Origin of the sequence: Geobacter sp. AOG2, from assembly GCF_019972295.1 — a bacterium.
In the GTDB taxonomy this organism is placed as follows: Bacteria; Desulfobacterota; Desulfuromonadia; order Geobacterales; family Pseudopelobacteraceae; genus Oryzomonas.
This window is the reverse complement of the sequence record NZ_BLJA01000001.1, coordinates 786,956-1,015,054: the sequence shown is the minus strand read 5'-3', so window position 1 is coordinate 1,015,054 and position 228,099 is coordinate 786,956. Positions and strand designations below refer to the sequence as shown.

Sequence of the window (228,099 nt, the reverse complement as noted above, 5' to 3'; positions counted from 1 at the left end):
GACATCCACCTATCGTCAACAGTCGGTAGACCATTTCGGTAAATATGACTACGCCCGCTCCGACAACCCTACCCGAGAGGCGCTGGAGGCAGCCATCGCCGGGCTGGAAAAAGGGAGCCGGGCCTTTGCCTTTGCCTCCGGCATGGCAGCCATCTCCTCCACCTTACTAATCTTCTCTCCCGGCGATCACTTGGTGGTGTGCGAGGATGTCTACGGCGGCGCCTACCGGGTGCTGACCAGCATATTCCAGCGTCTCGGCATAGGTTCCACCTTTGTGGATGCCACCAGCCTTAAGGCCATCGAGTCCGCTATCCGGCCGGAAACCAAGGGAATCTACCTGGAAAGCCCCTCCAACCCGCTGCTCAAGATCACCGACCTGCGTGGGGTCGTAGAACTGGCCCAGCCGCGAGGTATCATAACCCTTGTGGATAACACCTTTATGACCCCCTATCTGCAGCGCCCACTGGAGCTTGGCTGTGACATCGTCCTGCACAGTGGAACCAAATTCCTGAACGGGCACAGCGATGTTATCTGTGGCTTTGCCGTTGTCAATGATCTGGAACTGGGTAATCGTATCCGCTTCATCCAGAATGCATTCGGCGCCATCCTGGGGCCCCAGGATTCGTTTCTGACTCTGCGAGGGCTCAAGACGCTCAAAATAAGGATGGACCAGAGCCAACAGAGTGCCGAAAACATCGCGGCTTGGCTCCAGACCAGGAAAAGTGTACTCAAGGTGCATTACCCCGGCCTCGCCAGCCATCCCGGTCATGCCGTCAATGCTGCCCAGGCAGATGGCCCTGGTGCCGTCCTCTCCTTCGAACTCGAATCCTACGAGTTGACCAAGCAACTACTGGAGAAAACGCAGTTTGCCGCCTTTGCTGTCAGCCTGGGAGGCGTGGAAAGCATCATCTCCTACCCGGCCAAGATGTCCCATGCAGCAATTCCCAAGGAAGAACGGGAAAAGAAGGGGATCAAGGATACCTTGGTGCGCCTCTCGGTCGGGTTGGAGGATGTCGATGACCTGATTGCAGACCTCCAGCAGGTTATCAGTCATTAGTGTTCAGTACGGCTGTGACTACACAGTCGACTGTAGGGGAATACAGTTTATACATTGCAGACAAAAATAGTGAGCCTATGCGCATACGGATAAACGAGATAGGGGCTGTAATCAGCCAAGAGACGACTCTGGCAAGCCTGGCAGAACGACACAAGCCGGGCGCGGACGTACTTATCCTCAATGGGTTTCCGGCTCCGGCCGAAACAGAGCTACGGGAAGGGGACGAAGTCTATCTGATCAAACGGGGAGAACAGCCGCCGGAAGAGGAACTACAACGACTTTTGGCGGCCCGTCACACTCCCGGCGTACATGCATTGCTGAAGGCGGCCACGGTGGGTGTCGCCGGTGCCGGCGGGCTTGGCTCGGCGGTAGCCGTGGCCCTGGCACGAGTAGGCGTCGGCAGACTCGTGATCGCCGATTTCGACGTGGTTGAGCCGTCGAATCTCAACCGGCAGCAGTATTTCATCGACCAACTGGGCCAGCCCAAGGTGGACGCCTTAGCCGAAAACATCGCCCGGATCAACCCGTATATCGAGGTGGAATCCCATCAGGCCATGTTGTGCCCCGAAAACATTCCCGCTGTCTTTGCCGCCTGCACCGTCGTGGTCGAAGCCTTTGACCGGGCCGACATGAAGGCCATGTTGGTGGATACACTCCTCGGTCGGCTGCCGTCGGTCACCGTCGTTGCCGCATCAGGATTGGCGGGGTATGGCACCAGCAATGCCATCGTTACGCAACGGGCCACGTCCAGGCTCTACCTCGTGGGCGACGGCGAATCGGAAGCCAAGCCGGGTTGCGGACTGATGGCGCCGCGGGTGGCTATTGCAGCCGGGCACCAAGCCAACCAGGTGGTCCGAATCATTCTCGGTGAGAAAGGGATATGATGGTTGACAAGAAAGGACCGGTTATCGCCGTTGCCATGAGCGGTGGGGTGGATTCATCGGTGACCGCCGCTCTATTGAAAAGCCAAGGCCATGAGGTGATCGGCATTACCATGCAGCTCTTCGCACCGCGCAGCGCCGGTAGCGGCTCAGCCGCCCATGATGCCGCAACCGTGGCCAAGCACTTGGGAATCCCTCACCATGTGATCGACCTCGTAGCGAATTTCCACGAGCTGATAATCAAGGACTTCATCGACGAATATCGCTGCGGTTGCACCCCCAATCCTTGCGTGCGTTGCAACCGCTACGTCAAATTCGGCCTGTTGCTGGACCAGGCGCGGGAACTGGGTGCCGACATGCTGGCCACCGGCCACTACGTAAGAAAAACCGTCGATGGCGCTGGGGTCTGCCACTTGCGCCAGGCGCGCTGCATCGGCAAGGACCAATCCTACTTCCTTTGCATGCTCTCCCAGGAACAATTGGCGAGAGTGATCTTCCCATTGGGTGAAATGGAGAATAAGGAAGAGGTCCGTCGGCTGGCGCGCGGGTTCCACCTGCCGGTGGCCGAGAAGGGGGACAGCCAGGAGGTTTGCTTCATCCCCAACGACGATTACGTGTTATTCCTCGAGGGGGGCGGTGTTCTGAAGGGAATACCAGGGGACATAATCCATGTGGACGGTCGGGTTATCGGCCATCATCGCGGGACGCACCGCTATACCATCGGCCAACGCAAGGGGTTGGGGATCGCCTGGAGCAAGCCTTTGTACGTGACAGCCATCGATTCCGAACATAATCTCGTGGTGGTGGGGGAAGAGCAGTATCTGGCCGTTGATGGCCTGCTTGCCGCAGAAATCGGATGGATAGTACCCCCGGACGCCGAGGAGTTCGAGGCGACGTGTAAAATCCGCTACCGGCATCAGCCGGTCCAATGCCATGTCAAACTGCTGCCGGAAGGCGGGTGTGCGGTACGCTTCGATGAACCGCAGAAAGCGGTCACTCCAGGGCAATCCGTGGTTTTTTACCGGGATGATGAGGTTCTGGGGGGAGGAAAAATTGTTCGGCCAAACGTCTCGTAAGCCTTTTCGGAAAGCAGGACCGGCTACCGGGTCGCATCAACGCTAGGGTAAGTCAAGTTTGCCCCAGGTTAGACTCTCGTTGGGCTGGCGAATCTTAAACTCCAGGTAGTGTGCCGCCATCTTGAGTTTGTCGGTGGAGGCCGTCGTCTTTGAAAAAATCTCCAGGGACTCCAGGACTCGCTGCGCAGCATGCTGGCTGGAGAGGCCTCTCCCTTCGACCATGCTCCGAATATGACCGAGAACGGCTTTTTGCTCCTCTGCCGTATCAAACCTCTCGGGACCAGTTATGAAAAGGAGGTACCGCGCCGTTTTTCGCACTTCTTCCGCCAGCCGCTTTTCGTTGAGTAATGATTCCATCGCCGTAGCTATGCTGCCTCTTTCGGCATAGTTGAGGTTCTTGTTTTCAACATAGGAGATGAGATAATCGAGGGCTACGGACCGGTTCCGGGCATCACCCAGCTTGAAGATCAATATATTCGCCGCCAGCAGCTTGAGCGCGTCATTTTCTCCTGGAAGAAAAAAACAGTGCAGCATAAGGGCAATCTTGTCCCGTGCAGCCTCACTGAGCGTTTCGGTATCCAGCTTTGCCCGGATCTGTTCCAGCATTTCTCGTTTGTCGGCATATTGACCATATATTATCTTGATAATGAGGCTGCGGACCTCGGCATCATCGCTCACATCCCACAACTCTTCAACCGCTACGATGATACGGCGACAGATCTTTACAAGCTTCTCTTCCCTGGGCAGTTCATCGTTGTTCCAATAATCCGGGTAGATATCCATGACCGTGTCGACTTCTTCAGGATTCTGCGCTTTTTCCAGTACAAATTTAAAATAGTTGAGCATCTTGAGCTGAAACGTTTTGCCGCCGTCGTTCAGAGGGCGTAGCAGGTCTTCGAGAAAGGTGGCGCTCAGCCCCGATGCACCGCTGCACAGGTAACGGTATACCCCTTCGGCCTTCTCAATCTGTTTTTCGATATACTTTTGCCGCAAGGCCTCGCCGAGGTTTGTTGCCTGTACCTTCTTGAAAAAGACGCTCAACAGGTTGGATGCATGATGTTTGATGTTATAATCGGCATCGTCGGATAGGACGATATCCAGACAGGCATCGAAGATTTTGACCTGCTCACGCTCGTCTTGGGAGGAGTCGATGTAGCCTTCAAGAATGGCAATGATCTCTGCCATATGAGCCCGGTTCCTGCTGTTGAGCAGGGTCATGAAGGTGTCCCGAAGGCTGCCGGAATCAATAATGCCAAATAGGAATCTTATGGCAGCGTTGCGATGGGTCCCCCCCTTAGTGTCCACCGTTTTGAGCAGTTTGAGGATGCTTTCGGCCGGATCGGAAACCCAACCGGGGAGTAAATCCTCCAACATTATCTCGGCTTTTCTCCGGACACGGGCGTCAAGGTCGTAGACGAAATATTTGGCGATCTCGATTTTGAAGTCATGATTGCCGGACGAAGCGGCAATTATATCGAAAGCTATCGCCTTGTCCTTGGCGGAAAGTTTGGCTATATCCTTTTTGGCCTTGGCGGCATCATTGATTTTAATGTAAAAACTGACTATGTCTTTAACCGACACTTCCGCTTCAAAGGCCATGATAGATCACCTTCCAAAAAGAGTGGAAGAATTATAAACTTATCCTCATCTGAGTGCAACTACCAGATTGGCAAATCTGCTGAACGTTCAGAGATTTGCATGACTGCCGAAAGGAGCCTGAATGAGAACCGTCCTGCCAGTTATCATCTTGCTACTCACAACCGTCGCCGAGGCCTGCGCCGACGGTAGAAGCATCACCTTCTTTTCAGACGGCGCTGTCGTAGAACTTAGAGCCGCTGCTGTCCGGGGTATCGCCGAAATCCCTCTGCCGGGAGGCATGTTGGCCGGCAGCTTGCGAATCAGTCCCGAGAGGGGGACCAGCATTCTGCGTGTCGATACGCAGCCGTTAAGCCGGAATACCAAGTTAGAAAAGGAACTTAACGCCCTGATCGAGCAAAGGAGCCGCATGGAGGACCGATTGAGGGCGCTGGCGACGCGTGAAAATATTTTCAAATCCGCCGCAAAGTCCCAGAGCGGCAAAGCTCCCCGCAAAACAAAATCAAACCCGGATCCACTGCTGACAATCCGCCAAGGGACCGACTTTGCCATTGCCCAATTAGAAACGGTCTATACGGCACGACGCCGTGCGGAACGGGAGATTCGCCGCATCGATGCCCGTATTGCATCGGTGCGAAAGGAAGGAAAAGACGCTACGAGCATGACACGGGTAGTCGTTTCTCCCGGAAACGGGCGGGTCACGGCCCGTTTCGCCGTTGGGGGGCCGGGTTGGATACCTGGGTACGATATCCGCGTTGACCGGAGGGGGAGCGCTCTGGTCACGCTCTACGGCCACGTACCGGCTCCTTTGGCCGGCTACCAGACCCGCGTATCCCGCACATCCTTGGCCGGAACGGCGACGAAACCAACTGGCGCGCCATTGCTGGCTGGAGGGCAACGCACCCGCTTGGCGGAATACCGGATGCCTATCGGGGAGGAGGACTTCGAAAACGGGCCGCTCCCATCATTTGTTTTTCTTCTGAAGAATTCGACCGGCGACTATCTGCCGGCGGGAGAAGCGGCCTGCTACCGGGAGGGGGAATATCGGGGGGCCATCAGATTCGCAGGGCTATCATCAGGACGAAGCATAAGGATTTCAACAGGAGCGGCACGATAATTTGCACCCCGTGCGGTTAGCTCATGGTCGCAGTCTCGGTTTTGGGACCGCTGCTATCGTTACGCTCCCTTGATGTAGCCCTTGCTACACCTGCGTCCATCTTGGCTCCAGCCAAAATATCCAGTCACGATCTCCGTGACTAACCACACAGGGCATGAGAAGGGCCGGCCCATTCTCACAATTGGCCGGCCCCGTTTGGGCTTTTACTACGTACAGTCACCGGTCACTTCAGCAATATTTCGATCTTGGCGGTCTTACGGGCATCTGCCAAAAAATCGCCCACCGCGGCATTGACTTTCTGGTTTTTCAAATAATCCTCTATCTTGGAACGGACGGCGCTGAAAGGTACGGTTTCAGCTTTTGTCCGCTCTGTCTGTTTGATGATATGATAGCCGAACTGGGTCTCAACCACATCGCTTATCTCACCCGGCTTGAGGGCAAAAGCCGCCTGCTCGAACGGCGGTACCATCTGCCCCTTGCCGAAGAACCCCAGATCCCCCCCCTGTTTGCTGCTGGGACAGGAGGAGTTTTCCTTGGCCAACGTGGCGAAGTCAGCTCCATTGGCCAATTCCTTACGAAGTTTTTCGGCTTTTTCGCGGGCCTTTTTCTTCTCCTCGGCACTCGCCTTGGTGTCTATGCCGCACAGGATATGGCTGGCCCTAACCTTTTCATCCTGGTGGAACTTATCAAGATTCTGGTCGTAAAACTTTTTGCTTTCCTCTTCGCTGACCGTAACCTTGGGAATAATCGTCGCAGTGACGAAATTAGTAATAATAAAGTCCCTCCGGGTATACTCCCGAAGATCCTTCTCACTCATATCAAGATCGTGGATCGCCTTGGCGAAATCCGCCTCACTGGCAAAACGGCCCTTTGCCTGGGCTATCTTGTCATCAACTTGTTTGTCAAGGTCCTTAATACCCAGTTTCTGCCCCGATTGGTAGAGTAGTTCAGCGGAAATGAGTTGGTCTACCACCCGTCTGTCAAGTTCCTTCTGTTCATCAGCGGAGATCTGCGCACCCGGCTGGCTGGCCTGCAGCACTTTGCGAGCCCGCTTCAGTTCAGCTGCGGAGATGTCGCTGCCGTTAACCCGGGCAACCGGCCCTTGAATCGCGGTCTCGACCTTCTCGGCGGCGGGATGTAATGTGTTAGGTTCAGTCTCCGCCGCCGAAGCAGAAATAACGAACAGGCTGGGCACCGCAATCAGAGTCAGCGATCTGCAAAGTATATGGCGGAGGGGGCTCATGAGACGAATCTCCTTATCTTAGTGCAGGATATTTATATGTATAACACGCTTTACCAGCCAATCAAAGACAAACATATTTTTGACTTTTTACCCCTTTTCGAGTACATTCACTCCGCTCATTAAATTTCGAACAACCCGACAAAAGCGATCGCGACGCTCACCAGGAGGATACCATCATATGAAAAAGGTTCTTGTCGTTGACGACAGCCTTTCCGTAGCCCGCCAGCTTGAGAAGATCATTTCCGAATCAGGGGAATTTACATGTGTCGGGCATGCCAAAAACGGCGCGGAAGCCATCAAGATGAATCATGCCGAGGACCCGGACATCATCTGCATGGACATGAATATGCCCGGGATGGACGGCCTGACCGCCTTGCGCAGCCTGTCCATGCTGGATAAAGAAGTTAAAGTGGTCATGGTCACCTCCCTGGGCGGCGTAGGTGACAAATTTACAGAAGCGCTCAAACTGGGTGCCAAGAATGTCATCTCAAAACCGTTCGAGGCCGACGATGTCCTGAAGATACTTCGGGATCTCTGATTTTCAGCACCAATAACTCACGATACAAGGGGATATGTGCATGGCCGTCAAATTTTTCGGGCAGTTTTTGGTGGAAAAAGGGATCGTTTCACGAGAGATCCTGCTCAAGGCGATTGAGCTACAGGAACAGAAAAACCTCAAATTTGGCGAGATGGCAGTGGCGATGGGTTACGTAACCCAGGACGATATCGCACGCGCCCACCGTGCGCAACTTTCGCGTGACATAAAAGTAGGGGACCTGCTGCTGGAAATCGGCATCCTGACCCTTACCCAACTCAATGAAATTATTACCCGCCAAAAAAACAACCACCTCTACATCGGTGAGGCATTGGTACTTGTTGGAGCCATCACCAACGAACAACTGCAACAGCATTTGAATGAGTTCAAAGCCGACCAAGCGCCGTACATCTCGGAAAGGGTCGAGCTTCCCGGGAGTATCGCCAATCCAGAACTATGGGAGATGTCCGCAGACCTTACCTACAAGATGATTACCCGAATCCTCGGACTCCCCTTTAGAGCCGGTAAGTGCCAAACCATCACCATGGTGGATGCCAACCACATCATGGCGGCAATGGACCTGTCCGGCGATGTGGATGCCCGCTTTATCATCTCGGTTTCGCAAGAGCTTCAAAAATCCGTGGCCAAGGCAATTCTGCGTGAGGCATCGGTGGACAATGAGCCGCCGGAAGTCCTTGAAGATACCGTCATGGAATTCATCAACGTGGTCTGTGGCAACATCGCCGCCAAGGCATCGCAAGCCGGCAAGATCGTCAATATCAATCCCCCGGTCACCATCCGGCCGGATGCAGCCGGCTTGGCCGTGCCTGCCGGATATACCGGTCTCTGCTTTCCGATCCTGGTCGGTGAGGGCGAGACCATGCAGTTGGTGCTCTTTATCAAGAACTAAAGGCGACAAAATAGCTTGAAATGAAAAGGGCGCTTCGTTAGGAGCGCCCTTTCGCTTGCCAAGCGGACCGATTACTCTCCCAGAATGCTGCGGACCTCTTGCGAATAGTCGCCCTGCTCATTGTGGACAAGCAGGGGTGGCAGCACCAATGTCCCACCTTTCTTTCCCTTGGCCAATTGCGCCAAAAACATCGTTGCCGGAGTAACGGCGGAACCATGCACCATGCGCAGCCTGAGCAATGACAGCCTGAGTTCGCCGGCACAATGGACAAATTCAGCCAGCCGCGAAGGATGACTGATGAAGCAAATAGACCCCGACGGTTTGACCAGATATTTGGCGGTTGACAGGAAGTCCGCCAGCCCGGCACTCGATTCATGGCGAGCGAGATCGCGTCCGACCTTGGGGCTGACACGGCCGCTACCCGGTTTGCGGTAGGGAGGGTTCGCTGTCACCAGATCAAACGACGAAACAGGAAACCTCCCACGCAGGGAAAGGATATCATCGCTGACAATCCCGATCCTCTCGTCAAGCCCGTTCAGACTAACGTTGCGGACGGCCATTTCGGCCATTTCCTCCTGAAATTCCACACCGACCAGAGATGCGCCGACAGTTTTCCGAGCAAGAATAAGGGGAATAATCCCGCAGCCGGTGCCGAGATCGACTACCCGGCCAGCGGAAGCGTCTTCGGCAAAACCGCACAGCAGCAAGGGATCGAGAGAAAAACGGTAGCCCTCTTTCGGCTGGCAGATCCGCAGATCGTAGACACGGAGTTCGTCGATGGTTTCGGCGGTCATGGTCACGTCAACAGTCAGGGCCTTGCGACCTGCTGCAGTTTTCTCCTCCACCACTCCCGCCCAAGCATGACGACAAAAAATGCCAACGATCCCAATGTCAGCCATTTGCCGATCTTGAATGGCAACGGGTCAAAGATAAATTCTACCCGATGGGTGCCGGGAGTGAGATACACTCCGCGCAGGATGTGATCCACCGGCACGATCTCGGTTTTTTTCCCATCCACGGAGGCGTACCACCAGCGATAGTACTTTTCGCCGATGACCAGCAGGCTGTTTTTGAGCGCTTGAGCCTCCACTACAATCCGGTTGGGCTCATAGACACGCACCTCGGCCCTTCCAGCGAGCGAGGGGACTTGGGATGGGTATGGCGCAAGCTGTAAACGAGGTGGCGATTCAACTAGGGCAATCTGGTCCGGTTTGAAATCCGGGGCGCTGGCCAGTATCCCGATACGCTGATGAGGGTCGGCAATTACCACAACCGACGGTACCAGCCAAGCCTTGGGCATGACGGTCTTGTTTTCGAGCACTATCGAACCGTTGGATGAGTTGAAAACCGGCTGGTATTTCGTTAAAAGAAGCGCCTTCTGTGCTTCAAAATCCCTTGAGGGCATCACCAGGTATTTCAGGTTCATGATGTCCGGCATGGTGCTCATAAGCGACATAGCATCTAAAAATTGTTTGTAGCGCCGCTCACTAATGGTCACATAGGCCGACACGTTGGCAAAGCCGTTGTCGGCATAGAAATGAGCATTCTCGTCATTCAAGGGTTGCATGCGGTAATGATCGATGCGTGGTTTGAGGAAAGTGACGATATCGTTCGTCGTAACGCCGCGCTTGGCCTCAGGTGGCGGAGCCACCACCAGAAAACGGTTATTAACGCGCCACAGATCGCACAACATCAGGAGTATCAGGAGCGGCAGCAACAGCCGTACCGGCAGCAACCGTTTGAACCAGACAATGATTGCCGCAAGATAGATTGCTGCCATCCCGAAGGAAATAATTCCGTCCCTGAACATGTGGCCGAAGCGTTCCTCAACCAGTTGTGAACCGCTCTGGTAGCGCGTGGGTGCGGTAATGTACTCCGACATGGCCGAGATGATCGACTGACCTGCCACCAAAATTACGAGACAGATCAAGCCGATAAATGCGGCAACCCCACCACACCACCAGACCCACCGGCCAAGCCGTTTCCTTTCAATCGTTTCGTCGGCCAGCACGTCCAGACCTCGGCCAGCCAATACTGCGGCGCCAAAGGCGAACAAAAAGAGGATCATCTTCGGCACGCGAAACTTGGAGAAGGCAGGGAGGTACTCGAACATGAAACGATACACGAAAGTATATTTGCCCAAAGCCATGATCAGGGTCGCCGCCATCAGGAAGGTTAGGAAGCAGGTATAGCGATCGCGCCTGAAAAACAATGGAAGCGGTATGAGAAACCAGGGCAAGAGCCCCAGATAGTCACTGGTCTGGGTAAAACGCATCCTGCCCCAGTAATATACCTGTCCTGGGGCAGGTACATCGCCCCCCTCCTGGCGGGAATATCCGAAGAGGCCCGGAACGAAGAAGCTTAATATCTCTTCAGGGGGCATGGACCAACTCATCCCCTCCTCATAACCGATACCTTTTTCCGCTGCTTTCGTGGCGCTCGACCCAGTGCCGCTACTGACGGCTTCCCCCCGTTCGGACTGTTGCGACCAACTATAGAGCGGGGCAAACGACATGGCTATGGTACTGAAAAAGAGCACCACAAGGGCTACCGCAAGCAAGGTATCCTTCGAGAATTGCCGGCCGTACTCTCCCTTCAGTTCCCGGAATTTTCCCACTTCATACCAGAACCAGTAAGCGCCGACAGCTAGACACGAATAGAACGATATCTGCCAATGCATGTGAAAAAACTGGATGGCCAACATCAGCGCCGTCAGGGCATAGTGGAGAAACCGTCTGCTTCGCAACGATTTTTCCAAGAGGAGAAATGTCCAGGGGAACCAGCAGATCGCCTCGAGCTTCTGGATGTGGCCGGCGTTGATAAGTGAAGAATTCTCTGTGCAGACCACATACAGAAGCCCTGCTGCGAAAGCCCCCAAGCGGCCGACGCCGATCAGGCGGCAATAAAGGAAGGTGCCGATGGATCCCCAACACATGGCTAGGACGGCCAACCAGGCGATACTTGCAGGGAAGGGAAAAAAGTGCTGAATGAGATAGCGATGAAAGAGGAGAGCTATGGCGTTCCACCCACCCTCTAGGGTCCGACCACCATCGCTCAAGGGATCCCAGCTAGCCTGAAAAATTGCAGGAATCCCCTGAATGAACTGTAGCAGCGACTGTTCCTTTATCGCCTTCGCGCCCCAGAAGAACTGGGTGACAACGTCGGAAGCCCGGATAATCTGGTTGGTAAAGAGAATTCTCTGAAAAAAACCGATGATGATGACCACCATCAGTACGATGTAGAAGGAATCCCGCTCCAGAATATCGGTTTTCTTTTCTGCCATGACATCTCCTTGAGATCTGTGCAAGATTAACCTTTCACCATTTCCTTTTTCACTGTTTTTTACAGTTTATAAAATTCCACGGTGCGGGCGACGCCTTCACGGATATCCGTGCCCGGGCTCCAATCAAGATCATGCTGGGCCAAGCCGATATCGGACAGGTAGTCTCCGGTTTCAATGGCTCGGTACTCCTCCGGCCAGGGCACGTGGACAATTTTTCCCTGCCCGGCCGCCGCCACCGCCAGTTCCGCCAACTCCAGCAGACTCGTCCCCTGACCGTCGCCAATGTTGTAGACCCTGCCGCGGGATTCCGGCGCGGCTGCAGCCAGCAGGAGGGCTTCGACCAAGTCGTCAATATAGAGATAATCGCGGCGCTGACGGCCATCGCCAAACAATGTGATCGGCCTTCCGGCTACCGCTGCCTGAATGAAGCTGTTTGCGATGCCATAGGCCCTCCCCTCCCCGGCCTGGAAGGGACCATAGGGGTTGGAGATGCGCAAGACCGTAGTTTTGAGCCCATACAGCTTGCCATATATGAGGTGATAGTTTTCAACCGCCAGCTTGTGGGCGGCGTAGATGGATTCCGGCGCCAGTGGATGTTTCTCGTCGACTGGCAGATAGAGGGGCTTCCCATACACCAGGCGGCTGCTGGGAAAAACGATCGTCACTCCGGGATTAAAGGTGCGGCAGGCCTCCAGTATGGTCAGGTGCCCACGGCAATTGATATCCAGATCGTTGAGCGGGGTTTTGTTGCTGTCTGCCGCACCCGACTTGCCGGCTAGGTTAAAGACAACCTCCTGATCCCGAACCACCCGCTCCACCTTCTCTTCGTCGCGGATATCAGCAACCGCCAGACGCAGGCGTAAGCGGATCGCATCGAAGTCGGGGGTGATCCGGGGTGGAACGAAGTTATCCAACGCCGTTACCTCCGCCCCCAAGTCCAGCAGCCGAGCGCAGGTATTGAGCCCGATAAATCCGAGACCTCCGGTGACCAACACCCGCTTTCCGCTATAAAAGTTTCTGTGATTATTCACCTTTTGCCTTTCACGCGTTCCGTTTTCGCCACAGCCGCATAAATCTCTTCAAGTCGGACGATCATCCGCTCCGTGGTGAATTGGCCGAGAAACGCCCTGCCCAACTGTACGAGACGTTCCGCCAACTCCCGGTCGGCAAGGCAGCTGACGATCCGCTCGGCCAGCAAATGAAAGTCATCGAGCGGCACGATAAAACCGGTCTTACCATCCAGCACGATCTCGGGATTGCCCCCCGCGTCGGAGAGTATGGGCGGCACCCCGGCCATGGTGGCCTCGGACGACACCAGCGGGATCGCTTCGATCTCTGACGGCATGACAAAAGCCTTGGCCTTGCCGTAGGTCTTGTACAGCTCGGCGCGGGGCATACCGTAGACGAACTCCACCGGCAACCCACGGGCCAGGAAACGCGCAAACGCCTTGACGTAGCCATAGTCGTTGCCGATCACCATCAAGCGGGCATTGGGTACCTGTTTGAGCACCAGCGGCAAAGCTCTCAGCAGGCGGTGAATCCCCTTGCGGAAATAATCACCACCCACGAACAGGATCAGGTTTTCCTTCTCCTCCCACGGCCGCGACTCGATCTCGCTATAGTCAAGGCCATAATAGAAGTTCAGGTATTTGTGGGGATGGTCGTACAGGTCATACACATACCTGCCGTGCAGGATAATCCCGTCGATGAGCGGAAAGAGTCGCCGATACCTGATCTTCCGGTATTGCTGCAACAGGAACCGGACCGGAAAATCGAGACAGAAAAAATGGTAATAACGTATCCAGTAATAATCGTGGCTATCGACTACCAGAGGGCAGCGTAACTTCCGCGCCAGCTCCGGCGAAAGGTGTTTCAGGTTGAGACAGTGGGCGATATCCCACTCCTCGTTCAGGTCCGCGTCGGACTCATAAACCCTTACGGTATGCCGCTTGGCGAGTTCCCGCAGGACGTTGGTCTGGTAGGTGCCGCCGCCGGTCAGGGATTCGCCCTTGCGTGCCAGGATCAAAATTTTCACAATTGTACCTTACGGTCCGACATTACGTTTTATGCCCGTTTTTCGCCAAAAAGTCCGAAATGGATGCTCATGAGGTGAATAAAGCGATGCCGCCTGAAGGTCCGACAGCTTGCTCCCGCCCTGCACCTCGCGCCGCTTATGCAAGAGCCGGGCGAGACCGCCCAGGACATCCAGCCTTGCCCGCAGGGCCGCCAGTCCCCTCCCCCGCAACACAGCCAGGCAGAAAGCGGCGCAATCGGCGCAGACGATGGAGACGAAATGCCGCCGGAGCAACGCGGCAGGCCAGTTCTTGACGATCACGAACCACTTGTTCCGGTGCGTGTGGTACACCTTGAAACGGCTCATCTCCCCGCCCGTGGCCGAGTGCACATGATACACGAGCGCCCGCGGCGCGGCAAGCGCCTTCCAACCGGCCAAACGCGCACGCCAGGCCAGGTCGAAATCCTCGTAATACGCGAAGAAATCCGCATCGAAGAAGCCGACCTCGTCCAGCAACTCCCGGCGGTAGAGCGCCGCCCCGCCGCAGGGGCCGAACAGCGGCACGCCGTCGTAGCGGCCGTCGTCGATCTCGCCGTAGCCTATGTTGTACCCCAGGCCATTGGTGCCGATCTTCAGGCCGGCGGCGTCGATCCGTTCCGGCCGGTAGAAATTGCGCATCCTGGCCGCCACCATGCCGACGCGACCATCGCCCTCCACGGCCCGGACCAACTCGGCCAGAAAGCCGGGATCGACCTTGGTGTCGTTGTTGAGGGTAACGATATAATCGCCCCGCGCCAACGCCAGGCCGCGGTTATTCCCTTCGGCAAAACCGGCGTTCTCCGGCAGTTCCAGCAAGCGAACCCAGGGATACTCGCTTCGCACATGGTCGGCCGACCCGTCGGTTGAACCGTTGTCCACGAGGATCGTCTCAAAATCGCGGAAGGACTGTGCCTCCAGCGAATCCAGACACTCCTTGAGATACGCCCGGCCGTTCCAGGTGAGGATGATGACCGATACCTTCACCTCTTCACCGCGTCGAGCGCCCGGTAGATAGTGTCCAGATCGTCGCAGAGCCGGTGCCATGAAAAACGCCGCTCAATAACCTGCCGCGCCCGCTCCCCCAGCACGGCCCGCCGTTCCTTGTCGGACAACAGCGCAATCACCGCCCCGGCAAAGGCGGCCGGGTCATCCGCGACCAGAAAGGCCCCCTCGCCCGCCTCCGTGATCCCTTCGGCGCCGACCGAGGTGGCGACCAACGGCTTGCCGCAGGCCATTGCCTCCAGCACTTTGATCTTGATCCCGCCGCCGTAACGGATCGGCGCCACCACCACATCGACCGAGCCGTAGAATTCGGACACATCATCGACGAACCCCAGGCAGGTCACTCCCTTGTCTTTCAGATCGAGCAGCAAACGCGGCGGGTTCCTCCCCGCCACGACAAACAAGGCATCCGGCATCCGCTCCCTGACAAGGGGCAGGACGGATTCCGCAAAATAGAGGGCCGCATCCGTATTGGGCGGATGGCCGAAACTGGCGAGAAAACCGATCCTGACGCCCCTGTCCCGCTCCGGCGCGGGCTGCGAACCGGCATCGACGGCGATGGCCTCCGCGTAAACATCCAGATCGGGCATGGCCATGGTCAGAGCCGCCGCGTCCTGACGGGTGACCGTCAAAACCTTTCCAAAACGCGGAAAATAACGGGATTCGTAGCGCACCCAGAACAGCCACTGCATCAGATAATACAACTTCTCCCAGACGCGCCGGGCGTTCATGGCCCTGCGAAACACCCCCACCAGGGCCACATCCAGCGTATCCATCACTGCCGGCGTACCGGCGCAGGCCTCGATATAATGGGCCATCTGGGGAAAGCAGAGGTGCGCCGCATCCGGCTTATGCCGCTCGACCGCCCGGCGGATCGCCTCATCCATGGCCCGGCTTTGGCACTTGCGGACCACCACGGGCGTCAGGGTCGCATACGAGAGCACATTATGCACGACCCGCCGCGCCAGATTGAGCCCTTTGGCCAGGGCGGACATCCCGGCCCCGCCGGGAAGCGGCACCGTAACCACCTCGGCGCAATACGGCGCCACCTGCGCCAGGCGCTCCAGATCCTCTTGCCGGGCGAACGAGAGATAGACGATCTCGTGCCGCGCGGCGAGATGCCGGATCAGGTTGAACATCACCGTACCGCCGCCGTCCGCGCCGGGACAAGCCGGATAGGGAGTGACCATAAGAATCTTCATGCGTTTTTCCCACCCAATCCCGGCATGCTTGCCCTATCCCCGGTAACGGCCCGTCCTGCCGCGAAAAAAATCCCACACCCCGCGCGCGGCCGAACGCGCCGCCGAAAACCGCCTCTTCTTGATATTCACCAACACATGCTCGTACAGGTCGTACCACAGGGCCCGGGCAAGTTTTGCGGAAAAATTCCGCCGCACGAAATAGAGCCGGTTCCGCGCCGTGTAGTACATCAGCGCAGGCGATGCCGCCCCTCCGGCGCTCATCGACTCCTTATGCCGCACCACGGAGGAAGGGGCATACATAAGACGCCACCCCCCCCGTCTTGCCCGCGCACACCAATCCACATCCTCGAAATAGAGGAAAAAATCATCGTCCAGCAGGCCGACAGCCTCCAGCAACGCACGACGGGCGAGCAGACTGCACCCGGTGACATACCCGGTTTCCCCCGCCGTATCGTACTGCCCCCGGTCGTGCTCGCGAAGCCCCCGATGTGCGGGACGCTGGGGGCGCGCCGGGTCGAGCACGGCCCCGGCATACCACAAAAGCGCCGGGTTATCGTAATAAACGATCTTGCTCCCCACCATGCCGATTCTGTCGTCGCCCTCCGCAACGCGCACCAATGACGCGAGCGTATCGGGGGAAACCACCGTATCGTTGTTGAGGAGCCAGACATAATCGGCCCCGTGCTCAAGCGCCCGCCGGATACCCGCATTGTTACCGCCGGCAAAACCCAGATTCGAACCAGTCTGCACCACTTCCATATCGGGGAAGCGTTCCCGCAGGATCGCCTCGGAACCGTCGGTGGAGCCGTTATCGACGATGATGATGCGAAAATCGGGGTACGTCAGCTTTTTGCATGACTCGACACACTCCGACGTGTCGCGCCAGCCGTTCCAGTTGAGGAGAACTATGTAAACCAAAGGCTCATTCATTCCCTGTTTTTCGGGCAAAAACGAGCATTGCTTCGGCATTGTTTGTCAATAATGCAATTTTGTTCACGAGCCGTTGCACTATTTTGATCGGTCGCCACCCGACTATTGCATGATTATCCTTTGCTTCGAAATATACCTCCACAAAACCGCCCTTCTGGAGCAGCTTGCCGAGAGATTCGCGCGTGAACTGCCAGATATGCTGGTCCGGCATGAGCGAAAACCATTTCCCCTTCATCAGTTTTGCCATATAGGAACCGAAGTTGGGCACACCAATAACCAGCAGCCCGTCGTCTTTCAATATCCGCCCCAATTCCATCATGATTTCAACCGGGTCGGGAATATGTTCGAGGACATGATTCATAACGATGACATCAAAGCTCTTCTCAGGATAGGCGGCTTCAATCAACCCCCCTGTCACGACATCAAACCCTTTTTGCCTGGCAAACTCCGAAGCCCATGTGGAAAACTCCACGCCCTTGACCTCAAAACCGTTTTGCCGGGCAACGTCGAGAAGCACCCCCACACTACAGCCGACATCAAGAAAAGCACCGTTTGACTTGTATGTCTTTATCTTATTCAATATGCCTTGAAAATGAGTAGAGAGTTCCCCCCATTTTTCCAGGTAATTGTTGCGCTCGGTAAAATAATCGCTTTCATCGTATTCAGAAGAACTGCTGTCGAGACTAATGCCGGAGATATAGACCTGACCGCATGCAACGCATTGATGAACAGTATATTTGTGTACGGAAAACAGGAAATCGGCACTTTGGTTCCCGCACAAACAGTTGATTGCAGAGCCCGTCACTTCAGTAGTTCCCATGCTTTGGTCTCATTATTATATTGACGTATGACTTTAGCAGGAATGCCGACTGCCACGGAAAATGGCGGGATACTTTTTGTTACTACGGCATTCGAGCCTATCACTGCCCCTTTGCCAATAGAAACCCCCGGCAGTATTACGCAGCCTTCGCCCAGCCAGGAATTATCGCCTATAACTACCTTTCCACCTGCCTCGATACCCTGATTGACAATAGGCTCTTCGATATTTTTAAAATTGTGATTGTGGTCAGATATATACACTCTTCCGGCAATAAGTACATTTTTACCTATTTCAACACATTCACACGAACCTACATGAAAAAATTGTTCGATATGCGTACCGTCACCGATCTTGAGTTCGGGGGTATATTTTGCATTACCGTAAGTATCTACAGCCTCTATTCTTGAATACTCACGTATGAGTACATTACTTCCTATTTCAATATATTTTGGATTAGTTATCATACTTGGTTTTAGAATGGTTACATTAGCCCCATATTTTTTAAATATGGTCCTATTGTAATAAGTAATCAGCCGTTTCTTAATTTTTCTTATTATGTCAGTTATCATTTGTATATTATCCTCAATAACCGCCAATGATATTATTCTTTAATTTATCATATTTATGTTTTATATCATCTTTATTTTCATGCAACTCCCACAACTTTATGCATGCAACGGCACGGTACATAACCATCATAATACAAACAAAAAAGCCTCTTAATCCGTCTTTATACCCACCTAATCTAATATATCTATCAATGAATTCCTTTATCGTAGACTTAAAAAACAGGTAGTAGGTAAACTTCTTCCCATCATCATATAAGTGTTTAGCCTCAATTGTTGTATATCTATTGAGCTTGGAAATGAATTGTTCAGCATCCCTATACGCAAAATGATGAATCGCGAATTTTTCCTCGGGCGGCAGATACAAGGTACGCGCAGTATTGGAAACGGACATGTATGCATGAATTCTTTCCGAAATCATCATCGATTGCTTTTTAAAAAAACGGCAATGATAATTCGGCCACCACGCCTTTGCTCGATTCCATTCTCCCAGGATAAAATTCTTAAATGCTATATAGACCGCGTCTACCTCATCTTTTTCGGCAATGAGCCTCAGTTCTGCTGCCAAACATGCCGGGACCATTTCGTCGGCATCAATCAGCAACACCCATTCGTTGCTCGCCTTTTCAACGGCATAATTCTTTGCAATGTCGAAGGCAATAACTCGTTCATGCGAGTAAATATTGTCCGTAAACTCCCTGGCTATTGCAACCGTATCATCTTCACTCTCCATATCCACAACGACTATTTCATCACACCATTTCAGGCCTTCAAGGCACAGCCGGATGTTCGGCTCCTCGTTTCTTACCAGGAGGACTGCGGATATATTATGGCTGCTCATGGTTTCCCCCAAAAACACACAGCGCTCTAATTACATTGAATTCGTTATTTTCCTCGATTCTCTTAATTTTTATATGTGGGCTAAGAAATTGGGACAACTCGTGAGCGGAAAAAAAGTGATTAACATGCCCCGGATCATCATAAGCCGTTCCAAGTGGAACCGAGATGAGAAGGTGGCCGCCAGGCTTGACCCAATTATGTAATCCAGCCAGAACAGGGGCAGGGTCTGCAATATGTTCAAAAACATGGGCCGACCATGCGGAATCAAATAATTCTCCGTCAGGCTTTTGGGAGATCACATCTACAACTGAAAATGTTACTAGTTTTTTAACATCATGTGGTTCTCTCTCACGCAAACGGTTTGCTATCATTATCCCAATCGGACTGAGGTCGATGCCATGAACAGTCATTCCCCTTCGGGCTAAAAGCACATCCAAATGCCCTGAACCGCATCCAAAATCAAGAATTCTGCCGGATATTTCCTCAAAGTGAGTGATCGAGTCCAACTCAAAATGTTTTTCCCAAAAATCCATCTTTAAGGCGCACGGATTAAACTGAAGTCTATCGAGGAATACTTTATCGCATTCAAGTGAAAAGGGGTCTCGCGGCCCCTTATGTTCAGCCGTTTCTTTAAATATCTTGGCGATATCTCGCAGCTCCGGATCAGTCCGAACGAGTAACCAGTTTTTTATTGCCGTCTTCAGCATTTTGATCCTTTGACCTGACGAAAATATGATATCGCCTCTGTCATATTTTGTCTGTTCAGAATGTACGAAAGTCCCCAATAAAGGGTTGCGCTTGCAGCCGAGACCAATATTACGAAAATCAAATTTGGCACGAACAATCCCTTTATTAATTCAATTACGGCCACCATGGTTAATGTAACTAATAAATTCGAAGCTACATTCGGAATAACACGAATTTCAACACTATTCCGGCTGAGCAGCCATTTATAGACCAACACAAAAAGAATGTAGGTAATTGGTTGTGTAACAGCAATCCCCACAAACCCGAATTTCAGCACAAGCGGGGCTCCAATCCCCCATTCAATGGCAACCAAAACCACTGTCATCGCCAGAATTATATTTGATTTTCCAAGGCACAAAATGCCACTGAACATTGGTAGTGCAATCCCCATCAGCAACGGCGTAAAAGAATACAGGTAAAATGCATTGAGGCCGGGGAGCCATTTATCGGTATAAAAAACATGGGTAATCTCGGGAGCCAATGCCACCAAAATAGCTGTCACCGGCAGCATTACAAATGTCATCATCCGAATTGACTTTTCTACCGTCCTCCCAAGAAGTGCTGCATCATCCTGCAACTTTGAGAATGCCGGAAATGCCACTCGTCCAAACGTTTCCGACAGCACAAGCGGGACAAAAGCAAAGTTACATGCCCATCTCAGATACCCTACCGCAGCGGCCCCTGCATACACCCCAACGAACAGCGGCGTGACGGAATCCTTGATAAAATTGAGGATCTGGTTCCCCTGATACGGCAAGCCAAACCGCACCAAACCCTTGACCGATTCGAACCGGTAATGAAAACTCGGCCGCCACGACGACAGCGCATAAATGAGCACAGCCCCCAGGAATGCCCTGGTGATGGCCGCCGCCACGAAACTCCATACCCCGTACCCCAGGTAGGCACAGACAACCGCCACCCCCTGATATGCCAGGTTTTCGGTGATATCCACCCAGGCGATCCGATTGAAGTCGATATTCCGCTCCATGAGAATGGCGGGGATCGTCTTGAGCGATGAAAACAGGAAGCTGACCGCCATGGCCCGGATCAGCCAGACCCCGACCGGCGGCAGGGTCGGGTAGACCTTCAACGCCAGCGGCGCCGCCAGGACAACCACGGCGACCACCGACACCACCAGCATTTGCTGCAGCCAGAAGGTGGTGGAAAGCTCTTCCCGGCTCAGGTCCCCCTTTTTCTGGATCAGCGCCGCGCCGATACCCACATCGCCGAACGTGGAGAAAAACTGCACCACGAACTGCACTATGGCGTAAATCCCGAATATCTGCGGCGCCAGCAGCCGGGCCAGGATGATGTTGCCGACAAAGAAGATCACCTTTACGAGGACTTGCCGGACGAACAGCGCCGACATGCCTTTCAGGGACTTCTTCTTGAGGTCCTGAAAATCCTGCTGCGAGTTATGGGGTGCATCTTCAGTCATTCGGTATCCTGATTGCCGCCAGCGGCGCAAACGGCGCCAGCCACGCGGTACGCCAGCGACGCATCCACAGTATTATTGCAAATACTCTTCCACCATCATTCGAGCGACATCGCGCATTTTGTAGGTGGCCCGCCAGCCGAACGTCCTGGCCGATTTTTCCGGGTTAGCCCTGCTGACCATAATTTCGGATGGCCGAAGCAGCGATGCATCGCTTTCCACATGGTCGCGCCAATCAAGCCCCACGGCCTTGAAAACCTCGGCCACAAAATCCTCCAGCCTGCTGGTCTCACCGGTCGCGATCACGAAATCATCGGGGCGTTCCTGCTGGAGAATCAGCCACATGGCCTCGACATACTCGGGCGCCCACCCCCAGTCCCTGGCTATGTCCATATTGCCGAGCTTCAGTTTTTCAACGGCCCCTTGCGCAATCCGGCAGGCGCTCCGCACAATCTTCTGGGTAACGAACCGTTCGGGGCGCAACGGCGATTCATGATTGAAGAGGATCCCGGTGCTGGCGTACAGGTTGTATGCTTCTCTATAGTTGGCGATTTCCCAGAAGGCCGTCGCCTTGGCTACGGCATAGGGGCTTCGCGGGCGAAAGGGGGTCGTCTCGTCCGCGGCCTCTCCCCCCGTATTGCCGAAACACTCGCTTGAACCGGCATTATACAGCCTGGCGGGGCACTTCAAGAAACGGATCGCCTCCAGGAGATTCAGGGTTCCGACACTGATGCTTTCCAGCGTTTCCACGGGTTGTTCAAAAGAAAGCCCGACCGAACTCTGCCCTGCCAGATTGTAGATCTCGTCGGGGCGAACGCTCGACAACACCTGGAGAACGCTCCGAAAATCATTCAGCGCCATGGAGTGAAAGGCGATGCGGTCGCGAATACCCAGTTTGCCGAGATTCGCGAAGGAAGACATCTGGGCGTCCCTGGCGGTCCCATGGACCTCATACCCCTTACCCAGCAGAAACAGGGACAGATACGCGCCATCCTGACCGGACACGCCGCAGATAAGTGCTTTTTTAGCCATACCTCTTCTCTCCTTTCAGACAAACGGCATACCTGAACCCAAATGTCTACTCTGCAACTCCGGCGATAAAGATCTGGGATGCCGTTACGCTCAAGCCGCGAAGTGCTTGGGTAAGTCCATCTCTCTGCTTCAGCGAGGAGATAATCACCGGGCCACGATGTTCCCGCACGCCGTTTGCCAATGACACAACCGGAACCCCGAAGAACACCTCGCCGGCGCGACCGTCGTCCATGACCGCCACCAGTTTCAACCCGGTCTCCCGCAGCGACAGGTAGGCCACCTCGGCCACCTCGTCCACCCCGCAGAAGGCCACCTCCCGCACGCCGGATGCTTCGAGGCGGCGGAACAGGTCCAGATAGTCCTGTCGGGCCACGGTATAGAGGCTGGTGAAATAGCTTAAATGCTGGTAGGCGAGGCGGCTTTTCTCGGCCAGGCCCTGGGGGGTGAGGAGATAGGCGTAGCGGTTGCTGGGGAAGTTCTTGACCCGCACATACCCCTTGGCGACCAGGTTCTTCAGATACGAGTTGACCAGCCCCACGGCGATGCCGAGCCGGCGGGAGAGTTCCCGCTGGGACAGGGGCTCTTCGCCGGTTATTTCGGAGAGGAGCAGGAGGGAGCGGTAGGATTCAAGCGATTTTTCGTTGTTAACGTTCATAGTATGAACCGTAGTGAAGGGGGGTGAAAATGGCAAGCAAAATGTTCATATCGTGAACGTTCTTTGCCCGGCAGCGACCCGGCTTCATCGGAAAAGGTTGTATTTGACGATGCAGTATATTGCCCGGAAGCCGTCTTTCCATCCGATTTTTTTCCCTTCTTCGTAAGTCCGCCCGTAGTACGAGATGCCGACTTCGTATATTCTACAGCCTTGTTTGGCGATCTTTGCGGTGATTTCCGGTTCGAAGCCGAACCTGTTTTCTTCTATGTTCACCGCTTGAATAAGTTCCCGGCGAAAGACCTTGTAACACGTCTCCATGTCGGTGAGGTTCAGGTTGGTGAACATGTTGGAGACCGAAGTAAGGACCCAGTTCCCTATGCTGTGCCAGTAGTACAGGACCCTGTGCGGGCGGTTGCCCATGAATCGCGAACCGAACACGGCATCGGCCTTGTTGGCGAGAAGCGGTTCCAGGAGCATGGAATACTCCTGCGGGTCGTACTCCAGGTCGGCATCCTGGATAATGACGAAATCCCCGGTTGCAGCGGCAATGCCGGTGCGGAGCGCGGCGCCTTTCCCCATATTCCGCGAGTGGGTGATGACCTTTGCCACCAGGGGCGCTATCTCGTCCCGCAGGATTTCGGCCGTCCCGTCGGTGGAACAGTCATCGACGACGATGATCTCTTTTTCGTCGATCGGGGACTGCAATACGGCCCGGATCACGTCTTTTATCGTGGCGGATTCGTTATAACAAGGGATAACGACGGAAAGAAGCATGCAACACCCTCCTGATACGTGCTGATTTTAAATTTCAATCAATGCCCGGACAGGCCATAGACCTCGTACAGTTCTTTTCCGTCGGCAGAGACGACTTTCTCGTGGAACGCTGCCGACGGTAACCTGTTCCGGTACAATTTTTCGAAGTTTCGCCCACCCGCCCGGTCCATGCCGGCATCCTTGCCCAACAGCACCACGCAGGTGTTTACCCCTTTGAACATCCTCTGATAAAGAAACTCGGCGCCTGACGGGTCATCCGGGTCCACCCTCTTCAGGATGCCCGATCCTTCCACGTATTTGCCCCTGCCCGCCGGAGGCGCCAGGGAGAATAGCTGGGTCTGCACCCCCCAGTCGGCGCAGACCACGAGATCGGGCCCGGCCTGTTCCAGCAAATCCGAAAGCCGGTAAATCGCCGGGTCCCATGCAGCGGTAAAATGCCTCTTTTCACGGAATGCGGCACTATATTCGGTATCGGCATAGAGTTGGGCCCCAACCCCCGCCAGATACGCCAACAGGCATCCCATACCGCCAAGGGCAAGGTATCTTGCGGGCAAGAGCCGCCGCAGCGGGCGCACCCCGGCAAAAAGGACGAGGTAGTGAAGCGGGTAGAGCATCATCACGTGGTGAGGTCCGCCCCCCTGTTTCGTAATGACTATTTCGGCAAAAATGATGGCGAACACAAGGGCAAAGAACCACATGGCCTTGTCTTCGGCCCTGTTCTCCCCCCGCGCGGACGGGCCGAACCCGGACCATAGGGAGGCGAGCAATGCGGCCGCGACGGGGAAAACGAGAAAATTCGCAAAGGTGCGCGGGATTTCAGCGCGGTCCAGGACTGCCGTGAAAGGCCAACTGCCGTTCATGGTGGATAAGAATATTTTCGCGACGTACCGTATCTTGGAGCCGATGCTTTGGGGCGGTATCCCGCTTGGGGTGGAGAGGGTCGGGACGACCAGGGCGAAGACCCCGAAGGTCATGCATGCCAGGAACAGGGCCAGCAGGGCAACGTGGGCCTTACGGTTGCCGGGGAAAGCGGCGAGCAGTTCCTTGCCGTACAACAAGCCCGCCGCTACGAGAAAAGCGCTTGTGAACCAGATGAAGTTCAGCTTGTCGTAGAAGCCTAGTAGCAGGGCAAGGACCAGGAGACCGGCAAACAGGGTGCGGCGTGTCGCCAGGAATTCGAAAAAAAAGTAGAGTGCCGCCATCTTGAACAGGAGCATGAGGGCGACCGGGCCGAAATCGAGCCTGACGTTGTAGATGAAGGCGGGGTCCGTCGCGACCAGCCCTGCCAGCAGAAGCGCCCCAAGCCCGCCGAAGAGACGTTTTCCCAAGAGGAAGCAGAAGACGATCGTCGCCGAGGAAAGCATGATGACGGGGAGGCGGATGGTCTGCGGCGAAACCCCGAAATAGTGGAATACCGGATAGTAGAAGAAGGACTTTAAAGCGCCGATGTACCCCATGATCATCACCGGGACGCCAAGGACGACTTTATGGATGAAGGTGCCGCTGGTGCCTCCGGTGGCGGCATTGACAAAAATGCACTCGTCATAGTAGAGCCCCGGCATATCGAGCTGCGCCGTGGCCATGAAGAAAAAAACGCCCAGGAAGACCGCCAGCGCAACGAGCGGCACATATCTGTTTTTCAGGATATCGGTCATTCCCCTCGCACCGTACCGCGGGCCTTTGCACCCCACCCGTACATTACCCTATGTTGCGTAATTCCGTACTGCACGCTTATTCCCGGACGACCCGGCATCAGTGCGCCATCCCGTCTGAGAGCGGTATTCGGAAAAGATGCGTGATCTGGACATGGTAGTACCGGGCCGGCGGCGATGCCGGGCCAAGGGCAGATTTCCCGCCGGGACACGCCGGTTATTTCGGAGAGGAGCGGGAGAGAGCGGCGGGATTCAGGTGATTTTTCGCTACGGTTCATGGAAGGGACAGTAGCGAAAAAAGGGGGGGTCTGGCAAGCAAAAAGCGTTCATTTTGTGAACGCTTTTCAGGAAAAACGCATCAGCCCCGAATCGCACCGGAGGCCAGGGCACCCAGAAACCAGGAGTAGGTCTCCCGCAAACCGTCCTCAAGCGCGGTGCGGTGCCGCCAGCCAAACGAATGGAGCCGGGACACGTCGCAGAGCTTGCGCGGCGTGCCGTCGGGCTTGCCGGCATCGAAAACGAGTTCCCCCTCGAACCCGACCACCTTTTTCACCAGCAGGGCCAGGTCGCGGATGGTCAACTCCTCGCCGCTGCCGATATTGATCAGCGCCGGGGCCGCCGGGTCCTCCAGCAGCCTGCCATACTCCGCGTCCGGCAGGTTGATCAGGTGCAGGCAGCCGTCCGCCAGGTCGTCCACATGGAGGAATTCCCGCAGGGGCGTGCCGCTGCCCCAGACCGTGACGGTGGCGGCGGCGCTTTGCCGGGCATCGTGGAATTTGCGGATCAGGGCCGGCAGGACGTGGGACGAGGTCAGGTCGAAGTTGTCGTTGGGGCCGTAGAGGTTGGTCGGCATGGCCGCCAGGTAGCGGGTGCCGTACTGGCGGTTGAAGGAGCGGCACAGGGTAATGCCGGCGATCTTGGCCACGGCGTAGGCGTCGTTGGTCGGCTCCAGGGGGCCGGTCAGGAGGTATTCCTCCTTCAGCGGCTGGGGGGCCAGCTTGGGATAGATGCAGGTGCTGCCCAGGAACAGCAGGCGCTTTACGCCGACATTCCACGAGGCATGCACGATGTTGTTCTGGATCATCAGGTTGTCGTAGATGAACTGAGCCGGCAGGGTGCTGTTGGCAACGATCCCGCCCACCTTGGCGGCGGCCAGGACCACGTACTCCGGGCGTTCCTCACGAAAGAAGGCATGAACCGCGGCCTGATTGCACAGATCCAGTTCCTCCCGGGAACGGAGCACCAGATTGTCATAACCTGCGCCGCGCAGGCCGCGCACGATGGCCGAGCCGACCATGCCGCCGTGCCCGGCCACATATATCTTGTCCTGCTGGTTCATTCGGCACTGCTCCTGGTTATTTCAGATATCCAAACTTCTTCATCCGGTAACGGAAGGCGTCGATGCCCAGGCTGAGCTTCTTGGCAGCCTTGGACTGGTTCCACTCCGTGCTGTCGAGGGCCTGGCGGATGAGTTCCTTTTCCACCTCCTCGATATCGATCCCCTCGGCCGGGAGCCGGAACGTGGCCAGCGGGGGGCCGCTCTGGGGAGAGGTCTTCGCCACGATCTCCAGCGGCAGGTGTTCCAGCATGAGGGTATCTTCGTTACCCAGGATAATGGCCCGTTCGATGACGTTTTTCAATTCACGCACATTGCCCGGCCAACCGTAATCGGCCAGGATGCGCTCGGCCATGCCGGCTATGCCCTGGACCTTCTTGTTGAAGTCCTTGTTGTAGACGTCGATGAAATGGTTGGCCAGGGGGATGATGTCTTCCTTCCGCTCCCGCAGGGGGGACAGATGGATGGGGATGACCTGCAACCGGTAATAGAGGTCGTTGCGAAAGGATTTTTCCTCGATGGACTTTTGCAGGTCCTTGTTGGTGGCGGAGATGATGCGCACATCGACGGTGAAGACCCTGCCGCCGCCGATGCGGCGGAACGAGCGGTCTTCCAGGAAACGGAGCAACTTGGCCTGCATCCCCATCTCCATGTCGCCGATCTCGTCCAGGAACACGGTGCCGCCGTCGGCCAGCTCGAACAGGCCTTTCTTGGTGTTCTTGGCGTCGGTGAAGGCCCCTTTTTCATGGCCGAACAGTTCGCTTTCCAGAAGCGTTGCCGGTACCGCGGCGCAGTTGATGGCGATGAACGGTTTTTCGGCGCGGTTGGAGCTGTAGTGGATCCATTTGGCCACCAGTTCCTTGCCGGTCCCTGATTCGCCCTGCACCAGCACCGTAGAGGCCTCGCTCTTGGCGACCTTGTCCAGCACCTCCATCAGGAGCTTTATCTGCCTGCTATCGCCGATGATGTTGGGCGGGACCGATTTCTTCGTTTCGGAGCGGAGACGGGCCACCTCGCGTTTGAGATCGGTGGTTTCCAGCGCCTTTTTGATGATTATGGAGAGTTCGTCGAGATTGAACGGTTTGCTGATGTAGTCATGGGCTCCCAGGCGCATGGCGTTGACCGCCGTTTCGAGCCCGCCGTGGGCGGTCACCATGATGACCACGATCTCTTCATCGTATTCCTTGATCTTTTCCAGCACCTCGATGCCGTTGATGCCCGGCATCTGGATGTCGAGCAGCACCAGATCGGGCTGTTCCTCACGGGCCAGGCGCAACGCATCCTCGCCGTCGCCGGCGGTAACGACCTCATAGCCCTGTTTCTTAAGATTTTGTTCCAGCGACCAGCGGATCAGGTGTTCGTCGTCAACGACCAGAATCTTGTTACGCTTCATGCTCACTCCTTGACTCATCGATGTCATGAACGCTGCAGGCCGGCAGCTCTATGGTGAATACGGTACCCCGCGGGGTATTGTTCGAAACGGTAAAAAAACCGTTGTGAAGATTGATCAGCTTGTAGCAGATCGGCAACCCCAGGCCGGTGCCCTGTGCCTTGGTGGTAAAAAAGGGCGTGAAGATCTTTTCCTGTATCTGGGAAGGGATGCCGGGGCCGGTGTCGGCCACGTCTATCCGCACATGATCTCGTCCCTGGCGCGTGGTCAGGCCGGTGCTGATGGTCAGCGTGCCTCCGTCGCTCATGGCCTGGAAGGCGTTCAGGATGAGGTTGAGGAAGACCTGCTGCATCTGCTTGCCGTCGGCATACACGGTGGGAAGGTTCGGGGCGAACTCCAGCTTTCGCTCGATATGCATCACCCCGCGATGCTGGGAAGCGAACTTGAGGGTCTTCTCGATAACATCCCCGATGTCGATGCAGGCCAGTTCAGGGACCGACGGTTTGCCGAAAAAGAGCAGATCGTTGACCGTCTTGTCCAGACGCTGCACCTGTTGCAGCACCTCCTTGAGAATGCCGCTGCGCGGGTCGTCGGCATCGAGGTCGTCCTTGATGATGCTCACTGCGGCGGAGATGCCCGCCAACGGATTCTTGATCTCGTGAGCGATGCCCGCCGCCATTTCACCTATGGAAGCCAAGCGGTCCGCACGCTCCAATTGCTGAAAATGATACTGCTCCAACTCTTTTTTGGCGACGTCGAGCCGGTCCACCATGGAATTGAAACTATCGACCAGCTTGCCGATCTCATCGGTGCCGCGATAATCGATGCGCACACTCAGGTCGCCGTTTTCAACACGCGACATGTTGGCGGTCATGCTGTCCAGAGGCTTTTTGACGAATTTGAAAAGTATCAGAGAGATAGTGACCGACAGGAAAAAGGTGATGGCGACCGATGAGGCGATAAAGATGCGCGACGCCTCCAGCATCTGCATCTTGGTCCGGTAGAGCGAATAGTCGACATTGAGGATGCCGATGACCTTGGCCTTGCTGCCGTGGCAGGCATGGCAGGCCGCTTCATTGTAAATCGGCTTGACCATCGACAGCACCTCCCCGTAGGGGGGAAGGTCGAAGATGCCGTAATGCTTGGGATTAAGGTACAGCCGGTAGTCATCCGTGCCGACCACCTTGCCGACCTCGGCCGGGTTGGATGAGCGCAGGATCACGCCATGGGGATGGAAGATGCGCACGCCGACCAGTTGGTTGTGTTGCCCGACCATGGCCAGGATGGAACTCACGTCCTGAACATTTCCCAGGTGCATGGTGTTGTAAATACTGTTTTCAACGGTATGGAGCAGCAGTTCGGTGCTCTCGCGGGCCGTCTCGATCAACTGGGACTGCTGCTGCCGGACGTTGAAGAAGGTATAGATAAAGATGCCACCCACGAGCAGGACGATCGTTGTGGCGATAATGCGGGTTGTCAGGCTCTTGAACACTAATGATATCCCTGTGCGCTCTTAGCGCGCCCTAGTTGCAGTCGTTCCTGCCGATGCCGGAGGACCGTACTTGAACTCATATTCGAGGTAAGCCCCAGGAACCAGGACTATTTTTCATTTGCACCGAAAAAAGACAGGATGACATCATCAAGGTTGACCGCCTCTTTTGCCGGGTTGTCGCGACCGGCCGGCTGCTGCCCGGCGGTGGTGTCCTGCCGCTGCTGCGCCGGTGGCGCAAACAGGAGCGAGGTATCAGCGGTGGCGGATGACCGGGGTTGGGAAGCAGGCGGCGTTGGAGAAATTCCGGCGCCGCGCTCCGCCGCGGGAATCGAAGGCTTCACCCCGCCGGACTCCGTCGGCACGGACGGCGCTTGAAAAGCGCGCTGATCGAACTCTCCCGACTTGAGGCGCCGCATCATCTGCTTGTGCTGGTCCTTCATCAGCTCTTCCACCACGGATTCAAGGTTCTCGATCTTGAGGATGTCGGCATAACTGGTCTTTTTGGAGGCGAGAATGACCCCTCCCCGGTAGAGCAGGGTAATTATGTGGGGGTTGGCGACACCACTGTCCTCGGTTTGAACGTGGAACACCTCTCCCTTGTACATGACGTTATGATTGAATCCCAAGACCATGAGCAAATCCGTACGCGAAATAACGTAGCAAAAGCGACGTTAACACAAAACCCCAAATGACTGCAATATGTTAAATACTCGATTTAAATGAGGTCTCGCCGCTAAACCGCCGGAACGGATCACCCCTCCGCCCCCAGCAGTTGCTTGATCCTGGCGACCGCCTCCATGGCGTCGCGGGCATAAAGGTCGGCACCGATCCGGTCGGCGTATTCCTGGGTGACCACCGCCCCCCCCACCATGGTGAAGGTTTTTATCCCGGCGGTCTTGAGCCGTTTAATCACATTGCCCATTTCGGACATGGTGGTGGTCATCAGGGCCGAGAGCCCCACTGCGTCGACGGCATGTTCCTTTGCCTTGGCGATAATGGTGGCGGCAGAGACGTTCTTGCCGATGTCGAAGACCTCGAAGCCGTGATTTTCCAGCAAGGTGCAGACGATGTTTTTACCGATGTCGTGGATGTCCCCCTCGACGGTGGCCATGAGGATGCGGCCGCGACTCTCGAACGCCTGCCCTTTCATCTCCTCTTTCAGGCGGGCGAAACCGGCCTGCATGGTGTCGGCGGACTGCATGACCTGGGGCAGAAAGAAGATATTCTTCTCAAAACGCCGTCCCACCTCCTCCAGGCCGGGCAAAAACCCCTCGTTGCTGACCTGCATCGGGGCCAACCCCTCACGCAAGGCCTCTTCCACCAGCGGGACGATGCCGTCCCGGTCGCCATCGATGACCGCCCGCGCAAGCCGTTCGCGAATGGAAAGCGGGATATCGGACGCAACGGCCTGAGCCGCCGCGGGGACCTGTTCGCCGCGATAAGCCTCGATGTAGGCCGCCGCCTGGTGATCGCGGTTCAGAAGCACCATGGCCGAGCGCCAGGCATCCATCATGGCCCGGTCCTTGGGATTGATGATGGCGGCATCCAGCCCGGCCTCCATGGCCATGGCGAAGAATGCCGACGAAATCAGCGGACGCTGGGGCAGTCCGAAAGAGATGTTGCTGACCCCCAGTACCGTGGAAAGCCCCAATTTCTGTTTGACCAGCCGGATGGCCCGCAAGGTCTCGGCGGCCCGTTTCTGCTCGGCACTGACCGTCAGGGTCAGACAGTCGATGATGATGTCGGCGTCAGGGATACCGTGCCGCCGGGCGGCGTTGCGGATACGGCGGGCGATGGCCAGCCGTCCCTCGGCGGTATCGGGGATGCCCTTCTTGTCCAGGGCCAGGCCGATCACGGCGGCTCCGTATTTTTTGGCCAGGGGCAGCACGCGACGCAGACTCTTGGCCTCGCCGGAAACCGAGTTGATCAGGACCTTGCCGTCGGCGGCCTTGAGCCCCCGCTCCAGAGCGGCCGGGCTGGAGGAATCCAGCACCAGGGGTACGGCGGCCGCCGCTGCGGCGCAGAACACGGCCCGTTCCATGGCGGCCGGTTCGTCGATACCCGGCGCTCCCACATTCACGTCCAAAAGGGTCGCTCCGGCCGCAACCTGCTCCATGGCCTCCCGGCGGATATAGGCCACCTTGCCTTCCTGGAGTTCCTGGGAGTAGAGCTTTTTCCCGGTGGGATTGATGCGCTCGCCGATGATGGCGGTCTTGGTGCCTCCCCCCACCACCGTCCAGCCTGAACGGCTGGAGAGGAGCGTGGCGCCGGTCGTTTCCGGGTGGGGCCTCCAGGGCTCCTGCATCGTACCGAGCGCCGCCTTCATGGCGCGGATATGGGCAGGGGTGGTGCCGCAGCAGCCGCCGATCACCCGCACTCCCAGCCCGATCATCCGTTCGTGATAGGCGGTCATCTCCTCCGGCGTACCGGGAAAGACGGTTGCCCCGTCGATGAGTTGCGGCAAGCCGGCGTTTGCCTGGGAGATCAGCGGCAGGCGGGTCGCCGTGCGCATCTTGCAGAGGATATCGTAGATGCCGTCCACCCCCAGCCCGCAGTTGGAACCGATGATGTCGGCCCCGGCGGCGGCCAGGGTGATGGCGGCCGACTCGGGCGGCGTACCCAGCACCGAACGGCCGTTATCGTCAAAGGTCAGCATGGCGATGACCGGGATGGTCGCGGAAACCTCGCGGATGGCGATCAGGGCCGCGCGGCACTCCTTGATATCCAGAAACGTCTCCAGAGTGATCAGGTCGGCTCCGGCATCGATCAACGCCGCCGCCTGTTCGCGGAAAGCGTCCTTCATCCCGTCGAAGGGGATCTCGCCCACAGGCTCCACGAACTGGCCGGTGGGACCGATGGAAGCACCCACATACGCCAGGCCTTTGGCCTCCTTGCGCGCGATCTCCACGGCGCGGGCGTTGATCTCGGCCAGCCGTCCCTCAAGGCCGTAATGGGCCAGTTTGAAACGGCTGCCGCCGAAGGTGTTGGTGACGATGATGTCGGCTCCGGCCGCAACATAATCGCGGTGCACCGATGCCACCACCTCCGGCATGGTCAGGTTGAGTTCCTCCGGAGACTGCCCCGGCTTCAACCCCCGTTCCTGGAGCATGGTGCCCATGGCTCCGTCGAGAATAAGCACCTTTTCCTGTATCGCTTCGAGAAATGGCTTCATGGCGTTTCCTTTTTCGGTAGGGATGGCGCGGCGGCCGGAGTTTGTCCGGCGGCTTGTTCCAGGGAATAATCGGGCTCCAGGGGTTCGGACAGGTCCAGATGGCCCAGCACGGCGGAACCATTTCCCTCGATCGTGAGCTTCACCCGGCGGACCTGGGGGTAATTGACGCAAATCGTATCGACGAGGGAATACACCGCCAACATTTCAGCCGAGCTGCCCGACGGCAGGTCCGCCGCAAAACTCCGGTTCAGATCGACGACGGCCGTGGCCCCTTCCAGGCGGACACTGTTCAGCACCGTGCTTTCCGGCAGGGCTTCGTCATAGTCTCCCAGCGGGCCGCTCAAAAGCGCGTCCAGCGTATTCCTGATGCACGCCCCGGTTTCATTGCACGGTTCCAGTTCGCGGGCCTCGCGCGCCAACCGGCTACCGTCGGCCACAAAAAACAGCACCGCCGTACGGGTTCCCGAAGGCTGACTGATCTGCGGGGCCGGTGGAATCTTGTGGCTGGCTTGATATTTTTGCCAGAGCATCCCGCCGAACACCAGGGCAATTACCAGAAACGGCAGAACCAGACCTATATTGATGCGTTTGCGCCGAATCGGTGGCATTTTTCAGCACTCCTCCCCGTCTTTGTCAAGGTCAACCTGATACACATCCCCCAGTCGCCCCCCCAGGAAACGGTTCCCCACCCGGATAAAACCGGCCGGGATGTCGCTGACGTAGTAGTGATGGTTCCCCTTCTCCGTCGCCGGGCGCAGGAGATGCTTGTCGGCCAGAATGGCGGCCACGGTCCGGGCCGTTTCTTCAGCCGAATCCACCAGGGTTACGTCCGGCCCCATGATCTCGGCGATGAGCGGTTTGAGGAGGGGATAGTGGGTGCAGCCCAACACCAGGGTATCGATTCCGGCCTCTTTCAGTTCCAGCAGGTAGCTCTCCGCCGTGAGGCGCGCCACCTGGTTGTCGACCCACCCCTCCTCCGCCAGGGGGACGAACAACGGGCAGGCGCGGGTCAACACCTCCGCATCCGGTTTGAGCCGTTTGATGGCACGGGTATAGGCGCTGCTCCTGATGGTGCCGGACGTGCCGATCACCCCCACGCGCCCGCTGCGGGTCACTTCAACCGCGCGGCGCGCCCCCGGCTCGATCACCCCGACGACCGGGAGGGGAAATTGCCGCTTCAGCCCGGGAAGCGCCACGGCCGAGACGGTGTTGCAGGCAACGACCAAGAGCTTGATGTCCCGCCGCATGAGAAACGAGGTAATCTCGTGGGCGTAGCGGGACACGGTTTCGGGCGACTTGGTGCCATAAGGCACCCGAGCCGTGTCGCCGAAGTAGATGGTATCTTCCTGGGGAAGGGTCCGGGTGATCTCCCGCAGCACCGTCAACCCTCCCACCCCCGAATCAAATATGCCGATGGCCTGCCAAGACACGCCTCTTATCCCTCCCGGTGCTCTCCTGGAATTCTCCTAAACTCTGGAGAATTTGGAATTATATACTCCTTTGATCTACAGAGGCAAGCCATTTGACGGAGAAGCGCAAACGCCGGAATATCTTCCGGAGCTTGTTCGCACATAACTTTGGCCAGGTATCGCGCCCGGACCCAGGCCGGATTTTCCTGGTCTGATTGAGCAGAACCACAGGCGTAGCAGGGCTGCGTCGAGGAGTGTGCGCTTGAGGGGCAGGGACGGACGCCCCGAAGACGGGATGCGATGCCGCAAAGCCTTATTTGCGAACAAGTTCCTCATTGTCCTTGACAAATCAGGAACCACTTATTACCTTGAAATCAAGAATTAGCACTCCAGGATGTTGAGTGCTATTTTTTTGAGGTTTTGCCATGGATGTGGAACTGTCGATAAGAAGCAGACAGATACTCGAAGCGATCGTCGAGGATTACATCGCCACCGCCGAGCCGGTCGGGAGCGGTTCCGTGGCGCGCCGGCACGCCCTGCCCCTCTCGCCGGCCACCATCAGGAACGTCATGGCCAATCTGGAGGAAATGGGGCTTTTGACCTCACCCCATACCTCGGCCGGCCGGGTACCTACCGAAAAGGCCTACCGGCTCTACGTCGATTCCCTCGTGGCGTTGCGGCAGGTAAGCCGCGATGAAAAAAAACTGATCATACGCCGTTGTCGCGAGGCCGGATCGGGGCTGTTGGGAATCCTCAAGGAAACCAGCCGGACCCTGTCGTCGCTTTCCAATTATATGGGTCTCGTGGTGGCGCCCAGCTTTACCGCGGATGTGTTCCGCCACATCGAATTCATCCGTATCGGCAGCCACAAGGTGCTGGCGATCCTGGTCTCCAGCAATGGAACGGTGCAGAACCGCCTGGTGGAGACCGACACGGAACTCCCCCAGGCCGACCTGGTCACCATGGGCAATTATCTGAATGAGCTTATGCAGGGGCTCACCATCTCCCAGGCGCGTCACCGCATCCTGGAAGAGATGAGCACCGAAAAGGTACGGTACGACAGCCTCATGCTGCGCGCCCTGCGCCTGAGTGAACAGGCGGTTTCCGTCGAGGGGGACGAGGTATTCGTCGAGGGGCAGGCCCGGATCCTCGACCAGCCCGAGTTCAATGATGTGGGGCGCATGAAGGATATCTTCCGCGCCTTCGAACAGAAGGGGCTGCTGTTGAAGCTGCTGGAACGCTGCATGTCGGCTGACGGGGTACAGATCTATATCGGTTCCGAATCGCCCTTGAGCCAGTCGGCCGGCGTCAGCCTGATCACCTCCCGTTTTGTCACCAGCAGCAATACGGTCGGGCTGCTGGGGGTGATCGGCCCCACCCGCATGGGTTACTCCAGCGTCATCCCCATCGTGGATTACACCGCACGCCTGGTGAGCCGGTTGCTCACGGAGACTTGAGCGGAAACTTATAGGGAAAAGGATTACAAGCTACCATGAAAGCGCACGATACTGTTGAGCCGAAGAATGCCGAACAAACTTCCCGCGATGGCGGCACTGCCGACCAGGCCGCTGCCGGGGCGCTTGAAGTCGAGCCCCTGACGATCGAGGAGCAACTTGCCGCCAAGGAAAAAGAGGCGCGGGAAAACTGGGACCGCTTTCTGCGGGAACGCGCCGACCTGGAAAACTTCCGCAAACGCGCCAACCGGGAAAAAGAGGAGTTGCTCAATTACGGCTACAAGTCGCTGATCGAAGAGATTCTGCCGGTGCTGGACAACCTGGAGCGGGCGCTGAAACACGCCTCCGATGACGGGCTGCCCGCCTTGGTGGAGGGGATACGCATGACCCACGTCATGCTGCTCACGTCGCTTCGAAAATTCAACGTGACCCCGGTCGAAGCTGTCGGCGCCCCCTTTGACCCGGCCTTTCACCAGGCCATGGCCCAGGTGCCGACCGACGAGCATCCTCCCAACACGGTTGTGGAGGAATACCAGAAGGGCTACCTGCTGAAGGACCGCCTGCTGCGCCCGGCCATGGTGTCGGTTTCGACCTCCCCGAAGAACGGAGAGGCCTGAAGCGAAGAGGGCAAAACGGGATAACGTCTCCGGCAATGCCTGGCCCGTTGCGCTCCATACGTCGCCGTCCACTTTATTTTTGCCGCACCCTTGTTTTTTTCCAAAGCAATGACTAGCTTGATCAATACAGAAGATATGCAAAGGAGGATTATCCATCATGAGTAAAGTAATCGGAATAGACTTGGGAACCACCAACTCCTGCGTCGCAATCATGGAAGGTGGCGAACCGGTCGTTATCGCCAATTCCGAAGGGAGCCGCACGACTCCCTCGATGGTGGCTTTTGCCGACAACGGTGAGCGCCTCGTGGGACAGCAGGCCAAACGCCAGGCCGTCACCAACCCGGAGAACACCCTCTACTCCATCAAACGTCTGATCGGCCGCAAGTTTGAAACGGATGCGGTCAAAAAAGACATTGCAATTTCGCCTTTCAAGATCGTCAGGGCAGATAACGGCGACGCCTGGGTCGAGGTACGCGACAAACGCTATTCTCCTCCCGAGATCTCGGCCATCGTGCTGCAAAAGATGAAGAAGACCGCCGAGGATTACCTGGGCGAAACCGTCACCGACGCCGTCATCACCGTGCCGGCCTATTTCGACGACTCCCAGCGCCAGGCCACCAAGGACGCCGGCAAGATCGCCGGCCTGAACGTCCTGCGCATCATCAACGAGCCGACCGCTGCCGCCCTGGCCTACGGCCTGGACAAGAAAAAGGACGAGAAGATCGCGGTCTTCGACCTGGGCGGCGGTACGTTCGATATTTCGATCCTTGAACTGGGCGACGGAGTCTTCGAGGTCAAGTCCACCAACGGCGACACGTTCCTGGGAGGCGAGGATTTCGACCAGCTGGTGATCGACTGGATCGCCGACGAATTCAAGAAGGATCAGGGCATTGACCTGCGCGGCGACAAGATGGCCCTCCAGCGCCTGAAGGAAGCGGCCGAGAAGGCCAAGTGCGAGCTTTCCTCCTCCGTGGAGACCGACATCAACCTCCCCTTCATCACCGCCGACGCCTCCGGTCCCAAACACCTGACGCTGAAGCTTTCCCGCGCCAAGCTGGAATCGATCTGCGCCCAGTTGCTGGCCAAACTGGACGGCCCCTGCCGCACGGCCCTCAAGGATGCCGGTCTCTCCCCCAGCGAGATCGACGAGGTCATCCTGGTGGGTGGTATGACCCGCATGCCGGCCGTACAGAAACGGGTCGAGGACATCTTCGGCAAGACCCCCAACAAGGGCGTCAACCCGGACGAGGTGGTGGCCATCGGGGCGGGCATCCAGGGCGGCGTGCTGAAGGGCGACGTCAAGGACGTGCTGCTTTTGGACGTTACCCCGCTCTCCCTCGGTATCGAAACCCTGGGTAGCGTCATGACCAAGCTGATCGAAAAGAACACCACCATACCGTGCCGCAAGAGCCAGGTGTTCTCCACCGCCGCCGACAACCAGCCGGCCGTGTCCATCCATGTCCTGCAGGGTGAACGCGAGATGGCGCGCGACAACAAGACCCTCGGCAACTTCGAGCTGACCGGCCTTCCGCCGGCCCCCCGCGGCGTGCCCCAGATCGAGGTCACCTTCGACATCGACGCCAACGGCATCGTCCACGTCTCGGCCAAGGACCTGGGCACCGGCAAGGAGCAATCCATTCGCATTACCGCGTCCTCGGGTCTTTCAAAGGAAGAGATCGACAAGATGGTGCGCGACGCCGAAGCCCACGCGGAAGAGGACCACAAGAAACGCGAGGCCATCGAAGCCCGCAACCACGCCGACAGCATGGTCTACAGCACCGAGAAATCGCTCAAGGAGTTCGGCGACAAGATCGACGCCGTTGAAAAAGGGAATATCGAGAACAAGATCGCCGAACTGAAGAAGGTCATGGAAGGCGACGACGCCGAAGCGATCAAAAAAGCCACCGACGAGTTGGCCCAATCGGCCCACAAACTGGCCGAGGCCATGTACGCCAAGACCCAGGAGGCCGGAGGCGAGGGTGAGGCCGCCGGTGCCGATCAATCCGGCGCCTCGAAGCACAAGGACGAAAAGGTCGTCGACGCCGATTTCGAAGAGGTCAAGGACGAGAAGAAATAAACCTGAAAACGGCAGTCAGGCCACAGAGCCACGGAGACGCAGAGGATACCACATGATTTTACCTACCTCTGTGACTCTGTGGCTCTGTGGCAAATGCTTTTTCCGGGATACATAAGGACACTATTTTGGCAAACGGCGAAAAACGCGATTACTACGAGGTACTGGAGATCCACCGCAACGCCTCCGAGACCGAGATCAAGAAGGCCTTCCGCAAGATGGCCATCCAGTATCATCCCGACAAGAACCCGGATGACAAGGCGGCCGAGGAGAAGTTCAAAGAGGTGACCGAGGCCTACGAAGTGCTTTCCGACGCGCAGAAGCGGGCCCAGTACGATCAGTTCGGCCATGCCGGCGTCTCGGGGGCCGGTTTCGGCGGGGGCGGTTTCGGTGGATTCGGGGCCGGGACTCCCTTCGGCGACATCTTCAGCGACATCTTCGGCGATATCTTCGGCGGCGGTGGGGGTGGACGCGGACGTGCCCAGGGCCGGCGCGGAGACGACCTGCTCTACAACATGGAGATCAGCTTCGAAGAAGCCGCCTTCGGCGTCGAGAAGAAGATCGAGGTGCCTTTTGCCAAACGATGCGGGACCTGCAACGGTTCCGGCTCGAAGCCGGGTACCGAGCCGAAGGTTTGTCCCACCTGCCGCGGGGCGGGGCAGGTCCGGTATCAGCAGGGTTTTTTCAGTGTCAGCAAGACCTGCGGCCAGTGCAACGGTGAGGGCAAGGTGGTGGACAACCCCTGCCCGGACTGCCGCGGCAAGGGAAGCGTCAAGGATACCAAGACCCTTTCGGTCAAGGTGCCCGGCGGCGTGGAAACCGGGTCGCGCCTCAAAATGACCGGTGAAGGGGGACAGGGCAAAGGGGGTCCCAACGGTGACCTCTATGTGGCCATCAGCGTCACGGAACACGCCATCTTCCAACGTGAAGACAACAACGTCATCTGCGAGATCCCCATCAGCTTCATCCAGGCCTCCCTGGGATGCGAGCTGGAAGTGCCGACCCTGGACGGCAAGGTGGCCATGAAGATCCCGGACGGTACCCAGTCGGGCAAGGTCTATCGCCTGCGGGGCAAGGGCATCCCTTCGCTGCAGGGCTATGGCCGGGGCGACCAGTTGGTGATCATCAGGGTGGAAACCCCCACCAATCTCAACAAAAAACAGAAGGAACTGTTGGAGGAGTTCGCCAAGATCAGCGGCGAGGAAGTTCACCCCTTGAAAAAAGGGTTCCTGGACAAGGTGATGGATATCCTGAGCTGACGGCTGCTCCGCCACCCATGTAAGGATACGGGATGCCTGCGTCAAATTGACTTGCCGGGCATCCCGTTTTGCATTACTATTCCACAAAATCGAGTCTATACCTGTCGGAAGCGGAGCACATTCATGGATAAAGAGCAGCTTGCGGAAAAAGCGACCGAGGCGCTGCGTCCCTTTGAAACCGCAAACCTGATGAATACGATTCAGAATCTCACCCTGAAGCAGATATTCACCCACCCGGCGTTTCTGATCATTGTCACGGCAGTGTTTTTCTTCGGGGTCGTCAAACGCTCCAAGACCGTGCTTCTGACGCTGTTCACCCTGCTCGGCCTTATTGTCATCGCGCGTTTCGCCATGCCGGCGCCGGGCGAGGAATTATCCATGAAATCCATGCTGCCGTTCATAGGCGGCGGGTTGGTTATCGGCGGCGTGATCATCTACTTCTCGCTCATCAAATCGGACTGAATCCAGAAAAAGGAATGTTTATTCATGAAAATCGACAAGCGCGACTGGCTGTTCATCGGACTCATCGTTGTGGTTCTGGGCATATTTTTCGCCATCTCCGGCAAAGAGAAGACCAAGTTCGTCCCTCTGGACGACAAGCATAAGCCGTTTTACGAAACCTTCGCCAAGACCGGCAGCAAAAAAGAAGCGGAAAAGGGGTGCGAAAGCTGCCACAACGAACAGGGGGTGCCCTTTCCTCCCAATCACCCCCCCAAAAACCGCTGCCTGCTTTGCCACAAACTGCAGCGCAAATAGACCGGCAGGCAGCCTCCCTATCGGGATGCTGCCTGTTTTTTAATCTCACTCGACTCTTTTTCTTCATCCCCCTGGCCCGCTGGCGGCTGGCGCAACCATAAAATATCGTATAATCAGCCAGTTTAATAAAGCCTCCTTCTTGGCCCTGATTTTGCTACAATATTCACCAAGCCGCACACACCACCTGTAAAGAGACGAGTGCGTTATGGCAGCCATCTCCTCCGACACATCCCATAAACCCCGCATCTCCTACCACGAATTCTATACCGATGGCTTCACCCCCCGTGAACACTACCGGCCGCTCTGGGAGCACATCCAGTCGGTCGGCCAGAACGCCTTTGAGGCCAAGGTCCACGAATCGCAGCTGGCATTGCATGCCGAGGGGGTCACCTTTACGGTCTACGGGGATTCGGACGAGGGGATCGAGCGCATTTGGCCCTTCGACCTGATCCCGCGCATCATCCCGGCCAGCGAGTGGAGCATCATCGAGGCGGGCCTCAAGCAGCGGGTCCGCGCCTTGAACCTGTTCCTCAAGGATATTTACCATGACCAGCGCATCCTCAAGGACGGCGTCGTACCGGCCGAACTGATCTACCAGGGCAAGGATTTCCGCCGGGAGATCATGGGTATCGACCCGCCCCACGACATCTACACGCACATCAGCGGCATCGACATCATCAGGGACGAGGACGGGAAGTACCTGGTGCTGGAGGACAACCTGCGCACGCCCTCAGGTGTATCCTACATGATCGAGAACCGGGTCATCGAGCGTCGCATCCTCCCGGAATTCTTTGCAAAATACCGGGTACGCCGGGTCGAGCACTACCCGGCCCTGCTGCTGGAGGCGCTACGGGCCGTATCGCCGCGCGGCAAAGGCCAGGCCGAGATCGTCGTGCTGACGCCGGGCATCTACAATTCGGCCTATTTCGAGCACACCTTCCTGGCCAAGGAGATGGGGGTGGAGTTGGCCGAGGGGCGCGATCTGGTGGCCAAGGACGACGTGGTCTACCTGAAAACCACCACCGGCCTGCAACGGGTCGATGTCATCTACCGCAGGGTGGACGACGATTTTCTCGACCCGCTCGTATTCCGGTCCGATTCCACGCTGGGGGTGGCCGGGATCATCAATGCCTGGCGGGCCGGCAACATCGCCATCGTCAATGCCCCCGGCAACGGCATCGCCGACGACAAGGCGGTCTACCCCTATGTCCCCGACATCATCAGGTATTACCTGTCGGAGGCCCCCATCCTGCACAACGTCCCTACCTACCAGATGACCAACCCCGAGGAGCGGGCCTATGTCCTGGACAATCTGGAACGCATGGTGGTCAAGGCGGTCAGCGAGTCGGGCGGCTACGGCATGTTGATGGGACCGGCTTCAACAGCGGCCCTGCGCAAGGAGTTCGCCGTCAAGATTCAGGAGGACCCCCGCAACTACATCGCCCAACCGGTGGTGCAGCTCTCGCGCCACATCTGCTACATGGACGGCGAGCTGGAGGCGCGCCACCTGGACCTGCGGCCGTTCACCATTTACGGCGACGATATCAACGTGGTCCCCGGAGGCTTGACGCGCGTCGCCCTGACCAAGGGATCGCTGGTGGTCAACTCGTCCCAGGGAGGCGGCAGCAAGGACACCTGGGTCCTGGCCGAATAAGGAAACACATACTGACAGGCTGTCGAAAAATCAAGGTTGTTCAAAAATAGTCAGATCGTCGCACCCGCACGAAAGGGCTTTCGAGGACAAAGGCCTGATGGCTGTTTTTCAACAACCTCCCGTAATCACAGAGGACACACCATGCTGAGCCGCATAGCCGATTCTATCTACTGGATGTCCCGCTATCTTGAGCGGGCCGGCGATACCGCCCGCCTGATGGAGATCAACCTGCTCTATCTGCTGGAGGCCGAGGAGGACATGTCCGAAGGGGACAAGTGGCGGCCCTTGCTCAGCATAACCTCGGCGGAGACGGCTTTCAGCGGGCTGTACGGAGAGGGGCAGATCACCCAGGGGCGGGTGTTGCAGTTCATGACCGCCGAGAAGAGTAACGGCAACTCCATCCGCACCTGCCTGCGCCTGGCGCGGGAAAACGCGCGCATTGCCCGCGACCGCATCTCGCGGGAGATGTGGGAAGCCATCAACGAACTCTGGCTGAACGTTGACCAGCAGTTGAAAACGCCGCTGCACCCCCTGCGGGCCGGCCAGTTTTTCTCCATTGTGCGTAGCGAGGTCGCCCGTTTCCACGGCCTGACCACCACCACCATGATGCGGGGCGAGGCCTTCGGCTTCTATCGCCTGGGCACCTTCCTGGAGCAGGCCGACATGACCGCCCGCATCCTGGACGTGAAGTACCACCTGCTGCTGCCGGACCTGAATCTGGTCGGGTCGGCCCTGGATTACTATCAGTGGGCGGCCCTTCTCAAGTCCCTCTCCGGGTACGAGGCGTTCCGCCGCAAGTATCACGCCGGGTTCCGTCCCATGGACGTCGTTGAATTCACCATCTTCGAGCAGGAGTTCCCCCGCTCCCTGGCCTATACGGTCAAACGCATGCGCCGGGCGCTGGTCGATACCGGCATCACCGGCAAGCAACGCTCTCCGGCGGCCATGGAGCAGCTTGAGAGCATGTTGGCCGGCAACTCGGCGGAACGGATCTTTTCCACCGGCCTGCATGAATTCCTGGAAAAGTTCCTGGTTGCCATCGCCGCCCTCAACCAGGCGGCCCAGGCCGATTTCCTCGATACCCACATGGAAGAGCCGTAATATGCGCTACCTCATAGAACACGAAACCGTTTTGGAGTACCCGGAACCGGTGCGCGAGCATCACATCGAACTGCGCCTCACGCCGCGTGAGGATTCGCACCAGAAGCTGATCGGCATGGAGATCGAGACCGAACCGGCTGCCGGGCTGCGCAACTACCGCGACTATTTCGGCAACCATGTCACCGCCTTCAACGTCATCCCGCCCCACCGGCGCCTGGTAACCCGCATGCGCGCCCAGGTCGAAAACATACTGGAAAACCCCTTCGATTTCCTGCCGGTGCCCCAAAGCGACGAACGGGAGTGGCTGAGGGATTTGTTGCGCACCACCCCCGCACTGTACGATTATATCCTGAGCCGCAGCCCGGCCACCCCGCACCTGGGGCATCTGGACCAGCACCTGGCGTTCCCCCGCCACGAACCCGGCTGCCAGATCATCGAATCGGTGCAGCAGGCCATGGAGTGGATCGGGACGGTACTGCACTACCAAGCGGGCGTGACCAATGTCCATTCCACCCTGGCCCAGGCCCTCAACGCCGGGGCCGGTGTCTGCCAGGATTTTGCCCACCTGTTGATCGCCATCGTCCGGTCATGGAAAATTCCCGCCCGATATGTTATGGGATACCTGGCATCCCGGGATGAGGGGGGGGAACCGTTTTCACCCGCCACCCACGCCTGGGCCGAGGTGATCATCCCCGGCCGGGGCTGGACCGGTTTCGACGCCACCCAGCGGATCCTTACCAACGACCAGTTCATCCCCGTGGCCGTGGGGCGCGATTACCTGGACGCCGCTCCCCAGCGGGGCAGTTTCAAAGGTGATGCCGCAGGCGACGAACCGGTGATACGGCTGTCCATTTCTCAACAATAACCCTGGAGCAACGACGCGCCATGCCCGAATCATCCCTATCCATCAGCACCTCATGCATCCTCTCCCTGGAGATGCCCTACAGTGAACAACTCTGCATCCGCCGCACCGTGTATCGCGGCGGCGACGGTCCCCGTGCCGCCATCGTGGCCGGTATCCACGGCGACGAGTTGGAAGGGCTCTATGTCTGCCAACTGCTTGCAGACTGGCTCGAACAACTGGGCCGGGATAATCCCGCGGGGCTGGCCGGCACCGTGGAGCTTTATCCGGCCATGAACCCCCTGGGGCTGGACACCCTGACCCGCGCCATCCCGGTCTTCGACACCGACCTGAACCGCAACTTTCCCGGGGGCTCCAGCGGGGACCTGCCGAAGCGGATCGCCCACGCCGCCATGGAGAACCTGGCCGGCGCGGCCCTGGTCATCGACATCCACGCCAGCAACATCTACCTGCGGGAGATCCCCCAGGTCCGGATCAACACCGACTTCGCCGACAGCCTTGTCCCCATGGCCCAGCGCCTGAACCTGGACCTGATCTGGCTTCACGGCGCCATGACCGTACTGGAGGCCACCATCGCCCACAGCCTCAACAGCATCGGCACCCCCTGCCTGGTGGTGGAGATGGGGGTCGGCATGCGTATCACCCCCGATTACTGCCGCCAACTGATGTCCGGCATCCTGACCCTCTGGAAGGACCTTGGCGTACTGGCCCCCGACGTGGAGCTGCCGCCCCTCAACCATCTCCCCCTGATCGCCGACGACAGCAACGTCCACTACCTGAACGCCCCCACCTCGGGGCTCTTCGTCCCGGTCATCGAACACTGGGCCGACGTACGCAAGGGACAGTTGCTGGGCAACATCGTTTCTCCCCTTCAGGGCGGCGTCCTGGCCGAGGTGCGCTCTCCGGTGGACGGCATCCTCTTTACCCTGCGGGAATATCCGCTCGTGTACGAAGGCTCGCTCATGGCACGGGTCATGGCCAGAAAAGGGAGGCTCTCGTGAGCAGTCGCGACCTGGTACTGATGACCGCCCCGCTGCGGGAAGACTTCACCATCCCCTGCCATGAGATCGGCCCGATGGCGCCCCCCGTCGTATCGTTCGTTTCCGGCCTTCACGGCGACGAGATCAACGGCATCTACATCCTGGCCCGCCTGGCCGATTTCCTCAAATCGGTGGAAAGCGGCGCCTATCCGAAGCTGCGCCTTGTGCAGCGGGTCCTGATCATCCCGGCGGTCAACGTGCTGGGGGCCAACACCCTGCGACGCGCCTGGCCTTTCGACCAGAGCGACCAGAACCGCATGTTCCCCGGCAACCAGATGGGCGAAACCACCCAGCGCATCGCCTACACCGTGCTGGAGGCGACCAAGAAATCGACCTACCGCGTGGACCTGCACAGCTCCAACCTGTACTTCGAAGAGCTGCCCCAGGTGCGTATCTACGACCCCACGCCGGAAGAACAGGAGAACGCGCGCCTGTTCGGACTCTCCGCCATCATGGAGCGCTCGGTGAGTCCGGTATTCACCACCACCCTCATGTATTCCTGGAAATACTGGCCCGGCCAGAACTTCCTGTTGCAGGTGGGGCAGGCGGGCTCCATACAGTTGCCCCACTGCCAACAGGTCTTTCGGGGGCTGGTTTCGTTTTTGGGGAGGATCGGCGTGCTGGAAGGGGTGGAGGTGGCCGAAGCGGACCAGGAGGCCCTTTACTTCACCAGGGAATGCTCGGTCCGCATCTATGCCGACCGGGCCGGCATGTTCGTCTCGGACAAGAACCTGGGGGGATGGGTAACGAAAGGGCAGGAGTTGGGCTACATCTACGACAGCTTCAACGGCAACGTCCGTACCAAGGTAGTCGCCCCGGCCGCAGGACTGTTGACCGGCATCCGCCGCCAGCCCATGCTGTTCGAGGGAGACCTGCTGGTGCGCATCTGCACCAAGGGAGGCTGAGGGCCGCCCTGTTTTAGAGTAAACCCGCTCACGGGGTCAATACAGCTCGTACTTCAGAAGCCGGCATTCGATCGGCCCGTTGAAGAGCACATACCGGCGCGCGGCCTTGAGCCCGATGTATTTGGCCAGCTCCAGGTTGCCGGTCAGGACGAAGCCGGTCCAGCCCCGGCAGCGTTGCTTCATGATATCCCCGATCCGGCAGTACAGCTCCTTCAGCTCTTCCTCATCCCCCAGACGCTTGCCATAGGGCGGGTTGATGATCACAACCCCCTTGTCCCCCTCCGGCCTGAACTCCTCCAGGGCCGCGTGAAAGAAGTGAAGCTGGCCTTCAAACCCGGCGGTGGCGGCGTTGCGTGCCGCCAGGACCAAGGCCCGGCTGTCCAGGTCATACCCGGTGACCAGGCCGACCGGAAGCCGTTCGATGCCGCTCTCCGCCTCCCTTACCAACCTGCTCCACAGCTTCCCGTCGAAATCCTGCCAACGCTGGAAGCCGAAGGAGCGCTTCAGCCCCGGCGCCACATGGGCGGCCAGCAGGGCCGCCTCGATGGGGATCGTGCCCGAGCCGCACATGGGATCGGCCAGGGGAATGGAGCCGTCCCAACCGGTCAGGGCGACCACGGCGGCCGCCAGGGTCTCGCGCAGGGGGGCCTCGTTGCGTTCCAGGCGGTAGCCGCGCCGGTCCAGGGCGTCTCCCGAGCTGTCCAGGCCGACGGTACAGACATTCTTGGACAGATGAACGTTAATGCGCACGTCGGGCGACGCCGTATCCACATTGGGACGGCTGCCGCAGGCCTCCCGGATCCGGTCCACAACGGCGTCCTTGGTCTTCAAAGCCACGAACCCCGAATGGGTCAGGTTGGAGTCGCGCAGGCTGCAATCCACCGCCAGGGTCATGGCGGGGGTAATCAGTTCCGGCCAGGGGATGGCGTGCACCCCGGCATACAACTCCTCGGGGGTCGCGCAGGGGAACACGGCGAGCCGCACCATCACCCGGCTGGCGGTGCGCAGCCACAGGTTGGCCCGGTAGAGGCCCTCCCGGTTACAGGTAAACGAAACCCCGCCCCGGCCGGCGGCCACATCCCCCACCCCCAGTTGTTCAAGCTCGTGGGCCGCAATCTCCTCGGCGCCGCGGGGAACGGCGGCAAAACAGGTCATCTTCGGATCGGGCCGCGGGGCCGGTCGCGGGCCGGGCCGCAGAATATGCTTCTTTTCACTCATGATGTGCCGCTCTCTCCTGTTCCCAGATTGCCGCCAAAAGAAGGCGCGTCTCCTCGGGGGTCCCGCTGTTGTCGATCACGACCCTGCCGTGGCGTTCTTTCTCGGCCAGGGGCATCTGGCTGGCGATGATCCGCCCGGCCGCTTCCCGGTCGATACCGTCGCGCGCCATGAGCCGTTCGAGCTGGATCTCGGGCCGCACCGTCACCACCCAGATCTCGTCGACCCGGTCGGTAACGCCCGCCTCGATCAGAAGCGGGGCCATGTAGATCAGCGTTCGCTGGCCAGCCTCGGCGGCGCGGGCAATGCGTTCCTCGGCCAGGCGCCGGATCTCGGGGTGCAGAACCGCCTCAAGGAGCCGCCGTTTCTCCGCATCCCCGAAGACGATGCTCCCCACACGCTTGCGGTCCAGGCCCCCGTCCGGGTTCAGCACCCCGGCGCCGAACAACGCGACAAGCTGCGCCAGGCAGGGACTTCCGGGCCTCACCGCCTCCCTGGCCAGTTGATCCGCATCGATGACCGGAACGCCGCGCTCCTGGAAAAAGCGGGCCACGCTGCTCTTGCCGGTGGCGACCCCGCCGGTCAGGCCGATAACGCGGATACCGGGCGGCCTCACTGTAACCCCTTCAACTCGTTGTAGGCCCGGCGGAAATTGGCATCGAAAAAGGTTTTGAATCCGGGCATGTTCCGGTATTGCGGCAGCGAGAACTCCCGTTTCGCCGCATCCACGTCGAGGCCTTTCGCGGCAAGGCGTAAAGCCTCGGTGGCAAAATCGCGGAAGAAGGACCGGAACCGCTTGATGCCGTCACCGTTGGTCACCGCGCCCAGCCCCGGAACCACCGTGCGCACGTCCAGCGCGGCCAGGGTATCCAGGTCCGCGATCCAGTCGCGAAAATAACCGTCCCCCATGTAGCCGCCCACATCATTGAACACGAGGTCGGAGGTGAACAGAACCCCGTCTTCGGGCAGGGTGACGAAGACATCGCCCTCGCTGTGGCCGCGTTCGGTGGCGGTCATGACGATTTCCCGGGTGCCGCGTTTTATGGTCAGGCCCTTTTCGAAGAATATTACCTGGTTCTTGATCCGCCCCGGCTCTTTTCTGAGCACCTGCCAGGTCCGCTCCGACACGATGATGTCGGCATTGAGGGGAAAGTCCGTATCCAGGGCGTCAAAACCGGCGTGGTGATGGGTCAGGACGACATAGCGCACCTGAAGCGGCGTGATGCTCCTGACAAAGTCGATCAACTCCCTGGTGGTAGCCTTGGTGAAGTGGGCGCCGGCCAGGATGACCTGGTAATCGGCCACCACGATCAGGCAATTGCTGGCGGCCCTGCTCCCCGGTTCCGCAAGGGCCGCATAGACGCCTTCGCCGACCTTCTGAAACCTGAAGTTGGCGGCAGAGGCCAAAACCGGCACGGCCAGCACGGCAAAAAAGGCTATGGCTAAGGACAGGCGTTTCATATTGCTCTCCCGAAGCCACATACTAACAGAGCATCCGGTAAAATGACAGATTTTTGGCTTGAGTTGGCGGCATAATTAGTGTAGTTTGGTTCGATAATGTCCGGGACCGGACAGGAATGGTACGGGCGGTTAGCTCAGTTGGATAGAGTACAGGCCTCCGAAGCCTGGGGTCGTGGGTTCGAATCCCATGCCGCCCGCCAATTCTTTTAGTTTCGACATGTTACCTCCGAAAAATGTCTTTGCAAACAAATTGCAAACTTTTTCGGAGCCTGCTATGCGACTGAAACATATCATCAAACGAGGTAGCCACTACCAGTTTGTTTGTCGAATCCCCACTGACCTTCAACATCATTTTCCCCGTCCTGTCATATACAGTACAAACCTGAAAATTTGTCGGCGGCAGCAAGCACGCTGGATTATACGGCCTTCTCCCGCTGAACCGGGACACGTGCGCCTGTTCCCGGTTCCGAGCCTGCGGGCGCGGTAATCGCATATTTGTGCACAATCTTTGCACACTTGAGTGATTGACAACGCTTGAATATCATTAGATAAGTTTTAAATGTCCACCTACAATGAAAACCCAAATCATGCATTGTGTCGTACATGGCGGGAAGGGACCAGTCAGGCTTATTTCTGCGTGGCTTTACAGGAGCAGGGAGTAAACTGCATCTTTGCCATTTCCAATGAAAGCCATAGGTTCTGCATCCACCCGGATCGCTACGACTTCCTGTCAAAATAGCCCCTTTGCCTCTCTACGGCAACATTGCAACCGCGGCAAACCCTCTTCAAACCGCGGAGCCAGCGAATGCTGGAATGGCCCGGCTCCTGCGCCGGGGTGTTCGGACCTTGGCCTGGGGATCTCTCCCTTGAGTTGCCTTGGGCATCCCCCTCCTGCCCCACCCGAACCGGGGCCTAAGTCCTGTTGCTATTGCTCTCCGCAGGCTTCCCATGGCATAAAGGGGTTTAATTCTTTCAACGGAGACCGGCAGTGGACTCGAAAAGGCCAAGAAACGACATAACGGACAAGATATTCAAACACACCCTGAACCAGCAGACCGGCTCCAGGAGCGAGGCGTTCAAGCGGGGACTCATGGCCGCCCTGGCCTATCGGTCAACCGGGATCAAGGTAAATCTGAATTGCCCGTACAAACCGGGAACTGCGGATTTTGAGGAATTTTGCGCCGGGGCGGACGAAGGGCACAAATCCTGGTGGACGCACGAAGAAAAGAAAAAGCTGAAACAGAAGAGATGAGACTGCGTGGAGAGTCGGGCGGCCATCAAATTTGGCAGGCCACAGCCGCCTGTCAGCAGCTTGCCGTCGCCAGCGATCCGTAACCTTCTCCGACCGGAGCAGGCGCCGCATCCTTGAGCAAATCGTGCGGGAATACGCACACCTTGTTTTTACCCGTCAGCTTGGCTTGATAAAGAGCCTGGTCGGCTTGTTTGACGAAGTTGGAAGCCACAACGGCGTCCCCGCCCCGGCAGGTTGTCAGGCCGATGCTTGCGGTTGCCTGAACCGGCCGGCCGTCAAAGGTAAAGACCTGCTTCGCCAGCCTGTCCCTTATCCGCTGGGCAATGGCATGGGCCGTAACGGTTTTGGTCCGGGTGAGGATGATGGCGAATTCTTCTCCGCCAAAGCGGGCGACCACGTCGTGACCACGGCAGCTTTCCTTGAGAATTCTGGCGAAGGCCTTCAAAACCTGGTCGCCGGCTTGATGCCCGTAGGTGTCGTTCACCTGTTTGAAATTGTCGAGATCCAAAAGGAGCAGGGAAACCGGGTGTTTGTCCGGACTGGCTACCTGCTGGGCCAGGGTTTCATCGAAAATCCAGCGGTTGAACAGCCCGGTGAGACCGTCGCGCATGGCCAGGTCTTTCATTCTGCCGTGTTGCAGGGCGTTCCTGATTGCCTGGCTGAAACAGGCCACGATGCTTGCCCGGAGAGAATCCGAAAAAGTCGCGCCGTGACCGGGCTTGTAGTAGATTAAAATGGTGCCGAGGTCATCCTGGAGATCGAAACGCACGGAAGCGCCTGAACTCTCGAACAAGGTGAAGGGGGTGTACGCTGTGTCCAGGGCGACTTTTGACTTGGCAGCGAGTATTCCTTTCCGGACGGCCGGGGAAAAGGCAATGATCCTGTCTTCGAGATCCGTCGAAAAAACAAAGGCAATCCTGTCGTAGGGGGCATGAGTATATAGTACCCGAGCCGCGGTGGAACAGATGCCGTCAAGCTCCAGGGACGTGCTGACCGCCGCCATGAAACTGCCGATGAAGTTTGCCTCCTCGAGCTGAGCCCGGAAGGCTTCCGATTGGCAACCGCCATCGTCGCCCTGGATATGGGGTTCACGTTCAGCCTTCATGTCTTTGTAGTTGGTTTCCGGTATCATGGCTGTCTCCCAAAACGCTGTTGCCGTCCCTTGCGGTATCCGCCCTCTCAGAGTCATTAAACTGACAAAATTTTATATAGCAACTTGTGTGCCATAATTTCAAATATAGATATGTGCCACAATATCAGATAATTATGAATTTAATGCAATTGTTTTTCACTAACTGCAATGAATATTTGGCATAGGCTTTATGGCTTTGTCATGTTTTTGACATAATTCCGGCCTCACATTAATCTGCCCTCCATGGGCGCGGACGGTACGGAATCAAAGGGCGCCAGGGAAGGCCCGGAAGGTGGCATAACGCCGGACGATCATCAGCCCCGTCCGGTTCAAAATTGTGGACTTCCCGTCGTCGGCCTGCTAATATTCGACGATATTTTTACACACAAAACGAGGCGACAAGAGGGGATATTCGGAGAGCAGCCAAGAGAAACAGCGCGATAATGTATAAAAATTACGGCCGGCAAGCTCCGATGGACAGAGTGCCGGCTTACGGAGCCAGGGCGCGCATGAAGCCCCTGTCAACGCACGGCACGCCGACAACCTCCAAGGTTTGCTCCACCCGTCTCCCATCGCCATCTCCGTCGCAAACAGCGTGCTGTTGGTCATTCCCGGCCGGCCTCCCACCCCCGCTTTCCCGCTCATCGCTGCACAACTGGAATTTTTTGCCGCATTTATCCTTGTGCCGATCATGCGTCTTCCGGCCTCGGCCCTGAAACCACGCACGGCGGCCGGATAACCGGCACATCCGGCTTCCCACGGAGGGACTTCATGGCAAAAGGAAGTTTTGACGCAACCGACCTGTTGGCTCCGCTCATGTTGCGGATACCGCTCGGCCTGATCTTCATGGCCCATGGCTCGCAGAAGCTGCTGGGGCTGTTCGGCGGACAGGGGCTGACCGCCACCCTGAAAACCTTCGAACTGAAACTGGGAGTCCCGCCGATCTTCGCCCTGCTGGCGATCATTGCCGAATTCGGCGGCGGCTTCGGCGTGCTGACCGGGTTCCTGACCCGGTTGTCGGCGGCCGGCATTTCCGCGGTCATGCTGGTTGCCATCTACAAGGTCAGCTGGGTGAACGGTTTTTTCCTGAACACCTACTGCGTACCGGGCCGCGGCCACGGTATCGAATTCAACATCGCGCTCTTGGGCATGGCGCTCTACCTGGTGATCGCCGGCGGCGGCCGCTGGTGCCTGGACCGCCTGGTATTCAGATCATAGGAGCAGATGAGAGTATGCCCGCTCTCCTGGGAGGAGCGAGGTGAACCGAGGTGAGCCTGGCCTGCCTCAGACTGCTGAAAAATTCAGGTTGTTCAAAAATGGTCAGATCGTCGCACCCGCAGAAGGCCCTGCGAAGGCGCCCGAAGGGTGAGGCCCGAGGCCTCAGTCACAAGGTGGCTTTCGAGGACGAAGGCCTGATGGCCGTTTTTCAACAACCGTTTCGATTGATAAGGGAGTACACGTGGAAATGCACAACCAGCAGGAAGTCGACAAGCGCCGCACTTTTGCCATCATCAGCCACCCGGACGCCGGCAAGACCACTATCACCGAAAAGCTGCTGCTGTTCGGCGGGGCCATCCAGCAGGCGGGGGAAGTCCGCGCCCGGAAGAGCGCCCGTCATGCCACCTCCGACTGGATGGAGCTGGAAAAACAGCGCGGCATCTCCGTTACCTCGTCGGTCATGAAATTCACCTATTCCGGCTGCGAGATCAACCTGCTGGATACCCCCGGCCACAACGATTTTTCCGAGGACACCTACCGGGTCCTGACCGCCGTCGACTCGGTGCTGATGGTCATCGATTCGGTCAAGGGCGTGGAGAGCCAGACCAAGAAGCTGCTGGAGGTCTGCCGCCTGCGCCATACCCCCATCATGACCTTCATGAACAAGCTGGACCGGGAGGGACAGGACCCCCTGGACCTGCTGGACGATATCGAGAAGAACCTGCACATGCAGACCGCCCCGGTCACCTGGCCGGTGGGGATGGGCAAGCGCTTCCGCGGGACCTACCACCTCTACACCAAGGAACTGACCTTTTTCGACCCCGATGCGGCCAACGGCACCGGGCGGGTGCTGACCGCCACCGGCCTGGACGACCCGCTGCTGGACGAGTTATTGGGCAGTCAGGTGGACGAGTTGCGCCATAATGTGGAACTGCTGGAGGGGGCCGCCCATCCTTTCGACCAGGAGGCCTACCTGGCGGGACAGCAGACGCCGGTCTTCTTCGGCAGCGCCATCAACACCTTCGGCGTGCAACAGCTTCTGGACGCCTTTGTGGAGTATGCCCCCGCGCCGCTGCCCCGCGAAACGATCAGCCGGATGGTGTCCCCCTACGAGGAGCCCTTCAGCGGCTTCACCTTCAAGATCCAGGCGAACATGGACCCGGCCCACCGGGACCGGATCGCCTTCTTTCGCATCTGCTCCGGCAAGTTCACCCGCGGTATGAAGGTCAGGCACGTGCGTCTGGGGCGGGAGGTGCAGATCGCCAACGCCACCATCTTCATGGCCCAGGACCGGACCAACGTGGAAGAGGCGTGGCCGGGGGACATCATCGGCATCCACAACCACGGCACCATCAAGATCGGCGATACCTTCACCCAGGGGGAGGAGCTGAAATTCACCGGCATCCCCAGCTTTGCGCCGGAACATTTCCGCAAGGTCAGGCTGCTCAATCCCATGAAATCGAAGGCGCTGGAAAAGGGGTTGGTGCAACTGGCCGAAGAGGGGGCCACCCAGGTGTTCAAGCCGCTGATGGGAGCCGACTGGGTGATCGGAGCGGTGGGCCTTTTGCAATTCGAGGTGGTCATGCACCGCCTGGAGTTCGAATACGGCGTCAAGGTGGCCTTCGAGCCGGTCAGCTATGTGACCGCCCGCTGGGTCACCGGCGAGAAGAAGAAGATCGAGGAGTTCGAGAAGAAGGAGGTCATGCACGTCTATATCGACGGAGAGGGGAAACTGACCTACATGGCCGGCAGCCAATGGCGCCTGGACAACACCATAGAAAACTGGAAGGAGCTGGAGTTCCACGAAACCAGCGAACATTCGTGATCCCGAAATCCGCTACAGAGCCACAGGATCACGGAGAACGGCGGGACAGGCGTTCGTTTCGGGCAACGCTCCGGGCGATCCGGGCATTCCCCCTATCGCACTTTCCGCTTTTCCTGCCGGGGGTCCACCCCATCGCCGCCTTCTTTATCCTGCGGCGGCTGAAGCACCTGGGATACTCCAACTGCAAGGTCGCAACCACCTCCAAAGGCCTGGTTGTTCACGCCCAGAAATAGGACGACAAAGGGCGACCCATCATAGGGCCGCCCTTTGTCGTTTCCAATTTTTAGCAGACTGTTGGATAACTGAGGTTGTTCAAAAATAGTCAGATCGTCGCACCCGCAGAATGACCTGAGGAGGCGTAGCAGCGCTACGCCGCACGAAAGGACGTTCGAGGACGGCGGCGAGATGGCTGTTTTTCAACAACCTCTTAGAGCCTACCCCATGAACTTGGATATCTCGAACCCGATCTGCCCCAAAGGCAGCACTTCATCGGCCACCCCGCCTTCGACGCAGGCCTTGGGCATGCCGTAGATGGTGGACGTCGCCTCGTCCTGGGCGATGGTCAGGCCGCCCTTGCTTTTCAAAAGCTGCATCCCCTTGAACCCGTCGTTGCCCATGCCGGTCAGGATGACCCCCAGCATGGAGCCGTTGGTCGCCTCGGCCATGCTCGACATCATCAGGTCCACCGAGGGGATGTACACGTATTGCGGATAGGCGCTGGTGGGGACCGTCTTGACAATGACGCTCGTGCCCTGACGGACCAGGGTGGTATGCATGCCGCCGGGAGCGATCAGCGCCAGCCCCGGTTTCAGCACATCGCCATCCACCGCCTCGCGGATGGTCATGGAACATTTGGCGTTCAGGCGATCGGCATACGGGCCGGTAAACGCCTTGGGCATATGGATGCCGACGATGATGCCGTAGGGGAAGTTGACGGGGATGCGGGACAGCACTTCCTGGAGAGCCACCGGTCCCCCGGTCGAGGCCCCGATCCCCACGTAATTGATCTTTTTGCCGGTGAACCGCGATACCGTGGGGCGGGTCGGCGGTGCGGCAACGGGGCTGACGCCGGCAGGCCGCGTCGGGGAGGGGGGTGCGATGCGGCCGAAGTGCGACTTGCCGGCCTCCCGGACCTTGCGCAGCAATTCCTCGCGAAAGATGTTCTGGGCCTCGGTCGAGTCGGTGACGTTCTTGGGGATGTAGTCGATGGCACCGGCGTCAAGGGCCTCGAAGGTGGCCCTGGCCCCTTCGTTGGTCAGGGTGGAGACCATGAGCACCTTGGTGGGCGCCTTGGCCATGATCTGCCGCAGGGCGGCGATACCGTCCATGCGGGGCATCTCGACGTCCATGGTGATGACGTCCGGCTTGAGGGCGATGGCCTTTTCCACCCCTTCCATGCCGTCTGCCGCCGTACCTACGATATCGAAGGTAGGCTCTTTGGAGAGTACGCTGCGAATCGCCATGCGCATGAACGAAGAGTCGTCGACGATCAGTACCCGTGTTTTTCCGGTTCGGGAAGTAAGCATCAATCCCCCGCCTGTTCTTGTGAATTGAAAATCGAGCGGACCAGTTCCCTGACGTCGGGAATGGCGTCGTCCAGCTCATAGCAGAACCGCTCCACGTCGAGGTTCGCCAGGTTCGGAGCCTCGTTCCTGAGTATCTGCCAGGCCTCTTCTTCGGACAGATTGAAGCTGACCCACTCCCTCCCGCCGTAGTTGAGCTCCCGCACGCTGCAGAACAGGTCGGACAGGTTGACGATGGCGCACAGGACCGGGTCGATGGTCGCCTCCGCAGGGGCATGATGGCACGAAATCAGTTCGCAGTACACCTCGGGGAAATTCCATTTCCGGGCCATGCACAGGCCGATCTCGCAGTGGGTCGTGCCCAGCCGTTCGGCCTCGGCATCCACCAGTTTGACCGGCTTGTCCTTGATGCTGTCCAACACCGCCTGGAACTCCTCGCGCTGGTACTGGCTCAGAAAGACCACGCCCAGGTCGTGGATGATGCCGCCGATGTAGGCCTTTTCGAGATCCGGATAACCGATCTTCCCGGCGATGATCTTGGAGACCATCCCGACCCCGAAGGAGTGCTCCCAGAAAGCGCTGATCTCGAAAGTACCCGTATCGGAGTCAAAGGCATTGATCAGGGACGTGGTGAGGGCCAGTTCACGGATGTGCTTCAAACCGAGATAGACGAGCGCCAGCCTGAGGGAGGTGATCTCGTGGCCCGGCTTGAAAACCGGCGAGTTCACCATCTTCATCACCCGGGCGGTCATGACCTGGTCGGTCAGCATCAGGTCGGCCACATCCTCGACGCGCACATCGGGCTGGTCAAGCAGGAGCAGCACCTGGGTGGCGACCACCGGAATCGTCGGCAGTTCCTCGATCGTGCCGACCAATTCTTCCGCTCTCTTTATCATCGCGAGCTTGTCCATGTCATATACCTTTCAGGCTACTTTTTGTAGGTGAAGCCACCGGGGAAATGGACGGTCTTGAACTTGTCGTTGACCCCGTGCAGGGACTCGGATTGGCCTACAAAGAAGTAACCGTATGGCTGCAGGTTGTTGTAAAAGTGCTGGACGACCTTGGATTTGGAGGCAGTATCGAAATAGATCAGCACGTTGGCGCAAAAGATGAAATCGAAGCTTTTCATGAAGATCATCTTGGAGTCGTCGTACAGGTTGAGCTTGTTGAACGTAACGAACTTCTTGACCTCCGGCGACAGGAGGAACTTGCCGTTCTCCTCCTTGATGTACTTTCGCTTGTAGACCTCGGGGATATTGCGGACCGAATAGGCGTTGTAAACGCCCTCCTTGGCCTGGGAGATGACGGTTTCATTGATGTCGGTGCCGACGATCTCGATGATCCAGTCCTTGAGGAGCGTCGCCCGTTTTTCCAGCAGCATCATGGACATGGTATAGGCCTCTTCCCCCGAGGAGGAGCCGGCGCTCCAGATGCGCAGCTTGCGGAATCCCATTTTATTCTTGGTCTCGACGATTTCGGGCAGGAGCTTGGTTTCCAGGGCCGTCAGTTGCGGCACATTGCGGAAAAAATAGGTTTCATTGGTGGTGATCTCATCCATCAGGTACTTCAACTCCTCGGCGCCGCGGGGCGATTTGAGGAGCTGATAATATTCCGTATGCGTCTTCGTGCCGGTGGCTTCCATTCTCCGGGCAAGACGGCTCTCCAGAAAGTACTTCTTGGTGGTATGGAAGTACATTCCGCAAATGTTGTAGATAAAGTCGCGCAGTTGTAAAAAATCGTTATCTGATATTGACACGGTCGGTCCTTTTTAGCTTGTGGTTAGGCTTACTCCGGAACGCCGGCGCGTCCTTGACGGCGTTCGAATGGGGGCGTTCCATGATACCGCTGGTTATATCCGCCTTTTCGGCAGGGCCAAGGCGCCAACACCCCGGTGTTGGGAAAAATGTTTCTGATGGCCGCCGGCCTACCGGCCCGAAGCGCCTTCGCCGTCGTCGATGAGCCCGACCGGATCGACGATGAGGGTAACCCGGCCGTCGCCGAGAATGGTCGATCCGGCGATGCCGGGGATGTTGGCCAGGTAGTTGCCGAGCGACTTGATGGCGACCTCCTGCTGGCCCACCAGACGCGTGACGACCAACCCCATGCGCTTGTCGGCGGCGCCGACGACGACCACATAGCAGAAATCGTCGTTTTCGTAGCGCTGCTGCACGTTGAACTTGCGTTGCAGGCGCATGAGCGGCAGCACCGATTCCCGCAGTTTGAGGACCTCCTGGCCGCCGACCATGTGGAACAGGCGCTGCTCGACCCGCAAGGTCTCGAGCACGGAAGAGAGCGGAATGGAGTAGACCTCCCCTTCCACCTCCACCAGAAGCGACTGGATGATGGCCAGGGTCAGGGGGAGACGAAGGATGAATTCCGATCCCAGCCCTTTTTCGCTTTTGATCTCGATCAGGCCGTTCAACTTCTTGATGTTGGTCTTGACCACGTCCATGCCGACCCCCCGGCCCGAGAGGTCGGAGGCCTTTTCCTTGGTCGAGAAACCGGGGAGGAAGATCAGGTCGAAGAGCTCGCGCTGGCTCATGGCGGCCAGTTGGTCTTCGGTCACCAGCCCTTTTTCCAGCGCCTTGCGCCCGACCCGGTCGGTGTCGATGCCCCGGCCGTCGTCCTTGATGCTGATGATGATCTGGTTGCCCTCGTGGACGGCCGCCAGGATAAGAGTACCCACCCGCGGCTTTCCGGCGGCAACGCGTTCGTCGGGGGTCTCCAGGCCGTGGTCCATGGCATTGCGGATCAGGTGGATGAGCGGATCGCCGATCTCGTCCACAACGGAGCGGTCCAGTTCGGTCTCTTCGCCGAAGATCTGCAGATCCACCTCTTTGCCCAGGTCCCGGGCCAGGCTGCGGACAATGCGGGGGAACTTCTTGAAGACCTTGTCCACCGGGATCATGCGCATTTTGAGGACCTGCATCTGCAGTTCGGAGGTGACGAAATTCATCCGTTTGGTAAGCTTGCCGAATTCCTCGTTAAAATCGAGCCGCTCGGCGTCACCCTGCTGCAGATCCTGGTTGAGCTGGATCATGCGGTTACGCTCCAGCACCAACTCTCCCACCTGGTTCATCAGATCGTCGAGGCGCTTGACATCGACGCGAACGGTTGTGTTGTCGGAAAGGTCCTCGCCCTTCCCTTCGGCCGGCTTGGGGACCGGGGCCTTTTTGGCGACCGCGTCCCCGGCAGGCTTCTGCGGCGCCACCGGCGCCACTTCCTGCTTGGGGGATGACGGCGCAGGCGCTTCGGATGATGCCGTGGCTTCCGCGTCCGGCGAGGGAGCGGCATCCGGCTCGGCGGCCGCTTGCGACGGTGCCGCGGAAGCCGGTTCCTGGGCCGCCTGGGGCGGCGGCGCCGCGGCCGCGTTCTCGGAAAGAAGCGGCAGCAGTTTGGCTATGGTGCCGTCGATCTCGCGTTCCTGAATTTCCCCGGCCTTGATATCGCTTACCAGAATCTTGACCAGGTCGGTGGCTTCGAGAATGACATCCATGATCTCGGGATTGACCGCCAATTCGCCCTTGCGCAGGCGATTCAAGACATCCTCCGTCTTATGGGTTACCTTGACCAGGAGGTCGAAACCCAGAAAACTCGAGGCGCCCTTGACGGTGTGGATGGACCTGAATATGCGGTTGAGAAGCTCGGGGTCGTCCGTCGTCTTTTCCAGGGCAACGAGGTCGTCATCGAGTTTCTCGAGCAATTCGGTCGTCTCGGTAAGGAAGCCTTCAAGCAGCTCCTGGTCTTCGCTATCAAACGGTGGCATGAAACTCTCCTTGGATAAAGCTGGGCACTATGAACTACATCGAGGCGAAAAGCCGCCTCTCGTCGCCGGAGAACATCTTCTCCAGATCGAGCAGCACCAGCAGGCGCTCGGCCTGGTTGATCACGCCGGCAATGCACTCCTGGTCGATACCGCTGGCAACCACCGCGGGAGAGGGCTGGATCTCGCTGCCGGAAATACGGATGACTTCCGAAACGGCATCGACAATAAACCCCATCAGTTCGCCTTCCACGTCCATGACCATGATGCGGGTCTGCTTGTCGTTTTCCGCTTCCATCAGGCCGAATTTCTTGCGCATGGAAATGATCGGGATTACCTTGCCGCGCAGGTTTATGACGCCATCGACATAATGGGGGGTATTGGGAACGCGCGTTACGTTCGGCATGCGAATAATTTCCCGAACCTTGAGGACGTCCACGCCGTATTCTTCCTGGTCAAGATTAAAACTTACCAACTGAATCAGTTTATCACGGGACTCATCGGATTTTACCGGCACGAGTGCATCGTTCATTACTCCCTCCTCTATATATATAACCACGCATAAATCAATCAAAACATCCGGAAAATTTTGTCGGGGCGAAAGCCCCCTACAAAAATTAAAATACTAAGTTGTGCCTAATATTTACCATGCAGATCAGTATTTATCAAGCACGATAAAATGTAAACGCCAAGACAAGGCCGCCGGATAGGTCGGCGGGTTTGGCAACCGCTGAAAAGCATGGAGTCATTTTCTTGACTTTCGTGTCAAGACCATCTATCATTCGAATCCGACACCGTTCAAAAACACTCCGGACAAACTGGGCAACCCTTCGCAACAACGGATAACTCATGGATACGCTGGGCACTATTTTCATAGTTGAGGACGACCGCAAAACCCGGGATCTCGTATCGGCGTTTCTGAAATATCAGGGATACGACATCGTCCACGCCGCACCGTCATCCAATATTTTTGACACGATCCGTGAGAAACATATCGGCATAGTGATCGCCAATCTGAAGTTTTTAGCCGGGATCGCACCCGATTTCATGGAACAGGCCAAAAAGACAGCCCCTCTTCTCGTCCTGATCGGTTACGGCGACAACACCCATATCAGCCCGTTAAGTGAAGACAACGTCTTCCTCATGTCCAAACCCCTCAACCTGGATGAGTTGGAAAGCCTGGTCATGCGCGCCAGGGAGTTCCAGACCATGAAGTCCCAGGATACCCCGGACGCGGCGCACCACCCCCACAAACTCTGTTCCTCCATAATCGGAAAAAGCAGCAGGATGGTTGCGCTGTTCGAACTGATCGAAAAGGTGGCCGAGTCCAGCGCCACGGTTTTGATCCAGGGCGAGTCCGGGACTGGCAAGGAACTTGCAGCCCGTGCCATACACCAGTTGAGTTCCAGAAGCGACAGAAACTTTGTCCCGATCAACTGCGCGGCGATACCGGAAGACCTGATCGAAAGCGAGTTGTTCGGCCATGTCAAAGGTTCCTTTACCGGCGCATACGCCAACCGTGTCGGGCGTTTCGAGATGGCGGACAAGGGTACCCTCTTTCTGGACGAAATCGGCGACATGAAGGCCAATCTGCAGGTCAAGCTTCTGCGGGTCCTGCAGAGCAAGGAGTTCGAACCGGTCGGGTCGACAAAATCCCAGAAAGTGGATGTCCGCATCATCGCGGCGAGCAACAAGAAGCTGGAAGCCCTGGTGGAATCCCAGGACTTTCGCGAGGACCTCTTTTACCGGCTTTCGGTCATCCCGATCACCATCCCGCCCCTGCGGGAACGGCGTGAGGACATACCGCTTTTGATAGAATCTTTTCTGAGCCGTTTCAACAGCGAGAAACGGCATGCGGTGACGGGTTTTTCCAGGGATACCCTGGACATTCTCTGCGCCTACGACTGGCCGGGGAACGTCCGGGAATTGGAAAACCTCGTCGAACGCCTGGTGATCCTCAAGGACAGCGGCCTCATCGTTCCGGGAGATCTGCCCGACAAATATCTTTCCCGGAAGACCCAGGTGAAGGCGCCGGCACTGCCGCCCGGGGACGAATTCCCGGAAATCGGCATCTGTCTCAATTCGGCCCTTGAGGAGTTCGAAAACCGCCTGATCCTCCAGGCTCTGGAGCGGACCGGGGGCAACAAAAAAGAAGCGGCCATCCTGTTGAATCTCAAACGGACGACCCTGATCGAGAAGCTGAAAAAGAAGAACCTGGCCTTAGGCAGGGAGCACGAAACGCTATGACTATCGACATCAACGGCAATCTGTCGCTGCTCAGGTCGGTCCTGGAGCTGGAAGCGCGCAAGAGCGGCCGGGACGGCGCCGCCGGGCAGCCCGACGGCGTCTTCGCCGAACGGCTCGATCACGCCATGGGAGACCCGGCGACAGGACGGGTGGAACCGTCCAACGCCCAAAACCTTGCCGAGGCGCTCAGCCTGCAGATGCTCCATACGACCCTGAGCCTGGCGGGAGACGGTTCGGCCGACGCATCGGCATCCCCGGTGCTCGGACAGCAACCCTCAGCGTTCCAACCCCTCATCAAGGCCTATGCCGATGCCGCCGCGCAAGCGAGCCAACCCCGGACGGCCCGCGACTCCATGGAACTCTCTTCCGAAGAGCCCACCCCCGCATCGTTCCCCGCACAGCCTTCAGTGTCGCTGGGAAGCGGAAAAGAATGGCTGGAGCCGATCATCGCCAAGGCCTCCAGCCGTTACGGGGTCGAGACGGGGCTTATCAAGGCCGTTATCAAGGCCGAGAGCAATTTCAACCCCACGGCCGTTTCCTCCGCAGGCGCCCGGGGTCTGATGCAACTCATGCCCGGCACTGCCCGCTCCCTTGGGGTCAACGACTCCTTCGACCCCGAACAGAACGTCATGGCCGGGACCCGCTTCCTGCGCGACCTTCTCGACCGCTACAACGGGGACGTGGATTCGGCGCTGGCCGCCTACAACTGGGGGCCGGGCAACGTGGACAGAAGACCGGAACGCATCCCCCGCGAAACGCAAAATTACCTGGCACGGGTCAAACAGCTCTACGCATCGTACAGCGCCTGATTCCTGCCATCTTTACCGCGCAACAATCTGTGCGGCATCCACTTAACAGGCTGTTTAAAAACTCAGGTTGTTCAAAAATAGTCAGATCGTCGCACCCGCTAGACAAGCCCTGCGGAGGCGTAGCAGCGCTACGCCGCACAAGAGGGCTTTCGAGGACGGCGGCGAGCTGGCTGTTTTTCAACAACCTGTTAACAGGTGATTCCATGCCCCCCCTGTACATCGTCGGCACCGGCCCCGGCGACATCGTCCACTTGACCGATGCCGCCCGTCAGGCCATAGCCCAATCCGCAACCATTATCGGCTACACCAGCTACCTGGAACAGATCGGCCCGCTCATCGCCGGAAAGGCAACGGTGGCAACCGGTATGATGGGCGAGATGGAACGCTGCCGCGAGGCTATCGCCAGGGCGCGCGCCGGCGAGGCGGTTGCCCTGGTTTCCGGTGGCGACGCCGGTATCTACGGCATGGCCGGGCTGGTGCTGGAACTCCTGGAAAACGAGGCCGAAAGCGGACTGCCCCAACCGGACGTTCGCGTCATACCCGGCATCTCGGCCATCCAGGCGGCGGCCTCCGTGCTGGGCGCACCGCTCATGCACGACTTTGCCGTCATCTCCCTTTCCGACCTGCTCACCCCCTGGGACCGGATCGCCGCACGGCTGGATGCGGCCGCCCGGGCCGATTTCGTCATCGTGCTCTTCAACCCCCGCAGCACGAAGCGCGTCACCCAGATCGAGGAGGCCCGCCGCATCATTCTGGCCTCCCGGCCGGCCGGGACCCCCGCGGGCATCGTGCGCAACGCCTGCCGCCCCGACGAATGGAGCACCGTCACCACCCTGGGGGAGATGCTGGAGCACCGGATCGACATGTCCACCATCGTGGTCATCGGCAACGGCAGCAGCTTTGCGGACCGCCACGGACGCATGGTCACGCCCCGCGGCTACGCGGGCAAGTACGGCGACGCCCCCGGTTCGAAACCTGAAGCCGTGACGCCGGAATGCCGTAGTGTCCGGGAGAACCGGAGCCCGCACGCCACCCATGTCCCAGCAGACAGCTCACCATGCCGGTCCTCCGTCGAACACTCGCTTGTCTCCATGCATGCAAAGGCGGAGGTCTTCCGGCCAAACGAAGGCATGGAGGCGTCACGGCTTCAGGCGGATAAGAATGCGCCGGAGGTCTCCCCGCCGGGCGCCGTCATGTTTTGCGGCACCGCCTCGGACGTGGGAAAATCGGTCATTACGGCCGGGTTTTGCCGCCTGTTGGTCAGACGCGGCATCAGCGTCGCTCCCTTCAAATCCCAGAACATGTCCCTCAACTCCGGCGTCACCCCCGAGGGGGGCGAGATCGGCCGGGCCCAGGCCGTGCAGGCCCAGGCCTGCCGGATCGAGGCCCATACCGACATGAACCCGGTGCTGCTGAAACCCAACTCCGACACCGGCAGCCAGATCATTGTCCAGGGACGGCCGGTGGGCAACATGGATGTGGCGCACTACGACGCCTACAAACCCCAGGCTTTCGAAAAGGTGACGGAGAGCTTCGAACGCCTGAAGAACGCTTACGGGTTCATCGCCATCGAGGGGGCCGGGAGCATTGCCGAGATCAACCTCAAACACAGCGACATCGCCAACCTCCGGGTGGCCGCCATGGCGCGCTGCCCCGTCATCCTGGTGGCCGATATCGACCGCGGCGGCGTCTTTGCCCAGATCGTCGGCACCATCGACCTGCTGGAGCCCCATGAGAAAGCCATGATCCGCGGGATCATCATCAACAGGTTCCGCGGCGACGCCGCCATTCTGAAGCCGGGCCTGGACTTCATCGCGGAACGGACCGGCATCCCGATCATCGGCGTCCTCCCCTGGCTGGCGGACCTCGACCTGCCCGCCGAGGACAGCATGGCGCTCAGCCGCCCCTCGCAACCGGCCGGAGGAGTTCCCGACCCGAAGGCCATCCGCATAGGGGTAGTCAGGCTGCCGCGCATCTCCAACTTCACCGATTTCGACGCCTTCCGTCACGAGCCCGACTGTATCCTCACCTATCTGGAATCGCCGCACCAGATGGCCGGGATCGATGTCCTCATCATCCCGGGCAGCAAATCGACCATCCCCGACCTCCGCTACCTGGAAGAACGCGGCTTCCTCGAGGCCATACAAGGTTTCACGGGGCATATCGCGGGCATCTGCGGCGGCTACCAGATGCTCGGCCGGCGCGTTTTGGACCCCCACGGTGTGGAATCGGACGTCCGGGAACTGGCCGGGCTCGGCCTGCTCCCGGTGGAAACGGAGCTGTTGCCGGAAAAGACGACGCAACAGGCGATGGCCCGCCTCGACGCGGCCGGGCTCGCGATAGCCCCCGGCTGCGGGGACGACCTGTCCGGCTACGAGATCCACATGGGCGCCACCACTCCCATCGGCCCGGCGGCTCCTTTCGCCCGCATCTCCCGGCGCGGGGCCGACCCGGTGGCCGTCGAGGACGGCGCGGTCTCCCCGGATGCCAGGGTCTTCGGCACCTACCTCCACGGGCTCTTCGAGAACGCCCGCTTCCGGGAGGCCTATCTCAACCGCATCCGCCGCGACAAGGGCCTGCCGGTGCGACACGACAACCATGAACGGGACCACGGCGATCCGTTCGACCGGCTGGCCGATCACCTGGAACGCCACCTGGACATCCCCCTCATGCTGGACATCTGCGGGCTGGAGCGGTGACTTCCGCGGAACCGGCAGTGCTGATCCTGGCTCTGGTGCTGGACCTGACCCTGGGCGACCCCCGCCGGCTGCCCCACCCGGTGGTCCTGATCGGCCGGTTGATCGCCCTTCTGGAATCGGGCCTGCGCAGGATCACCCGCCATGAGCGGGCAGCCGGCATCGGCCTGTTGCTCCTCACCGTGGGAACGAGCGCGGCAACAACCTGGCTGGCGGTGTACGGGCTCACAACACTGAATGCCTTTGCCGGTTTCCTGGGCGCGGCATATATTTCCTACACCTGCCTGGCCGCCCGCTCCCTCCACCGGGAATCGGCTCTGGTCGCAGACGCGCTGGCGGCGGGAAACCGGGATGAGGCGCGACGTAATCTGTCGTATATCGTCGGCCGCGACACCCGCGATCTCGGCGATGCCGACATCTGGCGGGCACTGGTGGAAACCGTGGCCGAGAACACCGCCGACGGCATTGTTTCGCCCTTGTTCTGGCTGACCCTCGGCGGTCCGGTGGCCGGCATGGCCTTCAAGGCGGTCAGCACCCTGGACTCCATGGTGGGCTATCAAAACGAACGCTATCTGCGGATGGGCTGGGCATCGGCCCGCATGGACGACCTGCTGAATTTCATCCCTGCCCGCCTGACCGCCCTGTTGATGGTCATGGCCGCCCCCCTGGCCGGGCTTTCCGGGCGAAACGCCGCACGAATCGCACTGCGCGACCGCCGCAACCACCCTTCGCCCAACAGCGGCCACCCGGAGGCTGCGGCAGCGGGGGCGCTGGGGGTGCGCCTGGGGGGTGCGGCCAGCTACGGCGGCCGCCCCTCCTGGAAGGAACACATCGGCGATCCGCTGGCCCCCCTTGACGGGCGGGCATACCGGAGTATGATCAGACTGATGTACGCCACCACCCTGCTCATGGCGGCTGTTTGCATTGCCGCCGCCTGGGCGCTGAAAGGCTTTCATGTCCCGCAGCCATGACCACGGCGGCACCGTATTCGCCACCGCCCGCCGCATGGGCGTCCCGCTGTCCAGCCTGACCGATTTTTCGGCCAGCATAAACCCGCTGGGGCTGGCGCCGTCGGTGAAAGCGGCCATCGATGGGGCCCTGGACAGCCTGGTGCACTACCCCGACGCCGGCCATGAGGAGATGAAGGAGGCCCTGGGCCGTTACCACGGGCTCCCCGCAGATCGCTTTGTCGTGGCAAACGGTTCGACGGAGCTCATCTACCAGTTGCCGGCCGTCCTCTCCGGGAGACGCGCCCTGCTTGCCGCGCCCTGTTTCAGCGAGTACGAACGGGCCTTGAAGCGGCAGCAGTGGGAAACGGACTATTTCCTGCTCTCGCCGGAGGACGGTTTCTCGCTGGACGCGGGCAGACTGGAAGCGAAACTTGCCGAAGGGTACGATGCCTTCTACCTCTGCAATCCCGGCAACCCCAGCGGGACGCTCTACCCGCCGCACACGGTCGAGCAGGTCTGCGAGCTGTGCAATGCCGCGGGCACCTTTCTGGTGCTGGATGAAGCGTTTATGGATTTCTGCGAGGAGGCGTCGGCCAAGCATGCCGTCGCCACCAGCGACAATGTCCTTATTCTGCGCTCCATGACCAAGTTTTTCGGCATCCCCGGCCTGCGCCTGGGGTACGCCATGGCACACGAGCGGTTGTGCCGGAGCATCGACGCCCGCGGCGTGCCGTGGAACGTCAACACCCTGGCGCTGGCGGCCGGCACGGCCTCCCTGGCGGACCGGGAGTACCACCGGCGGACCACCCTCTTCATCGACCGGGAGCGAGGTTACCTGTGCGGCCTTTTGGACGGGCTTTCCCAACTCAAGGTCTATCCCTCCCGCGCCAATTTCCTGCTGGTGGAGATTCTCGGCCCGATGACGGCCCGGGACCTGGCACGAAAACTCCTGGAGGAATTGGTCATCATCCGCGACTGCGCCACCTTCAACGGCCTTACGCCGCACTTCTTCCGCATTGCGGTGCGCACGCGCGCAGAAAACGAACGTCTTGTCACATGCTTGGAAAAGATACTACACTAACAGGCTTTTGAAAAACTCAGGTTGTTCAAAAATAGTCAGATCGCTGCACCCGCAGAAGGCCTGATGGCTGTTTTTCAACAACCTCCTAAAGGGGGGAGTGATGGGGGAGACCATACGTTTCGGCATATCCATCGACGACGGGCTGTTGGAGCGTTTCGACCGGTTGGTTACGGAAAAAGGCTACATCAATCGTTCGGAGGCCATACGCGACCTGATCCGCGACGCCCTGGTGGAGCAGACCTGGGAAGCGGGCAACGAGGAAACGGTCGGCACCGTGACCCTGGTCTACGACCACCACGTCCATGATCTGGCCGACCGGCTGACCGACATCCAGCACGACCATCACGACCGCATCATCTCGACCCTGCACGTGCATCTGGACCACCACAACTGCCTCGAAGTGCTGATCGTCCGGGGCCGGGCCGGCCAGATCAAGGCCATAGCCGATTCGCTGATCGGCGTCAAGGGGGTCAAGCACGGTAAACTGGTAATGACGACCACGGGGCGGGAACTGGGCTAGCTTCACATCCGGGGCTTCAAGATGGAAACGGGGCTAAGGGACATCAAAACTTAACAAAAAAGGGGAAGCGCGAGGCTTCCCCTTTTTTTATTCATTCTCTCCACCCTGCCGTCGGCTTAAAGGACCTCCGGCGAGTTTCCTCAACCGTGGGAGTCAGTATGCTGCTTCAGGCAATTCCCGCATAATGGGGCAGCACACCACAGCAGGGAGCGACCCCCGTTTTGTTTAGCATTCCGCCCGGGTGCTACCGCCGACCAACAGGGTAGAGAGAACGATCAGGTGGTTCAATTATTACACCTGCGGCTAACGTATTACAAGACTTTTGTAAACCGGTCAGGCATACCCCAGAAAGGCGGTCAGCCGCCGGATATCTTCCATCAGACGGCCGAAGCCGGGGAAGGTGAGGGACTGGGGACCGTCGGAAAGCGCCTTTTCCGGCTCGGGATGCACCTCCACCAGCACCCCGTGGGCACCGGCCATCAACGCCGCCAGCGCCATGGGCGGCACCAGGCTGCGCTTGCCGGTGGCGTGGGACGGATCGACCATGATCGGCAGGTGCGACATCTCCTTGATCAACGGCGCAACGGCCAGATCCAGGGTGTTGCGGGTGGCGGTCTCGTAGGTGCGGATGCCCCGCTCGCACAGGATGACCTGGTCGTTTCCCTCGGCCAGGATATACTCCGCCGCGGCCAGAAATTCCTCCACCGTGGCGCTCATGCCGCGTTTGAGCAGCACCGGCTTGCGGATCTTGCCCAACTCCCGCAGCAGGTCGAAGTTTTGCATGTTGCGCGCGCCCACCTGGAGCAGGTCGGCGTACTCGGCCACCAGTCCCACGTTGTCCGGACTCATGACCTCGGTAACGATGGGCAGGCCGCTCTCCTTCCCCGCCACGGCGAGCAGTTTCAGCCCCTCCTCCCGCAGCCCCTGAAAGGTGTGCGGCCCGGTGCGCGGCTTGAACGCCCCTCCCCGCAGCATGTCGGCCCCGGCCTGTTTCACGAAGAGGGCGGTCTTGACGATCTGCTCCTCGCTCTCCACGGCACACGGACCGGCCACCATCACCGGCCGGCAGCCCTGGCCGACACGGACGCCCTGCACATCGACGATGGTATCCTTGGGGTGAAAATCCCGGGAAACCAGCTTGTATGGTTTGGAAACGTGGATCACCTGTTGTACGCCCGCCAGTTCCAGAATTTTGCTGTCATCGACGTATCCCTGGTTACCCAGCACGCCGATGGCGGTCCGTTCGCGGCCGGGGATCGGCGCCGCCGTGAAGCCCATCTCGCTCACGGCCCGGACGACGGCATCGACATCCGCCGTGGTGGCATTATGACTCATGACGATCAGCATGAATAGCTCCTTTTAGCCGGATCAGACAAAATTTTACTCTGGAGAGACCGTACGCCACTACGGTTTCAGGTATTCTTGATCCTGTTGTTCTCCGCGCCTCTGTGGCTCGGGGGCAAAAATAGTATGACCCTATTCGTGCCGCTCGGACAGCTTTTGCAGCTTTTCCATCTGGAGGATCACCACCTGACTGCCCTGCACCTCGATGATCCCCTCGTCCTTCAGCTTGCGCAGGGTGCGGGAGATGGTCTCGCTGGCGGTGCCGAGCCGGGAGGCGAGCTCACCCTTTCTGACCCCCAGGTCGACGTAGGTGATGCCGCCGTAACTGGACGACTTTTCGGCGGATCGCCGAACCAGGTAGGAGGCCAGACGCGAGGTGACGTCGGCAAAGGAGAGTTCCTCGATCTGGCGGGCGAACTGCCGCAGCATGAGGGACAGGGAGACCACCAGATTGAGGGCGAAGTTGGGATTTCCGGCCATCAGCCCCAGAAAACCCTCCTTGGGAAGAAAGAGCGCCTCACCGGCCGCCAGGGCGCGGGCCTCGGCCGGATAGCGGCCGTCGCCGAAAAAGGCCGCCTCGGCAAAGGTCTCGCGCGGCTGGACGAAATGCAGCACCTTTTCCCGGCCATCATGGGAGACGCGACAGAGCTTGATGCTGCCGGATACCAGCAGGTAAAAACCGGTGGCTTCGTCGCCCTCGCTGAAGAGGGACTCGCCCTTCCGGAACGTGCGGCGCACCGTAATACCGGCCAGCTCGGCCAGATCGTCGTCGTTCAGGCCGGAAAAGAGCAGGGATTTTTTGAGCAGCTCGATCAGTTCCATACAGGCACCAAAACCTTACATCCGCCACAGAGACACAGAGACACGGAGAACGGCACAAGCGAGGAAACAAAAATCTTTTTGGCTAACCCCACAAGGTTTGCTTTTTGGTTTTCTCGATTCTGCCTTTCCTCTGAGTCTCTGTGTCTCTGTGGCAGATTTTCAATCAAGCCTATTTCTTCAAAAACGCGGCGATCTTCTCCGCCACCTGGGGTGCGGTGAACCCGAACTGTTCCGCCAGCACCTTGTCCGGCGCCGAGGCGCCGAAGTGCTCGATGCCGATGAACAGGCCGTCGCATCCCAGGAGCTTGCCCCAGGATTCGCCGCGGCCTGCTTCAAAGGCCACGCGGGGAACGCCGGCCGGGAGCACCTCGTCGCGGTAGGCCGCCGGTTGGGCCAGGAACTCTCCCAGGTTGGGCACGGAGACGATGCGGGCTGCGATGCCCCGTGCCGCCAGGAGGTTTGCCGCCTCAGCCGCCACATGCACCTCGGAGCCGCTGGCCATGACGACCACGTCGGGCTTTCCGGCCGGAGAAACGGCGACATACCCGCCCTTGAGCGCATCGGCGGCGGTAAAGGAGGCGGGACGGGCGATGACCGGAAGTTTCTGGCGGGTAAGGACCAGGACTGTCGGCCCGTTGCCGTGCTGCAGGGCCGCTTGCCAGGCCAGCGCCGTTTCCAGGCCGTCGGCCGGGCGGATTACCTGGAGGCCCGGAATCATGCGGAGGGAGCCCACATGCTCGATCGGCTGGTGGGTGGGGCCGTCCTCGCCGACAAAAAAGGAGTCGTGGGTAAAGATATAGATCGCCTGCAGGTTCATCAGGGCGGAGAGACGGATGGACGGACGGCAGTAGTCGGAAAAGACCAGGAACGTGGCGCCGTAGGGGATAAAGCAGCCGTACAGGGCCATGCCGTTCACCACCGCTCCCATGGCGTGTTCGCGGACGCCGAAATGCAGGTTGCGGCCGGCGAACGCGTCCGCCTGTACGGATGCGGCTCCCTTGATATCGCTGTTGTTGGAAGGCGACAGGTCGGCCGATCCGCCCACCAGGGCCGGAATGAGGGCGGCCGCCTTCTGGAGGACCGTGCCGGAAAGGGCGCGGGTGGCGCCGTCCTTGCCGTCCACCGCGGCGATCAGTTCTTCGGCCAGGGTGGCCGGAATCCTCTTGTTCCACATCTCGTCCCACAGCTTGGCCTTTTCGGGGTTGGCGGCATGCCAGGCGGAGAAGCCGCGCTGCCAGGAGGTGTAACGCCGCTTGAGCGCCTCGACCCGTTCGCGGCAGATGGCACGGACCTCTTCCGGCACCTCGAAGGGGCCATAGTGCCATCCCAGATTGGCCCGCGTGGCGGCGATTTCGTCCTTGCCCAGAGGCGAGCCGTGAGCCCCGGAGGAATCCTGCTTGCCGGGACTGCCGAAAGCGATGTGCGTGGTGGCGATGATGATCGACGGGCGGCCGGTCTCGGCCTTGGCAGCGGCGATGGCGGCCATGATCTGCGTGTAGTCGTGACCGTCGATCTTTTGAACATGCCAGCCGCAGGCGGTAAAACGTCCGGCCACATCCTCGGACCAGGCCAGATTGGTCTTGCCTTCGATGGTGATGCCGTTGTCGTCGTAGAGGTACACCATGTTGCCCAGCTTGAGGTGTCCGGCCAGCGCAGCGGCTTCGTAGCTGATTCCCTCCTGCAGGTCGCCGTCGCCCACCAGGGCATAGATGGTATGATCGATGGGGCTGAAGTCGGCGGTGTTGAAACGTTCCGCCGCCATGCGGCTGGCGATGGCCATGCCGACGCCATTGGCGAAGCCCTGCCCCAACGGCCCGGTGGTTACCTCGACCCCGACGGTATGGCCGTACTCGGGGTGGCCGGGGGTTTTGCTGCCCCACTGGCGGAAGTTTTTCAACTCCTCCAGCGGCAGGTCATAGCCGAACAGGTGCAGAAGCGAATAGAGCAGCATCGAACCGTGGCCGGCCGAGAGGATGAAACGGTCGCGGTTGGGCCAGCGGGGGTCTTCGGGGTTGAAGGAGAGGTAATTGCCCCACAGCGCGAAGGCGTAGTCCGCGGCCCCCATGGGCAATCCGGGGTGGCCGGAATTGGCCTTTTCAACCGCGTCGACGGCGAGAAAACGGATGGCGTCGGCACAGAGCCGGGCCTTGTCTGCTGGAATAACTGCCTGCTGCATATCGTGTGATGCTCCTTTCGGAAATTTATGTAAAATGATTGAATCCCTTGTTGTGCGGGGCATAGCTGCCGCCGTCGGTCGAAACGGCCCTTACCTCGGGCAAGGCTGTTACTATACCAACAGGCCGAGCATCAATGCCACTTTTTTTCATAAGTTGGGCAATTTTTTCCCGATTGGCTGCGGGGGCGGTAAAGGCCAGTTCGTAGTCTTCGCCGCCGGCCAGGGCCAGATCATGCCGGGGGGTGGGATGGGAGAGGAGGACGGTGCGAAAGGCCGGCGAAAGCGGGAGGGTGTCGAGGCGAATCGTGCCGCCGCACGCGGATTGCTCGGCAATATGGCCGAAATCGGCCAAGAGTCCGTCGCTGATGTCGATCATGGCCGACACCAGCCCTGCCTCCGCCAATGCCCGGCCGACGGCAGCCCGCGGGGACGGATCGAGCAGGCGGGAGAGGAGGCATTCCTTATCCTCCGCCGTCAAGGGGGAGGCCGTTTCCCCTTTCTCCAGCAATTCCAGCCCCAGGGCGGCGTCTCCCAGGGTTCCGGTCACCCAGATGTCGTCATCGGGACGCGCGCCGGAACGGCGCACGATCATTCCCGGTTCCTGTTCTCCCATGATGGTGACGGAGATGGTCAGCCCGGCGCGGGAGGAACAGGTATCGCCACCGATCAGCGCCACGCCGTGTTCCGCGGCCATGGCCAGAAAACCGCGGCTGAATGCGTCCAGAAATTCCAGTGGGGTATCGGGAGGAACGGCAAGGGAAAGGAGCGCCCAGCGGGGGATGCCCCCCATGGCGGCGATATCGGAGATGCTGACCGCCAGGGATTTGCGCCCCAGGCGATAGGGGTCGTGCCACAGGCGGCGAAAGTGCACATCCTCCACCAGCATGTCGGTTGAGGTCAACAACTGCATGCCGGGGGAAAGGGCGGTTACGGCGGCGTCATCACCGATACCGGTGATGACGCCTCTACCGTCGGTCACGCCGGAAGCGATACGGGAGATCAGGCCGAATTCGCCCAACTCTCCGATCTTCACCCCCGGGCCCCGGCCGAAATTTCCTTACGGGGCCGCATCAGCACCTTGGGGGTGGCTTCGCCGGTGCGCGACTTTTTCGCAGGCTCCTTGGGGGTTGACGGCGCAGGCGGCGGAAACTTCTCCAGGGCCAGCTTCAGGACCTCGCCCACCTCATGCACCGGGACGATCTTTACCTTCTTGAGGATCTCGGCCGGGATATCCTCCAGATCCTTCTTGTTCTGTTCAGGGATGATGACCATGCGCATCCGCGCGCGCACCGCCGCCAGGATCTTTTCCTTGAGCCCGCCGATGGGAAGCACCTTGCCCCGCAAGGTGACCTCTCCGGTCATGGCCACGTCCTTTTTGACCGGGATGCGCGTCAGGACCGACACCAGCGCCGTGGTCATGGCGATGCCCGCCGACGGGCCGTCCTTGGGGATGGCGCCGGCCGGAACATGGACGTGGATCTCGTGCTCCTGAAAAAACTCCGGGTTGATGCGCAGGTTGTCTGCATGGGCGCGGATATAGGAGTGAGCCGCCTGGACCGACTCCTTCATCACGTCCCCCAACTGCCCGGTCAGGGTCAGGGCGCTCTTGCCCTTCATCAGGGTGGCCTCGATATGCAGGATCTCGCCCCCCACCGGCGTCCAGGCCAAACCGTTGACCACGCCGACCTCGTTCTTGTCCAGGTCCTCTTCCCTCAGATACTTGGGCGCGCCCAGGAAGGAGTGCAGGTTCTTGGCCCCGACCTTGATGGCTCGCGAGCTTCCTTCGGCCACTTTGCGCGCCACCTTGCGGCACACCGTGCCGATCTGCCGCTCCAGGTTGCGCAAGCCGGCCTCACGGGTGTACTTGGAGATGATCTCGCTGATGGCGTCGTCATCGAAGCTGATATGCTTCGCCTTGAGGCCGTTTTCCTTCATCTGGCGCGGCACCAGGTAGCGGCGGGCGATCTCCAGCTTCTCCTCCTCGGTGTACCCGGCCAGGTTGATGACCTCCATGCGGTCGCGCAGGGCCGACGGCACCGGGTCGATCTGGTTGGCCGTGGCGATGAACATGACGTTGGAGAGGTTGAACGGCATATTGATGTAGTGGTCGGAGAACGAGTGGTTCTGCTCCGGGTCCAAGACCTCCAGCAGCGCCGACGACGGGTCGCCCTTGTAGTCGTAGCCCAACTTGTCCAACTCGTCCAGCATGAATACCGGGTTATTGGTGCCCGCCTGTTTCATCCCCTGGATGATGCGCCCCGGCAGGGCGCCGATGTAGGTCCGGCGGTGGCCGCGGATCTCGGCCTCATCCCGCACTCCGCCCAGGGATATGCGCACGAACTTGCGGTTCATGGCCCGGGCGATGGATTTGCCCAGGGAGGTCTTGCCGACCCCCGGAGGGCCCACGAAGCACAGGATCGGCCCCTTCATCTTCTTCTTCAGCTTGCGCACCGCCAGGAACTCCAGGATGCGCTCCTTGATCTTGTCCAGGTAGTAGTGGTCGTCGTCCAGGATCTCCTTGGCGCGGACGATGTCCAGGCTGTCCCGGCTGGACTTGCTCCAGGGGAGTTCCACCAGCCAGTCCAGATAGCTGCGGATGATGCCCGCCTCACCGGCGTCCGGATGCATGTTCTCCAGGCGGCTCAGTTGCTTGAGGGCTTCCTTCTGGGCCGCTTCGGGCATCTTGGCGGTCTCGATGGCCTTTTTGATCTCGGCGATCTCCTCCTTGCCTTCACCATCCCCCAACTCCTGCTGAATGGCGCGCATCTGCTCCCGCAGATAGTATTCCCGCTGGTTCTTGCCCATCTCCTCGCGGGCGGCGCTCTGGATCTTCGCCTGTACGCTGAGCAGTTCCACCTCGCGGTTCAGGAAGTCGTTGACCTTGGTCAGACGCAGGATCGGGTTGCTCATCTCCAGCAGTTGTTGGGCATCGGCCACCTTCAATCCCAGGTTGCTGGCGATCAGGTCGGCCATGCTGCCGGGGTCCTGGATATTCTCCAGAATCACCATAACCTCGGGGGAGACCTGCTTGCCCAGCTCGATGACCTTGGTCAACTGCTCGCGCACGGTGCGCACCAACGCCTCCGTCTCCAGGGAGATGTCCTGGAGGGGGGCATCGACCATCTTCTCGACCCGTACCGTGTGAAACGGCTTCTCCGTAACATACTCGGTGATGCGGGCCTTGCTCAACCCCTGGACGAGGATCTTCACCCTGCCGTCCGGCAGTTTGAGCATGCGCATGATCATGGCGACCGTACCGACCTCATAGATCTTGTCCGGCGTGGGGTCTTCCTCGCCGATCTCGTGCTGGGTGGCCAGGAGGATCATGCGGTCTCCGGCCAGGGCGCTGTCGACGGCCTTGACCGACATCTCGCGCCCCACGAAGAGCGGGATAATCATGAAGGGATAGACCACCACATCGCGCACCGGCAAAAGCGGCAGCACCTCGGGGATCTTCAGGTCCTCCGAATCAGTTTTTTCCATGTCTTTATCTATCTCGCTCAATCTCGTATCTCCTTTATCGTTACCTGCCGGTCGCCGGACTTGGGGTATCTCACCCGCAGAACACCGTTGCGGTATTCGGCCCTGATGGCGCATGTATCAATACAGCCGGGAATATGAAGCGCATGATGGAAACGGCCGTAACTCCGTTCGAGGCAGACATAGCGGGCGCCGTCGTCGGCCTGCTCGCAAGGGCGCTGCGCCTCAAGCACCAGGGTCGTGCCATGCTGCGTCAGACTGATGTCCTCGACGCGGAAACCGGGCAGATCGAATTCCAGGACAATCTCGTCGCAGGTCTCGTACATATCCACCGGCGGATGATTCTCACCCTCGCCAAAGACATCGCGAAGTTCAAGGGCATCCAGCAGATCGCGAATCTCACCGAGATGCCGACCGAAGAGTTCCTGCTGGAACGGTTGCCTGCGGGAAAAGCGCGGCATATAACCACCTTGCGCACATCGTTAATAGGACGGACTTTTTGACTGTTGGAAAGGTAAACATTCCCCACGACAAAGTCAAGGCACACATTCGAGCGTAGACACAATCACGGGCCAAGTTCGCGGTATCCGGGGCAGCGGGCGCCTTGAAAGCGGCCCGGGTTCGTCCCCCGCCCCACGTATTTTTTTATTTGATTGACTTACGCAGGAATATTCAATAGAAGAACAAATTTGTTCGATCTGTTTTGAAATCCGCGCTCAGCCGACACATTACTAGGGTAAAGAGCTATCTATCCCGTTACGTACGATGGGTACCTGCAAATAACGACGAAAGTTGGTAAACGGCCTATGGAACGCTGGTCAATTAACGAGTCCGTAAAACTCTACAATATGGACAACTGGGGCGCCGACCTGTTCTCCGTCAACAAGAAGGGGAACATCTGCGTCCACCCATCCTCCAGTTCCAAGCAATCCATCGACCTGCGCGCCCTGGTCGACGACCTGATCAAGCGCAAGATCAAGCCCCCGATCCTGCTGCGCTTCATGGACGTGCTCCAGGGGCGGATCGCCAGCATCAACCGCGTGTTCAAGAGCGCCATCCAGGAAAACGACTATCCGGCCAAGTACCAGACCTTCTTCCCCATCAAGGTCAACCAGCAACGCCAGGTGGTCGAGGCTATCGCCAACTTCGGCAAACGCTACAACATCGGCCTGGAAGTGGGCTCGAAGCCGGAGTTGGTCGCCGGCATCTCCATCTCCACCGGCAACGGCCTGCCGATCCTCTGCAACGGCTACAAGGATACCGAATATATAGAGACCGTACTCTACGCCACCAAGATCGGCTACGACATCACCCTGACGGTGGAAAAGCTGTTCGAGTTGGAAAAGATCATTGAGCTGTCGAAAAAAACCGGCATCCAGCCCAAACTCGGCATCCGGGTGAAGCTCTCCTCCAAGGGGACCGGCAAATGGGCCACCTCCGGCGGCGAGGACGCCAAGTTCGGCCTGCGCATGTCCGAGATCATCGCCGCCATCCGCATGCTGGAGGAAAACGGGCTGCTCGGCTGCGTCAAGCTGCTCCATTTCCACATCGGCAGCCAGATCACCAAGATCGACAAGATCAAGACCGCCCTGATCGAGGGGACCCGCATCTACACCGAGATGCGCAAACTGGGAGTCGGCATCGACTTCCTCGACATCGGCGGCGGCCTGGGGGTCGACTACGACGGCTCCAAGTCCAGCTACTTCTCCAGCGTCAACTACACCGTGGAGGAGTACGCCAACGACGTCATCTACCAGATCAAGAACATCTGCGACGAGGCCGGGGTCGAATGCCCCAACATCATCTCCGAGTCGGGCCGCGCCACGGTTGCCCACTATTCGGTGCTGGTCACCAACGTTCTCAATACCAACACCCAGAACCTGATGCCCGATTTCGAGGAGATCCTGGCCCAGGCCGAAAACCTGGCTCCCACGGTCAAGAAACTCATGGACATCTACAAGAGCATCGACCGCTACTCCCTGCGCGAGGACTACCACGACACCCTGCAACTGATCAACGAGGCGGTCAGCCTGTTCAACCTGGGCTACCTGACGCTCAACGATCGCGCCATCGCCGAGTGGCTCTACTCCAAGATCATCAAAAAGATCAACAGCATCGTCGAGAAGATCAAGCCGATCCCCGAGGAGTTGCAGAACTTCCAGCTGGCCCTGCGCCAGACCTATTTCGCCAATTTTTCCCTGTTCCAGTCGATCCCGGACTCCTGGGCCATCGATCAGCTCTTCCCCATCATGCCGCTGCAACGGCTCAACCAGAAACCGGACGTCATGGCCTCCATCGCCGATATCACCTGCGACTCGGACGGCGAGATCACCAGTTTCGTCGGCGAGAACGGCAGAACCAAGTTCCTCCCGCTCCACCGCATCCGCAAGGAAGAGGACTACTTCATCGGCTTCTTCCTCATCGGCGCCTACCAGGAGATCCTGGGGGACATGCACAACCTGTTCGGCGACACCAATGCCGTGCACATCACCTTCAACAAGAAAACCGGCTACATGATCGACACCGTGATCAACGGCGATGCCTGCTGGGAGAGTTTGAAGTACGTCCAGTACAAGGGGCCGGAGATCCTCAAGCATGTCAGGGACAATCTGGAGAAGAGCGTCGCCCTGCGGAAGATCTCCATCGAGGAGAGCAGCCACTTCATCGAACTTCTGGACCGGACGCTTTTGGGCTATACCTATCTGGGCGAATAACGTTTGACAGGTTGTTGAAAAACAGCCATCTCGCCGCCATCCTCGAAAGCCGCCTTGTGCGGCGTAGCGCTGCTACGCCTCCGCGGGTCTTTCTGCGGGTGCGACGATCTGACTATTTTTGAACAACCTGAGCATTCAACAACCTCTTAATACACTAAATTCTGAATTCGTGACGCCTCCGTCGGACACTGTGACATCCCGGCATCACGAATTCATGTTAATGTTAAAGTTTTGTTACGGGCATTGCGCCGGCCGGCGAATGCCCGTAGTATCATTTTTCACTATGTAACCAAGCTGAGCAGCGTCAGATTCGCGATGATAACGGCGATGGTAAGGAGGCAGGCCCGCAGGCGTAGCAGCGCTACGTCGAGGAGCAGGCCGACGAACCGGTGTCGTTAGGGCGCGAATATGGCGTTGCGCCCCCAGGAAGGAGATTTACATGAGCAAAGTCCTCATCATCGGCGCCGGCGGCGTCGGCCAGGTTGTGACCCACAAATGCGCCCAGCGTCGGGACATCTTCAGCGAGATCACCCTGGCCTCCCGCACCAAGTCCAAATGCGACGCCATTGCGGCCCAGATAGCGACGCCGGTGGCCACCGCCCAAGTAGACGCCGACAACGTGCCCGAACTGGTCGCGTTGATCAAAAAGGAACAGCCGAAACTGGTAATCAACGTTGCCCTGCCTTACCAGGACCTGCACATCATGGATGCCTGCCTGGAGACCGGCGTGGATTACCTGGACACCGCCAACTACGAACCGCTGGACACCGCCAAATTCGAATACTCCTGGCAGTGGGCCTACCAGGAGCGGTTCAAGCAGGCCGGGATCATGGCGCTTTTGGGCTCCGGCTTCGATCCGGGCGTGACCAACGTCTACACCGCCCTGGCGGCCAAAAAATATCTGGACGAGGTCCTGGAGATCGACATCATCGACGCCAACGCCGGGTCCCACGGCCAGCCCTTCGCCACCAACTTCAACCCGGAGATCAACATCCGCGAGGTGACCGCCACCTGCCGCCACTGGGAAAACGGCCGCTTCATGGAGACGCCGCCGCTCTCCACCAAGCGGGTCTTCGACTTTCCCGACGGCATCGGCCCCATGAACATCTATCGTCTCTATCACGAGGAGATGGAGTCCCTGGTCAAGCATATCCCCACCATCAAAAAGGCCCAGTTCTGGATGACCTTCTCGGACAACTACCTGAAGCATCTGGAGGTGCTGCAGAATGTAGGGATGACCCGCATCGACGAGGTTGAGTACAACGGCCAGAAGATCGTGCCGATCCAGTTCTTGAAGGCGCTCCTGCCCGACCCCGGTTCCCTGGGTCCCTTGACCAAGGGCAAAACCTGCATCGGCGTCATCGCCCGGGGCCTCAAGGACGGCAAACGCAAACAGGTCTATATCTACAACATCTGCGACCACGAGGCCTGCTACAAGGAAGTGCAATCCCAGGCCATCAGCTACACCACCGGCGTGCCGGCCGTGGTGGGCGCCATCATGATGCTCACCGGCAAATGGCACAGCCCCGGCGTCTGGAACATGGAGCAGTTCGACCCGGAGTTGTTCCTTGATGTGTTGGGACCCATGGGACTGCCGACGGTGGTCGTGGACGGGGGAGATTGGCCGGAACTGTGAGAAACGCCATATTTGCGCCCTGACGGCACCGGCTCCTGCGGAGGCTCATCGACGTAGCGCTGCTACGCCTCTCTCGCCTCCTCGTCGCCGGCACCGTCATCATCGCAAATCTGACATTTCTTGTGGAAAAAACCGATCTTATCAACAACGGGCATCTTTTGGCTTCAACGCCTTCATGTCAAAAAAGGTTTATACTGTGACCGGTATCGACATCGACAAAATCCTTGAACTCGCCCCCTCCCCGGCCTATGTGGTGGACCTGGGCAGGCTGCGCCACAACCTGGCCATTCTGGACGAGGTGCAGAAGCGCAGCGGGGCCAAGATCCTCATGGCGATGAAGGCCTTCTCCATGTGGAGCGTGTTCCCCATCATCCGTGAAACCCTGCATGGCGTCTGCGCCAGTTCCCCCTGGGAGGCGCGCCTGGGGCGGGAGGAGTTCGGACGCGAGGTGCACAGCTTCGCCGCGGCCTTTAAGTTGAGCGACGTTGCGGAACTGCTGCCCATCTCCAACCATCTGGTCTTCAATTCTTTCAACCAGTTGGAGCGCTTCCGGCCCCTGTGGGAGAAGGAACGGGGACGGGTTTCCATCGGCCTGCGGGTCAATCCCGAACACTCCGAGGGACACACCCCCATCTACGACCCCTGTGCACCGACGTCGCGGTTGGGCATCCCGCGGGCGGAATTCGAGGGGCGGTCCCTGGAAGGGGTGGAGGGGCTGCACTTCCATACCCTCTGCGAGCAGTTGTTCGAACCGCTGGAGCGGACGGCACGGGCGTTCGAGGAAAAGTTCGGTGAGTTCCTGCCCCGCATGAAGTGGCTCAACCTGGGGGGCGGCCACCACATCACCCGCGAAGGGTACGACATCGACGGCCTGGTGGAACTGGTGACGTATTTCCGCGAGAAGTACGGCCTGGATGTCTATCTGGAGCCGGGCGAGGCCATCGCCATCGGCACCGGCGTCCTGGTGGGCGAGGTTCTGGACGTGGTGCACAACCAGATGGACATTGCCATCCTGGACGTCTCGGCCACCTGCCACATGCCGGACATCCTGGAGATGCCCTACCGTCCCGATATCGAGGGCGGCTTCGATCCCGGTGAAAAGGCCCACACCTACCGTCTGGGCGGTCCGTCCTGCCTGGCGGGGGACATCATCGGCGACTGGTCCTTCGACCGGCCGCTGAAGACGGGCGACCGGTTGGCCTTTTTGGACATGGCCCACTACACCATGGTCAAGACCACCACCTTCAACGGTATCCAGCACCCGGCCATCTGCACCTTTGAGCCGCAGACCGGCCAACTGAAGGTCGTGCGGAGCTTCGACTACGCGGATTTCAAGTCGCGGCTATCATAAATCACCACATCATTTTTGCCACGGAGCCACAGAGACGCGGAGAAAACCAGAAACAAGATTATTGAATAATTCCGGGGTTATTGACTGCCGCCGGTTTTCCTCGATGTAAGATTTTCTCTGAGCCTCTGTGGCTCTGTGGCAAACCAGACTTTGATTATCACGAGGTATCACATGGAACTGAAAACGAGAATATGGATGACCGGCGCGCTGGAGTGGTACGGCTATATAGGCGACCAGGAGATGTTCCTCGGCCAACGTTCCTTCCCCAATCCCCTGGAGGAGGGGGACGAGTGGACCACCGAGATCGGCGACATGTTCAAGGTCATTGACGGCGAGATCCGCCTGATGGGAAAAACCGAGCCCCCCCGGAAGTTCTGGTAGGCTGCGAAGGGCGGAGTTCCCGCCCTTCCCTTCTTTTCGCGTCTCCGCGCTTTACTTCGTGTCGGCGCTCTGCTATCACCATCCCATGTCCGCCCGTCCGCCCCACATCATAGAGGTTGCCATCCCGCTCCACCTGGACCGCACCTTCCACTACCGCGTCCCTCCGGGCCTGGAGGGACAGATCCTTGCCGGGCGGCGCGCCTTCGTCCCCTTCGGCCGCCGCCGGTTGACCGGCTACATCCTGGGCGATGCAACGGAACCCCCATCCCACGAGCTGAAAGATATCCTGGAGGTGCTGGACCCGGACCCGCTCTGGACGGACAATGAACTGGAGTTTTTCCGCTGGGTGGCGGCCTACTATCTGCACCCCCTGGGTGAAGTTCTCAAAACGGCACTCCCCGCCGGCATCAATATCCAGGACCGCAAGGGAGGGAGCCGGTCGGGCGACGTCAGCGGCGGAAGGGCCGTCAAGACGGAGGTCGTCTACCGCGCCGCAACGCCGGCCGAGTCTGCGCACCACCTGGGCAACAAGGCGGCCGCCATCCTGGAGGTGATCGGGGAGGCGGGCGACATCCCGGCCGCCGAATTGCGGCGGCGTTTCGGCACCTGTTCGCCGCAGCTCAAACGGCTGGCGGAATTGGGCCTCGTGACGGGCGAAACACGGGAGGTCTATCGCAACCCGTTCGGGGACGACACGGTGGAACGCGATACCCCGCGGCTCCTCTCCCCCCACCAGCAGACGGCCCTGGATACCCTCTGCACGGCCCTGGACCGGCACGCCTTCGCCCCGTTCCTGCTGCACGGCGTAACCGGCAGCGGCAAGACCGAGGTCTATCTTCAGGCCATCGCCAGGGTTCTGGAACAGGGCAAAAACGCCCTGGTGCTGGTACCGGAGATCGCGCTGACCCCGCAACTGGTACAGCGTTTCCGCGCCCGCTTCGGTCACGGCATCGCCATCCTGCACAGCGGCCTTTCCGACGGCGAGCGCTACGACGAGTGGCGGCGCATCAGGCGCGGCCAGGCCCGCATCGTCATCGGCGCCCGCTCGGCCATCTTCGCCCCCCTGGCCGGGATCGGCATCATCATCGTCGACGAAGAGCACGAATCGTCCTTCAAACAGGCCGACGGCCTGCGGTACAACGCCCGCGACCTGGCCCTGGTCCGGGGCAGGATGGAGCACGCCGTGGTCCTGCTCGGATCGGCCACGCCGCTGATCACCAGCCTCTATGCCGCGGAGCACGGCAAGCTGGGCCTCCTTACCCTGCCGGAGCGGGTCGAACAGCGCCCCATGCCCACCGTTGAACTGGCCCCCATGAAGGGGGTTGCCACGGCCATCAGCCCACTTCTGGCCCCGGCCCTGGAGGCGACCCTGGCCGCCGGAGAGCAGGCGATCATCTTTCTCAACCGGCGCGGCTTCGCCACCTACCTGGTCTGCGCGGAGTGCGGCGCGCCCCTGGCGTGCCCCAACTGCTCCGTGTCCCTCACCTACCATCGCCAGCGGGGCCAGAGTGTCTGCCACTACTGCGATTACGCCATCCCCGCCCCCGGCATCTGTCCGGCCTGCGGCTGCCAGGAGTTGAAGGAGCTGGGGGCGGGCACCGAACGGCTGGAGCATGACCTGCGCGAACTCCTGCCCCAGGCGCGCATCCTGCGCATGGACAGCGACACCACCGGCGGCAAGGGAAGCCACGGGCGCCTGCTGGCCCGCATGTCCGACGGCAGCGCCGACATCCTGGTGGGGACCCAGATGATCGCCAAGGGACACGACTTCCCCGGCGTGACCCTGGTGGGGGTCGTCAACGCCGAAGCCAGCCTGGCCATGCCCGACTTCCGCGCGGCCGAACGCACCTTTCAACTCCTGTCCCAGGTCATCGGCCGGGCAGGCCGGGGCGATACCCCCGGCAGGGTGGTCGTCCAGGCGCAGAGCAGCGACCACTACGCCATCCAACATGCCGTACGGCACGACGGCGACGCTTTCTACCGTCAGGAATTGGAGTTCCGCCGCGAGGTCGGCTATCCCCCCTTCACCTTCCTGGCGTGTCTCGGCTTTTCCGGTACGGCGGAGAAGCCGGTGGAAGAGCATGCCGAGGCCGTGACCCGGATGCTCTCGCAACTGAAACGGGAAAAGGGTCTGCGCGTGGAGATCCTGGGGCCGGCGCCGGCCCCCCTGTACCGCCTGCGGGGCCGCTTCCGCCGCCAGATCCTGCTCAAGGCCACGACCCGCAACGACCTGCGCCGCCTGATCGCCGCCTGGCGGCAGAACCGCACAGCGACTTCACCTATCCGCGAATCCGTGGATATCGATCCGGTCGATATGATGTAGCGGATGGGCCTAAAACCGACAAGTCTGCAGAGAGACGCAGAGACACAAAGAAAATCAAAACCTGCCACAGAGACACGGAGACACAGAGAAAAGCAGAAACAATTTTTCGGTAATGCCGTCATTGAGAATGATTTTTTTCTTGCCTTACCCCTGGTTTTCTCAGTGTCTCTGTGTCTCTGTGGCAGATGTCGGCCTGCCTGTCTAAATAAAAAAAAACGGCCCTTCCGTGTGCGGGAAAGGCCGTTGGCATTATGGGCTGCTGCGGAAGATTCGACTCTAACGCAGCTTGGCTGTCAGGAAGAGTTCGACGGTTACGATCTCGTTCACCAGGTGCATGCCCAGTTTTTCGAAAAACCGCCCCGAGCCGTAAAGGACCCCCCAGTGCGTGCGGTCGAGATCGCACAACACCCTGGCCTTGAGCTGATCGTCCGGCTGGAGCACCACCTCGGCCGTGAGCGGCAGATCCCTGCGCACGCCTTTCAGTTCGAGACTGCCCGTCACCTGGTAGACAAGAGAAGAGCTGGACGCCTCCGGGAGGAGTTCCGATCCGGCGATGGCATACACCGCCGACGGGTAGTTGCCCACATCGAAGAAGTCGTCGGATTTCAGGTGACTCACCAGCATGCTGTTGTACCCTTCATCCTTCAGATCCAGATTTGCGATGGACCGCATGTCCAGGGTAATGCTTCCGCCTGCCGGCACCCCCTTTTTCACTTCCACCTCACCGCCCGATACGGCGATGGTGCCGTTGTGCCTGCCGTTCAGGTTGCGCCCCGTCCACTCCAGCCGGCTGGCGGAGGTGTCGACGGCATACAGCCCGTCCTTGAGGGCCATTTCCACGACGGCCGGGCCTTCGCCGCTTTCAAGTCCATAACCGGCGGCCCGCCAGGCCGCCAGCCCCCCGGCCAGTTCGCGTACGTCGCGATATCCCGCGCGCCTCAGCTTTTCCGCCGCAACCGCGGCCTCATGCGAGCGGGCGCTGGCGCCATATACCACCAGGGGCAGATCCCGGCCGCTGGCGAGGCCTGTCAGGTTTTCCAGAAACGCCACCTCATAAACACAGGCATTGCCCGCGCCCGGGATATGCCCGTCCCCATAGTATTCGGGGGGAAGCACGTCGATCAGACAGACCGGGCCGCCCGAGTCCAGCAAAGATTTCAATTCACCTGTAGAGATACTGGACAACATGGTTATCACACACCTTTCACCCGCGAACGCCGTTCCCTCGGCCGCCCGGCCGGGTTAGCCTCCCGCCGGGCAACCATCCTGACGATGCGCCGGAAAACGGGAATCAGCGGCTTTCGTTGCCGGAACCCCTCCTTCCATCACCTTTTCCGAGCAGCGTATACAATGCGGGAGTATCATTTATTTCCTCAGTATTTCCCATTATATGCCCACCTTGAACATCGTCAATAAGATTATTTTTGTCTCATTTATCGGCCAATTTTCCTTTGCCCCTCTCCGTTGCTTTGTGCTATACAAATTCACTGTTTATCGCCAACGTTTCACCCTAATCCGACAGGAGCGCTCGATGATTACCTTCAAAGGCGTGCACAAGTGGTTCAAGAGCCTGCACGTACTCAACGATATCAACCTGCACGTAACGCCCGGCGAGGTTTTGGTCGTCTGCGGACCGTCCGGTTCCGGCAAGTCCACCCTCATCCGCACCATCAACCAGCTCGAACCCATCGACAAAGGGACGCTGGTGGTGGACGGCATGGACCTCCTGGACAAAAAAACCGATATCAACAAACTGCGGGCCGAGGTCGGCTTCGTCTTCCAGCAGTTCAACCTGTACCCGCACCTTTCCGTCCTGAACAACATCACCCTGGCCCCGATGAAGATCCGCAAGACCGCGAAAAAAGACGCCGAAGAACAGGCCATGGCATTGCTGGAGCGGGTCGGACTGGCCGAGAAACGCACTGCGTACCCGTCCCAGCTCTCCGGCGGCCAGCAGCAACGCGTGGCCATTGCCCGCGCCCTGGCGATGAAGCCGAGGATCATGCTCTTCGACGAGCCTACCTCGGCCCTTGACCCGGAGATGATCGGCGAGGTCCTGGCGGTCATGAAGGATTTGGCCGTGAGCGGCATGACCATGGTGGTGGTCACCCACGAGATGGGGTTTGCCCGCGAGGTTGCCCACCGGGTGGCCTTCATGGACGCCGGCACCGTCCTGGAGGAGGCGCCGCCCGAAGAGTTTTTCAGCAGGCCCAAGCACGAGCGCGCCCAACAGTTCCTGCGCCAGCTCCTGACGCCGATGCACTGCGAATGTCCCTAAAACCGGTATTCCCGGTCTGTACCACCACTCATTGAAGGAGGAATGCGACATGAAAAAACTGGTAACATTACTCATGGTCACGGTGCTGGCCTCGATAGCCGCCAAAACCGTGCTGGCCGCCGACACGCTGGCTGAAGTGAAGAAAAAAGGGGTACTGGTTGCCGGGGTCAAGGACTCCCTGCCCCCCTTTGGCTATGTGGATGAGAAGACCCGCACCATCGTGGGCTACGACATCGATTTTATCCGTGCCATCGCCAAAAAACTGGGCGTCAGGGTTGAACTCAAACCGGTCACCTCGGCCAGCCGCATGCCCCAGCTGGAGGGAGGGCATATCGACATCATCGCCGCCACCATGACCAAGAATCCCGAGCGGGCCAAACAGATCGACTTCAGCCATACCTACTTTCTGACCGGCCAGAAATTCATCACCAGAAAAGGGGCCGTCAAGAGCCTGAAGGACCTGGAAGGCAAAAGGATCGGCACCGCCAAGGGTTCCACCTCGGAGCAGAACGTGAAGAAGGCCATCCCTTCCGCCACCGTGCTCTCGTTCGACGACTACCCCCAGGCGCTGCTGGCCCTCGAGCAGGGTAAGGTTCAAGCGGTAACCACCGACGAATCCATACTCATCGGTATTCTGGACAAAGCACCGAACAAGAGCAGCTTTGAAATCCCGAGCATCCGTATTTCCGACGAGCCCTATGGCCTCGGCATGCGCAAGGGAGACAAGCATTTCGTCGATTTCGTCAACAAGACCCTCCTGGAGATGGAAAAATCCGGCGAAGCCGCCAGGATCTTCAACAAATGGTTCGGTCCGTATCACCTGCAACGTACTTTCAAGATCACTGCCGACAAGTAACAGGTAACACGCGGGGGCGACGGGGGGAGAATGGTCCTCACCCCTCGCCCCTGCACTACGTCATGAGGGTTCTGCGTGCTTAAATATCACTTCGACTGGTCGGTCGTAACCTCGGGTAAATATTTCGAATGGCTGGTCTCGGGGTTCAAGGTTACCTTGCAACTCTCGGCGCTCTCCATCGTGCTGGCCTTCCTGCTGGGGCTCTTGATCGCCGTCATGCGCATGAGCAACAACAGGCCCGTCCGCTGGTTTGCCCATGCCTACCTGGAATTCTTTCGCAACACCCCGCTTCTGGTGCAGATCTTCTTCTGGTACTTCGGCTCGTACAAGATCCTTCCCACCGTCGTCAACGATTGGCTGAACAACTCCAACTTCGAGTTTGCGGCCGCCGTGATCGCACTGACCATCTACACCTCGGCCTTCATCGCCGAGGATATCCGTTCCGGCGTGCTGGCCATCCCCAAGGAGCAGATGGAGGCGGCCCGCAGCGCAGGGTTTTCCTACATTCGCTCCATGCAGTACATCATCCTGCCCCAGGCGGTCCGGCTCACGGTGCCGCCGCTGGTGAACCAGTTCCTCAACCTGGCCAAGAACTCGTCCCTGGCCATGACCATCGGCGTTATGGAGCTGACCTACCAGGCCCGCCAGGTGGAAAGCTACACCTTCAAGGGTTTCGAGGCGTTCACCGCAGCAACCGTCGTTTATGTGGCCATTTCGTTTTTCATCACCGCCCTGGTGAACATCTACAACGAGAAAGTCCTCAACATTCACAAGGCGGCCTGACATGGACCAATTTTTCAATACAGCGGTGATCACCGACAACTTCACCTACTTCATGATCGGCCGTTTTCCCCACGGCCCCCTGGGCGGCCTGGGCCTGACCCTGTACCTGGCGGCGACCTCCTGCGTTCTCTCCTTTTTCGGCGGCCTGATCCTGGGATTGCTCAGCATCACCCGCTTCCCGGCCATACGTTACCCCGCCATCGCCTTTATCAACCTGGTGCGCGGCATGCCCCTCCTGATGGTCATCTTCTGGATGTACTTCCTCTTGCCCGCCCTGTTCGGCAAGGCAACGGAAAGCCAGACCGTCATCATGGCGCTGACCCTGTTCACGTCGGCCTATATGTCCCGCATCGTGGTGGCCGGCATCGAGGGGATTCCGAAGGGACAGACCGAGGCGGCCATCTCCACCGGCCTCAAGCCGTGGCAGGCCATGCTCTACATAGTGCTTCCCCAGGGACTGCGCAACATGATCCCCTCCTTCGTCAACCAGTTCGTCTCCCTGATCAAGGACACCTCCCTGGCCTTTATCGTCGGCGTATCCGAACTGACCCACGTGGGGACCCAGATCAACAACCGCACCATGGCCTATCCGACGGAAATCTTCGTTTTCATCGCCGTGGTCTATTTCATCATCTGTTACGCATTCACCTCCCTCTCGCGCTGGCTGGAACAACGGCTTGCCTGGCGCAAGGCCATTTGACGATTCCTGCGCTCCGCCCGCATCAAGGCGGCTTGTCACAAGCCGAATATTTGTTACGCTTATAGTATCGGTACGGACGCACGCAGCCATATCGGACCGTACGACCTCTTTCTCGTTTGGGGAACATCGTGAACCGTCGCGTCCCGCTCAACCCAGCCCCACCCCTGCCGAGAAAACCACCTCTCCGGCACCCACGATCATTGTGCCGGGAAAGTACCCTTTTCTTCCGGCTTCCAGCCTCCTTTTCCGCCGGATACGCCTGTCCGGCAGACGGCCTTCGCCCCGGCAGCAAGGCGGAGTTCCGCTTCGAGGTGTGACATGACACCCCCCCCTTCGCCAGCCGACCTCACCATCCTGTATGTGGAGGATGAACCCACGTCCCGTGAGCAGGTCAAGCGCATGCTCAACCTGCGCGGCTACCGGCTGATAGTGGCCGAAAACGGTCGTGACGGCCTTGAACTCTACCTGGCGCATACCCCCGAGATCGTACTGACCGATATCATGATGCCGTTCATGAACGGACTGGAAATGGCCCGGGAGATCCGTACCATGACGCCCGATACCCAGATCATCGTCATGACCGCCTTCAACGACATGGATTACCTGCTCCAGGCCATCGACATCGGCATCAACCAGTTCGTCCTCAAGCCGGTCGCCTTCCAGAAGCTTTTCGAGGCCATTGAGCGCAGCATCAGTGCTGTGATGATGCAACGGCAGCTCCAGCGGCAAAACGAACATATCCTCCTGCTCTCCAACGCCCTTGAGCAAAGCCCGAGCATGGCGCTCATTACCGATACCGCGGGCACCATCGAATACGTGAACCGCAAGTTCTGCGAGACAACCGGATTCAGTGTCGATGAAGCGGTCGGGCAGACGCCGCGCATCATCAAATCGGGCGAAACCCCGGACGAGGTCTACCGGCAACTGTGGTCCACCATCCTGCAAGGCAATGAATGGCACGGCAGCTTGCTGAACCGCAAAAAGAACGGCGACCTCTTCTGGGAAAACATGAGCATATCGCCCCTCAAGGCGCCTGACGGCTCAGTGGTCAAGTTCATCAAGAGCGGAGAGGATGTGACCAGGCAGAAGATCCTGGAAGAGGAAAACCTGAAGGCCAGGAAACTGGAGGCCATCGGCATTCTTGCCGGCGGCATGGCCCACGACTTCAATAATCTGCTGCAGGTGATCCTCGGCTACATCTCCCTGGCCAAGCTACAGGCCAACGTGCCCAAGGCCGTCGCCGAGATGCTCGATGTGGCCGAGCAGACCTCCCAGCGCGCCAAGGAACTGGGCCTGCGCCTGCTGGCATTTTCCCGGAGCGGTGACTCCTTCATGCACCCCGCCCCCCTTGCCCCCCTGGTCACGTCGGTTGTCACGGCCGCGCTCCGGGACCGGCCCGACATTACCAGTGAAATCGGCATCGCACCCGACCTGCGGCTGGTAAGAATGGACGACACCCAGATGGCGCGGACCTTTTCCAACCTGACGCAGAATGCCGTCGAGGCCATGCCGCACGGCGGGAATCTGCGGGTGGAAGGTGAAAATGTCGCCATAACCGGGCAGGAACCCCTCTCCCTCCCGGCAGGGGAGTACGTGCACATTGCCCTCCATGACACCGGAGGGGGCGTCGCTCCCGAGAACCTGCCCAGGATCTTCGACCCCTATTTCACGACCAAGGAAATGGGCAACCAAAAAGGCATGGGGCTCAGCCTGGCGCTCTGCCACTCCATCATCCGCAAACACGGGGGCGCCATCATCGCCGAATCCACCCCCGGCACAGGGACGACGTTCCACATCTACCTGCCGGCCCTCGTGGAGGGGGCGGACATTCCGTAAAAAAACGCTGTACCCTGGCAGCAAGACACCATTTCACATCCGCCCCCGATTCTGGTATCGTGGATACATCCAGCACACGTTCGGAGTATCAATGCACCACGGCGGCATCTATGAAGAAGAAATAGCGGGCAAGGCATACGACACCCGCCTTTTGACCCGCTTTGCCCGCTATGTCGCGCCCCATCGCACGGCGATCACCGCGGTGCTGGTCACCATACCGCTGGTCGCCGCCTGCCGCCTGGCCCAACCCTGGATCATCAAACAGGCCATCGACGGCCATATCACCACCGGAAAGCTGGCCGGACTGGAAGGGATCGCCCTGGCTTTCCTGGGGGTCCTGCTGTCGGAATCCCTCTTATCCTTTCTCCAGGTCTATCTGCTCCAGTCCGTCGGACAGCGGGTCATGGCCGATATGCGCAAGGAACTCTACGGCCATGTCATGAGCCTGCCGGTTTCCTGGTTCGACCGGGTCCCCACGGGCAGCGCCGTCACCCGCCTGACCAGCGATGTGGAGGTTCTGGGCGAGATGTTCGCCTCCGGGATCATCACCATCGTGGGCGACGTCCTGCTGCTGGCCGGTATCATATCGGTCATGCTCTGGATGAACCTGAAGCTGTCGCTGGTGACGTTCAGTATCCTCCCCCTGCTTCTGTACGTCGCCTGGGCCTTTCGCCGCAGGATGCGCCAATCCTTCCGCGAGGTGCGGGCGCGCCTGGGACGCCTCAACGCCTTTCTGGCCGAGTGCATCGGCGGCATCAGCATCATCCAGGCCTTCGGGCGGGAACGCGACGAGGAGCGGCGTTTCAGCGACCTGAACGCGTCCTATCGGGACGCCAACATGCCGGTCATATTCTGGGATGCGTCGCTGTACGCCATCGTGGAGGCCCTTTCATCCATCGCCGTGGCGCTGATCATCTGGTACGGCGGCGGCGAGATCCTCCGGGGCGTCCTGACCTTCGGGGTTCTGGTGGCCTTTATCCAGTACATCGAAAAATTCTTCACCCCCATTCGCGACCTGTCGGCAAAGTATTCGGTCATGCAGGGCGCCATGGCGGCCCTGGAACGGATCTTCGCCTTGCTGGACACGCCGGCCGGAGCGACCGAAGAGGGAAAAGCCCCCCAGGCCGCCTTTGACGAAGGAGGTTCCCCAGCAGGACCCGGAGAAGCCCCCCTGATCGAATTCCGGAACGTTTCCTTTGCCTACCGTGAAGGGGACAACGCCCTTGAGGAGTTCAGCATGACCGTCCGGCGCGGCGAACGGATCGCGCTGGTGGGCGAGAGCGGCGGCGGCAAGACCACCATCACACGGCTTTTGACCCGGCTCTACGAGGTCGACGGGGGCAGCATCCTCGTGGACGGCGTGGATGTGCGCGCCATGCGGGTCAACGACCTGCGCAGGCGCATCGGCGTCGTCCTCCAGGACCCCTGCCTGTTTGCCGGCAGTATCGAGTTCAACATCTGTTTGGGCGACGAGGAGGTGCGGGCGCGGGTCCGAACGGCGGCGGCGGCCGTCGGCGCCGACCGCTTCATCGAGCGCCTGGCGCACGGGTACGGAGAAGAGATCCGGGAGCGGGGCAGCAACCTTTCCGTGGGGGAAAAACAGCTTATCTCCTTTGCCCGGGCCGTGGCCTTCGACCCCGAGGTCCTGGTGCTGGACGAGGCAACCGCCAGCGTCGATTCCGCGTCGGAACAGATGATCCAGGAAGGGATCAGAGGGCTGATGCGGGGGCGCACCTCACTGATCATCGCCCATCGGCTCTCCACCATCCAGGATGCCGACCGGATCGTGGTGGTGCACCGCGGCCGCAAATCGGAAGAGGGAACGCACCGGGAACTCATGGAGGGGCAGGGACTTTACTACCGGCTGCACCAGTTGCAGTTCAACGGCCTCTAACCAGGTTGTTGAAAAATTCAGGTTGTTCAAAAATAGTCAGATCGCCGCACCCGCAGAAAGTCCCGCGGAGGCGTAGCAGCGCTACGCCGCACAAAGGGGCTTTCGAGGATGGCGGCGAGATGGCTGTTTTTCAACGACCTGTCTGTTGCATAACGGCGTGGAAACTGCTACCTTTACACCATCATCAGGACTCACCTTCGGAGGAAAACCATGTGCACCACTTGCGGCTGCGGCCCGACCGATACGCACGACCATGACCACCACCACGGCGACCATCACCACAGTCACAGCCATAGCCACAGCCCTGATCACGAGCACCATGACCATGATCACCACGATCACGAGCACCACGATCATGACCATGATCATCATGCTCACGACAATGTCTCCGGCAGCCGGAAACGTACCGTCATTGCCATCGAAGAGGATATCCTGGCCAAAAACAACCGCCTGGCCTCCTTCAACCGCGCCCTGTTCAAGGACAAGGGCATCTTCGTCCTCAATCTGGTAAGCTCTCCCGGCTCGGGCAAAACCACCCTTCTGGAACGGACCCTGCGGGACCTGGCCGACCGGTTCCGCTTTGCCGTGATCGAAGGCGACCAGCAGACCGACAACGATGCCCGGCGCATTGCCGCCACCGGCGTGGCGGTCCGCCAGATCAACACCGGCGCCGGTTGCCACCTGGATGCCCACATGGTCATGCACGGCACCGAGGGCTTTGACCTGGACAACCTGGATATCCTGTTGATAGAAAACGTGGGCAACCTGGTCTGCCCGGCGTCCTTCGACCTGGGCGAGCACCACAAGGTGGCGGTCCTCTCGGTTACCGAAGGTGAGGACAAGCCGCTCAAGTACCCCCAGATGTTCCACAACTCGACGGTCATGCTGCTCAACAAGACCGACCTGCTGCCGCACCTGGACTTCGATGTGGAAAAATGCAAGGAATACGCCCGCCGGGTAAGTCCCGACATCACGATCTTCGAAGTGTCGGCGCGCACCGGCGAGGGGATGGACGCGTGGTATCAGTGGCTTACGACGGGGACGAAAAAACCATAGTCCGCAGGCGATTCCTCATCAGCGGCATCGTCCAGGGTGTCGGGTTTCGCCCCTTCGTGTTCCGCCTGGCCTGCGAACTCGGCCTGAGCGGCTGGGTGCGCAATATCCCCGCCGGGGTGGAAATGGAGGTTCAAGGGACGGCAGGGGCACTGGATGCCTTCCAGCACGCCCAGGCCCATGATCTCCCCCCCCTGGCCGTCGTCACGTCCAGTGTTGTCGAGGACATCCCCTCGATACCCGAACGCGGCTTCACCATCCTCCCCAGCGCGGACGGAGAGAAGAACATCCAGGTGGCCCCCGATTCGGCCCTCTGCGGCGACTGCCTGCGCGAGCTGTTCGACCCGGCCGACCGGCGTTACCGCTATCCGTTCATCACCTGCACCAACTGCGGTCCCCGCTACAGCATCATTACCGCGATCCCCTACGACCGCCCCCGGACCACCATGGCCGGCTTCCCGCTCTGCCCCGACTGCCAACGGGAATACGACGACCCCTTGGACCGGCGTTTCCACGCCCAGCCCATCGCCTGCCCGGCCTGCGGCCCGCGGCTCCGCCTGCTGGACGGCGCCGCCGAACCGGTCGCGGAACGGGACGATGCGCTCACCCGGGCCGTCGAACTCCTGCGCGCGGGGCAGATCCTGGCGGTCAAGGGGATCGGCGGCTATCACCTGGCCGTGGACGCCTGCAACCCGGAGGCGGTCCGGCGCCTGCGCGAACGCAAGAAGCGGGACGAGAAACCCTTTGCCGTCATGGCCGCCGATCTGGCGACCGCCCGCAGGCTGGTGGTGCTGGAAAACATGGAGGAACGGCTGCTCACCGGACCGGAAAGCCCGATCGTTATCGCCCGCAAGGCCCAGAACTGTCCGGTCTCGCCCCTGGTAGCCCCGGCCAACGGCTGGCTCGGCCTGATGCTCCCCTACGCGCCGATCCACCACCTGTTGATGCGCGACCACTTCCAGGCGCTGGTGATGACGAGCGGCAACGTGTCCGACGAACCGGTAGCCTTTGAGGACAACGATGCGCTCAAACGCCTGAGCGCCATCGCCGACTATTTTCTCGTTCACGACCGGCCGATCCATATACGGAGCGACGATTCGGTCATGCGCGTCTTCCAGGGCAAGCCGCTCTTCTACCGGCGGGCCAGGGGCTATGCGCCGCGGGCCGTGCGCCTCCCCTTCAAGATGCCGCCGCTTCTGGCGGTGGGAGCCGAATTGAAGGGGGCCGTCTGCCTGGTGCAGGGAGAACAGGCCTTCCTGAGCCAGCACATCGGCGATCTGCAGAACAGCTCCACCTGCGACTCGTTCCGCCACACCATCCGGCACCTGTCGGGCATTCTCGAGATAACCCCGCAAATCGTCGCCTGCGATCTGCATCCCGACTACCTTTCCTCGGTCCATGCCGCGGAATCGGGGCTACCGCTGACAAAGGTCCAACACCACCATGCCCACCTGGCGGCCTGCATGGCCGAGAACGGCCTGGATGGCGCGGTGATCGGCATCATCTTCGACGGCACCGGTCTCGGCACGGACGGCACCATCTGGGGCGGCGAGTTTCTGGTCGGCGGCTACGACGGTTTCCGGCGGGCCGGGAACTTCCTTCCCGTGCCCCTGGCCGGGGGCGACACCGCGGTGCGCGAGCCCTGGCGCATGGCCCTGGCGTGGCTGTACCGCTCCCTGGGAAAAGACGCCTTCGACCTTGACCATCCGGTTGCCCGGCATCTGAGCGATACGGAGAAGGGCATCTTCGCCGCCATGCTGGAACGCGGCATCAACGCGCCGCTCACCTCCAGTTGCGGCCGGCTGTTCGATGCCGCGGCGGCGGTGCTGGACGTACGGCAGGCTGTCTCCTACGACGGTCAGGCGGCCATCGAACTGGAGGCCCTCGCCGAAGGGGCGGGGGTTTCGGGAACCTATTCATTCGGAATCGCCGACGGCGAGCCGCTGGTTATCGATTTCACGTCCCTTTTTACGGACCTCCTGGCCGATCACGCCGCCGGCGCCGATACCGCCGCCATGGCCTACCGCTTTCATGCCACCGTGGCGCGCGCCGCCGTGGAGGCCTGTGTCCGTATTGCCGGGCAATCCGGCCTCGACAGGGTGGTTCTCTCCGGCGGCGTATTTCAGAATCGCCTTTTGACCGAAATGGTATATACTGGCCTGCTCGACCAGGGGCTGCAAATATTCACCCACCGGCTGGTCCCTCCCAACGACGGCGGCATCGCCCTCGGGCAGGCGGCAATCGCCGGATGGCAACGAGGTTGTTGAAAAACAGCCATCGGGCCTTCGTCCTCGAACGCCCTTTCGTGCGGCGTAGCGCTGCAAACCCTCACCCAATCCCTCTCCTAGAGGGAGAGGGCAAGGCATGCTCTCCCCCTCTGGGGGAGAGATAGAGAGAGGGCCCGCCTCCTCAGGGCTTGTCTAGCGGGTGCGACGATCTGACTATTTTTGAACTACCTCAACCTCGAGGACCGCGTTCGGATTTGCGGCAGATTTGGACTGGATGATTGAACAAAACCGCAGGCGCAGCAACTCGACGCCTACGGATTTTGCGCTTGGGGCCGGGGCAAGGATGCCCTGAAGGCGGGCGCGGAGAAAAGGAGATAAACAGGTATGTGTCTTGGTGTACCCATGAAGATTCTCAGCAGGGACGGCGACACCATCGTGGCCGAGGTGGACGGCGTTCAAAAGGAAGCCAGCGTCATGCTGCTGGGCGAGGAGGTCGGGGTGGGCGATTATGTCATCGTCCATGCCGGATTCGCCATCTCGCGCCTGGATGAGGAATATGCCGAGGAGACCCTGCGGATAATGAAAGAGGTCTTTACCCCGGAGGATATGCGATGAAAGGGCGGGCAACCGGCTCTGCCGCGGAGGAGAGAGAATGAAATTCCAGGATGAATTCCGCGACCGCGAACTGGTCGGGAACATGGCCGCCAACATCCGTCGCATGGCGGAGCGGCTGACAGGGCCGGTCAACTTCATGGAGGTGTGCGGCACCCACACCATGTCCATCTACCAGTTCGGCATCCGTTCGCTGCTGCCGGAGAACGTGCGGCTCGTCTCCGGTCCCGGCTGCCCGGTCTGCGTGACCCCGGTGGGCTACGTGGACAAGGCCGTGGCCTGCACGGCCGATCCGGCCAATATCGTGGCTACCTTCGGCGACATGCTGCGCGTCCCCGGCAGCCGCTCGTCCCTGATGGAGGAGAGGGCCAAGGGCGCCGACGTGCGCATCGTCTACTCACCCCTGGATGCGGTCGTCCTGGCAAAGTCCAACCCCGCACGCCGGGTGATCTTCCTGGGGGTGGGCTTCGAGACCACCGCGCCGACCATTGCCGCCAGCATTCTGGAGGCGACGAAGCTCGGCCTGGATAACTACTACGTTCTGGCCTCCCACAAGACCATGCCGGTCGCCATGGACCTCCTCACCGCCGACCCGGAGCTGGCCCTTTCCGGCTATCTCTGTCCCGCCCACGTCAGCACGGTGATCGGTGGAAACGCCTACAAGCCGCTGGCGGAGAAATACCGCATCCCCTGTGTGGTGACCGGTTTCGAGCCCGCCGACGTCATGCAGGGCATCGAGATGCTCCTGGCCCAGGTACTGGCCGGGGAGAGCCGGGTGGAAATCCAGTACAGCCGCGCCGTGAACTGGGAGGGCAATCCGAAAGCCCGGGCCATCATGGAGCGGGTCTTCGTGCCGTGCGACGCCTCCTGGCGCGGCCTGGGCATGCTCCCCGGCAGCGGCCTGGCCATCAAGCCCGAGCTTGCACGGTTCGATGCCGAAAAGGCGTTGGCTATCGAGGCGGGCGAGGAACGGGAGAATCCGGCCTGCCGTTGCGGCGAGGTGCTCAAGGGGAAACTGTCACCCTTCGACTGCCCGCTCTTTGCCACGGCCTGCACGCCGGAATCGCCGGTGGGGGCCTGCATGGTGTCCAGCGAAGGGACCTGCGCGGCGGCGTACAAGTACGGAAGATAACTTCATATCAAAGGTTCCATCATGACGACAATGCAGGATCTTAAAGAACATTACGGTTTCACCGACGGCGACGAAGAACTCCTCAGAGCGTTTCAGCCCCTGGCGGCCCAGCATCAGGAGCATTTCACCAAGGAATTCTACGACTACCTTTACGGGCTGCCCGAAACCACCGCCATCCTCAACAACAGCAAACGCCAGCGCCTTCGCGAAATGCACGGCAACTGGTTCATGTCGCTCTTCAGCGGCACCTACGATAACCATTACCTGAACCACCTGACCCGCATCGGCCACGCCCACGTCAAGGTCGGCCTGAGCGTCCATTTCGTCAATGTGGCCATGAACCGGGTCCGCCACTTCCTGCTCAACCTGATCGACGAGAACTACCCGGACCGAGACGAGCGGCGCGCCCTGCGCGAGGCCACCGTGAAGATCCTCGACATGAATCTGGACGTCATGAGTTCCTCCTACCGCGAGGAAGAGCTGAAGAAGGTCTTCGTCTCCCGCAAGCTGGAATCCCTCCTCATCAGGCTGGCCGAACGTTTCACCTACGGTCTCAACCTGGTGCTGGTGCTGGCCCTGGCCGGCGTGTCCATCTCGGTTGCCCTGCTGTTCGGCTGGGATCTCATCAACATCTTCCGGGGGGACGTGGAGAAAGGCATCCTCAGCGCTTTGGGCGAACTGCTGATCCTCTGGATGATGATCGAGTTGATGGACAACGAGATCAAGAACCTGAAGGGCGGCAAATTTAACATCCTGGTCTTCATCGGCGTCATCATCGTCGCCATGATCCGCGAGATCCTGATCTCCACCCTGCGCCACGACGACCTGGCCACCCAGGCCTTCCTGGCCGGTACCCTGCTGATCCTGGGAATCCTCTACTATCTGGTCTCCCGGGCACAGAAGGACCTGGACAGGGCGTAACGCATGCCCCCTCTCGCGCACGTTCTCGCCGGGTTTACCCTCGGGTTCACGTTCCGGAAGGAACTCGGCCGGGTCCTGCGGGAGACCCGGCCCGATTCCTCCATCGCGAGCCTCGACCCGGCCCGGCTTGCCGCCGACGGCATCGCCGCCCTGGCCCTGGATTTCGACGGCGTCCTGGCTCCCCACGGGTTCCCCGCGCCGCTCCCCGAGGCGCGGGAGTGGCTGACCCGCTGTAGCGCCGTTTTCGGCGCGGACCGCATTTTCATCCTCTCCAACAAGCCTACCGAGGCCCGCAAGGCCTGGTTCGGGGAACATTTTCCCGGAATCCGCTTCATCTCCGGCGTCCGCAAGAAACCCTACCCCGACGGCCTCCAAAAGGTGCAGGAACTGGCCCACGTTCCCCTGTCCGCCATCCTTATGGTGGACGACCGCCTGCTGACCGGCTGCCTGGCGGCCCTCAACACAGGCGCCCGCCCCCTCTACATCCGCCGTCCCTACCGTTCCTTCCGGCATCGCCCCCTGGCCGAGCTGTTCTTCGCGCTGCTCAGGGCCGGAGAGCGCTTTTTTCTCTGAATAAATAAAAAAGCCCGTTTAGTTCGTCAGAGCTTCCCCAGCGCTGCCTCGATCTGCTCGCAGAGCGTCTTCAGGATCTTGATCCGGGCATAGTGCTTGTCGTTGGCCTCCACCAGGGTCCAGGGGGCGATGTCGGTACTGGTGCGATCGATCATATCGCAGACCGCAACCTCGTACTCGCTCCACTTCTCCCGGTTGCGCCAATCCTCGTCCGTGATCTTGAAACGCTTGAAACCGATCTTCTCCCGTTCCTTGAAGCGCCTGAGCTGCTCATCCTGACTGATGGAGAGCCAGAACTTGACCACCACCGTATGGTTGCGCACGAGTTGTTCCTCGAAGTCGTTGATCTCGCCGTAGGCCCGCATCCAGTCGCCCCGGCCGCACAGTTCCTCCACCCGCTCCACCAGCACCCGGCCGTACCAGGAACGGTCGAAGATGGCGAAGCGCCCCTTGCGGGGAATGTTCCGCCAGAAGCGCCACAGGTAGGGCTGGGCCTGCTCCTCGTCGGTGGGCGCCGCCACCGGGATGATGCGATAGTGGCGGGCGTCCAGGGCCTGGGTGACGCGACGGATGCTCCCCCCCTTCCCGGCGGCGTCATTCCCTTCGAAGACCACCACGACGGAGAGCTTCCTGAAATCGGCATGGCGGGTCAGCAGATTGAGCCGCCCCTGATACTTCTCCAGTTCACCCTCGTAGTCGGACTTCGCCAATTTCTTCGACAGGTCCAGGGTCCTGAGGATCAGCAGGTTGTCGATGGCCGACACGATGGGAGGGATCGGCTCGTCGTGCCGTGGCGGCTCGACGACGTCAAGTCGCTGGCGCAGAGCGCCGAGCAGGGCCTTGCCGATGGTCAGGTAACGGTAATGGGGGTCGCTCCCCTCCACGATGGTCCAGGGGGATTCGGCGGTGCTGGTGGTGCGCAACATCCGTTCCGAGACCTTGCGGAATTTGTCGTAGAGCTTGTAATGCTCCCAATCGGTATCCGTAACCCGCCAGCGGGTTTTGGGGTCCTTCTCCAGGCTCTTCAGGCGTTTTTTCTGTTCGTCGCGGGAGAGGTGCAGCCAGAACTTGAGGACCAATGCTCCTTCGTTGCAGAGCATCCGCTCGAAGCGGACGATCCGTTCCAGCCGCTGGTCCAGGTCGGCATTCTTGATGGTGCCGTAGACATTTTCCAGCAAAGGGGCGGAATACCAGGTGCCGATGAAGACGCCGATCTTCCCTCTGGGGGGCAGCACCCGCCAGTAGCGGTACATTTGGGGCCGTTCCAGTTCTTCGTCGGTCAGGTCGCGCAGGGCGTGGGTCTCGATGTGGCGCGGGTCCATCCACTCGTTGAGGAGATTGACCGTTTCCCCCTTGCCGGCGCAGTCCACGCCGGCCACCAGGAGGATGACCGGAAATTTTTTCGACTGGAGCAGATCGAGCTGGGCATCCAACAGAGCCCCGCGCAGCTCGGGAACCTCCTTTTTCCAGACGGCTTTACTGATCTTGTGCCCCAACTCGGCGGACTCAAACATGGCCTTCCTCCTTCAGTATCTCAGTACCTTGTCAAGAAAACCCCGCATTTCCGGGGTTGATGGTTGTTCAAACAGCCGTGTGGCGTCTCCCCACTCCAGCACCCGCCCCTCGTGAAGAAAGACCACCTGGTCGGCCACCTTGCGGGCAAAACCGATCTCGTGGGTCACCAGCACCAGCGGCCGCCCCTCCTGGCGCAACTCGGCGATCAGGTCCAGCACCTCCACGGTCATCTCCGGGTCAAGGGCCGAGGTCGGCTCGTCGAACAGCAATAAGCGCGGCTTTATGGCCACGGCCCGGGCGATGGCCACCCGCTGTTTCTGGCCTCCCGAAAGTTGGGCCGGCATTTTGAGGGCGTGTCCGGCCAAATGAAAGCGCGCAAGGAGTTGCAGGGCATAGGTTGCCGCCTCGGAGGCCTCGTAGCCGTGCACCTTTTCCAGGGGAAGCGAGACGTTGCCCAGGGCGGTCAGGTGCGGGAACAGGTTAAACGACTGGAACACCGTCCCGATACTTCGCCGGTGCCGCAGCAGGTATTCCTCGTTGAACCGTATCTGATCGCCGTCCAGGGCGATCTCGCCCGCGTCCGGGGCCTCCAGGCCCGCCAGTATGCGCAGCAGGGTCGATTTCCCGCCGCCGGACGGCCCCAGCACGGCCACGGTCTGCATGGCGGGTATGGTAAGGGTCACCCCGTCCAGGGCCAGATGGTCGCCGTAGGATTTGACGATGCCGTTGGCCTCAAGTCGCATAGCGGAACCTTTTTTCCAGACGCTTGGTCCAAAGGGAGATGGGCAGGGTAAGGATCAGGTAACCCACCGCCAGCGGCAGGTAGCTCTCCAGGGTACTGAAGGTGAAGGCGTTCACCTCCTGGGCATTGAGGGTGAATTCATTGACCGAAATGATGGAGAGCAACGACGAATCCTTGATGAGCGACGCGAATTGTCCCGCCATGGGTGGCAGGATCTGCCGGGTCACCTGGGGAAAGATGACGTAGCGGTAGATCTGGGCGCGGGTGAAACCGATGGCCCGAGCCGACTCCAACTGCGTTTCGCTGACGCTTTCGATCCCGGCCCGGATGATCTCGGAGATGTAGGCCCCGGTGAACATGGCCAGGATAATGACGCCTACCAGGTAGCGATTGTTGATCCCGAAGGCATCGGCCACCACGTAAAAGAAGATCAGGATCTGCACCAGAAGGGGGGTGCCGCGAATGATCTCCATATAGACCCGCGCCAGATAGCGCAACGGCAGGAATGGGGCGCGCTGGGCCAGGGCCGTGGCCAGGCCGACCAGCAGGCTTAAAGCCATGGCGGCCGTGGAAACGGCCACCGTCACCAGCCATCCCTGCAGAAACTTGTAGCGGTAGGCATAGACCGCGTCCCAGCCCCAGGCAAATTTGACCTGACTGAAGGCGAACCAGAACAGGAGGGAGAGGAGCAGAAACACCGTCAGCCAGCTGGCTGCGACGGCAGCGGCCGGAACCCCGCCCCCCCGGCTGTCGGAGGTAATGAAGAAATATCGTCGCACCGTGCCCCGGCTAGAAAAAGAAAGGATAGTTCAGCTCCTTGAAGGCGGTTTTTTGTTCCTTCAGCCACGTGTCCCCCAGCCGCTCGAAACCGCCCTGCCCACGGAACGTCGTCAGGAACCGGTTGATCTGCTCCTTGAGTTGGTCATCCCCCTTGCGCAGGGCAATACCCCACTTTTCCTGCTGGAAGGGGTTCAGGAGGGCGCGGGTGGTCGCCTGGTTCTTCTTCCAGTTGGAATAGGTGGACATCTGGTCGTAGATAAAGGCGTCCGCCTTTCCCTGGACGACCTCGAGCACGGCGGCGGCCTCCTTGTCCAGTACGAGGACCTTGGCATGCTTGATGTTCCCGGCGGCATAGGTATGGCCGGTAGTGCCCTTCTTCACGGCTACGGTGATACCCGGCTTGTCCAGGTCGGCGATCGAGTTGACCGGCGACGTTTTGCCCACGAGCAGGCAGAGTCCGGTGGAGAGATAGGGATCGGAAAAATCGACCGACTGCCGGCGTTCGTCGGTGATGGTCATGGAGGAGATGATCAGATCTATTTTACCGGTTTTGAGCGCCGGGATCAGACCGTCGAAGGCGGTGTTCTGGATAACGATCTTCTTGCCGAGCGCCTTGCCCAGTTCGTTGGCAAGGTCAACGCTGACCCCCGTGGGCGCCCCCTTTTCGTCGGTCATTTCAAAGGGAGGATAGGCCAATTCCATCCCCACGACCAGGGTATCTTTGGCTGCCGGTTCCTGTTTGTTCACGCACGCGGCCAGGGCAAGAAGCATTGCTGCCAGCATGAAGCACGCCACGCGGCGAAGGCTGGGTGTCATCGTCATATTCCAGTTCCCCCTTTTTTGTCTGCGGATACGGGTGGAGGCTTGCCGCAAACCGTGGTCCGGCGCGACCGGTGTTTGAAAAGCCTCCGATTTTAAAGAAAATTACCGTCGCCGTTTTTTTTGAAAAGTGTACTTGACTTTACCCTGCTCGTAAAGCGCCCTTTTGAAATTTCTCTCCACCCGGCGGGAAGGCTATAGCGCATCGGGCCGTGACGGAGCTCTCCCCCTCCCCAACGTCCTGCCGCGGCCCGATCCGCCTGCGCAACAAGATGATTACCCCCGGAACGGCGTATGGTGCTATACTAGTATACAAAACAACCAACCGGCAACGGGGGGAGAAGGATATGGCTGAAACAATTCTGATAGTTTACGGAAGGTACTGCTGCTTGCCGCTGACCCGCAACGAGGAGTTGCAGACGTGACAGAGGCATCCCATGTCCAAGCGCAACGAAATAACGATGTTGTCGGTCGTGCCGTTCCTGTCGTTCACTGTGGTGGCAACCATCGCGGTTTCCGGCTCCTTTTACAAAACGGGGATTCCGGACGAGGCCGATCTGCTGAAGTGGTTCAACAGTGCCGTGCACGCGACGGCCAGTACTAAGCTGACGGAGGTGGCCTCCGGGGCCACGAAGGAGACCTCCCCGCTCGACAAAGTAGCACAGGGGCGGGTAGCCGATGCGTGCTACGACATCCTGGCGGTAAAGTACTACAACGCCGACAACAGCCACCGGGTCGACCGGCTGCAGGCGGAGTGCCAGAACCTGCCGAGACGCACGCTCACGGTCAAGGAACTGCGGGAGTTGGACCGCATGGCCATGGCCACCGTCAACGGGCAGTATCGCTGACGCACGGCCCGCAAGTTTCCGGCCCATGGCCGCCCCAATGGTGGTTGCCGCATGCCGTTAACCACAGGGTACCGTTGCGTGCCGCGGAGGCTCACGCCAGGGCATGAGCATACCTCGCAAGGAGGGGGCAGCGTATCCCGTATATTCACCTGCTTTTTTTATTGGAACATGAGATTAAAATGTGGTAAAAACGGTTGTTACTAAAAATCAGGAGGTTGCAGGTGAAAAAAACAGCATTATTCCTTCTTGTTATCGCTGCACTCGCCTTTGCCGGGTGCAAAGAGAAACCAAAAACCGAAGCTCCTCAACAACCCGCCGGCATGCCTGCACAGGGGCAAATGCCTCCTGGACATCCCAGTACTGGCGCTCCGGGCGCTCCGGGCGCTGATCCCCACGCCGGCATGAAGGCACAGGAAATCCCCGCCGGCGCCGGCCAGAAGGGCAAGGTCACCCAGACCATGAATTCCGGCGGCTACACCTACGTGGAAGCGGCCAACGACAAGGGCGAGAAGCTTTGGATGGCGCTGCCCGAGTTCAAGGTCAAGGTCGGCGACACCATCGAGTATCCCGTTGCTCCGCCGATGGTGAACTTCCAGAGCAAAACCCTGAACAAGACCTTTGACAAGATCATGTTCATTCCCGGCATCAGGATCGTGAAATAAGCAGCTTTTCGATCATCCGACAAAAAAAACGGGGCCTTCAAGGCCCCGTTTTTTTTGTCTCCAGCGCCGCGCGCGCCGCCTTATGGTTCGGTACCAGGGCAAGTACCCTGCGATAACATTCCCCGGCCCTTTGTTCTTCGCCGCGTTCGGCATGCAACTCTCCCAGCAGCAACCACCCCCACGGATGATACGGTTCCTGTTCGGTAATCTCCCGGAACTCCCTCTCGGCCATATCGGTGTCGCCCTGTTGCCGGTACCACTCTCCCGCCAGAATATTGGTGGTGGCACAATACCCCAACAGCGCTTTCTGGTGCCGGAAACGCTGTTCCGCCCCCTTCGCGGTCCCGGCCGCAAGCGCCCTCAGAATCCGGTGCGATGTGCGCCCCGACGATCCCACGGCATAGAGGGCCGCATCAGACGCCTCTTCGAAGATGCCGGGGCGTACCAGGCCGTCGGCAACGGCCTGGTCGAACAGCCGGGTGCCGGGATAGTACGCCAGCGGAGAGACATACCCGTCATCCGGCTTGATGCGCCGGACAAGTTCGATGGTCATGCGGATATCGTCTTCATCCTCACCGGGCACATCGGAGATCAGGTAGACGGAAAGATTGATGCCGACCTTTCTGACAAGCGCAGCCGTCTGTTCCACCTGCCAGGGGTGAATCGATTTGTCCAACTGTGCCAGGATGCGCGGCGACCCCGATTCGACCCCGAGTTGGACGCATTCGCAGCCGGCACGCTTCATCCACGTCAGGACCTCCTCGTCGAGGGCGGTGACGCGGGATTGACAGTTCCAGAGTACGGAAACCCGATGCGCGATCATGAGACGGCAAAACTCGATGGCCCTGGCCCGGTCGGCAGTGAAGGTGTCGTCCCGCAACGAAAAGTAGATCAGGCCAAATCTGTCCCGGATGTACAGAATCTCGGCAACGATGTCTTCCGGGGAGCGAAAACGCACCCGACGCCCCCAGAAGCCCGGCGAACTACAGAAACTGCACGCCGAGGGACAACCTCGGGCCGTCAGGACAAATTCGGGCTGGAGTTCCCCATCAACGCCGACGGAGTGCTCAAGGTAGCGGGCGGGAAACGGGAGCGTATCCAGCGCCGACCGCGCTACGCGTTGCTCTGTAACCACGACGCGACCGCTGTCGCGAAACGCAATCCCGGCCACATCCCGCCAGGATACGCCTTGTGCAAGCCTGTCGGTCAGTTCCCGCAACGTCTCTTCGCCTTCACCCAGCACAACGATATCGACCGGCGAGCCGTCGGCAAGCATCTCATGGTACCGGAAGGTGGCGTGCCCCCCGCCCATGATGATTATGCTGGCCGGGTTCGACCGGCGCGCCAGGCGCGCCGTCTCAAGAGATGCGTGGCGGTTGTGGGTCCACTGGGAAATGCCGATGATGTCGGGCTTGAAAGATGCGAGCTGTTTCCGGATTGCCTGGGGCGACCAGCCGGAAAAGTTGGCCAGGAGAGAATCGTGACCTGCTTCGCGTAACACGGCATGCAGATAGCAAAGCCCGCTGGGAAGCAGGTTGATATACGGATCGCTACGGTCCGGTTCCCCGGATATGTACGTCAAAAGGATCTTCATAGTCGGACAAAAAAAATCCGGACACGAAGCCCGGATTTTTTCTTACTGGTGATCGGCGGGGATACTAGTTCACGTTAAGGGAGAGCCCCAGCGTATCGTTACCCACGACATCGCCGTCCTGCTCTTCCTCTACACCCTGCAACAATTCACTGAAGTTGATCGACTCGCCGCTGGCAACCGAGCTGACACGCCGGGCTCCCAGGTAGCGCGACAGATAATAGGGGGTATCCATGGAGGAGATCACCACCTTACGGTCACGGGAGGAGGCATGAATCATCTTGCGGTTGCCGAGGTAGATGCCGACGTGGGACGGAAAGCGGGCATAGGTTTGGAAGAAGACCAGATCGCCCTTGCGCAGGTCGCCCCGCACGACCTCACTGCCCACATTGAATTGTTCGCGGGCGGTGCGGGGAAGATTGATTTTCTGTTCGCGAAAGACCTGTTGCACGAAACTTGAGCAGTCGAGCGAGCCGCGACTGTTGCCGCCGAAACGGTAGCGGGCGCCTAAAAAGCCGTAGGCTGTTTTTTTCAGGCCGTTGATGCCCTGGTTGTTCTCTTCGATATTTTTGGCAAGGTCAACCGGCCGGTCGGCATCGATATCGCTCAACTCAGCCAGGGTGGCTGAAAGCTCCTGCTCGTTCAAAAGCTCTTTGCTGACCAGTTGCAATCTGTTGGAGGCAGCGGCGGCGGTCGCCTTTTCCTCGGGGGCCGGTGCGGGTTCACTCAGGGCCAGCACTTGCCCGACCTTGATCTTGTTGCCTTTGAGACCGTTCAGCCGGCGCAGATCGGACATCTTGCTTCCGGTTTTCTTGGCAATCCTGGGCAGGGTGTCGCCCTTGACGACCTTGTACGATTGTGGCCTCGCCGTTTTCGATGATTTTTGTTCGGCATGGGAGGGGATTATGAGGCGGGCTCCCCGCTCAATGCGGGTGCTGCTCAGGTTGTTGACCGATTTGAGTTCGTCTACGGAAACGTGATATTTACGTGCGATGGAATGAAGCGACTCGCTTCTGCGGGCCACATGGGTCTTGGAAGCCAGAACCAGTTGCGGGAAGGAAAGCAGGATGAGACAGATCACGGCAAGAGTACGGATATGTATCATTTCCCCTCCTATTCTGTTCTAGTTTTAATACGGCGGTTTTGGCTTTATATAACAACGGACCCCGTTTGTCAATCCCTTAGTGCCCGATACGCCCTTTCCGGCATGCAACAAATGCTCCAACCAGTCAACATTATTGACGAACCGGATGACGGAGCGCGAGTTCCAGGGTCAACGGCTCGTCCCGCAGAATGGTGACGTTTTTGTACGGCGGCAGCAGGCTTTTCCGATATTCCTTTCCCCTGACAAGCTTGGCGGCATCGACTTCTTCCGTCGCTACCGATTCGAGCCGCGCTATCTGGCTGGACGGCCCCTCCACCTCAACCGTATCGGGCGACGCAACCACCCGGTACGCCGCCAGGCCCCGCGGCAACCTTCCCCGCAACACGACCCTGACCGGCACGGTTTTACGCACCTTTTTCTCCGTTACGATGCGAATCGACGACGGAGTGACACTGCCGGCAACCATACCGGAAGGGAGCTTGAAGTCCGAACTCCTGATTCTGACGACGGTCTGTCCCTCACGCACCTGTGAAAGATCGATATCGGCAGCGATGTCAAGCTTCGCCGGCGTTGGCGTCAGGCTGGAAAAAGATTTTACCTGAACGTCGACTTCTTCAGGATAACTCCGCATCAGAACCTGGTCTTGCGGTATGCCGTGCAGCCTGACAGGAGCCGTGACCGTGGTGACCTCCCCCTGGCGGGAGGTGATCAACGCCCAAAATGCCGTAACAATCAGCAGGACTGCCGCTTTCGCCAGCAGATCGGAAAAGAGCCGCTGCCGCAACGTCACTCGGGGTTTATCCTTCTCCGGTGAGATCAACTCTTCAAGGATCGCAACAAGCTCACCGGCGGACGCAAGGCGGCGCAACTCCCCCCCCACTGCCAGCGACACCTCGCCGCGCTCTTCCGATACAACCGCCACGACAGCGTCGGTACGCTCCGAAAGACCAAGGGCGGCCCGGTGCCGGGTGCCGTAAAACTGGGGCAGTTCCGGGTTCTGGGACAAGGGGAGATGGCACGATGCCAAGGCAATTCTTCCGGCCCTGATCAGAGCGGCACCGTCATGGAGAGGCGCTCCGTCGTAAAAGATCGCCTCCAGCATCTGCGGGGTAATTTCGCAATCCAGACTCACGCCGTTCAACATCAGGTCCGTCAGCGATTCGCTCCGCTGAAAAACGACAATAGCCCCGGTTCTCGTCTCCGCCAGGCGGAACAGGGTGTCGACGATCTCGTGAAACCGGCTGAGTTGCTGTGGTTCCCGGCGGCTGCCGAAAAAATGCCGCATGAGGCTGAAACGGTACAGCGCCTGCCGGATCTCGGCCTGGAACACGACAATGATCAGGACGATGAGTACCGTCCCCAGTTCCTGCAAAATCCAGCTGGTCATGTAAAGACCAAGAAAGCGGGTGACGAAGTAGATGACGGTCACCACCCCCAACCCCAGCAGAACCTGCATGGCGCGCGTCCGGCGGAACCACGAATAGAGCTGGTAGAGCAGCACGGTCATGATCAGGATGTCGGCGATATCCTGTATCCTCACAAAAGAGGGCACGTTAGCTCACCCTTGCCTTTCTGCGAGGCCTGTTGATGGACGGCTTTTCCTGCCTGATTGCGGTGGAGCGGTTCTGCATGGCGAGCCGGGCAGCCTCATGCCTGCGGATCTCCTCCAACACCTGAGCCCTCAGGGGCGGGGCCGGGTTCGCTTCCGGCAGTTTTTCCTGATAGGCCGCGTCGGTGTACACGTTGCGGGCGTTCCACATGCTGAAACCGAACACCTTGGCGTCGCGGGCGGCCTGAATCTGCTCAACGATCATCTTCTTGTCGTAGACCGCCCCCAGCTTGAAGTCCTGCAGCCAGGGGCGCATCCTGGCCCGCTTCCCTTCAAGGCGCCTCATACCCCGCAAAGAGGCGTCGTAGATAACGCGGTAGGGGTGCTCGGCCGGATTCTTCAATCCCAGATGCCCGTGGGGATAATGGGACGGGTAGATCATGGGGCAGACGAAATCCACGTAATCGGCCACATCCTGGATGCGCTGGCCGATATTCATATCGTCGTCCACCATGGTCGTGAGACCGAAAATGTCAGCCGAGGTCAGCACGTCCACGGATTTCATTTGCTGGTCGACGTACTGGAAAAAGCGGCGAATGATCTCATGCTTCGGCACATCGTGTTTGTAGACCGGATAGGTCATGGTCTTCAGCTTCCCATCGGTGGGGAAACGGACGTAATCGAACTGTACCTCGTCAAAGCCCTTGGCGGCCGCCTCCCTGGCAATGGCCAGATTGTAGTCCCAGACATCCTTCGACGCCGGATCGACCCAGGACAGCCCCTTACGATCCTTCCAGATCTTCCGGCCGCCGCCTCCCACTGCCAGGTCCGGGCGCGCCTTGGCCAGGTTGGGGTCCTGAAAAACCGCGATGCGGGCAATGGTGTAGATCTTTTTATCGCGGCACTGTTTGAGGATGGCATCCAGGTCGCGGATGCGTTTCTCGTAGGCCCCGGTCTGGGCCACCAGCGGTACCTTGGAGTCGTAGCCGACCTTGCCGGTACTGTCCTTGATATCGATCACCACGGCATTCAGATTGGAATGGGACACCATATCGATCAGGGTCTGAAAACGGCTGATCCCGGCGGTCCAGGAGGTGATATAGATAGCCCGGACCTCCGTGTTCAGCAGTTGCTGGCGCTTGGATGGCGCCGGGGGGGCCGGCGTGGAAACGGTGGAAGAGGTGGCGGGCTTCTGTTCATTCCGGCAGGAGACAAGACAGCAACAGGTCACGATGGCCAGGACGGCGCGGCCTGCAAGGGCGACAACGTTTTTCACGTACAACACTCCGTTGGTTTTTTCTGGTTTATGCCCCGAAAGTGTGCTACAAGGCAAAATAGTAGTTTATAGCAGTAAATCATCGTAAAAGGTAGTATAAAACTTATGTTCAGACTTTCCGAAAAGGGCGAGAAGATCCAGGTGATGTTTGGAAGTATCGCTCCGCGTTACGACTTTCTCAACCGCCTGCTCAGCTTCGGCATAGACCGGCGCTGGCGTAAAAAAGCCGTACGGCTTATCAAGTACCGGGAGGGTTCCCGGATCCTGGACGTAGCGACCGGCACCGGCGATGTGGCGTTGGAGATAGCCAGATCGACCCCTGCGTCGGTGAAGATCACCGGGGCCGACTTCTGTCGCGAGATGGTAGACCTGGGTCAGGCCAAGGTGGCGACCTCCCCCTATGCCGGGCGGATCGACTTCAGGGTGGCGCCGTGCGAGGACCTCCCCTTTCCGGACAACACCTTCGATTCGATTACCATTGCCTTCGGGATCAGGAACGTGGTGGACAGAAGGCTGGGGTTGGCGGAGATGTGGCGGGTGTTGCGGCCCGGAGGCCGAATGATCATCCTGGAGTTTTCCACTCCGCGCTCGCAGTTCTTCAAACAGGTCTACTACTTCTATTTCCGGCGCCTTCTGCCGGTTATCGGCGGCCTCTTTTCACGATACAACGCCTACAAGTACCTGCCGGATTCGGTGCTGGAATTCCCCTCCCACGAGGAATTTTCCCAGATGGTCGCCGACGCCGGTTTCCGCAACATCCACATCCATCCGCTGACCTTCGGCATCGCCACCATCTACGCCGGCGAAAAGGAATAGCAGGTTATTGAAAAACAGCCATCTCGCCACCGTCCTCGAAAGCCCCTTTGTGCGGCGTAGCGCTGCTACGCCTCCGCGGGGCTATCTGCGGGTGCGACGATCTGACTATTTTTGAACAACCTGAATCTTTCAACAGCCCCTTAGTGTCCCGTGCGACTAGTCGTGGAAAACAGTTCCCCCGCTATTTTGGCTGATGCCAAGGTGTGTCCAACCGCACAGGGCCATATCTACGCCTTGAACTTGTTCTCCGTCCCGTCCACCAGCCGCCTGATATTCGCGCGATGCCGCATGATCACGATTACCGCGACAAGCGCCGTCACCACCAGCATCGCACGGCTGCCGTGCAGCACGTACACGGCGAGCGGCATGACCGCCGCCGCAGCCACGGAGCCGAGGGAAACGTAGCGCCACTTCAAGACCAGGACCAGAAAGACCGCCAGAGCGATTGCCACGGCCAAGGGCGACAGCGCCAGGAAGACCCCCAGTGCGGTCGCGACCCCCTTGCCCCCTTTAAACCGCAGGAACACCGAAAACACATGACCGCAGAAGGCCGCCAGCCCAACCCAGGCCGCCAGATCCGTTGCCGGGGCAAAATAATGGGCAACCAGCACCGGCGCGAGCCCCTTGAGACAGTCGCCGATCAGGGTAAGCACCCCGACCTTGCGCCCAACGGTACGGTACAGATTGGTGGCGCCGATATTGCCGCTGCCCTCCTGCCGCACATCGATGCCGTAGAGCTTGCCCAAAAGGAGTCCCGTAGGGATTGACCCCAGCAGGTAGGCCGCCCCGCAGGCGACGGCCAGTATGATCTCCGGTGATGCCATCATAGCCACGATCCCGTCACGCCCTGGAATTACTTGCCCGCGGCCTTCCGGGCTTCGGCTGCATAGGCGCTGTCGGGAAACTCGCGCACCAGCCTGTCAAACGTCTCACGGCTCTTCTCCTTCTGGTCCGCCTCACGGTAGGTCACCCCGAGGTAGTACAACAACTCGTCATCATGTCGAAGACCCGGAAACGTCTTGAGCGCCTCTTCAAAACGGGCGGCGGCAGCCGAATATTTGCCGGTTTTCAGGTAAAAGTGGCCGACGTAGATCTCGTACTGGAGCTGTTTTTCCCGGCAGTTGCGGATTTTCTCCTGGGCCTCCTGGATATATGCACCAGAGGGATATAGTTTCAGGTACGACTCAAAGATCGCCAGAGCGTTCTTGACCGGCGTCTGGTCCGTGTCGATGCCGTTGATCTGCCTGAAATAACTCAGACCCTGCCGGTAAAGGGCGTAATCGGCCTGTTCATGCCGGGGATGAAGCTTGCGAAAATCCTCGTAGGCGGCAGCGGCCTCGATGTAGTCCTTGTTGAGGTAATAGGCATCGGCGATCCCGATCTCCGCCTTGGCGGACAGTTCCGGCGACTTGTAACTCTCCTTGACCTTTTTCCAGTTTGCGACGGCATCATCATACCGGCCCTTCTGAAAGGACCGTTCGCCATCCCGGTACAGATCGTCGGGCAGTTTGCTCACCGGCGGCGTCGCACACCCCTGCAGCAGGGAGGCGAACATGACGCAGATCACGATGATACTAGGGGAATTCTTCATGGTTTTCCTCGTAACGCCATGGTGTCGGCGTTCGTTTCAACAAAATGTGGCGGTTCCGTGGCGTCCCGAGATCAGATGATCCCCGCCCCCAACTCATCGGCCAAAAGTCGTGCAATGATGTCATGGTTCAGCCACAGGGTCGCAGCCCCGGGGCTCCAGGATGCATGCACCATCAACCGGCCGGTGGACAGGAACACGATGCGCGAGAGTTCCGCGCAGATCAACTGCTTCTGGTCGGCGTGCATGCCCATCAATTCGGCGGAACTGGCCAACATCAGTTCCATCTGTTCCCGAGTGCTGTGTTGCGGCCAGGTGGCCAGGTCCAGGATTTCGCCCAAAAGCGGCGATGCCAGGTAGACGTCGGCCCGCTCCAGCAGATGCCCGACCGTCTCACCCTCCTTGAGCATCGCCTGGCAACGCTCGTAGAGCGGTGCGGCGGCCTGTTCCCCCCCCACGTTCCGGATGGCGGTCAACAGCGGGTAGAGGGAGATCTCCACCCCCAGAAAGAGGGCGCTGGAGTTGGTCTGGATCTCGGGGCAATTGAAGACCGTGGCGACAACACCGTTCGCGGTAGCCTCGGCGGCGATGTCTTCGAGGCGCATCTTGGCCCACCCCTGAACATAGGGGGTGTAGGACTGCCAGCGGTACTCGCCCCCCACCAGCACGGCGGTGCCGTGATAGCCGTAAGCGGAGTAACGCACCTGGCCGCCGGCCGCGCCGAGACGCTCGCGCAGGGTGGCCGACTCCTCGATCAGGTAACGGAAGGTATCGCCCGTGACCTCATTGAAGCTGGCGTCGCACAGACGCCCCAGGTCGCTGTTCCAGAAGCCTTCCGAGGCGAGGTACTTGTCGCCGGTTCCCTTGAACACCCGGTTGAGGAGCGGCATGAATACCCGCGCCCGGGGGATGCCACCGGCCATGGAATGGGCAAAAAGCACATTGGCGCCGGCCGGAATGCGCGGGGCGAGCTGCTGCATCACCTGCGCCAGCGCGGCGCGGATACGGGCCGTTCCGGCGGCCCTGGCCTTATCGATGAAATCGGGGCTGAAACCGATGGAGGCCCACTCGTCCGGTTTGGCCTTCTTGAGTTGCTCGGCCACCGACGGCTGCCCGTCCACCTGCTCCATATCGAAGCCCGCCTCAAGGGGCACGTTGATGATGCTCCCGCCCAAGAGCGCTTCGGCGTCCGCCAACTCCTCGGCGGTCAACGGCCGCAGGGCGCCGTCGCTGTCGCGCCGCCCCACGGTGGTGCCGATCACATCCATACCGATGCGCCGGGCCTCCTCCACCAGACCGTTGGCATACCCGCGGCCGAAAAGTTCCCCAACCAGCACCAGCACATCGCCCTTCTTGTATCCCGCCGTATCCGGCAATTTTTCCAGCGGTCTGTAATCAGTCATCCAATCCTCCACCTGCTCGCCCGCTTCATGGCGGTATTTTTCAAAACCAGCGTCCCGTGCGGTCAGTCCGTACTCGCACGACTGACCGCACGGGACACTAAAAGCTACTCTTACCATGAACCGCCGGGCAAAGTGAACAGAAAAAGCTGCCGTGACAATGGGGGGCTTTCGTGCTATCGTGCATAAAAATTATCCGCAGGAGACCCAATCCCACCGTGAACAACGACCTCATCCTTCTCGGCCACGGCAGTGGCGGCCGACTTTCCCACCAACTTTTGGATGAACTGATAATTCCGGCCCTGAGCGGCATCGCCCCTTCCGGGCAGAATGACGCGGCGCTCCTGCCTCCGTTTGCGGGGCAGTTGGCCTACACCACCGACTCCTTCGTGGTCGATCCGATCTTTTTCCCCGGCGGGACCATCGGGAGCCTGGCGGTCCACGGCACGGTCAACGACCTGGCGATGATGGGCGCGCGACCGCTCTACCTGAGCGTCGGCCTGATCATCGAAGAGGGGTTCAGCCGGGCAGACCTGAAAACCGTGCTGGACGACATGCGCCAGGCCGCCGACAAGGCCGGAGTACGGATCGTGACCGGAGACACCAAGGTCGTCCCCCGCGGCAAGGCGGACAAAATATTCATTACCACCGCCGGCATCGGCGCAGTGGAACATGACATCGCCATTCACGGCGCCAACGCCCGGCCGGGCGACAAGATCATCATCAACGGCACCGTGGGCGACCACGGCATTGCCGTTATGGCCGACCGCGAAGGGCTGAGCGTCGGGACCGACATCCGTAGCGATTCGGCCGCCCTCAACAGCCTGGTGGCCGCCATCATCGCCGAGGCCGGAGATCAACTGCATGTGCTCCGCGACCCGACCCGCGGCGGCATCGCCACCACCATCAAGGAGATCGCCCAGCAGTCGAACGTGGCCATTACCCTGCGCGAGGAGCTGATTCCTGTGAACCCGGCGGTACGCGGCGTCTGCTCGATCCTTGGCCTTGACCCGCTCTTTGTCGCCAACGAAGGGAAGCTGCTGGCCTTTGTCGCCCCCGACGCCGCCGAACGGGTCGTGGCGGCAATGAAGCGGCATCCCCTCGGCGCCCAGGCCGCCATCATCGGGGAGGTCGGCGACGGAGAAGCGGGCCGCGTCCGCATGGAAACCAGCGTGGGCGGCACGAGGGCGGTAGAGATGCTGGCCGGGGAGCAACTGCCCAGAATCTGCTAAATTCAGCACCTGCCACGGAGACACAGAGACACGGAGAACGGCTGACAGACGAGAAACCAAAACTCTTCCGGTTTTCTCTGTGTCTCCGTGTCTCTGTGGCAGATTCAAGGTTTATGAAAATGGCAAAGGAAAAAACACCCATAACCCCTGCCATCCGCCAATTGCGGGCCGAAAAGGTCGAATTCACCGACCACCTCTATGCGTACGAGGAAAAAGGGGGCACGGCCGTCTCCGCCCGGGAGTTGGGGCTTGACGAGCACTGCGTGATCAAGACCCTGATCATGGAGGATGAAACCAGGAAACCGCTCGTCATCCTGATGCACGGCGACCTGCAGGTTTCGACCAAGGAACTGGCCCGCATCGTCGGCGTCAAGCAGATCACCCCCTGTACGCCGGAAACGGCCCAAAAACACAGTGGCTACCAGGTGGGCGGCACCTCGCCTTTCGGTACGCGCAGGCCGATGCCGGTGTACCTGGAGGAAACCGTTGCCGCGCTGGAAAAGATCTATATCAATGGCGGGAAGCGCGGTTACCTGGTGGGCATGGCGCCGTCGGAACTGGTGAGGGTACTGAAACCGGCGATGGTACGGGTGGGGATATACTAGGAGGCAAAGGAATGATCCGGAAGGCACAGATAAGCGACGTCAAGGAAATCCAGAAATTGTTGATGAAGTACGCCAGCCAGGGGGAGATGCTCTCCCGCTCCCTGTCGGAGTTGTATGAATCGTTACGCGACTTTTACGTCTTTGAGGATGACGGGGCGCTTTTGGGGACGGCCGCCCTTCATATCGTCTGGGATGATCTGGCCGAAGTGCGCTCCGTCGCGGTGGACGAGCAGGCCGGCCGCAAGGGTATCGGCAGTCAACTGGTGAAGGCATGCATTACCGAAGCCCGTCAGATCGGCCTCAAACGTATTTTTTGCCTGACCTACAAACCCGATTTTTTCGCAAAGCTGGGGTTCCGGCTGGTGGACAAGTCCGAACTGCCCCAGAAGGTGTGGGGGGACTGCATCAAGTGCGTCAAGTTCCCGGACTGCGATGAAAACGCCATGATCCTGGATCTGAACTGAAATTACTTTTCCGCCTGTTTGTTTGCGAGCCCTTTCCGTCAGCGGAAAGGGCTTTTTCTTTTGCCGGACCGGTGTCGTGTTTTCAACCTGAGGCGACGGCAGCACCGCAGAACGGCCCGCAGCAGATCACCTCAACAGCCTGTTAATCGAATACATCCATGGAGAGGTAGCGTTCCCCCGTATCCGGCAGGATCACTACCACGTTCTTGCCCTCGCCCAGTTTTTGGGCCACCTGCAACGCACCGACCAACGCCGCGCCGCTCGAGATCCCGCACAGAAGCCCCTGCTTGGCCACCAGGGTTCGGGCGGCGCTGAAGGCATCCGCATCCGACACGGCGACAACCTCCTGATAGATTGAGGTATTGAGAACCTCGGGGATAAAACCGGCGCCGATCCCCTGGATCTTGTGGGGACCCGCCAAGCCGCCGGACAGGACGGGCGACCCGGCCGGCTCGACGGCGGCGATGTGGATCGCCGGATTGTGCCGGCGGAGTACCTCTCCGGTGCCGGTGATGGTGCCGCCCGTGCCGACCCCGGCCACAAAACCGTCAATGGTCAGTCCCTTCATGGCGGCGATGATCTCAGGACCTGTCGTACGGCGGTGCGCCTCCGGATTGGCGGGATTGTTGAACTGCTGCGGCAGGAGCCAGCCATTTTCGGCGGCCAGTTCCTCGGCCTTCTGAACCGCGCCCTTCATACCCTGTGAAGCCGGTGTCAGCACCAGTTCGGCCCCATAAGCCGTCAAAAGGCGCCGCCGCTCCAGGCTCATGGACTCGGGCATGGTCAGTACCAGCCGGTACCCCCGTACCGCGCAGACCAGTGCCAGACCGATGCCGGTATTGCCGCTGGTCGGCTCGACGATCGTCGCACCCGGCTTGATGCAGCCATCCTGCTCGGCCCTCTCGATCATCGCCAGGGCGATGCGGTCCTTGATGCTGCCGCCGGGGTTGAAGGATTCGACCTTGGCATAGATCGCGGCCGACCGCGCCGGTGTCACTCCGGAAAGCTTGACCAAGGGCGTGGCGCCGATCTGTTCGATAGCACTCGTGCTGATTGAGATGGGCATAATGTTGTCCCCAGAAGGTTGTTGGTCTGCACGGGTTGTTGAAAAACAGCCAGCTAAATGTAGTACATGAAGCGGTGGTCCTGCTCCTTCTTGATCCCCATATCCAGGCCGCGCTGGCACAGCGTCTGGAGGGTTATGCCGGAGAACAGCGTGTTGAGCATGCCCGTGGCCTCTTCCCAGACCGTTTGGGTCACGCACTGCCCTTCAAAAGGGCAGTCGGTCTTGCGTTTGCGTTTTTTCGGCGTCGCCCCGGTGCAATCCACCAGGAGCACATCCTGTTCGGTGGCGCACAGGACATCCAGAACCGTAATTTCTTCCGGCTTTTTGGCCAGGCAGTAGCCCCCCTGCGGCCCACGCTTGCTCTTCAATATGCCGGCCCGCTTGAGGTTCTGGAAGATCTGCTCCAGATAGCGGGGCGATATCTGCTGACGGCGGGAGATATCCTGAATCTGGGCCGGCATATTGCCACAATTGTAAGCAATATCGAAAAGAGCCCTCAGCCCGTACCGACTTTTCGTTGACAGACGCATTAGTTCCTCCCAGGCGATTACCTCATTGCGCAGCACCATCTATAGCAAAAATACACCGCATCCGTCAACAAAACTAACCGCAACGATTCAGGAATTCCACATGAAACCATGCTGATTTCCCACGGTTCCCGGACAGGTTCCGACTCAACTTTCCACGGCCCGGGCGACCGTCACAACCGATACCTCGCGGGCACCGGCCGCCTTGAGCACTCTGGCGCACTCCCTGACGGTACTGCCGGTGGTATAGACATCATCCACCAGCAACACGCGCCGGCCCTTCACGGCATCGGCATCCCTGACGTCAAAGGCCCCCTTGACATTGTCGCGCCGCTCTGCCGCCGTCAGGTTGATCTGGGGTTCCGTCCACCGGATGCGCCGCATCGCGCCACGTTCCAGGGGCAGCTTCCATTCGCGCGCCCAGATCTCGCCCAACAACACCGCCTGATTGAAGCCACGCTCCCTGAGCCGACGGATATGCAGCGGCACCGGTACCATCAGTTCCGGGGCGCAGGCGGCGACGAAATCCCGCAGAGAGCCGGCCGCCAGCAGCGCCAGAGGACGGCGCAGATGGGTTTTATAGCGGTACTTGAAGGCGTGGACCAGCTCACGGCAGTGCCCCTCGTAGATCAGGGCCGACCGGGCGGCACCAAAATCGGGCTTTGACTGCAGGCATGCGCCGCACACATGGTCATCGCCCGCCCCCGGAAAGGGGATGCCGCACACCGGGCAAAGCGGATGCGCCGGAGCGGGCATCCGGTCCCGGCACTCCGGGCAGATGTGCAAGGGGCCGGCATCGGGGATGAACGCCCGGCAGATATGGCAGAGCGGCGGGAAAAGGACGTTGAGGATCGCGGTGAGAAATCCGTCCACGGCCGGTTCAGTACCGCATCAACACCCGGTAGGTCAGCTTCGCCTCGCCGTCCGCCGCTACCGGTATCTTGTACTCCAGTGTGCCGGAATCGGCCTTGACGTAGTCGTGGCTGGAATCAAGCACCTGCCAATCGCCGGGGACCGGTTCCGTCACCCGCACCACGACCGCTTCCTTTTTATGGTTACGGATCGAAATTTCGTAGGCCGCCTCATAGCTGTCGTTTGCCCGCTTTTTCCAATCGGTCTGCCGCTTGTCGGCCACCACATCGAAGGCCTCCCCCAGTTTGATGCGCACCTTTTCGTCCCTTGGGGTGTGATCGATGGCGTCCTCGCCCACAAACTGGAGCGACTTGTCGCCGTCCTTTTTGTAGACCCGCACGGTTCCCCGGGGAAGCGGCATCCCCAGGTGATTCTTCTCCCGGTTCTCCAGCTCGATATACACGCCGATTTTCTGTTTTTTGGCGATGTCGCCGCTGTAGGCCTCCTGATAGTAATAAGAGGCCCCGGACAGGAGCAGTTCCTTGCGCACCGGTATGCCGGCGGCCGAGAGCAGACTGATCTGCTTGGACTGGTTGTCCTTGATGGTGGAAGGGTGCTGGAGCGTGTACATGTGGTACTCCAAAAGCCCCTCCTCCCGGAACTGAGGAGCCGGGGCGGCAGCCTCCGCGAGCATGACCTTACCCCGCAAGCGTGGCTGCGCCTCGTCGCGGACCCGGTTCACATCCCCGGCCACCAGTTTGACGGCGGCATCTCGATAGGTAGCCCCGCTGTTGTTGGTAATGGTGACCCACCCTCCCAGGTCGGCCGCGTCGTCCCGCTCGTTGAGGGTCAGGACGTAGTCGGCGTGCCAACCGATGCCGCCTGTCAGGTAGGCGGCCTCCACGGCGTGCGGTTTTTCACGGCCGTTCTCCAGGAGCCACACCAGGGTCGGGCTGGCGATCAGGCTCCCGGGCAGTTCGGGGAAGATGACCCGCCCCGGATGGCCGAAGGTGATCTCGTTGCCGATCCTGAAGACCGGACCGTTATTATTGGAGAGGAGCGTGGCGGTCGTTACCTCTTCCCGCTCGCTGTAGGGGTTTTTCTGGTAGAGTTTGACCTCTTTGCCCACATACTTGTCCATAAGTTTCTGCGGGCTGAGCAGGTCATACTCATAGTTCTGCTCCAGGACGTTCAGGCCGGCCGCATCCGAAAGGGAACGGATAGAGACACTGGCCGGTATGATGGCCGTGGCCACGTCCATGAAACGCAGTTGGCTGCGCCCCCTGGGCAGGTGTAACGTGCGCAGGTCCTTGACCAGGCCGAGGTTGGAATTGTAGATGGTCACCGCCACCCCGGTCTGTTCGGCAACGGTCGAGGTGGTCACCGTCCCCTCGCCGCCCGCGCCCCACAGATGGGAAACCATCGCTGCGACCAGCGCCATTGCCATCGTCATCGTGCGCATCCAGCGGACCGCCATATCGCCCCCCCTTTTTCGCCCCCAAACCCTACAACAACCTGTTATTTCAGCACCTTCACGGACTTGATCACTACCTGCTGCTCGGGCACATCCCCCATACCGTGGTAGACGCCGGTTTTGACCGCTTTTATCTTGTCGACCACATCCATGCCCGCGATGACCTTACCGAAGACTGCATAGCCGAAGCCGTCCGGGTTGGGACGGTTCAGCATATTGTTGTTCACTACGTTGATGAAGAATTGCGCCGTGGCGCTGTCCGGCATGCCGGTGCGGGCCATGGCGATGGTGCCGCGGTCGTTTTTCAGGCCGTTGGCGGCCTCGTTTTTAATGGGCGCGGCGGTTGCTTTCTGGACGAAATCGGTAGTAAAACCGCCCCCCTGGATCATGAAGCCGTTTATGATGCGATGGAAGATCGTACCGTTGTAGAATCCTTTATTGACGTAGCCGAGGAAGTTCTTGACGCTGATAGGCGCCTCTTTTTCGAACAACTCGATCTTTATGGCCCCCTGACTGGTCTCCATCAGGACGACCGGGTTCTTTGCCTTGCCTCCGGCGCAGGCGACACCTGACAGCATGAAAACAGCCATAAGAGCAATTACCAATTTTCTGAGCATTGCGGTTCTCCTTCACATAATGAGGTTAACGATTATTCCCGGCGCGGGAGGGCAAGGCCCCTTACGCACCCTACCAGGGCCAGCCTATTTCCCGCAGGGCCGGTTCGGGCACGGCTGACCGGCACAACCCGGATTCATAGCCTTGTTGCATCCCATACCCATTACGGCACACTCGCCGTCGAGTTTTCCGCTCTGGGGGAGGCCGCTCTGGGCTCGGATGGCGACGATTTTAGCCTGGATCGCGGTGATATCGGCCTGCAAAGCCGCCACCTTGACTGCATCCGGCATGCCCTTCAGGTTTTCGCGCTGCAGATCGAAACGCTTGTTCATCATCTCCTGGCGCAGGTCCAGGGTATCCTGCTGAAACTTTCTCAACTGGTCGGACTGACCGGCGCTCTGGGGGCACTTCGCACAGCCGCCGTTCATGCCGGCCAGGGCCGTGCCGGCAACGGCCAGGGTCAACATCAGGGCCACCACGGTTGAAACAGATGCCTTCATACACCTACCTCCTGAAAATGGTCATTCTTTTTGTGTGCAACGTTCTGCGTCGAACATAAGATCATCGGAAAAACAGGTATTGTGTCCGTGCGGTCAGTCGCGGGAGTTGACCGTGCGGGACACCAGATCGGCCAGACAGGCGATAAAGGTGGGCGAGCTGTTCAGGGACTCGCTCCGCCTGAAGTTTGTAATGCCCAGTTTTTCGGCTTCTTCCCGGTACTGGATATCGATCTCGTAGAGGGTCTCGATGTGGTCGGACACGAACGAAAGCGGCACCATCAACATGTCCTTGCAGCCTGCCGCCGCCAGTTCGGCGATCTTCCCTTCGGTGGAAGGCTCCAGCCACTTGACCGGGCCGGCCCGGGACTGGAAGGCCAGATGGTGGGAAACGCCGCCGAAATGCTCCATCACCAGCCGCACCGTAGCCTGGATGTGGTCCAGGTACGGGTCGCCGGAGTCGATGAACGATTGGGGCAGGCCGTGGGCTGAAAAAACCAGTTGAACGGTGCTTCGGTCGGCAAATCCGGCCAACCCCTGCTCGATCTTCTCCACCAGAGCTGCAATATAGCCGGGATGGTCGAAGAACTGACGGATATACGCCAGATCGAAACGCACCTTTGCCTGGGCCAGCACCCGCTCCAATTCGTTGAAACTGGAACCGCTGGTGGCTCGCGAATAGTGGGGGTAGAGCGACAATGCCACGATCCGGCTGATGCCTTCGCGTTTGATGGCGGCCAGAGCTTCGATCGTGTCCGGCTTCCAATAGCGCATGGCCACGAAACAACGATACCCCTCGCCCAGGACCTTTTCCAACTCGGCCCCCTGCTGTTCGGTCAGTTCACGCAGGGGAGACTTGCCCCCCATCCGGCGGTAATACTCCACCACCTTGCGGGCGCGCCGGCGAGAAATAAAACGGGCAATCACCGGTTGCAGGAAGGCCGGGCCGATACGAATGATGTCGCGGTCCGAAAACAGGTTGCACAGAAACGGTTCGACGGCGTCCAGGGAATCCGGCCCGCCCATCTGGAGCAGCAGTACTGCGGTCTTTTCTGACAATTTGAACCTCCTTCATCTCAGTGCATAAAAAGCATCGAAAACAAATCGCCTCCCATCCGGGGGTTCCGGATGGAAATCATCTTTCGAACAGGCTGTTTTTCAACAACCTGCTAAGCGCGAATCATCACCAAGAGCATCTTGAACGGCTTCACCGCCTTGAGCGCATGGGGCTTGTTGGCCGGCATGATGATCATCTGCCCGGCTTCCACGGTCTGGGCGCTCCCCTCGATGGTCACCTCCGCCTCGCCGTCCACGACCTGCACAAAGGCATCGTAAGGGGCGGTATGCTCGGAAAGCCCCTGTCCGGCATCGAAGGAAAACAGCGTCAGCGTCCCGATCTTCTTATCGATCAATGTCTTGCTGACCACCGAGCCATCCTGATACGCCACCAGATCGCTCATGGTCAGGGCTTTTCCGATCAGGTCCATGTCCTTCCCCTTTCAGCACACAAAGTCTGCCAGCAACGCCATAATATGACGTAAACGCCCCCCAGGCAACAGATTTAAACGAGAAGGCCGGAGACATGATGTCTCCGGCCTCCTCCACACAATTGCGTGAACGTCGATTTTTCGTCAGATCAAGGCGCCGAGGAAGAGCGAGGAGGCGTAGCAGCGCTACGCCGCACGAATGACTGACGAAGGCAACGCCGAGCTAGCGGCGTTTCCCGGTTAGTACATGCCGCCCATGCCGCCCATACCACCCATCCCGCCACCCGGCATTGCCGGCATTGCGGATTCATCCTTCGGCTTCTCGGCGATCAGGGCCTCGGTGGTCAGCATCAGACCGGCGATGGAGGAAGCGTTCTGCAAGGCGCTGCGGGAAACCTTGGTCGGATCGATGATACCGGTCTTGATCATATCCACGTACTCATCGGAGGAGGCGTCGTAACCGAAGGCGTCCTTGCCGTTCTTGACCTTGTCCACCACGATGGAAGCGTCGATACCGGCGTTCTCGGCGATCTGGCGGATCGGGGCTTCCAGAGAGGCTTTGATCACATTGACGCCGAACTGCTGCTCGGCTACCAGTTTGAGGCCGTCCAGCGCTTTGAGAGCGCGGATATAGGCGACACCGCCGCCAGGGACAATGCCCTCGTCAACGGCAGCGCGGGTGGCGTGAAGAGCGTCTTCCACGCGGGCTTTCTTTTCCTTCATCTCGACTTCGGTTGCGGCACCGACCTTGATGACGGCAACGCCGCCCACCAGCTTGGCAAGGCGTTCCTGGAGCTTTTCGCGGTCGTAATCGCTGGAGGTTTCCTCGATCTGGGCGCGGATCATCTTGACGCGGCCCTGGATGGCCTCTTCCTTGCCGTCGCCGTCGATGATGGTGGTGTTGTCCTTGTCGATGGTGATGCGCTTGGCGTGGCCCAGCATGTCGAGGGTGGTCTGGTCGAGCTTGAAGCCGACTTCTTCGGAGATCACCTGGCCGCCGGTGAGGATGGCGATATCCTCCAGCATGGCCTTGCGGCGGTCGCCGAAGCCGGGAGCCTTGACGGCAGCCACGTTCAGAACGCCGCGCAGTTTGTTGACCACCAGGGTGGCCAGCGCTTCGCCTTCGATATCTTCGGCGATGATCAGCAGCGGACGGCCGGTTTTGGCGGTCTGCTCAAGAACCGGGAGCAGGTCCTTCATATTGGAGATTTTCTTGTCGTGGATCAGGATCACGGCATTCTCAAGGGTTGCTTCCATGCGCTCCGGATCGGTCACGAAGTAGGGGGAGAGGTAGCCGCGGTCGAACTGCATCCCTTCCACGGTTTCCAGGCTGGTTTCCATGGCCTTGGCTTCCTCGACGGTGATCACGCCTTCCTTGCCGACCTTTTCCATGGCCTCGGCAATGATATCGCCGATGGTCTTGTCGTTGTTGGCGGAGATGGTGCCGACCTGGGCGATCTCCTTGTGGTCCTTGATCGGCTTGGAGATGCTCTTCAACTCGCCGACGATGACCTCCACGGCCTTGTCGATGCCGCGCTTGATCTCCATCGGGTTGTGGCCGGCAGCCACCAGCTTGGAACCCTGGCGGTAGATGGCCTGGGCGAGGACGGTCGCAGTGGTGGTGCCGTCACCGGCAACGTCGGAGGTCTTGGAAGCGACCTCTTTCACCAGTTGAGCGCCCATGTTCTCGAATTTATCTTCCAGTTCCACTTCCTTGGCAACGGTCACGCCGTCCTTGGTGATCAGCGGAGCGCCGAAGGATTTGTCGATAACGACGTTACGACCCTTGGGGCCGAGGGTAACCTTAACGGCGTCAGCCAGGGTATTGACACCTTTCAGAATGGCGTTGCGGCCGTCCTGGTCGAATTTGATGATCTTTGCAGCCATGCGTTATTCCTCCATGTTGATATATAGTGGTTTCTGGATTTATTGAAACGAGTTTCCCGCGGCACAGCAAAAGGCTCCAGATGCAAGGCGCGCGAGGAGCGGAGCGCGAGGCGTACCGGAGGTACGTTGAACGTTCCGCGACGAACGCAACGCCGCAGATGGACCTTTGGCGAAGCCGTTTATTCTACGACGGCCAGGATGTCGTCTTCCCGCATAATCAAATACTCTTCACCGTCCACCTTGATCTCGGTACCCGAGTACTTGCCGAACAGCACCTTGTCTCCCACTTTCACGTCCAGAGGCAGCACCTTGCCGTCTTCGGTCTTTTTGCCGTTGCCGGCAGCCACGATCTCGCCGCGCTGCGGTTTTTCCTTGGCGGTTTCAGGGATAAAGAGCCCCCCTGCCGTTTTGGTTTCCTCTTCGACCCTCTTAACGAGGATGCGGTCCTGAAGTGGTCTCAAACTCATGTTGTCCTTCTCCTTTCTATTACCGGTTGGTGGTGTAAAGTCACAGACGAGATTAGCACTCACAACCACCGAGTGCTAACGTGAGAAATATAATCAACAGGTGGGTAAAAATCAAGGGGTGTGAAAAAAATTTTCCAAACTGGCGGTCATGCCGCCGGAAAACCGTGCGAATATCAAACAACCACAGGTTAAATACCAAATGAATACCTATAGATACAAGAGCAAACCGCTCAGGGCAATTATTTTCATCACTTTCCGTTTTGACAATCGGCCTGGCGTCTGGTACAAAACGCGCAACTGTTTATCAACCGGTTTGGTGCCGCGCTCTCGATCAGCGCGGTTAAAAGGGAAGAGGGTGCAAGTCCCTCGCTGTCCCGCAACTGTAAGGGGGGACCGACGCCGCAACATGCCACTGGGGAAACCTGGGAAGGCGCGGCGAAGGAACGATCCCCGAGCCAGGAAACCTGCCATTCCGATGCTTTTGGGACCTCCGTGGAACGAGGGGCCGAAGCCGGATAACATCTTCATCCCGGTATTTTCGAGCCCCTGCCCATTGGATTATTCGGCAGGGGCTTTTTTGTTTCAAGAGTTTGTTCGCAAATAACTGCCGCGAGGAACACATGGCCAAAACTATTTTCATCACCGGCGGGGCGCGAAGCGGCAAGAGCCGTTTCGCCGAGGAGTTGGCCCGACAATTCGGCGCGCCGCTCGGCTACCTGGCAACGGCCCAGACGCTGGACGACGAGATGGAGGAACGGGTTAGAAAACACCGCCTGCGCCGGGGCGACGCCTGGCAGACCGTGGAGGAACCCCTGCATCTGTCCCAGGCGCTCGTCCGTTGCGACGATACCTGCAAGGCGGTGCTGGTGGACTGTCTCACGCTGTGGCTGTCCAATTTGCTCTTTCACTACGAAGAACAAGGGGAAGACGCCGAGGCGCGCATCCTGGAGGATGTGCACAGCCTGACGGCCACCCTGCGGAAGATGCGGACTCCGGTCATTATCGTATCCAACGAGGTTGGCCAGGGCATTGTGCCGGAAAACCGCCTGGCGCGCCGCTTCCGCGACATGGCCGGGCAGGCCAATCAGCTCCTGGCGGCCATGGCGGACGAGGCGCATGTGGTCATCAGCGGGATACCATTGAGATTAAAGTAACAATACAGACCTTCGAAATTAAAACAAGAGGAGACGACCGATGAACATCGTGGAAAGCACACTGGAACGCATCAAACCGGTCAGCACCGAATTACTGGAACAGGCCCAGGCCAAGTTGGACAACAAGACCAAACCCTTGGGCTCCCTGGGGAGGCTTGAGGAGTTCGGGCGGCGTGTCGCCGCCATCAGCGGCACCCTTAACCCCGATACGGCGAAGAAGGTCATCTTCACCTTTGCCGGCGATCATGGGGTCACTGACGAGGGAGTCTCGGCCTTCCCGAAAGAGGTCACGCCCCAGATGGTGCTCAACATCCTGGCAGGCGGGGCCGGCGTCAACGTGCTGGCCCGCCACGCCGGGGTCGAGGTGCGGGTGGTGGACGTGGGGGTCGATCATGATTTCAACGGGGCCTCTGGCCTGATCGACCGCAAGGTGGCCCGCGGCACCAAAAACTTCGCCAAAGGGCCGGCCATGACCCGCGAGGAGACCCTGGCAGCCCTGAAGGTCGGTATCGACCTGGCCGACCGGTGTAAGGAAGAAGGTGTGGCCCTGGCGGGAACCGGGGAGATGGGTATCGGCAATACCACCCCGTCGTCGGCCATCATCGCCGCTATCTCCGGCATTTCAGCCAGGCAACTGACCCACCGCGGCACCGGCATCAACGACATTGCCCTGGAAAACAAGATCCGGGTCATCGAACAGGGCCTGGCGCTCAACCGTCCCGACCCCAAGGACCCGGTGGATGTGCTGGCCAAGGTGGGTGGACTGGAGATCGCCGCCATAGCCGGCCTGGTGCTGGGATGCGCAGCCAACGGCATACCGGTGGTGGTGGACGGCTTCATCTCCACGGCCGGCGCGCTGATCGCCTCGGAATTGCACCCCCACGTACGCGACTACATATTTGCCGCCCACGAATCGGTGGAGATCGGCCACCGCTTCATGCTGGAGCGGATCGGCGCCGCACCGATCCTGGACCTGAACCTGCGCCTGGGAGAGGGCACCGGTGCAGCCCTGGCCATGGGCCTGATCGAGGCCGGGGTGAAGATCATGAAGGAGATGGCTACCTTCGAACAGGCCGGGGTATCGGAACAGCTATAAGAGGTTGTTGAAAAACAGCCATCAGGCCTTCGTCCTCGAAAGTCCTTTCGTGCGGCGTAGCGCTGCAAACCCTCACCCAATCCCTCTCCCGGAGGGAGAGGGCACGGCATGCTCTCCCCCTCTGGGGGAGAGATAGAGAGAGGGCCTGCCTCCTCAGGGCTTTTAGCAGAACCGTTCCGCTTCTGTCCCTGCGGGATGAACTCCGCTGCGCTTCGTCACCGATAATCGCCGGAGGCGATTATACTGCGGGTGCGACGATCTGACTATTTTTGAACAACCTGAGATTCTCAACAGCCTGATAAACCTAAATCCAAAATGAGAGTGGAGTCACACCCCATGAAGACTCAGATAGAAGCCGCCCGCGAAGGCATCGTTACCCCCCAGATGACGGCGGTTGCCGCCGATGAAGCGCTTGCGCCGGAGTTCGTGCGCAGCATGGTGGCCGAGGGGAGGATCGTCATCCCCTGGAACCACAACCGCCAGCCCAAGGCCACCGGCATCGGTTTTGGCCTGCGCACCAAGGTCAACGCCTCCATCGGCACCTCCTCCGACATCATCGACTACCAGGCCGAGGTGGCCAAGGCGCGCGCCGCCCTGGAAAGCGGAGCCGACACCCTGATGGAACTCTCCGTGGGGGGCGACCTGGACCGGGTGCGGCGTGAGGTGATCGCCTGCGTGGATCTGCCGGTGGGCAATGTTCCGCTCTACCAGGCCTTCTGCGAGGCCGCCCGCAAGTACGGCGACCCGAACCGGCTCGATCCTGAGGAACTCTTCGACCTGATCGAGCGCCAATGCGCCGACGGCATGGCTTTCATGGCGGTGCACTGCGGCATCAACCTCTCCACCATCGAACGCCTCAGGAAGCAGGGATACCGTTACGGCGGCCTGGTTTCCAAGGGAGGGGTCTCCATGGTGGCCTGGATGCTGGCCAACAAGCGGGAAAATCCGCTCTACGAGCAATTCGACCGGGTGGCCGCGATCCTGAAAAAATACGACACCGTGCTCTCCCTGGGGAACGGCCTCAGGGCCGGGGCCATCCATGACTCCAGCGACCGGGCCCAGATCCAGGAGTTGGTCATCAACTGCGAACTGGCCGAACTGGGACGCGACATGGGGTGCCAGATGCTGGTGGAAGGGCCGGGACATGTCCCCTTGGACGAGATCGAGGGGAACATCAAACTGCAAAAGCGCATGAGCGGCGGTGCGCCCTACTACATGCTGGGGCCGATCACCACCGACGTGGCGCCCGGCTTCGACCACATCACCTCGGCCATCGGCGCGGCCCAATCGGCCCGCTTCGGCGCCGACCTGATCTGCTATATCACCCCGGCCGAACATCTGGCCCTGCCCACCGAAGAGGACGTGCGCCAGGGGGTGAAGGCCGCCAGGATCGCCGCCTACATCGGGGATATGAACAAATACCCGGACAGGATGCGGGAACGGGACAAGGAGATGTCCAAGGCCCGCCGCGACCTGGACTGGGAAAAGCAGTTCCAGTTGGCCCTCTATCCCGAGGACGCCCGGGCCATCCGCGCCAGCCGGGTTCCCGAGGACAGCGCCACCTGCACCATGTGCGGCAACTTCTGCGCCTCCCGGGGTGCAGGAAAGCTCTTTGCAGATGACCTGAAACAGGATAAGATCTGATGAAAACGCAGAGAAAGAGGCGCCATGTACAGCCCCATTACATCGCTTTCGTTACGGCTACGGCCGGGGGATGACATTCGAAGCTCGTTGTCCCGCCTGCTCCACGACCGGGAATTGCCCGCCGCCTGCGTGCTCAGTTGCGCCGGGAGCCTGAGCCGGGCGGCCTTGCGGCTGGCCGGAAACGGCGGCGGCACCATCATCGAGGGGCCGCTGGAGATCGTCTCCCTCTCCGGCACCCTGTCGCCCCAGGGGCCGCACCTGCACATTGCCTTTGCCGACAGCATCGGCCGCGTGCTGGGAGGCCATCTGCTGGACGGCTGTATTGTCCTGACAACGGCCGAGATCGTACTGGCGGTCATGCCGGAGGTGCGCTTTTCGCGACGCCACGATGCCGCCACCGGCTATGCGGAACTGGTCATCACAACCCCTGTCGAAACAACCCCATGAAACGTTTCCTTATTGCCTTCCAGTTTCTGACCATCATTCCGCTCCCCTTCAAGGTTGATTGCGAGGCCCGGGACCTGGGGCGCTCCACGGCGGTTTTTCCCCTGGTGGGACTGACCATCGGCGCCCTGCTGGCCGGGCTCAACTGGCTGATCACCCCCTGGCTGGCCCGGCCGCTGGCCGACGCCCTGCTGATTGCCGCCCTGGCCGCCGTGACCGGCGCCCTGCACCTGGACGGCCTGGCCGATGTCTGCGACGGCATCGCGGCCCGGGGTGGCCGGGAACGCTTCCTGGAAGTCATGAAGGACTCCCGCGTCGGCGCCGTGGGCGTCGTCGGCATAGTCCTCGGCCTGCTGCTGAAATGGCAGGCCCTGCTGGCGGTGCCTGCCGGCATCAAGATGCAGGCCCTGCTGTTCTTTCCTATCCTGGCCCGTTGCGCCCAGGTCCTTGCCATGACCGGCGCCCGCCATGCCCGCAAAGAGGGTCTGGGGGCCGTATTTATCCAGGGCACCGGCAATGCCCGATTGATTGCCGCTTTAACCCTGACCCTGGCCGCGGCCTTTCTACTGCCGCCCCTAACCGGGCTGGCCGCCTACGTCGTCGTCATCCTGCTGACCGTAGCGCTACGCGGCTACTTCCAGCGCCGGCTGGACGGCCTGACCGGCGATGTGGTGGGATGCATCAGCGAACTGGCCGAGATTGCGGCCCTGACGGTCATCTCCATTAGATTAACCTAATCCTCTGCCTTGTTTTTAGCCTGAAAAGGGCAGTCAGGCCACAGAGCCACGGAGGCACAGAGTAAATCACAGAGCTTTTTCTCGTAACGCCATGCTATCTGAATGAAGAAACCCCAATCGGCTGTTTTATGGCGTAATCTTCTCTTTTATTCCCTCTGTGACTCTGTGGCTCTGTGGCAAACACTTTTTCAGGCTGAAAGGAAAGATACTCATGACCCCGGCAACTCGCATCTACCTCATCCGCCACGGCCAGGTGGCAGGTCACGACCAACCCCGCTACAACGGCCAAACCGACGTGGGCTTGACCGATATCGGCCTGGAGCAGTATCATGTCCTCAAGGAACGTCTGGCGGAAAAACCGCTCTCGGCCTGCTACACCAGCGACCTGTCCCGATGCGCCATCGGAGCGGAGATCATCTGTGGCCAGTTCGGCATCGAGCCGGTGCGCCGCCCCGAACTGCGCGAGCTGAACATCGGCGTCTGGGAGGGGCTGACCTGGAAGGAGATCACCCAGCGCTGGCCCGTGGAGTGGCAGGCCCGGCTGGATGACCTGGTGAACTACCGGGTGCCCCGGGGGGAAAATCTGCTGGATGTGCAGGCGCGGGTCATGCCGGTCATCGCGGAGGTCGTGGAGCGCCACAAGGGACAGGAAATCCTGGTGGTAGGGCACGGCGGGGTCAACCGCATCGTACTTTTAAACGCCATCGGCGCCCCTCTGGCCGGAATGTTCAACATCGAGCAGAACTACGGCTGCCTGAACATCATCGATTACCATGCCGACGGCAGGGTCACGGTCAAACTGCTGAACGGGTGAACAGCCGCACAAAAAGTCCATCTGCGGCGTACCAGGGGGTACGCCTCGCTCTTCAGGGGCCGCAAGCCTTGCAGCGGGAGCTTTTTTTGCCCGGCCGCTCACTAGATTTATTCTGAGAAAGGGAGTCTCCATGGCACGCCTCAGACGACCGGTCACGGTCAAATTGCCCTCGGCTGCCGAAGCCGCAGCCCGTATAGAGTCCATGCGCCGGCAAGCGGAGGACAGCACCAACTACCGGACGAAATCCTTGAGGATCCACGGTGCCATCTGTGCAAAATGCGGACGGGAATTCGACTCGTCCAGCCTGCACCTGCTGACTGTGCACCACAAGGACGGCAACCACAACAACAACCCTGCCGACGGCAGCAACTGGGAAAACCTGTGCGCCCACTGCCACGAGGATGAGCACAGCAGGGACCTGCTGGGGGATTACCTCAGCAAATAGGACCTCCGTTGCGCCCCGTGAAACATCATCCCTCCAACCCGGATCATGCCGCCCCCCAGGGGATTCCGCACAACATCTCCGCCCAATAAAAAAATGTATCCCACCACAGACGGCACCAAGAGCATAACTACCAGATATTACCAGTCATTTTCGGCACCATACAGTTTGTGCCGTTCATGTTAATAAAATTAACATTTTTCCAACACACCTATCATAACGAAATAAATAATTATTTTTAAAGGCCAGACAAAATGATACATTTTACCGCTTACTTAAGTAACTGATTTTTTAATTGATTTTGTTTTGACTCGGTGTAATCTACAAAAGTGACTTCGATTATTTACCCACGGCTACAGTAAAATGCGACTCTTTTGTTCGACCATTTGGGTGCTTCTCGCGCTGGCAGTCCCCGCCGCGGCCATCGACCAGGACATGGCGGAGCAGGTGCTGGCGGAGATGAACCTGGCCCGCACCGCACCGCGCACCTATGCCGGCTTTCTCCGCGAGTTCCGCGGCCTGTTCCGGGGCAGATACTTCGTGCTGCCGGGGAGCGACACCCACATGCAGACAAACGAAGGGGTCAAGGCCGTGGACGAGGCGATCAGATTTCTTTCGCGCCGGAAACCCCTGCCGCCGCTTATCTGGTCGGACGGTCTGGCCGCGGCGGCGGACGAACTGGCAAAGGAGCAGGGGGAGTCCGGCGCAATCGGCCATGACAACATACGGGAACGGATAGACCGGCACGGAAAATGGAACCGGCAGATCGGTGAGAATATCGGCTATGGCCCCACAGAGGCCCGCTACATGGTCATACAACTGATCACCGACGACGGGGTGCCGGACCGGGGGCATCGCAAGAACATCTTCAGCACGGTTTTCCGCACCGCCGGGGCTGCCTGCGGTTACCATCCGGGCTTTGGGAGCGTGTGTGTCATCGACTTTGCGGACCGGTTCAGGGAGTAGGCGTTCGTTTCAGGAGTGGCCATGAAGGCTAACGGCGGATAGACTCAGGCCCGGCAGACTTCGCGACGGCAGCCTGCCTTGTCCCTTCAATCGGGCATCGTAGGTTCACAGCAGTTTGAATCCGGAAGGCGGTTCAACAGCCTCATCTCCTTGCATATAGGCACAATCTTCACTTGCTCCCACGATATTTCATCAACGGGGTAACACCGCCCGCCTCACGTAAGGACTACTACCAGCGCGGATGAAAGGAAGACAACATGGCAAAATGTTTTTTTGTCGCACTCATGATGATTCTCGCTCTTTCCGGATGTGGCGGCGGCAAATCCTCTTCCGCAACCCTGGTTTCAATCACGGTTACTCCGGCCAACGGGACGATTACCCCCGGTACAACCGCACAGTTTTCAGCGTTGGGGATATATTCCGACAATACCGCCCAACTCCTGACGGCTTCCGTTACCTGGAAATCATCGGATACTGCTGTTGCCACCATTGGCGACACCCAGGGAACCAAAGGACTGGCTACGGCCGTCGCTTTGGGCTCCACCACCATTACCGCCACCTCGGGAAGCATTTCCGGTTCGACCACGCTTACCTCTGCGGCAGTGGCGTCCATTTCGGTGACACCGGCAAATTCGACCAGCATCGTCGGCACGAGTAAACAGTTCAGGGCAACGGGGATTTTATCGAACAATGCCACCCAGGATTTGACCGCCCTGGCAACCTGGGATTCATCCGATACCTCTGCGGCCACGATCAACGCAAGCGGGCTCGCCACGGCTGTTGCCGCCGGAAGCAGCACTATCAGCGCGACCTTTGCCGGTATTTCCGGTTCCACCGGTCTCACCTCGGCAACCGTGGTATCCATTGCGGTTACGCCTGCAAACCCGACCATCGCCGCGGGAACCACCCAACAATTCTCTGCAAGCGGGACACTGTCGAATGCCGCCATCCAGGATGTCACATCGCTCGTTACCTGGAATTCGTCCGATACGAGTGTTGCCGCCATCAACTCGGCAGGGCTGGCTTCTTCCGCTTCAATCGGTTCAACCACCATCAGCGCAACCTTTGGCGCTGTTTCCGGCACAACCTCGCTGGCGGTTCAAGGCCCCTTGTCCATAACCGTAACGCCTGCCGGCCCCAGCGCGGTAGTCGGTTCAACCCAACAGTTTACGGCTACGGGGACCTTTTCGGACGGTTCCGTCCACGATTTGACGACGTTGGTCACCTGGAGTTCGTCAAACAGCGCGGTCGCAACCATCAGCAATGCCGCAGGTTCACGGGGAAGCGCCACCGCCGTTGCGGCAGGTTCTGCGACCATCAGCGCAACCCTGGGTGTTTCCGGCTCAAGCACCTTGACGGTAAAAGCACTCACGTCCATTGCCGTGACACCTTCAAACCCAACCATGGGGCTTGGTTCGACGCTACAGCTTTCTGCGACGGGAACGTTCTCGGATGCCTCCACACAGGACATAACCGCTTCGGTCACCTGGTCTTCGCTCAATAGCGGCGTTGCAACGGTCAGCAACATTTCGGGCTCAAAAGGTCTGGCCACCGCAAACACCATCGGCTCCACCACCATTACGGCGACCATGGGAGCCGTCTCGGCGTCAACGCCCCTGTCCGTCATCCAAAGCAACCGGGCCTATGTGACCAACAGCGGCAGCAATAGCGTCTCCGTCATCGACACCGCCAATAATACCGTAGTCGCCACCGTTGCCGTGGGAGCCGCACCCCAGGGGATTGCGGTAAACTCTTCCTCCAACCGGGCCTATGTGGCCAACAGCGGCAGCAATAGCGTCTCCGTCATCAACACCGCCAACAATACCGTAGTCGCCACCGTTTCCGTAGGAGCGGTCCCCCTCGGGATAGCGGTTGCTCCCGCTTCCAATCGGGTATATGTGACCAATAACGGCAGCAATAGTATCTCCGTTATCGACAGTAGCAACAATACCGTGGTTGCTACCGTTGCCGTGGGAACCGCCCCCCGGGGGATTGCGCTGAATACCGCCTCCAACCGGGCCTATGTGGCCAACAGCGGCAGCAATAGCGTCTCCGTCATCGACACCACCACCAACACGGCGATTTCAACCGTTTCCGTCGGAAGCGCTCCCCAGCGGATTGCCGTGAACGCTTCCACAAGCCGGGCCTATGTGACCAACAGCGTCAGCAATAGCGTCTCCGTCATCAACACCACCACCAACACGGTACTTACCGCTGTTGCCGTGGGGACCTCGCCCCAGGGCGTGGCGCTGAATGCCGCCTCAGGCCGGGCCTATGTGGTAAACAGCGGCGGCAACAGCGTCTCCGTCATCGACACCGCCTCCAATACGGTAATTGCCGTTGTTTCCGTAGGAATAACCCCCCGGGGCGTGGCGCTGAATACCGCCTCCGGTCGGGCCTATGTGACCAACAGCGGCAGTAATAGCGTCTCAATCATCGACACTACCACGAACACGTCGGCCACAGCCATATCCGTCGGGAGCGGCCCCGGGGATGTTTCACTCGTTCCCTAGTGCCCCTGGCTCCGGCAGTCCTCCGGAACGGCACAGCCCGGACCTGATGCGCCTTCGTTATCTCCAAAATCTTTTCGACAGAAACCCCTGTCTGTACCTGCAAAAAAGCCCCCTGCCGATCTCGCCGGCAGGGGGCCCTGAATGCGCCTGCCGCCAGGAGCGGCAGGCTAACGTATGCAACCTTCTTTACAATGGGATACGGGACGAATCCTGAAGCGTTCGGTAAACATGGCTGTTCCTCCTTTCTCTTGGATTGGGAATCAGGCCCGCAAGCCCGATTCCCAGTTTGTTCCCCCACCCGCGACCATTGCGCCCGGCCATCGGCGGGCGGGGAAAGATTCACAGCAGCAACCTGTAACCTGGCGAATCTTCATAAATTGTTACCTCTAACATCACAATTTATGGCAAAAAAAATCACACCTTCTTAACGTCTGAAATAACCTCTTCAAGGGTGATGCGTTTCAAACTCTCCTCAACCGATAGCTGCGTCTTTCCCAACACCCTTTCAAGGGCCGTTTTGATATTGCAGCTCACGGGACACGGTTTTTGAACGTCATAGCCGTGGATTGCAAAGGCCTTCGGCGCATCCACCGCCTCATAGATATCAAACAGTGAAATCTCGCTTGCCTTTTTTGCCAGCGTACAGGCGCCTGCCTTGCCGATCGTCGTATGAACCAACCCCGCCTTGGACAATTTCGAAAGAACCCGCCGAACAAAACTGGGGCACGTATTGACGCTCTTCGCCAGACTGCTGGAGGTCATATCGGCACCATCCTTGTAGCCAAGCCCGGTCATGATATGCACCGCTATGGAGAATTGTGTGTTGTTCGACATATTGTTACTATATTAGAAACAGAATAAAAAAACAAGCTTTATCTTCTCCGGCCAGGGCCAAGGGGCGGCATCAGCCCCTGTGGGAGATTTCCTCCAGATTGCCGGCAATGACCGTCGCCGTGGCGGCCTGTTCTTCCGATGCGGTGGCGATCTGGGAGATCACGTCCTTGATCTGATCGATGGAAATGACGATCCCGTTCAGGGACTCCTCCACATGCTTGGAGAGTCGCTCGCTGCCTTCCGCCTCATTTTTTCCCTTTTCTATGGATTTCACTGCTTCGGCCGCGCCGGTCTGGATCTCCGCAACCATGGCCCCGATCTTCTTGGTGGACGCCATGGTGCGGTCCGCCAGGCGGCGGACCTCGTCGGCGACAACGGCGAACCCACGGCCCTGCTCGCCGGCACGGGCCGCTTCGATGGCTGCGTTGAGGGCCAGCAGGTTGGTCTGTTCGGCGATTTCGTTGATCACGGTGACAAACTCGCTGATCTTCTCCGATTTCGTTCCCAGGTCGCCGACGATAACGGCCGAACTGCGGACGATCTCGGCCACCTTCTGCATCTCCCTGACGGCCTGGTTGACGATTTTCTGCCCATCGTAGGCGTTTGCGGCAACAGTGGCGGCCGAATCCGATGCATTGGTGGTGTTGCGGGCAACCTCATTGACGGTCATGCTCATCTCTTCCATGGCCGTGGCAATCTGTTCGACCCTGGTCTCCAGATAGTTTTTGCGCTCGATCTCCATGCGCTGATGTTCCACCACCGCTTTTTCCGCCGTTATATCACTCCAACAGGCCATATAGCACAAGACCCTGGAGGAATCCTGGCTGTCCCACACCGGATAAGCCGTTGTACGCAGGGTCACGGCGCCGATGGGTATTTCGGCGGTATGGGGCAGATCCGTCCGGGGATTGCCGAACATGCGACGGATGCGGGCCGGGTCCTTGTGGTACTGATGAATAGTGTTGCCGAAGGCATTGCCCACGTCGGCTCCGCTTAAACCGGCGTTCAGTTCGCCGCGATGCCGGCCGAGCAACTCCTTGGCCTGTCTGTTCATATAGAATATCTTGTTGTCGGTCGTTGTATCGCAGAGCATGACAATATTGTCCACGTTGTCCAGCATCTGTTCCAATCGGTGGATTTCGGCATCCTTTGCCTCGATCTCACGCTTGTTCGTGCCTCCGAATATACCCATGGCCGCAGCCTCCTTACGGTAAAAGTTGAGGATTGCCCAAATCGACAACGCCGATAAATCCGATTTCCTTCTTCACTGTTTCTTGTTCGGCCAGTAGTTTCCGCCCACCAGGGTTGCCGTGATGCTGCCTATCTTGACCTTGGACTTCATCAGCACCGGTATGCGGCGGTCATCGTCCGTCAGCCAGATATACATGTCGCCGGTGCGGGCAAAGATCCCCTCGGATTTGAGCAGCGGTTTGATCACAACGGTCCTGAACCGTCCCAGGGGGGTTTCGATCACCTCCCGCCGCAGTACCTGCACTTCGGTGTTCCAGAGCTTCTTACAGTCGAATATGTCGATAAAATACGAAGTACCGACCTGGAGCGGGATGGAGCGGAAATAAAAGAAACTGGACAGGGTATCGTAGGTCCGCCTGGTGATGCTCCTGGTTGTTTCACTGTTTTTCAACAGGTCCCTGGTGCGGACCTCCAGCTTCTGGCGATCAAAGACCGCATCCTTCTGAAAACGGGTCCATCCCTCGCGGATACGTTCCCGGTACAGCCGGGGCACTCCGATATAGAGAGGCGGCGCACCCGAGACTAGCACCGATTCGATGCGGTCCTCCACCGGAAAAAAAACCCTCAGCCAATCGGCGGATTTGGCCGTGGAGACGATATGCACCTCGTTGCCTTCGAGGGACACCTCCTGTACCGCCCGCCCGGCCGGGATGCCGGTGTAGGATATCTCGAATTCCAGCCGTTCCGGCATCGGAAAGGCCGATGCGCCGCGCGGCGTCGCAACCAGTCCCGCACAGAGCACCGACACGATGGCCAGGAAAACGATACTACCCGGTTTATTCATTACCCAACCTCACTTTCAGGCCTGACCGCCGGCGGGTGTGCTCTCAAACGCGCTGCGCAGCTTGTGCAACTCCTCCATTTCCCGCAGCTTGTCCCCCAGCCAGGCGTGAAAAACGCGGGCGTTTTCATAACTCATCACCACGCCGGTGTCGATAAAGCGCACCATACTGCCGTTCAGTCCTTCGGGCTCAACGGCGCTTTCCCGGCCAATGGCGCCTTCGGGGGTGATCTCGTGGCTGATCGACTCGGGCAGGGGTTGACGCTCCAGATAAAAGTGTATCACCATCTCACCGCGGGGCGAGAAGCCCCCCTGGGCACCATTGACATAGGTAGGATTGTATCCGTAGTTGAAAATATACTTAAAGGTGATCTCGGGTTTCTTGACACTCATCTTTGCTCTCCTTTTCATGAAATTCGCCATCCGACCAAATCCATGGCAATATCGTCTTATGTCACTTACCACACCGGACGGAGCGAGGAAAAGAAAATCTTGCAAAATAATCGGCCCGAGCCTATAAAAGACCAACAAAGTCTTGTTTTACGAAGGGAGCTCCCGATGGTGAAAAAAATGTCCGCACTTCTTTATGCCATATCTGCAATGATCCTGGCTTCTTCCCTGTCGTTCGCCGCAGAAACCAACCCCATCGTCGTTTTCGACCAGGGCCATGGCCAGCGTTTTACCGTCAACGACACCGGCGAACTTCAGCTTTCAAAGCTGGCGGATACCTTGCGGGCCTCGAAGATCACCATCACTCCCACCGCGGACCCACTGAGCGACGATACACTGAAAGGCGCCTCCGGCCTGGTTATCTCCGGTGCCTTCAAACCGCTCCAACCTGCGGAGGTCGAGGCGGTTGCCCGCTTTATGCAAAACGGCGGCAGGCTGGCCGTCATGCTGCACATAGCCTCTCCCCTGAGCAGCCTGCTGACCCTCCTGGACGTCGACTATTCCAATTCGATCCTGCACGAACGCAAGAACGTTATCGACAAAGACCTTAACTTCCAGGTCACCGACCTTTCCGCCAGCCCGCTCTTCTCGGGGATCAAAAGCTTCTCGGCCTATGGCGTCTGGGCCCTCAGGCCCGGCACATCATCCAGCGCCCTTGCCCGCACCTCGCCCGAGGCGTGGGTCGACCTGAATGGCGACAAGGTCCTCTCCAAGGGGGATGCCGTGGGCGCCCTCGCAGTGGTTGTCGCGGGAACCATGGGAAAAGGCGGCTTCGTCGTCTTCGGCGATGACGCCATCTTCCAGAACCGCTTTCTTGACGACAACAACCGGAAGCTGGCAACCAACCTGGGAACATGGCTGACCAAGCACTAGAAACAGAAGCAGGATATTTCCGTTTCTCCTCCGAAGACAGAATCCATTACCGCGTAACCGGAAGCGGCCGGCGTCATATCCTGTTTCTGCACGGTTTTGCCGCGTCACGGCACACCTGGGAGGACCTCGTGCCGTTTTTTCCGGCCAACGAGTACACCCTGCACCTGATGGACCTGAAGGGGCACGGCAATTCCGTGAAACAATGCCGGGGCGATTATTCAACCCTGCACAACGCCCACATTGTGAGCGCTTACATCCGTTCCCTCGGCCAAAACGACGTGAGTTTGGTAGGGCACTCCTTCGGCGGGCTGGTGGGGATGTGTGCCGCCCTGGAATGTCCGCAGATCTCCCGCCTGATCCTGATCGATGCCCCCGGCTTCCCCCAGAATATCCCCCGTTTCATGCGCATTCTGCGTATCCCGTTCATCGGCCCGCTGTTCATGGCGCTTCTCTCCCCCCGCCGGATTGCCCGCAAGGGATTGGAATCGGTCTTTTACCGGCAGGAGCGGATTACGGAGCGGCTTATTGAGCGCTACGCCGCCGGTTACCGGGGAGTTGCAGCGGCCCGTGCTCTGGCCGAAACGGTGCGGCAGATGATACCGGCTGATGCGGAGCGGATGACGTGCCGCTACTGCGGCCTTGCCATACCGGTCCTCATCCTGTGGGGGGAGCACGACCGGATCGTCAAGTTGTGGCAAGCCCGGAAGTTGCACGAGGAGATAGGCGGTTCCCGGCTCGCGATCCTCGCCGACTGCGGACATAATCCCCATGAGGAACTCCCGAAGGAGACTTTTGACCTGATCCGGCCGTTCCTGGCCGGAGAGACCGGTTGACAGCCCGGGCGGGAGCTGTTAAATAGACCACACGCTATCAACTAATGGAGGTTTCCCATGAAGAAGAGTCTGTTCAAGGCAGCCTTGACCGCTGTTTCGTTGTTGCTGGCCGTCGGCCTCTCCTTTGGCGCCGATACCAAGGCCCCTGCCAAGCCTGCCGCCGAAACGGCAAAGGCGAAAACCGCCACCGCCAAAACCCCGGCAGCGGCAAAAATGGAGCCGGTGGACATCAACAGCGCCGGCGAAGCAGTACTGAAGGCCATTCCCGGCATCGGCGACGCCTACGCCGCCAAGATCATCGTCGGCCGCCCCTATGCCAACAAGGCACAGCTCAAGTCCCGCAATATCCTGCCCGCTCCGGTTTACGAAAAGGTAAAAGACCGCATCATTGCAAAACAACCCAAAAAATAACCGGACGAACGGTGCAATTCCGGTAAAAGGGGTGGCCGCTGTGGCCACCCCTTTTCCGTTTTGCCCGGACGGCAACGGTATGCCTTGACTTAATCGGCGAATAACTGTAAGTTTAATATTTTACAATAGCTGTAAGGAGTTGAAATGAAACCACTCTTTTTGAATCCTCCCACCTTCGAGGACTTTGATGGCGGTGCCGGAGCCCGCTATCAGGCATCCCGCGAGGTGACCTCATTCTGGTATCCCACCTGGCTCTGTTTTCCGGCCGGGATGATCGAAGGCAGCCGCGTGGTAGACGCGCCGGTACAGAAATTCACTCTGGACGACTGCCTTAAGATCGCCAGGGATTTCGACATGGTGGTGATGTACACCTCCACCCCCACGCTGCCGATCGATATCGAGACCGCGCGCCGCATCAAGGAGGTTAAACCGGGCATCCTCACGGTCCTGACCGGACCGCACGTTACCATCCTGCCGGAGGAATCGCTCAGGGCCGGCAAAGGTGCCATCGATATCGTCTGTCGCGGAGAATTCGACTATTCCACCAAGGAACTCTGCGAAGGCCGCGATTGGGAACGGGTGGACGGCATCAGCTTTCTGAAGGACGGGGCGGTCGTGCACACTCCCGACCGGGCTCCGATTGCGGATCTGGACGCACTCCCCTTCGTGGCCCCGGTCTACAAGCGCGATCTGCCGATCAAGGAATACGTCATCCCGCACTTCAAGAATCCCTATGTATCGATCTACTCCAGCCGCGGCTGTCCGGCCCGCTGCATCTACTGCCTCTGGCCCCAGACCTTTTCGGGCCGCCAGATGCGTACCCGCAGCCCGCAGAACGTCTACGAAGAGATCAAGTGGATCGTGGACAACATCCCCGAGATGCGCGAACTCTCCTTTGACGACGACACCTTTTCCGCGGACAAGAAACATGCCCGCGCAGTGGCCGAGCTGATCAAGCCGCTGGGCATCTCCTGGACCATCAATGCCCGCGCCAACTGCGACTACGAAACCTTGAAAGTCATGCGCGAAGCAGGCCTGCGCCACGTGGTGGTGGGCTACGAGAGCGGCAACGAGCAGATCCTCAAGAACATCAAAAAGGGGGTCACCAAGGAACAGGCGATCCAGTTCACCAAAGACTGCAAGAAGCTGGGACTCTCGATCCACGGTGCCTTCATAATGGGCTTGCCGGGCGAAACCAGGGAAACCATCCAAGAGACCATCGAGTATGCCAAGATGCTGGACCTCAACTCCATTCAGGCCTCGCTGGCCTCCCCCTACCCCGGCACCGAGTTCTACGACCTGTGCAAGGAGCAGGGCTGGATCGCCTCGGACGCCTTCATCGACGATACCGGCCACCAGAAATGCGTGATCAACTACCCGCACCTCTCCAACGCCGAGATTTTCAACTCGGTGGAGGAGTTCTACAACAAGTTCTACTTTCGCCCCAAATACATCCTGCGCAGCATCGGCAAGATGATCGTCAACGGCGAGGAACGTAAAAAACTGCTCAAGGAAGGCAAGCAGTACCTTGACTACATGCGCAAACGCAAGCAGGCGGCGTCCTGAAGCAGAGCGCACCGGTATGAAACAGCTTATCATAACCTCCGACGACTTCGGCCTTTCCCCCGGAGTCAATGCTGCCGTGGAAAAGGCCTGGCGTGACGGCATCCTGACCTGTGCTTCGATCATGCCGGGAGCAGCGGCTTTCGACGAAGCAGTGGGGATCGCCCGCCGTAATCCGGATCTCCAGGTCGGCCTGCACCTGACCCTGGTCCAGGGATCGGCCGTGCTGCCCCCGGAAGATATCCCCGGCCTGGTGGATGCAGCGGGCAACTTCAGGGATAACCCTGTGGCCGCCGGCATGCGGTACTTTTTCGACAAAGGGTTGTACAAACCGTTGCAGCGGGAGATCGAAGCCCAGATCAAACGGGTGAAGGACGCCGGCATCCCCGTGACGCACATCGACGGTCACCTCAACATCCACCTGCACCCCACGGTCTTCTCGATCCTCGGAGAGTTGATGCCCCGCTACGGCATCGCCAGCTTCCGCCTCTCGCGGGAGCGCCTCCTGCACAACCTGACCTTCAACCGTGAACGTGTCGCGGGAAAGACTTTGGAACGGCTCATTTTCGGCGCACTCTCCTCCCATGCCTGCTCGGGACTGCAACGAATGGGCATCCGCCATGCCTGCGAGGTCAAGGGGGTCCTCAACTCGGGGCGGATGAACGAGGAGTACATCCTCAACATCCTGGACGGACTGAACGAGGGACTGACGGAGATATACTTTCATCCCGGCTGCCTGCCGGACAGCGAGATCACCCGCCGTATGCCGGATTACCGCCATGAAGACGAACTGGCCGCCATCACCAGCCCGCAGGTCAGGCGGAAACTGGCTGCTTTAGCAATCGAATTGACCAATTATCGGGGAGACGTAAAACAGTATGTTTAAGACCGTGATCATCATGTTCATGGCGGTAAGCGCCGGAACCGTGGGCGACATCCTGCTGGCCAAGGGGATGAAGGAAATGGGAGACATCTCGGCCATGAACCTGCGGGGTATCATGGATGCCGCTTTCAGAGCGCTGACCACGCCCAAGCTCATCATGGGCACCGCCATGCTGGCCATTTTTTTCTTTCTCTGGCTGGCAGTCCTTTCCTGGGAGGACCTGTCGGTGGCGCTCCCCATGCAGGCCCTCAACTACGTGCTGGTGGCGTTCCTCTCCCAGTACTTTCTGCATGAAACCGTGACTCCCCTGCGGTGGGCCGGCACCCTGCTGGTCTGCGTGGGAGTGATGATGATTACGAAAAGCGGCGGGGCGCAGTAGAGTGCTGCCCAGTTAGCCGTGGGCACTACTTCCACCGCACGGGACGTTGACCACCGGCGCGCTGCGTAGAAAGCACAGCCTACAAAAGGAGAGATCCATGCTCGACGGAAAAACAATCGGCTTCATCGGCGGCGGCAACATGGCCGAGGCGATCATCAAGGGGCTCCTGGCCGGCGGCCTTTCGACCACATCCATCCTGGTGGCGGAACCGGTTTCCAGCCGCAGGGATTTTCTTGCCGGCGAGTACGGCGTGGAACTTCACGAAGATAATTCCGACATAGTCCGCCGTGCCGACATCATCATCCTGGCGATAAAACCCCAGGTGGCGGCCAGCGTGCTGACGGGACTCGAACCGGCCATTTCGGCGGACCAACTGGTCATATCCATCATGGCCGGCATCTCTACCGATTTCATCGAAAAAACATTTGCCAGCGGTGCGCGGGTCATACGGGTAATGCCCAATACACCGGCCCTGATCCAGGGAGCGGCCACGGCTGTCTGTGCCGGCAGGAAGGCCACGCAGCAGGATCTGGAAATTGCCCGCGAGATATTCTCCCGGGTCGGCACGGTCGTCACCATCCCGGAAAAACAGATGGATGCGGTAACCGGCCTGTCCGGCAGCGGCCCGGCCTATGTTTTTACCTTCATCGAGGCCCTGGCCGACGCCGGGGTGAAAAACGGTCTGCCGCGGGACATCGCGGCACAGTTGGCGGTACAGACCGTGCTTGGGGCCGCCCGCATGGTAGCGGAGACAGGTGAGCATCCGGCATTATTGAGGGAGAAGGTGACATCACCCGGCGGGACCACCATCACAGCCTTGCATACGCTGGAAAACGGCCGTTTCCGAGGCCTGCTCATGGATGCCGTGGACAGCGCCTGCCAACGTTCAAAGGAACTCTCCGGGAAATAAGCCCACCGTCAAACGTCAAACGGGCGGCTACCAAGCCGCCCGTCTCGTGTTTTCGGTCCATTAACGTATCCCCGTTTCACATCACCTATTCCGATCCCTCGCGCACAAACCTGAAAGCCATGCCTTCATCCGTGACCCGCACCACCCGTGCCTTGAGTAGCGGCGGCTCTTTACCCAACACCGACCCGTTGAGTTGCAGATGCATCTCGGCATCAACCGGCGGAGGGGGGTCGAAGGACACGAGCACAAAGGCCCCACTGTCGCTGAAGTCCCTGGTGGTGGCCGGCTTGATCTGTTGCGTAGCGGGCCAGGTGACCTTTATATCCAGAGGGGCCTCAATCCGCTCACAAATGCGTTTGTCCTCCATCGCCCATCCCGTACAGCCGCCCCGTCGGAATGATCTGGTGGCGGCCCCTTTCGGAGTAATCTTAGTTTTGCCCGGCCGCAGACCGTTTTTTGGGAAGATTGATCTCTGGAGACAAGATCAGACGGGGGGGAATCTCCTGCGCCCCCAATATTTTAACCATCCGTTCGAAACCACCCGCAATCGTGCGCAATTCCGAATCAGGCAGAACTTCCAAACCCTTGACGAGAAGCCCCTGGGCCACCTCCGGCGAGGTCGCCACGACCTGCTTGCCCGCATCCGTCAACGCGACATGGACCACCCGCCGATCCTTGCTGCACCGCTCCCTCTCCACGAGCCCCCGTTTTTCAAGCCGGTCGACTATCCCGACAATCGTGGCCGGATGCAGATACATCCTGTGGGCCAAATCCGATATCTTGATCGGCGCATTTTCGGCAATCATTTTGATAGCCCACAACTGCGGCCCTGTCAGCCCGGTTTCCCGCTCGACCCTTTTGGATTGCTCGTTAACGACCTGAAATACGCGCCGCAGATTGTCGATAATTTCCGCGACTAAAGTGGGGATCGGCTGCATAAGGCTCCTTTTGCGCGGCAGTTCGTCGTTCATGCCGGCATCGATGGTAACTGCCCCGTCCCTCGAATGTGACGGGGTACGCCGCGCTACGGGCAACGGCAGCCGGGAAGCATGACGGTACGCGAAGAATCAATCCTTATCGTTCGGCTCAGGATCGCCGGCAGGCCTGTTGAGTGCTTCATACAAGGCGATTTGCTCGGCAAGGGACAATTTACGGCGCCGGCAGGCATCCCTGTTGCGGCACAACCGGCAGCGGTCGTCCGAGCACCACTGGCAGTAGGTGCAATCGGGACAGGGATATTTTTTTTCTTCTTCCTGGGTCATGGGCGACTCGTGTCCCGTGCGGTTAATTCATGCCCTGTCATTTCCGGTCCCTTTGGCCCCTGGCTGCGTTACAACCCCCCGGCATAGCCCGGCTCCGCCAACCTCGCCCCGCCTTGCCAGGGACTAACGTCCCTCGGAATGGCCACGGCGAACTAACCGCACGACACTAGTACACGACATTCCGTTTGACGGCATTCCCTTCCAAAAGCCGGACAAACGCCCTGCCGCTGTCGGAATTCACCAGCAGATAGCGCGGGATCTTCATGACCGGGTCGCCGGGCGCGGCATGGCGGCGTTCAATGGTAAAGCTGGCCACGTAGCCGGCCTCGACGGCCTTTTTGATCAGGTAATCATCGTAGATGCCGAATGGCCACGCAAGCAGGTCTACCTTCCCGCCGAGCTCCGACTCGAGTTTGGCCTTCGACTTCAGCAGTTGAGTCGTCACGAATTTGTCGTAGGCCTCATTACTGAGCTTTTTCCGCTCTTTCTTGAAATTCGGGTGCCAATAGGTATGGGACTGGATATCGAAGAGCCCCGTTTTTTTCAGAGCCCGCAATTGATCCCAGGTCATGGCGTACTTTGCGTTGGAGATGGCGGAGGGATAGGCAAAGATCGTGACCGGATAATTATATTTTCGGATGACCGGCAGCATATCGCTGTACACGGATTTATGGGCATCGTCCGCAACGATAACCACCGATTTTGGTTTGGGAGCCGGCACCTTCCCCCGGTAATGATCCACGAGACGACGCAGAGGAATGACGGTATAACCGTTGTCGTGCAGGTATTTCATATGTGATTCGAATACCGGCGTCGTGACCGTCATGCCATCGGCAACCGTGGGGCCGAACCGGTGATAAAGCAGGATCGGGACGCGAAAATCTTCGGCGGCGGCAGCGAAACAAGGGGCCGACAAGGAGAACACGCTTATCAGCACGTAACATGCGAAACGCAACAGCATCATATCCTGCACAACCTTTCTGAAAGAGAGTTACCGCTCCGGGGGATCATCCCCTGACGATATACACGGAACAAGGTGCGCTGCTTGCCACCCGGTGAGAAACGCTTCCCATGAGGCGACGCTGTATAAAACCTTTACCGGAGCTGCCGATGGCGATTACATCGATGTGTTCGCGCTTGGCAAATTCAATCAACTTCTCGGCGGGTTCACCGTATTCGACAATCATCTCCAGGGGGATATCGTGCTCGGAGGCGCATTTTTCGACTACATAGAATATGCGGCGGCGCAGATCGTCCCACTGTTCCGTCTCGGTAACCGGGGCCGAGGGCACGAAATCGGTGTACGTCGCAGTCGGCGAGTTGGGCAGGACCAGCATGGCGTATACCTGGCTCTTGAACTGACTTTTGTTGCCGGCGGCAAGCCTGACGGCCTCTTCGGCAGCCTTATCCGATTGTGGTGAACCGTCGATGGCGACGAGTATCTTTTTTCTCAGATTCAGCATACAACCCCCGCCATGTTCTATTCATAACACTTTGTTACAAGACCACTTTAATCCCTTAAATAGGAATATAATGCAATTTTTATGACTTGACAATTATAAAACATTATTCTACATTTATGGCGATCTGTCGTTTTTGCGCCATTTTTTGAAGATGTTATGATTTTTCATTAAATTTCACAATCTTAATCCCCATATTTTTCATTATATCTGACAACACAGGGTACCGACCATGGCAAAGAAAGAAAAATCAGAGTACCTCATTCAGGCCGTCTCCCACGCCTTGGACCTCTTGGAACAATTTCACGGGGAAACGGACGAACTGGGGGTCACCGAACTCAGCAAGCGGCTGAAGCTTCACAAAAACAACGTCTTCAGGCTTCTTGCGACACTGGAGTCACGGGGCTACATCGAGCAGAACCGGGTGACCGAGAACTATCGCCTCGGCCTCAAGACCCTTGAACTCGGACAAACCTTCATCCGCCAGATGGGCCTTCTGCGCCAGTCGAAACCGGTTCTGGAATCGCTGGTCAAGGACTGCAACGAAACAACCTACGTGGCTATCCTCAAGGATTTCAACATCATCTATCTCGATGCCGTGGAGACCGACATGACCGTGCGCGTGGTGCCCCGGGTCGGTTCACGGTTGCCGGCCTACTGCACCGCCGCCGGCAAGGTTCAGATCGCCCATATGAGCGATGAAGAGCTGGAAAACTATCTCCCGACCAAAGAGCTGAAGCGCTATACGAAAAATACCGTCACCGACCGCGATGTCCTCAAGAAGCAGTTGAAGGCCATCGCCGAGCAGGGCTACGCTATCGACAACGAGGAACTCGATGTCGGCGTCAAGTGCGTCAGCGCCCCGATCCGCGACTATACCCGCCGGATCATCGGCGCGGTCAGCATCTCCGGCCCATCCATGCGCTTTACGGATGACCGGCTGGAGAAGGAACTCATCCCCCTGGTGACGAAGGCGGCCAAGGAGATATCCTCCAAACTTGGTTTTCAATAACGGCACCAACCTTCTCATATCCATAACGAGGGCGGCTTTCAGGCCGCCTTTGTCGTTTCCGCTTGAAGATATACCCGCCGTTGGCTACTATCCGGTTATCGCGGGAAGCCTTTTGAGGTACGAACATGCCGACTTATAAAGTGATCGAACTGGGTACCGTCACCGAGGAAGCCATCGAGGAGACGCTCAACGAGTGGACAGCCAAAGGATGGCGCTTCGACGGCATGCAGTTTGCCATGCGCGAATCCAGCCGGCGGCCGAGCATGGCCTTTGTGCTGTTCACGCTGGACCACGCGGAGAAGGACGTGCCATGAACAGCCACGACGACACCCTCTACCTGGTCGACGGCTCCTCCTACATCTACCGGGCCTACTACGCCATCCGTCACCTTTCCTCGCCCAGCGGCCATCCCACTAACGCCATCTACGGCTTTATCCAGATGCTGCTCAAGCTGATCAAGGACCATGATCCCAAACACCTGGCGGTGGTCTTCGACGCCGGCCGGATAACCTTCCGCACCGGGATCTACCCCGAATACAAGGCCAACCGGGCAGCCATGCCGGATGACCTGCGCCAGCAGGTCGGGCCGATCCGCGAAGTGGTGCGCGCCTTCAATATCCCGGCCCTGGAGTTGGAAGGGTTCGAGGCGGACGACATCATCGGCGCCCTGGCCGCCCGTTACAGCGCTCTGGGCGGCCGGGTCGTGGTAGTGACCGGCGACAAGGACCTGATGCAGATAGTGACGGAAAACGTTACCCTACTGGATACGATGAAGGACAAGCGGTCGGGCCTGGCTGAGGTGAACGAACGCTTCGGCGTCGGCCCCGACCTGGTCCCGGATATCCTCGGCCTGGCCGGCGACAGCTCGGACAATATCCCCGGCGTACCGGGCATCGGGGAGAAAACCGCCATCAAGTTGGTCCAGGAGTTCGGTTCGCTGGACGGGCTTTTGGAGCGGGCCGGCGAGGTCAAGGGAAAAAACGGCGAAAAGCTGCGGGAATTCCGCGACCAGGCGCTCCTGTCGCGCAAGCTGGCCACCATAGAGCGCAACGTCCCCCTGGAGATCGACCTGGACGAACTGGCCGCCCGGGAACCGGATACCCCGACCCTGAACGCTTTTTTCAAACAATACGGTTTCACCACCCTGATCAAGGAGTTGACCGGCCACGCCACCCTCTCCACCGAGAGCTACCGCACCGTCACCACGGCCCGGGATCTGGAGGCGTTGGCCGCAGCCCTGGAACAGGCCGGAGAATTCGCCTTTGACCTGGAGACCACCAGCCTCGACCCGCGCTTGGCCGAGATCGTCGGCCTGTCGTTCTCCTACAGCGATCACGAGGCCTGCTATATACCGGTGGGGCACGTAACCTCCCCCCCCTCCCAGGCGCCTCCCGCAGATGAAGGCTCGTTGTTCGCGTCCCACCATCACACCAGGGGCAAGGGTGAGGACGCCCCCCCCTTAGCCCCCAACCAACTCCCGCGGGACCAGGTATTGGAACGCCTGCGCCCTTTGTTCCTGAATCCGGAACTGCACAAGGTCGGACAGAATATCAAGTTCGACATGCAGGTGCTGGCCAACAGCGGCATCACGGTCGCAGGGGCCTGGTTCGACACCATGCTGGCCTCCTATGTGCTCAACCCGGCCCGGAGCGGGCACGGCCTGGACGCCTTGGCCCAGGAGCACCTCAACCACCGCATGATCAGTTACAGCGAGGTGACCGGAACCGGCAAGGGGCAGAAGAACTTTTCCCAGGTTGAGGTGGAGGCCGCCTCCCGCTATGCCTGCGAGGACGCCGACGCCACCTGGCTCCTGCGGCGCAAATTCGGACCGCAACTGGCCGAAACCGGCCTTGAGCGGCTTTTCCGCACCATAGAGATGCCGCTGGTCACGATCCTGGCCGACATGGAAAATTACGGGGTATTACTGGACAGGACCATGCTGAAGGAGCTTTCCGAGGACTTTTCAACCCGCCTGGCAGAGTTGGAGGTGCAGATATTCGCCGTTGCCGGCGCCCCCTTCAACCTCAATTCCCCCAAACAGTTGGGCGAGGTGCTCTTCGAGCGCATGGGGCTGAAGACCGGCAAGAAAACCAAGGGAAAGACCGGCTGGTCCACGGACAACGAGGTTTTGAGCGCTCTGGCCGAGGAACACGAGGTCGCCCGGCTGATCGTGGATTACCGCGGACTTACCAAACTCAAGTCAACCTACAGCGACGCCCTGGCGCGCCTGGTCTGCCCCAAAACCGGCCGGGTGCACACCTCCTACAACCAGACCGTCACCGCCACCGGGCGGCTCTCGTCCTCAGATCCCAATCTGCAGAACATCCCGGTCCGCACCGACGAGGGGCGCCGTATCCGCCACGCCTTCATCGCCCCGCCGGGGCATGTCATCCTCTCGGCCGACTACTCCCAGATCGAGCTGCGCGTGCTGGCCCACCTCTCCGGCGACCAGGTATTCTGCCACGCCTTCGCCCACGACGAGGACATCCACACCCGCACCGCGGCAGAGGTCTTCGGCCTGTTCCCCGAGATGGTCACCAGCGAGATGCGCCGCCAGGCCAAGACCATCAATTTCGGCATCATCTACGGCCAGGGGGCCTTTAGCCTGGCAAAGCAGTTGGGCATCGCCCGCAAGACCGCCGAGGAGTTCATCGCCGCCTACAAGGAACGCCACAGCGGCGCGGTCGGCTTCCTGGATTCCTGTATCCGCCAGGCGGAAGAGACAGGATACGTCACCACCATCCTGGGCAGGCGGCTCCCCATACCCGACATCCAGAGCACGAACGGCAACGTGCGGGCCTTTGCCCAGCGCAACGCCATCAACTACCCCATCCAGGGCTCGGCGGCAGACATCATCAAGAGCGCCATGATCCGGGTGGACGCACGGATACGGGCTGAGGGACTGAAAAGCCGTCTGACCATGCAGGTGCACGACGAACTGGTCTTCGAGATACCGGAGGAGGAACTGCTCCCCATGGAGTTGTTGGTGGAGGAGGAGATGTCCCGCGCCGTGGAATTGAAGGTGCCGCTCAAGGTGGATATCAGCTACGGGAAGAACTGGAGCGAGGCGCACTGATCCCTGTAATTGCGCCCTGCCCCGCGGACCTCCCAATTACAACGTCTGGGTGACCGTCTCAATGGTGACAGCCACGGTGGCCCGTGCCCACGCGAACTTCGCCTTGATTACATCGAAATCCGGTCCGGTAGTAATAAAATGCGCCGTACCCTTGATAAGGAAACCGATGCCCGGACCGAGATTGCCTGCTACCTTGCTGCTTCCCAACGTAATCAATACGTTGTTGTTGAAGGCGATGTTCGCCTCCGTGCGGTGCATGTAACCGGCAGGAATCAACAAGCGGCCATCCTCGGAGATTCTCACGTAACTGTTCCAGGTATTGACCATATGCGGACCTTCTTCTCCAAGGGTCGCAATGGCAACGACCCCATCGTGTTTCAGCACTTCCAACAGTTTATCCGGAATCATGATTTTCTCCTTAGACTCTCTTTAGTTTTATTGCATCCCAACAACTGGACCCATTCGATCAGGTGATATCTGCATTCCGTCAGGTGTCGGTTTCCCCTTGACGACCTTTCAAGGATGCCCTAGGCTTTTTTCCGAGACGGGCTGGAAACTACTCGGAGAAGTGGGGCGCCATGTTCATTCTGAATAACAACGGGGATATACCGCTCTACAAACAACTCTATAATCAGATAAGAGAACGAGTTCTCTCGGGGCAGATGTCCGCGGATTTCAAGCTCCCCTCCGTCAGGGATTTGGCTGACGAACTTTCGGTCAGCCGAAACACCGTGGAGGCTGCCTATCTCATGTGCGGGCTTGATGAACAGGACAAGTGGCCTAACGCCAGAAAAGAAATGGCAAAAAGGTACTGAACCTCTGCGAAGAATAAAGAGGTTATGGAGGTAAAATACGTCATTTACAAAAAACTGCCGGATAAAATTCACAGAGGCATTAATGATCCTCATAAGCAAAAAAGCCTACAATACTATTCTCCGGGCATTCGACTCAGGATACGGGTACTCCATGTGCCGGGCCGTGGCCCGCGCCACCTCCCCGCCATGGTAGCGGGCGACCACCGTGAGCGCCATGTCGATGCCGGCCGAGATCCCGGCGGACGTAACGACGCGCCCGTCCTCCACCACATGCTGGCCGTATTCCACCGTCACGGCGGGAAACGAGTCGCGCATCCAGTCCAGGGAGCGCCAGTGGGTCGTGGCATGCAGCCCGTCGAGCAGGCCGGCACAGCCCAACAGCATGGCCCCGGTACATACCGAGGTCAGCGTTTCCACCTCGGCATTGCGCTCGCGCAGCCATTGGAGCATCACCGGGTTGTCCAGTTCCCTCCGGGTACCCCAACCGCCCGGCACCACAAGGATATCCAGCCTCGGGCAGGTTGCGAAGGTGACGCCGGGCACGACCCTCATCCCGCCCGAGGTGGTGACGGGATCGTTGTTCTCGGCCACCAGCAACACCTCGAAGGGTGAGGGCTCCTCGCGTCGCTTTGCCTCGTTGAGCCGCACCGTGGAAAAGACCTCGAACGGTCCGCAGAAGTCGAGCACCTCAATCTCGTCGAACAGCACGATACCCACGCGTTTCCTGTCCATGAGCCCCTCCCGGCTCCCCCGGTTACGGTTTGCCGTGTTGATGGTCTTTCCGTGTCGCCTGGAACACGACCTCCAGCTTCAGGACCGCGCCCTGCCGCTCGACCTGCACGACCCCGCGGTCGCCGGGGTGTTTCTGCTGCACGGCATAGGTCAGGTCAAAGTTGTCGGTCAGCCTCTCGCCGTCGAAGGAAAGCAACAGGTCTCCCTGTTTCAGGCCCGTGCGGTCGGCGTTGGAACCGGGCAGCACCGCCTTCACTTCCAGACCGTGGCCGGTTCGCGCCGGTTCGATCATCACGCCGAGGCGGACCCCCGTCTCCGGCAGGTCCTCATAGGCCTGGTACACCTGGAAATCGTAGGGCACCATGGGGAAATCGGGAATATCGACGTGCATCAAACGGCTCTTCTTCTCGGGAGAGAGATTGATCTCCTTGCCGCCGATGATAACATAGGATGTGGGAAGGCGGCGGAAAACCCGGCGCGGAATGCCGAAACCGTTGCTGACATGATCGCCGCCGGCGACCACCAGCAGATGTTTGCCCTGTCCTGCCGGGCTTGCCAGGTAGCGGGCCGCCGATTCGGCCATGGTTTCGTCCCGCACGGTCTGGGCGTGGACAAAATTGTCGAGGACCATTCCCCCATGAATGTGATCGCCGAAGACGGCCGTCACCAAACCTCGCTCATACGGGTCGGCCAGGTCGAGTTCCGGCAATTGGGCCCGCTCTGCCGGGCTAAGCTGCTCCGGCGCCTTGCTGCGTACCGCCCGCACCAGGTTTTTCTCGGCATCCAGGGCGATGACCGGGATGTGCCGTTCGCGGGCAAAGTTCAGCAGGTCCCTGTAGTAGGCAAAATCCATATTCCAGATTTCGAACCAGCGGGATTCCTTGAGAAAGGCCTTTTCATCCAGCTTTCCGGCAACCCAGCGGTCAAGGATCGGCTGCTGGGACCGCACGAACATCTCCATGCCCAGCGCCACCCGGTCGGGATAGCGTTCGGCAAGGGCCTGAAGGACCTGGAGCTCCAAACGGTGGGAAGCCGGGTTGTCATGGGTCTCACCCACATAGACGATGCGTGCGTCTCCCGCTACGGCCAGCATCTGCTCCGGGCTGACCAGGATGCCGGTCGGCAGATGGACGACCTGGCCGATCCGGGGCGGCGCTGCGAGCGGATAGGGGTCCTGGGGGTCGCCCATTACCTGCCTGCCGACGGGGGCACAGGCGGTCATGGTGAACAGACTCAGGGCAACCATAGCTACCAATGGAAAGAAACGGGCCATGCGGCCTCCTCTTGGGAAAGAGATACGTGAACTTTTTTTCTTGCCTTGTCTTGTAGCCTAGAATAAATAAATCCAACCTACTTTACAATAGATCAATAGGCGACCCATGCATGCCGAAAAGCTCCAGGCCATAGTAATCTCGACCATCGATTACGGCGACAGCGACCGGATCGCATCGTTGTTTTCCCTGGAGCATGGCCGCATCAAGGCCTTTGCCCGCGGCGCGCGCACCAGCCGCAAGCGTTTCGGGGCGGCGCTGGAGGCCTTTGCCCGTATCGAGGCCCAGGTGCGGGTTAAAGACGGCCTTGCAGGTCTTCAACAGGCCGAGATCGTCACCATCTATCCCCGCATCCGCGGCGATCTGTCCGCCATTGCCCATGCGCTCTATGCCTGCGAGGTGGTGGAAGCCATGACCCCCGAAGGGCACCCGCTGCCGCGGCTCTACCGGTTACTGGCCGCATACCTGGACCGTCTGGAAATGGAAACGGCAGCCGATGATGGCGACCGCCGTTTTTTCGAGATCAACCTGTTGAATATCCTGGGCTATCGCCCCGCACTGGAGAGCTGTTCCCGTTGCAACGGACCCTTTGGGACAACCGGTGCATTGCTGCAGGAGAGCGGCGAGCCGGTGTGCCGGGCATGCGCCACGACCGGCAGGCCGCTGCACTCCGCGACCCTCAAGGCACTGAACGCCTGCATGGCGACCGGCACCTTCGGCAAGGTCGTTTTTCCAGCCGATCTCCTGGTGGAAGGGGGGATACTGCTGGACAGGTCCATCGCCACACATGCCGGACGTCGGCTGAAAAGCCTGGAGTTCTTGACGCAGGTCACACAGCCTGGGAGCCCGCCGGACTGAGGGGATCGCAGCAAACTCATTCCAGATCGGAAGGCCCCCTCGTTTTGTCCTCCTTTTTTCTGCCGTCCAGCAGGGCGCGCCAGCAATACCCGGCCGCAAAGCCGCCCACCGCTCCCGCCAGCAGGAACACGAACAACTGCATATCCCCCTCGCCGGTATCGATCAGCGGTTTTCTGGCCTCGCGGCCATGTTCCCTGGCGACCTTCTGGACAATGGTTTCATCGATCCCCTGCCACTGCTCCGCAGCCTGAGACACCGCTCCCATTGCCAGCAAAAACACGCTTATCATAATGATGGTGGTGTGGCGTCTCATCGTCCCCATCCCTCCGTACCCTCCAGGACCGTGCGGGAGAGCAGGTCCGGTCGTTTCCTGCGCAGCAGGGAGACCATGCCGGCGGTGATCGCGCCTTCGATGATCCCTAAAGGCAACTGGGTGGGGACGAACGCCAGGGCGATCTTGCCGGCCAGGGGCCAGAACGGGCTTGCGCCGCGAATGCCGGCGGCCAGGATCATGGCGGTCGTGGCGTACGTAGCCCAATCGGCCAGCAGGCCGGCTATGAACGCGGCCACGACCGACCCGGCGCCGCAGGCGCGTAATCCCCGAAATACGAAAAACCCGGTAAAGGAGCCGACAACCCCCATGGAAAAGAGGTTGGCACCCCAAGTGGTAAGGCCGCCATGGGAGAGAAAGAGTGCCTGGATCAAGAGAGCCACCGCCGCGACGACAACCCCCATTGCCGGGCCGAGAAGAATCGCGGCCAGCCCCGTACCGCAGGGATGGGAACAGGTTCCTGCGGTCGGCACCGGCACCGGCATGCAGGAGATGACGAATACCACGGCCGCCACCATCCCCACCAGGGGTTTGCTGGACAGGTCCCGGGCCGACCGCCGCGTCAGACTGCGCAACCCCAAGGCCAAAAAGGGCGCTGACGCGACAAACCAGAACGTTGCCCAGGAAAAAGGCAAAATTCCCTCGGAGATGTGCATGGCAAATGAGATGGACGGCAGAAGAACGACAGGCAGGACAACGGCTGACAACAGTAACGCTGGATGTTTCATGATACGCTCCCTTCCCCACGGTTGGAGTGTTTATGTGGCTTCCAGCCAGGTCTCCTGACTCGGGGATCGTCCCGTCACCGCGCCTTCCCATCCTTTGCGGACAGTGGCCTTATGCGGTGGCAGTCCCCCCTCACAGTTGCGGGGCAGCGCCGGATTCGCACCGGCTTCCCTTGAACCGGAAGCAGTTTCTTCCATTTTGTAGCATGGCGAACGGCAAAAGACAACCCGAATCCGCAACGCCTGAATGGCGGATCAAGCGCCATGCCAAGCGCAGGGAACCGTGAAAGCGCCACGGATTCAGGGGCGCCTCACCTGCTGCCATAACGCCGGCAGGCGGCCGTGAAAGTGGGCGCGATCCCGTCATTGCTGCCGAAATGCAGGTGGATGTAGGACGCCAGGCAGTTTTGGAGACGATACCCCTCCCGGCCCAGTTCCTTGCCCTGCCGGGACACCCGGTAACAGCGCTCGACGGCATCCGGCATCGTCCCGACCTCGGAATAGTGGAACTCGTGACCGCGGGCGCCGTCGGCGGCGATCACACCGAAAGCTGCCGTGAATTCGACCTGGCGATACCCGAGCGCCTTACGTTTCGGCAACATGCGCGCCCGCACCGGGAAGATGCCGACGAAATCGGCCTCCTGCCGCCCCTCCCCGGACTCCATGCCCCGGGTCAGGTAGATGAAGCCGCCGCACTCCGCATACACCGGCATGCCCGCCTCGACAGCATCCCGCACGGCCGCCTTCATGGCGCTGTTGGCGGCCAGGCGTTCGGCATACAGCTCCGGGTACCCTCCCGGCAGGTAGATGCCGTGGATACCGGGCGGCAGGTGCACATCTGCCAGCGGCGAGAACGGGACCACTTCGGCGCCGGCCTCCCGCAGCAACCGCAGGTTGTCTTCGTACACGAAGCAGAAGGCCGCGTCACGCGCCACGGCGATACGGACCGGAGAACGTTCCTCGAGCCTCTCTTTTTCAAAGGGTGCGGCATCGTCATTGGCCGGCAGGGGGGGTTCTCCCCCCTTTGAAAAAGGGGGCGCGGTGAGGATGTGAATGTCAGCCAGCCCCGCCATATCCAGGCAGTTTTCCGCCACGTCGGCCAGCCGTTCCAGATAGTCGGGCGACAGCGGGTTATCCTCGGCCGTGACCAGCCCCAGGTGGCGCGAGGGAATCCCCAGGGAATCGTCACGGGGGATGCAGCCGAACACCGTCAGTTCCGGCAGCGCCGTTGCCACGGACCGGCACAGCAATTCTCCGTGGGACGGACTTCCCACATTGTTGAAGATCACGCCGGCAATCCTGACGCGTTCGTCGTACCCGACGAACCCTTTGACCAACGCCGCCGCACTGGCCGCCATGCCGCGGGCATTGACCACCAGTACCACCGGCAGGCCGCAAACGGCGGCCACCTGGGCGCTGCTCCCCTCCATGGGCGCGTGGCCGATGCCGTCGAACAGCCCCATCACCCCCTCCACCACCGCCACGTCGGCTCCGCTCGCATGCAGCCGGAAGGTACCGGCCACGAACGGTTCGGGGCACATCCAGCCGTCCAGGTTGACGGAGGGGCGACCGGTGACCAGGCGGTGATAACCGGGGTCGATGAAATCGGGCCCGCACTTGAAGGGCGCAACCGCCATCCCGCGACGCCTGAAGGCCGCCATGACGGCCAGGGCCACGGTGGTCTTGCCGGAACCGCTCTGGGGAGCGGCCAGGAGGAAACCGCGCCGGGTCATCGCAGCGACTTTCTTGCGCCGCCGTACTGGAAAAACGCGATCAAGTGGAACTCTTCCTTGTCGTAGTTCCGGGGGAACGACCCCACCGGACCGATGGCGCGCAGGGTGCGCATGACCTCGTCATCCAGTATCCGAGCGCCGGAACTTTCCAGCAACTCCACCTTGGTGATCTCGCCGTGCCGGTTGAAGGTTATCCGTACCGGCGTCACGCCCTCGATCCCGTTCTGGGCCGCCTCCTGCGGATAACGCCAGACGCCGTACACGGCGGTCTCGAACCGGCGGAGGAATGAACCGAACTGGATATCGTCGCTGTTGAGGAAACGGGTATCCCCTTCGGCCACGTCGTTCTCGAATTTGCGACGATACCCCTCTTCCAGTTTGGCCAGACGTTGCGCGCCCGGAAAAAGCTGGGGCCGGGCGATCTGCGGTACGCTCTGGGACTTCGGCCTGAGCAGGCTCGCCACCGACGAACCGGGTGTCAGCGGGGCTTCCTGGCGTTTCGAAGGCAACGGCAGGGCCTGTCTGGCCGGAGGGGCTTGACGTTGTGCGCTCTTCCCGGCCTCCTGGGGTTGCGGCCTTGCGGCCGGCCGTGGCGCCGGCCCGAAGCTGTCCCGGGGGGCATTCCCCCGGGGAGCCATCTCTTTCGGAACACGCTGCCGTTGCTCGGAGAAACGTTTTGTCTCCTGTTGCCGTGGCGCCATCTGCGGCTTCGGTTCCGGCATCTGCTGCAGGTCGATGAAGACCGGTTCCTTGGGAGGCGGTTTTTGTTCGTGGGGCAGATAGTATATCAACGCAAACATGCCGACATGCAGCGCCACGGAGATTACCAGAAGGTAGATAAAGGTTTTTTCGATATATTTGTCAGACATGCAGGATGGTCACTCGGAAAAAAGATAGAACAAACCGGATATGCCGCCGTCGCGCGGGGGCTACTCCCCCTCGGGCATGGGAACGGCTTGGAAACCCCGGTCGTAGTTCAGTACCGCATCGTTTTGCTTGCTGGTTTCGGCACGAAGGTACATCAGGATTTCCTTCAAGCTTTCCAGGATGATATGCTCCGCTTTGGGAAATTCGGACGGATCAAGCTCCAGCGTTACCGTACTCTGATAATCGGTGTTTCGCAAGTGGTTCAGGAAGCGGGTCAGCGGCAGCATGCCGTGCCCCGGCAAAAGATGCTCACGTCCCTGCCCGTAATCGGAAAAATGGATGTTCCTGATACGGCCGGTTTCATAGAACAGATAAAAGTCATTGATGAAATTGGCCTTACCCGATCCCATATGGGTGCAGTCGAAGGTCATGAACAGGTTGTGATCACGGATAAACTCGATCATCCGGTGGGTGGCGGATAGAATGTTGGGGTTTATCTTCATCCTGCCGACCCACGGCATGTTCTCGATAGTAACGGCCACCTGGCCGTCCATTCCCACGACCTTCTGAAAATCCGTCACACTGTAGAGCCAGCGCCAATACGTAATCTCCAGTCCCATCCATGACGGCGGGTGAAAGTTCACCAGCGGAATGCCGCATTCCGCCGCCAGGCTCACGCTCCGCCGCAACGAATCAGCCGGACCGCCCCAGCCGTCCAGCGGCATGAAGGGCGCATGGATGGAGTGGATCACCGTTATCTGCTGAAGGGATCTGATCAGCTTGACCGGATTGATCTTCTGGAAGTCCTGGCTGATGATCAGTTCCACACCATCGAAGCCGGCCGCCGCCGCAAGCTCGAAGACCCGCGGAAGCGGAAGCGTGAAGAGACTTCCTGTGGAGAGGGAGATCAGCATGAGGCCTACTCTTCGACCACGCGATAGGCGGCGCTCACCCGCCGCTGGACGTTGTCGATGGTCTCCAGCGCTTCCCTGAGCATCAAGCGCGTTTTTTCGTCCAGGGCGGCAACATCCAGATACATGGCCGCCGCGCTATCCCGGCCCGGAAACATCTCCCGTTCCCGCATCAGCCGCAACTCGTTCAGGGTATGCCAGGATTGCAGCAATCGTTCGGCAGCATCCACATCCAATGCCCGGTGCACGAGCAGCGCCCGGATGCGCTGGGGGATTTCTACGGCATCGACCCGGTTGATCAGGGCCAGTGCGGTAACCGTAGCCGAGAGCGGCAGAAGGCCATGCTCGAACAATCTGAACAGCCCGCTGTACGGACCGCCCCTCTCAAGGCGCCAGCCCCCCATGATACCCAGGCCGTTGGACAGGTCCAACAGACGGGAGACAAGGTCGCCTATGGCACGGCGGCTCTGCTGGAGCTGCGACAGCACCAAAGCCCTGAATTCCCCCTCCATCGCCGGGGTTTGCAGAAGGGCCTCGTGATCGGCCCACCTGAGCAGTTCGACCAACTCCCGTCGCTTGCCCCGCGCCAAGCCCTGCTCCAAACGCCGGCTCCACTCCGGCAGGCTCCCCCGCCAGGAGGAATTCACGAGAGCGATATCGCCGTTAACACGCAGGCCGCACGTTGCAAAGCCCTCCTGGAGAATGTCGCAGTAACGGGAAACCTCGTCCAAGTCGCCATTAGCGGCCCGCCCGAAGACCAACGCCACCTGCAACGGACAGAAGGGTGAGAATTCCCGGCGGCCGGCCGGACCCAGCGCCAGGGGCATCATGTCGGGCAGCCGCTTGCCGGAGGGGCCGAGCCGTTTCAGGGCATAACGGTGCAAGGAACCGGCCAGAGCGTGCAAAAAGTGCGTGCTGAAATGATAAAAGGCCACGGCGGAACCGTAGCAGCCAAAATGGTCGTAGAGTTCGGCATAGAAGTCGTCGCAAAGTTCCCCAAGACGGACAGGGTCCGCGCTTGCCGCCGTCTGGTCGACAATCCGCTCAAGCCGCGCCACACGTTCGTCATTGGCGGCGGCAAGGGTTTCAAGGGCTTGGCAGGCCTCGTCAAACAGCCCTTCCGCCTCCTCGGAGCGGCACGAAACACTCCGTTCCAGAAGCGCTTGGCGAAAATCGGCGCCAAACTCTCCGGCAGCCCGGCAGGCACTGATATCGCCACTTTTTGACGTGACCAGGACCGCCATCACTCCTCCGTAGTGTCATGTACGTTGCGGGCCAGAAAGCGCCTGATCTCTTCACTCGGAGGGGATGTCAGGAGCGAAACCGCCACCATGACCAGGATCACCAGCGGCGCGCCGATGAAGGCCGACGAGGTGGCGGGCGGCAGAGCGGAGAGAAACGGCAGAGCCCCGGCCATGAAGGGGACAAAGGTGATCACTACCCCGGCCAGCATCCCGCTGATGACCCCGGCGGCGTTAGCCCTGCCCCACCAGATTCCCAACAGAAAGGCGGGAAAGATGGTGTTGCCGGCCAAGGCAAAGGCCAGGGCCGCAATCTCGGCGATCATACCCCACGGCCTGAGGGACAATGCCATGACGATCACGGCCAGGGCCAGAAAAAAACCCTTGGCTGCGTAGACCTTGTCCACCTCACTGGCATTCGGTCTGATCAGGCGGGGATAGATATCGTAGGAAAATGAGGCCGAACCGGTCAGGAGCAGGCCCGCTACCGTGGAAAAGGCGGCGCTCATCCCGCCGGCGGCCAACAGGCCGATGCACCAGAGGGGCAGGCCGCTGTAACGTACGGCGGAAAGCACGGCCATATCCGCCACCATCGGGTCGGTGCTGTTCAGTACGATGCCGCCGCGCGCCTCGAACAGCCTGGCCAGGACGCCATAGGCCGGGGCCGACCAGTAGATGAGGGCGATGAAGAACAATCCCCATACCACCCCCCAGCGGGCGTCACGGATACCGGGTACCATGTAGAAGCGGGAGAGCACGTGGGGCAGGCCGGCCGTGCCGAACATGAGGGTAAAGCAGAGCGCCAGCCAGTGGAAGGACGATACCGTGGCGAACGGCTCCGACCAGGCAAAGCCGAATTGCTGTTGCAGGTCGCGGATGGCAGCACCGTAGCCGAACTGGGGGAGTATCCAGAAATACCCCAGCTTGCGGGCCATGAGCATCAGCGGCAGGATAAAGGCGGTGATCAGCACGAAATACTGCAGTTTCTGATTCCGCGCGACCCCGAGGGCGCCGGATACGACCACGAACCCCACCACCAGCGCGGCACCGACGATCACCGCCGGGGTATAGGCAATCCCGAACAGCCATGAGACGATCAGGGCAATGCCGCGGAACTGGGCGACACCGTAGATGATGGTGATAACAATGGCAATGATTGCCGCCAGGGTACGGGCGGCCTCGGATTCATAGCGAAAACCGACGAAATCGGGAGCCGTGTACTTGCCGAAGCGCCGGATCTGCGTGGCCATCAGCACCAGCAGCAACACGTAGCCTCCGGTCCAGCCGACCACGAAGGCCATGGCGTAGTACCCCTTGAGGTAGAACATGCCGGCCAATCCCAGAAAGCTGGCGGCGCTCATCCAGTTGCTGGCGATGGCAGCGCCGATGCCGATCCGCCCGGTGTACCCGCCGGCAACGCCGTATTCCGACGCCTGCCTGCTGCTGGTACGCAATCCCGAAGCAATGAACAGGGCAAACATCCCGACCACGATGGCCAGGGGCACGAGCTGTACCGCGGATTCGGCCATTTAGTCCTCCTCCCGGCCGGAACGGATGCGGAAGCGCAGAGCCCCGTCCAGACGGCGGGCCGCATGGCGGTCCATCCAGATATTGAAAAGTACGCAGAGGATGATAAACCAGAGCGGCAACAACTGGCCGGTCAGCCAGAAATGGATGGGAAGATTGAAGAAGGTCATCTCGTTGAGCAGCAACTCGGAATAGTTGACCTCCAGCAGGTAAACAAATGCCTGGGTGCCGACGATGGCGACAAACCAACCCGCGAGAACCAGCCAGATAACCCGAACCTCGCCACGCATGGCGGTTCCGCGCGGCCTGAAAAAGCTGATTTCCTTGTCCGTTCTGGATTCCTCCATGGCTTTACCCCCGTTTTCGGCGCCCTGTTATGAAACTCTGCGGTAATGGATAAAGTAAATCTGCTTGCCGGCATCCATGAACTTGAGCATGTACTTGGAAAGCGGATAGCCTTCAAGGGCATGCCGATAAGGATCGGGAGAGAGGACATTGACGAAGCCGGGCATCTCCGGCATCAGCCGGGCCACGTCCTCGCCGTAGTCGTCGAAATCGGTGGCGAAATGAAAATCGCCACCGGGCAGCATGAATTCCGACAGGTAGCCGACGAATTCCCCATTGACCAGCCGCCGCTTGCGGTGTCGCTTTTTGGGCCATGGATCGGGGCAGTTGATGACGACCGCCTGCAACGAACGGCGGGGGATGCAGCGTTCCATAAAGGAGCGCGCTTCGGCGCGGACGACCCGCACGTTGTCCAGCCCGGCCTTATCGACCCGTTTGGAGGTCTTCAGGCACCCCTTATTGTAATAGTCCACGGCTATGAAGTTCCAGTCGGGGTGCAACTGCGCCATCTGGGCCACGAAATGCCCCGTACCGCATCCGATCTCCAGCGCCAGGGGATTGCCGTTACCAAAGATCTCGTTCCAGGCCGGCATGGAAGCCAGCGACTCAGCGTCGATAAACCGGGGGGAGGTTATGGGAATAAGCGTCACACATTCACCTGTTACCTATTAAATCGTTATAACTTACCACATTTCGCGACAATTATTCACCGCTTTTTGTTCTCAGCCGCAAAATAGCATCAATCGTGCAAATCACACCGGTCATACGGCACTATCCGGTACTTTCACCTTAACATTTTTTCCGCGCTATGATATAGATGTTCAGCTATTACGCTGTATCGGAGAACACATGGAAATATTTGGCGGTTTCATGGTGATGATGAGCATTATCGGCTTCTTTTTAGCGGTCATCTGGCTCATTATGCCGTTCGTGGTGTTCGCCATCAAGGGGAAACAGGACCGCACGCTGGAAGTGATGGAGCGTATCGAAAAACGGCTGGGGGAGGTGGAAGCCCGGCTGGCGGTACTCCGACAGGTTGACCGGCCCGTTGCAGCCGAACATGCTCCGCCTGTTCCGGACGCCACGACGCAGGGCGAAGGCCGGCCGGATGATGCGCCCGCCTCCCCCACCCTTGCCTGAACAACCTTTTTACGATAGTATTCACCGCACCAATATGAATCGGAGGACATACGAGATGCCGTTGTTGCAGGGCAAAAAAGTAGTAATTTTCGGGGTTGCAAACGAAAAAAGCATTGCCTGGGCCATTGCCCGGGCTTTTCATGAACAGGGCGCCGAGCTGGCCGTTACCTATGCCAATGAGGCGATCGAAAAAAGGGTCCGACCCCTGGCGGAATCGTTGAACGCCGCAGCGATCCTTCCGTGCAACGTCACCAGCGACGACGAGATCGCGGCGGTATTCACGGAACTGGGCAAGCGGTGGGACGGCATCGACATCATCATCCATGCCGTGGCCTTCGCCAACAAGGAAGAACTGAAAGGGACCATCGTCAATACCACCCGCGAGGGTTTTGCCACCGCCATGGACATCAGCGTCTATTCCTTCCTCGGCGTCCTGAAGGCGGCCCAGCCGCTGATGCAGGGACGCAATGGAGCGGCACTGACGCTTACCTACCATGGTGCCGTGAAGGTATTCCCCAGCTATAACGTCATGGGCGTTGCCAAGGCCGCCCTGGAGGCCTCCGTACGCTACCTGTCCGAGGCGCTGGGCCCCGAGGGCATCCGGGTCAACGCCATTTCCGCCGGGCCCATCCGTACCCTGGCCGCTTCCGGCGTGAACGGCTTCATCCAGATACTTAACCACGTCGAGTCCAAGGCTCCCCTGCGCCGCACCATCACCCAGGAGGATGTGGCCCGCTCCGCCGTCTACCTGTGCAGTGACATGGCCAGCGGCGTGACCGGCGAAATACACTACGTGGACGGTGGCTATAACGTGATCGGCTTGTAACCTGAATCCGTGACGCCTGAACGGCGGAGCGAGCGACAGGCCGGAGTCCAACGCCGCCCATGCAGCATCTTGCCTGCTTTGCCGTGCGTCCTCCGCTACCATGGAGACACGGTTGGCAATGCCGGACTGAGGCATGGTAAGCGAGAGGAGCCGTGAAGGTGTCACGGATTCAGGTGTACGTATAAACGAGGTAAAGGCAGGGATTACCCCTTTTCTCCCTTTACCCGATTTTCCCCGGAGCCTTCCCATCAAAGAACCTTACGGCAATCTCGCAGGACTCAAACAAAGCCAGATTCAGGCGCTGGAACGCCTCTACCGGAGGCGCGTCCCGCCCGCCGAGTTCTGCTCCTTTGAACTGGCCGCCCGCCTCGTCGAACTATCATCCGACATCCGCCGTCAGATCGGTATCCTGGTCAATCGCCAGGGCATGGTGGAATACGTCGTCGTGGGCGACGAAAAGGGGCTGGTCATACCGGAACTGCGCGACTATCCCCTGGGCAAGCATCCGCTACGGGGACTGCGCCTGATCCATACGCATCTCAAGAACGAGCCGGTCAGCGAAGACGACATCACCGACCTTTCCTTGCTGCGCCTCGACCTGCTGGCCGCCCTGTTCGTTACCCCGGCCAGGCAGCAGATTTCCGTCCAGATCGCCCATCTTTCCCCGGCCCACGGCGGCCCCTCGGCCGTGACCATGCCTGCCGCGCCTCTCGACCGCATCGACCTGGACCTCACCCACTTCATCCCCGAGCTGGAAGCCGACCTGGAACGCACCATGCGCGCCGCCGCCCATGCCGGAGACGCCGTCGAGCGCGCCATCCTGATCTCCGTCACCATCAGCGGGACGCGGCAGGAAGCGGAGGATTCCATCGCCGAACTGCGCGAACTGGCGAGGACCGCCAGCATCGAGGCCCTGGACAGCTTCATCCAGCGCCCGCGCAGCCTCAATCCCCGTTTCCTGATGGGCGAGGGCAAAATGCGCGACGTGGTCATCCGCGCCCTCCAGCGGGGCGCCACCATGCTGGTCTTCGATCAGGAGCTGACGCCGGCCCAGATCCGTTCCATATCGGCCATGACCGAGTTGAAGGTTATCGACCGCAGCCAGTTGATCCTGGACATCTTTGCCCGGCGGGCCAAAAGCCTGGACGGCAAGGTTCAGGTGGAACTGGCCCAGCTCAAGTACCTGCTGCCGCGCCTGACCGGACGGGGTGTGCAGATGTCGCGGCTGATGGGCGGCATCGGCGGGCGCGGACCGGGTGAGACCAAACTGGAAACCGACCGCCGCCGTATTCGCGACCGCATCGCCAGCCTGGAGCGGGAGCTGAAGGAACTGTCCCGGGGCCGCGACCAGCGCCGCCGCCAGAGGGTCAAGGCCGGTGTGCCGATCATCTCCATCGTCGGCTACACCAATGCCGGCAAATCCACCCTGCTGAACGCCCTGACCCGGAGCGAGGTCTTTACCGAAGATCTGCTCTTCGCCACCCTGGACACCTCCACCCGCCGCCTCCGCTTCCCCCGTGAACGGGAGGTGATCATCACCGATACGGTCGGCTTCATCCGTTCCCTGCCAAAGTCGCTGTTGGGCGCCTTCAAGGCCACCCTGGAAGAGCTGCGGGATGCCGATCTGCTGCTGCACGTGGTGGATGCGGCCAACCCGCGCTTCGAGGACCAGATCGCCCAGGTGAGGACCATTCTTACCGAATTGGAACTGGGAGACAAACCGGAGCTCTTGGTCTTCAACAAGGCCGACATCCTGAATGACCTGAAAAAGAAGGACACGGTAGCCTTCCTCAAGGTGCGTCAGATTGCCCGCACCAGAGGCGGGCTGACCATCTCGGCCCGGGACCGGAAGAGCCTGGCGCCGCTGGTTGAGGAGCTACAGCGGAGGTTCTGGCCATCCGAGCAGAACGATTTCCCGGCCCCTACTCAAACTGGGCCTTAAACTCCTCCACCACCTGTCGCAGACCTGCCACCTCCGCCCGGAGGAGCACAACCTCCTCTTCAAGCTTCCCAATCCGCTCATTCTCCGCCATCACCCGCTGCCGTGCCGCTTCGGGGGGCATGCCGCTTTCACCCGCTACGGACTCGGGCTCGCCATTCCAAAGCTGGGCATAGCGGGATTCCTTCCTCCCCGGTTGCCGCGGCAGGCGCACCACCAGCGGTGTATCGCGCCCCATCAGCTCCCCAAGCGCCTCCTCCACCGCCGTCAGGTCGGCAAAGGCGTGCATCCGCTCGCACCGGGTGCGCAACTCCCCCACAGTCTGGGGACCGCGCACCATCAACTCGCACACAAGGGCCAGCTCGGCCGGAACCAGGCCCAGCTTTTCAGCCAGCAGATGTCGGTACTTGGGCACCCGCCCGCCGTCCGCCGCCACCACCGCCATCTGCTTGAAGCGCAGGCCGTCCAGGGCCCGGACTACTTCTTCCTCGGCCAGGGCCATGATCGGGTCACGATTCGATTTCTGGTTGCAGGCATTGGTAAGGGCATTCAGGGTCAGGGGATAGTATTCCGGGGTGGTCATCTCCTTTTCGATCAGGCAACCAAGAACCCGTACCTCCACGCTATCCAGTAAATTGTCCACGGGAAACTCCTTTCTCACATCACTACATCCCGAAACCATACCGCCTGAACGGCGGATCAAACGAAAAGCAGGGGCAAGCGCCGCCGCTAATCTCATGCCGCTTTGCCGCATGAACGGCGCCACGGCTTCAGGTACACGATAAGGCTGCCAGTATAGCACGATGCGGGACGCCGGGTCAGCGGATTTTGCCGACCGGAATCTCAACCGTAACCGTATACACGTCTACAGGTATACGTGATTGGTAATGACGTCCCCAATCGCTATACTTACGATGTTACACGTATGTTTTGTGCGTTCAGGGAGTGTTCGTCCATGTGCAAAAAGCTCTTCATCGCCGCCACCGGCCAACACTGCGGCAAGACCACCATCAGCCTCTCGCTGATGCATCTGGCGCGGCAGCGGTACGGCCGGGTCGGCTACATCAAGCCGCTGGGCCCAAAATGCCACGAATTCGGCGGCGTCGTCGTGGATAAGGATGCGGCCCTGATGGCCCAGGTGTTCGGCCTGGAAAACGAGATCGCACTTATGTCGCCGCTGGTCATAGGCCCGGGTTCCACCAAGAAATTCGTGGATGGGGAGCTGTCACGAGAGTGGGCCATGGAAAAGGTCGCCAAGGCATGCCGTGAGCTGGAGTCACGCTACGATCTGCTTCTGATCGAGGGGGCCGGCCACGGCGGCGTCGGTTCGGTCATCGGCCTCAACAACGCCGACATGGCAAAATTACTGGATGCGCCGGTTGTGATGGTGGCCGGAGGCGGCATCGGCAACGTCATTGACTCGGTGCGGCTCAACCTGGCATTGTACGGGCAGGAGGGAGTGGATGTGCGCATGCTCCTGGTCAACAAACTGCTGGCGGAAAAACGCGAATCGTCCCTTTCCTACCTTGAACGCTATTTCGAGAACAAGCAGATTCAGGTCTGCGGGGCCTTCGATTATTCACCGGTCCTGGCCGATCCGACACTGCAAAGCGTCGCCAAACTGCTCGGACGTCCCCTGATGGGGGACCAGCACAAAAAACTGCGCATCATCCATCACTTCCAGTTGGGGGCTGCCTCTTCCCAGAAGGTGATCGACAACCTGCAGGAATCGACCCTTCTGATCTCCACCAGTTCCCGTGACGAACTCCTGGTGACCCTCTCATCCCTGTACAACATCCCCTCGTTCCACAAACTGATCGCCGGGATCGTCATCCCCGGACACGCACCGGTGTCGGCCATTACCCAGCGGATCATCGACGACAGCGGCATCCCCTACATCCGCATCGAGCAGACCACGGCCGAGGCGTTCAGCGCCCTGAGCGGCCACGTCTCCAAAATCTCGGCCGAAGATACCGAGAAGATTTCATTGATAACCAGCCAGGCCGAGCAGGTCATCGACTTCGACGCCATAGAAACGCTTCTAGAGTCAGCCGCGCCGCCCACCGCGGACAAGATGCGCCTTGTCCGGGCAGCATGAAGATATGCCCTGGAACTGATAAAGGCGGCCAAACGGCCGCCTTTATCAGTTCTCTCACCCGCTCGCTTTGCTCGCTCAAGCCCACAAAGGCAAGGAGAAGAGCGAAAAACGATTAACGTCAGATTTTATATATTTGTTCCTCTGTGCCTCTGTGTGCTCTGTGAGAGCAGATTTTGACTATATGGCATCGACCGTAGCTAGCCGCGCCCGACCCGGACCATCTTCTCCAGAGTCCGGTCCAAGTCACCGGCTTGAGGTCCACACCCACCACGCAATCCGCTGGAATCACTTCAATCTACTTGGCCGGCCGCGATCCCATAATGAGAATATCCACCAATCTTCTGGCGCTTTGTTGCCAATCTGGGCTTGTTGCTATATTAGCGACACCAATAAGCGCGCGAAGCAAATCGATTGGATCCAAATCTTCCCGTATATCCCCACTCTCGATTGCGCGCCTGACCAAGGCCCTGATAGCTTCCCATATTTGGGAATAAGAAGCTTCAAAGATTTTCTTGGGATCTCCGACCAGTGCATTAAGAGCAGGCGCGATGATCTGCTTCGCGGCAATGTAGTCAACAAACAACAACATCCAGGCACGCAATGCCTCGACTGGGGAAAGGGTTTCAGCAAATTTTTGCTCCGCAGCGGCGAGTTTTTCCGCTTCGGTCCGATATACGGCGGTTAAAAGTTCCTCTCGCGAAGGAAAATGGCGATAGAGAGTTCCCGGTCCCACACCTGCCTGTTTGGCAATGTCGTCGAGGCTGGTATTGACCCCCGACTTCTTGAACGCCTCCTTGGCCACTTCCAGAATGCGCGTGCGGTTTTGTTGTGCGTCGGCACGCGGTTTTCGTCCGACAGGTTGTACATGTTTTTTATCCATGTAAAAAATCCTTGCAAACGGAGAATGTCTCCGGTAAATTTCACTAAGAGGAGATTAACTCCGTTTTACCGAATTCGTCAAGTCATCTCGGCATCAGTTTGCGCAGGCAGCGCCCAAAACCATCTATACACGAAAGGGGAATGTCACGAAAATCGCAACCGTGAATGAAAGGAGAAATAACAATGCGTATCTTCGTAACAGGTGCTACAGGGTTTCTTGGTTCCGCCATCATTGAGGAACTGATTTCCGCAGGACACAAGGTTCTCGGCCTCGCTCGTTCGGATGCGGCGGCTCAATCACTTGTGATTGCCGGAGCCGATGTGCAGCGCGGCTCGCTTGAAGACCTCGATAGCCTGCGCAGTGGGGCCGCTGCCTCGGATGGCGTCATTCATACGGCTTTCATTCACGACTTCTCAAAATTCCAGGAAAACTGCGAGATTGACAGGCGGGCCATCGAGGCGCTCGGCGACGCGCTCGCAGACTCGAACCGCCCATTGGTCATCACATCCGGCACTGGAATGGGGAACACCCTGCCAGATCAACCTGCGACCGAAGAAAACTTCAATCCCGATCACCCGAATCCCCGTAAAGCTTCGGAGTTAGCGGGGGTCTCAGTCGCGGGCCGTGGTGTCAATGTATCTGTTATGCGCCTTCCGCAGGTACACGATCCATTCAGGCAAGGCCTTATCAGTTATTTGATCGCCGTGGCCCGTGAAAAGGGCGTCTCGGCGTATGTCGGCGATGGGCTCAACCGCTGGCCTGCCGTGCATCGGCTTGATGCTGCCCGCCTTTATAGGTTGGCGCTTGAAAAGGGATTGTCGGGGGCGAGATATCACGCGGTTGCCGAAGAAGGGCTACCGGTTCGGGAAATCGCGGATGCTATCGGCCGGGGTCTGAAGCTTCCGGTGGCGTCTATGTCCCCTGATGAAGCAGGCAAGCACTTTGGCTGGCTCGCCATGTTCGTTGGTACCGATATGCCGGCTTCGAGCGCGCTAACGAAAGAAAGGTTGGGGTGGCGACCGACGCAGGCCGGCCTCATTTTCGATCTCGACCGCGCAAGCTATCGGTGACGGGTTTAGGGGGCAACGGCACTGAAGGCCGTTTAAGGCATAATACCCCATCTAAAAGGAGTATCCCAATGACGACAAATAATTCGATGAATAAAGCCAAACTCGGCGGTCAGTTTACGTTCCCTGGCACGTCATTGACGGTCCAACGAATAGGCTACGGCGCGATGAAGTTGGCCGGACCCGGCGTGTGGGGGCCGCCCAAGGATCATGATGCGGCATTGGCTGTGCTACGCGAAGCGGTTGCGAGCGGAGTAAATCATATCGACACGAGCGACTTCTATGGCCCGCACGTCACCAACCAGTTGATCCGCGAGGCGCTGCATCCCTATCCCGATGACCTCGTCATCGTGACGAAGCTCGGTGCCCGGCGCGGCACGGATGGATCATGGTCTACGGCTTTCTCACGCGAAGAACTGACACAGGCGGTTCACGATAACCTGCGCAACCTGGGGCTCGATGTGCTGGAGATCGTCAACCTTCGCGCCATGTTCAACGTGCATGGGCCTGCCGAAGGATCAATCGAAGCACCGCTGACGGTTCTGGCCGAGCTCCAGCAAAAGGGCTTAATACGCCACATCGGTCTCAGCAATGTCACACCCTCGCAGATTGAGGAAGGACGCCGGATGGTGCCGATTGTGTGTGTGCAGAACCTTTACAATATCGTCAACCGAAATGATGATGGCCTGATCGATTCTCTCGCTGCACAGGGTATCGCTTACGTGCCATTTTTCCCGCTAGGTGGGTTCACACCACTACAATCATCCACTCTGTCGGACATTGCAGGCGAACTTCGGGCTACGCCGATGCAAGTCGCGCTGGCGTGGCTGCTGCACCGGTCGTCCAACATTTTGTTGATCCCGGGCACGTCGTCGGTCGCTCATCTCCGCGAGAACCTGGCGGCTGGTAAGTTGACGCTGTCACCGAAACCTTGAAGAAACTGGACAGTATTGCCCCATAATTAAGGGACATCCGATGGGATAAGCAGATGACGGTACACTTCCCATCGTGTATATATTCGTCTGACGGGGGTGTGGCTCTTTGGGTCAGTGGCCTGTTCATTCCGTCTCACTTAAACCTGAAATGCAGCCCCCGTCATCATGGGTTAAGCACGATTATCAAGTCTATATCGCATCGACCGTGGCAAGCTGCGCCCCGGCCCGGACCATCTCCTCCAGAGCCCGGTCCGAGTCCCCCGGTTTCAGGTCCACGCCCGCAACCCCATCCGTCAGCACCGTCACCTTGAGGCCAGACTTCAAGGCATCCAGCACCGACGAGCGCACGCAATAGTCGGTGGCCAAACCGCCGACGTAGAGATGCCCCACTCCCAACGCGGCAAGGCACGCCCCGAGAGTCGCCCCGTCTTCGCGGCTCCCCTCGAAGGCCGAGTAACTGTCGCTGTCAGGTGCGGTCCCCTTCGAGATAATCACCGTACCCGGCGGCAGGCCCAGAGCGGGGTGGAACTCGGCCCCCCGGCTTCCCTGCACGCAGTGGGGCGGCCACATCCCGCCGTAATCCTTGAAGTGCCCGGTCACGGCCGGATGCCAGTCGCGGCTGGCAAACATCGGTAGGCCGGCCCCCACAAACCGTTCCGCCGCCCGGCTGAGCGGCTCCACCACCCGGTCGCCCTCCGGCACGGCAAGCGCCCCGCCGGGACAGAAGTCGTTCTGCACATCCACGATCAAAAGCGCACTGTCCCGTTCCATTGCTATATCCTCTTTCTGGTTGCTTCGCCGATCAGCCGGCAGCGCAGTTCATTCAGGCGCGGCGAGACCGAAACCTTGTAACGATGCGGATTGATGAAGCGCTGACACCCCTGGGGGAGCAGGGCCAGCTCGCAACGGCTGCGGATGGCCATGGCGCCGATAGGTTCATTGCCAACCGTCCGCTTCCCTCCCTCCATAACCAGCCACCGCAGGTCGGACAGCCGGGCGCCCTCGGGAAGAATCTTGTGCTGTAGCGGGTTGGTCGGGTCGTAAACCGTGTCGCCCGGTTGCACATCGTCCTCTTCCAGACAGACCACGTCCTGGATGAACGTACCGTCCGGTCCGGTCGCACGCAGGACGCGCTTTTTGCCCGGCAGGGTGGCCTTGGCCATGTCGCTCGTCACCTTCAGCTTGGGGCTGCCCTCCACCTCGACCAGCTTGTAGACGCCTCCCAAAGCCGCGCCTCCCGGACCGGAGCAGGTGGCCAATTTGGTCCCGACGCCGTAGACGTCCACCCGTCCCCCCTCGCTGCGTACCGACTCGATCACATACTCATCCAGCTCGTTGGACGCCACGATGCGAACCTTGCCGAAACCGGCCTCGTCCAGCATCCGCCGGGCCTCACGGGACAGGTAGGCCAGATCCCCGGAATCGATACGGATGCCCTGTAGCTCGTGCCCCAGTTCCCTCAGCTCCCGCGCGACCGTAATGGCGTTGGGCACCCCGCTCCCCAGGGTATCGTAGGTATCCACCAGCAGAATCGTGGCCTGGGGAAAGACCTTGGCGTAGGCGCGAAAAGCGGCCAGTTCGTCGGGAAAGGCCTGGATCCAGCTATGGGCGTGGGTGCCCCGCACCGGCAGGTCGTAGATCATGCCGGCGAGGACATTACTCGTACTGCTGGCGCCGCCCACACAGGCCGCCCGCGACGCGGAAAGCCCGCCGTCGGGCCCCTGGGCACGCCGCAGGCCGAACTCGATCACCTCGGCCCCGCCTGCAACATGGCAGATGCGCGCCGCCTTGGTCGCCACCAGGGTCTGGAAGCCGATAATGGCAAGAAGCGCCGTCTCTACAAGTTGCGCCTCTGCCAGCGTCCCTTCCACCGTCAAAAGCGGCTCGTTGGCGAAGACCACCGTTCCTTCCGGCGGCGCGGTCACCCGGCCGTGAAAACGAAAGTCACGCAAAAAATCGATGAAACGGGGGCGAAACAAGCCAAGTCCCTCCAGATAGCCAAGTTCCTCGTCTGAAAAACGCAGGCCTTCCAGATAGTCCAGGGCAGGCTCCAGCCCGGCAAAGACGGCATAGCCCCCCTCAAAGGGGTTGGTGCGGAAAAACAGGTCGAATACGGCCCTCTTGTCCGCCAGCCCCTCTTCCAGGTAGCCGGCGAGCATGGTCAATTCATACAGATCGGTCAAAAGAGGTGAATAGCTCATGAGACTTCTCCCGGGATGCAGCAGTAATCATCGCCGATATGCGCCGCAGTCCCGCGCAACGGACCTTCGGATACAAGTATACCACGACGTCCCCGGCAACCGGCAGCCATAAGGAAAAAGGGAGATGCGGAAAGAATCCCGCAACCCCCTTTGGCCGTGTAACGCAAACGTACAGCCTTTTTATTCCCGCGTCAAGAGCACCAGCGGATGCCCAAGACATTTTCCGGTGGACACACGGTGGACTTACGCCAGGATAGAGGATTCATCGATATTTTTGATGCAGACCAGGGCTTTTGCTACCTTGCTGCTCAGGCCGCTGACGCGATTTACATTTTCAAGTTGATCCCCGCTCTTGTAGAGGCCATTGACCGCTGTGGCGATCACGATGAGCAGCAACAACGAAACAATAGAAAAGCCCGCCAGCAAGCGGGTTCCAATGGTCAAATTCTTCATAACAGCCTCCGGAGGATAGGGCATAAAAGCCAAAACGCTTAGCGGATTACCTGAATGATCATATGAGCGCCTGATGCCAATTGAAGGCCCTTCTCTGGCACTCCAAAACAAGCGGAAGCGGGATACCCAATACCTCAAAGCATTCGGCAGCCTCGTCGAAGTCGTTTTCCTCAAGCATCCTGGCCAGGGAGAGCAGGACACTCATCTCCCCCTTTCCGCCTGTCAGGGCGTTGCGGATATCGTCGGAAAGTCCAAGGCTCGCCACAACTTCCTCCACGGAAACCTCATATATGTCCTTCAAAATCGAAAGGATGCCGACCATGAACGCTTCGTCGGGAGAACAACTGCCGATGTGAGGGGGCGTCCGGGCCAACTCTTCCATGAAAGTGGCACGGGTCACCGCCAGGTGCATGATCGGGCTGTTGGCCCCCTGGTGTCCGTCGCCGGCGAAAAGCGCTATCTGCACCCACCGTTTGAGTTGCTGTCGCCCGATGATGGTTATGGCGTGGCGGATGGTGCGAATCTTCTCATGCAGGCCGACGGATACCGAGTTGACCAGCAAGAGGAGTTTATAGACCAGGGCCGGGCTCTGTTTGAAGGTTGTCTCTATCTCGCTGGTCTCGGCCCCACTGACCAGTTGTTGCATCAGGGTGAGAAAGCTGGAGAGAGCGTTTGCCACCTGTTGTCTCTGAATGAGAGATGGACGGGCGAAGAAATATCCCTGGAACAGTTCCACCCCAAGACTGCGGCAGCGCAGAAAGGCGCCGCGAGTCTCCACCTTTTCGGCCAGCAGTTTGACCGGGTAGCGCTGAAAACGCTCTACCATCTCGGGGAGCCTGCCGAGAGGGGTCTTGACCAGATCGATCTTGACGATCTCGACAAGACCATCATAGAGCGGTTCGAAGGACGAATGGTATTCGTGGTCGTCCAGGACCAGTCGATAACCGCGGGATTTCAGCGTCCGGCATCGCTTGACGACGTCGGGAGTAATTTCAATGGATTCCAACAACTCCAAACCGATTCGCTCGTGGGGCAAAAGTTCGATAACATCGTTCATTAGGAGGTCGGCGTCGACATTGACAAAGCCGTGCTGACGGCCGAGGAGCGGCTCGATACCGATGGCGGAAAGGGTGGCAAGGATTACCTGGGAACTGGCCCGGAGCGGACTCTCAAACCGGGCGGATGAAACCGATTCCGGCGACCTGAAAAGCAGTTCAAAGGCCGTGATCTCTTCTTGTCCGTTCAGGATCGGCTGCCGGCCGATCAGATATGCCGCATCATGCATTGCTCTGTCCCTGTCTGTTTTTGGGCCCCCTGGAGGGCTGTTCACGACCTCTCCCCATGGGATCCCCATGATCAACACTCACCGATGAACTGTCTTTCCGTCTGCGAGAGCATCTTGTCGGGGTCGAGCAGGATGAGGAGACGATCGGGCCGATTGACGACGCCAACGATGAACTCCTGCTCGATACCTCCCGATGCCATGCTGGGCGGCGGCTGAATCTCGCTGCCGGAGATACGGATCACCTCCGCGACCGAATCGACGATGAAGCCGGTCAGGTCGCCGCCGACATCGATCACGATGATTCGGGTCTGACTATCGCTCTCCGTCTCCGCCATGCCGAACCTCTTGCGCATGGACATGATCGGGATCACCTTGCCGCGCAGGTTGATGACCCCTTCCACATGGGGAGGCGTGTTGGGGATATGGGTGATGGCCGTCATGCGGATGATCTCCCGTACCTTCAGGACCTCAACCCCGTATTCCTCATTGAAGATGTTGAAACTGACCAGTTGGGCCAATTCCCCTTGAGTCCCCGTGTTCTTCACCGGTACAAGTGCGTTCGACATTGGTTCTCCTTCCCGCGCTTCATGCGCAAACCATAAAATAGAGGCCATTTCGTCCCGGATTGCCGTTAAGCCCGACGCTACGGGCACATGACAAAAAAAGGCCCACCTTTACGCAAAGATGGGCCTTGTCACAAATGGATTTTGTGTCATTTCGGCGGCCCCTCTATCCAATCTGGGTTGGACAGGTAGCTTTGCGTCGCCAGGTTACCCTGGTTTTGCCGGTTCGATGAACTATGGTACTTTTATAAAATTACTCCATTAAATAAGCAAGTGCAAACTGTATATATTTTTCACAATTCAAGTAAAGTATTCATTATTTTTGCTCCTCTCCCTCTCAGTAATGGGGGGGTGGCTCCTCCTCGTCGGCACTGCGATTGATGGAAGGTGCCAACAGGCGAAGCTGTTCGCGGATCAGGTTCTGATCCCGCACAAGCCGCTCAATGGTAATCTCCTGGCGGCAGACGGTGTCGTTCAACTCCTGGATGGTGTGTTCCTGCTGCATGAAACGCAACTCCAGTTCGGTAATTCGTTCTTCCATGGTTTCCTCCAGGGTCATTTCAACTCCCATACGGTCATCTCGGCGACGGTGTGCTGGAACTTGCGCCGGGTCTCGCGGATCACAAAGGGGACGTCACGCGGTTCCCCCAGCATGCGGAAACGGGGAGCAAGGGCACTGCTGAGCCCTTCCAGCGAGGTAACGTTCTCACCCGCATCCTTGTAGCCCCCCAGCCATTCCTCTTTTTTGGTGAACTCTTCCAGCCAGGTGTACGGAGAGGTAATCACCAGCACTCCGCCCGGATTGATGCGTTCGTGGATGGTTGTAAGGAAACGGCGGGGCGAGTAGAGTCGGTCGATCAGGTTGGCCGCCAGAACCAGATCGTAGCCGGTGAACTTCTCCGGCAGGTTGCAGGCGTCTGCCTGAAAGAATTCCACGCGGTCGCGCGCACCTTCCAGCCCCAGGTCGGCCAGACCGATCTCGTGGAACGAGAGAATCTCGCCCTCCTCGGGGAAGGCGTAACGCAGGTACCCTTCGTCCTGCATGCGGGCTGCCAAGCGGAAAAATCGTGCGGAAAAATCCAGTCCCGTCACCTGCCGGAAGCCACCTCGCGCCAGCTCGAAAGAGGCCCGCCCCAAGGCGCACCCCAGGTCCAGAGCCCGCCCCCTGGAGCGTCCTGCCATCACTTCCAGACAGAGCCTTGCGCAGGTCGCCGGGAAGTTGGCCACGCCGAAGTGCTCGGCCCCGTAATGGGCATCGCAGTACTGGGCCGTCAAGGTATCGGTCTCGTACTGATCATGATGGACCTCCACCGGCGCGGCGCTCTCAACGTAACGGAAACCGGCATGCTGAAAAAAATGCCTGCGGAAAGCGTAGCGCGAATCCCGTGTCGCCTCGTTGCCGGTGGATATCCATGACCCGCCTTTTATCAGGTTGTGGCGGGTATCGAAGGTAGGGGTGGAGAAATCATCGTACCACGGGTGGATCTGAAACCCGCGGAAGGGGTAGATGGGGGTCTCGGTCCACTGCCACACGTTGCCCACCACATCGTAGAAATCGCCGGAACGGAAGCGGTCCACCGGACAGGATGACGACCAGTATTCCAGGTTGATGTTTCCCGGCGCCTTGTCCCAGCAGGGTTGGTCCGGAATGTCGCACACGTCCCGCAACCGGTTCCATTCGTCCTCGGTCGGCAGGCGGATGGGGAGGCCGGTTGCGGACGCCTTCCAGGTACAGAAGGCCTTGGCCTCAAGGTAGTTGACCTCCACCGGCCAGTTCCAAGGCAGGTCTATCTCCGAGGCCATGGTGCGCAGCTTCCAGCCGCCGCCACTTTTGATCCAGAAGAGTGGGTGCTCGGCCTGCCTGAACTCCCGCCAGTTCCATCCCTCCTCGGTCCACCACTTCCGCTCCCCGTAGCCGCCCGCCTGGACAAAGGCCAGAAACTCCCGGTTGGATACCAGACATTGGGATGCCTTGAACCCGGCCACCTCGGCCTCATGGCGGCCATACTCGTTGTCCCAGCCGTAGAGAGGATGATCCTTGGACTTGCCAAGAACCACCGGGCCTCCCGCAACCTGAAGCAGCCGGTTTTCGGGCGGTTCGCCCGCCTCGTTGCAAATCGACCAGAAGGGCAGTTGCACCACCTGGTCGATGGGCAACTGGCGGATCAGCACCGACGAGGTTTCCAGGTGGATGCGCTCGTGCTCGATGCCCATCATGACGGCCCAGAGCGGATCTGCCCACGTAATGGGCAACTTGAGCGGCAGGCGGCGGATCAGCCCGTCCACCAGTTCGCGAACCTTGTCGCGGTACTCCTTGACCTCCTGGCGGGTCGGCCAGTCGTAATGGGCCGAATCCAGATCATCCCAGGACATTTCATCAACCCCCACGGCGAACAGGGACTCGAAGCGGGGGTTGATGCGGCTTTCGATTGCCTTGGCGATGGTCAGTTTGTTGATGAAGAAGGTGGCGGTATGGCCGAAGTAGAAGATCAGCGGGTGCCGCAGCCGGTCGGCCCGAAGGTAAAAGGTTTCGTCATGCCGGAGCGTCTCGTAGAGTTTCTCGTCGATGTCGAACGTCCTATGAAAGTACTCCAGGATTTCGGCCCGTTTCTGCTCCGGGTCGCCCTCGTTGAGGATGGTGGTGCGGGTATTCCCAAGGTCCATGGCATATTCCTCCTTTCGGGGAGACTATTCTGCGAATGTAAGTATATCACACCTGACGAACGTATCTCAGCCTGCCTTCAAACGGACCGTTCCGCCGAAGACCCCGGCAATGACCAGCGTGCCACCCCACAACAGGGGCAACCCAAGCCGCTCCCCCAGCAGCAGGGACGCCAGGAGGGTACCGAAGACCGGCACCAGGTTGACGAACAGGGCGGCCCGGCTGGCCCCCAGGGTCTTGACCCCCTCGTACCACCAGACAAAACCGATCACCGTGCCGAGCAGGGCCAGTTGCAGGATGGCCAGCCAGCCAAGGAGGCTGAAGCGATGCGGTCCCGCCCCGCCCAACGCCTCCAGGGCGGCGGCCGGGATCAGGAGCAGCGAGCCGGAGAGGGCGGCATAGGCGGTCGCCACCAGGGGTGAAAAGGTGCTCATGGCCCGCTTGCCGAGGATCGAATAGACCGCCCAACTGAGGGGTGCCCCGAGCAGCAGAAGATCGCCGTGGTTGAAGGAGAGGGTGCGAAACGCGCCCACATCGCCGCGAGTGACGATGACCCCAACACCCATCAGGGAAACCACCAGCCCGGCAGCCTGGAACGGCCTGATCCGCTCCCGCAGCCACCAAGCGGACAGCACCGCCGTTAAAAGCGGGTTGATGGCAACTATCAAGGAGCCGTTGGCGGCGCCGGTCAGCTTGAGACCGCTGAAAAAGAAGGCGTTGTAGCAGAATATCCCCGTCAGGCCAAGGGAGGAGAGGGCCAGAACTTCACGCAGGTTGCGGGGAACCGGGAAGGTTTCGCCTCTGCGCTGCGCCTGCCGGGCCACCAGCGCCAGCAGCACGGCCGCTGCAATCCCGAAACGGCAGGCGGCGGCAAAGAGCGGCGGCACTTCGTGCACCGCAAAGCGGGCGGCCACAAAAGTGCCGCCCCAGAAGAAGGTCGTCAGGACCAGCTTGAAATATATCTGCGCTCTACCGGCGTGGAGTGTATCACCCGTCACCCTGTTTTGCCCCCATGGTATTTCCCGATTATAGGCGAAAAGTGTCTTCCGGGCTGTCAACGTCCATCCTGGGGGATATTGACCGACAACAGGGTAAGTTCATCGTTCCCGGTATTGCGGTAATAATGTTCTTCCCCGGCCTGGATGCGGACCGCCAGTCCCGGTCGTATGGCGGCTTCTTCGCCGTTCACCCCCACGACGCCCGAGCCGGACAGGAAATAGAGCAGGTGGCCGTAGGCGTCGTGGTGCGCAGCAAAGCCGCTTCCCGGCAGGACGCGCGTAACGGTCATCCTGACCCCTTCGTCGAGAATGGTCGTACCCAGAACCCCCTGGGCAACGTCCGGCCGCACCGCCTTCCACTCCTGGGTGTTGATGTCAGTGAATCTGCCCATGACCGCTGCCCCTTTCCGCCAGTCCCGGCATTCCCTACGCCTGCCGTTGCCGCGCAGCCGATTTGTGCGACGGAAGTTTACCACGACTGCCGCGCCGTTGCCAACCGCCCATGGCATCACGTTCCATCGGGAGGAGGGACACGTCACGACGCACACCGGCAAGGAAGCAGCGGACTGCCAACGTACCGATCATGGATTATTTAACACTTTGAATGCAACATACTTATATTACAACATATATCAACTAAAAATCGTATACCGTATACAATCTTGTGTTTATTTCACTTTGTCGCTTACCATAAAGCCGGCCTTCGGGCCGCATATCTCAATTGGGCAGGTAGTGACATGTTTGAAGTAGTAAGCAACGACATCCTTGCACCCTCTCTCCACCGCATGGTGGTCAGGGCACCGCGGGTGGCGGCGTCCCGGAAACCGGGACAGTTCGTCATCGTCCGTTCAGCAGCGGGGGAAGAGCGTATTCCCCTCACCATCGGTGACGCCGACAACGCAGCCGGCACCATCACCCTTTTCATCCAGGCCATCGGCGCATCGACGCGCATGATCGTCGCCATACCTGCCGGCGGCTTTCTGCGCGACGTGGCCGGGCCGCTCGGCCTGCCGACCCACATCGAACAGTGGGGACGGGTGGCCTGCATAGGGGGCGGCGTCGGGACGGCGGTCCTCTACCCTCTGGCCAAGGCCCTTGCCGAAGCGGGCAACGATGTAACCACCATCATCGGTGGCCGCGCCGATGCCTACATCATTCTGAAAGACGAGTTATCGGCCTTTTCCAGGGAGGTACTGGTCACCACCGAGGACGGCAGCATGGGGCGTAAAGGGTTTGTGACCGCCGAATTGGCCGACCTGATGGCCAACCCGGACACCTGCCCCCGGGCGGTATTCGCCATCGGCCCGGTACCGATGATGCGGGCTGTGGCCGAACTCACCCGCCCTCTGGGCATCACGACGATCGTCAGTCTCAACCCGATCATGATCGACGGGACCGGCATGTGCGGCGGATGCCGCGTGCTGGTGGGAGGCCAGCCGAAATTCGCCTGCGTGGACGGCCCAGAATTCGACGGCCACCAGGTGGACTTCGAAAACCTCTTTGACCGTCTTTCCACCTATCGCAGCCACGAGGCCGCCGATTGCAAACTGAACAGGCAGGTGCAGCCATGACCACACCCATGACAACCAAAGAACGTCTCGCCATTGACCGGGTCAGGATGCCGGAATTGGCGGCAACCATACGTAGTACCAACTTTGAAGAGGTCAACCGCGGGCTTGAGGCGGACGATGCCATACGCGAGGCGCAGCGCTGCATCCAGTGCAAGAACCGCCAGTGCGTCGAGGGGTGCCCGGTGGGCGTTTCGATCCCCGAATTCATAGGCCTGCTGGCGGAAAACGATCTGCCCGGCGCCGCACGCATTCTGCAGCACGACAACGCGCTGCCCGCCGTCTGCGGTCGGGTTTGTCCCCAGGAAACCCAGTGTGAGGCCAAGTGTGTGCGGGGAATCAAGGGAGAGGCCGTGGCCATCGGCTATCTGGAACGTTTCGTGGCCGACTGGGCCATGGAGAACGCCGCCCAACTCAGCACCGAACCCTTGCCCCCCGCTACCGGCAAGAAGGTAGCCGTCGTGGGGTGCGGGCCGGCCGGACTCACGGCGGCCGGCGAACTGGCCCGCGCCGGCCATGGCGTGGTGATCTTCGAGGCGCTGCACGATACCGGCGGGGTACTGCGCTATGGCATCCCCGAATTTCGTCTCCCCAAGGCGATCATCGATGTGGAGGTTGACCGCTTACGCGCACTCGGCGTGGAGATAGAGTGCAACGTGATCATCGGCAAGACCCTCACCCTTGCCCAACTTCGCCAGGAATTCGACGCGGTGTTCATCGCCAACGGGGCCGGCCTGCCGACCATGCTCAACATAGCGGGGGAGAACCTGAAAGGGGTTTATTCGGCCAACGAATACCTGACCAGGGTCAACCTGATGGGGGCGGGACGCCAAGCCGACGCCAGCACGCCGATCATCAAGGGACGCAACGTGGCCGTCATCGGCGGCGGCAACACGGCCATGGACTGTGTGCGCACCGCGCGGAGGCTGGGCGCGGAACGGGCCATGATCATCTATCGCCGCAGCGAGGCCGAAATGCCCGCCCGCGTGGAAGAGATCAAGCACGCCAAGGAGGAGGGCGTTGAGTTTCTCATGCTGACCGCTCCAGTGGCGATTCTCAGTGAAGGCGACGGATGGGCTGCTTCCCTTCGCTGCCAGCGCATGGAACTGGGCGAGCCGGACGCTTCGGGCCGGCGCAAGCCGGTGCCGGTGGAAGGCGCCCAGTACGACATCCCGGCCGACGTGGTCGTCAACGCCGTCGGTACGGGGGCCAACCCGCTCCTGACGGCAACGGCTCCCGACCTTGACCTGAACAAGTGGGGCAACATCGTTGCCGATGAGAGCGGCCTGACCAACCTGGAGGGGGTTTTCGCCGGCGGGGACATCGTCCGGGGTGGAGCGACCGTCATCCTGGCCATGGGAGACGGCAAACAGGCAGCGGCAGCCATTTCCGAATTTCTTGCCTGACAGCGGGAATCTTCAATGGCTGCCGCCCCGCGACCCCGGCTGTTCCGAGGCCTCGCACGATTTTTGTAGACGAATGACCGCATTCTCCCGTACCTTATAAAAAGAGACAACGGCGTTCCGCCGCATTACAGGTGAAAGGTATGAGACACATGGCACAGGCAAAACAAGGCGACAAGGTAAAAATCGACTACACCGGCACGCTGGAAGATGGTACCGTTTTTGATTCAACTCTGGAGAGCGAGTGCGATTCCGATGAGTGCGGCTGCGAGGAAGATGGCGACTGCGGCGATGACGATTGCGGTTGCGGCTGCGAAAGCGGGCCGATGGTGCTTACCATCGGAGCGGGGGAACTGTTCCCCCTGATCGATGAAGCGTTGGTCGGTATGGCCCCGGGCGACAAGAAGACCGTCGTTATCCCGGCTGCGGACGCCTTCGGCGAATACGACAAGGAGCGGGTCTTCACCGTGCCGCGCAGCGATCTCCCGGACGACATGGAGCCGGTTGTGGGCGACGAACTGGTGCTCGCCAATGAGGACGACGAAGAGTTGGGTGTAGCGGTCATCGAGGCAAACGCAGACAGCGTCACCTTCGACGCCAACCATCCCCTGGCGGGCGAGAACCTCACCTTTGAGGTATCACTGCTGGAGATTCTGTAGGGCGCCGTGACGGGGCCTTACAGCATTATGTGAAAAGGCGGCCTTCGGGCCGCCTTTTTCGTTATGGGTATGACATATGTGGCCGGGCACCGGCCAGGCGTGTCTGGCACAAAGCTTAAAGGGAAATTGTACACGGAAATAAATTATTTTACAGTCTTTTATTATGCGTCCCGAAAGGTTATAGTGTACTCAAGTAGCGCTACTTGCAACAGACCGCCACGGCAAGGAGGGGGAGACATAGAGAAAGTTTCACCCGAAAACTATGGTGCAGTAGGAATCCGGCAGGTAGTGCGGCCGGAATAGCCCTTGAAAAGGGCAACAGGATATAAGCTAACAGAGGCCCGCGAAGTTTGCGGGCCTTTCATTTTCCCGATGCAAACCGCCCCCACGTCGCCACCCCGATAGATCGCTTGACAGAACCTGTCAAAAGCTGCTACCTTTAGATTAATTAGCAGTACCGGATAACACGTCACTTTATCGTAAGCCCCGGATTATGCCGGGGCTTTTTTTTGCGAAACCAACAACAGGACAGAAAGGCAACAAAACTATGGGATTCACCCATTTCAAGTTTCACCCGGCAGTGTCGGCCGGTATCCGCGAGGCAGGCTACTCGCACCCGACACCGATCCAGAAAGAAGCCATACCCAAGATAATGGAAGGACGCGATGTGCTCGGCCTGGCCCAGACCGGGACAGGAAAGACGGCTGCCTTCGCGCTGCCCATACTCGACCGGCTGAGCAAGGGCGCGCGCCACGTAACCCGGGCACTGGTTATCGCCCCGACGCGCGAACTCGCAGAACAGATCGAGGCATCCTTCCGGTTGTTCGCCGGCCAGACCGGCCTGAAAAGCGCCACGGTTTACGGCGGCGTCGGCCAGACGCCCCAGATAGCCGCCCTCAGAAAAGGCACCGAGATCATCGTAGCCTGCCCCGGACGGTTGCTGGACCTCATGCAACAAGGGGTGGCCGTGCTTGACAACATCGAGGTCCTCGTCCTTGACGAGGCCGATCAGATGTTCGACATGGGATTTCTGCCGACAATCAAAAAGATCCTCCTGAAACTTCCCGCCAAGAGACAGACCCTGCTCTTCTCGGCCACCATGCCGGACGAAATCCGTAAACTGGCCGAAGAGATGCTGAAGGCCCCCGTGACCGTGCAGATCGACAAGATCAAGCCCGCCACCACGGTGCGGCACACCCTCTACCCTGTCGAACAGCACCTGAAAACAGCCTTGTTGATGAAGATACTGGAAAAGCATACCGAGGGTTCGGTACTGGTCTTCACCAGGACAAAACACCGGGCCAAGCGGGTCGGCGAACTTCTGGTCAAAGCCGGTTACCAGGCCGCGTCGTTACAGGGCAACCTCTCCCAGAACCGGCGCCAGGAAGCCATGGACGGATTCAGGGACGGTTCATACCGGATTCTGGTGGCCACCGATATTGCCGCCCGGGGGATCGACGTATCACTGATAGGATTGGTCCTGAACCTGGACATGCCGGAGACGGCCGAATTCTACGTGCACAGGATCGGGCGGACCGGCAGGGCGGAGCGCACCGGGGAGGCCATAACGTTCGTCACCAGGGACGATACCGGCGCCATCAAGACGCTGGAAAAGTTGCTGGGCAAACAGATCGACCGCAAGACGCTGCCGGATTTTGACTACACGGTTCCGGCACCCCAGAAGGATGAGGAGTTCAAGCGGCACCCCCATGAGCAGGGCAACCGCCGGCCGGCTGCAAAAGCCGACGCCAGGCAGCAGACCAAAGGCCCCGTCCGGGGTTCCGGGCCATTCCGAACCAAGAGCGAGGTTGCCGGCGAAGAAACAAAGGCCGCCCAGAAGCAACCGGCGGCAAAAGCGGGTGCCAAGCCCGACGCCGCGCGTAGCGGAAAGCAGCGCCAATGGCGAGGCCCCAGCAGCAGGCCCTGATTACATCCGATTGCACACTTCGAAATCGCAGCCGCCGCAACAGGGGCGGCTGCGGCTCCCCGCCGTCACTCACCGCATTCCCCGGCGCAACAACAGCACGCAATCCCCTTGGCCTTCCGGAACGCCTCACTCCCTTCCCGCCAGCTCAGCCAGGCGATCAGCATGGCGCCCGCGGCATCAAGACTGCCGATCCCGGTCAATTCGTACCCCAAGCTGGCAACCAGAAGAACCAGCGACAGATACACACATGCCCGCGAACAGGCCGCATCGGCCAGGATGGCCGCAGAATTGAGCGCCCTGCCCACCTTCACCTTATGGTGAATCAGAGCCCACATAAAGGATATTGAGACCGCCGAGACAACAATCCCCCACATCGTCGTCTGCGGTTTATGCTGCCGGCCGATGTTCACTACGGCGCTCAGGAGCAATCCCGACGCCAGGACATAGAAAGAAACGCCGGTTATGCGCAACGCCCGTTGTTCGAACTCATCCCTGGTTTCCCCGTTATTGGCCCTGATCCTTTTCACCATGTGCCAGACGCCGACCGCCGAAACCACCTCGATAAACGAGTCCAGCCCGAATCCGAAGAGCGCCAGGGTTTCATCGGCGGCACCAAGCCACAGGGAAACGACACCTTCAATAAAATTGTACACGATGGTGAACACCGCCAGGAAGTTGGCGCGGGCGTAAAGGTTCCTCTGCTCAAGAGCGCTCATTAGATTCACTTTCCCCCGTCTTCACTGCGGGGCTCCAGGTCATTTTATTGCGATCTTACACCAAATTGCGCCCGCAATGCTCACAAAAAACAGCACAAAGCCAAACAATTGTACCTTGGATGCCGCTTGGCTTTATGCTATTCTCTGCCATTCCCATGCTCAGAAAGATCTCCTCAATTCTTGTCCCGACGGCCGTTCTTTTTGCCGCCTGGGTCATCGTCTTCCAGATCCCTCGGCTTTCTCCGGAACAGCAGAGCTTGGTGCCTCTTGCCCCTTACCTGCTGTATGGCGTAGGGATGCTCCTTGCCTGCCATTTCCGACGGGGACGGGTCTTTCTCGCCCAGTTGGCCGTGGGGATATGCTACTACCTCTTTCGCACCCAACTCGCCCACGGCACCGATACCCCGGAGGCATGGCTGATCTATCGCGTCCTCACGGTTGTCGTGCCGTTCAATATCCTGCTCATTGCTTTAATGAGTGAAAAGGGATTCTGGAGTACGGCGGGACGCATGCGCCTGTTATTCGTTGCCGTGCAGACCGGTGCCGTGTGGTTGACCGTTCGCCTTGACCATCATGCCCTGTGGGTCTCCCTCACGCAGCCGATTGTCCACTGGCCGGCACTCGAACGCTTCGCCATGCCGCAGTTGAGCCTGCTTCTCATCCTCCTGGCGGCGGGCGTTGCCCTGCGGCGAGCCGTCTCCCTCGGCTCACCGATCGAGGGGAGCATGTTCGCCTGCTGCGTTACCCTCTACGTCGTGTTCCGGTGGATGTGGTCACCCCATGTGCCGGAGACATTCTGCGCCGCATCCGCCCTCATTCAGATCATGGCCGTCATTCAGGATTCCTACAACATGGCGTTCCGCGACGATCTCACCGGCCTTCTCTCCCGTCGTGTGCTCAACGAGCAATTGCCGGGTCTGGGGAGCCGTTATGCCATTGCCATGGTGGATGTGGACCATTTCAAGGGATTCAATGACACCTATGGTCACGATGTGGGGGATCAGGTGCTTAAGATGGTAGGGGCACGCCTGATGAATATGACGGGGGGCGGTTCCCCCTTCCGCTATGGCGGCGAGGAGTTCACGGTGCTGTTTCCCGGCAAGAGTTCCAAGGAGGCGCTCCCGCACCTGGAACGGCTTCGCCAGGCCATTGCCGATTACCGCATGACGCTACGCGGGGAAGACCGGCCCAAGGATGAGGAGCGGGGCAAAAGCCGCCGTTCCGGCTCACACCGGTCCGGCGAGGTATCGGTTACGGTCAGTATCGGCGTGGCCGAACCGGGAGCACGGCAGACCTCGCCCCGGGATGTGCTCAAGGCGGCCGACGAGGCGCTCTACAAGGCAAAAAACAGAGGCAGGAACCAGGTTTGCCTTGCGGGGACACGATGAGACCACCGGCCGACAATGGGGACACCGCAGAGATCACTAGCGGGGCACCACCCATGACCTCCGTTCCCCCGCTCCCGTGGCAAGCGGGCCAGCCCCCCCTGATGCTGGCGCCCATGCAGGGGTTGACCAACCGGGCCATGAGGCGTTTGTTCATCGACTGGGCCCGCCCCGATACGGTGTTCACCGAATTCATGCGGGTCAACGCCGCCGCGCCGGTACGTCGGCTCTCGGCGGCGGACCTTCGCGAGATCGCCCCCCAGGAGGATGGTGTACCTCTGGTGGTACAGCTGATCGGTCACGGCTGCGAAGCCCTGGTCTCCGCCGCCCGCTCCGCCCAGGCCGCGGGAGCCGTGCACATCAATCTCAACCTGGGCTGTCCCTACGGGAGAATGACCAGCGGCCTGACCGGGGGCGGCATGTTGCAACGCCCCGAACTGCTGGAGGAGATCTTCTTCGCGTTGCGCGGGACCATTTCGGGCAGTTTTTCCGTCAAGCTGCGCGCCGGCTATGATGACCCGAATCAGATCTTCGGATTGCTGCCCCTCTTCGAAGCCGCCGGCGTGGATTTCCTCGTACTCCATCCCCGCACGGTGGTCCAGGAATACCAAGGGCTGGCGGACCATGCCATTACCGCCCAGGTAGTGCGGCAAACCCGCCTGCCGGTCATCGCCAACGGCGACATCCGCACCGCCGCAGACGGAGCCCGCCTGCTGGAGGAAAGCGGCGCCGCCGGGCTCATGCTGGGTAGGGGCGCCATTGCCGACCCGCTGCTCTTCCAACGGTTGCGCGGAAGTGCTCCCGCCGAACCGACCAGGAGCGAGCGGGCCGCCATGTTGCAACGGTATCTCGGGGAACTTCTGGCCCGTTACGGAGAACTGTTCTGCGGGGAGACCCAGGTTCTGAGCAAGGTCAAGGGGGTGCTGGCGACCTTTGACGATGCCGACTTCGAGCATGACATCCGCCAACTCCGCAAAGCCAGGACCATGGCGGCGTTCAGCGCCCGTCTCGCAGAACTGGAGTAAGCCATGGACACATCACCACCTCTCGCGGACCCGCAACACTTGATCGACTTGGCCGAGGCCCGCATGCCCTTCGGCAAATATCAGGGGCGGCTGTTGATCGACCTGCCCGAGCCCTACGTGGTCTGGTTCGCCCAGCAGGGTTTCCCCAAAGGCAAGCTGGGCGACCAATTGCGGACGATCCACGAGATCAAGGTCAACGGCCTGGAATACCTCTTCGATCCGTTGCGCTAGCGTCCCGTGTCTGGCAAACGATACGTATCCTTCAGGTTAGTTCGTGACTTCCTCCCAAAACAATGCTATAGGCATGTGCATGTTTTATCCCCATCTGAGCATATTGCCACCGCCGCCACCTATCCCTGCCTGACAGGACAGGTTGGCACCCGCTTTTCCTCCACCCCCACGTCATTGAACGTCAACGCCGGAGTTGCGCCCGCCTGTCCGTAAGCACGCCTTTATCACTCAAAAACGGATAGGGAGACATTATGTACAACTCCATCACACGCCGCACCGAGGCGCGGAGCGGTCTGGTTTCGGTCATGCTGGCGGCGGTCCTGTGGGGCACCGTCGGTATCAGCACCAAGACGCTCTACACCATGACGGCAACCACTCCGCTTTCCATCGGATTCTTTCGCCTGGCCCTTGCGGTGCCGGCCCTGTTCCTGGCCTGTTGGCTCAAGCTCGGGACGGGGATGCTGCGGGTTACCCGCCGCGATTTCGCCCTGATGATGCTGATCGGGGCCATGACGGCCCTCTACCAAGCCTGCTATTTCGCCGCCATTGCCCGGATCGGCGTTGCCGTGGCCACCCTGATCACCCTCTGCACCGCCCCGGTCATGGTGGCCCTGCTATCGGTACTCTTCACCGCAGAACAGCTGACGGGCCGTCTGTTCCTGGCGCTGGTCCTGGCCTTGGCCGGCACGGCCATGCTGGTCGGCATCGGGCAGGGTGGTCCAGGGCACCAAAACGGCGTGACCGGGCACCTTCTGGCGCTCGGTTCGGCATTCGGCTATGCCGTCGTAGCCCTGGCAACCGGGATGCTGGCCGGCCGCTATCACCCCTTCCAGCCCATCGCCATAAGCTTCAGCGCCGGAGCGCTGCTGTTGTTCCTCTGTAATCTGCCCCAGGGGCTCGTTGTGCACTATCCGGCCCCGGGATGGGGCCTGCTCATCTACCTGGGGATAGTCCCCACCGCCCTGGCCTATGTGCTGTTCATCGCCGGCATGCGCTCCGTGACCGCCACCACGGCGAGCATCTGCACGCTCCTGGAGCCGCTTACCTCCACACTCCTGGCGTGGCTGATCTTTGGCGAACAACTCGGCTCGTGGGGTATCTTCGGCGCGCTGCTACTGGCCGGCGCCATGGGTGTGCTCCTCACCGGCGGGAAAAGAATACGGGACGCCTGACCCGCCGAGAGTCGGCAGCACCGTTATGATGAGCTAAAAAAAGGGGGGCATGCACCCTTGGGACAGGTGCGTGCCCCGTTGTTACGTCCGTTCGGCTCTCGACCAGGTCCTGATCTGCACGGTTTCCTGCTCGCTCACGCCGAGTGAGAGCAAAAAGTTATGGTGACCTTCCGGGGAACGGCGTTCGAACTCCCCATGCCAGCGCCGCATGCCCGCCTCATCCATACCCGCCTGCCGCAGCATCTCCACCCAGGTGGCCTTGTCCACTGCGGCGTTCGGGCCGCCCTCCAGCTTGATCTTCAGCATGCCTGCCAGCAGGCGCTGCTGAGCCTGCAAATCCCGTATCGCATCGCCGACTTCCAGCAGGCGGCGTCTTAGCACGGCATCCGGCCCCTCTTCCGCTGTTGCCAGGATCAACCGGATATCCTCGATGCCCAGGCCTGCCCGACGAAAGGAGCAGATGGTCTCCAACCGCCCGCGCTCTGCGGGCGAATAGAGGCGGTAGCCGGATCGGGACCGCTCGGCGGGAGACAGGAGCCCGATCCGGTCGTAGTACAAAAGGGTGCTGCGCGACAGCCCGAAGTTCCGGGCAAGTTTGGAGATCGTGTACATTGGAGATCCTGTTCGAGAAAAGGTATGCGGCCCCGTCCTTGCGGGACCGCGTTTTGTCATTTTCCGCCGCGTATCCGGTCCGCCTGTTCCTGCGGCACCCCCAGCCACTCCAGGAAACTCTGGTGCCCCTCGGGGTTTTCCTGTTCGAACAACTCATGCCAACGCTTCATGGCGGCATCGTCCAGCCCGATTGCCCGGAAACGCCCCACCCATTCTTCAACTCCGATCTTCTTTCCCATGGTATTGCTCCTTCATGTTTGGAATTGTATCACGGCCATGATGGAAACAAGTCTGAACTATGAAGCGGTGGACGGGTCAATCAAAAAAACGCCGCCACAGACGAAATTGCCACCCAAGTCCCGATATCCAACCCCAAGATGGCGCTTGCCGATCATGGATACCTTGAAGCATGCTTTTTTACCGGGACAATCCTCTGCCAATCGCAACGCCAACGTCACGAGAAGCGCGAGCCCGTGGCAGACACCTGTTTTAAGGGCAAGATTGGGGTGGCCGGGTATCGACCGATTACAAAATAACGTTTGTTTTATTTTTGTTATATAATTCCAGCATGTTAAAGTAATACTAAACTATATTATCGACTAAAAATAAAAAACATATCTAGTCAGCAATACAACAATCGTGTAACATTTTGTTTTATAAGAATAATATTGGTATTACCACTTGCATTCCCAAGCTGTATCAATTATAGTATAACTAAATTTACGATATGGATCATAAGGAGAAGAAGAATGACGTGCCCAGTATGCAACACCAATGAACATTATTTCGGGATCGATTCTGGCGCAGACGGGGCGGCCGAGAACGTGGTGACCTGTCTGTTCTGCGGAACGACCCGGACGACGGATAGTACGCTGACGGAGGCCATTAAGAACGGCAAGGAGACGTCTTTTCTCAAAGCGCTCTCCAAACACATGGAAAACGACGACCTTCATCTGGCGGCATAACCGACGGCGATGTACGGTTCAAACGAGAAAAGGCGGCCAAAGGCCGCCTTTTCTCGTTTCAGCCTCCCCTTCCGAAGAGAGCAGTTGGAATGGGTAGGGGAATAAGATCATTTTGCGGAATAGAGGGGCACAGACTCCCGGCACATGCCGAGCGACCCCTTCCCGCAGATTCTGCCGTCCTGCCAGATGGCCCCGTCCAGAGTGGCATTTTCCAGATTCGCACCGGCCAGACCGCTTAACTTCAGACTGACCATCTTCAGGTTCGCTCCGGCAAGGTTGGCCCGTTCCAGGTCAGCTTCCCCCAGGTCCGCCCTCTCCAGATTGGCATTGCTCAGATCGGCGCCTTTCAGGTTGCACTTGCTGAGATTAACTCCCACCAGACTCATGCCGCTCAGGTTTTTACCCGACAGGTCCCTGTTCGCTTTCACAAGTGCCAGGACCTCTTCGAGGGAGAGCCTTTTGCCGGGGACTGTCTCGGCTATCGCCGGGGAGATCTTGCGCACGTTCTTGCTTTTGGCCAACGATTTTTTCTTTTTACGTTTTTTGGGGACAACCGCGCCGACGCTCTTTTGGGGAACCGGAGAAACCTGGTCCGACGCCGCCGGGACGGCGGAATCGCCGACTCCACCCGCCCCCTCCGCGGCCCATACGCCTGAAGAGGGAAGACCCGCTATTGAAGCAGCCACATAGAGACCCGCTGCAACACCAAACACCCGGAATAGAGTCATGACGCACCTGCCTTGTGCCCTCGAAGCCGGTTGAAAACGGCTCAAGGGGAAAAAATGTGTGGCTGATAGTATCATGCCGGCAAAAAAATGCAACGGGCGCCCACGGTTCTCCAAACGAGAAAACCCGTACCTCTTGCCTGTAGTGACAGCCGCTCTATCTGAAGGCGTACAGCACGTACTCTGCAATTGCCCTGGCGTCTCTGTCGGAGAGGGTTGACGCATCGAAACGGATCATTCGCGAAATGGGGGTACGCATGATCCGTACGATATCCTCGGGCCTGACGATATGATGGGAACGCAGGACCGAACCCCGCAAGGTCCGCTCCGGGTCGCTGACATTACCGCCGTCGGGGTGGCAGGCGGCGCAGTACTGCTTGAACAGATCTTCCCCCTTGCTCAACTGCTGCTGAGGAGGCGCCGCCGGAAGGCGTTCCCCATCCTGGGGAGATTCATTCCTGCATCCGCCCAGCAGAAACACCGCAACCATCATAACCGTACAAACCTGAACCGTCGATCTGAACATGAGAGCCTCCCGATTCGAACGAGGTACGGAACAACCCGCTTGCAGTTCAATCAACAATGGCCGAGAGAGAGCGTCGCGGTCACCAGAAGCGGAAAGAGGTTGAGATACGAAAAAAGAAACCTTTCGGAACGCATCAGGGCGATCACCACCAGCGGCAGGGGGAAGACGACATACCAGAGGGCGACATGCTGCCCGATAATGCCGAAGGCGGGCAACAGCATGGCAGCGGCAAGCACGGCAAACATCCAGAGCCAGAACAGGCCGCCCCCCCTGACCGGGGAACAGAAGAGCGGAATACCGGCGAAACGGTAATCAGCGGCATGTCGGCGCTGAAAAAGCCAGAAATGGGGTATCTGCCACAGGTACAAAAGCCCGGCCAGAAGCATGATCCGATAATCCCAAACACCGCCCCCGGCCAGGCACCAGCCTATCAGCGGCGGCACGGCACCACACGCGGCTCCCAGAGCCAAAGCGAGGGAGGTGCGGCGTTTAAGGGGGGTATAGACTGCCAGATACCACGTCAGGGACGCTACGCCAAGTAGCGGGGGCAATGGGCCACCCACAAGGGCCAGCACTATCAGGCCAACCATAATGGTGCCCAGGCCGATGACCGTCCCGGAAAGCGGCGTCAGTTCCCCCCGCGGGAGGGGCCGACGGCTGGTACGTACCATCAGGCTGTCCAGGTCCCGCTCCAGCACCTGATTGATGGCGGAACCTCCCGCGGCCAGGAGCGCCACCCCGCCCACCAGGGCCACAACCGAAACGAAATTCACCGCGGCCGGGTGCAGAAGGTAGCCACCCAGTGCGGCAACGCCGTTCAAAAGCGCCAGGCGCGGCCGGAACAGCCTGAGCAGGGGGGCAATCACTTGAGCCCCTCGATGAATTCCACCAGGGCCGTCACATCCTCATCGGACAGGTCGGGATTGGTGGGCATGAGCGGCTGGAACCCTTCCACCACATCGGCGGCCGGTTGGCGGATCGACTCCCGCAGATATCCTTCGTCGGCCGAAACAGTGACCTTTGCCTTTCCTCTCTGTACCGTAACCCGGGCGCCGAACAGCCCCTTGAAGGTGGGGCCGACGCCGCGGCTGCCATCCAGGGAGTGACAGACCAGGCACCCCTTTTCCTGGGCCAGCTTCCTTCCGTCTCGCTTGGCCGGCACGGCCCCACCGGTACGGAGATAGTCGATGATCGCCTTGATCTCCTCCTCCTTGAGCACACCGGCAAAGGGAGGCATGATCGGCTGGAACCCCTTTACCACATCGGCATTCGGCTCCAGCAGGGAACGTCGCAGGTAGGCCTCGTCAACGGTAATATGCCGTTCCGAACCATTATTCAGAACTGTTTCGCTCCGCCCCCAGAGTCCCTTGAACGTGGGCCCGACCCCCGGTTTGCCGTCCAGGGTGTGGCAGCCCAGGCAGCCATGTTTTTCGAGAAGCTCATGACCGGCATGTTCCTCTTTGCCGGTTCGCTGTTCCAGCCAAGCCCCAAACTCCGCCTCGGGTAGCGCTTCCACGGTGGTGATCATGGCGGAATGGCCGGTGCCGCAATACTGGGAGCAGAACAGGTCATAGGAACCTGGTTTGGTGGCAACGAACCAGGCATAGTTCTTCATCCCCGGCACCACGTCCCGCTTGACCCGGAAGGCAGGCAGGTAGAAACCGTGGATCACGTCGCGGGAAACAAGCTCAACCTTGACCGGCTTGTTCACCGGCACGTACAGCTTGGCGCTGGTCCTTCCGTTGGGGTAGGTAAAGCTCCACGACCACATGCGGGCCGTGGCGGTCACTTCCATGGCACCCTTGGGCACGTTGCGCAACGCCAGGTAGCCGGACCAGCCATAAAAGAACATGACCAGTACCAACAGGGTCGGGAGCACAATCCAGACGACCTCCAGCCAGAGGTTTCCCGAGGCCTGCGATGTGGGCTCCGGGGAGCGGGAACGGCGGTAGCGGACCACAAAGAGCACCATGGCCGCGGTGATGCCGAGCAACAGGACCAGGCAGGCACCGAAGATGAACATGAATACCGGGTCGATTGCCTCGGTTGTCGTTATCAGATGAGTAGTGTCCACGGCGTCTCCTCAGCGGTAGAGCACATCGAAGAAGGTAAATCCGATGAAAATGGCCAGGGTTACCAAGGCGATAAACAGGAGCCATCGCAACAGACGCCCCTCGTATTTCATGTGCATGAAAAAGGCGACCACCAGGCCGGACTTGAGGCAGGCGATGGCCAGCGAGCCCCAGACATGGCCGATCCCGACGTTGTGATGGGCCACCCACACGGTCAGGCCGGTCAGGGCCAGAAGCGCCAGCCAGACCGTTACGAGCTTGCCGTAGCTTATAATGTGATGGGCCGTGTTATCCTGCGTCATGTCGGCCTCCTAGAGAATCAGGTAGTACAGCGGAAAGATGAATATCCAGACCAGATCCACCAGATGCCAGTACAGGGCACCGTTTTCCAGCAGCACGAAATCGCCGGCGTGGACGGTCCCTCGTTTGACCCGTACCGCCACCACCGCCAGAAGTGTTCCGCCGATCAGGACATGCAGACCATGGAGACCGACGGTGAGATAATAGAGGCTGTAGAACACCGACTCTCCCGGCGGACCTTTGATCAGGCGGGGAGAGCCCGGATAGATGCCGTTGCCGATTTCGGCACTCCATTCCAGGTATTTGTTGAAAAGAAAGGTTATCGCGCAGAGGAGCGTTCCACCCAGGAAAAAAAGCACATTCCGGCGTTCGTTCCGTTGAATGGCGGTGACCGCCATGGCCGCCAGCAGGCTGCTGGTGATGAGGATCACCGTGTTGAGCGTCCCGAAACCCACATGCATGTCCCGACCCGCAGCCGCGAACTCATGGGGATAGCGGGAGAGATAGGCCGAATAGAGCAGAAACAGGCCACCGAACAGGAGCAGTTCCGTGAACAGAAACAGCCACATACCGAGCTTTGCCCCGGCGTAGTCCTTGTGCGCCACGTGGTTCATGGCACGCCTGCCTTGGTGTAATCGTAGGGTCCGTGGGTAACCACCGGCTCTTCTTCGAAGTTTTCGGTGGGCGGCGGCGTGGGGATGCTCCACTCCAGGGTCGCTCCCCCCCAGGGATTGCTCCCCACCGGTTCACCCCAGAACAGGCCGCGGAACAGGTTTACCAGCATGACGATCAGTCCGGCGGCCAGGATCCAACTGCCGATGGTCGCTACCAGATTGAGGGGCGCGAATTCGGGAAGATAGTCGTAGTAACGCCGGGGCATCCCCTTGAGGCCGAGCACCATCATGGAGAAATAGAGGATATTGAACCCCGTGAACATGAGCGCCCAGGCAACGATAGCCGGTTTTTCGGCGTATTTGCGTCCGTAGAATTTGGGCAACCAGTAATGCATGGCGGAGAAGAAAGCAAAGCCGGTACCGCCGAACATCACGTAATGAAAATGCCCCACCACGAAATCGGTGTCATGCACATGGATGTTGGTGGCGGCTGCGCCCAGGATCAGTCCGGTCAGTCCGCCGATGGAAAAAAGCAGGATAAAGCTGAGCGCGAAGAGCATAGGGGCCTCCAGGGAGATGGACCCCTTGTACAGGGTCGAGACCCAGTTGAAGACCTTGATGGCTGATGGGATGGCGACTATGAAGGTCAGGAAGGAGAACACCAATATGGCCGTATCGCTCATGCCGCTGGTAAACATGTGGTGCCCCCAGACCAGTGAGCCGGCCGCGGCGATGGCGATACTGGAAAAGGCGATCATCTTGTAACCGAAAACCGGCTTGCGGGCAAAGACCGGGATAACGTCCGAGATCACCCCCATGGCGGGCAGGATCATGATGTACACCGCCGGATGGGAATAGATCCAGAACAGGTGCTGGTACATGATCGGGTCTCCCCCGCGGCCGGGGTCGAACAGACCGGCGCCCAGGATGCGCTCCGCCATGATCAGCACCAGGGTGATGCCCAGGATCGGCGTTGCCAGGATCTGGACCCAGGCGGTGGCGTAGATCGACCAGACGAAGAGCGGCAGCCTGCCCCAGGTCATCCCTTCGGCTCGCAGGCGGTGGATGGTCGTCACGAAGTTGAGACCGGTCAGGATCGACGAAAAACCGACGGTGAAGACTCCCAGGACGGCCAGGGAAACATTGGTGCCGGTACGGGCACTGAAGGGCACATAGAAGGTCCAGCCGGTATCGGGCGGCCCACCGCCGGTGAAAAGCGAGGTGAGCACGATCACCGCACCGATGACATAGAGCCACCAGGAGAACAGGTTCAGACGCGGGAAGGCCACATCCCGGGCACCGATCTGGATCGGCATGATCAGATTGCCGAACGCACCCGGCATGCCGGGGATGATGAACAGGAAGATCATCACCACCCCGTGCACGGTGAACGTGGCATTGTAGGTCTCGGGCCCCATGATGGTGCGCCCCGGGGCGATCAGTTCCAGGCGAAGCAAGAGTCCCAGCAGCACGCCGACGAGGAAGAAACCGAACGTGGAATAGAAATAGAGCAGCCCGATCCGCTTGTGGTCGGTAGAAAAAATCCAGGAGGCAATGCCGGTCTTGCCGGTATCGTTCCAGAAACTTGAGGGTGTCGTCAGTTGATCAGTGGTCATCAAACCTCCCGGAAAGGTGAAGAAGGTTGCATACGGAGAATTGCGGAATTATCTCGAATTTTTTCAGGGGCGAGGTACAAGGAATAAAGGCAGCAACAGGAAGATAGCGGCCGGTATCCCCGTTAGCCCCGTTCATCTCCGTTGCCTGGTCTTTTCCGCTTCCTCCCGCCTGCCAACAAAAAGGCCAGGAACCCTCCGGCGCAAAGGATGACCACCGTGGCGCTGACCCGCAGCAGGTTGAAGACATAGGTCTTGCCGGCGGGATCGAAACTGAAGCAAAACTCCATGACCTTGCGGATGGAGGCACCGGCCTTGCCCCCCCGCGCCTCCAGTAGGGCCAGGGTCACATCCTTGGGCAGAAAGGTCGTGCCGTACAGGTAACGGACAATGGTCCCGTCCCCGGCGACCACCAGACTCGCCACCGGATGAATGAAGTCACGACCCCTGCGCTGAAAACGATATCCTGCTGCGGCGGTCACGCGCTGGATGTTCGCAGCATCGCCGGTCAGAAAGCGCCAGCCGTCCTCGGGAAAGGGGACATTCATGGAGGTCAGGTACATGCGCTTGTAGCGGGCGGCAAGCTGCGGGGTCTCGCTCTCGTCAAAGCTGAGCGAGATGACCCGATACTCGGTGCCGGGCCGGTATTTTATGGCCGGCAGCACCCGCGCCAGGCCTCCCTGCAGATAATTGCAAACATTGGTGCAACTGTAGTACACGGGGAGGATGATGGTCGGCCCGGTAATCAGATCCCCCAGGCGGACCGTTTTCCCCGTTTCGTCTCGAAAGGTTGTGTCGAGGGGAATCTTTGCACCCAGGTGTTCGTCAACCCCGGCTGCCGGCCCCTCATCCTGAGGGAAGGGGTCACCGGCCCGGAGTTTTTGAGAGGCGTCCTCACTGTGGGCGCCGGCATGGAAGGGGAAGAGCATGAGCGTAGTGAGCAGTATCGTTGCTACGCACCGCATCACCCGAGTCGTTGTGCCGTTTAACCTTACCATGGCGTTGTACCCGCTGTCCTGTCCATTTGCCGTTGCAGCCGCCCTCCGTTTTGAAGAGGACGCTGGCCTCAGACCAGGTTGAAGTTGTTTTCGTAAGCCATCAGGGTGTTGATCATCAGGGCCGCCACCGTCATGCGGCCGACGCCGCCCGGCACGGGGGTGATCCAGGAGCACTTGGGGGCAACGGCGGCAAAATCCACATCACCCACGAGTTTGCCATCCTCCAGCCGGTTGATGCCCACATCGATCAGCACCACCCCCTCCTTGACCATATCCTCGCTGACAAAGCCGGGAATGCCCACCGCCACGATCACGATATCGGCCCGGCGCGTTTCATCCAGCAAAAGCGGTCGGGGCGTCTCGATATGGGTCAGGGTAACGGTGGCGTTGCCGATGTCGAAATCGTTGGCCAACATGATGGAGATCGGCTTGCCGACGATATTCGAGCGGCCGATGACGACGCAATGTTTACCCCTGACCGGTATGTTGTAAAATTGCAACAACTTGCAGATGCCATAGGCGGTAGCCGGGCGAAAGGCTTTCTGGCCGAGGGCCATGCGGCCGAAATTGGTGGGATGAAAACCGTCGATGTCCTTTTCCGGGGCGATGGCGTTGATGACGTTCTGCTCGTTGATATGGGACGGGAGCGGCAGTTGGACGATCACGCCGTCGGTGCTCGGGTCGCTGTTGATGGCGCCGATCTTCGCCAGCAGTTCCTGTTCCGTGACCGTTTCCGGCAGGCGGATCAGTTCCCCCTCGAAACCGGCCCTCCCGCAGGAGGCTATCTTGGATTTGACATAGGATTCGCTGGGGGCGTGCGTGCCGACCAGGATGATGGTCATATGCGGCTTGCGCAGACCGGAATCGAGATAACCGGCGACCTTTTTGGAAATATCGGCCACCAGGCTCTCAGCGCACTTCTTACCGTCCAGCAGTTCCATGGTTATACAAACCTCGCTTCAGAATTGTCGCTATCCCCCTGCCTCACCGGGAGCCAAGGCGCTTAAAAGTAGTATCACAAATTGATGGGGGCCGCAACCGAGGGGTGCGTATTTACGCAGGCCATGGCTGAAAATCGACCGGCATCCGTATCGGGGCCACGAAAAAAGGCGGCCGAAAGGCCGCCTTTCGGCGAGACATGCAGATCGTTCCCCGGATGAGTCCGCCGGATCTCACTCAGCAACCATGCTAAATCGGTCGCGGCCTCCGGACTTGGCGATGAAAAGGGCGTCGTCAACCTGTTTCAGACACCCGTCGATGCTCATGCCCGGCCTGAATACGCCGATCCCCATGCTCATGGTCGTCGATATCCTCCTCCCCTCCCACGGCACGGCCGTTTTCCGCACCTTGGCAAGGAGTTTTGCGGCCACCGAACAAGCCTTTGGCAGATCGGTTTCCGGGAGGATGACCAGAAACTCCTCGCCCCCCCACCGGCCGCAGAAGTCTTCTGTGCGGATCTGCCCGCGCAAAATCTCGGCAACCGCCTTGAGGACACGGTCCCCGGCCATATGTCCGTGATTGTCGTTGATCTCCTTGAAATGATCAAGATCGCCGATCAGGATGGAAAAGTTCTTTTTGTATCTCTCGGATCGGCTCTTCTCCGACTCCAGCCGGGCCATGATCTCCCATCGATTGGCAATGCCGGTGAGGAGATCGGTCCGGGCCGAGAATTCCAACCGCGCCTTCAGGTCCATGAGCTGTGACTGGTACCCGTCACTGATGGTGAATATCTTGTTGAAACGCCGCAGGAGCTTGGCATGCTTGCCCACAACCCGCTCCAACTGGGGCGTGAGCGGATTGCCGTCTGCGGCACTCCGCTGAAGCAGGCTGTGCAGCTCCTTGAGGACTTCATCTTCAGCCGGTTTCGGAGCATTCGGGACAACGGGCGATTCCAAGGTCACCGGGATGTCCGGGAAGGTCTCTCTTTGCTGCCAGGTACCCAGTTGGCGGGTGGTGGCCTTGATGCATTCGGGGCAGATTCCGTGACTGAACATGATGTCCGCATGGGTGCCGAAATAGGTTTCAAGACGCTGCCAATAATCATTGTCGGTACGGATGTTTTTACAATAGACGCAGAGCGGCAAGGCAACATCCTTGAGTTGACGATACTTGTAGGTGGTATCCTCGATCTGTTTCATCAACTCCCGGAGTTGCATCTGGTAAGTATCGCTGATGACGAGCGTCTTGTTCAGTTTCCGCAGCAAGCCCCGGTAGCTGTCGGCAAGGGCGCCATATTCGGCGGCAAGATCCACCGAGGGGGAGGAGAGTTTGGAAAGTGTCCGCTCAGCCCGCTCCAAAGCGGCATCGTTCTCAGGAATGTTCGATCTCTTGCGCGTCATGGCGTTCCTATTCGTCGGTGGCAACAATGGAAAACGGCAGGGAAACCTCTTCCTGAAACTCTTCCGCCAGATCGAGGGAACGGGGATTTTGCCGGTCATAGCGCCAGATAATGGCGACCCTGGCGCCCTTGGTATGGGCATCCTCCAGGAGGTCGAGCAGGTCAAGCATGCACTTGGTGCTGCTGCTGTTCATGTAGCTGATGTCGATATCGAGATGAAGCTCGTTCAAACCGGATAGATATTCCTTCGTCCAGGCGATGACGGGAGCATAAAATCCGAAGGAATTCTCAGGGTAGGACTCCCCCGACATATGTATCTTCCGCTCAACGGCGTCGAACCTGATCAGCGGCGTTGACGATGACTGCGGTATATCAAGCGTATTCATTCTCTCTCCTCCTACACCAAGACGGTCAGCGTAAAAAAGGCATATTGTCCGTCAATGTTCCGAATGGAATATTCCAGCTTGGCGACAGCCCGCTTGGCAATCTCCATCAGTCCTATTCCCGCCCCCAGGGCTCCCTGCGGCACCTCACTGCGCAACTGCTGCCGGATCTCTTTCTTCAGACCGTCGCGGTCAAGGTCATTAATGCGATCGATCCGCGCGCTGAGATCGGCGATGTCTTCCGTCCGGATCAGGTTGCCGGAGGTGACGGCGTACGACTCCCCCTGCTTGGCTATGATGATGGTGGCCGAGCCGGAATCCCCGGTATGAATATCCCGCGACACAAGGTAATTCCGGGCGTTCTGGGTCATCTCGATGTAGACGGCGAACACGTCCTGCACCGCCATTCGGGCGATGTTCTCCGCTGCCAGATGGTTTCTGATTGCGGTACCGATCTCCTCGATGATGCTGTGGGAAAAGGGCCCGTTGAAACACATCATGATGCCTTCCTGGGAAAATTCCTCTCTGAGTTTAAAGAGGTCCATCGTTACCTCCTTGCGCGAAATGAGTATCGGCCGTTTTGATAGGTTACCAGGGCTTGGGACGGAAGCCCACCAAGGTAACGTCGTCACGTTGCGGGTTAGTACCCCGGTAGTCCGACAGGATACGTTCGAAGGCATCGGCCTGCGCCGGCAGGGCAAGGCGGCCATACCCGGCCAGCATCGCTTTGAAGCGCTCCGAACCGAAGCCGTAGCGCAAGTCGCCACCCGGTTCGTCCAAAAGCCCATCGGTGGTGAGATAGCAGGTGTCTCCCGAAGTGAGAGCGACCTCATGGTTGGTATAGACAAAATCAAGCCGGGAACCCTTGTAGCCTACCCGTTGATGGTCTCCCTTGATTTCATGCACCCCTTCTGCCGTTGCAATGTAGAGCGAGAGCCCGGCACCGGCGAACAACAGCCGCCCGGCGTACCGGTCAAGCATGCAGAGGGCGATATCGAATCCCGCATCCACGTCGCGCAGATGCAGCGTCTGCTGCATGACGCGGTTCAGTTCGCCCAGGATGCGGGCCGGATCGTCGGAACAGACAACATCGACCACGTGGTTCATGACCGAGTTGACGGTCATGGTCATGAACGCACCGGGGACGCCATGTCCGGTGCAGTCGATGCATGCCAGCAAGGAGCGGCCGGGCAACTCCCGCAGGTAGTAGAAGTCCCCCCCCACGATCTCCTTGGGCCGGTACAGCACGGCGTGCTCACCGAGACAACGCGACATGAGGTCCGGTTCGGGCAGGATGGAGGCCTGGATTATGCGCGCATAGCTGATGCTCTCCATGATCCTGTTCCGGGACTCCTCCACCATCCGGTTGGCGGCGGAAAGCTCGTCGGTCCGTTCCCTGACCTTTGTCTCCAGATTATTGGTGTAGTCGGAGACCGTCTCGGTCATGGTATTGAAGGTGGCCGTCAGTTCACCGATCTCATCGTTCCTCGTGACCGGAAGCGTGATGTCGTACCGCCCGCCGGCGACCTGACGGGTGGCGGCGGACAGACTGGTAAGGGGCGCCAGCACCATGCGGTTCATGAGAAGGGCGATGGTTACTATCACCAGCAGAAGCGATACGAACATGACGACGACAATGGGGAGAAACTCACGCATGCTGATGACGCGGGAGACATCCACCAGGACTACATTGAACCAGCCGACCCCCGGCATGAAGGAAACGGCGGCCAGATACTTTTTTCCGCCGAAACGGGCAGGAAACGCCACCACCTCGCTTTTCTGGGAAGAAAGCGTGGCAATGGCCGTTCGCATCTGTTCCTGTTTCCGGGGATCGTCCATCAAGCGATAGATGGTAACCTTCTTCCCTTCATCCCGCTCATTGGCGTTGTGTTCAACGATCTTCCGGTCTTCGTGGGCCTGGACGATACCCGAACCATCGATCAGTATGGTCGAAAGCCCTTGTTCCTTGGAATAGACGATCTTGTTGAGAAAATCGGTGATATCGATACCGCTGCTGGCGATTCCGAGCTTTTCGCCACCCGCCCCTCTCACGATGGCGTTGATCCAGACCTTGCTTTTCTTGATCAGCCGGTCGTAGTCGAGATTGAGGGCAAAGTCGTCAACGTTGCGCATGGTGGCGAAGTACCACTTGTCCGCCGGGTTGTCGGCATGCAGGACCGTGGTTGCCGGCCTGCCGGGCACCCCCTCGCCGGTGAACATATAGTAGGTGCGGGAAGAGTTGAGGGTAATGTTGCAGCTATGATCCCGAAAGGATCGCCGGTAACTCTCCAACTGCTCCAGGGCCTCTCGCTTCGCCTGGGGGTTGTTTTCCGCCACGGCCCATCTCTTTAGAACCGGGTCGTCCGCCATCTTCCGAGCCAGTACCACCTCGCGGTCGATGATGGAAAGGATCTTGTTTTTCTCCAGCAAGGCTTCTTTCGTGGCAAAACGCTGGGCAAAAACATCAATGATGCGGTTGCTGCCGGTATAAAAGGCAAACATCGTCACCGAGCCGATTACCAGATACACGAGCACGATGACGACAATAAACTTTGATCTGATGCTGCCAAATTCCATGAGAATACCCTTGTGTCCGACAGCGCATGAACTGCTCACGGCATACGCACCACAGGATTACAAAAAACACACCTGAATGCAATCTCCGATTATACGCGGAGATCTTTTTGCGGTGCGGATCAGAGCCGGGATTCGCGCACCAGGCGATTGTGGCGGGTGAGCTCGCGCAAATGATGGCGCAGGCCCGGTTCGGAGACCAGGGAGTTCAGGACGAAATAACGCCCGATAGGTTGTTGCATCGACCGCTGGTGAAGCAGGATAATATTGAGCTGGGACTGGGAAAGAAGCCCCATCGCTATCGCCCGTTCGCCGAATGAGCCAACGATATGGGTCGCGCGCAGGATCGCCGCAACGTCATCTTCCCTGAGCCACCCCCATTTGCAGGCAAAATCGCCCAGCGGTGGGCGCAGGTCTCTCTGCCACATGAGCGCTCGAACCACCGCCTGGTAGGAGACGACGCCGCTATAGTAGAGATAGAGGCCTATTTTCAATTCAATGGAAGGCAACGACCCCTCGTAGTACTGTTCGCCCTCGACGCGCCCAATGGTTTTGACCTGCGGAAAGGCCGGTCTCGGGCTGTTCGCTGGGCGCAGGTGGATCGTGGGCTTCCGTTTTTTGAGGTAGTCGCTCAACAGCTTGTAAGCTTCGACCGAACGACGAAACAGCTCCGTGCGCCTGACTCGGTCACTCTCCCCGCCGACCGCATCGGGATGACATTCCCAGGCGCGATTCCGATATGCGTTTTTGAGGCCGTCCGGCTGAATGTAACAGAGGAATTCCCTGTTGATCTCCGCCGTGGGGAACAGGATGCGGCACGCATCCATCAGTTGTGCTTCCAGACCGGGTGTCATAGGCGTGCGCCATAACCAATATGTTGAAATTTATTGCTATTCTTTTGATATATACCTGAAGTTTATACAAATGACCAGCCGGTATTCATCGCCAGGCGGGCTTTCCGCCCGGATTTCAAGCGGATACTCTTGCCGCTTCCTGTCGAAGCATGGAGGAGACAGCCCGGCAAGCCTGTTTTGTTTGACAGTACCCCTGAAAAACTGCTAGGGTTGAAAGCATCCGTGGTCGATAGCATCACGGTGCAGATAATGTTACATGCGTCGCCACATAATGCTCCGGAGCAGTCCGGAGTTTTTTTATTGTAATGGATGGTAGCCGGAATTCATCCGCACAGTTCATTTACGGACGAGTTCTTAATCAACGGGAATACGGGAGAGCAGCATGGCAATCAGGAAACTAGCGGCAGGGGACTGCATCGAAGCGCACTGCACGCGTTGTCGGGCACTATTGAACCATACGATCGTCGCCATGGTGGGAGAAAAGATCATCAGGGTTGAATGCAATACCTGCCGAGGGATGCATAATTATCACGGGGAGAAGGCAGCCAAGGCACCGGGGGCCGGCCCTGCCCGCACAACAGCTTCCGCCCCCCGCAAAGCGAGAAAAGATCCGGGGGCCGCAGACCGGGAGGAATGGGAAGCCCTCAGCCCCGCCATGGAACCGGGACGAGCGCTCCCGTACGACATGAATGGCAAATACCGCGTGAACAGCCTGGTAGCCCACCCTGTTTTCGGCCTCGGCGTCGTGAAGCTTGTCATCCCTCCGAACAAGATCCAGGTCCTGTTTCAGGACGGAAAGAAACTGCTTCGTTGCGGGTAGTTCCCGGAAGGCCGCAGAAGCCCCTTTTCAAATCCCCGGCATAAGCAACCTCTTGCCTCAATCAGGGCAGCGCCATCACGGCAGTCCGGCCTATCCCAGCTCCAGCGGCGGTTCATCGAGAGCCGCCAGTTGCTCTCGCAGGTCAAGGATGTGTTCCCCCCAGTAGCGAACGGTATTGAACCAGGGAAACGTGGCGGGAAAGATCGGGTCTTCCCATCGGCTGGCCAGCCAGGCGCTGTAATGAAGCATGCGCAGGGCGCGCAAGGCTTCGACCAGCCGCAATTCCAGCGGATTGAATTCAAAAAACTCGTTGTACCCCTCGATCAGTACTTCCAATTGGGCGATCCGGCGTTGACGGTCGCCGGAAAGCATCATCCAGAGGTCCTGCACCGCCGGGGCCATGCGCGCATCGTCGAAATCCACAAAATGGGGGGCATCGTCCCGCCACAGGATATTGCCGCCATGGCAGTCGCCGTGGGTACGAATGGAACGGATCGGTCCGGCCTCGGCCACAAGAGTATCCACGGCCGTGAGCAGTTGGTCGGTCACGGCGGTGTAGCTTGCCCGGTACTCCTCCGGGATAAAACGTTCACGGATCAATTGGACGCTGGCATGGCCGAAGCTCCGGCTGTCGAGGGCCGGCCGGCTGATAAACGGCTGTACGGCACCTATACGATGAATTCGACCGAGCATACGGCCCAGTATCAGCAGGTTGTCAAGATTGTCGAATTCCGGGGCATGCCCCCCCTGACGGGGGTAGAGGGCGAAACGGAACCCGTCGTGGTGGAACAGGCTCCCACCTGCGGCATTGGCCCAGGGAGCGACCACCGACAGCTCATGTTCGGCCAGGTCGAAAGAGAAGCGGTGCTCTTCGACGATCTGTTCGTCACTCCAGCGGCCGGGGCGGTAGAACTTGGCGATCAGCGGTTGCCCGTCCTCGATGCCGACCTGGTAAACGCGGTTCTCGTAACTATTCAGGGCAAGGGTGCGGCAATCGCAGCGAAACCCCTGACTTTCAACGGCATCCATGATGAGGGCGGGGGTAAGACGTTGGAAAGGGTGCGGGCTATCTGACATGGGGTTGCGGTTCTCCAAGGCGTTTCGGGTTGCAGGAAGAAGTCGGTAATCACCATACCACGAAACAAGGATGCAACCAAGCGGAAGCATGAGACATGTTTCGTCCGCCTCAAGCTGTGGAGCAACGAATCCTCGGGACCGGCGAAAAACCACCAACATGCCGCAGGGATAAGCTACAAACGTTTTCAGCGGCTCACAAGCGCTGATGTTACGGTTAGGTTATGGGGGAGTTGGAGCCGGGGAAACCCTTGCCGAGTCGCTCCCGGAAACCTCCGGCGGCACAACGGTCTTCCCGGCAGGGAGGGGCGGCGGTCTGCGCAGGGTCTGTCGGGAAACACGCACATAGGGGACAAACTTGACGACCCTTTTCGCTCCCCTGCCCTGTTGTGCAGATTGGACGAGGTCGTCTATCTGGCCCAGCATGACCGCTTTGATGTTACTGTCCACCGGCTGGGGCTCTTTATGATGTTCCAGTTGCTTCAGGTGGCCGAATACCTTCCTGGCATAGGCCTCACTCTTTTCCGGCGTCTGGCTGTTGTAGCAACCGATGGCCTTCCAGTTGTAACCGTATTTGGCGATGCAGGTGGCCAGTATCCAGGCGCCGGTTTTCGTATTGTAACAGGCGTCCCCCAGGTTCTTCCACCGCTGTTCGCCGAGTACCGGTTTCCAGATGGTATTGATCTGCATCAAGCCGATATCGAAGGTTCCATTGTTATTCTTGTTGATAGCGTCAGGGTCGAAATTCGACTCAACCCTGGCGATCGACCTCAAGACCAGCGGGTTTATGCCGTACATCTCCCCGGCCTCCTCGAAACAGAACGGGTAGGCATCCCGCCAGGCAACACCAACAGCAATCATGGCCCAAAGGCACGCCATCGCCAGATGTTTCATATCCATGACAACTAAACTCCAAAGATCGGTCAAAAGAGACGACGCATCACCCGGCGCGTCAGGGAGGGGGGGACAGGAAGGAGGTGTGGCGGGACTCTTCCAAAACCTGCACAAGCTCGGCGAGCTGTTGCTCGCTCAGGCCGAGCAGGGCTACCTCGGGGAGTTCCATAAACGGTTGGTCCGACCCGGCGACGAGGCTTAAACCACACATGCGAGTAGCCATATTCACGAGCCGGACAATGACAAGGACCATGTCGTCGGGATCGAAGCGCTCGCAGGAATGCTTGTCGACGGCGGCACGATAGACGGATGGCATGCTCCAATGCTCCATCAGGCGAGTCCCCTGCTCCACATGCAGTTCAGCGAATATTTCCAGTAACAGGTCCCTCTCCAGCGCAGCCTGGGCGACCCCGGCGTTGGTTATCCGTTCCAGAGCCTTGACCAGGTACAATTTGCCCACATCGTGGAGCAATCCCGCCAGGTAGGCCTGTTCCGCCAGCGCGCGATGCCCGGTATTCATGGCAACCCATCGGCAGCCGACGGCACAGCCGTGGGAATGGAGCCACAACTCCCGCATTATGGCATTGACCGTGCTATTGTGGGAGGAATGCAGTGCAGCCTGAGAAGCCGCCATGGCCAGGTTGGAGACATGATGCGCTCCCAGGCGGATAAGCGCGTCCTTGATGGTTTCTACCTTGACCCGCCCAATGTAACTGGACGAATTGGCCATGTTCAGGATCTGTCCGGCCAGGGCTTGGTCGTCGTTGGCGGTGCTCGCCAATTCATCTATGGTAAAATTCTGATCGGAAAGCAGGTGGACCAGCTTCAGGGCTATGGGATGGAAAACCGGCAGATCGATAGGCTGTATCGACAGAAGTCGCCGGATCGTCAGCGAGATGGGCATTCGTAAATCCTTGAAAAGGCGGCACAGGGCCGACCCTTGCTATATCGCGCGTTTTTGTCCCAACTACCTCGAACCACGCAGGCTCCGCATGCCGACAGTTAGAACGTGACTATGCGCTTTTGACGGGATAATATAGGCGATACGTGAAAAAAGCAAGAAAGGTGAAGCCCAAACCGGCCATCGGTCCCCGGGACATGACCATCTCACCAAAGATCCCCTCCATCTTTTGTTGCCTCACGCGTCAATTCTGATACTATGGTATCTTCTCCAAAAACATGAGCACTGAAAGGAACAACATGCGCAGACTACTTTTAGCCGTTCTTATCACCCTGATCGCCATCCCGGCTTTTGCTGCGGAGGCACCGCAAACCGAAGAGCAAAAGACCCTGTATGCCATCGGCCTTATCATGGCCCGCCAACTTTCCGTATTCAGCCTCTCCCCCGCCGAACTCGATATGGTCAAGCAGGGATTGTCGGACGGCATAACAGGGACAAAGCCTCTGGTGAATGTGGAGGCCTATCAAAAGAAAGTTCAGGAACTGGCCACCGCCCGCCGTAATGCCCAAGGAGAAAAACTGGCAATTGCGGCAAAGGACTTCATTGCCAAGGCAGCCAAGGAAAAAGGGGCCATCACAACCAAGTCGGGCTTAGTCTATCTGCCGTTGAAAGAGGGTAATGGAGCATCTCCGGCTGCCAGCGACAAGGTTAAGGTGCAGTACCGCGGCACGCTGATCGACGGCACGGAGTTCGACAGTTCCTATAAACGCGGCGAGCCGGCCGAGTTTCCCTTGAACCGTGTGATTCCCTGCTGGACCGAAGGCGTGCAGATGATGAAACCGGGCGGCAAAGCCAAGCTGGTTTGTCCGGCGGCAACCGCCTACGGCGAAAAGGGCGCCGGTCCCATTCCGGCCAACGCGACGCTGGTATTCGAGATTGAACTGCTCAACGTGACGAAAGAAAAATAAACCGCACCGCCGTCACACTCCGAAACACCCATGAGCGGAAACGGGTGCGGGCTGCCTTGTTCCATGCGCAGCCCGCACCCGCAGTTTTTTCCGCTATCGCTCCCTGGGGACGACCATGAAGGTTCCTACCCATCATGATCGTCATTCAAAAAATCCTCAAAGGAGACCACGTCCCTGACCTTGGCAAGAAGCCTCTTTGGCCATTTGTCGATCGGGAGCCTGGTCAGTATCTTGACCTCCTCAAACGTCAGGTCCACATCGTCAGGGAGTTTGTCGGCAAGTTCCGCCGCCCAGCGGGCCTCTTCCGGCTTCAATGGTGCCAGCAATATGGTCTTATCGGCCTTAACCACGGTGTCCTCTTTCATGATTCCGTTCTGGCTGCACCTCAAGCCTACAAGGAAATCTCCGGGGATACAACTCCTATCTCCACGTGTCCGCCCCCCCTGTACCCGGTACCTGCACCTTTCCGGCAACCGCTTGATTTTCCCATCATCGTGATACACTTATCATCAAGGCCCTCTGGCCTCTTACGTTTCAATCACATCGGCAAAAGGAGGTACGTGTGGACTTGCAACTTAACGGTAAAAAGGCCCTCGTCTCAGGCTCAACCAAGGGGATCGGCCTTGCCATAGCTATTGCCCTGGCACGGGAAGGGGCACATGTCGTCATCAACGGGCGGAGCGACGATGCCCTGACGGCCGCGCTGGGACAGATCAGGAGTGCCGTGCCGAACGCAGAGGTGGAAGGTTTTCATGGCGACCTTTCCCAAGCCGCGGACGTCGACAGACTGCGCCGGGTATTGCCGGCCCTCGATGTTCTGGTAAACAATCTGGGAATCTACGAGCCGAAGCCTTTCGAGGAGATTCCCGACGAAGAGTGGCGACGCTTTTTCGAGGTCAACGTGTTGAGCGGCGTCCGCCTGGCACGGCAGTATCTTCCCGGCATGAAGGAGCAAAACTGGGGAAGGATCATCTTCATCAGCAGTGAGAGCGGTATTCAAATCCCGGCCGAGATGATCCACTACGGCATGACCAAAACAGCACAGCTGGCGGTTTCACGGGGAATTGCCGAGACATGCGCCGGTACGGGGGTAACGGTCAATGCGATCCTGCCGGGCCCAACCCACACGGCGGGTGTAGACGGATTTGTTGAAAAACTCAGTGGCGGAGCGTCCTTTGCCGACTTTGAAAAGGAGTTTTTCCGGACGGTCCGCCCAGCCTCTCTTCTCAAAAGATTTGCCACCCCGGAAGAGGTTGCGAATCTGGCCGTCTATGTGTGCAGCCCCCTCTCATCCGCCACTAATGGTGCGGCTCTGCGGGTTGACGGCGGCGTGGTGCGAGCATGTTTCTAAGGGGTTGTTGAAAAAACAGCCATCGGGGCAAACGCAAGAAAGGCCGCTACCCCGCGAAGATGGGGTAGCGGCCTTTCGCACTTGAGAGCTTCACGAGGCGGCTTTATCCGTTGGAAAGAAGCGTCTTGTCGTCTTCAAAGGATGTATGACGGATTTCGTGGAATTTTTCGATCAGCTTTTCCACCGTCAGCTCCCGTTTTGCATCACCCTCCACATCGAAAATGATCTCACCTTTGTCCATCATCAGCAGACGGTTGCCGAATTCGATGGCGTGGCTCATGTTGTGGGTGATCATCATTGAAGTAAGCTTGTATTCCTTGATAAACTTGTTGGTGAGTTCCAGAACGATCTGGGCGTTCTTGGGGTCGAGCGCTGCCGTGTGTTCATCCAGCAGGATAAGCTCAGGCTTGGAGAGGACCATCATCAGCAGAGTGAGGGCTTGGCGTTGCCCGCCGGAAAACATGGCGAGGTTTTCCTTCATCCGGTCCTCCAGTCCCATCTTCAACTGAACCAGTTCCGACCTGAAGTAATCCCTCATCTTGTTGTTCAGACTCCGCTTCAGCCACTTGAACCCCTTCCGGTAGGTGATCATCATGTTGTCTTCCAGGCTCATGTTGGAGGCTGTGCCAAGAAGCGGATTCTGGAATATCCTGCCAATGTACCTGGCCCGCCGATACTCCGGCTCCCGCGTGATCTCCCTGCCGCCGGCATGGATGGAACCCCGGCTCGGAATGACCGTGCCGGCGATAAGGTTGAAGAGTGTGGACTTTCCGGCGCCGTTGCTGCCGATAACGGTAATGAAATCACCCTCCTTGACCTTCAGGCTGATATCGCTGATGGCCAGGTTCTCGTTTACGGTACCGGGGTTAAAGAGCATGGATATATTTTTTAGCTCGATCATTTTTCCACCATTGCCTTGACGGCAACCTTTTTCAGTTTCTTTGTCTGGGTCAGAACCAGTAGTATAATGATCAGGATGCCCTTGATCAGGTTCAGGTCATTGGGCGTCATCTTGACGGTGTATCCGTAATACCGCCCCAGATACATCACCGCATGGAAAAGAATGGAGCCAAGGATGGCGCAGAGGGTTAATACGCCGATGCGGTTGCTCTTCATGATCAGGAACTCGCCGATCATGACGGAAGCCAGGCCGGAGATGATGACCCCCTGGCCCAACCCCACATCGGCAAAGCCGAGATACTGTGCCGCAAAGGCGCCGGATACGGCCACCAGGCCGTTGGAGAGGCCCACGCCGATGGTTTTCAGGGTTTTGGGGTTAACCCCCTGGGAGATAACCATCTGCTCGTTGTTGCCCATGGCCCCCATGGTCATGCCCAAGTCGGTGCGGAAGAACATGTCGATCAGGACCTTTATGACGATGGCCACCACGATGAAGAACAGGAGCAGGATATACTCATCCGGGATAATGTCCGCAAACCGTTCGGAAACTTTGGTCAGAATGGTTTCATGCTGGAGGATCGGCACATTGGCCCGATTGCCCAGGATGCGGATATTGATGGAGTAGAGCATGGTCATGGTCAGGATGCCGGCCAAAAGATTGGGCACCTTGAGATGGTTGTGGATCAACGCTGTAACCATGCCCGCGATCACCCCGCCGACAAACGCAATCAAGAGCGCCAGCCAAAGGTTCACGTCGAGCAGGATGCACTGCGCCATCAGGGCGGCCCCCAGAGGAAAGGAACCGTCCACCGTCAAGTCGGGAAAATCCAATACCCTGAAGGTAATAAATACCCCCAGGACCATAATTCCGTAAATCAGACCTTCTACCAGGATACCTTCGATCATAGCAATGCCGTGTGCCCTTCGTGAAATAATAAGAACTTATCGGCAAATAAGAGCAACGCTATTTGCCGATAAGTTCTAAAGCCGGGCGGCCTCGGCCGCCCGGTGGGAACATCCTTACTTTTTAATCAGCTTGCCGTTTTCAACGATCTTGTTGGCGTTCTTGACGATATCTTTCGGGATGGTCAGGCCGAGCTTTTTGGCCACATCCAGATTGACCAGCAGGTCGATATCCGAAGTTTTGGTCATGAAGCGGGTCGGCATCTGCTCCGGCTTCTTGCCCTTGAGGATCTCCACGATCATCTTGCCGGTAACGCGCCCCATCTTGTAGTAATCGAATCCCCAGGCAGCCAGAATGGGGTGGCTTTCAGCCGAACTCGGATCGGCCGACATGATCGGCACCCTGTTCTTCATGGCAACGTCGGCGACGGCGCTCATGGCCGACACGACGGTATTGTCGGTACTGATATAGAGCGCATCCACCCGGCGGATGATCGACTGGGTGGCCTCTTTTACCTCGGACGACTTGGATACCGTTGTCTCCACGTATTCGATCCCCAACTCCTTGCAGGCCTGCTTTACGACACCGGCCAGCACCACGGCGTTCTCTTCGGAGCTGGTGTAGATATGACCAAGTCGCTTCACCTTTTTGATCTTGAGCAACAGTTGGATCTGCTGCTTCACCGGTGTCATATCCGACACACCGGTGACCATCTTTTCGCCTTTCTTCAGGGATCTTACCAGGCCGGCCTTCACCGGATCGGTTACCGCCGCAAAGACGACCGGGGTATCTTTCAAGGTATTCACAAGTGATTGGGCCGTGGGCGTAGCGATTCCGACCGCCAGGGTCACCTTTTCCGACTTGAACTTGTTGGAAATGGATGATGCAGTGCCGATATCGCCATTTGCGTTCTGCAGGTCGTACTGCGCGACGATCTTCGAAGCGGCCAGTTCATCCTGGATACCTTTCTCAACCGCATCCAGGGCAGGGTGCGCCACGATCTTGGATATCCCGATGAGAACCTTTTTCGGCGGGTTTGCAGCAAAGACCGAGGAAACCAGTACGAGAGAAACCGTAAGGAACACCAGCAGCGAACTCATTTTCTTTTTCACCGAATACCTCCTGATTTGATAGTCAACCCTCAACCTGTTGCCATGGGATGCAACAGAAATTCACAATTGCGGGTGTGGAGAATATCATTCCGCGAGAGCAGTCGTCAATGTGATACTGTTATTTTTGGGCTCTTTTTTGTCAGATTATGCCCGACTCCAGGTCCACGAGGTTCGTCGGCAGTCGTGAAATACATCTTCCGGTCCGGCCGATGCCGGGTGTTTAAAATTGGCGCCAACCTGGTCATAATTGCGTAGCCTCCCTTTCACAATATAGTGCACGACCCCACATCAGAACTGAATATCAAGCACTTCCTCCCCCCCCATCACCGGCATGTTTATTGCTAAATACGATAGAATACATCTATATAGCCGTTATAGTATCGCAAATATCAATACAAAAAGACTTTTCCATCGCCAGCGAGCCTGGATAATGACCTATTTATGAGGCGAGACATTGGACAAACACCCCTTGACTGACCTGCCGCACGACAAAATCAGGCTGATCGGGAAATACCGGTTGGTACCCAAGAAAATTGGTAACAAACTCTACTGGGTGCGGGAATTCAGCAATCGGCCCGACCACCCCTATGCCACACATCGGGCGATCAGGCGTTGCAGCACCCTTGAACTGGTTTTCAGTTTTTACGATCTCTGCGTCGCCAAAATGACCTATTTTACGGAGAACAGTCTTGATTACACGCCGTGTAAGATGAATTACCGCACGGGCGAAATCGAATACTGTGAGGAGTGGGACATGGAACTCCTCAGCCAGAACGCAACCGGCATCCTGATTGATCTGAGGAACCTGGCGACTATTACCGACATCAACATATTTCGCGAGATGTGTTCCTGGCTTGAGCAACAGAAGGAAAATTACGGCAATCGGCGGATGCTCAGGGCGGTCGGATAGGGGGCGCACCGACAGGACGAATGTGACGGGGGTAGGCCCATTCAACAGGCCCACCCCTTTTTCGTACACAATAAATGGCAGATGCAGTTACCATTTGACAAATATGCCAATTGTGTGGCACCGAATTAGGTAACGAACCAACCTTATCAAGGAGAAGCACACATGAACATCTGTCCCTGCGGAAGCGGCGTTGCCTATTCCGATTGTTGCGAACCGGTCATCACCAGAGCGAGACCCGCCGAAACGGCGGAACAACTTATGAGAGCGCGGTATTCGGCCTATGTCGGGGTGCAGATGGATTTCGTCTTTGAGAGTACCCATCCCGATTATCGCCAGGGCTACGACCATGCCGGAACCGAGGAATGGGCAAAGAGTTCCGAATGGTTGGGGCTTGAGATCGTCGCCACCGACAAGGGTGGCCGGGAAGACAGTGTCGGCGAGGTGGAGTTCGTGGCCCGCTTCAAAGAGAAGGGCGTTGTCCGCGAACATCACGAGTGCGGCCAGTTCAAACGCAAAAGCGGAACGTGGTACTTTACCGAAGGAACCATGGTGAAGCCGAAACCGCTCACCGTCACCAAAATCGGCCGCAACGAACCCTGCACCTGCGGCAGCGGCCTCAAGTACAAAAAATGTTGCGGCAAATGACCCAGTTCAGAGCCGTCACCGTATGTGGCGACGCTATTCCCGGAGGAAAATATCTGTGACAAAAGCAACTGCCAAGAAAGTATGCGTGGCCCTCTGTCCACCGGTCGACCTGGGTGGCGAAGCCGGCTGGACCCCTTTTGACGCCCCTTCACTGGTCGGGGAATCGCTGCGTTTCGTTTCCGGCGAACCGGACGGCAACCGCTTCAGGGTCAGCTATTACCGCGACCAGGAACAGCAATTGAAGGCGCGTATCTGGTTCGGTCCCGAGACTGAGGGCCCCCCGGGGCATGCCCACGGCGGCTCCATGGCCGCGGTGTTCGACGAGGTGCTGGGCTTGGCCGCCTGGGCTGCGGGATATTCGATCGTGGTGGGCAACCTGAACGTCAGTTTTCGCAGCCTGTTGCCATTGCAACAGGTTGTCACGGTCGAGAGCAGGGTCATCTCCGCCGAAGGTCGCAAGGTCAAGGTGCATGGCCGCATCTGTAGCGGAGAAACAGTCTATGCCGAAGGGGAATGCCTCTGCATCACCATCGTGAAAAAATAATCCCGCTACCCAATCGCCCAGCCTTGCCACCGGGTGAACAGGTGCTCCGGGATAGCCTGGGTAGCAGTCGGAGACTCACATTATGACCGTCACCAACCATCACGGCATCGACCAGGTTCCGGTCCACCTGCAGGGGCTGTTGCGGCACTTCGCAGACCTGCGCGATGGCACCCACGGCAACGGTGCCGTCACCCGCGCCGACAAGGAGCAGCTTTTCGCCGCCGCCGTTGCCTATCTTGACTCCTACGCCCGGCAGACTCTCGACGAAATCAACGCCGCCCTGCTGTTGGGTACAGGGTCCGTCACCGCCAGCAACCTGGTCAGGTCACCCAACGGCGACCTCATGGCAACGTGGACCCTTGCGTGGCCCGAGCAGGAACAGGCGAACGCCCAGCCCGTCACGCTGCAGGCCTTCTACGGGCGTGACTTTCACCACCCTCACCTGCGGGGCGGGACAGTGGGAGTCTGGCCGCTCAACGTCTTCAGCGACGCCGACGCCGAAGCCGAGTTACCCACACTGCGGGCGATCGCCTCGGCCGACCTGCACAACCTGGTTTTCCAGCGCGACTACCGCATCATCCCTGCCATAGCCCAGGTATCCGGCCGGGGTGAAACCCTCTGACAACAGCCTCCGCTCGGGCAGCCCTCAGGGTTGCCCCGACCAGGTCCCGTCATCGTGCCGATAACTGCATCCCATGCGCCCCGATGATTGACACGACCGGAATTGTTCTCTATAGTGGCAACCGTTTCACAAACAGCTCAGATACACGATAAGACTAAACCACCCGCGAGGGTGGGGCGGAAAGCCCACAGGGTCTCACCGAGACAGCCGGGATGCCGAACTATCACCAAATTCGACATCCCGGCTTTTTTTGCGCCTGGGCACCGGAAATACGTACCAGCCCTAATAGGGAAAGGAGAAGAGAACAAACATGAAAAGCTATCAATTGAAAGCAGTTACGGGAGCTTTAGCGGGTGTCCTGAGCATGACGGGCATCGCTGGCGCGTCCAATGTCGCAGTCGGCGTCGATGTCAATACGCCCAATGTGCGGGTACAGGTCGGTGCACCGGCGCCCCCTCCACCACCCCGCACGGTCATAGTGGAAAGGGAGCGCGTCGTCACCCGCGAGAGAGGGGAACGGCACGACTACGGGAAACACAAAGGGCACTACAAAGGGCACCACAAGAAACACGGCAAAGACAAACATCACAGGGATTAGCGGACCAAAAGGGCCAGACGGTAAAGGAAACGACCGTCTGGCCCTTTTCTTATGCAGCTACACATTCACCCTGGTGCGGGTACCACGGGAAAAAACTCTGCATCACGGCAAGACAATCTCGACCAGCACCTCATTTCTCCTCATAAAGGGCGGAGTCCAGGGAGGATTGTACAGCGCGATCAGCGGAGCGGACCTCGTCACTATGCCGTCACGCTTCAGGGCCGCCAGCAGTTCAGCGGTATATTTCCCGAGAACGGCATCCGTGGCATACCCTGTAAATGAAACCGCGGCTACCGTTCTGGCAGGAATTTCCCTCAGGTGCACCGCCGCGCTCTTTGGCAGGGGAAGCTCATCGGGCCTTTTGCCGGGAGGCATGACAAACGCAATCGTGCCGGTCCCACCCGCCCCGTCTTTCAGGACCGGGGCCGACATGGGAATCTTCCGGCCGCTCCGGTCAGCCGACCGAAGCACGGGGGCGGACATGTCAAGCCGGGACCGGGTTACATTGTTGCCGGAAATATAGCGGAACAGTTCGTTGAAACCGCCGGGCGACGCTTCGTCCCCGCTCCGCTTCTGCAACGTCTCAGCAATGACGTAGGGTTCGTACTCCCTGATTTCGTACCCTGCCCTCTTTTCCCTGACCGTATGGGCCGGTGTATGAATATTCATGGTCGGCACATACCCGCCGATTATCCAGATCAAAAGAATGATCATCATTATGCCGGCAACGATAGTGATCACAAACCCTCCTCACTCCGACTTCAGGGTGGTCACAACCCTGACTCCTGCCGTCAAGGTACGGTGCACCGGGCACCGCCCGGCGACCTCCAGGAGGCGCTGCCGCTGCACCTCGTCCAACTCCCCGCTCAGTTCCACTTCCCGTTCGAAGACATCCATCCTGCGGTCATGTTCATCGCAGTCGCGGCAGTCTTCGGCATGGTCCTTGTGATGGGAGAGCCGCACCACCACATCTTCCAGCGGCCAACCCTTGCTCCGGGCGTACACCTGGAGCGTCATGCCGGTGCAGGCGCCGAGGGCGGCCAGCAGATAGTCGTATGGCGAAGGCCCTTCGTTGCCGCCGCCGTCCGCCACCGGTTCGTCGGCCACCAGCGGAAAACCGTTGGCGAACAGGTCGGTGCGAAAGCCCTCCGCCCCGGTGTGGGCCGTCACCCGGCTGTCGATTACCTCCGGCGGGATGCGGGAGGGGGCCGGCGTCTCGGGCAACGCCAGATAGCGGCCGGCCCAAGCGGCGATGATACCGCCGGCATAGCGTGAGTCCCGGCTATCGGACAGCAGATGATCGGCCGGGTCGAGAGAGATGAAGCTCTTGGGGTGGGAAGCAAGCCGGTAGATGTCGGTAGCGTTGTCGATCCCGACCACCTGGTCGCGGGGTGAGTGCATCACCAGCAGCGCCGCATCAAGCCGACGCAGCGTTTCTTCGGGCCGCTGGGCCTCCAGGTCATCCAGCAGGCTCTTGCGAATGGTGAACTCGCGGCCCGCAATGGTGACGGCGGCCTGGCCGGTCTGCTCGATCCGCTCTGCCGAGTCCTCCAGCAGGTCCCGCACATGGCCAGGCCGGAACGGGGCGGCAATGGTGACCACGGCTTTTGCCGACGGGATCTCCGCGGCCGCCGCCAGCACGGCCGTTCCCCCCAGGGAGTGGCCGACAAGCAGCCGTGGGGCCTCGTACTCACGTTCCAGAAAACGGGCCGCCGCCACCAGGTCACTCACTTCGGATGAGAAGGTCGTTGCGGCAAACTCCCCCTCGCTCTCACCCAGACCGGTGAAGTCGAAGCGCAACACGGCGATGCGCCAGCTACTCAGGGCGCGGGCGATGTACACCGCGGCTGTGAGGTCCTTGGAGCAGGTGAAACAGTGGGCAAACAGGGCGTAGGCCAGGGGAGGTTCGTCTTCGGGGAGTTCCAGCCGGGCGGCGAGTCGTTCCCCCCGGCTATTGGGGAAGGTGATCCGCTTGGTGTTCATGGATGTCACCTCGTTTTTTCTCCGTAGTGTTATGTTTTATCGATGCTCGCCGCCAGTTCCGCCGCCAGGCGACACAGGGCGGCGGAGCCCTCCAGGCCGTCCAGGAAACGTTGCGGTATTCGGGAAAGGCCAACCAGGGCGCCTACCAAGGCGCCGGTCAGGATCGCCCGCGCCTGGTTCTGCCCGCCCCCGTTGACGGCATGCAGCAGGGCGGATTCGAAATCGTCGCGGAAACGGGCTGCCAGGTAATAAGCCGCCGGTAACTGGTGGTAGATCGCGCAGGGCATCCCGTAGACGATGGACACCTTCCAAGCCGGTTCGATGCGGATATCAGGGTCTACAGCAGCGGCGGCCATATAAGACGGGGTCAGCAGGGCATCGGGAGAAGCGAACCTCCCGATCCGGGGCGGGTCCGGGTCGCCGGGGCGGGGAGGTTGCAGATTGTCTCCGGTAACGGCGTGGAAGGGGAGCGCCCCACTATGTACCAACTTCATCAACCTGCCCGACAGACGGGCATCCAGGGCATGCCCCTGCACCAACTGCCCCAGCACCGCACCATAAGCCACGGTCATGGACACCACTGTATCGTCTGCCTGGGTCAGGACGGCATTGCCGGTAATAGCGCCAGCCAGCCGGGCAGGGTCCAAGGCATATCTAACCGCCAGGGCCAGGGTACGTTCGATGGCCTCCGTTGTGTCGGCATGACCGCCGGTCTGCCCCCAAGGCAGCTTCTGTTCCACGCGCCGCCGCCATAGCTCGCGGATCGATTGGCTGGTATAGCCGCCCGGCCCGCTGATGGGGGTGCCATCCAGGAGCGGCAGCAACTCCTCGTCCATACGGCGGCAAAAGTCGGCCTCGTCGTACCCTCCCCGCTCCACCAGTGACGTAACCAGCAGCCTGAGAATGAAGCCCGCCTGAGAGAGTTGGCCCGCCTTGTGTCCCTCGTGGTAACGGCCGGGCCGAGGGTCGGTATAGCTGCGGATCCATTCACCATAATCGCGGCGCAATTCATCAAGGTCGTAATACCAGTGCGGCCCGAGTCCCAAGGCGTCACCGATAAAGGCGCCCATGATGGCTCCGGCCCCGCGGTCCTGAATGGTTGTGTCTGACATGGTTCCCCCATTATACCTTCGCACCAGCGCATAGCGTAGGTGGTTTGGGCGCACATCATCTGACTTTTTTCAATTATACCGCGTTATTTACCGCTCTGTGAGGAAAAACGGAAAAGGCGGCCGATTGGCCGCCTCTGACTGCTTGATAAATTCACCAGACCTAACTGCTTACCGTTTTCTTTTTGGCCGCCTTGGGAGCCCTAGCGACTCGGGCGGCCTTCATCACAACAGGTCCTTCGGGTGGAGGTAAAAAAGAGTCCGGAGCGGCCGGTTGCAGAGTGGTGAAGTGGGACACGGCAATTTTTCTGTTTTTACCATCGCTGAACTGAATCATCGCCGAGGAGGCCGTTATTTCCATAACTTTGCCTGCACCCCACTCAAGCGCGCCTGTGTGGCTTACAATGTTGCCGACCTTGATTACCATAGTGTCATATCGCTTTCTTATTAGAAATAGGCAACCAGTACGATTTGACCTTCTTTAGTACCTTTTTCGTCAAATTAAATATCATTATTATCTTATAAATTACGTTACAATCTCTATATTAGCAAGGATTATTTGCAATATCTATCCAGATTGTAGCCTAATACACAAAGCATCAATCAAGTCTAAAAAACATATTTGCAGGTATTCAGGCGCAATAACTTCAACACACCTGAATAACTGTATTTATATTATTAATATACCAATTATTGCCTTTATATTATATGGTCATTTGATATATTCTGTTTTTTTGCTTGACTTGTATCACGCAAAGCTGCTAGGGTCGAAATACGTCCAAAATATTTGAGACGAAATTTAAAAGTTGCATCAGGAGAAAGTAAGAAAATGGTAAACGGAACTGTAAAATGGTTTAATGACAGCAAGGGGTTTGGTTTTATTGAGCAGGAAAATGGAGAAGATGTTTTTTGTCATTTTTCCGCAATCGAAGGCAACGGTTTCAAATCCCTTGCTGAAGGCGATAGCGTAACGTTTGAAATCACCAAGGGTCCGAAAGGGCTTCAGGCCGCGAACGTACAGAGAGCCTAACCAACGCCGTAATTGGCCGCAAAAGCCCCGGGGACACTCGGGGCTTTTTTTATTGAAAATCATTTATTTAGGGAGCGACGCGATGGCCAAACCCAACTTTCAGTTTCAAAAAAAGCAGAAGGAGCTGGAGCGAAAGAAAAAGAACGAAGAGAAGCAGCAGCGCAAGCTGGCCAGGAGCAGCGCCCCAACCGACGAAAATGGCGAAGAGGCACCAGGCGAGGAAGAAACCCCCTGAAATCGGGCACAGCAGGATGTGGGCCGGTACAGCCCTTTAGCCGCCAACACAGCCTCGCATCCTGCCATCACGCCAGATCCCTCGCAAACAGCGGAACAAAAGACGGGCTCCCGCCGCCATTGCATTGTCACGGTTCAATCATGGTCAACAGATTTACGGACTTATCCAGGATCATGCCCTCCAGGGCGCTGAAACAGCTCCTGTAATGATCCGTCTTCTTATGTTCTCCCAGACAGGCCCCGTTCTCCCAATTTTCGTAAAAGAAAAACAGCGCCGGATCGTCATTATCCTGATGCAACCGATACTCGATGCACCCGTCTTCGCTTCTGGTCGGAGCAACCAGCTTAAGGAGCTCGGCCTTGACGGCGTCAGCCGACTCTTTCCTAGCCAGCAGCCTGGCAACAACGGTTAATCTCGACATAAGTAACCCTCTCATTTCGTTTTGGAATAACGGGAAGCATCCTCGCATTCTTTACAACATTTACCTGATAAAATTCATGAAGGTTTTGGGTTCTCCCTCTGGCTCCGGAACCACTCCTTTGCCGTGTTCGACCAATTTCATCAGCCATGCCATATTTTTACCCAGCATGCGCATGATCTGCTGCCCCTCTTCATCCCGTGCCGCCTCTCCCGGCCGGGCGCCGTGGATAACGTTCCAGTAGTTGGAACTCGGTACCAGCATTTCGGCATAGTGCAGAAAATTGTTCAGTTGATCGAATGTGGGCAAACCGCCGGAACGGCGCACTGCAACCACCGCCGCGCCGACCTTGTGCCGCAGCATCCCGCCGCTGGAGCCGGCAACGTAAAAGGCCCGGTCCAGGAACGATTTCATGGTGCCTCCGATGGCGGCGTAATGGACGGGTGTCCCCAGGATGATCCCATCCGCAAGTTTCATCTTCTGGAGGGTGTCGTTGAGCTCGTCGCCAGGCAGGACGCACCGCTCGTTCCTGTTTTTGGCACACTGCCCACAGGCGATGCAGCCTTGAATCACCTTGTTGCCAATGTGGATGATTTCGGTTTCTATGCCCTCTTTTTCAAGCTCGGCGGCGACCAAACTGATGGCATGATAGGTGTTGCCTTCCTTTTTTGGACTGCCGTTAATGGCGACCACTTTCATCGATTCGTCCCCCTGTTTTCGCGTTAGATTCATATTCGAGCTTCAATTTTTCAAATATAGGCGCTATAATCCACCATAGGTATCTATTCGTCAATAACGGACTATTTAGGTACGTAGTACCTTTTTTGTAACATAAAGAATTTCGCGGAGTTTCCATGGAAAATAATCAGGAGAAAGAGAATCTGACGGTGTACCGGGACAAGTCATACAAATGCGGTATAGATGCCACCCTGGCCGTGGTCGGCGGCAAATGGAAGGCCTCCATACTCTGGCACCTGTCGCAACGGACCATGCGCTTTTCCGATTTGCAGCGGCAATTCTCCGGTACCACGAGAAAGATGCTCACCCAGCAGTTGCGGGAGTTGGAGACCGACCACCTCGTGCACCGGGAGGTATACCCCCAGGTGCCCCCCAAAGTGGAGTACTCCCTCACCGCAAAAGGCACGACCATTATTCCCATCCTCGATCAGATGTGCGCTTGGGCCAGGGAGCATTTGTAGCGTTCGGGCGGAGCCCCCCGGCGGCGAACATATCCCGTGTCAGCCCACATCAACTAACTCCGGCCACGGTGTAGGACAGGGCTGCGGCAGCCTCGCCCACCTGCACCTCATCACCGGTTTTCAGCCCCAACAAGGAGCGCCCCAGGGGGGAACGGGGGGTAATGACCACAACCTCCCCGTCATGATCGGCAATCTTCATACCCCCGGCCTGGGGACCGAGGAAAAGCCTCCGAACCTCACCCTGCGGGCTTTCAAGGGTAACCAGGGCCGTCAACCGGATCGGTGTGTCGTCGTCAAAGCCAAGCAGCGTCAGGGTACGGTAGCCCTCCAGGGCGATCCTGATCTCCTGGGCGCGATTGGCCTGTCCCTGTGCGATATAAGAGGCCTCAAGGGCGGTGGTATCGTACTTGTTGTCGGGGAGACACTCCTCGTGGGTGGCGGCCTCGTGGGCCGTCCGAGCCGCAATGGAGAGTACCGCGAGATCGTTGGAAAGCGGTGCGATTATCTCTCGAATTATCTGTTCCTTCGTCATGGTGGCAGAACTCTCCTGAGGTTTCGGTACAACAGGTATGAAAAAAGGGGCGGACCGCATTCCATAAAGCGGACCGTCCCCTGAAATTCCGGGCAAGCGCCGCTTCCGGCTACGTTTTCCCCCCGCCAAGCGTCAAGCCACGGATGAAATTGCGGAGAAATTGGTCGCCGCAGGGCTTGTAGTTCCTGTGCCCCTTTGCCCGAAACATGGCGGACAATTCGGATTTTGAAAGTTGGACCCCGGCCTTTGCCAGGACCGCGAGCATCCCCTCCTCGTTCAACTCCAACGCGATCCTGAGCTTCCGCAGAATGAGATTATTGTTCAACGCCGCCTCCGGTGCCTTGACTACCCCGGGTTTCGGCTCCTGCGCACCGCGCCGGGAAACGATCAGGCCGTCAAGAAAGGCCCCCATCACCGTGTCGGCACAAACCGCAAAGCCGGTTTCCTCTTCCTTTTTCAGGAGTTTCAACACGTCTATCGGTTTAATTTCATGCCCGCCCAACGCGCACAACTCGGCGATGGTTTCGCCATCCAACTTCAAGGCATAGCGGAGGCTGCGGAGGAGATCGTTATTAGTCATGGTATCCTTTCGTGACGACTCCTGATGGACAAGGTTACAGAATTCGGTTGGTACGCCGCCCTCCAGGACTCAGGGACTGCCGGCCTTCATCTGGATGGCGCTCTCTAGCGTTTCCTCGCCGACTGTTAGATAAATGGTACCTTCGGTGATGGTGACCGACCAGGCGATGGTCCGCTCCAACTGCGCTGCCAGTTTGGCAATGATAGCGGGATCGATGCTGATAACGGTGAGATTGGTAAGTTTCTCCAGCTTGGGCAACTGCTGCTGGTCCCACGCGGCAAGTTGCCTGCCGCAGGCCAAGAGGGCGACCCGTTCCGAATGGCGACCCGCTTTGATGATACGGTCCGGTTCCGGCAGACCGACCTCAACCCAGAGCCGAACCCGATCATCGGCCCGTTTCACCCACAGGTCCGGTTCGTCCGTAGCGCTAAGACCCTTGGTGAACGCCAACTCCGGTTCATGGAAGATCGCGTAGGCCAGCAAACGGGCCACAAGGCGCTCCTCGGTTTCCGATGGATGTTGGGCGACCGTTGCCTGCAAGGTTTCATAAACGCCGCGGCCGATATCGGAAAGCTGGATGAATGCTTTATAAACCTTGGACGGCAGCGCCATGGCGGGTAATATCCTCATTCTGCGGCGGGATCGTCTCCCGGCAAGGGGCTTGGGCGGTATTCGACAAAGAGAGTATGGATTATGAGCCCCGAAATTACAACCATCATCATGCGCTCGTCCGTTGCCGCACACGAGAGAGACGGCGCCGGAAGAAACCGGCATGCTTGAGAGGGCGGAAAACAAATTCGCCGGGCTATGACTTACAAATATATTCACTCTTTTGGGGTATAATGTGGCAACATCATGTCATCTCTCGCTTTGATGGCGCAAAAATGAGGTTGAAGATACTATGGACGAGAACACTACACCCATGAACTCCAGTGATATCGGGGCAACAGTTGTTATCACCCACAGAGTGCGTGAAGGCAAGCATCTGGATTACGAAAGCTGGCTGGACGAAATCGGGCCACTGTGCAGGTCCTCGAAGGGAAACCTGGATTGGCATATCATCCGCCCGATCCCTGGTCTTACCTCGACCAATACGGTTATTATCCGATTCGACACAAAAGCGAACCTCCAGTCGTGGATGGAGTCGCCAATTCGTAGCCGTCTGATTGAAAAGGTCAAGCCGTTACTTGTTAGCGGCGACGACTTTTTCATTCGTAGCGGATTGGATTTCTGGTTTGTTCCTGAGGGAGCCAAAGCAAGGGTGCCCGCACGCTGGAGGCAATATTTGGTGACGTGGTCCGCTATCTACCCGTTAGTGCTTGGCGTACCGCTAATTGTTACGCCGGCACTTCGGTTGCTCGGAGTTCCGGATAACCATGCGCTCACCACACTTGCGGTCACCGGAACGGTCGTATTTCTCATGATCTATGTTGTCATGCCGCGATATACGAAACTCGTCCGGCGATGGCTGTTTGCCTGAACGGCTCCACGAATGGCTGCCTCAATGCCCCGGAACCGCTCCCCGCATGATGCCGGGCGGCCTGATGAATGCAAGAAAACGCTCCATCAACCGCTCCGCATCCCCGATTCTCCCCGTAGCGCGCAAAATTTCTATCACGCACTCCGCGGTACAGAGGCAGGCCTCCTTCTGATTTTTCCTGAGGTTGTAGAGGGACTTCCCGGCAGGCTTGAGGCAGACCCTGCGGAGCTTCAGGAGATAGGGGCTTCTCTGGTGGATCTTGCGGGCCTCGTGCCAGGTGCCGTCAATAATGACGAAATGGTTGATGCCGGTCAGATCGTCGTCACTCTCATCAGGTGCGCCGGGATAGACCAGCGCCACGCCACCCGCCTCAATCTCCTCCACAAATCCGGCGGGCGGGTTCAGCCGGTCCCAACGGACCTGCACGGCCGCATCTCCCAAGACGTCCAGCACCAATCGGCCGGTATTGGACGGTTTTTCGAACTCCTTGAAATGGGTCAGGAGGGTGAATTTCATCTCATGTCCCCATGGAGGCACAGAGGCGTCGCTAACGCCTCCCATGTGACGCGCGACCTCGTTTTAATGACACGTTCCTCTCTCATACCGCGTTCCCGCTCTCAATCGCCTTACTGCTTGATGACCTGAAAGACCGCAGCCACATCTGCATCGCCGTGCCCGGCGGCGCGTGCCTGCTTGAATATCTCGTTGACCGCGGCGATGCTGTGGAGCGGCTGGCCCAGTTCGTCCCCAAGGGCCACGGCGAGACGCAGGTCCTTCTGCATGTGTTTCAGCGGGAAACTGGTGGGAAATTCCCCCTGCAACAGCATGGGTCCCTTGCCTCTGAAGAGCGGGTTGGCAAGCGCCCCGGCATCAAGCGCTTCCAGAATGTCAGCACCATCGAGCCCCCCTTTACGACCGAGAGCCACCCCCTCGCAGAGGGCAGTCATCATCCCCCCCATGATCGCGTTTATAACGAGCTTCATGCGCGCCCCCTGGCCGACTGAGCCCAGATAAAAACGCTTCTTCCCCATCTTGTCCAGTGCCGGGGCTGCCTCGTCGTAAAGTCCCCGATCCCCTGCGGCAAGTATGACCAGGGTCCCATCCTCGGCCGGCTTCTTGGTACCGGAAACCGGGGCTTCAAGGAAACGCCCCCCGCGCTCTGCCACCGCCCCGGCGATGGCAGAGGCGGTCACGTCGTCCACGGTGGACATGTCGATATAGCCGCGTCCGGCGGCGATCCCCTCCAACACCCCCGCCGGACCGAAGCAGACCTCCCTGGCTGCGGCGGGGTCGGCGAGCATGGCAAAAGTGATGTCGCAGGCGGCGGCCACGTCACGGGGACTTCCTCCCTGGCGTGCGCCCAGGGCCACCAGGGGGGCGCATTTGGCCGGATCGCGGTTCCAGACCATAACCTGAAGACCAGCCCGCACCAGATTGGCCGCCATGGCATTGCCCATGATACCGAGACCGAGAAAACCGTACTGAATCATATTCTTTCTCCTTGTAAAGCGGTGATAGATGCTTAGGGCGCGTGCCCTGCGGCAAGACCCCGGGTTCTTTGACAGGCGGCCCTCACAAGGGGCGCGGCGTTCCCTCCAGGCCGCGCACCGCTTGCAAGGGCCAGGGGTTATGGGGCGCCATCCTCCATCACTGGCGACCGTGGCGACGGCTGTGGCTGTGGCAAAGGCGGTGGCGATGACGATGGCGGTACCGGTGCGGGCTTGGTCTCGCCCCCCCCATGTGCGGGGCAATATTCGGTCGGCTCGGTCCCGGGGATATAAAATTCATCGCGTTTCTTCGGGCACTCCGGCGCCGCCAGAAGACCTGTGGCAGGATCGATGGCAACGGAAACAACCGTATCCGGTTTGGTGAAGTCGACAACCGGTTTCGCAGCCACGGCCCGACGCATGAACCGCTCCCAGATGGGGGCCGCGACAGCGCCGCCGGTGAAGCCCTTCCCCCCTGGCCGGGGTTTGTCATACCCTACCCAGACGCCGGTTATCACCTGGGGGGTATAGCCGATGAACCAGGCATCCCGGTAATCGTTGGTGGTGCCGGTTTTTCCGGCGGACGGGTATTCCTGGCTGAACTTCCTGAGCGTCTTGGCGGTACCGTAGGTCATGACGTCCTTCATCATCTGGGTAGTGATGAAGGCAGTGGCAGGCGCAAGGACCGGGGTAACCGCCGGAGGATTTTCCGTCCAGGCATTACGCCGACGATCATACACCCGGATGATGGTCCGCGCTTCGGAGCGCATGCCTCCGGCCGCCAGGGGGGTGTACGCCTGAACCAGGTCGCTGAGGGTAACCTCATCCGTTCCCAGGGCCAGGGAGAGACCATTCTGCGCGCGCAACGGCAGCCCCATCTTGCCGGCAAAATCGATAAAATACGGGACCCCGATGGTCTCAAGCACTTTTACCGTGACAACGTTGTTGGAATAGGCCAAAGCCTTCCTCAGGGAGATATCCCCGAACCGTTCCCTGCCATAATTCAGAGGCCTCCAAACTTCGTTGTTCCCCCGGTTATAGGCTACCGGGGTATCGTTCCAAATACTGCCGGCAGTAATCCCTCTTTCCAGGGCTGCCGCGTAGATCAGCGGCTTGATGGCCGAGCCTGGTTGACGCTTGGCGGAAAAGGCGCGATTATAGGCCCCCTTACCGGCATCGACTCCCCCAACGGCCGCCAGGACATCACCCGTGGCGAGGTCCAGGCAAACCAACGCCCCCTGCAACTGGGGAGAAATCCGTTTGACCCCTTCGGCCAACGCCTTCTCGGCCTGTTTTTGCAGGTTCAGATCCAGGGCCGCGGTCACTTCCAGTCCGCCCTGTTCGATGACATCCGCACCGTACCGCTCGATCAGCTTGGCCCGGATATGGGCCAGATACTGGGGAGCCTGACCGGCCTGCACAAAGGTGACGCGCTGGGTTCTCAGGTTCTGTCTCTGCCGGGGCGTGATCATATTCAGGTCCGCCATTCGCTTGAGGACCACATCCCTCCGCCTCGTGACGTTGGCTGCTTTTCCCAACGGGTTGTAGCGGCCCGGATTTTTTGGCACACCGGCCAGCAGGGCGCACTCGGCGTCGGTCAAATCCTCCGGATTTTTGTCAAAATAGATGCGGGCCGCCTGGGCAATGCCCCATGCCCCGTTCCCGTAGTAGATCTCGTTGAAATACATCTCAAGGATCTGCTTCTTGGTGTATTTCTTCTCAAACTCCATGGCCATGCGGGCTTCGTCGAGCTTCCGTTCGATGGTCTTTTCGCCGGACAGGTATTTGTTTTTGATCAGTTGTTGGGTGATGGTCGAACCGCCCTCAACCATTTTCCCCTTGACCACGTCCTTCACCAAGGCCCGGGCGATCCCGCGGAGATCGATGCCCCCATGTTCGTAGAAGCGGGCGTCCTCAACGGCCACCACCGCCCTTTGCAGGAATGCGGGGATGCGGTCGATGGGGACCCAGTACCGTTTTTCCGGCAGAAGCCGGCCAACGAACCGCCCCTGGTTGTCAAAAACCTTGATGGAGGTATAGCCGGACGCCAGGAGGGGATAGGTGGCGAAATTTTCCTGGGCAGGCGCCGAAGCGGCCAGATTCAGGACGAAGGCAAGCGCAAGGAGGGCGGGATAAAGCACTTTTGTACCGCGGGCAAAAAAAAGGGAACTCAAGACACATAATCCTAAAACAGACGAGATGTCGGCGATATCTGCCGCTTTTTGTTTTCTCCCGATTTTCAGGAGCACCACGTGTATTTATTTTACACGTTTTTGTGCCCGTCAAGGGAAAAAATTAACCCCTTGGGTGCGGGCTATGCTGCCGGACAAACTGCCGTTTCTTTACAATGCCCGCCTTGTCGCCCTATTTGGCGAC

The 228,099-nt window shown here is 59.2% G+C and carries 229 protein-coding genes, 1 tRNA gene and 4 riboswitches (1 of these 234 running past the window's edge); of the genes, 99 read left to right on the top strand and 131 right to left on the bottom strand.

Features of this window, described 5'->3' with window-relative positions:
• The 3 genes from LDN12_RS04685 to mnmA form a co-directional block, all read left to right on the top strand.
• On the top strand, positions 1-1,057 hold the 3' portion of the coding sequence (locus LDN12_RS04685; RefSeq protein ID WP_223921523.1) for a PLP-dependent aspartate aminotransferase family protein. The gene continues 80 nt to the left of window position 1, outside the view; only the last 1,057 of its 1,137 coding nucleotides appear in the window; its start codon lies beyond the left edge, outside the window; it ends in the stop codon at positions 1,055-1,057.
• A 77-nt stretch (positions 1,058-1,134) separates the two neighbouring features.
• Entirely contained in the window at positions 1,135-1,941 is an 807-nt protein-coding gene (thiF, locus tag LDN12_RS04680; RefSeq protein WP_223921522.1) for a sulfur carrier protein ThiS adenylyltransferase ThiF, read from the top strand.
• Complete coding sequence (mnmA, locus tag LDN12_RS04675; RefSeq protein WP_223924026.1) at positions 1,941-3,014, top strand: tRNA 2-thiouridine(34) synthase MnmA; 1,074 nt, start codon at positions 1,941-1,943, stop codon at positions 3,012-3,014. The genes thiF and mnmA overlap by 1 nt, the downstream gene beginning before the upstream one ends.
• 42 nt (positions 3,015-3,056) lie before the next feature.
• On the opposite strand, the gene LDN12_RS04670 is transcribed toward mnmA, so the two are convergent.
• Complete coding sequence (locus LDN12_RS04670; protein ID WP_223921521.1) at positions 3,057-4,613, bottom strand: hypothetical protein; 1,557 nt, start codon at positions 4,611-4,613, stop codon at positions 3,057-3,059.
• 121 nt (positions 4,614-4,734) lie between these two features.
• On the opposite strand from LDN12_RS04670, the gene LDN12_RS04665 reads away from it, so the two are divergent.
• On the top strand, positions 4,735-5,727 hold the full coding sequence (locus LDN12_RS04665) for a hypothetical protein (protein ID WP_223921520.1): 993 nt from the start codon (positions 4,735-4,737) through the stop codon (positions 5,725-5,727).
• 223 nt (positions 5,728-5,950) lie between these two features.
• On the opposite strand, the gene LDN12_RS04660 is transcribed toward LDN12_RS04665, so the two are convergent.
• Positions 5,951-6,970 carry a peptidylprolyl isomerase gene (locus LDN12_RS04660; RefSeq protein WP_223921519.1) on the bottom strand — a complete coding sequence of 340 codons (1,020 nt, stop codon included), beginning with the start codon at positions 6,968-6,970 and terminating at the stop codon, positions 5,951-5,953.
• 178 nt (positions 6,971-7,148) lie between these two features.
• Here LDN12_RS04660 and LDN12_RS04655 point away from each other — a divergent pair, with 178 nt between their 5' ends.
• Together LDN12_RS04655 and LDN12_RS04650 are read left to right on the top strand one after the other, a co-directional pair.
• Complete coding sequence (locus LDN12_RS04655; protein WP_149306629.1) at positions 7,149-7,508, top strand: response regulator; 360 nt, start codon at positions 7,149-7,151, stop codon at positions 7,506-7,508.
• A gap of 40 nt (positions 7,509-7,548) precedes the next feature.
• The gene (locus LDN12_RS04650; protein WP_223921518.1) at positions 7,549-8,415 is read left to right on the top strand and encodes a chemotaxis protein CheX; all 867 of its coding nucleotides are present in this window, start codon (positions 7,549-7,551) and stop codon (positions 8,413-8,415) included.
• Between the two features lie 71 nt (positions 8,416-8,486).
• Here the strand turns inward: LDN12_RS04650 and LDN12_RS04645 are convergent, their stop codons facing one another.
• From LDN12_RS04645 to murI, 23 genes are all read right to left on the bottom strand, one after another.
• On the bottom strand, positions 8,487-9,260 hold the full coding sequence (locus LDN12_RS04645; RefSeq protein ID WP_308464306.1) for a tRNA1(Val) (adenine(37)-N6)-methyltransferase: 774 nt from the start codon (positions 9,258-9,260) through the stop codon (positions 8,487-8,489).
• Positions 9,224-11,698 (bottom strand): YfhO family protein, encoded by a 2,475-nt coding sequence (locus LDN12_RS04640; protein ID WP_223921517.1) that lies wholly within the window; start codon positions 11,696-11,698, stop codon positions 9,224-9,226. The genes LDN12_RS04645 and LDN12_RS04640 overlap by 37 nt, the downstream gene beginning before the upstream one ends.
• Before the next feature lie 59 nt (positions 11,699-11,757).
• On the bottom strand, positions 11,758-12,693 hold the full coding sequence (locus LDN12_RS04635; RefSeq protein ID WP_223921516.1) for an NAD(P)-dependent oxidoreductase: 936 nt from the start codon (positions 12,691-12,693) through the stop codon (positions 11,758-11,760).
• A 32-nt stretch (positions 12,694-12,725) separates the two neighbouring features.
• On the bottom strand, positions 12,726-13,733 hold the full coding sequence (locus LDN12_RS04630; RefSeq protein WP_223921515.1) for a glycosyltransferase family 4 protein: 1,008 nt from the start codon (positions 13,731-13,733) through the stop codon (positions 12,726-12,728).
• Positions 13,734-13,742: 9 nt separating this feature from the next.
• A complete protein-coding gene (locus LDN12_RS04625) occupies positions 13,743-14,735 on the bottom strand; it encodes a glycosyltransferase family 2 protein (RefSeq protein WP_223921514.1) in 993 nt (330 codons plus the stop codon).
• Positions 14,732-15,955 carry a glycosyltransferase family 4 protein gene (locus tag LDN12_RS04620; protein WP_223921513.1) on the bottom strand — a complete coding sequence of 408 codons (1,224 nt, stop codon included), beginning with the start codon at positions 15,953-15,955 and terminating at the stop codon, positions 14,732-14,734. The genes LDN12_RS04625 and LDN12_RS04620 overlap by 4 nt, the downstream gene beginning before the upstream one ends.
• A 33-nt stretch (positions 15,956-15,988) precedes the next feature.
• Positions 15,989-16,873, bottom strand: a complete 885-nt coding sequence (locus LDN12_RS04615; RefSeq protein WP_223921512.1) for a glycosyltransferase family 2 protein — start codon at positions 16,871-16,873, stop codon at positions 15,989-15,991.
• A gap of 4 nt (positions 16,874-16,877) precedes the next feature.
• A complete protein-coding gene (locus LDN12_RS04610) occupies positions 16,878-17,705 on the bottom strand; it encodes a class I SAM-dependent methyltransferase (RefSeq protein WP_223921511.1) in 828 nt (275 codons plus the stop codon).
• On the bottom strand, positions 17,687-18,274 hold the full coding sequence (locus tag LDN12_RS17850; protein WP_274382193.1) for a DapH/DapD/GlmU-related protein: 588 nt from the start codon (positions 18,272-18,274) through the stop codon (positions 17,687-17,689). Before LDN12_RS17850 ends, LDN12_RS04610 begins: the two co-directional genes overlap by 19 nt.
• Before the next feature lie 13 nt (positions 18,275-18,287).
• Positions 18,288-19,112: a glycosyltransferase family 2 protein gene (locus LDN12_RS04600; protein ID WP_223921510.1), complete on the bottom strand. Its 825-nt coding sequence runs from the start codon at positions 19,110-19,112 to the stop codon at positions 18,288-18,290.
• A complete protein-coding gene (locus tag LDN12_RS04595; RefSeq protein ID WP_223921509.1) occupies positions 19,099-19,818 on the bottom strand; it encodes a bifunctional 2-polyprenyl-6-hydroxyphenol methylase/3-demethylubiquinol 3-O-methyltransferase UbiG in 720 nt (239 codons plus the stop codon). Before LDN12_RS04595 ends, LDN12_RS04600 begins: the two co-directional genes overlap by 14 nt.
• The gene (locus tag LDN12_RS04590) at positions 19,812-21,296 is read right to left on the bottom strand and encodes an oligosaccharide flippase family protein (RefSeq protein ID WP_223921508.1); all 1,485 of its coding nucleotides are present in this window, start codon (positions 21,294-21,296) and stop codon (positions 19,812-19,814) included. The genes LDN12_RS04595 and LDN12_RS04590 overlap by 7 nt, the downstream gene beginning before the upstream one ends.
• Positions 21,297-21,368: 72 nt before the next feature.
• The gene (locus LDN12_RS04585; RefSeq protein ID WP_223921507.1) at positions 21,369-22,325 is read right to left on the bottom strand and encodes a GDP-mannose 4,6-dehydratase; all 957 of its coding nucleotides are present in this window, start codon (positions 22,323-22,325) and stop codon (positions 21,369-21,371) included.
• A 46-nt stretch (positions 22,326-22,371) separates the two neighbouring features.
• Complete coding sequence (locus tag LDN12_RS04580; RefSeq protein ID WP_223921506.1) at positions 22,372-22,980, bottom strand: winged helix-turn-helix transcriptional regulator; 609 nt, start codon at positions 22,978-22,980, stop codon at positions 22,372-22,374.
• An 84-nt stretch (positions 22,981-23,064) separates the two neighbouring features.
• Positions 23,065-23,754, bottom strand: a complete 690-nt coding sequence (locus LDN12_RS04575) for a glycosyltransferase family 2 protein (protein WP_223921505.1) — start codon at positions 23,752-23,754, stop codon at positions 23,065-23,067.
• A 38-nt stretch (positions 23,755-23,792) separates the two neighbouring features.
• On the bottom strand, positions 23,793-25,409 hold the full coding sequence (locus LDN12_RS04570) for a glycosyltransferase family 39 protein (protein WP_223921504.1): 1,617 nt from the start codon (positions 25,407-25,409) through the stop codon (positions 23,793-23,795).
• Positions 25,410-25,764: 355 nt separating this feature from the next.
• Positions 25,765-26,745, bottom strand: coding sequence for a GDP-L-fucose synthase (locus LDN12_RS04565; protein ID WP_223921503.1), 981 nt, complete (start codon positions 26,743-26,745; stop codon positions 25,765-25,767).
• A 16-nt stretch (positions 26,746-26,761) separates the two neighbouring features.
• Positions 26,762-28,135 (bottom strand): sigma-54 dependent transcriptional regulator, encoded by a 1,374-nt coding sequence (locus LDN12_RS04560; protein ID WP_223921502.1) that lies wholly within the window; start codon positions 28,133-28,135, stop codon positions 26,762-26,764.
• Entirely contained in the window at positions 28,125-29,624 is a 1,500-nt protein-coding gene (locus LDN12_RS04555) for a HAMP domain-containing sensor histidine kinase (protein ID WP_223921501.1), read from the bottom strand. Before LDN12_RS04555 ends, LDN12_RS04560 begins: the two co-directional genes overlap by 11 nt.
• Before the next feature lie 107 nt (positions 29,625-29,731).
• A complete protein-coding gene (locus LDN12_RS04550) occupies positions 29,732-30,256 on the bottom strand; it encodes a hypothetical protein (RefSeq protein ID WP_223921500.1) in 525 nt (174 codons plus the stop codon).
• A 119-nt stretch (positions 30,257-30,375) separates the two neighbouring features.
• Positions 30,376-32,796, bottom strand: a complete 2,421-nt coding sequence (locus LDN12_RS04545) for a homocysteine S-methyltransferase family protein (RefSeq protein WP_223921499.1) — start codon at positions 32,794-32,796, stop codon at positions 30,376-30,378.
• Complete coding sequence (locus tag LDN12_RS04540; protein ID WP_223921498.1) at positions 32,793-33,404, bottom strand: GerMN domain-containing protein; 612 nt, start codon at positions 33,402-33,404, stop codon at positions 32,793-32,795. The genes LDN12_RS04545 and LDN12_RS04540 overlap by 4 nt, the downstream gene beginning before the upstream one ends.
• 3 nt (positions 33,405-33,407) lie before the next feature.
• Positions 33,408-34,226 carry a glutamate racemase gene (murI, locus tag LDN12_RS04535; RefSeq protein WP_223921497.1) on the bottom strand — a complete coding sequence of 273 codons (819 nt, stop codon included), beginning with the start codon at positions 34,224-34,226 and terminating at the stop codon, positions 33,408-33,410.
• Positions 34,227-34,630: 404 nt separating this feature from the next.
• Here murI and hrcA point away from each other — a divergent pair, with 404 nt between their 5' ends.
• From hrcA to LDN12_RS04480, 11 genes are all read left to right on the top strand, one after another.
• The gene (hrcA, locus tag LDN12_RS04530; protein WP_223921496.1) at positions 34,631-35,662 is read left to right on the top strand and encodes a heat-inducible transcriptional repressor HrcA; all 1,032 of its coding nucleotides are present in this window, start codon (positions 34,631-34,633) and stop codon (positions 35,660-35,662) included.
• A 35-nt stretch (positions 35,663-35,697) separates the two neighbouring features.
• On the top strand, positions 35,698-36,276 hold the full coding sequence (gene grpE / locus LDN12_RS04525; RefSeq protein ID WP_223921495.1) for a nucleotide exchange factor GrpE: 579 nt from the start codon (positions 35,698-35,700) through the stop codon (positions 36,274-36,276).
• A gap of 157 nt (positions 36,277-36,433) precedes the next feature.
• Positions 36,434-38,353, top strand: coding sequence for a molecular chaperone DnaK (gene dnaK, locus LDN12_RS04520; protein WP_223921494.1), 1,920 nt, complete (start codon positions 36,434-36,436; stop codon positions 38,351-38,353).
• Between the two features lie 125 nt (positions 38,354-38,478).
• Entirely contained in the window at positions 38,479-39,609 is a 1,131-nt protein-coding gene (dnaJ, locus tag LDN12_RS04515) for a molecular chaperone DnaJ (RefSeq protein WP_223921493.1), read from the top strand.
• Positions 39,610-39,732: 123 nt separating this feature from the next.
• Positions 39,733-40,071, top strand: coding sequence for a hypothetical protein (locus tag LDN12_RS04510; RefSeq protein ID WP_223921492.1), 339 nt, complete (start codon positions 39,733-39,735; stop codon positions 40,069-40,071).
• Positions 40,072-40,095: 24 nt separating this feature from the next.
• Complete coding sequence (locus LDN12_RS04505) at positions 40,096-40,365, top strand: cytochrome C (protein WP_223921491.1); 270 nt, start codon at positions 40,096-40,098, stop codon at positions 40,363-40,365.
• A gap of 205 nt (positions 40,366-40,570) precedes the next feature.
• A complete protein-coding gene (locus tag LDN12_RS04500) occupies positions 40,571-42,019 on the top strand; it encodes a circularly permuted type 2 ATP-grasp protein (protein WP_223921490.1) in 1,449 nt (482 codons plus the stop codon).
• Positions 42,020-42,160: 141 nt separating this feature from the next.
• On the top strand, positions 42,161-43,120 hold the full coding sequence (locus LDN12_RS04495) for an alpha-E domain-containing protein (protein WP_223921489.1): 960 nt from the start codon (positions 42,161-42,163) through the stop codon (positions 43,118-43,120).
• Between the two features lies 1 nt (position 43,121).
• Positions 43,122-43,985, top strand: a complete 864-nt coding sequence (locus tag LDN12_RS04490) for a transglutaminase family protein (RefSeq protein ID WP_223921488.1) — start codon at positions 43,122-43,124, stop codon at positions 43,983-43,985.
• 20 nt (positions 43,986-44,005) lie between these two features.
• Positions 44,006-44,983 (top strand): M14 family metallopeptidase, encoded by a 978-nt coding sequence (locus LDN12_RS04485; RefSeq protein ID WP_223921487.1) that lies wholly within the window; start codon positions 44,006-44,008, stop codon positions 44,981-44,983.
• Positions 44,980-45,927, top strand: coding sequence for a M14 family metallopeptidase (locus LDN12_RS04480; protein ID WP_223921486.1), 948 nt, complete (start codon positions 44,980-44,982; stop codon positions 45,925-45,927). The genes LDN12_RS04485 and LDN12_RS04480 overlap by 4 nt, the downstream gene beginning before the upstream one ends.
• A gap of 36 nt (positions 45,928-45,963) precedes the next feature.
• Here the strand turns inward: LDN12_RS04480 and LDN12_RS04475 are convergent, their stop codons facing one another.
• The 3 genes from LDN12_RS04475 to LDN12_RS04465 are packed head-to-tail and all read right to left on the bottom strand — an operon-like array spanning position 45,964 to position 48,603.
• Positions 45,964-47,145 carry a class I SAM-dependent RNA methyltransferase gene (locus LDN12_RS04475; RefSeq protein ID WP_223921485.1) on the bottom strand — a complete coding sequence of 394 codons (1,182 nt, stop codon included), beginning with the start codon at positions 47,143-47,145 and terminating at the stop codon, positions 45,964-45,966.
• Positions 47,138-47,743: a dephospho-CoA kinase gene (gene coaE / locus LDN12_RS04470; RefSeq protein WP_223924024.1), complete on the bottom strand. Its 606-nt coding sequence runs from the start codon at positions 47,741-47,743 to the stop codon at positions 47,138-47,140. Before coaE ends, LDN12_RS04475 begins: the two co-directional genes overlap by 8 nt.
• An 11-nt stretch (positions 47,744-47,754) precedes the next feature.
• Positions 47,755-48,603 (bottom strand): MBL fold metallo-hydrolase, encoded by an 849-nt coding sequence (locus tag LDN12_RS04465; protein WP_223921484.1) that lies wholly within the window; start codon positions 48,601-48,603, stop codon positions 47,755-47,757.
• Between the two features lie 123 nt (positions 48,604-48,726).
• On the opposite strand from LDN12_RS04465, the gene LDN12_RS04460 reads away from it, so the two are divergent.
• Positions 48,727-48,803: transfer RNA gene (locus tag LDN12_RS04460), tRNA-Arg, on the top strand.
• Positions 48,804-49,591: 788 nt separating this feature from the next.
• Positions 49,592-49,855: a hypothetical protein gene (locus LDN12_RS04455; protein ID WP_223921483.1), complete on the top strand. Its 264-nt coding sequence runs from the start codon at positions 49,592-49,594 to the stop codon at positions 49,853-49,855.
• A 52-nt stretch (positions 49,856-49,907) separates the two neighbouring features.
• On the opposite strand, the gene LDN12_RS04450 is transcribed toward LDN12_RS04455, so the two are convergent.
• The gene (locus LDN12_RS04450) at positions 49,908-50,987 is read right to left on the bottom strand and encodes a GGDEF domain-containing protein (protein WP_223921482.1); all 1,080 of its coding nucleotides are present in this window, start codon (positions 50,985-50,987) and stop codon (positions 49,908-49,910) included.
• A 771-nt stretch (positions 50,988-51,758) separates the two neighbouring features.
• Between LDN12_RS04450 and LDN12_RS04445 the strand changes: the two genes are divergently transcribed.
• The 3 genes from LDN12_RS04445 to LDN12_RS04435 all read left to right on the top strand — a co-directional run bounded on the left by LDN12_RS04445 (position 51,759) and on the right by LDN12_RS04435 (position 54,263).
• Positions 51,759-52,205 carry a DoxX family protein gene (locus tag LDN12_RS04445; protein WP_223921481.1) on the top strand — a complete coding sequence of 149 codons (447 nt, stop codon included), beginning with the start codon at positions 51,759-51,761 and terminating at the stop codon, positions 52,203-52,205.
• 247 nt (positions 52,206-52,452) lie between these two features.
• Positions 52,453-54,030 carry a peptide chain release factor 3 gene (locus LDN12_RS04440; protein WP_374045079.1) on the top strand — a complete coding sequence of 526 codons (1,578 nt, stop codon included), beginning with the start codon at positions 52,453-52,455 and terminating at the stop codon, positions 54,028-54,030.
• Entirely contained in the window at positions 54,027-54,263 is a 237-nt protein-coding gene (locus LDN12_RS04435; protein WP_223921479.1) for a hypothetical protein, read from the top strand. The genes LDN12_RS04440 and LDN12_RS04435 overlap by 4 nt, the downstream gene beginning before the upstream one ends.
• 201 nt (positions 54,264-54,464) lie before the next feature.
• On the opposite strand, the gene LDN12_RS04430 is transcribed toward LDN12_RS04435, so the two are convergent.
• The 5 genes from LDN12_RS04430 to LDN12_RS04410 all read right to left on the bottom strand — a co-directional run bounded on the left by LDN12_RS04430 (position 54,465) and on the right by LDN12_RS04410 (position 59,848).
• On the bottom strand, positions 54,465-55,556 hold the full coding sequence (locus tag LDN12_RS04430; RefSeq protein ID WP_223921478.1) for a chemotaxis response regulator protein-glutamate methylesterase: 1,092 nt from the start codon (positions 55,554-55,556) through the stop codon (positions 54,465-54,467).
• Entirely contained in the window at positions 55,556-56,464 is a 909-nt protein-coding gene (locus LDN12_RS04425) for an HDOD domain-containing protein (protein WP_223921477.1), read from the bottom strand. Before LDN12_RS04425 ends, LDN12_RS04430 begins: the two co-directional genes overlap by 1 nt.
• Positions 56,465-56,481: 17 nt before the next feature.
• Complete coding sequence (locus tag LDN12_RS04420; protein WP_223921476.1) at positions 56,482-57,309, bottom strand: protein-glutamate O-methyltransferase CheR; 828 nt, start codon at positions 57,307-57,309, stop codon at positions 56,482-56,484.
• A 168-nt stretch (positions 57,310-57,477) separates the two neighbouring features.
• Positions 57,478-59,319, bottom strand: a complete 1,842-nt coding sequence (locus LDN12_RS04415; RefSeq protein ID WP_223921475.1) for a chemotaxis protein CheA — start codon at positions 59,317-59,319, stop codon at positions 57,478-57,480.
• A 34-nt stretch (positions 59,320-59,353) separates the two neighbouring features.
• Positions 59,354-59,848 carry a chemotaxis protein CheW gene (locus tag LDN12_RS04410; protein ID WP_223921474.1) on the bottom strand — a complete coding sequence of 165 codons (495 nt, stop codon included), beginning with the start codon at positions 59,846-59,848 and terminating at the stop codon, positions 59,354-59,356.
• Between the two features lie 317 nt (positions 59,849-60,165).
• On the opposite strand from LDN12_RS04410, the gene LDN12_RS04405 reads away from it, so the two are divergent.
• The 6 genes from LDN12_RS04405 (at position 60,166) to nikR (ending at position 67,619) form a co-directional block, all read left to right on the top strand.
• Positions 60,166-61,563, top strand: coding sequence for a sigma-54 dependent transcriptional regulator (locus LDN12_RS04405; RefSeq protein WP_223921473.1), 1,398 nt, complete (start codon positions 60,166-60,168; stop codon positions 61,561-61,563).
• Positions 61,560-62,372, top strand: a complete 813-nt coding sequence (locus LDN12_RS04400) for a lytic transglycosylase domain-containing protein (protein WP_223921472.1) — start codon at positions 61,560-61,562, stop codon at positions 62,370-62,372. The genes LDN12_RS04405 and LDN12_RS04400 overlap by 4 nt, the downstream gene beginning before the upstream one ends.
• Positions 62,373-62,575: 203 nt before the next feature.
• Positions 62,576-65,071 carry a cobyric acid synthase gene (locus LDN12_RS04395; protein ID WP_223921471.1) on the top strand — a complete coding sequence of 832 codons (2,496 nt, stop codon included), beginning with the start codon at positions 62,576-62,578 and terminating at the stop codon, positions 65,069-65,071.
• A complete protein-coding gene (cbiB, locus tag LDN12_RS04390) occupies positions 65,068-66,039 on the top strand; it encodes an adenosylcobinamide-phosphate synthase CbiB (protein ID WP_223921470.1) in 972 nt (323 codons plus the stop codon). Before LDN12_RS04395 ends, cbiB begins: the two co-directional genes overlap by 4 nt.
• Positions 66,023-67,099, top strand: coding sequence for a threonine-phosphate decarboxylase CobD (gene cobD / locus LDN12_RS04385; RefSeq protein ID WP_223921469.1), 1,077 nt, complete (start codon positions 66,023-66,025; stop codon positions 67,097-67,099). Before cbiB ends, cobD begins: the two co-directional genes overlap by 17 nt.
• 100 nt (positions 67,100-67,199) lie before the next feature.
• The gene (gene nikR / locus LDN12_RS04380) at positions 67,200-67,619 is read left to right on the top strand and encodes a nickel-responsive transcriptional regulator NikR (RefSeq protein ID WP_223921468.1); all 420 of its coding nucleotides are present in this window, start codon (positions 67,200-67,202) and stop codon (positions 67,617-67,619) included.
• 333 nt (positions 67,620-67,952) lie between these two features.
• On the opposite strand, the gene aroF is transcribed toward nikR, so the two are convergent.
• From aroF to LDN12_RS04350, 6 genes are all read right to left on the bottom strand, one after another.
• Complete coding sequence (gene aroF, locus LDN12_RS04375) at positions 67,953-68,966, bottom strand: 3-deoxy-7-phosphoheptulonate synthase (protein ID WP_223921467.1); 1,014 nt, start codon at positions 68,964-68,966, stop codon at positions 67,953-67,955.
• Between the two features lie 129 nt (positions 68,967-69,095).
• A complete protein-coding gene (locus tag LDN12_RS04370) occupies positions 69,096-69,785 on the bottom strand; it encodes a Crp/Fnr family transcriptional regulator (RefSeq protein WP_223921466.1) in 690 nt (229 codons plus the stop codon).
• 169 nt (positions 69,786-69,954) lie between these two features.
• Positions 69,955-71,961 carry a transketolase gene (tkt, locus tag LDN12_RS04365; RefSeq protein ID WP_223921465.1) on the bottom strand — a complete coding sequence of 669 codons (2,007 nt, stop codon included), beginning with the start codon at positions 71,959-71,961 and terminating at the stop codon, positions 69,955-69,957.
• A gap of 25 nt (positions 71,962-71,986) precedes the next feature.
• Entirely contained in the window at positions 71,987-72,994 is a 1,008-nt protein-coding gene (gene thiL, locus LDN12_RS04360; RefSeq protein ID WP_223921464.1) for a thiamine-phosphate kinase, read from the bottom strand.
• Positions 72,991-75,444 (bottom strand): endopeptidase La, encoded by a 2,454-nt coding sequence (lon, locus tag LDN12_RS04355; RefSeq protein WP_223924023.1) that lies wholly within the window; start codon positions 75,442-75,444, stop codon positions 72,991-72,993. Before lon ends, thiL begins: the two co-directional genes overlap by 4 nt.
• A 17-nt stretch (positions 75,445-75,461) precedes the next feature.
• On the bottom strand, positions 75,462-75,902 hold the full coding sequence (locus tag LDN12_RS04350; RefSeq protein WP_223921463.1) for an Hsp20/alpha crystallin family protein: 441 nt from the start codon (positions 75,900-75,902) through the stop codon (positions 75,462-75,464).
• A gap of 345 nt (positions 75,903-76,247) precedes the next feature.
• Between LDN12_RS04350 and speA the strand changes: the two genes are divergently transcribed.
• The 5 genes from speA (at position 76,248) to priA (ending at position 83,846) form a co-directional block, all read left to right on the top strand.
• Complete coding sequence (gene speA / locus LDN12_RS04345) at positions 76,248-78,155, top strand: arginine decarboxylase (protein ID WP_223921462.1); 1,908 nt, start codon at positions 76,248-76,250, stop codon at positions 78,153-78,155.
• A gap of 439 nt (positions 78,156-78,594) precedes the next feature.
• Entirely contained in the window at positions 78,595-79,791 is a 1,197-nt protein-coding gene (locus LDN12_RS04340) for a saccharopine dehydrogenase family protein (protein WP_223921461.1), read from the top strand.
• A 196-nt stretch (positions 79,792-79,987) separates the two neighbouring features.
• Positions 79,988-81,142, top strand: coding sequence for a carboxynorspermidine decarboxylase (gene nspC / locus LDN12_RS04335; RefSeq protein WP_223921460.1), 1,155 nt, complete (start codon positions 79,988-79,990; stop codon positions 81,140-81,142).
• Between the two features lie 171 nt (positions 81,143-81,313).
• Positions 81,314-81,523 (top strand): hypothetical protein, encoded by a 210-nt coding sequence (locus tag LDN12_RS04330; protein ID WP_223921459.1) that lies wholly within the window; start codon positions 81,314-81,316, stop codon positions 81,521-81,523.
• An 85-nt stretch (positions 81,524-81,608) separates the two neighbouring features.
• Positions 81,609-83,846 carry a primosomal protein N' gene (gene priA, locus LDN12_RS04325; RefSeq protein ID WP_223924022.1) on the top strand — a complete coding sequence of 746 codons (2,238 nt, stop codon included), beginning with the start codon at positions 81,609-81,611 and terminating at the stop codon, positions 83,844-83,846.
• 276 nt (positions 83,847-84,122) lie between these two features.
• Here the strand turns inward: priA and LDN12_RS04320 are convergent, their stop codons facing one another.
• On the bottom strand, positions 84,123-85,034 hold the full coding sequence (locus LDN12_RS04320) for a YceI family protein (RefSeq protein ID WP_223921458.1): 912 nt from the start codon (positions 85,032-85,034) through the stop codon (positions 84,123-84,125).
• A 343-nt stretch (positions 85,035-85,377) separates the two neighbouring features.
• Between LDN12_RS04320 and LDN12_RS04315 the strand changes: the two genes are divergently transcribed.
• From LDN12_RS04315 to LDN12_RS04300, 4 genes are all read left to right on the top strand, one after another.
• Positions 85,378-86,124 (top strand): amino acid ABC transporter ATP-binding protein, encoded by a 747-nt coding sequence (locus tag LDN12_RS04315; protein WP_223921457.1) that lies wholly within the window; start codon positions 85,378-85,380, stop codon positions 86,122-86,124.
• A 49-nt stretch (positions 86,125-86,173) separates the two neighbouring features.
• The gene (locus tag LDN12_RS04310) at positions 86,174-86,980 is read left to right on the top strand and encodes an ABC transporter substrate-binding protein (RefSeq protein ID WP_223921456.1); all 807 of its coding nucleotides are present in this window, start codon (positions 86,174-86,176) and stop codon (positions 86,978-86,980) included.
• A 75-nt stretch (positions 86,981-87,055) separates the two neighbouring features.
• Entirely contained in the window at positions 87,056-87,763 is a 708-nt protein-coding gene (locus tag LDN12_RS04305; RefSeq protein ID WP_223921455.1) for an amino acid ABC transporter permease, read from the top strand.
• A gap of 1 nt (position 87,764) precedes the next feature.
• Entirely contained in the window at positions 87,765-88,463 is a 699-nt protein-coding gene (locus tag LDN12_RS04300) for an amino acid ABC transporter permease (protein WP_223921454.1), read from the top strand.
• A gap of 197 nt (positions 88,464-88,660) precedes the next feature.
• Here LDN12_RS04300 and LDN12_RS17845 read toward each other — a convergent pair whose 3' ends face one another.
• Positions 88,661-88,783 (bottom strand): hypothetical protein, encoded by a 123-nt coding sequence (locus LDN12_RS17845; protein ID WP_274382191.1) that lies wholly within the window; start codon positions 88,781-88,783, stop codon positions 88,661-88,663.
• Between LDN12_RS17845 and LDN12_RS04295 the strand changes: the two genes are divergently transcribed.
• The 8 genes from LDN12_RS04295 to LDN12_RS04260 all read left to right on the top strand — a co-directional run bounded on the left by LDN12_RS04295 (position 88,782) and on the right by LDN12_RS04260 (position 98,712).
• Complete coding sequence (locus LDN12_RS04295) at positions 88,782-90,299, top strand: response regulator (RefSeq protein WP_223921453.1); 1,518 nt, start codon at positions 88,782-88,784, stop codon at positions 90,297-90,299. The two genes, LDN12_RS17845 and LDN12_RS04295, sit on opposite strands and share 2 nt — an antisense overlap.
• Positions 90,300-90,390: 91 nt before the next feature.
• Complete coding sequence (locus LDN12_RS04290) at positions 90,391-92,193, top strand: ABC transporter ATP-binding protein (RefSeq protein WP_223921452.1); 1,803 nt, start codon at positions 90,391-90,393, stop codon at positions 92,191-92,193.
• 210 nt (positions 92,194-92,403) lie between these two features.
• Positions 92,404-93,249 (top strand): hydrogenase nickel incorporation protein HypB, encoded by an 846-nt coding sequence (gene hypB / locus LDN12_RS04285; RefSeq protein ID WP_223921451.1) that lies wholly within the window; start codon positions 92,404-92,406, stop codon positions 93,247-93,249.
• Positions 93,210-95,513 carry a carbamoyltransferase HypF gene (gene hypF, locus LDN12_RS04280; protein ID WP_223921450.1) on the top strand — a complete coding sequence of 768 codons (2,304 nt, stop codon included), beginning with the start codon at positions 93,210-93,212 and terminating at the stop codon, positions 95,511-95,513. Before hypB ends, hypF begins: the two co-directional genes overlap by 40 nt.
• 345 nt (positions 95,514-95,858) lie before the next feature.
• Positions 95,859-96,089, top strand: coding sequence for a HypC/HybG/HupF family hydrogenase formation chaperone (locus LDN12_RS04275; protein WP_223921449.1), 231 nt, complete (start codon positions 95,859-95,861; stop codon positions 96,087-96,089).
• A 37-nt stretch (positions 96,090-96,126) separates the two neighbouring features.
• Complete coding sequence (hypD, locus tag LDN12_RS04270; protein WP_223921448.1) at positions 96,127-97,218, top strand: hydrogenase formation protein HypD; 1,092 nt, start codon at positions 96,127-96,129, stop codon at positions 97,216-97,218.
• 21 nt (positions 97,219-97,239) lie between these two features.
• Entirely contained in the window at positions 97,240-98,139 is a 900-nt protein-coding gene (locus LDN12_RS04265) for a protoglobin domain-containing protein (protein WP_223921447.1), read from the top strand.
• A gap of 3 nt (positions 98,140-98,142) precedes the next feature.
• Positions 98,143-98,712 carry a YqeG family HAD IIIA-type phosphatase gene (locus tag LDN12_RS04260; RefSeq protein WP_223921446.1) on the top strand — a complete coding sequence of 190 codons (570 nt, stop codon included), beginning with the start codon at positions 98,143-98,145 and terminating at the stop codon, positions 98,710-98,712.
• A gap of 26 nt (positions 98,713-98,738) precedes the next feature.
• Here the strand turns inward: LDN12_RS04260 and pap are convergent, their stop codons facing one another.
• From pap to LDN12_RS04240, 4 genes are read right to left on the bottom strand one after another with little or no spacing between them, the layout of a single operon-like run.
• Positions 98,739-100,226 (bottom strand): polyphosphate:AMP phosphotransferase, encoded by a 1,488-nt coding sequence (gene pap, locus LDN12_RS04255; protein ID WP_223921445.1) that lies wholly within the window; start codon positions 100,224-100,226, stop codon positions 98,739-98,741.
• 12 nt (positions 100,227-100,238) lie between these two features.
• Positions 100,239-100,970, bottom strand: a complete 732-nt coding sequence (locus tag LDN12_RS04250; protein WP_223921444.1) for an amino acid ABC transporter ATP-binding protein — start codon at positions 100,968-100,970, stop codon at positions 100,239-100,241.
• Positions 100,960-101,748, bottom strand: a complete 789-nt coding sequence (locus LDN12_RS04245; protein WP_223921443.1) for an amino acid ABC transporter permease — start codon at positions 101,746-101,748, stop codon at positions 100,960-100,962. Before LDN12_RS04245 ends, LDN12_RS04250 begins: the two co-directional genes overlap by 11 nt.
• Positions 101,749-101,758: 10 nt before the next feature.
• A complete protein-coding gene (locus tag LDN12_RS04240) occupies positions 101,759-102,571 on the bottom strand; it encodes a transporter substrate-binding domain-containing protein (RefSeq protein ID WP_223921442.1) in 813 nt (270 codons plus the stop codon).
• 434 nt (positions 102,572-103,005) lie between these two features.
• Between LDN12_RS04240 and LDN12_RS04235 the strand changes: the two genes are divergently transcribed.
• A complete protein-coding gene (locus LDN12_RS04235) occupies positions 103,006-103,416 on the top strand; it encodes a hypothetical protein (RefSeq protein WP_223921441.1) in 411 nt (136 codons plus the stop codon).
• Between the two features lie 221 nt (positions 103,417-103,637).
• Complete coding sequence (locus LDN12_RS04230; RefSeq protein WP_223921440.1) at positions 103,638-104,078, top strand: hypothetical protein; 441 nt, start codon at positions 103,638-103,640, stop codon at positions 104,076-104,078.
• Positions 104,079-104,115: 37 nt separating this feature from the next.
• Here LDN12_RS04230 and LDN12_RS04225 read toward each other — a convergent pair whose 3' ends face one another.
• From LDN12_RS04225 to LDN12_RS04210, 4 genes are all read right to left on the bottom strand, one after another.
• Complete coding sequence (locus LDN12_RS04225) at positions 104,116-105,672, bottom strand: B12-binding domain-containing radical SAM protein (protein WP_223921439.1); 1,557 nt, start codon at positions 105,670-105,672, stop codon at positions 104,116-104,118.
• A gap of 64 nt (positions 105,673-105,736) precedes the next feature.
• Positions 105,737-106,774 (bottom strand): C40 family peptidase, encoded by a 1,038-nt coding sequence (locus LDN12_RS04220; RefSeq protein WP_223921438.1) that lies wholly within the window; start codon positions 106,772-106,774, stop codon positions 105,737-105,739.
• Positions 106,775-106,904: 130 nt separating this feature from the next.
• Complete coding sequence (cdaA, locus tag LDN12_RS04215; RefSeq protein ID WP_223921437.1) at positions 106,905-108,326, bottom strand: diadenylate cyclase CdaA; 1,422 nt, start codon at positions 108,324-108,326, stop codon at positions 106,905-106,907.
• A 1-nt stretch (position 108,327) separates the two neighbouring features.
• A complete protein-coding gene (locus LDN12_RS04210; RefSeq protein WP_223921436.1) occupies positions 108,328-109,599 on the bottom strand; it encodes a putative glycoside hydrolase in 1,272 nt (423 codons plus the stop codon).
• A 105-nt stretch (positions 109,600-109,704) separates the two neighbouring features.
• Here LDN12_RS04210 and ubiE point away from each other — a divergent pair, with 105 nt between their 5' ends.
• Positions 109,705-110,415: a bifunctional demethylmenaquinone methyltransferase/2-methoxy-6-polyprenyl-1,4-benzoquinol methylase UbiE gene (gene ubiE, locus LDN12_RS04205; RefSeq protein WP_223921435.1), complete on the top strand. Its 711-nt coding sequence runs from the start codon at positions 109,705-109,707 to the stop codon at positions 110,413-110,415.
• A 227-nt stretch (positions 110,416-110,642) separates the two neighbouring features.
• Here the strand turns inward: ubiE and plsY are convergent, their stop codons facing one another.
• From plsY to LDN12_RS04190, 3 genes are all read right to left on the bottom strand, one after another.
• Positions 110,643-111,239 (bottom strand): glycerol-3-phosphate 1-O-acyltransferase PlsY, encoded by a 597-nt coding sequence (gene plsY, locus LDN12_RS04200; RefSeq protein ID WP_223924021.1) that lies wholly within the window; start codon positions 111,237-111,239, stop codon positions 110,643-110,645.
• 29 nt (positions 111,240-111,268) lie between these two features.
• Positions 111,269-112,006 carry an outer membrane protein assembly factor BamD gene (locus LDN12_RS04195; RefSeq protein WP_223921434.1) on the bottom strand — a complete coding sequence of 246 codons (738 nt, stop codon included), beginning with the start codon at positions 112,004-112,006 and terminating at the stop codon, positions 111,269-111,271.
• 71 nt (positions 112,007-112,077) lie between these two features.
• Positions 112,078-113,406, bottom strand: coding sequence for a hypothetical protein (locus LDN12_RS04190; protein ID WP_223921433.1), 1,329 nt, complete (start codon positions 113,404-113,406; stop codon positions 112,078-112,080).
• A 215-nt stretch (positions 113,407-113,621) separates the two neighbouring features.
• Here LDN12_RS04190 and hypE point away from each other — a divergent pair, with 215 nt between their 5' ends.
• From hypE to LDN12_RS04175, 3 genes are all read left to right on the top strand, one after another.
• Entirely contained in the window at positions 113,622-114,635 is a 1,014-nt protein-coding gene (hypE, locus tag LDN12_RS04185) for a hydrogenase expression/formation protein HypE (RefSeq protein WP_274382190.1), read from the top strand.
• A gap of 119 nt (positions 114,636-114,754) precedes the next feature.
• Complete coding sequence (ybaK, locus tag LDN12_RS04180; RefSeq protein WP_223921431.1) at positions 114,755-115,240, top strand: Cys-tRNA(Pro) deacylase; 486 nt, start codon at positions 114,755-114,757, stop codon at positions 115,238-115,240.
• An 11-nt stretch (positions 115,241-115,251) separates the two neighbouring features.
• Complete coding sequence (locus LDN12_RS04175) at positions 115,252-115,704, top strand: N-acetyltransferase (protein WP_223921430.1); 453 nt, start codon at positions 115,252-115,254, stop codon at positions 115,702-115,704.
• Positions 115,705-115,846: 142 nt separating this feature from the next.
• Here the strand turns inward: LDN12_RS04175 and cysK are convergent, their stop codons facing one another.
• From cysK to groES, 10 genes are all read right to left on the bottom strand, one after another.
• Positions 115,847-116,770 (bottom strand): cysteine synthase A, encoded by a 924-nt coding sequence (gene cysK / locus LDN12_RS04170; RefSeq protein ID WP_274382189.1) that lies wholly within the window; start codon positions 116,768-116,770, stop codon positions 115,847-115,849.
• A 53-nt stretch (positions 116,771-116,823) separates the two neighbouring features.
• On the bottom strand, positions 116,824-117,300 hold the full coding sequence (locus LDN12_RS04165; RefSeq protein WP_223921429.1) for an Rrf2 family transcriptional regulator: 477 nt from the start codon (positions 117,298-117,300) through the stop codon (positions 116,824-116,826).
• 144 nt (positions 117,301-117,444) lie between these two features.
• Entirely contained in the window at positions 117,445-118,170 is a 726-nt protein-coding gene (locus tag LDN12_RS04160; protein WP_223921428.1) for a ComF family protein, read from the bottom strand.
• 7 nt (positions 118,171-118,177) lie between these two features.
• Entirely contained in the window at positions 118,178-119,626 is a 1,449-nt protein-coding gene (locus LDN12_RS04155; protein WP_223921427.1) for a DUF4139 domain-containing protein, read from the bottom strand.
• A 41-nt stretch (positions 119,627-119,667) separates the two neighbouring features.
• A complete protein-coding gene (locus tag LDN12_RS04150) occupies positions 119,668-120,240 on the bottom strand; it encodes a peptidylprolyl isomerase (RefSeq protein ID WP_223921426.1) in 573 nt (190 codons plus the stop codon).
• A gap of 84 nt (positions 120,241-120,324) precedes the next feature.
• The gene (locus tag LDN12_RS04145) at positions 120,325-120,738 is read right to left on the bottom strand and encodes a hypothetical protein (RefSeq protein ID WP_223921425.1); all 414 of its coding nucleotides are present in this window, start codon (positions 120,736-120,738) and stop codon (positions 120,325-120,327) included.
• 93 nt (positions 120,739-120,831) lie between these two features.
• Positions 120,832-121,794 (bottom strand): ferrochelatase, encoded by a 963-nt coding sequence (hemH, locus tag LDN12_RS04140; protein WP_223921424.1) that lies wholly within the window; start codon positions 121,792-121,794, stop codon positions 120,832-120,834.
• Positions 121,795-121,904: 110 nt separating this feature from the next.
• A complete protein-coding gene (locus LDN12_RS04135) occupies positions 121,905-122,222 on the bottom strand; it encodes a cupin domain-containing protein (RefSeq protein ID WP_223921423.1) in 318 nt (105 codons plus the stop codon).
• A gap of 240 nt (positions 122,223-122,462) precedes the next feature.
• On the bottom strand, positions 122,463-124,109 hold the full coding sequence (gene groL / locus LDN12_RS04130; protein ID WP_223921422.1) for a chaperonin GroEL: 1,647 nt from the start codon (positions 124,107-124,109) through the stop codon (positions 122,463-122,465).
• A gap of 179 nt (positions 124,110-124,288) precedes the next feature.
• Entirely contained in the window at positions 124,289-124,576 is a 288-nt protein-coding gene (gene groES / locus LDN12_RS04125) for a co-chaperone GroES (RefSeq protein WP_223921421.1), read from the bottom strand.
• 297 nt (positions 124,577-124,873) lie between these two features.
• Positions 124,874-125,063: riboswitch (cobalamin riboswitch) on the top strand.
• Positions 125,064-125,196: 133 nt separating this feature from the next.
• Between groES and cobU the strand changes: the two genes are divergently transcribed.
• From cobU to LDN12_RS04080, 9 genes are all read left to right on the top strand, one after another.
• Positions 125,197-125,730 (top strand): bifunctional adenosylcobinamide kinase/adenosylcobinamide-phosphate guanylyltransferase, encoded by a 534-nt coding sequence (cobU, locus tag LDN12_RS04120; RefSeq protein ID WP_223921420.1) that lies wholly within the window; start codon positions 125,197-125,199, stop codon positions 125,728-125,730.
• Positions 125,731-125,770: 40 nt separating this feature from the next.
• Entirely contained in the window at positions 125,771-126,826 is a 1,056-nt protein-coding gene (gene cobT, locus LDN12_RS04115; protein WP_223921419.1) for a nicotinate-nucleotide--dimethylbenzimidazole phosphoribosyltransferase, read from the top strand.
• Between the two features lie 336 nt (positions 126,827-127,162).
• Complete coding sequence (gene thiC, locus LDN12_RS04110; RefSeq protein ID WP_223921418.1) at positions 127,163-128,470, top strand: phosphomethylpyrimidine synthase ThiC; 1,308 nt, start codon at positions 127,163-127,165, stop codon at positions 128,468-128,470.
• Positions 128,471-128,494: 24 nt separating this feature from the next.
• A complete protein-coding gene (locus tag LDN12_RS04105) occupies positions 128,495-128,917 on the top strand; it encodes a PPC domain-containing DNA-binding protein (protein ID WP_223921417.1) in 423 nt (140 codons plus the stop codon).
• Entirely contained in the window at positions 128,914-129,651 is a 738-nt protein-coding gene (gene cobS, locus LDN12_RS04100) for an adenosylcobinamide-GDP ribazoletransferase (protein ID WP_223921416.1), read from the top strand. The genes LDN12_RS04105 and cobS overlap by 4 nt, the downstream gene beginning before the upstream one ends.
• 211 nt (positions 129,652-129,862) lie before the next feature.
• Positions 129,863-130,465 carry an alpha-ribazole phosphatase gene (gene cobC / locus LDN12_RS04095; protein ID WP_223921415.1) on the top strand — a complete coding sequence of 201 codons (603 nt, stop codon included), beginning with the start codon at positions 129,863-129,865 and terminating at the stop codon, positions 130,463-130,465.
• A 130-nt stretch (positions 130,466-130,595) separates the two neighbouring features.
• Positions 130,596-130,910 carry a YajD family HNH nuclease gene (locus tag LDN12_RS04090; RefSeq protein WP_223921414.1) on the top strand — a complete coding sequence of 105 codons (315 nt, stop codon included), beginning with the start codon at positions 130,596-130,598 and terminating at the stop codon, positions 130,908-130,910.
• A gap of 360 nt (positions 130,911-131,270) precedes the next feature.
• Positions 131,271-131,873: a CAP domain-containing protein gene (locus tag LDN12_RS04085; protein WP_223921413.1), complete on the top strand. Its 603-nt coding sequence runs from the start codon at positions 131,271-131,273 to the stop codon at positions 131,871-131,873.
• Positions 131,874-132,130: 257 nt separating this feature from the next.
• Positions 132,131-134,386 (top strand): Ig-like domain-containing protein, encoded by a 2,256-nt coding sequence (locus LDN12_RS04080; RefSeq protein WP_223921412.1) that lies wholly within the window; start codon positions 132,131-132,133, stop codon positions 134,384-134,386.
• A gap of 414 nt (positions 134,387-134,800) precedes the next feature.
• On the opposite strand, the gene LDN12_RS04075 is transcribed toward LDN12_RS04080, so the two are convergent.
• The 4 genes from LDN12_RS04075 to LDN12_RS04060 all read right to left on the bottom strand — a co-directional run bounded on the left by LDN12_RS04075 (position 134,801) and on the right by LDN12_RS04060 (position 137,645).
• A complete protein-coding gene (locus tag LDN12_RS04075; protein ID WP_223921411.1) occupies positions 134,801-135,220 on the bottom strand; it encodes an Rrf2 family transcriptional regulator in 420 nt (139 codons plus the stop codon).
• Positions 135,221-135,290: 70 nt separating this feature from the next.
• Positions 135,291-136,412: a methyl-accepting chemotaxis protein gene (locus LDN12_RS04070; protein ID WP_223921410.1), complete on the bottom strand. Its 1,122-nt coding sequence runs from the start codon at positions 136,410-136,412 to the stop codon at positions 135,291-135,293.
• Between the two features lie 72 nt (positions 136,413-136,484).
• Positions 136,485-137,255, bottom strand: coding sequence for a DUF3108 domain-containing protein (locus LDN12_RS04065; RefSeq protein WP_223921409.1), 771 nt, complete (start codon positions 137,253-137,255; stop codon positions 136,485-136,487).
• Between the two features lie 15 nt (positions 137,256-137,270).
• Complete coding sequence (locus LDN12_RS04060) at positions 137,271-137,645, bottom strand: hypothetical protein (RefSeq protein WP_223921408.1); 375 nt, start codon at positions 137,643-137,645, stop codon at positions 137,271-137,273.
• A 177-nt stretch (positions 137,646-137,822) separates the two neighbouring features.
• On the opposite strand from LDN12_RS04060, the gene LDN12_RS04055 reads away from it, so the two are divergent.
• From LDN12_RS04055 to proC, 7 genes are all read left to right on the top strand, one after another.
• Entirely contained in the window at positions 137,823-138,575 is a 753-nt protein-coding gene (locus LDN12_RS04055) for a DUF4350 domain-containing protein (protein ID WP_223921407.1), read from the top strand.
• On the top strand, positions 138,557-139,408 hold the full coding sequence (locus LDN12_RS04050) for an alpha/beta fold hydrolase (protein ID WP_223921406.1): 852 nt from the start codon (positions 138,557-138,559) through the stop codon (positions 139,406-139,408). The genes LDN12_RS04055 and LDN12_RS04050 overlap by 19 nt, the downstream gene beginning before the upstream one ends.
• Before the next feature lie 57 nt (positions 139,409-139,465).
• Positions 139,466-139,819, top strand: a complete 354-nt coding sequence (locus LDN12_RS04045; RefSeq protein ID WP_223921405.1) for a helix-hairpin-helix domain-containing protein — start codon at positions 139,466-139,468, stop codon at positions 139,817-139,819.
• A 144-nt stretch (positions 139,820-139,963) separates the two neighbouring features.
• Complete coding sequence (gene hpnJ, locus LDN12_RS04040; protein WP_223921404.1) at positions 139,964-141,385, top strand: hopanoid biosynthesis associated radical SAM protein HpnJ; 1,422 nt, start codon at positions 139,964-139,966, stop codon at positions 141,383-141,385.
• 16 nt (positions 141,386-141,401) lie between these two features.
• Positions 141,402-142,268, top strand: a complete 867-nt coding sequence (gene hpnK, locus LDN12_RS04035; RefSeq protein ID WP_223921403.1) for a hopanoid biosynthesis-associated protein HpnK — start codon at positions 141,402-141,404, stop codon at positions 142,266-142,268.
• Positions 142,261-142,644 (top strand): EamA family transporter, encoded by a 384-nt coding sequence (locus LDN12_RS04030; protein ID WP_223921402.1) that lies wholly within the window; start codon positions 142,261-142,263, stop codon positions 142,642-142,644. The genes hpnK and LDN12_RS04030 overlap by 8 nt, the downstream gene beginning before the upstream one ends.
• A gap of 97 nt (positions 142,645-142,741) precedes the next feature.
• Complete coding sequence (proC, locus tag LDN12_RS04025) at positions 142,742-143,554, top strand: pyrroline-5-carboxylate reductase (protein ID WP_223921401.1); 813 nt, start codon at positions 142,742-142,744, stop codon at positions 143,552-143,554.
• 85 nt (positions 143,555-143,639) lie between these two features.
• Here the strand turns inward: proC and LDN12_RS04020 are convergent, their stop codons facing one another.
• From LDN12_RS04020 to LDN12_RS04000, 5 genes are all read right to left on the bottom strand, one after another.
• Entirely contained in the window at positions 143,640-143,921 is a 282-nt protein-coding gene (locus LDN12_RS04020; RefSeq protein WP_223921400.1) for a PilZ domain-containing protein, read from the bottom strand.
• A gap of 61 nt (positions 143,922-143,982) precedes the next feature.
• A complete protein-coding gene (locus LDN12_RS04015; protein WP_223921399.1) occupies positions 143,983-144,525 on the bottom strand; it encodes a MarR family winged helix-turn-helix transcriptional regulator in 543 nt (180 codons plus the stop codon).
• A 96-nt stretch (positions 144,526-144,621) separates the two neighbouring features.
• Positions 144,622-144,816 (bottom strand): hypothetical protein, encoded by a 195-nt coding sequence (locus LDN12_RS04010; protein ID WP_223921398.1) that lies wholly within the window; start codon positions 144,814-144,816, stop codon positions 144,622-144,624.
• A 166-nt stretch (positions 144,817-144,982) separates the two neighbouring features.
• Entirely contained in the window at positions 144,983-145,777 is a 795-nt protein-coding gene (locus LDN12_RS04005; protein WP_374045078.1) for a polysaccharide deacetylase family protein, read from the bottom strand.
• A gap of 46 nt (positions 145,778-145,823) precedes the next feature.
• Positions 145,824-146,279 carry a universal stress protein gene (locus LDN12_RS04000; RefSeq protein ID WP_223921396.1) on the bottom strand — a complete coding sequence of 152 codons (456 nt, stop codon included), beginning with the start codon at positions 146,277-146,279 and terminating at the stop codon, positions 145,824-145,826.
• Between the two features lie 229 nt (positions 146,280-146,508).
• On the opposite strand from LDN12_RS04000, the gene LDN12_RS03995 reads away from it, so the two are divergent.
• The 3 genes from LDN12_RS03995 to polA all read left to right on the top strand — a co-directional run bounded on the left by LDN12_RS03995 (position 146,509) and on the right by polA (position 150,364).
• Complete coding sequence (locus LDN12_RS03995) at positions 146,509-147,288, top strand: IclR family transcriptional regulator (RefSeq protein ID WP_223921395.1); 780 nt, start codon at positions 146,509-146,511, stop codon at positions 147,286-147,288.
• Positions 147,289-147,413: 125 nt separating this feature from the next.
• Positions 147,414-147,602: a DUF4177 domain-containing protein gene (locus LDN12_RS03990; RefSeq protein WP_223921394.1), complete on the top strand. Its 189-nt coding sequence runs from the start codon at positions 147,414-147,416 to the stop codon at positions 147,600-147,602.
• Positions 147,599-150,364, top strand: a complete 2,766-nt coding sequence (polA, locus tag LDN12_RS03985; RefSeq protein WP_223921393.1) for a DNA polymerase I — start codon at positions 147,599-147,601, stop codon at positions 150,362-150,364. Before LDN12_RS03990 ends, polA begins: the two co-directional genes overlap by 4 nt.
• Before the next feature lie 36 nt (positions 150,365-150,400).
• Here the strand turns inward: polA and LDN12_RS03980 are convergent, their stop codons facing one another.
• Complete coding sequence (locus tag LDN12_RS03980) at positions 150,401-150,772, bottom strand: pyridoxamine 5'-phosphate oxidase family protein (RefSeq protein ID WP_223921392.1); 372 nt, start codon at positions 150,770-150,772, stop codon at positions 150,401-150,403.
• Positions 150,773-150,942: 170 nt separating this feature from the next.
• Between LDN12_RS03980 and LDN12_RS03975 the strand changes: the two genes are divergently transcribed.
• Positions 150,943-151,179 carry a GntR family transcriptional regulator gene (locus LDN12_RS03975; RefSeq protein WP_223921391.1) on the top strand — a complete coding sequence of 79 codons (237 nt, stop codon included), beginning with the start codon at positions 150,943-150,945 and terminating at the stop codon, positions 151,177-151,179.
• Positions 151,180-151,284: 105 nt separating this feature from the next.
• Here the strand turns inward: LDN12_RS03975 and LDN12_RS03970 are convergent, their stop codons facing one another.
• Both LDN12_RS03970 and LDN12_RS03965 read right to left on the bottom strand, forming a co-directional pair.
• Entirely contained in the window at positions 151,285-151,911 is a 627-nt protein-coding gene (locus LDN12_RS03970) for a DJ-1/PfpI family protein (RefSeq protein ID WP_223921390.1), read from the bottom strand.
• Positions 151,912-151,933: 22 nt separating this feature from the next.
• Positions 151,934-153,184, bottom strand: coding sequence for a ChaN family lipoprotein (locus tag LDN12_RS03965; protein WP_223921389.1), 1,251 nt, complete (start codon positions 153,182-153,184; stop codon positions 151,934-151,936).
• Positions 153,185-153,290: 106 nt separating this feature from the next.
• On the opposite strand from LDN12_RS03965, the gene recO reads away from it, so the two are divergent.
• Positions 153,291-154,040, top strand: coding sequence for a DNA repair protein RecO (gene recO, locus LDN12_RS03960; protein ID WP_223921388.1), 750 nt, complete (start codon positions 153,291-153,293; stop codon positions 154,038-154,040).
• 16 nt (positions 154,041-154,056) lie between these two features.
• Here the strand turns inward: recO and LDN12_RS03955 are convergent, their stop codons facing one another.
• From LDN12_RS03955 to trmB, 9 genes are all read right to left on the bottom strand, one after another.
• The gene (locus LDN12_RS03955; RefSeq protein WP_223921387.1) at positions 154,057-154,353 is read right to left on the bottom strand and encodes a cobalt ABC transporter permease; all 297 of its coding nucleotides are present in this window, start codon (positions 154,351-154,353) and stop codon (positions 154,057-154,059) included.
• Positions 154,350-155,099, bottom strand: coding sequence for an energy-coupling factor ABC transporter permease (locus tag LDN12_RS03950; RefSeq protein ID WP_223921386.1), 750 nt, complete (start codon positions 155,097-155,099; stop codon positions 154,350-154,352). The genes LDN12_RS03955 and LDN12_RS03950 overlap by 4 nt, the downstream gene beginning before the upstream one ends.
• Before the next feature lie 26 nt (positions 155,100-155,125).
• Positions 155,126-155,300: riboswitch (cobalamin riboswitch) on the bottom strand.
• A 107-nt stretch (positions 155,301-155,407) separates the two neighbouring features.
• Positions 155,408-156,829: a cobyrinate a,c-diamide synthase gene (locus tag LDN12_RS03945; protein WP_223921385.1), complete on the bottom strand. Its 1,422-nt coding sequence runs from the start codon at positions 156,827-156,829 to the stop codon at positions 155,408-155,410.
• Entirely contained in the window at positions 156,826-157,698 is an 873-nt protein-coding gene (locus LDN12_RS03940) for an energy transducer TonB (protein WP_223921384.1), read from the bottom strand. The genes LDN12_RS03945 and LDN12_RS03940 overlap by 4 nt, the downstream gene beginning before the upstream one ends.
• A gap of 60 nt (positions 157,699-157,758) precedes the next feature.
• Complete coding sequence (locus LDN12_RS03935; RefSeq protein WP_223921383.1) at positions 157,759-158,610, bottom strand: sugar phosphate isomerase/epimerase; 852 nt, start codon at positions 158,608-158,610, stop codon at positions 157,759-157,761.
• Between the two features lie 5 nt (positions 158,611-158,615).
• Complete coding sequence (locus LDN12_RS03930) at positions 158,616-159,851, bottom strand: putative nucleotidyltransferase substrate binding domain-containing protein (protein WP_223921382.1); 1,236 nt, start codon at positions 159,849-159,851, stop codon at positions 158,616-158,618.
• Positions 159,851-161,377, bottom strand: a complete 1,527-nt coding sequence (locus LDN12_RS03925) for a cation acetate symporter (RefSeq protein ID WP_223921381.1) — start codon at positions 161,375-161,377, stop codon at positions 159,851-159,853. The genes LDN12_RS03930 and LDN12_RS03925 overlap by 1 nt, the downstream gene beginning before the upstream one ends.
• Positions 161,378-161,722 carry a DUF4212 domain-containing protein gene (locus LDN12_RS03920; RefSeq protein WP_223921380.1) on the bottom strand — a complete coding sequence of 115 codons (345 nt, stop codon included), beginning with the start codon at positions 161,720-161,722 and terminating at the stop codon, positions 161,378-161,380.
• Positions 161,723-161,749: 27 nt separating this feature from the next.
• Positions 161,750-162,313 carry a tRNA (guanosine(46)-N7)-methyltransferase TrmB gene (gene trmB, locus LDN12_RS03915; RefSeq protein ID WP_223924019.1) on the bottom strand — a complete coding sequence of 188 codons (564 nt, stop codon included), beginning with the start codon at positions 162,311-162,313 and terminating at the stop codon, positions 161,750-161,752.
• A 256-nt stretch (positions 162,314-162,569) separates the two neighbouring features.
• On the opposite strand from trmB, the gene LDN12_RS03910 reads away from it, so the two are divergent.
• From LDN12_RS03910 to hflX, 3 genes are all read left to right on the top strand, one after another.
• Positions 162,570-162,860, top strand: coding sequence for a hypothetical protein (locus tag LDN12_RS03910; RefSeq protein WP_223921379.1), 291 nt, complete (start codon positions 162,570-162,572; stop codon positions 162,858-162,860).
• Between the two features lie 55 nt (positions 162,861-162,915).
• Positions 162,916-163,686, top strand: a complete 771-nt coding sequence (locus LDN12_RS03905; protein ID WP_223921378.1) for an enoyl-ACP reductase — start codon at positions 162,916-162,918, stop codon at positions 163,684-163,686.
• A gap of 133 nt (positions 163,687-163,819) precedes the next feature.
• Entirely contained in the window at positions 163,820-165,628 is a 1,809-nt protein-coding gene (gene hflX, locus LDN12_RS03900; protein WP_223921377.1) for a GTPase HflX, read from the top strand.
• Here the strand turns inward: hflX and LDN12_RS03895 are convergent.
• The gene (locus LDN12_RS03895) at positions 165,609-166,307 is read right to left on the bottom strand and encodes a YceH family protein (RefSeq protein WP_374045077.1); all 699 of its coding nucleotides are present in this window, start codon (positions 166,305-166,307) and stop codon (positions 165,609-165,611) included. The genes hflX and LDN12_RS03895 overlap by 20 nt on opposite strands.
• Positions 166,308-166,580: 273 nt before the next feature.
• On the opposite strand from LDN12_RS03895, the gene LDN12_RS03890 reads away from it, so the two are divergent.
• On the top strand, positions 166,581-167,723 hold the full coding sequence (locus LDN12_RS03890) for a phosphotransacetylase family protein (protein ID WP_223921375.1): 1,143 nt from the start codon (positions 166,581-166,583) through the stop codon (positions 167,721-167,723).
• Positions 167,724-168,018: 295 nt separating this feature from the next.
• Here LDN12_RS03890 and LDN12_RS03885 read toward each other — a convergent pair whose 3' ends face one another.
• Positions 168,019-168,603, bottom strand: a complete 585-nt coding sequence (locus tag LDN12_RS03885) for a TetR/AcrR family transcriptional regulator (protein WP_223921374.1) — start codon at positions 168,601-168,603, stop codon at positions 168,019-168,021.
• Positions 168,604-168,785: 182 nt separating this feature from the next.
• On the opposite strand from LDN12_RS03885, the gene LDN12_RS03880 reads away from it, so the two are divergent.
• Together LDN12_RS03880 and LDN12_RS03875 are read left to right on the top strand one after the other, a co-directional pair.
• Positions 168,786-169,673, top strand: a complete 888-nt coding sequence (locus tag LDN12_RS03880) for an SDR family oxidoreductase (RefSeq protein ID WP_223921373.1) — start codon at positions 168,786-168,788, stop codon at positions 169,671-169,673.
• An 86-nt stretch (positions 169,674-169,759) separates the two neighbouring features.
• A complete protein-coding gene (locus tag LDN12_RS03875; protein WP_223924018.1) occupies positions 169,760-170,605 on the top strand; it encodes an aldo/keto reductase family oxidoreductase in 846 nt (281 codons plus the stop codon).
• Between the two features lie 189 nt (positions 170,606-170,794).
• On the opposite strand, the gene pncA is transcribed toward LDN12_RS03875, so the two are convergent.
• The 9 genes from pncA to LDN12_RS03830 form a co-directional block, all read right to left on the bottom strand.
• On the bottom strand, positions 170,795-171,376 hold the full coding sequence (pncA, locus tag LDN12_RS03870; RefSeq protein WP_223921372.1) for a bifunctional nicotinamidase/pyrazinamidase: 582 nt from the start codon (positions 171,374-171,376) through the stop codon (positions 170,795-170,797).
• A gap of 2 nt (positions 171,377-171,378) precedes the next feature.
• A complete protein-coding gene (locus tag LDN12_RS03865) occupies positions 171,379-172,806 on the bottom strand; it encodes a nicotinate phosphoribosyltransferase (protein ID WP_223921371.1) in 1,428 nt (475 codons plus the stop codon).
• 243 nt (positions 172,807-173,049) lie between these two features.
• The gene (locus tag LDN12_RS03860; protein ID WP_223921370.1) at positions 173,050-173,259 is read right to left on the bottom strand and encodes a hypothetical protein; all 210 of its coding nucleotides are present in this window, start codon (positions 173,257-173,259) and stop codon (positions 173,050-173,052) included.
• A gap of 58 nt (positions 173,260-173,317) precedes the next feature.
• Complete coding sequence (locus LDN12_RS03855; protein ID WP_223921369.1) at positions 173,318-174,544, bottom strand: EAL and HDOD domain-containing protein; 1,227 nt, start codon at positions 174,542-174,544, stop codon at positions 173,318-173,320.
• A 71-nt stretch (positions 174,545-174,615) separates the two neighbouring features.
• Positions 174,616-175,110, bottom strand: a complete 495-nt coding sequence (locus LDN12_RS03850) for a chemotaxis protein CheW (protein ID WP_223921368.1) — start codon at positions 175,108-175,110, stop codon at positions 174,616-174,618.
• A gap of 150 nt (positions 175,111-175,260) precedes the next feature.
• A riboswitch (cyclic di-GMP riboswitch) is annotated at positions 175,261-175,340 on the bottom strand.
• 104 nt (positions 175,341-175,444) lie between these two features.
• Positions 175,445-175,648: a SlyX family protein gene (locus LDN12_RS03845; protein ID WP_223921367.1), complete on the bottom strand. Its 204-nt coding sequence runs from the start codon at positions 175,646-175,648 to the stop codon at positions 175,445-175,447.
• Positions 175,649-175,662: 14 nt separating this feature from the next.
• Positions 175,663-177,771, bottom strand: coding sequence for a 5-histidylcysteine sulfoxide synthase (gene ovoA, locus LDN12_RS03840; protein ID WP_223921366.1), 2,109 nt, complete (start codon positions 177,769-177,771; stop codon positions 175,663-175,665).
• A 66-nt stretch (positions 177,772-177,837) separates the two neighbouring features.
• Complete coding sequence (locus LDN12_RS03835) at positions 177,838-178,767, bottom strand: DMT family transporter (protein WP_223921365.1); 930 nt, start codon at positions 178,765-178,767, stop codon at positions 177,838-177,840.
• Positions 178,768-178,823: 56 nt separating this feature from the next.
• Entirely contained in the window at positions 178,824-179,159 is a 336-nt protein-coding gene (locus LDN12_RS03830) for a cupin domain-containing protein (protein WP_223921364.1), read from the bottom strand.
• A gap of 345 nt (positions 179,160-179,504) precedes the next feature.
• On the opposite strand from LDN12_RS03830, the gene LDN12_RS03825 reads away from it, so the two are divergent.
• The 4 genes from LDN12_RS03825 (at position 179,505) to LDN12_RS03810 (ending at position 184,324) form a co-directional block, all read left to right on the top strand.
• Positions 179,505-180,338: a sulfide/dihydroorotate dehydrogenase-like FAD/NAD-binding protein gene (locus LDN12_RS03825; protein WP_223921363.1), complete on the top strand. Its 834-nt coding sequence runs from the start codon at positions 179,505-179,507 to the stop codon at positions 180,336-180,338.
• Entirely contained in the window at positions 180,335-181,741 is a 1,407-nt protein-coding gene (gltA, locus tag LDN12_RS03820; protein ID WP_223921362.1) for an NADPH-dependent glutamate synthase, read from the top strand. Before LDN12_RS03825 ends, gltA begins: the two co-directional genes overlap by 4 nt.
• 149 nt (positions 181,742-181,890) lie before the next feature.
• Complete coding sequence (locus LDN12_RS03815) at positions 181,891-182,397, top strand: peptidylprolyl isomerase (protein WP_223924017.1); 507 nt, start codon at positions 181,891-181,893, stop codon at positions 182,395-182,397.
• A gap of 547 nt (positions 182,398-182,944) precedes the next feature.
• Positions 182,945-184,324: a DEAD/DEAH box helicase gene (locus LDN12_RS03810; RefSeq protein ID WP_223921361.1), complete on the top strand. Its 1,380-nt coding sequence runs from the start codon at positions 182,945-182,947 to the stop codon at positions 184,322-184,324.
• A 65-nt stretch (positions 184,325-184,389) separates the two neighbouring features.
• On the opposite strand, the gene LDN12_RS03805 is transcribed toward LDN12_RS03810, so the two are convergent.
• Positions 184,390-185,040: a cation transporter gene (locus tag LDN12_RS03805; RefSeq protein ID WP_223921360.1), complete on the bottom strand. Its 651-nt coding sequence runs from the start codon at positions 185,038-185,040 to the stop codon at positions 184,390-184,392.
• 134 nt (positions 185,041-185,174) lie between these two features.
• Between LDN12_RS03805 and LDN12_RS03800 the strand changes: the two genes are divergently transcribed.
• From LDN12_RS03800 to LDN12_RS03785, 4 genes are all read left to right on the top strand, one after another.
• Positions 185,175-186,428 (top strand): diguanylate cyclase, encoded by a 1,254-nt coding sequence (locus LDN12_RS03800; protein WP_223921359.1) that lies wholly within the window; start codon positions 185,175-185,177, stop codon positions 186,426-186,428.
• Between the two features lie 53 nt (positions 186,429-186,481).
• Positions 186,482-187,450, top strand: a complete 969-nt coding sequence (locus LDN12_RS03795; RefSeq protein ID WP_223921358.1) for a tRNA-dihydrouridine synthase — start codon at positions 186,482-186,484, stop codon at positions 187,448-187,450.
• A 3-nt stretch (positions 187,451-187,453) separates the two neighbouring features.
• Positions 187,454-187,681, top strand: a complete 228-nt coding sequence (locus LDN12_RS03790; protein ID WP_223921357.1) for a DUF3820 family protein — start codon at positions 187,454-187,456, stop codon at positions 187,679-187,681.
• A 251-nt stretch (positions 187,682-187,932) separates the two neighbouring features.
• A complete protein-coding gene (locus LDN12_RS03785) occupies positions 187,933-188,853 on the top strand; it encodes a DMT family transporter (protein ID WP_223921356.1) in 921 nt (306 codons plus the stop codon).
• Between the two features lie 81 nt (positions 188,854-188,934).
• On the opposite strand, the gene LDN12_RS03780 is transcribed toward LDN12_RS03785, so the two are convergent.
• A complete protein-coding gene (locus LDN12_RS03780; RefSeq protein WP_223921355.1) occupies positions 188,935-189,465 on the bottom strand; it encodes a MerR family transcriptional regulator in 531 nt (176 codons plus the stop codon).
• Between the two features lie 56 nt (positions 189,466-189,521).
• Entirely contained in the window at positions 189,522-189,704 is a 183-nt protein-coding gene (locus LDN12_RS03775; RefSeq protein WP_223921354.1) for a hypothetical protein, read from the bottom strand.
• A 510-nt stretch (positions 189,705-190,214) separates the two neighbouring features.
• On the opposite strand from LDN12_RS03775, the gene LDN12_RS03770 reads away from it, so the two are divergent.
• Positions 190,215-190,430 carry a hypothetical protein gene (locus tag LDN12_RS03770; RefSeq protein WP_223921353.1) on the top strand — a complete coding sequence of 72 codons (216 nt, stop codon included), beginning with the start codon at positions 190,215-190,217 and terminating at the stop codon, positions 190,428-190,430.
• Positions 190,431-190,537: 107 nt separating this feature from the next.
• Here LDN12_RS03770 and LDN12_RS03765 read toward each other — a convergent pair whose 3' ends face one another.
• From LDN12_RS03765 to LDN12_RS03700, 14 genes are all read right to left on the bottom strand, one after another.
• Complete coding sequence (locus LDN12_RS03765; RefSeq protein ID WP_223921352.1) at positions 190,538-191,158, bottom strand: pentapeptide repeat-containing protein; 621 nt, start codon at positions 191,156-191,158, stop codon at positions 190,538-190,540.
• A gap of 154 nt (positions 191,159-191,312) precedes the next feature.
• A complete protein-coding gene (locus tag LDN12_RS03760) occupies positions 191,313-191,681 on the bottom strand; it encodes a c-type cytochrome (protein WP_223921351.1) in 369 nt (122 codons plus the stop codon).
• A 50-nt stretch (positions 191,682-191,731) separates the two neighbouring features.
• Entirely contained in the window at positions 191,732-192,547 is an 816-nt protein-coding gene (locus LDN12_RS03755) for a protoheme IX farnesyltransferase (RefSeq protein WP_223921350.1), read from the bottom strand.
• The gene (gene coxB, locus LDN12_RS03750; RefSeq protein ID WP_223921349.1) at positions 192,544-193,755 is read right to left on the bottom strand and encodes a cytochrome c oxidase subunit II; all 1,212 of its coding nucleotides are present in this window, start codon (positions 193,753-193,755) and stop codon (positions 192,544-192,546) included. The genes LDN12_RS03755 and coxB overlap by 4 nt, the downstream gene beginning before the upstream one ends.
• Positions 193,756-193,764: 9 nt before the next feature.
• Positions 193,765-194,055: a cytochrome C oxidase subunit IV family protein gene (locus tag LDN12_RS03745; RefSeq protein ID WP_223921348.1), complete on the bottom strand. Its 291-nt coding sequence runs from the start codon at positions 194,053-194,055 to the stop codon at positions 193,765-193,767.
• Between the two features lie 9 nt (positions 194,056-194,064).
• Positions 194,065-194,667 carry a cytochrome c oxidase subunit 3 gene (locus LDN12_RS03740; RefSeq protein WP_223921347.1) on the bottom strand — a complete coding sequence of 201 codons (603 nt, stop codon included), beginning with the start codon at positions 194,665-194,667 and terminating at the stop codon, positions 194,065-194,067.
• Complete coding sequence (ctaD, locus tag LDN12_RS03735; RefSeq protein WP_275951771.1) at positions 194,664-196,283, bottom strand: cytochrome c oxidase subunit I; 1,620 nt, start codon at positions 196,281-196,283, stop codon at positions 194,664-194,666. Before ctaD ends, LDN12_RS03740 begins: the two co-directional genes overlap by 4 nt.
• 122 nt (positions 196,284-196,405) lie before the next feature.
• A complete protein-coding gene (locus tag LDN12_RS03730; protein WP_223921345.1) occupies positions 196,406-197,245 on the bottom strand; it encodes an SCO family protein in 840 nt (279 codons plus the stop codon).
• Positions 197,246-197,346: 101 nt separating this feature from the next.
• Positions 197,347-198,219, bottom strand: coding sequence for a bifunctional 5,10-methylenetetrahydrofolate dehydrogenase/5,10-methenyltetrahydrofolate cyclohydrolase (locus LDN12_RS03725; protein WP_223921344.1), 873 nt, complete (start codon positions 198,217-198,219; stop codon positions 197,347-197,349).
• A 231-nt stretch (positions 198,220-198,450) separates the two neighbouring features.
• Positions 198,451-199,617 carry a diguanylate cyclase gene (locus LDN12_RS03720; RefSeq protein ID WP_223921343.1) on the bottom strand — a complete coding sequence of 389 codons (1,167 nt, stop codon included), beginning with the start codon at positions 199,615-199,617 and terminating at the stop codon, positions 198,451-198,453.
• 7 nt (positions 199,618-199,624) lie between these two features.
• The gene (locus tag LDN12_RS03715) at positions 199,625-200,002 is read right to left on the bottom strand and encodes a SiaC family regulatory phosphoprotein (RefSeq protein WP_223921342.1); all 378 of its coding nucleotides are present in this window, start codon (positions 200,000-200,002) and stop codon (positions 199,625-199,627) included.
• 11 nt (positions 200,003-200,013) lie between these two features.
• The gene (locus LDN12_RS03710; protein ID WP_223921341.1) at positions 200,014-200,544 is read right to left on the bottom strand and encodes a SiaB family protein kinase; all 531 of its coding nucleotides are present in this window, start codon (positions 200,542-200,544) and stop codon (positions 200,014-200,016) included.
• Positions 200,545-200,587: 43 nt separating this feature from the next.
• Positions 200,588-202,576 carry a SpoIIE family protein phosphatase gene (locus LDN12_RS03705; RefSeq protein WP_223921340.1) on the bottom strand — a complete coding sequence of 663 codons (1,989 nt, stop codon included), beginning with the start codon at positions 202,574-202,576 and terminating at the stop codon, positions 200,588-200,590.
• A gap of 119 nt (positions 202,577-202,695) precedes the next feature.
• Entirely contained in the window at positions 202,696-203,427 is a 732-nt protein-coding gene (locus tag LDN12_RS03700) for a J domain-containing protein (protein WP_223921339.1), read from the bottom strand.
• 382 nt (positions 203,428-203,809) lie between these two features.
• On the opposite strand from LDN12_RS03700, the gene LDN12_RS03695 reads away from it, so the two are divergent.
• Positions 203,810-204,247: a hypothetical protein gene (locus LDN12_RS03695; protein WP_223921338.1), complete on the top strand. Its 438-nt coding sequence runs from the start codon at positions 203,810-203,812 to the stop codon at positions 204,245-204,247.
• Positions 204,248-204,337: 90 nt separating this feature from the next.
• Here LDN12_RS03695 and LDN12_RS03690 read toward each other — a convergent pair whose 3' ends face one another.
• From LDN12_RS03690 to LDN12_RS03680, 3 genes are all read right to left on the bottom strand, one after another.
• Positions 204,338-205,324 carry a serine/threonine protein kinase gene (locus tag LDN12_RS03690; RefSeq protein WP_223921337.1) on the bottom strand — a complete coding sequence of 329 codons (987 nt, stop codon included), beginning with the start codon at positions 205,322-205,324 and terminating at the stop codon, positions 204,338-204,340.
• Positions 205,325-205,543: 219 nt separating this feature from the next.
• Positions 205,544-206,221, bottom strand: coding sequence for a lytic transglycosylase domain-containing protein (locus LDN12_RS03685; RefSeq protein ID WP_223921336.1), 678 nt, complete (start codon positions 206,219-206,221; stop codon positions 205,544-205,546).
• A 52-nt stretch (positions 206,222-206,273) separates the two neighbouring features.
• The gene (locus LDN12_RS03680; protein WP_223921335.1) at positions 206,274-207,119 is read right to left on the bottom strand and encodes an HDOD domain-containing protein; all 846 of its coding nucleotides are present in this window, start codon (positions 207,117-207,119) and stop codon (positions 206,274-206,276) included.
• 296 nt (positions 207,120-207,415) lie between these two features.
• Here LDN12_RS03680 and LDN12_RS03675 point away from each other — a divergent pair, with 296 nt between their 5' ends.
• Positions 207,416-208,084 carry an FKBP-type peptidyl-prolyl cis-trans isomerase gene (locus LDN12_RS03675; protein WP_223921334.1) on the top strand — a complete coding sequence of 223 codons (669 nt, stop codon included), beginning with the start codon at positions 207,416-207,418 and terminating at the stop codon, positions 208,082-208,084.
• Between the two features lie 125 nt (positions 208,085-208,209).
• On the opposite strand, the gene LDN12_RS03670 is transcribed toward LDN12_RS03675, so the two are convergent.
• Positions 208,210-208,449: a hypothetical protein gene (locus tag LDN12_RS03670; RefSeq protein ID WP_223921333.1), complete on the bottom strand. Its 240-nt coding sequence runs from the start codon at positions 208,447-208,449 to the stop codon at positions 208,210-208,212.
• Between the two features lie 197 nt (positions 208,450-208,646).
• Here LDN12_RS03670 and LDN12_RS03665 point away from each other — a divergent pair, with 197 nt between their 5' ends.
• On the top strand, positions 208,647-209,435 hold the full coding sequence (locus LDN12_RS03665) for an SDR family NAD(P)-dependent oxidoreductase (RefSeq protein ID WP_223921332.1): 789 nt from the start codon (positions 208,647-208,649) through the stop codon (positions 209,433-209,435).
• Positions 209,436-209,538: 103 nt separating this feature from the next.
• Here LDN12_RS03665 and LDN12_RS03660 read toward each other — a convergent pair whose 3' ends face one another.
• From LDN12_RS03660 to LDN12_RS03650, 3 genes are all read right to left on the bottom strand, one after another.
• Entirely contained in the window at positions 209,539-210,336 is a 798-nt protein-coding gene (locus LDN12_RS03660; protein WP_223921331.1) for an ABC transporter ATP-binding protein, read from the bottom strand.
• Positions 210,333-211,241 carry an ABC transporter permease gene (locus LDN12_RS03655; protein ID WP_223921330.1) on the bottom strand — a complete coding sequence of 303 codons (909 nt, stop codon included), beginning with the start codon at positions 211,239-211,241 and terminating at the stop codon, positions 210,333-210,335. The genes LDN12_RS03660 and LDN12_RS03655 overlap by 4 nt, the downstream gene beginning before the upstream one ends.
• A 114-nt stretch (positions 211,242-211,355) precedes the next feature.
• The gene (locus LDN12_RS03650) at positions 211,356-212,339 is read right to left on the bottom strand and encodes an ABC transporter substrate-binding protein (protein ID WP_374045076.1); all 984 of its coding nucleotides are present in this window, start codon (positions 212,337-212,339) and stop codon (positions 211,356-211,358) included.
• Between the two features lie 481 nt (positions 212,340-212,820).
• Between LDN12_RS03650 and LDN12_RS03645 the strand changes: the two genes are divergently transcribed.
• The 5 genes from LDN12_RS03645 to LDN12_RS03625 all read left to right on the top strand — a co-directional run bounded on the left by LDN12_RS03645 (position 212,821) and on the right by LDN12_RS03625 (position 215,670).
• On the top strand, positions 212,821-213,261 hold the full coding sequence (locus tag LDN12_RS03645) for a hypothetical protein (protein ID WP_223921328.1): 441 nt from the start codon (positions 212,821-212,823) through the stop codon (positions 213,259-213,261).
• A 162-nt stretch (positions 213,262-213,423) separates the two neighbouring features.
• A complete protein-coding gene (locus LDN12_RS03640; RefSeq protein ID WP_223921327.1) occupies positions 213,424-213,906 on the top strand; it encodes a YchJ family protein in 483 nt (160 codons plus the stop codon).
• Between the two features lie 55 nt (positions 213,907-213,961).
• A complete protein-coding gene (locus tag LDN12_RS03635; protein WP_223921326.1) occupies positions 213,962-214,450 on the top strand; it encodes a PaaI family thioesterase in 489 nt (162 codons plus the stop codon).
• Positions 214,451-214,589: 139 nt separating this feature from the next.
• On the top strand, positions 214,590-215,072 hold the full coding sequence (locus LDN12_RS03630) for a hypothetical protein (RefSeq protein WP_223921325.1): 483 nt from the start codon (positions 214,590-214,592) through the stop codon (positions 215,070-215,072).
• 143 nt (positions 215,073-215,215) lie between these two features.
• Positions 215,216-215,292, top strand: a riboswitch (cyclic di-GMP riboswitch).
• A gap of 90 nt (positions 215,293-215,382) precedes the next feature.
• A complete protein-coding gene (locus tag LDN12_RS03625; RefSeq protein ID WP_223921324.1) occupies positions 215,383-215,670 on the top strand; it encodes a hypothetical protein in 288 nt (95 codons plus the stop codon).
• Between the two features lie 102 nt (positions 215,671-215,772).
• On the opposite strand, the gene LDN12_RS03620 is transcribed toward LDN12_RS03625, so the two are convergent.
• The 4 genes from LDN12_RS03620 to LDN12_RS03605 form a co-directional block, all read right to left on the bottom strand.
• Positions 215,773-216,411, bottom strand: a complete 639-nt coding sequence (locus tag LDN12_RS03620; RefSeq protein WP_223921323.1) for a heme-binding protein — start codon at positions 216,409-216,411, stop codon at positions 215,773-215,775.
• A gap of 9 nt (positions 216,412-216,420) precedes the next feature.
• Positions 216,421-217,653 (bottom strand): bifunctional alpha/beta hydrolase/OsmC family protein, encoded by a 1,233-nt coding sequence (locus LDN12_RS03615; RefSeq protein WP_223921322.1) that lies wholly within the window; start codon positions 217,651-217,653, stop codon positions 216,421-216,423.
• Between the two features lie 29 nt (positions 217,654-217,682).
• On the bottom strand, positions 217,683-218,765 hold the full coding sequence (locus LDN12_RS03610; RefSeq protein ID WP_223921321.1) for an ADP-ribosylglycohydrolase family protein: 1,083 nt from the start codon (positions 218,763-218,765) through the stop codon (positions 217,683-217,685).
• A gap of 160 nt (positions 218,766-218,925) precedes the next feature.
• Complete coding sequence (locus LDN12_RS03605) at positions 218,926-219,189, bottom strand: DUF3553 domain-containing protein (protein WP_223921320.1); 264 nt, start codon at positions 219,187-219,189, stop codon at positions 218,926-218,928.
• A 402-nt stretch (positions 219,190-219,591) separates the two neighbouring features.
• On the opposite strand from LDN12_RS03605, the gene LDN12_RS03600 reads away from it, so the two are divergent.
• Both LDN12_RS03600 and LDN12_RS03595 read left to right on the top strand, forming a co-directional pair.
• Positions 219,592-219,792, top strand: a complete 201-nt coding sequence (locus LDN12_RS03600) for a cold-shock protein (protein ID WP_149211287.1) — start codon at positions 219,592-219,594, stop codon at positions 219,790-219,792.
• 82 nt (positions 219,793-219,874) lie between these two features.
• On the top strand, positions 219,875-220,027 hold the full coding sequence (locus LDN12_RS03595) for a hypothetical protein (protein WP_223921319.1): 153 nt from the start codon (positions 219,875-219,877) through the stop codon (positions 220,025-220,027).
• Between the two features lie 127 nt (positions 220,028-220,154).
• Here LDN12_RS03595 and LDN12_RS03590 read toward each other — a convergent pair whose 3' ends face one another.
• Together LDN12_RS03590 and LDN12_RS03585 are read right to left on the bottom strand one after the other, a co-directional pair.
• The gene (locus tag LDN12_RS03590; RefSeq protein WP_223921318.1) at positions 220,155-220,448 is read right to left on the bottom strand and encodes a putative quinol monooxygenase; all 294 of its coding nucleotides are present in this window, start codon (positions 220,446-220,448) and stop codon (positions 220,155-220,157) included.
• A 60-nt stretch (positions 220,449-220,508) separates the two neighbouring features.
• Positions 220,509-221,144, bottom strand: coding sequence for a flavodoxin family protein (locus LDN12_RS03585; RefSeq protein WP_374045075.1), 636 nt, complete (start codon positions 221,142-221,144; stop codon positions 220,509-220,511).
• A 155-nt stretch (positions 221,145-221,299) separates the two neighbouring features.
• Here LDN12_RS03585 and LDN12_RS03580 point away from each other — a divergent pair, with 155 nt between their 5' ends.
• Positions 221,300-221,644, top strand: a complete 345-nt coding sequence (locus LDN12_RS03580; protein WP_223921316.1) for a helix-turn-helix domain-containing protein — start codon at positions 221,300-221,302, stop codon at positions 221,642-221,644.
• A gap of 49 nt (positions 221,645-221,693) precedes the next feature.
• Here the strand turns inward: LDN12_RS03580 and LDN12_RS03575 are convergent, their stop codons facing one another.
• From LDN12_RS03575 to LDN12_RS03565, 3 genes are all read right to left on the bottom strand, one after another.
• Complete coding sequence (locus LDN12_RS03575) at positions 221,694-222,176, bottom strand: transcription elongation factor GreAB (RefSeq protein ID WP_223921315.1); 483 nt, start codon at positions 222,174-222,176, stop codon at positions 221,694-221,696.
• 109 nt (positions 222,177-222,285) lie between these two features.
• The gene (locus LDN12_RS03570) at positions 222,286-222,756 is read right to left on the bottom strand and encodes a DUF1456 family protein (RefSeq protein ID WP_223921314.1); all 471 of its coding nucleotides are present in this window, start codon (positions 222,754-222,756) and stop codon (positions 222,286-222,288) included.
• Positions 222,757-222,825: 69 nt separating this feature from the next.
• Positions 222,826-223,368, bottom strand: a complete 543-nt coding sequence (locus LDN12_RS03565; RefSeq protein ID WP_223921313.1) for a YaeQ family protein — start codon at positions 223,366-223,368, stop codon at positions 222,826-222,828.
• Positions 223,369-223,678: 310 nt separating this feature from the next.
• Here LDN12_RS03565 and LDN12_RS03560 point away from each other — a divergent pair, with 310 nt between their 5' ends.
• Positions 223,679-224,236 (top strand): antibiotic biosynthesis monooxygenase, encoded by a 558-nt coding sequence (locus tag LDN12_RS03560; RefSeq protein WP_223921312.1) that lies wholly within the window; start codon positions 223,679-223,681, stop codon positions 224,234-224,236.
• 21 nt (positions 224,237-224,257) lie between these two features.
• On the opposite strand, the gene LDN12_RS03555 is transcribed toward LDN12_RS03560, so the two are convergent.
• The 3 genes from LDN12_RS03555 to LDN12_RS03545 form a co-directional block, all read right to left on the bottom strand.
• Entirely contained in the window at positions 224,258-224,797 is a 540-nt protein-coding gene (locus LDN12_RS03555; RefSeq protein WP_223921311.1) for a tRNA-uridine aminocarboxypropyltransferase, read from the bottom strand.
• Positions 224,798-224,862: 65 nt separating this feature from the next.
• Positions 224,863-225,726 carry an NAD(P)-dependent oxidoreductase gene (locus tag LDN12_RS03550; RefSeq protein ID WP_223921310.1) on the bottom strand — a complete coding sequence of 288 codons (864 nt, stop codon included), beginning with the start codon at positions 225,724-225,726 and terminating at the stop codon, positions 224,863-224,865.
• Positions 225,727-225,863: 137 nt separating this feature from the next.
• Positions 225,864-227,864 carry a transglycosylase domain-containing protein gene (locus LDN12_RS03545; RefSeq protein WP_223924016.1) on the bottom strand — a complete coding sequence of 667 codons (2,001 nt, stop codon included), beginning with the start codon at positions 227,862-227,864 and terminating at the stop codon, positions 225,864-225,866.
• Positions 227,865-228,099 lie beyond the last annotated feature (235 nt).

Bases quoted from the DNA above. Each gene is read 5' to 3' on its own strand.
- thiF (WP_223921522.1), top strand. From the start codon at position 1,135: ATGCGCATACGGATAAACGAGATAGGGGCTGTAATCAGCCAAGAGACG.
- mnmA (WP_223924026.1), top strand. From the start codon at position 1,941: ATGGTTGACAAGAAAGGACCGGTTATCGCCGTTGCCATGAGCGGTGGG.
- LDN12_RS04670 (WP_223921521.1), bottom strand. From the start codon at position 4,613: ATGGCCTTTGAAGCGGAAGTGTCGGTTAAAGACATAGTCAGTTTTTAC.
- LDN12_RS04665 (WP_223921520.1), top strand. From the start codon at position 4,735: ATGAGAACCGTCCTGCCAGTTATCATCTTGCTACTCACAACCGTCGCC.
- LDN12_RS04660 (WP_223921519.1), bottom strand. From the start codon at position 6,970: ATGAGCCCCCTCCGCCATATACTTTGCAGATCGCTGACTCTGATTGCG.
- LDN12_RS04655 (WP_149306629.1), top strand. From the start codon at position 7,149: ATGAAAAAGGTTCTTGTCGTTGACGACAGCCTTTCCGTAGCCCGCCAG.
- LDN12_RS04650 (WP_223921518.1), top strand. From the start codon at position 7,549: ATGGCCGTCAAATTTTTCGGGCAGTTTTTGGTGGAAAAAGGGATCGTT.
- LDN12_RS04640 (WP_223921517.1), bottom strand. From the start codon at position 11,698: ATGGCAGAAAAGAAAACCGATATTCTGGAGCGGGATTCCTTCTACATC.
- LDN12_RS04620 (WP_223921513.1), bottom strand. From the start codon at position 15,955: ATGAAGATTCTTATGGTCACTCCCTATCCGGCTTGTCCCGGCGCGGAC.
- LDN12_RS04610 (WP_223921511.1), bottom strand. From the start codon at position 17,705: ATGGGAACTACTGAAGTGACGGGCTCTGCAATCAACTGTTTGTGCGGG.
- LDN12_RS17850 (WP_274382193.1), bottom strand. From the start codon at position 18,274: ATGATAACTGACATAATAAGAAAAATTAAGAAACGGCTGATTACTTAT.
- LDN12_RS04600 (WP_223921510.1), bottom strand. From the start codon at position 19,112: ATGAGCAGCCATAATATATCCGCAGTCCTCCTGGTAAGAAACGAGGAG.
- LDN12_RS04595 (WP_223921509.1), bottom strand. From the start codon at position 19,818: ATGCTGAAGACGGCAATAAAAAACTGGTTACTCGTTCGGACTGATCCG.
- LDN12_RS04590 (WP_223921508.1), bottom strand. From the start codon at position 21,296: ATGACTGAAGATGCACCCCATAACTCGCAGCAGGATTTTCAGGACCTC.
- LDN12_RS04585 (WP_223921507.1), bottom strand. From the start codon at position 22,325: ATGGCTAAAAAAGCACTTATCTGCGGCGTGTCCGGTCAGGATGGCGCG.
- LDN12_RS04580 (WP_223921506.1), bottom strand. From the start codon at position 22,980: ATGAACGTTAACAACGAAAAATCGCTTGAATCCTACCGCTCCCTCCTG.
- LDN12_RS04575 (WP_223921505.1), bottom strand. From the start codon at position 23,754: ATGCTTCTTTCCGTCGTTATCCCTTGTTATAACGAATCCGCCACGATA.
- LDN12_RS04570 (WP_223921504.1), bottom strand. From the start codon at position 25,409: ATGACCGATATCCTGAAAAACAGATATGTGCCGCTCGTTGCGCTGGCG.
- LDN12_RS04565 (WP_223921503.1), bottom strand. From the start codon at position 26,745: ATGAACCAGCAGGACAAGATATATGTGGCCGGGCACGGCGGCATGGTC.
- LDN12_RS04560 (WP_223921502.1), bottom strand. From the start codon at position 28,135: ATGAAGCGTAACAAGATTCTGGTCGTTGACGACGAACACCTGATCCGC.
- LDN12_RS04550 (WP_223921500.1), bottom strand. From the start codon at position 30,256: ATGGTCTTGGGATTCAATCATAACGTCATGTACAAGGGAGAGGTGTTC.
- LDN12_RS04545 (WP_223921499.1), bottom strand. From the start codon at position 32,796: ATGAAGCCATTTCTCGAAGCGATACAGGAAAAGGTGCTTATTCTCGAC.
- LDN12_RS04540 (WP_223921498.1), bottom strand. From the start codon at position 33,404: ATGCCACCGATTCGGCGCAAACGCATCAATATAGGTCTGGTTCTGCCG.
- hrcA (WP_223921496.1), top strand. From the start codon at position 34,631: ATGGATGTGGAACTGTCGATAAGAAGCAGACAGATACTCGAAGCGATC.
- grpE (WP_223921495.1), top strand. From the start codon at position 35,698: ATGAAAGCGCACGATACTGTTGAGCCGAAGAATGCCGAACAAACTTCC.
- dnaK (WP_223921494.1), top strand. From the start codon at position 36,434: ATGAGTAAAGTAATCGGAATAGACTTGGGAACCACCAACTCCTGCGTC.
- LDN12_RS04510 (WP_223921492.1), top strand. From the start codon at position 39,733: ATGGATAAAGAGCAGCTTGCGGAAAAAGCGACCGAGGCGCTGCGTCCC.
- LDN12_RS04505 (WP_223921491.1), top strand. From the start codon at position 40,096: ATGAAAATCGACAAGCGCGACTGGCTGTTCATCGGACTCATCGTTGTG.
- LDN12_RS04500 (WP_223921490.1), top strand. From the start codon at position 40,571: ATGGCAGCCATCTCCTCCGACACATCCCATAAACCCCGCATCTCCTAC.
- LDN12_RS04495 (WP_223921489.1), top strand. From the start codon at position 42,161: ATGCTGAGCCGCATAGCCGATTCTATCTACTGGATGTCCCGCTATCTT.
- LDN12_RS04490 (WP_223921488.1), top strand. From the start codon at position 43,122: ATGCGCTACCTCATAGAACACGAAACCGTTTTGGAGTACCCGGAACCG.
- LDN12_RS04485 (WP_223921487.1), top strand. From the start codon at position 44,006: ATGCCCGAATCATCCCTATCCATCAGCACCTCATGCATCCTCTCCCTG.
- LDN12_RS04475 (WP_223921485.1), bottom strand. From the start codon at position 47,145: ATGAGTGAAAAGAAGCATATTCTGCGGCCCGGCCCGCGACCGGCCCCG.
- LDN12_RS04465 (WP_223921484.1), bottom strand. From the start codon at position 48,603: ATGAAACGCCTGTCCTTAGCCATAGCCTTTTTTGCCGTGCTGGCCGTG.
- LDN12_RS04450 (WP_223921482.1), bottom strand. From the start codon at position 50,987: ATGATACCGGAAACCAACTACAAAGACATGAAGGCTGAACGTGAACCC.
- LDN12_RS04445 (WP_223921481.1), top strand. From the start codon at position 51,759: ATGGCAAAAGGAAGTTTTGACGCAACCGACCTGTTGGCTCCGCTCATG.
- LDN12_RS04440 (WP_374045079.1), top strand. From the start codon at position 52,453: ATGCACAACCAGCAGGAAGTCGACAAGCGCCGCACTTTTGCCATCATC.
- LDN12_RS04430 (WP_223921478.1), bottom strand. From the start codon at position 55,556: ATGCTTACTTCCCGAACCGGAAAAACACGGGTACTGATCGTCGACGAC.
- LDN12_RS04425 (WP_223921477.1), bottom strand. From the start codon at position 56,464: ATGGACAAGCTCGCGATGATAAAGAGAGCGGAAGAATTGGTCGGCACG.
- LDN12_RS04415 (WP_223921475.1), bottom strand. From the start codon at position 59,319: ATGCCACCGTTTGATAGCGAAGACCAGGAGCTGCTTGAAGGCTTCCTT.
- LDN12_RS04410 (WP_223921474.1), bottom strand. From the start codon at position 59,848: ATGAACGATGCACTCGTGCCGGTAAAATCCGATGAGTCCCGTGATAAA.
- LDN12_RS04405 (WP_223921473.1), top strand. From the start codon at position 60,166: ATGGATACGCTGGGCACTATTTTCATAGTTGAGGACGACCGCAAAACC.
- LDN12_RS04400 (WP_223921472.1), top strand. From the start codon at position 61,560: ATGACTATCGACATCAACGGCAATCTGTCGCTGCTCAGGTCGGTCCTG.
- LDN12_RS04395 (WP_223921471.1), top strand. From the start codon at position 62,576: ATGCCCCCCCTGTACATCGTCGGCACCGGCCCCGGCGACATCGTCCAC.
- cobD (WP_223921469.1), top strand. From the start codon at position 66,023: ATGTCCCGCAGCCATGACCACGGCGGCACCGTATTCGCCACCGCCCGC.
- nikR (WP_223921468.1), top strand. From the start codon at position 67,200: ATGGGGGAGACCATACGTTTCGGCATATCCATCGACGACGGGCTGTTG.
- aroF (WP_223921467.1), bottom strand. From the start codon at position 68,966: ATGCTGATCGTCATGAGTCATAATGCCACCACGGCGGATGTCGATGCC.
- LDN12_RS04370 (WP_223921466.1), bottom strand. From the start codon at position 69,785: ATGGAACTGATCGAGCTGCTCAAAAAATCCCTGCTCTTTTCCGGCCTG.
- tkt (WP_223921465.1), bottom strand. From the start codon at position 71,961: ATGCAGCAGGCAGTTATTCCAGCAGACAAGGCCCGGCTCTGTGCCGAC.
- lon (WP_223924023.1), bottom strand. From the start codon at position 75,444: ATGGAAAAAACTGATTCGGAGGACCTGAAGATCCCCGAGGTGCTGCCG.
- LDN12_RS04350 (WP_223921463.1), bottom strand. From the start codon at position 75,902: ATGCCGCGCTTTTCCCGCAGGCAACCGTTCCAGCAGGAACTCTTCGGT.
- speA (WP_223921462.1), top strand. From the start codon at position 76,248: ATGGAACGCTGGTCAATTAACGAGTCCGTAAAACTCTACAATATGGAC.
- LDN12_RS04340 (WP_223921461.1), top strand. From the start codon at position 78,595: ATGAGCAAAGTCCTCATCATCGGCGCCGGCGGCGTCGGCCAGGTTGTG.
- LDN12_RS04330 (WP_223921459.1), top strand. From the start codon at position 81,314: ATGGAACTGAAAACGAGAATATGGATGACCGGCGCGCTGGAGTGGTAC.
- priA (WP_223924022.1), top strand. From the start codon at position 81,609: ATGTCCGCCCGTCCGCCCCACATCATAGAGGTTGCCATCCCGCTCCAC.
- LDN12_RS04320 (WP_223921458.1), bottom strand. From the start codon at position 85,034: ATGTTGTCCAGTATCTCTACAGGTGAATTGAAATCTTTGCTGGACTCG.
- LDN12_RS04315 (WP_223921457.1), top strand. From the start codon at position 85,378: ATGATTACCTTCAAAGGCGTGCACAAGTGGTTCAAGAGCCTGCACGTA.
- LDN12_RS04310 (WP_223921456.1), top strand. From the start codon at position 86,174: ATGAAAAAACTGGTAACATTACTCATGGTCACGGTGCTGGCCTCGATA.
- LDN12_RS04300 (WP_223921454.1), top strand. From the start codon at position 87,765: ATGGACCAATTTTTCAATACAGCGGTGATCACCGACAACTTCACCTAC.
- LDN12_RS04295 (WP_223921453.1), top strand. From the start codon at position 88,782: ATGACACCCCCCCCTTCGCCAGCCGACCTCACCATCCTGTATGTGGAG.
- LDN12_RS17845 (WP_274382191.1), bottom strand. From the start codon at position 88,783: ATGTCACACCTCGAAGCGGAACTCCGCCTTGCTGCCGGGGCGAAGGCC.
- LDN12_RS04290 (WP_223921452.1), top strand. From the start codon at position 90,391: ATGCACCACGGCGGCATCTATGAAGAAGAAATAGCGGGCAAGGCATAC.
- hypB (WP_223921451.1), top strand. From the start codon at position 92,404: ATGTGCACCACTTGCGGCTGCGGCCCGACCGATACGCACGACCATGAC.
- LDN12_RS04275 (WP_223921449.1), top strand. From the start codon at position 95,859: ATGTGTCTTGGTGTACCCATGAAGATTCTCAGCAGGGACGGCGACACC.
- hypD (WP_223921448.1), top strand. From the start codon at position 96,127: ATGAAATTCCAGGATGAATTCCGCGACCGCGAACTGGTCGGGAACATG.
- LDN12_RS04265 (WP_223921447.1), top strand. From the start codon at position 97,240: ATGACGACAATGCAGGATCTTAAAGAACATTACGGTTTCACCGACGGC.
- LDN12_RS04260 (WP_223921446.1), top strand. From the start codon at position 98,143: ATGCCCCCTCTCGCGCACGTTCTCGCCGGGTTTACCCTCGGGTTCACG.
- pap (WP_223921445.1), bottom strand. From the start codon at position 100,226: ATGTTTGAGTCCGCCGAGTTGGGGCACAAGATCAGTAAAGCCGTCTGG.
- LDN12_RS04250 (WP_223921444.1), bottom strand. From the start codon at position 100,970: ATGCGACTTGAGGCCAACGGCATCGTCAAATCCTACGGCGACCATCTG.
- LDN12_RS04240 (WP_223921442.1), bottom strand. From the start codon at position 102,571: ATGACGATGACACCCAGCCTTCGCCGCGTGGCGTGCTTCATGCTGGCA.
- LDN12_RS04235 (WP_223921441.1), top strand. From the start codon at position 103,006: ATGTCCAAGCGCAACGAAATAACGATGTTGTCGGTCGTGCCGTTCCTG.
- LDN12_RS04225 (WP_223921439.1), bottom strand. From the start codon at position 105,672: ATGAAGATCCTTTTGACGTACATATCCGGGGAACCGGACCGTAGCGAT.
- LDN12_RS04220 (WP_223921438.1), bottom strand. From the start codon at position 106,774: ATGATACATATCCGTACTCTTGCCGTGATCTGTCTCATCCTGCTTTCC.
- ubiE (WP_223921435.1), top strand. From the start codon at position 109,705: ATGTTCAGACTTTCCGAAAAGGGCGAGAAGATCCAGGTGATGTTTGGA.
- plsY (WP_223924021.1), bottom strand. From the start codon at position 111,239: ATGGCATCACCGGAGATCATACTGGCCGTCGCCTGCGGGGCGGCCTAC.
- LDN12_RS04195 (WP_223921434.1), bottom strand. From the start codon at position 112,006: ATGAAGAATTCCCCTAGTATCATCGTGATCTGCGTCATGTTCGCCTCC.
- LDN12_RS04190 (WP_223921433.1), bottom strand. From the start codon at position 113,406: ATGACTGATTACAGACCGCTGGAAAAATTGCCGGATACGGCGGGATAC.
- ybaK (WP_223921431.1), top strand. From the start codon at position 114,755: ATGGCAAAGGAAAAAACACCCATAACCCCTGCCATCCGCCAATTGCGG.
- LDN12_RS04175 (WP_223921430.1), top strand. From the start codon at position 115,252: ATGATCCGGAAGGCACAGATAAGCGACGTCAAGGAAATCCAGAAATTG.
- cysK (WP_274382189.1), bottom strand. From the start codon at position 116,770: ATGCCCATCTCAATCAGCACGAGTGCTATCGAACAGATCGGCGCCACG.
- LDN12_RS04165 (WP_223921429.1), bottom strand. From the start codon at position 117,300: ATGCGTCTGTCAACGAAAAGTCGGTACGGGCTGAGGGCTCTTTTCGAT.
- LDN12_RS04155 (WP_223921427.1), bottom strand. From the start codon at position 119,626: ATGGCGGTCCGCTGGATGCGCACGATGACGATGGCAATGGCGCTGGTC.
- LDN12_RS04150 (WP_223921426.1), bottom strand. From the start codon at position 120,240: ATGCTCAGAAAATTGGTAATTGCTCTTATGGCTGTTTTCATGCTGTCA.
- LDN12_RS04145 (WP_223921425.1), bottom strand. From the start codon at position 120,738: ATGAAGGCATCTGTTTCAACCGTGGTGGCCCTGATGTTGACCCTGGCC.
- LDN12_RS04135 (WP_223921423.1), bottom strand. From the start codon at position 122,222: ATGGACCTGATCGGAAAAGCCCTGACCATGAGCGATCTGGTGGCGTAT.
- groL (WP_223921422.1), bottom strand. From the start codon at position 124,109: ATGGCTGCAAAGATCATCAAATTCGACCAGGACGGCCGCAACGCCATT.
- groES (WP_223921421.1), bottom strand. From the start codon at position 124,576: ATGAGTTTGAGACCACTTCAGGACCGCATCCTCGTTAAGAGGGTCGAA.
- cobU (WP_223921420.1), top strand. From the start codon at position 125,197: ATGGCCAAAACTATTTTCATCACCGGCGGGGCGCGAAGCGGCAAGAGC.
- cobT (WP_223921419.1), top strand. From the start codon at position 125,771: ATGAACATCGTGGAAAGCACACTGGAACGCATCAAACCGGTCAGCACC.
- thiC (WP_223921418.1), top strand. From the start codon at position 127,163: ATGAAGACTCAGATAGAAGCCGCCCGCGAAGGCATCGTTACCCCCCAG.
- LDN12_RS04105 (WP_223921417.1), top strand. From the start codon at position 128,495: ATGTACAGCCCCATTACATCGCTTTCGTTACGGCTACGGCCGGGGGAT.
- cobS (WP_223921416.1), top strand. From the start codon at position 128,914: ATGAAACGTTTCCTTATTGCCTTCCAGTTTCTGACCATCATTCCGCTC.
- cobC (WP_223921415.1), top strand. From the start codon at position 129,863: ATGACCCCGGCAACTCGCATCTACCTCATCCGCCACGGCCAGGTGGCA.
- LDN12_RS04090 (WP_223921414.1), top strand. From the start codon at position 130,596: ATGGCACGCCTCAGACGACCGGTCACGGTCAAATTGCCCTCGGCTGCC.
- LDN12_RS04085 (WP_223921413.1), top strand. From the start codon at position 131,271: ATGCGACTCTTTTGTTCGACCATTTGGGTGCTTCTCGCGCTGGCAGTC.
- LDN12_RS04080 (WP_223921412.1), top strand. From the start codon at position 132,131: ATGGCAAAATGTTTTTTTGTCGCACTCATGATGATTCTCGCTCTTTCC.
- LDN12_RS04075 (WP_223921411.1), bottom strand. From the start codon at position 135,220: ATGTCGAACAACACACAATTCTCCATAGCGGTGCATATCATGACCGGG.
- LDN12_RS04070 (WP_223921410.1), bottom strand. From the start codon at position 136,412: ATGGGTATATTCGGAGGCACGAACAAGCGTGAGATCGAGGCAAAGGAT.
- LDN12_RS04065 (WP_223921409.1), bottom strand. From the start codon at position 137,255: ATGAATAAACCGGGTAGTATCGTTTTCCTGGCCATCGTGTCGGTGCTC.
- LDN12_RS04060 (WP_223921408.1), bottom strand. From the start codon at position 137,645: ATGAGTGTCAAGAAACCCGAGATCACCTTTAAGTATATTTTCAACTAC.
- LDN12_RS04055 (WP_223921407.1), top strand. From the start codon at position 137,823: ATGTCCGCACTTCTTTATGCCATATCTGCAATGATCCTGGCTTCTTCC.
- LDN12_RS04050 (WP_223921406.1), top strand. From the start codon at position 138,557: ATGGCTGACCAAGCACTAGAAACAGAAGCAGGATATTTCCGTTTCTCC.
- LDN12_RS04045 (WP_223921405.1), top strand. From the start codon at position 139,466: ATGAAGAAGAGTCTGTTCAAGGCAGCCTTGACCGCTGTTTCGTTGTTG.
- hpnJ (WP_223921404.1), top strand. From the start codon at position 139,964: ATGAAACCACTCTTTTTGAATCCTCCCACCTTCGAGGACTTTGATGGC.
- hpnK (WP_223921403.1), top strand. From the start codon at position 141,402: ATGAAACAGCTTATCATAACCTCCGACGACTTCGGCCTTTCCCCCGGA.
- LDN12_RS04030 (WP_223921402.1), top strand. From the start codon at position 142,261: ATGTTTAAGACCGTGATCATCATGTTCATGGCGGTAAGCGCCGGAACC.
- proC (WP_223921401.1), top strand. From the start codon at position 142,742: ATGCTCGACGGAAAAACAATCGGCTTCATCGGCGGCGGCAACATGGCC.
- LDN12_RS04020 (WP_223921400.1), bottom strand. From the start codon at position 143,921: ATGGAGGACAAACGCATTTGTGAGCGGATTGAGGCCCCTCTGGATATA.
- LDN12_RS04015 (WP_223921399.1), bottom strand. From the start codon at position 144,525: ATGAACGACGAACTGCCGCGCAAAAGGAGCCTTATGCAGCCGATCCCC.
- LDN12_RS04010 (WP_223921398.1), bottom strand. From the start codon at position 144,816: ATGACCCAGGAAGAAGAAAAAAAATATCCCTGTCCCGATTGCACCTAC.
- LDN12_RS04005 (WP_374045078.1), bottom strand. From the start codon at position 145,777: ATGCTGTTGCGTTTCGCATGTTACGTGCTGATAAGCGTGTTCTCCTTG.
- LDN12_RS04000 (WP_223921396.1), bottom strand. From the start codon at position 146,279: ATGCTGAATCTGAGAAAAAAGATACTCGTCGCCATCGACGGTTCACCA.
- LDN12_RS03995 (WP_223921395.1), top strand. From the start codon at position 146,509: ATGGCAAAGAAAGAAAAATCAGAGTACCTCATTCAGGCCGTCTCCCAC.
- LDN12_RS03990 (WP_223921394.1), top strand. From the start codon at position 147,414: ATGCCGACTTATAAAGTGATCGAACTGGGTACCGTCACCGAGGAAGCC.
- polA (WP_223921393.1), top strand. From the start codon at position 147,599: ATGAACAGCCACGACGACACCCTCTACCTGGTCGACGGCTCCTCCTAC.
- LDN12_RS03980 (WP_223921392.1), bottom strand. From the start codon at position 150,772: ATGATTCCGGATAAACTGTTGGAAGTGCTGAAACACGATGGGGTCGTT.
- LDN12_RS03975 (WP_223921391.1), top strand. From the start codon at position 150,943: ATGTTCATTCTGAATAACAACGGGGATATACCGCTCTACAAACAACTC.
- LDN12_RS03970 (WP_223921390.1), bottom strand. From the start codon at position 151,911: ATGGACAGGAAACGCGTGGGTATCGTGCTGTTCGACGAGATTGAGGTG.
- LDN12_RS03965 (WP_223921389.1), bottom strand. From the start codon at position 153,184: ATGGCCCGTTTCTTTCCATTGGTAGCTATGGTTGCCCTGAGTCTGTTC.
- recO (WP_223921388.1), top strand. From the start codon at position 153,291: ATGCATGCCGAAAAGCTCCAGGCCATAGTAATCTCGACCATCGATTAC.
- LDN12_RS03955 (WP_223921387.1), bottom strand. From the start codon at position 154,353: ATGAGACGCCACACCACCATCATTATGATAAGCGTGTTTTTGCTGGCA.
- LDN12_RS03950 (WP_223921386.1), bottom strand. From the start codon at position 155,099: ATGAAACATCCAGCGTTACTGTTGTCAGCCGTTGTCCTGCCTGTCGTT.
- LDN12_RS03945 (WP_223921385.1), bottom strand. From the start codon at position 156,829: ATGACCCGGCGCGGTTTCCTCCTGGCCGCTCCCCAGAGCGGTTCCGGC.
- LDN12_RS03940 (WP_223921384.1), bottom strand. From the start codon at position 157,698: ATGTCTGACAAATATATCGAAAAAACCTTTATCTACCTTCTGGTAATC.
- LDN12_RS03935 (WP_223921383.1), bottom strand. From the start codon at position 158,610: ATGCTGATCTCCCTCTCCACAGGAAGTCTCTTCACGCTTCCGCTTCCG.
- LDN12_RS03930 (WP_223921382.1), bottom strand. From the start codon at position 159,851: ATGGCGGTCCTGGTCACGTCAAAAAGTGGCGATATCAGTGCCTGCCGG.
- LDN12_RS03925 (WP_223921381.1), bottom strand. From the start codon at position 161,377: ATGGCCGAATCCGCGGTACAGCTCGTGCCCCTGGCCATCGTGGTCGGG.
- LDN12_RS03920 (WP_223921380.1), bottom strand. From the start codon at position 161,722: ATGGAGGAATCCAGAACGGACAAGGAAATCAGCTTTTTCAGGCCGCGC.
- trmB (WP_223924019.1), bottom strand. From the start codon at position 162,313: ATGCCGGCCTGGAACGAGATCTTTGGTAACGGCAATCCCCTGGCGCTG.
- LDN12_RS03910 (WP_223921379.1), top strand. From the start codon at position 162,570: ATGGAAATATTTGGCGGTTTCATGGTGATGATGAGCATTATCGGCTTC.
- LDN12_RS03905 (WP_223921378.1), top strand. From the start codon at position 162,916: ATGCCGTTGTTGCAGGGCAAAAAAGTAGTAATTTTCGGGGTTGCAAAC.
- hflX (WP_223921377.1), top strand. From the start codon at position 163,820: ATGGTAAGCGAGAGGAGCCGTGAAGGTGTCACGGATTCAGGTGTACGT.
- LDN12_RS03895 (WP_374045077.1), bottom strand. From the start codon at position 166,307: ATGGTTTCGGGATGTAGTGATGTGAGAAAGGAGTTTCCCGTGGACAAT.
- LDN12_RS03890 (WP_223921375.1), top strand. From the start codon at position 166,581: ATGTGCAAAAAGCTCTTCATCGCCGCCACCGGCCAACACTGCGGCAAG.
- LDN12_RS03885 (WP_223921374.1), bottom strand. From the start codon at position 168,603: ATGGATAAAAAACATGTACAACCTGTCGGACGAAAACCGCGTGCCGAC.
- LDN12_RS03880 (WP_223921373.1), top strand. From the start codon at position 168,786: ATGCGTATCTTCGTAACAGGTGCTACAGGGTTTCTTGGTTCCGCCATC.
- LDN12_RS03875 (WP_223924018.1), top strand. From the start codon at position 169,760: ATGAATAAAGCCAAACTCGGCGGTCAGTTTACGTTCCCTGGCACGTCA.
- pncA (WP_223921372.1), bottom strand. From the start codon at position 171,376: ATGGAACGGGACAGTGCGCTTTTGATCGTGGATGTGCAGAACGACTTC.
- LDN12_RS03865 (WP_223921371.1), bottom strand. From the start codon at position 172,806: ATGAGCTATTCACCTCTTTTGACCGATCTGTATGAATTGACCATGCTC.
- LDN12_RS03860 (WP_223921370.1), bottom strand. From the start codon at position 173,259: ATGAAGAATTTGACCATTGGAACCCGCTTGCTGGCGGGCTTTTCTATT.
- LDN12_RS03855 (WP_223921369.1), bottom strand. From the start codon at position 174,544: ATGCATGATGCGGCATATCTGATCGGCCGGCAGCCGATCCTGAACGGA.
- LDN12_RS03850 (WP_223921368.1), bottom strand. From the start codon at position 175,110: ATGTCGAACGCACTTGTACCGGTGAAGAACACGGGGACTCAAGGGGAA.
- LDN12_RS03845 (WP_223921367.1), bottom strand. From the start codon at position 175,648: ATGGAAGAACGAATTACCGAACTGGAGTTGCGTTTCATGCAGCAGGAA.
- ovoA (WP_223921366.1), bottom strand. From the start codon at position 177,771: ATGGACCTTGGGAATACCCGCACCACCATCCTCAACGAGGGCGACCCG.
- LDN12_RS03830 (WP_223921364.1), bottom strand. From the start codon at position 179,159: ATGGGCAGATTCACTGACATCAACACCCAGGAGTGGAAGGCGGTGCGG.
- LDN12_RS03825 (WP_223921363.1), top strand. From the start codon at position 179,505: ATGTTTGAAGTAGTAAGCAACGACATCCTTGCACCCTCTCTCCACCGC.
- gltA (WP_223921362.1), top strand. From the start codon at position 180,335: ATGACCACACCCATGACAACCAAAGAACGTCTCGCCATTGACCGGGTC.
- LDN12_RS03815 (WP_223924017.1), top strand. From the start codon at position 181,891: ATGGCACAGGCAAAACAAGGCGACAAGGTAAAAATCGACTACACCGGC.
- LDN12_RS03810 (WP_223921361.1), top strand. From the start codon at position 182,945: ATGGGATTCACCCATTTCAAGTTTCACCCGGCAGTGTCGGCCGGTATC.
- LDN12_RS03805 (WP_223921360.1), bottom strand. From the start codon at position 185,040: ATGAGCGCTCTTGAGCAGAGGAACCTTTACGCCCGCGCCAACTTCCTG.
- LDN12_RS03800 (WP_223921359.1), top strand. From the start codon at position 185,175: ATGCTATTCTCTGCCATTCCCATGCTCAGAAAGATCTCCTCAATTCTT.
- LDN12_RS03795 (WP_223921358.1), top strand. From the start codon at position 186,482: ATGACCTCCGTTCCCCCGCTCCCGTGGCAAGCGGGCCAGCCCCCCCTG.
- LDN12_RS03790 (WP_223921357.1), top strand. From the start codon at position 187,454: ATGGACACATCACCACCTCTCGCGGACCCGCAACACTTGATCGACTTG.
- LDN12_RS03785 (WP_223921356.1), top strand. From the start codon at position 187,933: ATGTACAACTCCATCACACGCCGCACCGAGGCGCGGAGCGGTCTGGTT.
- LDN12_RS03780 (WP_223921355.1), bottom strand. From the start codon at position 189,465: ATGTACACGATCTCCAAACTTGCCCGGAACTTCGGGCTGTCGCGCAGC.
- LDN12_RS03775 (WP_223921354.1), bottom strand. From the start codon at position 189,704: ATGGGAAAGAAGATCGGAGTTGAAGAATGGGTGGGGCGTTTCCGGGCA.
- LDN12_RS03770 (WP_223921353.1), top strand. From the start codon at position 190,215: ATGACGTGCCCAGTATGCAACACCAATGAACATTATTTCGGGATCGAT.
- LDN12_RS03765 (WP_223921352.1), bottom strand. From the start codon at position 191,158: ATGACTCTATTCCGGGTGTTTGGTGTTGCAGCGGGTCTCTATGTGGCT.
- LDN12_RS03760 (WP_223921351.1), bottom strand. From the start codon at position 191,681: ATGTTCAGATCGACGGTTCAGGTTTGTACGGTTATGATGGTTGCGGTG.
- LDN12_RS03745 (WP_223921348.1), bottom strand. From the start codon at position 194,055: ATGACGCAGGATAACACGGCCCATCACATTATAAGCTACGGCAAGCTC.
- LDN12_RS03740 (WP_223921347.1), bottom strand. From the start codon at position 194,667: ATGAACCACGTGGCGCACAAGGACTACGCCGGGGCAAAGCTCGGTATG.
- ctaD (WP_275951771.1), bottom strand. From the start codon at position 196,283: ATGACCACTGATCAACTGACGACACCCTCAAGTTTCTGGAACGATACC.
- LDN12_RS03730 (WP_223921345.1), bottom strand. From the start codon at position 197,245: ATGCGGTGCGTAGCAACGATACTGCTCACTACGCTCATGCTCTTCCCC.
- LDN12_RS03725 (WP_223921344.1), bottom strand. From the start codon at position 198,219: ATGGAACTGCTGGACGGTAAGAAGTGCGCTGAGAGCCTGGTGGCCGAT.
- LDN12_RS03720 (WP_223921343.1), bottom strand. From the start codon at position 199,617: ATGACGCGCAAGAGATCGAACATTCCTGAGAACGATGCCGCTTTGGAG.
- LDN12_RS03715 (WP_223921342.1), bottom strand. From the start codon at position 200,002: ATGAATACGCTTGATATACCGCAGTCATCGTCAACGCCGCTGATCAGG.
- LDN12_RS03710 (WP_223921341.1), bottom strand. From the start codon at position 200,544: ATGGACCTCTTTAAACTCAGAGAGGAATTTTCCCAGGAAGGCATCATG.
- LDN12_RS03705 (WP_223921340.1), bottom strand. From the start codon at position 202,576: ATGGAATTTGGCAGCATCAGATCAAAGTTTATTGTCGTCATCGTGCTC.
- LDN12_RS03700 (WP_223921339.1), bottom strand. From the start codon at position 203,427: ATGACACCCGGTCTGGAAGCACAACTGATGGATGCGTGCCGCATCCTG.
- LDN12_RS03695 (WP_223921338.1), top strand. From the start codon at position 203,810: ATGGCAATCAGGAAACTAGCGGCAGGGGACTGCATCGAAGCGCACTGC.
- LDN12_RS03690 (WP_223921337.1), bottom strand. From the start codon at position 205,324: ATGTCAGATAGCCCGCACCCTTTCCAACGTCTTACCCCCGCCCTCATC.
- LDN12_RS03685 (WP_223921336.1), bottom strand. From the start codon at position 206,221: ATGGATATGAAACATCTGGCGATGGCGTGCCTTTGGGCCATGATTGCT.
- LDN12_RS03680 (WP_223921335.1), bottom strand. From the start codon at position 207,119: ATGCCCATCTCGCTGACGATCCGGCGACTTCTGTCGATACAGCCTATC.
- LDN12_RS03675 (WP_223921334.1), top strand. From the start codon at position 207,416: ATGCGCAGACTACTTTTAGCCGTTCTTATCACCCTGATCGCCATCCCG.
- LDN12_RS03670 (WP_223921333.1), bottom strand. From the start codon at position 208,449: ATGAAAGAGGACACCGTGGTTAAGGCCGATAAGACCATATTGCTGGCA.
- LDN12_RS03660 (WP_223921331.1), bottom strand. From the start codon at position 210,336: ATGATCGAGCTAAAAAATATATCCATGCTCTTTAACCCCGGTACCGTA.
- LDN12_RS03655 (WP_223921330.1), bottom strand. From the start codon at position 211,241: ATGATCGAAGGTATCCTGGTAGAAGGTCTGATTTACGGAATTATGGTC.
- LDN12_RS03650 (WP_374045076.1), bottom strand. From the start codon at position 212,339: ATGAGTTCGCTGCTGGTGTTCCTTACGGTTTCTCTCGTACTGGTTTCC.
- LDN12_RS03640 (WP_223921327.1), top strand. From the start codon at position 213,424: ATGAACATCTGTCCCTGCGGAAGCGGCGTTGCCTATTCCGATTGTTGC.
- LDN12_RS03625 (WP_223921324.1), top strand. From the start codon at position 215,383: ATGAAAAGCTATCAATTGAAAGCAGTTACGGGAGCTTTAGCGGGTGTC.
- LDN12_RS03615 (WP_223921322.1), bottom strand. From the start codon at position 217,653: ATGAACACCAAGCGGATCACCTTCCCCAATAGCCGGGGGGAACGACTC.
- LDN12_RS03610 (WP_223921321.1), bottom strand. From the start codon at position 218,765: ATGTCAGACACAACCATTCAGGACCGCGGGGCCGGAGCCATCATGGGC.
- LDN12_RS03605 (WP_223921320.1), bottom strand. From the start codon at position 219,189: ATGGTAATCAAGGTCGGCAACATTGTAAGCCACACAGGCGCGCTTGAG.
- LDN12_RS03600 (WP_149211287.1), top strand. From the start codon at position 219,592: ATGGTAAACGGAACTGTAAAATGGTTTAATGACAGCAAGGGGTTTGGT.
- LDN12_RS03595 (WP_223921319.1), top strand. From the start codon at position 219,875: ATGGCCAAACCCAACTTTCAGTTTCAAAAAAAGCAGAAGGAGCTGGAG.
- LDN12_RS03590 (WP_223921318.1), bottom strand. From the start codon at position 220,448: ATGTCGAGATTAACCGTTGTTGCCAGGCTGCTGGCTAGGAAAGAGTCG.
- LDN12_RS03585 (WP_374045075.1), bottom strand. From the start codon at position 221,144: ATGAAAGTGGTCGCCATTAACGGCAGTCCAAAAAAGGAAGGCAACACC.
- LDN12_RS03580 (WP_223921316.1), top strand. From the start codon at position 221,300: ATGGAAAATAATCAGGAGAAAGAGAATCTGACGGTGTACCGGGACAAG.
- LDN12_RS03575 (WP_223921315.1), bottom strand. From the start codon at position 222,176: ATGACGAAGGAACAGATAATTCGAGAGATAATCGCACCGCTTTCCAAC.
- LDN12_RS03570 (WP_223921314.1), bottom strand. From the start codon at position 222,756: ATGACTAATAACGATCTCCTCCGCAGCCTCCGCTATGCCTTGAAGTTG.
- LDN12_RS03565 (WP_223921313.1), bottom strand. From the start codon at position 223,368: ATGGCGCTGCCGTCCAAGGTTTATAAAGCATTCATCCAGCTTTCCGAT.
- LDN12_RS03560 (WP_223921312.1), top strand. From the start codon at position 223,679: ATGAACTCCAGTGATATCGGGGCAACAGTTGTTATCACCCACAGAGTG.
- LDN12_RS03555 (WP_223921311.1), bottom strand. From the start codon at position 224,797: ATGGGAGGCGTTAGCGACGCCTCTGTGCCTCCATGGGGACATGAGATG.
- LDN12_RS03550 (WP_223921310.1), bottom strand. From the start codon at position 225,726: ATGATTCAGTACGGTTTTCTCGGTCTCGGTATCATGGGCAATGCCATG.